Genomic DNA, 180,930 nt, shown 5'->3' on the forward strand with positions numbered 1-180,930 from the left:
TTTCGTTTTTATATAATCGCTAGATAAAGCATTGGCAATAATTTGAGCTTTTTTCTGGTCTGCGCAAGAAATTGTTAAGTAAGATAAACGCTCTAAAGCAACTTCTTCTGCGTGGCAAGGACCTGCAATAACGCCAATATTTTCAAAAGGAATGTTATAATTATCATGAAAATGCTCTCCAACCAATAAACCAGTTTCTGGTATAATTCCTTTTACTGCCGAGACTACAATTTTATCAGTAATATCTGCATTTAGTTTTTTTAATTCAGAATGAATAAATGCCGAAGGAATTACAAAAATTAAAACATCTGCATAGTTAGCAATTTCATTAATATCATTGCTAAGTTTTAGTTGTTCTAAATGAAACTCGACAGAACTTAAATAATTCGGGTTATGTTGTTCTCTAAGAATATGTTCTTTGGTATAAACACTGCGCATGTACCAACCAACTTCTTCTAAGTTTTCACAAAGCATTTTTACGATAGCGGTTGCCCAACTTCCTGATCCAAAAACAGCATATTTTAATGGTTGACTCATAATTTCGTTTAAATTCTAGGTCAAAAATACGTAAAATTAAAGACTTCAATTCATATTGAAAATCAATCACTTTTAATTTTTGGCACGCCTTTTGAAAATCAATTTATATCAATCCTTAAAACGACACATTATGAAGACGATAAAATTACTTTCAGGCTTTGCTTTAATAGCATTATTATTTACATCGTGTTATACAGAAGTTATCGTAGATGATTATGCTTATGATAATTATCAAGAACCAATAACGGTTAATCAATTACTAAACTCTTACGAGTTGTGGTACGTAGACATTAACGAAACTATTGGTTATGGCGAAACACCTTTTTTACAAATGGCATTTACAGTGTCTTTTAGAAACGGAAGCTTGTTTGCCAATAATAATTTAGTTGGTATTGGTAGTCAAGGTAACGGTTATGGTATACAAATAGGATACTATAATGCTTACGATATGATTTTGGATATAGATCATGATATTGATGGCTATGATAGTTTTGATGTATACCAAATAGATCATAATACTATTGAATTGTATAATCCATTTAATGATACGTCATATTTTTTACATGGTTATCAACGTTCAAATTTTGATTACGATTATGTGTTTTATGATAACATACAATACTTTTTACAAGAATATGAAGCTTGGGAAAAAACATACACAAGTAACTTTGGTGCTTTAAACGAATTTGATAACGAAAACTTCCTTCAGTTTTTATCTGGCGGAAATGATAACAACTTTAGAAGCTCTCAAGATCCTGAAGGAACAAATCCAAACAATATATATTGGGATTATTCTGGATTGTATGGTGTTAATAATGTTAACGGAAATATGTACCTAAAAACACTAACCTTAGATTATGATTATTTTGATAATGAGTTTTTTGAGTTAAGTATTGTAAACGATCAAAGAGTAGAATTATATCACCCAAATTCTGGTACGGTTTATGAGTTTACAGGAAGAGGTTATATACAATATTTAAAAGTTGGACAAACAACAGACAGAAGTAAAACATCTGGAGAGAAAAAACGTAAACAACACACCAGAAAAGAAGATAACCCTAGAGAGAATACTAGAGAAAAATAAACACTTGTTAGTGAGTGATTTTTGAGAATTAGTTTAGTTAGTTTAAAACCGCTTAGAGTAAAATTTAAGCGGTTTTTTTAATTTTTTTGTAGCTAATTTCCTCATAATCATAAAATTAAACGCTTTTAGTCGAATAAATTATGTTTTTTGTCGAATTAAAAATACATTCGTCAATCAATAACCTACTTAATTTATTTTTTATGAAAAAAATTCCCCTAATCACCTTAGCTTTAATAGCTGTGTTATTTACAACAAGTTGTGAAAATGAAGAGACTTTTGTGGATAACAACACTGTAACAAATGTAGACCCAAATTTTAGAGTAACAACAGCAAATGGAAACACAGCTAACCAACGTATGTCTTATGATGAACCATGTATGACAACTAATCTAATAGCTGGTCAAAATCATATTGCAGGAACTGTTTCTGTAGATTTTGATGGTGTAGATTTAATTATCACTTATACTACAAATGCAGATTGGTCAATTCAAGCTACGCATTTAAGTATTGGTAATTGTGCAGATCAAACAATACCAACAACAGGATCTGGAAATCCAAAAATTGGTCATTTTGAGCATTCTACAAATCATAACCCAGATGTAGATGTAGTAACGTACTACATAGATTCAGCTGCGTTAACTGAAAATTATTGTTTTGCAGCACATGCAGAAGTTAATGGGCCAACAGGCGGAGAAACTGCTTGGGCAGAAGGTACAGACTTTGACGGTAATAATTGGGCAATGTATGTTGAAGCATTATTGTCAGACTGTAATGTAGATAATCCTGAAACAGAAAGATAATTGTATATTTTAAATACTAAAAAAGCCAACCCTAAAAAGGTTGACTTTTTTTATGTGATAACATTTAATTTTAACTTTCAAAAGTGATGTTTAGGCTAATATCTACACTGCTTAAAGCTTTACTTACTGGGCAACCTTTTTTAGCGCCTTCCGCAAGTTCTTTAAATTTAGCTTCGTCCATTCCATCTACTTTACCTGTTAGGTCCAATTGTATATGTGTAAAGGCAAAACCGCCATCTTGTTGTTCTACAGTAATAGTAGCATCTACATCTAATTTGTTAGATTCAAAACCTGCTTCTTGTATAGCAAAACTAAGCGCCATAGCAAAACAACCAGCATGTCCTGCTGCAATTAGCTCTTCTGGGTTTGTACCAGCTTTACCGTCTTCGTTTTCAAAACGTGCTTTAAAGTTATAAGGTGTATTGTCTAAAACACCACTTGGACCATTTAAAAATCCTTTACCGTCTTTACCTGTACCTTGCCAAATGGCTGTTGCTTTTCTCTTCATAAAATAATTTAATTTTTGGTTTACTTTAAAATTAAAGCTTTTACTAAAGAAATAGGGTTAAGGAAATTGTAAATGTTTTGGGAGGACTTTTTTAATATTCGTGTATAAGTGTTAGCTGCAGTTATACATTATTGATTAATAGTTTTAGTTATAATTAAGTTTAATAATTTTTTCTCCAATTACTAATTCATTAATAATTTCATTTTTATCAAATGAAGGTCTAAATTGAGCGACAATTTTTCTTTTTTTATTAGCTTTTAATTTTTGTTGTAATTTGTTCGTTCTTGCGGTCAGTTTCATTGACATCACAACAAAATCAATTTTATGTAATTCTCCATTTTTATCACGTAGATAAATCTTATTAAAATCTATTTCTTGAGATTGGGAAGAATTATTTTTGAATTCAAAAACTATGGTAATAAACCTTCTACCTTTTTCAGCAACAATATTATTTGCATAATATCCATTTCCTCTATCAATTACTCTTTGTTTGTTTATTCCAAATATTCGAAATTCAAGACTTTCAGAATATTCATAGTATGTTTTTCTATCAATTTTTTGTGCTGTTGCATTAATTGAGAATAGTAATAAAATCAAAAGGAGCTTATTCATTTTTTTTAAATTTTAAAAATTTATTTTCAGAATGATGTTCTGCTATTATGGGCAAAGTAAAGATAAAGCGAGTTTTTAACTTGCGTTATCGATTGTTAAACGAAGTTAGCAGAAAAATTTAATAAAGCCAAGCGATGCTTCATTCTACTTATAAAAATTCATTTCACCTAAATAAGCCCAAACGTTTTCTGGTAGTAAAGGCTTAACGTTTTTGCCTTCTTTTATTGCTTTTCTAATCATAGTAGAAGATAGTTCTATAATTGGTGCGTCTACACGTGTTATTTTTGGGTGATTATTAAATTGTGTATCTACTTTACCTTCGCTAATACGTGGGTACACATAAATGGAGTGATACTCTAAAATGGTTTGATAATTTTTCCACTTATGGAAGCTTTTTAAATTATCCTCGCCCATAATTAAGGCAAATTCGTGTTTAGGATATTTTTCGGTTAAATGGACTAAGGTGTTAACGGTATAGTTAGGTTGCGGTAAGTTAAACTCGATATCACTTTCTTTTAATGTATCATAGTCTTTTGTGGCTAGATAGACCATTTCTAAGCGCTGGTAATTGTCTAAAAGTGTACTTTTCTTTTTAAATGGATTGTGTGGTGTTACTACAAACCAGATTTGGTCTAAATCGCTGTTTTCTACCAATTGGTTGGCTATAATTAAATGCCCAATGTGTATTGGGTTAAAGGATCCAAAGTATAAACCTATTTTCATAGTTTAGTTAAAAAAGAGACAATTTACTACGCTCAGTTTTATAAATTATTTTTATGATTTTACAAAAGTACCAACTAAATTTTCTGCTTCTGCTAATGCTTTATCTAAGTTGTCGTTTTCTATTATAATGTCAAAAAGTGGTGCTGTTGCAAGCTCTGCGCTGGCTTTAGCAATACGCATATTTATCTTGTCTTCGCTTTCTGTTTTACGTTTTTTAAGTCTTATTTTAAGCTCGTCTATACTTGGTGGTTTTACAAAAACAGCAAGTGTTTGTTCTGGGAATTTTCTTTTAATACGCAATCCGCCAGATACGTCTATATCAAAAATAACGTTTTTGCCTAATGCCCAAAGTCGCTCGACTTCACTTTTTAAAGTACCATAAAAATTATCGCGGTAAACTTCTTCCCATTCTAAAAAATCGTCGTCTTTTATATGTTGTTTAAAGTCTTTTAAAGATAAAAAGTAGTAGTCTTTACCATGCTCTTCTGTACCACGTTTTTCTCTTGATGTAGCAGAAATTGAGAAGGCTAAATTTAAATTATCGTCTTTAAGTAAATGTCTTACAATGGTTGTTTTACCTGAGCCAGATGGTGCAGAAAAAACAATTAATTTACCTTGTTTTGTGTTGTCTTTGTCCAATAGATTATGCTTTTATTTTAAAGAACGTTAAGTAATTGTTCTTTAATTTTTTCAAGTTCGTCTTTCATTTGTACGACCAATTGTTGCATTGGTGCGTAGTTACTTTTAGAACCAATAGTGTTTATTTCTCTACCAATTTCTTGGCTTATAAATCCTAATTTTTTACCGTTGCTATCTGAGCTATTAATACTTTCTGTAAAGTAGTTTAAGTGATTGTTTAAGCGTACTTTTTCTTCAGTAATATCAAACTTTTCTATGTAGTAAACTAATTCTTGTTCAAAACGATTTTCGTCGTACTTTTCTTTAAGTTCTTCAACGCCTTTTTTTAATCGTTCTCTAACACCTTCAATACGTTCTGGATCTATAGCTATTACATGATCTAACAAGTCTGCAATATTTTTTATACGTGCATTAAAATCTGCTTCTAACACTTTTCCTTCGTCTAAACGGTGCTGGTTTAAAGCGTTAATTGCTTGGGTAATTTCGGTTTGTATTTGCGTCCATTCGTTTTCGTCAATTTCTTCTCTAACCGTATTTAAGGCATCAGGAAAACGAACCGCCATTTTTAGTAATTCGGTATCATCACCATCAACAACATCTTTTAATTGTTGCATGTATTGTTTAACAACTGGCGTGTTAATTTGCGTAGATGTATCGTCTGCAGTAGTTTCTACATAAATAGAAAAATCTACCTTACCACGCACTAATTGATTAGCAATTTGCTTTCTAATTTCAAGCTCTTTTTCTCTGTAAATAGAAGGCATGCGCGCATTCAAATCTAGGTTTTTGCTGTTAAGAGATTTTAGCTCGATTGTAATTTTTTTTGTTGGCAACTGTAGTACAGATTTACCGTAACCTGTCATTGAATATATCATAAACAAAATGAATTTATTAAGCGCAAAGGTAAGTAAAATGTTAACGCCTAAGAAATACAATTTTAACAGCTTATTTAGATTATTTATTATGCACGCACAGTAAATAATTGTAGTTTTGATGTTTTAAATTTTTAGAGATGTACAAAAAACAGTTTGAGATTAGGTGGAGTGATATTGATGCTAACAGACATTTAGCTAACTCTGCATATATAAATTTTATGAGTCATACACGTACAGCGTTTTTACATGAACACGGTTTTTCTTTATCAGAATTGGTAAAAGAAGGTCTTGGTCCAGTGGTTTTTCATGAGCATGTACATTATTTTAAAGAAACCTTTTTAGGTTATCCAGTAACAGTAACTCTTGAAGTTTCTGGTCTAAGCGAAGACGGAATGTTCTTTAAATTTGATCATAATTTTTACAATCATAAAGGTGAAAATCTTGCTTTTTGTGAAATTTTTGGAGCTTGGATAGACTTAAACTCTAGAAAATTAACTAATCTACCGGACGATTTATTAGAGTTAACAAAAAGTTTTCCTAAAACTGAAGATTTTAAAATCTTAACAAAAGAAGACACCAGAAAACATAACAGAACACCAAAAAACCTAAGCTTGTAGTTTAGGTTTTTTGGTAACTAAATACACACCTAAAAAGATTAAAGCAGATGCTAAAATCTTAACGACTGTAACAGCATCGCTACCCATAATAATTGCAAAAATACCAGCAATTAAAGGTTGCAAGTAAATAAATACGGTTACTGTAGATGCGCGCAAATGTCTTAGCGCTAAAGGATTTAATAGGTATGTTCCAAATGTAGCACCTACAACTACAAAAATTACCGAAAACCAAATGTAAGGTGTAAACGTAGAGGTATCTACCAAAGTTAAATCTGAATATCCAAACGGTAATACCATAAAAAAACCAAACAAAAACAACCATTTAATAAATGTAAACGGATGGTATTTTTCTGTTAAACGCTTTATTATTATAATATATATACTGTAAGATAACGCATTAATTAGCACCATAATATTTCCTAATAACACATTGTCTCCTGGATTTGGTGATTTACCATAAACTGTTAATATCGCAGCACCAGTAAATCCAAAAATAACACCTAAAACTTTAAGTTTTGTTATCTTTTCATTTAGGTAAAAAGAAGATAGTATTAATACGATAATAGGACTGGTAATCATTATTACCGATGCGTGTATGGGTGTTGTAAGTTCTAGCCCTTTAAAGAAAAATAGCATATTAACAACAACTCCAAATATGGATGCAAGAAAAAAAGTTTTAAAATCTTTAGGTTCTATTTTTTCTTTTGGAGCAAAAAGGCTGACAACCCAAAATAGAATAGCTGCTCCACCAACGCGTAATGCAATAAAACCAAACGGCTTTATGTAACCGTTAGCCATTACGTCTTTTGCAAAAGTAAAGGTTAATCCATACAATAATTGTACTATAAACGCAGCAATTAAAGCAAATATTCTTAGTTTATTCATTTAGTGCTTCTTTGGCTGCTTCTATAGTTTTTTTACTACTACCAACAAAAATTTTGTCGTTAATTACAATAACTGGTCGGCTTAAAAAAGTATAGTGTTCAAGTAAATAATGTTTAAAATCTTTTTCGGTTAGATTTTGGTCCTTTAAACCCATGTCTTTGTATAACTTAGCACGCTTACTAAACAAAGCTTCGTAACTTCCTGCTAATTTTGCTAACTCATCAACTTGTTTTGCTGTTAATGGTTCACTTTTTATTTCCTGAAATTTAAAGTCGTCACTTAAATTCAACTCGTTAATAATTCTTGTGCACGTGTTACAAGTTTTAAGGAAGTAAACGTTTTTCATGATGTTATATTTTTGGCAAATTTCGATTTTTTTTGCAAAAGTTTAATGCTTTTTCTGGCAAAAATTCTGCGAAAGCATAATACCCAACATTTTTTTTAAAAATTGAAGTGAAATTAGTTTTAAATAGCATAAATATTTAATTTTATTGAAAATTGAAATACTATGGATTTTGCATTTGATACCACTTTAAAAAGTCGAAAATTTTTAAAAGATTTACTTGAAAATTTAACTTTAGAACAACTTAATAAAGTTCCTGAAGGCTTTAATAATAATATTATTTGGAATGTAGCTCATACTATTGTAACCCAACAATTATTAGTCTATAATTTATCTGCAATACCTATGATTATAAGTGATGAGTTGGTTGAAATGTATCGAAAAGGAACAAAGGTAGAACGTGATGTAACCCAAGCAGAAGTAGATTTAATTAAAGGTTTATTGTTTAGTACTATTGAAAAAACAAAGGAAGATTATGAAAACAGAATTTTTCAAACCTATCATGAATATACAGTAACTACTAAAAGTACTTTAACGAATGTTGATGAGGCTATTGCATTTAACAATTTTCATGAAGGAATCCATTTAGGTTATGTTTTGGCTTTAAAACGCTGTATTTAAAATTTTAAATAAGAATTTGCTACCACGTATGGTATTGTAAACTCAACAGGCTCTTTACTTAGTGCGCCAAATTCAAAATTGTTGTAAAAGATAATAATGCCTTCTTCATTAAACCCGATAGTTTTAGGTAGCTTAAAATCTAAATTTTGAGATTGTAAACCGTTATGAACGGTCATTAACTCTTTATCATAATATTTTTTAACTAATGCTTTAAACCCATTTAAATCGTTAATTAAATCTTTGGTTTTTAATTCTTTTCCAGTTGCTGGATCAAAATTAAAAAACTTAAAAATCAAGTTGCTGTTAGCTTCTCCGGTTTGTACATTTCCATTCATGGCAATGCAGATAATAAATTCGTTTTGAAAAGAAATTTCTCCATCAATAAACGCTTCCCATTTAGGGAAGTCTCTAGCTATATCTTCATTAAACAGTGTTGTAAAGCCAATATAAGAGGCATTAAAAGCTGTAATGCTTTGGTCTATAGTTAATTTTTTTTCTTTAGCACTATCTACATTTAAAATATCACAAGCAAAATTATTAAGTGATGTATTTATGTTTTTAGCAACATTAGAGTTTCCTTTTGCTTTAGGCATAACAATGTCCACAAAAGTTTCTTTTTCTTTAGAAATATGAATTTCTGAAAACGATAATGTCTTTTCTTCTTCACAAGAAAAAAAGCCTATAAAACACAAAAAAAGTAGATAAAAAGTCCTGAAATTATTTATACTGTTAAACATAAACTAAAGCTAATAATGAAGTTTGAATACAACGAATTAAACGTTATTTTTGTTGCAATAATTACAAATTAAGTTGAAAAACATCTGCTTTGCATTCAAAAATAAGAATTATAAATTTTTAGATGATTATTTCAACTTTAAAAACTAAATAAACATGAAATTTAACACAAAAACGATACATGGTGGACAAAAACATGACCCAGCTTATGGTGCTGTAATGCCTCCAATTTATCAGACTTCAACATACGCACAATCTACACCTGGTGGACATAAAGGGTTTGAGTACTCAAGGACACATAACCCAACACGCCAAGCTTTAGAAAACGCTTTTGCTAGTATAGAGAATGGTGAGTACGGATTAGCTTTTGGATCTGGTCTTGCTGCTATTGACGCGGTAATGAAACTTTTAAAGCCAGGTGATGAGGTAATAAGTACAAACGATTTATACGGCGGAACGTATAGATTATTTACCAGTATATTTAAGAATTTTGGAATCAAATTCAACTTTATTGGTATGCAAAATGCAAGTAATATAGAGGATTATATTACAGAAAACACAAAAATTATTTGGGTAGAAACACCAACTAACCCAATGATGAATATTATTGATATTAAAGCAACTGCAGAGATTGCAAAAAAGCACAATGTACTTTTAGCAGTAGATAACACATTTGCTACACCTTATTTACAACAACCTTTAGATCTTGGAGCCGATTTAGTAATGCATTCTGCAACAAAATATATAGGTGGACATAGCGATTTAGTTATGGGAGCACTTATTGTAAAAGATAAAGAGTTAGCAGATAAATTATATTTTATACAAAATGCAAGTGGAGCCGTTTGTGGACCACAAGATTCCTTTTTAGCGCTTCGCGGAATTAAAACGTTACACGTAAGAATGCAACGTCACTGTGAAAACGGAAGAGCTGTTGCAGAATATTTAGCATCTCATCCAAAAATTGAAAAGGTATATTGGCCAGGTTTTGAAAGTCATCCAAACCATGAAATTGCAAAAGCGCAAATGAAAGATTTTGGAGGTATGATAAGTTTTGTTACTAAAGGAAACGACTACAATGAAGCTATTAAAATTGTTGAGAATCTTAAAGTATTTACGTTAGCAGAATCCTTAGGTGGTGTAGAATCTTTATGTGGTCATCCAGCAAGTATGACACATGCAAGTATACCAAAAGAAGAGCGCGAAAAAACAGGAGTAGTAGACTCTTTAATTAGGTTAAGTGTAGGTATTGAAGATGAAGAAGACTTAATAAACGATTTAAAACAAGCTATAGGATAAGAGTAATTATCGTTATAAAAAAAGCCAACTTAATTAGTTGGCTTTTTTTATGATATATTTTGTTTGTTTTTTAATCTAAATAGTAGATATAACCAAAGTTTAACCATACTAACCAATCGTTATACTTGTTAGAGTTTAGGTCGTGATTTAAACCATCAATCCAATCGTTAAAATAGTATTGACCACGAAGGTCTAACATTAAATCAGAAACCATAGTTAGTTTATACCTAACGCCAATACTAGAAACAACAGACCATGTGCTACCAGAAGAAGGGTCTATTGGTTTAGGGAAATCTGAATCTAAATTAGGGTTAGTAGCGTACCAAGGGGAATAAAAATTATTCATATTGGTTACACTTTGGTCCCCGTAATTTGTATATACTTTAGGGTTATAAGATACGTAATGAGCGCCAAGACTTACAAAAGGAGCAAACTTATATCCGAAAGCTTGAAAAGAACGAATACTTAAAGGAAAGTATTCTAATTGCATACCGATATCTAAGTTATTTGCCTCACCAGTATGAGCTCTAAGTTTTTGAGCTTCAACACTATTTCTGTAAGGTTGTACCCATTCACCTAAATGATTTAATTTAGTTTTATTCCAAGAAATTTCTGTTCTAAGTTTAAAGTGATCATTAAAAAAATTGTCTGTAGTGTAACAGTTACAATCTGCACGATAAGCAAAGTTTATGTAGTGTACTAATCCAATTCCAATACCAGAGTTGCCAGTGTTAGTTTCGGGATCTAAACGTTCTCCAAAATCAGATTTAAAGGCAACAGGACCAGTAATGACACCAATTTCGTGTGAGAAGCCTAACTGAGAAAATGCGGTAGTACTAGTTAAGATAACTAATAAAAACAGTGTTAATTGTTTATGGTTAAGCATAATAAGGCTTTTATTTTAGAGGCTAAATATCCAACAAATATATGAAATCACGATTAACATACAAATAATAAGGATAAAATGAACTAAATATAATTATTTCTTAAAATAAGAAACTTACTAAAACGTTTGCGAAATTTTAAAAATGTGACGTAAATACTTAAAGATAATGTATATTTGCAGTGCAATTTGGCACTTAAAATAAAAGAGTCATAATTTTATTGTAATAATGAAACAAAAAATAGAAGCATTTTTAGATCAAGTAAAAGCAAATAATGGTCATGAACCAGAATTTTTACAAGCTGTACACGAAGTTGCAGAGACTGTAATTCCGTTTATAGAAGACAACCCAAAGTATCAAGATAAGTTATTGTTAGAGCGTATGGTAGAGCCAGAGCGTACAATAATCTTTAGAGTTCCATGGGTTGATGATAAAGGACAGCCACAAGTTAATAGAGGTTACCGTGTAGAGTTTAACTCGGCAATAGGTCCTTACAAAGGTGGTTTGCGTTTTCATCCTTCTGTAAACTTAAGTATTTTAAAGTTTTTAGGGTTTGAACAAGTTTTTAAAAACTCTTTAACTACTTTACCAATGGGTGGAGGAAAAGGAGGAAGTGACTTTAACCCAAAAGGTAAAAGTGATAACGAAGTAATGCGTTTTTGTCAATCTTACATGTCTGAATTATACAGGCATATTGGGCCAAATACAGATGTTCCTGCAGGAGATATTGGTGTAGGAGCAAGAGAAATAGGTTACATGTTTGGTCAATATAAAAGATTAAAAAATGAATTTACAGGAGTATTAACTGGTAAAGGATTGTCATACGGAGGATCATTAATTAGACCAGAAGCAACAGGTTATGGTTGTGTGTATTTTGCAAAAAATATGTTAGCAACTAAAAACAATTCTTTTGAAGGTAAAACAGTTGTTATTTCTGGATCTGGTAACGTTGCTCAATATGCTTGCGAAAAAGCAACGCAATTAGGAGGTAAAGTAGTAACAATGTCTGATTCTTCTGGATATATCTATGATAAAGATGGTATAAATGAAGAAAAATTAGCATTTATTATGGAGCTTAAAAATGTTAAACGTGGACGTATCCACGAGTATACAGAAAAGTATCCATCTGCTACCTTCCATGAAGGAGAAAGACCATGGTCTGTAAACTGTGATGTGGCTATGCCATGTGCTACACAAAATGAGTTAAATAAAGAAGAAGCTGAAGCTTTAGTAAATAACAATGTAATAGCAGTTGCAGAAGGTGCAAATATGCCTACGACTCCAGAAGCTATAGAGGTATTACAAAAAGCGAAAGTATTATTCTCTCCTGGTAAAGCGTCTAACGCTGGTGGAGTAGCAACTTCAGGTTTAGAAATGAGTCAAAACTCTTTAAGATACAATTGGACTAGAGAAGAGGTAGATGCTAAATTAAACCAAATTATGGATGATATTCATGCATCTTGTGTAGAATATGGTAAAAATGATGATGGTACCGTAGACTACGTAAAAGGAGCAAATATTGCTGGATTTGTTAAGGTGGCAGACGCTATGTTAGCACAAGGTTTGGTATAAATTAAATATCACATAACTAAAAAATAAAAACCGCCTATAAGGCGGTTTTTTTATTTTAAGTCAGCTTTACCAAGGTAATTTATATTTCTTTCAACCAATTCTAAAATAACAATATCAGGGTTATTATTTTCAATATCTTTTTTATTGATTTTAAAGTTTCTTATGTATATAGCATCTTCAAAGGTTTCATTAAAAAAAGGTATTAGAGCATTAGAAAAAGAATCTCTATAAAGTATTAACTTATAATCTTTACTTTCATTTTTAAAATGAAGAAATTTCTGGTCATCTGATAAAACTTCTATTTTGGAAGGTGTCTTTTTTTCGAAATTTATAACTTCTGTTTTTTCTTTAATGTTTACCATTTGAGTATTGTCTCCTAAAACTTTGGAATTTGTAGAAACTTTATAATCCTTAAGTTCTAGTTTTTGAATGGATATATCTTTTTTGATATAATCTATAATGTGTTGATAAGCTATAAAAGCCCCTAAATCATTCCAATGAGAATCTGTTTTGTAATATAATTGGTTTTCTTTTTTTTCTTTTAGTAAAACAGAATGTAAATCTATTAAATGAGCTGTTGAGTTTTTTTCTAACTCTCTTTTTAAGTGACTATAAAGAGTTTCTTTTTTCTCTAATTGAAATGGTAAATACTCAGAATAAATACTATGTTTATTAGGCGGAAATATAACATAGAATTTTATGTTTTTTGCATTTAGATATTGATTGATTCTGTTTAAGTAACTAATAATTTCTTTTGTTTTATTGTCACCAGTCATCCCAAAAGAATTATAAAAAACATTATTATAATGATTGCCTAAAAAATACCAACCATCTTTGCCTGTTAAATTATAATTTGGTAAAGGTTCTTCTTTTAAAATAGTTTCTTTAAAATTGATGTATTGATTAACAGTTGTTTTTTTAAGACCAAAATTGCCTAAGTAATAACTTTTAAAACTTGAAAGACTTTGTATAGGTTTTTTTATATCAATTTTAGGAAATTCTTTAAATTTTAAATTTTCGTTATCACCAATTTTAGATTCCACTCCAAAAATTAAAACTAAATTAGGTACAATTAATAACAGTAAAAATACTGCTATAAAAAGTTTATTTTTTATGTTATAGATATTATTCATTTTAAAATCTAAAGTAGATAAATGGGTTGTAAGCTTCTGTAGCTATATAATAAAAACAGAGAGCAAATAAGAAGATTAACCCTGCATTATAGCATAAAACACTTAGATTGTAAATGCTGTTGTTATCTTTTAAATTATTAAAATATAATTTTACTTTTTGATAAACAGGTGTAGATAATATTATCCCTACTATTAATGCTGTAATCACTTCTTTGGTTAAGTAAAAGTTTAAAAAACCAGTATTTAAACGTGCTTTAAAATCAAATAAGGTATATGTGTAATTAATTGCTTGATTTAGATTTTCACTTCTAAAAATTACCCATCCAACAATAACTATAAGTAATGTGTAAAAATGAGCAATCCAAGTACTTTGTTTTTTTAAAAAAGATTCAAAACCAATTCTCTCAATAATTAAAAATAAACCATGAAACAATCCCCAAACTATAAATGTCCAATTGGCACCATGCCATAAGCCAGTTAAGAAAAAAACTATGATTAAATTTATATATGTTCTATGGTTTCCTTTTCTATTTCCGCCTAAAGAGATGTATAAATAATCTCTAAACCATTGTGATAAAGTTATGTGCCAACGTCGCCAAAATTCTTTTATAGATTTAGAGATGTATGGATAATTAAAATTTTCTGGAAAATTAAAGCCAAACATTTTACCTAAACCTATAGCCATGTCAGAATACCCTGAAAAATCAAAAAATATTTGTAAAGTATAAGCTACAATACCTATCCAAGCAATTAATGCAGAAGATTGATTTTGGGATAGACTAAATGCTGCGTCTGCAAAAAAAGCACAATTATTAGCAATTAGCATTTTTTTTGCTAAACCAATAATAAACCTTTCTACACCGGTAGCAAACTGTTTAGCGTTTGTTTTTCTTTCTCTTAATTGTTTTTGAACTTGAGAGTATCTTACAATTGGTCCTGCAATTAATTGAGGAAACAAAGTAACATACATCGTAAAGTCAATAAAGTTTTTATTGGCTTTTATATTACCTCTGTAAACATCTATAGTATAAGACATTGTTTGAAATGTGTAAAAACTGATTCCTATAGGTAAAACTACATTTGTAATTAAGTTATTATTAATATTAGAAATAATAAAGTTAGAGTATTTAAAGTAGATTAAAATGCTTAGATTAAATACTATAGATAATACTAAACCTATCTTTTTTTTCCCTGAATTAATGATTAATCCAGAACTATAATCAACTAATGAAGATAATAGTATCAAAATAACCATCTGTTTTTCTCCCCAAGTATAAAACCCTAAACTTAAAACCAAAAGAATGATGTTTTTCATTTTCTTTGGAGCTAAATAATATAGAGCTAAAGAAAAAGGAAGAAATAGAAATAAAAATATAGGGCTACTAAATAACACAAGACTAAAATTATTGAGGTCTAAAATACAATAAAATATAGTACTTTTGGGTTTTATTCTAGCAACCCAAACTTTGTTTTAATGCGGTACATTAAACCTCTGATATTTATTTTTTTATTTTTTTTTATAAAAATAAGTTACTGTCAAAACTTTGAAGATGCTTGGTCAGAACATTATTCTTATCTGGAAATTAAAGATGTATCACCAGGTTTAGATAAATTATATGTAGCTGCAGAAAACACTATTTTTACATATGATATTAATACCTATCAAATAGAAAAACTTTCTACTATTAATGGTTTGTCAGGAGAGACTATAAGTGCCATCTTATATATAGAAGACCAAGATTTGCTGTTATTAGGGTTTGAAAATGGCCTAATGCAAATTTATGATCAGGTAAATAGAACCTTTTTAACAGTAGTTGATATTTTAGATAAACCAACAATTCCGCCAAATAATAAAGGTATAAATCAATTTTTTAGAAATCAAGATTTGGTTTATATCTCAACAGATTATGGTATATCAGTATACGATATTAATGCTTTAGAGTTTGGAGATACATATTACATAGGTCCAAATGGTTCACAATTAAAAGTTAGACAGACAACAATGTTTAACAATTATATATATGCAGCAACAGAGCAAAGATTGTATAGAGCAAGTTTAGATAATCCTAATTTAATTGATTATCAAGAATGGGAAAGTTTAAATAACGGAAATTGGTTAGGTGTTCAAAATGTTGAAGATAGACTATATGTAGCTAATTCTAATAGAAGAGTTTATGAAGTTGTTAATGGTAACTTAATCCAAAAAGTTGCTTACCCACAAGATATAGTTGGTTTTAAAAGTAATGACAACCGTTTGTCAGTTACAATAACTAAGCAATCTTTTGTATATAGTAGTAATTTTGATCAGTTAGTCAATGCCGCAACAACATCAGATTTTAATCCAAATTTTAGTACAAGTATATCTGTATCAGAAGAATTGTTTGTTGGAACAAATAGAATTGAAAATACAGGACAACCAGCTTTTGGAATTTTAAAAACCAGTTTTTCTGATCCAGAAAATTTTGAAGAAATTCATCCAGAAAGTCCATTACGAAATAGATTTTTTAAATTAAAATATCAAGAAGGACAAATCTGGGGAATACATGGAGGTTATTCAATATCTTATAATTTTAATGGCGGAGTAAGAAGAGAAGGTATTAGCCATTTTATAAATGATGAATGGCGAAATATAACGTATGATTCTTTAGCTCAAAACGTAACAAATCCATGGTACTTGTCCTATCTTACAATAGACCCATTTAATAGTAGCAATGTGTATGTAAGTTCATACTATTCAGGGATTATAAATATACAAAATGAAGAAGTAGTTAATGTGTTTAACCAAAGTAATAGTAGTTTGGTGCCTTTATTTGGTTCGGTTTATTTGATTTTAAATTCAGCTTTTGATGATCAAGGTAATTTTTATGTTTATAATGGACGTGTTAACGAAACTCTTAATAAACTATCAGAAAATGGTCAATGGACTTCTTATAACTACCAAGCTCTAATAGATCCCGCAACAAGTAATTTAGGGTTTTCTTCAATGGTTTTTGATAATAACGGAACAATATTTTCTGGTAGTTCTCACTATGGAGTTATAGCATGTGTACCTAATAGCAGTAATAATCCAACAATAGTTAATATAAGTGAGGAAGAAGAAGGAATGCCTTCTCCAAACGTAAGAACTTTAGCAATAGATAGAAATGGTCAATTATGGATTGGTATGGATAAAGGGATAAGAGTTGTTTACAATACACAAAGCTTTTTAGAAAATCCAGAAGTAGATAATATAGTGGTATTAGATAATGGAGAAGCTAGTGAGCTGCTTTTTCAACAATTTGTAACAGATATTGAAGTAGATGGTTCTAACAATAAATGGATAGCAACATTAGACACAGGTTTGTATTATTTCTCATCAGATGGTCAACAAACCATATATCACTTTACAAAAGACAACTCACCACTACCAAGTAATGATGTTTTAGATGTAGCATTGGATGAAGAAAATGGTATTGTCTACATAGCTACAGAAAAAGGTCTGTTATCTTTTAAGTCAGAAGCGTCAACACCAAAAACTACTTTAGAGGATGCTTTTGTGTTTCCAAACCCAGTTAGACCTACATTTGATATGGTTTCAGAAAAAATTAAAATAAGAGACATTTCAGAAAACGTTAATATTAAGATTACAGATATTGAAGGTAATCTTGTAGCAGAAGCAGAGTCTAATACAAACGGCAGATTTAAAGGTTATAATCTTGAAATTGATGGCGGTACAGCATTATGGAATGGAAAAAATCTAGCTGGAGATGTCGTGGCTTCTGGCGTGTATCTAGTCATGTTAAACGATCTTGATACATTAGAAACCAAAGTGCTTAAATTAATGGTGGTTAGGTAATGCAAACCAAAACAAAAGCCATAGTTCTTTCAAAAATAAGATTTAAAGACAACGATTTAATAGTAAAATGCTATACCTATAATCATGGTATAGTCAGTTATATTTTAAAAGGTATTTTAAAGTCAAAAAAGAATAATAAGAAAACAGCCTATTTTCAACCATTATCTTTATTAGAATTAGAAACAGACCATAAAGATAATAGGTCTTTACAGTATATAAAAGATTTAAAAACAAGCTTTTTATATAGTAGTTTGCATACCAATATTGTTAAAAGTGCTATTGCAATGTTTTTAGCCGAAATCTTATCTCAAGCACTTAAAGAAGAAGAACAAAATATACCATTGTTTAATTATTTAGAGACCTCTTTTATGTGGTTAGATGAAAGTAGTCAAATATCTAACGCTCATTTACTATTTCTTTTAGAATTAACGAAGTATCTAGGTTTTTATCCTGATGATTCTGAAATTGATGCCGATTTTTTTAATCTTTTAGAAGGTCAATTTCAATATATAAACAATTCGAAATACTGTGTTTCCGGAGAAAATTTAACACTCTTAAAACAACTTCTAGGCACAGATTTTGATGCATTAAATCAAATAAAAATCAACTCAAAGCAAAGACAACAGTTTTTAAAAATGTTGTTGCAGTATTTTGATTTGCACTTAACCAATTTTAATCAACCTAAATCTTTACAAATCTTTAATGATGTATTTAATTAAAAAGATAACGTACATTTTCATATTCTGTTTTTTTGCAAATGCTTATGCTCAGTCAGTAAAAGTTGTAGATAAAACAACCAAAACACCAATACCAGGTGTTGCTGTTTTTAATAAAAATCAAACTACAACAGAAGTTACAGACGAAGATGGCTTAGTTAATCTAGATAAGTTTTTAGATACAGAATTGATCTTTTTTCAACATATTTCTTTCAATTTAAAATCTTTAAAAAAAGAAAAGGTTAATGCCAATTATATTTATCTAGAGAGTAATCAATTAGGCTTGGATGAGGTTATAATATCTGCATCAAATTTTAAGCAAAATAAACGAGAAATCCCTAAAAGTATAGCTATAGTAAACGCCGATCAAATAAAGTTTAATAATCCACAAACTAGTGCAGACTTATTAGAAAATACAGGTAAAGTTTATGTCCAGAAAAGTCAATTAGGTGGTGGTAGCCCAATGATACGTGGTTTTTCTACAAATAGATTATTAATTAGTATTGATGGTGTAAGGATGAACAACGCAATTTTTAGAGGTGGTAATCTTCAAAATGTAATATCTATAGATCCACTTTCCATAGAAAAAACTGAAGTTATTCTTGGTGCAGGTTCAACAATTTATGGTAGCGATGCTATTGGTGGCGTAATAAGTTTTTACACTAAAAGTCCTAAGCTCTCTTACACAGATAGTTTAATTGTAGATAGTAATGTAATGCTTAGATACGCTACAGCAAATCAAGAAAAAACTGCACATGTAGATGTAAATTTAGGTTTAAAAAAATGGGGATTCTTAACTAATGTTACATATACAGATTTTAACGATCTGCGTATGGGTAGTCATGGACCAGCAGAATATTTAAGACCCGAATACGTCGTGACAGAAAATAATCAAGATGTAATTATTGAAAACAATAATCCAAAAATTCAAAAATTTACTGGTTACAACCAAATCAATTTAATGCAAAAAGTAGCATACAAACCAAAAGATAACTTAGATTTTGACTTAGGACTATTTTACACGACAACTTCCGATTATCCAAGATATGACAGATTAATTAGATATAGAGGTGATAATTTGCGTTCAGCAGAATGGAATTATGGGCCACAACGTTGGTTTATGTCTAATTTAAAAGTAACAAAGACAAGTAGTAAGGCTACATTTTATGATAATATAAAAGCAACATTTGCATATCAAAATTTTGAAGAAAGTAGAATAGATAGAGATTTTGAAGATATAATTAGGAATATACATGAAGAGTCTGTTAATGCTTTGTCTTTTAACTTAGATTTAGAAAAAGATCTAAGCAAAAAATCTAGTCTTTTTTATGGTTTTGAGTATGTTTTCAATAAAGTCAAATCTATTGGATATACAGAGAATATTGAAGATAACACAACAGAAAATACTGTGTCAAGATATCCAGATGGAGCCACATGGAATAGTGCAGCTATATATGCTAATTTTAAATATAAGCCAAATGAAAAGTTTGTATTACAATCTGGTTTAAGATATAATAACGTCACACAAAGTGCAGATTTTACTGCTAATAATCAATACTTAAATTTACCATTTGATCAAGCTAATATAAATGCAGATGCTTTAACAGCATCAACAGGAATTACATGGCTACCCAATGATATTTTACAGTGGAAACTTAATCTATCTACAGCATTTAGAGCACCAAATATTGATGATGTTGGTAAGGTTTTTGACTCAGAACCAGGATCTGTAGTTGTACCAAATAATAATTTAAAACCAGAGTATGCATACAATGGAGAATTAGGTTTAAAACTTAATTTTAATAAAAAGGTAGTATTTGATTTAGCAACATACTATACCTATTTAGATAATGCTTTAGTTAGAAGAGACGGAGACCTTAATGGAGAAACTGAAATTATTTATAATAACGAATTAAGTAATGTGCAGTCTATACAAAATGCATCAAAATCTTGGATATATGGTTTTGAATTTGCTGCCTTATGGAATATTAGTGACCAACTTAAGTTAACATCTAGATATAATTTTATTGGTGGTACAGAAGAAACAGACGGTATAGAAGTACCAGTAAGACACGTAGCACCAAACTTTGGCGATACACATCTAATGTGGCAATCTGATAAGTTTAAATTAGATGCTTTTGTAAATTATAATAACAAATTATCTTTTACTCAATTGGCTCCTTCAGAAACAGAGAAAGATTATATCTATGCTTTAGATGAAAACGGTAACCCGTATTCTCCATCATGGTATACTTTAAATTTTAGGACTCAATATCAATTAGCAGAAGATACAATAGTTACAGCAACGTTAGAAAACATAACAGACCAACGTTATAAAACATACTCTTCTGGTATTGCTGCACCAGGAAGAAATTTAATTGTTTCATTAACATATAGTCTATGAAAAAACCAGCATTAACAAAATTAGTTAATACTGGTTTAGGGATTAGCATTTACACGTTGCTTTTATTTTTTCATAGCTTTTTTAGTAATGGTTTGTCCATTGTTTAATGTAACTTTAGCTATGTAAAGATTTTCATTTAGATTTTTTAAATTGTAAATTTCAGAGTAATTATCACCTTTAAAAGAGTAAATTACTTTTCCTAAAGTGTCAAATATTTCAATTGTTTTAATCTTAAGATTCTGACCGACTTTAAACATTACATTGTCATTTTCTAGCTCAATAATAGAAAGGTTATTTGAAGATATATCTTCATTATCAATACCTAAACTAGCGTTGTTGAAAACAATCTCAAAACGATTGTTAAACTCACCAACATTAGAAGTAAAGTTGTAATCACTTGCAGTTAAATCGTGAATTGTAGAGGTTAAATTGTCTTTAAGATAAATAGGGTTATTAGTTAAAAAATCACCTTCCAAATTGTCAATTGAAATAGTGTAAATTGTAGCTACATTTATAGAAGTTTTAAAAGCTATAGGTATAATCTCATCTTCATTTAAACCACTAATGTTTCTTGCTTGTATAGCAAATAGATTTGGATTGTTATCTATTATAGAACCAAATTTAACCGCAGTGTTAGAAGATAAATTTTTGGCAGCATCATAATATGAGCCATCAAAATTGTTTGTAGCTAAAGTATTGTAGGCAATTAAGATTTGGTTAAATACACCATTGTCTGATGTTAAGTTTAAACGAAGCTTTTCTACATGAAAGTTGTCACTTTCGTTATTAATGTTTGAAGTAGTTGTATTTGAATATCTAAAAAATTGATCGTTATTAGATTTAACACGCATACCATTATTAAATATTACTGTTCCAGGTGTTGTCGCATAATCATCATAGTTTACAAAAAAGCCTTGTCCAGAAGCAATATGTCTAGTAGGAGTAACACCATCTCCTCCTGCAGTTTCACCAACACCATTTATGATTGCGTAATCTGACCCAGAAAAATTTAGGATTTGATTACCATTGTTATTATCTGAAGGTGGTGTATTTTGTGACCATAAATAGATGCTACCATCTAATGTGCCTTCTGTATTAGATGTTGAGTATTTATTTGCAGCAAAAAATAAATCTACATCAATAGCAGAAGGATAAGGGTTACCAATAAAATTCCAATTATTATCTGGTATTGCACTAGTACTACTATCATCATTTCTAACTACAGCAACGTTTATTAATCCATTATTAAAAGGTCCCGAAAAGATATGCGCAAAGTTATTACCAGAGCCGCCACCAATACTAAAAGATGTAGGGGACAGTGTTGCAGCGTAGCCAACACCAGGTGTCATTATCCCAGAAGCATATTGCCAATCGTCACCATTGTCATCAATATCATCTAATGTATCTGAGGCTGTATAAGCTGTTAATGTATTGTTGTTGCCGACTTCATAGAACAAATCAGAAAAATTAGCTGCGTTAAAGTAAAAACGTCTATCTGGATTTGTTGTAAAAAATGTATTCTCTATTGTTTCACCAGTAACAGGACTACTCCAATAAGTATATTCATACCAATTATTGATTATTGCTGTTTCTTTAGTTACTGAAGACGAACCAGCTCCATTGTTGACAAAGTTTTGAGTATTGTCATTCTGTAAAAAACTTCCAGCTGTTTGTAGGTTAATAAATCCACTATTATCTACATCTCTTTGAACTTCAATAAAAGTGTTATCTGCTATAAATAAGGTGTTACCAGCAGATATTGTTAAACTACAAGCACTAAAACTACCTTGAGTTGAAGTGTCGTAGTAATCATTAATTACTACACTTTTAGTTAAATCTGGTAAAATACCACTTTGCCAAGCGCCACTTGCCCAGGTTGCTGTTATTGTTCCACATGGGTTTGCAACATCACACGTGTAGCCACAACCGCCTAAATCTGCAAATCGTGTTGATGATGTTAACCAATTAGAAGTTAAACCAGCATCTGCTAAAATATTAGCAGTTGTAGTAGTTGTTGTACAATTATATTTTGCGTTAGAAATATTTCCTCCTAAATCTATAGCAGATGTACCAAGAGTTAATGTTGTTGGTAAGTCTGAGGTTGTATTATTATTTCCAGCATTATAAGTCCAACCAGTACTATCAAAACTAATACCATACATAAAAACAGGTGTAGCAGTTGCTCCTCTAAATACTAAAATTTGTTCTCCTGAAGCGTTTAATGCAAAACCACCTGTAGGATTATTAGTAATTGTACCGATTGAAGGCACAAAAATATTTCCTACAGTTTCTGTAATTGTAATTTCAGTACCACAAGGTAAATTTTGATCAGATTCCCAAACAATTACACCTTCTGACCCAGAAAAAGTTGATGTTGTATTATTCCAAGCTTTATCTGTAAATTTTGCAATTGTACCTGTTGTGGTTTCAGTTAATAAAACAAAAGTAAACTGGTCTGTATTATCTGCGTTATAACCAGTTATAATGATCTCGCCTGGTTGTAAAAAGGTTTGACTAAATGATACAGAACTATATATAAAGAATATTAGTAAAAGCGTAATCTTTTTCATTTTGAGGGTTTTTAAATGAATTAATTAAGTATAAATATATTCTCTAAAATATTTTAAAACAAAAAGCTTCAACTTTATTAGTTGAAGCTTAAGTTTTTAGCGGTAAAAAACAATTATGTTTATTTTTTGATAAACTTTTTGACTATTTTTTGATTGTTAGAAAGTTTTATCTATGTCTGCTGGAGAACCACAACTTCCTCCTCCAACTCCAGTTAATTCAATATTATTTATTCTTAAGCCTCTTGTGCCTCCAGTTTTTGTCTATCTTATTTGCACAGTTGTACTTGTAATTGGACCAAAATTGAAATTATAATCAGTATAGGTATTAGGTATGCTTGTAAGTGTCGTGCTAGCAGCAGTCCAATTGGCTCCATTGTTATCAGAAATTTCAATAGTACATTCCGGAGGTGTTCCACTACCATAAGATCTTAAATTTGATGTTAGAGTTAAGGAGCTGTATGCACATAAGTCTATGATTTCTGTAATGACTTCATCTGAAGATGCGTCAAGTAACCAATATCCTGAATTTTGTGTAATACTATTAAAAGTCCAAGTGCTTTGGCTTAAAGAAGAGCAGTCATTTGATAATATTTGCCCAAACGAAAAATTAAGGCATAGCAATGCCATTAAAGAGAGGAGAAATTTATTCATGTTGTATTTTTTGACTATTAATTTGTCTGAAATATAGGAAAATTCTTAAGGGATTAATTTCTATTTCTATGAATTACAGTGATTTATATTTATATTTAATCATTACATAATATTGTGTGCTCTTTTTTTAATATTTATTTAATTTAGTGAACTATAAATGATAGATGAATAACTCTTACACATTAGAAGAAGCCATAAAAAAACTAGAGCATTATTGTGCGTATCAAGAACGTTGCCATAAAGAAGTGACTCAAAAATTGATACAAATGCAAATGATACCTGAGGTAAGAGACCATATTGTAGTACATTTATTAGAACATAATTTTTTAAATGAAGAACGCTATGCAAAAGCTTTTGTAAGTGGTAAATTCAATATAAAAAAGTGGGGAAAACAACGCTTAAAATTAGAGTTGAAACGAAAAGATATTTCTAGTTATAATATTAGTGCAGCTTTAAAAATAATTGATGAAGTTGATTACTATAGAACGTTTAATCAATTAGCAGAAAAGAAACTAGAATCTATTAAAGAACCTAATAAGTTTAAAAAGAAGAAAAAACTAATAGATTACCTGCTTTATCGTGGTTGGGAAACACATTTAGTATATGATAAAGTAAACGAGTTAATTCCATAAAAAAAGCCTTTCAACTTAAACAGAGAAAGGCTTTTCTTTTTATAATTTTATTGGTCTATAAATTAAATACAGCTCCAATATTAGCATTAAACTGATTGTTTATTTTTTCTGCAGGTGTTAAGGCATCCGAGTTATATTTGGCAAAAGTAGTACCAAATTCTGTAAATAATCCAAAACCGTCTGAGAAGAAATAACGCATACCAAGGTGTCCGCCAAAATTCTTTAAACTTAAGCTAATCCCAGGATAAACATCAAAGTTGTCACTAATGTTAATGACATTACCTAAGTTAGCGTTAAAGCGTGCTTTTAAGTCTATTCTATCTTCAAAATCTGCGTTTAAACCATTGTTTAAATTAAGGGCATAACCACCAACAACTCCAACCGAAATGTTTTCGCCTAAGCCATAATCGTATGTAATTACAATTCCGTTTACATTATCTTGAAAGTTTGCACCTATCTGTAATTTTTGGTCGCCTTTACCTTCAAAAGTTTGAGCAGTTACTAGACTTGTAATTAAACAAGCAAGTATTAATAATCCTTTTTTCATTTTTAAGATTTAGTTAAATATTTATTTGTGTTTGTAATGGCTTGTTGGTTTTTCCAATCTATCCATTTTTGACCTTTAATTCTGCGCATAACGTTATCTATGCTTCGCATAATAAATACGTTATATATGGCTTTTCCTAAGTTTTTTGGGTTTCGTGCTATAGCGCGTAAACTCATAGAAAAACCTGGTGTTAAATAGCGCATATAGTGCCAATAACCTTCTGGCATGTATAAAACTTCTCCATGATTTAAATTACAAACCCAACCTTTTGCATTTTTTAAGGCTGGCCATTTGTTAAAATCAGGATTAGCAAAATCTATATCTTCTCTTGTAATTAAAGAGTGTGGTATTTTGTATAAGTGTTTATTCTGTTTCTGGTCAAATAAAATACACTGTTTTTTTCCTTCAAAATGAAAGTGAAAAATGTTAGCTAAATCTATGTCATAGTGCATAAACGTATAGCTATCGCGACCACCAAAAAATAACATTGGTAAGCCTTTCATTAAACGTAATCCAAAATCAGGAAACTTAAAATCCTTTTGCAATTGCGGGACTTCTTTTAAAATATTCCACAGAAAAATACGGTATTTAGTAGGCTCACGTTTAAGCAAATCTACATATTCGCTCATTTTCATTTTTGCATGTGGCTCATTAAATCCGTCTTTATAATCTACTGGTCTATCATCATAAAGAGGTACAGTTTTATCTCCAGCAATCTCTTTAATGTAATCTAAACTCCATTTAGAATGAGCAGGCCAATCTGTAATAAACTCTTCTATAACCACTGGTTTTTGTGGTTTGAAGTAGTTTTTTATAAAGTCTTCTTTGGTTATCGTTTTAACCCTTGGTATGTCTTGAAGATTTAATTTCAAAAATTAAAAATTTAGAGAACAAAGTTAATAAAACGTTACCAAATAATAACTAGGCTATAGTTATAGCTTAGTTAAAATTATATCTAAGACCAAATAAAACGTTGCTTGGAGGCATTGGTACAAAGCCAGCTTCTATATAATCGGCATTAAAAATATTACTTGCAGTTGCGGTAAGCGTAAATTGTTTTAATCTAGCTTCTAAAGATGCGTCCCATACGTTATAGCTGTCTCCTGTAGTACGTTCTGCATGTTTGTAAACGATATTTTGAGTGATGTTTTTGAATAACTGTGTGCTTAAACGCGATGTAAAATGATGTTTTAAGGTGTTTAAAGAATAACGCGATAAATCTTTATTTTGATCTAAAATGTTATCTTCCATAAAGTTATAACCAACTGCAAAAGTTTGCTTGTAATTATTTAAGCTGAAATGATATTGCGCATCAACCTCAAATCCTTTTGTGTTTACTTCTGCAATATTTGTAGCCTCAAAAAATGAAATTGAAGTATTTGGTCTTATGTAATCAATTAAGTTTTTTGCATCTCTATTATACACTGCTGCAGATACTGAAAATTTAGACGACAAATATTTAAGTCCTATTTCTTGAGAAAAAGCTTCTTCTACTTCTAAATTTTCGTTACCAAGAGTACTTGGGTCACTATAATATAAGTCTGTATATGTTGGTATTCTGTAAGTATAACCAATGTTTCCATAGACTTTTAAGTTATTATTTAAACGGTAACCAAGATCTAAACCAGGAAACGCATAAAATTTAAAATCGGAAAAATACGTTACTGCAACACCAGGTGTAATATCTAGATTTTCATCTAATAATTTAAATCTATGTTCTAAAAATAAAGTAGACATAAAACGCTGTCTGTTGCCTAAATTATTACTTCTTAAATAGACCTTAGATAAATCTACACCAAAGCCAGTAACACCTAAACTAGACTTGTAAGACGCATTGACTTCAGTTCCTATTTTATCAGAAATATGAAGATTTCTGTAGACTGTTGGATTGTTACGTATGTAAATGTATTCATCTTGATTACGCTTCCAATATACACGTGGTTTTATGGTTAGATTTTCGGTTTTAAATTGTGTTGAAAAAGCTAATAAACTATTTTGTGTTTCTTCGTATTGATCAATAGCACTTTCGCGAGCGTAAAAACCGTTAGCACCAAATTTTCGCTCTTGAAACGTAGCAATCATTTCAATCGCTTTTTTCTTCTTATTAAAAACACTTTTTACAAAATAATTGCTGTTATCGTAATCTGTGTTATAACGGTAACCTTCAGAAGTCATTTTATCTATGTGTACAATGTGTGACGAGTTTTCTAAATCTGCACCAACTGTTACTCCTGCGTTTAATTGTCCAAAACTACCTGTTTCTAATTTTGCAGATACCGTATTTTTTAAACTGTTTTTTGTTACAATATTTATAGCACCAGTAAAAGCGTTTTGCCCAAAAACACGTGCTGCTGGACCTTTAATAATCTCTATGCGTTCTATAACTTCTAACGGTAAAGCGGCATTCATGGTGTGATGTCCTGTTTGCGCATCGTCCATTTTTATACCATCAATAAGTAGTAAAGTTTGGTCAAATCCGCCACCACGAATATGTAAATCTGCTTGGCTACCAGCAGTACCACGACGTCTAATATCTACGCCTGCAAATTGTTGTAATACATCGGCAACATTATTAGCTGCGCTATTTTTTATATCTGAAGAAGAAACTACAGTGATAGTTCTTGAATTTTCTTTAAACGGTAAATCTATTCTAGTAGAAGAGATAACAACCGAGTCTAATTGTTGTTCTTTTTGTAAATCTTGCGCTTGTAAACTTGTTGTTAAAACGCTTAGCCCGATAAAAAAACGAGTCAATTTCATAATAAATTTTTTATGTGATTTTTGAAGCTGCAAAATTCGTAACTTTCCGGATTAGTAAACTAGTCCAGTTTTAAAACAATGAATAGTCCGGTTGAAGACATATTATTAACATTACTAACTTTAGATAATACATCTGTTTCGCCCAAGTACATTCAGATTGCACAGCAAGTTATTAATGCCATACAACGTGGTTATTTAACCGAAGGAACGAAGTTACCAGGAACCAGAAAGTTTGGCGAATTACTTGGTGTAAATCGCAATACAGTAGTCGCAGTTTATGACGAATTAGCATCACAAGGTTGGGTAGATATAGTTGCAAATAAAGGTACTTTTATTTTAATGCCCGAAAAGAAAACAGCAGCAATTAAAGGTGCTGCGCAAGGATTAGAAAAATTAAAGACGTATCCAGAAACAGCAGGGTTTTCATTTCAATCTTCATTTAATTTAGCATCTACAGAAGAAAATTCTGATTGTGCATATGTGCTAAACGATGGACAACCGGATTTAAGATTGCATCCAACACATCAATTTTCGCGTTGGTATAGTGCATCTATGAAACGTCCAACTTTAGTGTCTAAATGGAATCAAACCCAAGATCAATTCTATTCTATATTTAATAAACAACTGTGTAATTATTTAAATGCAACACGCGGTTTTTACATAATGCCGCATAATATTTTAAGTACACGAAGTACAGAAATGAGTTTGTATATCGTATCGCAATTACTTATTAAAAAAAACGATGTGGTATTGGTTGCGCAATTAAGTCCTTATAAATCAAATATGATTTTTCAGCAAGCTGGTGCAAATTTAATTACCATACCTGTTGATCATAACGGAATAGAAGTAGATTTTATAGAACAGCATTTTACCAAAAACAGTATTAGATGTGTTTATGTTTGTGCGCATAGGCAATACCCAACAACAGTTACATTGTCTGCCGAAAGACGTGTTAAATTACTACAACTAGCTAAAGCTTATAATTTTGCTATAATTGAAGACGATTTTGATTACGATTTTCAATTTAATGGATCGGCAATGTTGCCTATGGCAAGTGCAGATAGTGAAGGCGTTGTGATCTATCTAGGACGTTTAGGACAATCTTTTTTTCCTAGTTTTCAAATAGGATTTTTAATCGCGCCGCAAAACGTAATTAAAGAAGCTAATAATTACCTTCAGCTATTAGACAAACAAGGCGATTTAATACAAAAACAAATGTTGTCTGAGCTTATTGCAGAAGGTGAAATTAACCGATTAATCAAGAAAAATATTACGGTTTACAAACAACGCAGAGATTATTTGTCCAAATGTTTAACTATCCATTTTAAAGATATAGCTACTTGGAAAATCCCTGATGGTGGATTAGCAATATGGTTAGAATTTAATACGAGTATATCTTTATTTCAATTAGCCGAAAAAGCAAAAACTAACAATTTATTTTTACCAAAAACCATATTGTATCAAAACAAATCACTTTGTGCTATACGATTAGGTTTTGGCCACTTAAATGAAGATGAAATTGAAACCGTAGTTAAAATTTTGAAACAGTCTTTTGATGCGGTTAGACTGTGATTACTGCTAGCTGTTTTTTAAGCTGTCCTTATCTATCCATTTAAAGTCGTTAGGTATTGTTGCGTCTAATAAATCAATATTTAATTTTTCTGAAAGAATATAAGCTAACTCTAAAGCAGATTCAAAATTATTCTTTTCATAAAGTGTAAAATGCTTATTCTTGTCATACCAGAGATTTACTTTAAAAGTAAAACTTCCATCGGTTAAAGGTTGTGTAAAAATTGAAATATATTCGTAATTATTAATAGTAACCCAATTACCTATTTTAATAGGTCCAACTTCGTTAGTGGATCTAAATCTAGATTTTTCTAAATCAATATAAATTCTCTTATGCACACTAAGAACAATACCAATTAAAATAAGATATAATCCTCTTGTAAACGTTTTACCACTATAGGCAGAGTTTTTATCATCCCATTTTAAATAAAAAATGCTATATAAAATAAAAGCTAAAGCAAGAGTAAAAGCTAATGCAGCGATTATTGTTTGCCAAAAGGGTTTAACTTTTTCATCTATAACAATGTGATCATTCATTTAATATCAAATTCAGTTTTACAATCATCACATTTATACTTATCCTTAGCATAAAAGGGAAGTGTGCCAAACAAAAAGCCAACCATAAAAGAAAAAAAAGATTTAAAATCTTTAATAGTAGAAAACATAGCTACTTTACTACTGTTACAATTAGGACAGTGTATAGCGTTACCATCATCATCTACCGAATATTTATTAATGGTTTCTAAAATATGTTGCGCTCTTAAAGCGTCTTTAGCTAATACTTTTAGTTTAACGCCACCAATAGCATTGCTTACCAAAGGATCTGTATCTATGGTCAAGTGGTCGCTTAAAAACACTTCAATACCTTCAGATTCTAAACGACCTTTTATAATCTGCGCTTCTGCAGAATACTGAAATTTTGCTATGGTTTTAAAGGTTGGTGACATGTTTTATTATCTATATTAATTAGTAGATAAAAGGATTAAAGTGTTACAAGTTACTATTATTCATTTAAATTTTAACATTCTTCAATATAAAAAACTCATTATAAATTCAAACATATTATGTAATTTTACACATATGTTTGCATTAGTAGATTGTAATAATTTTTATGCCTCTTGCGAGCGCGTATTTAACCCAAACCTTAACGGTAAACCAGTTGCTATACTTAGCAATAATGATGGTTGTGTGATTTCGCGTAGTGACGAGGCTAAAGCTTTAGGTTTACCTATGGGCGCGCCAATTTTTAAATGGGAAAACTTCTGTAAAACTAATAATATACACGTACTTTCATCAAATTATCCACTGTATGGCGATATGAGTAGTCGTGTTATGTCTATTTTAAAACAGTTTACACCAGATGTTGAGGTGTATAGTATAGACGAATCCTTTTTGCAATTTAAAGGATTTGAAAATTATAATTTAGACAATTATGGGCAGCAAATAAGACAGCGTATTTTAAAATGGACAGGCATACCAACCTGTGTAGGTATAGCAACTACAAAAGGGTTAAGTAAGGTAGCTAATAAGATTGCTAGAAAATATCCTAATCAAACAAAAGGCGTTTACGTAATAGATACCGAAGATAAGCGTATAAAAGCATTAAAATGGCTAAAAATTGAAGACGTTTGGGGCATAGGAAGACAATTATCAAAACGATTAAAAGCCAAAGGATGCAAAACAGCTTTAGACTTTGCTAATTTGCCAGAAGATTGGATAAAATCAAATTTTTCTGTAGTAGAAGCACGATTACATCGCGATTTAAATGGCATACCAACATTAACTTTAGAAGAATACGATCAAGCTAAAAAAGTAATAGCCACAACACGTAGTTTTGATTATACGTATTCTGATTTAAGTTATATAAAAGAGCGTGTAGCAACCTTTGCAGTAACTTGTGCAGAAAAGTTACGTAAACAACACTCTAGCTGTCATACCATAATTGTTTTTTTAAAAAGTAATAAGCATAAAAAAGAACAAGCACAACATTCAGAAAGCAGAGCAGTGCACTTGCCTTATGCAACCAATTCATCTTTAATAATTAGTAATACAGCAGTTAATGCAGTAACTAAAATTTTTAAAAAAGGGATAGAATATAAAAAAGCAGGCGTAATGATAACAGGTTTTGTACCCACAAACAATTATCAACTCAATATTTTCGAAAAAGAAAATCCAAAGCATTTACCACTAATGCAAACAATAGATCAAATAAATTTAAAATATCACACAAATAAAATTAAATTAGCAAGTCAAGACCTAGATCGTACTTGGAAGATGCGCCAAGAACGATTATCGCCTAGGTATACAACCAATATAAACGACATTATAAAAGTTAAATAACCATTATAATTAAAAAACATAACATATAATTTGGGCGTTACCCTATCGGGTCGGGCTTTTCGCAGTCGCGCTTTGCAAGGCGCTCCAACAATGCTGCAATCCCTAACGCAACTATTTGCTAACAAAAAGACTTAACTATGATCAAGCACAAATCAGGAAGTTTAACCTTTTACATACCAGATGCAACAGCACAATCCGGAGCTCATTTTTTTGATGCAGGTATTTCGGCAGGATTTCCATCGCCAGCAGAAGATTTTAAAGAAGAACGTCTATCATTAGACGAGACGTTAGTAAAAAACAAAGAAGCTACTTTTTATGCACGTGTAAGCGGTCAGTCTATGATAGGTGCCGGATTAGACGATAATGATTTGTTAGTTATAGACCGTAGTTTAGAGCCAGCAAACAATAAAATAGCAGTTTGTTTTTTAGATGGCGAGTTTACAGTAAAACGTCTACGGGTAGAAAAAGAAGAAGTTTGGTTACAACCAGAAAACCCAAATTATCCTATCATTAAGATCACAGAAGACAATAATTTTTTAATTTGGGGTATTGTTACCAACGTTATTAAAAAGGTATAAAACAAAAAACGCGAAGCATTTGCTTCGCGTTTTTTAATTGTAAAAGTAATGTTTTATTAATCTGCTAAAACAATTACTTTGTTATCTTTCATTTCGATTGTACCAGAACTTATTTTTAGTAAAGTAGTGTTTTTATCGCCTTTAGTAAAGCGATCTTCTACAGTTTCATCTAACTCTATATTACCAGTAATTTTAACAGTACCTTCTTTTAATATAGAGACAATAGGAGCGTGATTGTTTAACATCTCAAAGTCTCCGTTTAAACCAGGTACGGTAACACTAGTTACTTCTCCGCTAAATAAAGTAGCTTCTGGTGATACAATTTCTAAATACATATTTTTTTAGTTTGCAGTTTGCAGTCTGCAGTTTGCAGTCGCACTGAGGACTGAATACTGAATACTGCCAACTGATTTTACGCTTCAGCTAACATTTTTTCTCCAGCTTCTATAGCTTCTTCAATTGTTCCTTTAAGGTTAAACGCTGCTTCTGGTAAGTGGTCTAATTCACCATCCATAATCATGTTAAATCCTTTAATAGTATCTTTAATGTCTACTAATACTCCAGGAATACCAGTAAATTGCTCTGCTACGTGGAAAGGTTGAGATAAGAAACGTTGTACACGACGTGCTCTACCTACAGCCATTTTGTCTTCTTCAGATAATTCTTCCATACCAAGGATAGCAATAATGTCTTGTAATTCTTTATAACGTTGTAATAACTCTTTAACTCTTTGTGCACAAGCGTAGTGATCGTTTCCTAAGATATCTGCAGTTAAAATTCTTGAAGTAGAATCTAATGGATCTACCGCAGGATAAATACCTAACTCGGCAATTTTACGAGATAATACTGTAGTTGCATCTAAGTGAGCAAACGTAGTTGCTGGTGCTGGATCCGTTAAATCATCCGCAGGTACGTAAACCGCTTGTACAGATGTAATAGATCCTTTTTTAGTAGACGTAATACGCTCTTGCATTGCACCCATTTCTGTTGCTAATGTTGGTTGGTAACCTACCGCAGAAGGCATACGTCCTAAAAGTGCAGATACCTCAGATCCTGCTTGTGTAAAACGGAAGATGTTATCTACGAAGAAAAGTACGTCTTTTCCTTGTCCATCTCCAGCGCCATCACGGAAGTATTCTGCTATTGTTAAACCAGATAAGGCAACACGCGCACGTGCTCCTGGTGGTTCGTTCATTTGTCCAAAAACGAAAGTTGCTTTAGAGTCTTTCATAGCTGCTTTATCAACTTTTTGAAGATCCCATCCGCCTTCTTCCATAGAGTGCATAAAGTCGTCACCATACTTAATAATTCCCGACTCTAACATCTCTCTTAAAAGGTCATTTCCTTCACGAGTTCTTTCTCCAACTCCAGCAAATACTGAAAGTCCACCGTGACCCTTTGCAATGTTATTAATTAACTCCTGGATTAATACTGTTTTACCTACTCCGGCACCACCAAATAATCCAATCTTACCTCCTTTTGCGTAAGGCTCGATTAAGTCAATTACTTTAATACCTGTAAATAAAACTTCAGTAGAAGTAGATAAGTCTTCAAATTTTGGTGCTTGACGGTGAATTGGTAAACCAGCTTCTCCTGCTTTAGGTAAGTCTCCTAAACCATCAATAGCATCTCCAATCACGTTAAATAAACGTCCGTAAACATCACCACCAATTGGCATTTGGATAGGAGCGCCAGTTGCAACAACTTCTGTTCCTCTACTTAAACCATCTGATGAGTCCATAGCGATAGTACGTACAGTATCTTCACCAATGTGAGATTGTACTTCTAGTACTAACTTAGAGCCGTCAGCCTTATTAATTTCTAATGAATCGTAAATTTTTGGTAGTTCAGTACCGGCTCCGAATTCTACATCGATAACTGGACCAACTATTTGTGCAACTTTACCTGTAACTTTTGACATTACTTATCTGTTTAATATTATGGTATTTAATTGAATGAAAACTATTTCTGTTTTCGCGTGCAAAGATAGGTGTTTTTATTTAAAATAAAAGGTCTTTTTTCTTATTTTGAATATAAAAAAACACCTTCTGTATGAAGGTGTTTTATAAATTTAAATTTTGCTGTTAATTTAGTTTAATCCAGCAGAATATGTTGTATTGTAGTTACCTATATTTACTAGGTTTCCTGAAGCTTCAAAGTTAGAGCCATATGTAGCATCTATAGCTTTTAAGAATTCGTTTGCAATTAAAGCGTAACCTCTAGAGTTTGGATGAACACCATCTAAAGAAAATGCTCCACCAGTAACTAAACTTGCTGTTAATAAATAATCTCCAGAAGAAATACCACCATTGGCTAATTGATTTAATAACGTATTTGCGTCAACAAATGCTAAACCTGCGTTATTAGCTGCACTTTCTATTATAGAATTAAATGCAGCAGTAGCAGATGCTATTTCTGATTGTTCTGATGGAATTAAAACCCATTTGTCATCTAAAGGTTTAGTTATTCCTTCTGCAGAGAACTGTCCAGCTAGTGCTGGCGGTAATCCTTGAGCCACTAAACCTGCAGCATAATCAGAATTTACAGTACCAATTACTCTACTACTTGGTAAAACAAATAAATCTGCAGCTGTTGCTTGTCTTGTTTGACCATAAGTATTTCCTAAAAGGTTTGCTACTAAAGGAGCTGCTTGAGCAGGAAGCCCAAATTGTGCGATAAAAGCAGGAAATGTTGGACTAGCCATAAGCGCTCCAGTTATTTGAGCAGAAATATCTGTTAAGCTTTCGTCTTTAATAACTACAGGGCTATTCTCTGATTGAGAAAAAACTATAGCTCTTTCTGGTTGTCCTAAAGCATCATATATTTGATTGATTGCTCCAAAAATCGTGTTTAAAGTTGGTATTTGTGGACCAAAATCAGGATTATCAGGACTTAAAGGGTTGTAAGGTACAGTTGTAAAATGGGGTATTGATGTAACATCTGGGATGTTTGCAATTACTCCTTGAGAGCCTCCAGAAGTAAGCGTTGTTACTAAAGTATTATATGCAAAATCAAATGTTGCTTGATCAGTAATAGGATCATAATTTTCTGCCATAGTATCACTTTCTCCTCCAGACAATGCATAACCTAAAACATCATTGTTTCCTATCCATAAAGAAAAGAACGTTGGTGTTTGTGCCATAGCATCTGCTATAACAGATGTTGTTGGTGAACTAGCCATTCTTACAAAATAAGGATTTGCAGTCGCAGGCGTTGCAAATAAACCGTTTAAATCACCATAACCTGGAGCTAATAAATGAAAACTTTTAGCTCCTGGAACACCCATATTGTTAAATGGTCCAGTTGGATTATTCAAAACAATATCTGTTGTAGTTTGAGCCATAGGGTTTAAGTTTGTAATAGAAGTTGGACCACTACCATCAAAAACCAATCTTGGACCAAAACCAGGAAGTTGACTACCGTTAATTAATAACCCACCAGTATTATCATTTGTTAGTGGTTGGTTAAAGTTACCGCCACCAACTAAAGAAAATTGACCTGATAGTATATTAGGCATGGAGTTTTCTTGAGATATTCTGTATAAAGCTCCATCTGCAAAACCAGCAGTAAGTGAGTTACCTAAAGAAACGTATGTTGAAAAATTTGCATCTCCAGCTGTTAATTCTGGAAGCGGTCCAGATATATCATCTGAGCTACTATCGTCATCACTACAAGCTGTAAAGCCTAAAGCTGCAGCAAGTATCCATATATATTTTAATTTGTTCATTTTCATAAATTTTATAGGTTATTAATAGTCCAAGATACGTAGTATTGAGATCCAATAAATCCAGTACCAAATGCTGTAAAGTACTCATCACCTAACAGGTTTGTTGCTCCAGCCTTAAATGTAGATTTTAAACTTGGAACTCTGTAGTTGATTTGTGCATCAATTGTGTGGTATGCAGGTACTTCTCCATCACCAAAAGACGCTTCCCAGAAGTAAGCATCACTCCATCTCCAAGCAACGTTAAATCCAAAGTTTTTAAATAACTCTGTATTACCAAATGTTGCTTTTACTTTATGTTCTGGAGTATTGAAGTTTGTTCTAAAATCTGGATTATTTTCTTGATCAAAATCTAATTTTGCGTATGTATAGTTAAATCCTAAGTCAAAATCATTTAAGACTTTAGTTGTTACACCTAATGCAGTTCCGTAAGAATTTACGTTAGCATCAGAGTTAGTGTATGTTTGATAAGCTTGGTAATCTCCATTTTGAATAGCTAATAAAGATAAAGAGTTATCTCCAACTGTTCCGTAGAAAGGAGCGATTACAGTTTCATTAGCTAAGAAATCTTTGTAAGAGTTATAGTATGCACTAACGTCTACTATAAACTTATCTAATTTACCTCTGTATCCAACTTCAAAAGAAGTTACTTGTTCTGGTTGAGCAAAGTTAGAATTTGCTACTCTTAAATCTGCAGGATTTGTTGATTCTGCAAAATCTTGTACAGAGTTAGCTAAGTATGAGTTTGTATAAGCACTTTGTCCAGAGAAGTCTATAGTTGCAGAGTTTGTAAAGGCTTGACCTGCAGGACTTACATTGTAAGTGTCTACATATCTTTCTGGGTTATCTAAAGCACCACCAACTAATACAGCTCTTCCTACATCTAAACCAATGTATAAGTCTTGAGTAGTAGGGTTTCTAAATCCTGTTTGAACTGAAGCACGGAAGTTATGATCTTTATTAACTGTAAATCCTAAAGATAATCTAGGAGAAAAGAAACCGTCAAATAATTCTGATTTATCATAACGAACAGAACCTGTTGCTTTTAATTCTACATTTTCGCTTAAGTCAAAGTTTTTTTGGATTTGAGTATAAAAACCAACTTCAGAATAATCAATAGGACCATCATTATCTGTATAAATAGTTCCAAAAGAGTTTAAATTATACTTTCTATAAGATCCACCTATTTGAATTTCAGCAAAATCAATCATGTCACTAAAGTTATAATTAGCATCTGCATGATAGATTTTTGAATTATCTTGAAATTTAGATCCAGTACTTAAATCAGGATCTTTTATAACTTTGTTAAATGCGTTTTGAAATTCTGGTGTTCCTGGTAAATATCTTCCTGTATCTGCAGCAGCTCTTGCAGCGTCATGCTTTTGTTGTTCTGATAGGCCTAAAGGATTACCACTTAACTCTATACCTGCAAAGGTTGCAATGTAATCTCCAAACCAATCTTGGTCACTCTTCCATGATCTATTAATGTTGATTCCTGTAAAAACCATATCGTAAGAATCTCCAGCTTTATCTTCTGTTACATAACCTCTTACAAAGAAGTTTTTATCTCTAATTTCTAATTTATGTTGTTGTAAAAAGAAATTATTGATATTGTATCTATTTGCACCTTGATAAATAGTGTTACCAGAACCAACTTTTCCTACATAAGCAATTTCAAAATCACTATCAGTAAATGGTCTAAAATATAATCCCCAATCTGCTTTTATACTTTCAGCATTATAGTTAGTTAGATCTCTTTCGTTATAACCAGTTCTACTTACTGTTACATCGGGAATAATACCTAAACCTGAAGCAGATCTAATGTTTGTAGATACCTCGTCTCCATAAACGTTAATACCATCATAGTCATAGTCTGATCTTGTTAAGCCTCTATTTAATTTATCTTTTTCGTTAGTTGCAGCCCAATCAGTTCCTTTTAAGTAACCAAAGTTAACTTTTACAGCAAATTTATCTGAGAATTTATGAGCCATTCTAATACCTAAATCTGTTAAAGGATTGTCTCCAGCAGCTTCTTGAGATGTTATACCTCTTTTAATATAACCACTAATTCCTTCATGGTCAAAAGGGTTTTTACTTCTCATGAATAAGATTCCGTTAAAGGCATTTGCACCGTAAAGAGCAGAAGATGCACCAGGTAAAAGCTCTACACTTAGTACATCAGTTTCTGTCATACCTAATAAATTACCTAACGGGAAGTTTAACGCAGGAGCTGAGTTATCCATACCATCTACTAACTGCATAAATCTAGTGTTAGCAAATGTTGCAAAACCACGTGTGTTAATAGATTTGAATGTTAAACTATTTGTATTAATGTCTACACCCTTAAGGTTTTCTAATCCATCATAAAAATCTACAGAAGCAGTGTTTTTAATTTCTTTTAAACCGAATCTCTCTACCGTTACAGGAGATTCAAAAATACGTTCTGGTGTACGAGACGCAGAAATAACAACTTCATCTAAAGATGTTCCTTCTGTTAACACGATGTCTACTTTTTGATTGTTTGAGGTAATTTCGGTTGTTTGACTTGTAAAACCAACACTACTTACTTGTATACTAAAAGGAGGTGTTTGGTTTGTGTTTAAAGTAAAATTTCCGTCAAAGTCTGTTACTGTTCCTTCTGAAGTTCCGAGGATAATAACATTAGCACTAGGTATAGGTTGTTTACTTACATCATCTACAACTGTACCTGTTATTGTTGTTTGCGCAAAAGTAATGGCGCAAAAGAACAACATTGCAATTTTAAGGGTTGTCTTCATTTTTTAGATTTAGTTTAATTATTGTAGCAATATACGTTTTTTAACTAAATCTTAAAAAAAAGTGAAAGAAAATTATGCGTGCATAATAAGTTTTTGTGAAAAAAAATAGCTTCAAAATCTATTATTCGTAAAAATCACTAGGGATTATTGAATATTTTAAGATTTTGAAGCTAGTGTTAACAATTCAGTTTTTATTCTACAGTAACTGATTTTGCTAAGTTTCTTGGTTGATCAACATTTTTACCTAACATCACAGCAATATGATATGATAAAAGTTGTAATGGTATTGTTGTTAATAAAGGAGTTAAAGATTCGATAGTTTCTGGAACTTCAATAACGTGATCTGCTAATTGCTTAACATCTTCGTCTCCTTTAGTTACAATTCCTATTATTTTACCTGACCTTGATTTTATTTCTTGGATATTGCTTACTACTTTTTCGTAATGCCCTTTTTTTGTTGCAATTACAAATACTGGCATTTGATCATCAATCAATGCAATTGGTCCGTGTTTCATTTCTGCAGCAGGATAACCTTCTGCATGGATATAAGAAATTTCTTTTAGTTTTAAAGCGCCTTCTAAAGCTACTGGAAAATTAAATCCTCTACCTAAGTATAAACAGTTTTTTGCGTCTTTATAGGTTTCTGCTACCATTTTTATATGGTCGTCAGATTTTAAAGCTTCAGCTACTTTATTAGGTATTAATTCTAATTCTACTAAATGTTTTTGAAATTCAGAATTAGATAAATTTCCATTAGATTTAGCTAATTTTAAAGCTATAAGCGTTAGTACTGTAATTTGAGTTGTAAATGCTTTTGTTGAAGCAACACCAATTTCTGGTCCTGCATGAGTATAAGCACCTGCGTGTGTTTCTCTAGCTATAGAAGAGCCAACAACATTACAGACACCAAACACAAAAGCTCCTTTTTGTTTAGCTAATTTAATAGCAGCAAGTGTATCTGCAGTTTCACCAGATTGAGAAATTGCTATTACAACATCTTTTTCTGAAATTACTGGATTACGGTATCTAAATTCAGAAGCATATTCTACTTCAACAGGTATTCTTGCTAGGTCTTCAAATATATATTCTGCAACTAAACCAGCGTGCCAAGACGTACCACATGCGACGATAATAATTCTATTAGCGTTTAAGAATTTTTCTAGATTATCATCAATACCAGCCATTTTTATAATGCTATCATTGACTCTTAATCTTCCTCTGTAGGTGTCTTTTATAGCGTTTGGTTGTTCATGAATTTCTTTAAGCATGAAATGTTCATAACCACCTTTTTCTATTTGTTCTAAATTTATTTTTAATTCTTGAATGTAAGGATCTACTAAAGAATCGTTTTTGATTTTTCTTATTTTAACTCCTTTTTTAAGTCTTACAATAGCCATTTCTTCATCTTCTAAATAAATAGCTTTTTTAGTATATTCTAAAAAAGGTGATGCGTCACTTGCTATAAAAAACTCTTCTTCTCCAACACCTATAGCTAATGGGCTTCCTAATTTAGCTACGACTATTTCGTCTGGTTTATTTTTGTCAAAAACAGCAATAGCGTAAGCTCCTACAACTTGGTTTAGAGCAATTTGTACTGCTTTTCCTAATTTAACTTTTTCGTTTTTCTTAACGTCTTCAATTAGGTTTATTAAAACTTCGGTATCTGTATCTGATTTGAAAGTGTAGCCACGTTTGATTAACTCTTTTTTTATAGACTCATAGTTTTCAATAATTCCATTATGGATTATTACTAAATCACCAGAGTTAGAATAATGTGGATGAGAATTTACATCGTTTGGTACACCATGAGTAGCCCAACGTGTATGACCTATTCCTACAGAACCATCTTTTGAGATTTCTGTTTTTACTTTTTCTTCTAAATCAGCAACTTTACCTTTTGTTTTTGATAACTTTAGTTCTGATCCATCGTAAAGAGCTATACCGGCACTATCGTAACCTCTATATTCTAGTCTTTTTAAGCCTTCCATTACTATAGGATAAGCTTCTTTTTTTCCTATGTAGCCTACAATTCCACACATAATTTTTAGTTTTCGGTTTCTGTGTAATAAATTTCAAAAGTTGCTCTGTTTTCTTCAGGAACAGATTCTTTGCTACCATAAAGTACAGTGCCTTTAGGAGAAATAGTTGAACTTGAAGGAACAAAATTTATCATATCTTCTTCAGTTGTGTTTATTATTCTTGAAGTGGATATGTTGTTTACGTTAGTTGAAACAAATATTCCTAAATCTAAATTTGTCGAGTCGCTTATAAGAATATTTTTAACATGCTCTGTTAATCTAAACTTGTATCTAATACCGTTTTCATCTTCGTCTCTTTCTAAACGTGGCGCATAAATAATTTTTGAGTTTATTGGGTTTAAAAAGTTGCTTGAAGCATCAAAATAATAGTCTACAATAGGGACATTATTTTTTAAATCATAAAGCATTATTCTTTCAGACTCAACATCATTAGAGCTGCTTTGGTTATTAACAAGATCTTGATTTACGTAAAAAATTAAGTCTGCCTCATTAATTAGCCATTTTTCATTTTTTTCTTTAAAATATTCTAAAGCAGGAACATCACTTCCAGATTCATCTTGAACTGTGCCTTCAAATAATTTAATGACAGAAAAGTTTCCGTTCATTCCTTTTAAATATAAATTGTCATCACCTAAAGTAGCGTCACCATCTGTAGGCGTAGTGTATAAATTATTAAAGTTGTTAGCTTTAATTCCTGTAAAGTCTAAAGTGTATTGTCCTGTTAATAATTCTTCTTGGTCAACATCATCTTCATCGTAATAGGTATATTCTAAAGTTATATTAGCATTGGCATCATTTAAATTAAGCATAGCCATACTACCGTCTCCAGTATTGTCTTCTACTTTAAAAATTAGTCCTCTAAAGTAGTTGTAAAAACTACTGTTGTTTGAAAGTTCTTCGCTGTCTTGATAAGGAAAAAATAAATTTTCCCAATCACTTAGATTAATGATGTTTGCGTTGCTATCATTAAAAAGATCTACATAAATTCCAGGAGCTAAAACTTCTGTTTCATCATCTTCATTAGTAACACTGTGAGTAGAATTACTAATTGAAAAATCGTTGTTTTCGTAAAGTAACTCTAGTGTTTGAGAGTTTACATCTATAGTTTCAAATATGTTTGAGTAATAAAGCTGTTGGTCTTCAAAATCTGAAGTAGGATCTAAGTCTCTTAACAGGTAATTGCTTCTGTAAATAGAAAGTTTAAATGTTGCGGATTGATTACCAAAAACAGAATCTAGTGTGTATGTAGAAACTCCATCATCATCTGTGCTTTCTATTTCTGAATAATATGGTATGTAAAGTTTTACAGATTGAAGTGTTGGATTTACACCAAAATCTGGAGATAAGTTTGTTGGTAATACTTGAGTTATAATACTTGCTTCTGTAGCTCCGTAAGGTTGCATATCGTCATGATATACACCTAAAAGATTGTTTGGTAATCCATTTGTTTGAATTGGATTACTTTTTTTAGTATAAGAAACAAAAGGGAAAACTTTGCGATTGGTTTCAAAGTTTTGTACGCCTCTTACATCGCTATCTACATTTAAGTAATCTCTGTCGCAACCTACAGTGACTAAAGCGATTAAACCTAAAATAGCTAATGGTTGAAAGGCTTTACTTATATACTTTTTCATTAATTTTTATGCTTTTATTAGCTTAAAACGTCATTATTGTAAAAATTAGTGTAAGCTTCACTAAATTCATCTTTCGGTTGGTAATCTAAGACAGGTTTTTTAGAATCTTTTAAATGTTTTGTTAAATCTTCAGGAATATCTTCAGAACCAACTATTAAAGCGTCAGATTGGTCTATTGCAACCTTCATTAGGCTTGAGTATGTAGGATTTTCTAAAACCTTAATCTGGTCTTCTTCTATACCATCAAATTTTATTTTATTAATTAGATCTTTATTTAACGTCTCGTCAAAGCTTTGGCTGTAAACAGATGTTACAATTTTACTTTGATTAAACAAAGGTTCATCTTTATAAAACTGTTTTAAGTATAATGGTAATAAAGATGCTAGCCAACCATGTACATGAATGATATCTGGTGACCAATTTAATTTTTTTACAGTTTCAATTACTCCTTTTGCAAAGAAAATAGCGCGTTCGTCATTATCTTCAAAAAGGTTACCGTTTTCATCTGTAAATGTTGCTTTTCTTTTAAAGTATTCGTCATTATCGATAAAATATACCTGAATTCTTTCTTTAGGTATAGATGCAACTTTAATAATTAAAGGCATATCTAAATCGTTAATAACTAGGTTTATTCCAGATAAGCGTATTACTTCATGTAATTGGTGTCTTCTTTCATTTATATTGCCATATCTAGGCATAAAAATTCTTATTTGCCCTCCTTGTTGATTCACCATTCTAGGTGTTTCAAACGACATTGACGAAATTTCAGTTTCTGGTAAATAAGGCACCACTTCAGATGATACATATAATATCCTCTTATCTTTCATAAATTACTAGCTTTTTAGAATTAAAATTAAAAAACACGCAAAAGTACAAAATTTTATGCAGATTGCCACTAAAAGATTAAGTTTGCATGCGTTAATTAAATAATAAACAATGATTGTTTTTAGAAAAAAAGACGAACTTAATGCTAAGATTTCTTCTTTAAAGGAAGAAAATACGACCGTTGGATTTGTACCAACTATGGGTGCATTACATCAAGGTCATTTAAGTTTAGTTGAAGAGGCTTTAGCTAATAATAATCTGGTTATAGTTAGTGTTTTTGTAAATCCAACACAGTTTGATAACTCTGAAGATTTAAAAAAATATCCACGAAATTTACAACAAGACGTTGACTTGTTAAATACTTTATCTGATAAAATTATTGTTTATGCACCAACGGTAGAGGATATTTATGAAGGTGAAACTAAATCTCAAAAATTTAATTTTGATGGATTAGAACATCAAATGGAAGGTAAATTTAGAGACGGTCATTTTGATGGCGTAGGAACAATTGTAAAACTTTTGTTTGATATAGTAAAGCCTAATAATGCTTATTTTGGAGAAAAAGACTTTCAGCAATTAGCAATTATAAAAAAGCTAGTTTCAAAATATAATATACCTGTTAATATTGTAGGTTGTAAAATTAAACGAGACGCTAATGGTTTAGCGTTAAGTTCTCGTAACACAAGATTAAAACCAGAGCATAAGGTAGTAGCGCCTTTTATTTATAAGACATTAAAAGCTGCCAAAGAAAAGTTTGGCACAAAAAGTGCTAATAAAGTTATAGAATGGGTTGAAAATCAGTTTGCTAATCACGAATTGTTAGAGTTGGAATATTTTACCATAGCAGACGAAGCAACCCTAAAAACAGCAAAACGTAAATCTAAAAACAAGCAATACAGAGCTTTTATTGCAGTATATGCAGGAAAAATTCGGCTAATTGACAATATAGCTTTAAATTAATTATCTTTGTCCCATGCAAATTCAAGTAGTAAAATCAAAAATTCATCGTGTAAAAGTAACAGGTGCAGACCTAAATTATATTGGAAGTATAACCATTGATGAAGATTTAATGGATGCAGCCAATATTATTCAAGGCGAAAAAGTGCAGATTGTAAATAATAATAATGGCGCACGATTAGAGACCTATGCAATACCAGGTCCACGTAATTCTGGTGAAATAACCTTAAACGGAGCAGCAGCAAGATTAGTATCTCCAGGAGATGTGTTAATTTTAATCACTTATGCTTTTATGGATATAGAAGAAGCTAAGGTGTTTAAACCATCATTAGTATTTCCTGATGAAGCAACAAATCTTCTAAAATAGATGTCTAAAAGACCGATAATACAAGTTTTAAAAATAGTGCTCCCAATTTTATTGGGAGTTTTTTTAATCTGGTATTCTTTATCTAAAATATCAATCTCTGGCTTATTAGAATATTTTAAAAATGCCAATTATCTTTATATCTTTTTAGGTGTTATTTTTGGTTTATTAAGTCATTTATCAAGAGCTTACCGTTGGTTGTTTATGTTAGAGCCAATGGGTTATAAAGTAAAAATGGGTAATAGTATAATGGCAGTTTTTGCTGCTTATTTAATAAATTACACTATACCACGAGCAGGCGAAGTGGCAAGAGCAACCGTCTTAACAAATTACGAAGGTGTGCCTTTTCAAAAAGGTTTTGGGACTATTGTTGCAGAGCGTGTTGCAGACTTTATAGTCATGCTATTAATAATAGGATTTACGCTAATACTTCAATTTGAATTCATCTTTAATTTTTTTGCAGAAAAATTCAATCCAATCAAGCTTATAATTGCCTTTTCAATTTTATTGATTTTAGGATTTCTTTCAATAATTTATATCAAAAAGAGTAGTTCAAAAATAGCTATCAAAATTAAAAATTTTGCCAATGGTTTAATAGAAGGTGCATTAAGTGTCTTTAAAATGAAAAAAAAGTGGGCATTTATCTTCCATACATTTTTTATCTGGGCAATGTATATTTCAATGTTTTATATAACAACATTTGCTATAAAGGATTTAGGGAGTGTTTCTATTGGAGCTGTTTTAATAGGGTTTATTTTAGCTACTTTTAGTATAGCAGCAACAAACGGTGGTATTGGATCATACCCAGAAGCAATTGTAATAGCTTTTACATTATTTGGTTTACCTGAAGATCCAAGTCGTGCGTTTGGATGGATTATGTGGACATCCCAAACCCTATTAATATTTGTTTTAGGAGGACTATCTTTATTGTATCTTCCTTTTTTTAACCGAAACAAATAATTTGTACATTGCACTAAACTTAATCTATTAACCTTATGAAACGTTTTTTATTACTCCTAATAACGTTAGTTTTAAGCAATACGCTAACATCCCAAACCATTTATAAAGAAATAAACTCTGAAAAGTTAGGCGAATCTCGTCAACTAAAAATTCAAGTACCACGTAACTACGATACTTCAGATAAAAAATATCCTGTAGTTGTTGTTTTTGACGGCGATTATTTATTTGAAATCGTAGCAGGAAATGTAGATTATGCAGCCTATTGGGAAGATATGCCAGAAGCAATCGTAGTAGGAATAAATCAATATCAAAAACGTGAAGCAGATTGTTATTATAGCGAGCAAAACTCGTTACCAATAGAGACTGGAGCAGCTTTTTTTGAGTTTGTAAGTATGGAGCTTATCCCATTTATAGATAAAAATTTCCGTACAGAAAATTTTAAAGTTGCGGTTGGACATGGGCAAACAGCAAACTTTATTAATTACTATTTATTAAAAGGTGTTCCTTTATTTCAAGCGTATATTAGTTTAAGTCCAAGTTTGGCACCAGATATGAAAACATATCTAACAGAGAAAATGCCAAAATTAGAACAAAAAATATTCTATTATTTAGCAGCAGCAAACAATGATAAAGGTGATATTAAAGAAGAAACCGAAGCTTTAGCAAAAAGTATTTCTTCTGTAGAAAATGATAATCTTTTAGATCATTCTGAAGTTTTTACAGACGCGACACATTATTCTTTACCAGCGCAGGCTATCCCAAAAGCTTTACAAAAAATATTCTTAGTATTTCAACCAATAAGTTTAAAAGAATACAAAGAAACTGTTCTTAATCTTGAAGGAAATCCGGTAGATTATTTAAAAGAAAAGTATGAAACTATAGAAACGCTTTTCGGTATAAAAAAACCAATTTTAATTAACGATTTTAAAGCAATCGAAGCTGCAATTAAGAAAAAAGAAAAGTACAATTACTTTGAAGATTTAGGTAATTTAGCTCGTAAAGAATACCCAGACACCTTACTTGGACATTATTATTTAGGACGTTTTTACGAAGAAACAGGTAAGTCTAAAAAAGCAATGAAAACATATCAGTCAGCTTACGTATTACAAGAAATTGGAGGTATTACAAAAGATTTAGTTTTAGAGTTAGCAGAACAAATTAAAGCAGACTTTGGGTATTAATGGCTAAAGTAAAAACAACGTTTTTTTGTCAAAATTGTGGCACGCAATTTTCTAAGTGGCAAGGTCAATGTACATCTTGTAAAGAGTGGAATACCATTGTAGAAGAAGTGGTGCAAAAGCCTGAAAAAAATGATTGGAAAACATCAACTTCCAACACTTCAAAAAGAGTTTCAAAGCCTTTAAAACTAAAAGAAATTGATTCGTCTCAAGATGTAAGATTAGATACTAATGATGCCGAATTTAACCGTGTTTTAGGAGGCGGAATTGTACCAGGATCTTTAACACTTTTAGGAGGCGAACCTGGTATTGGTAAGAGTACATTGCTGCTTCAAGTGTCCTTAAAATTACCTTACAAAACGTTGTATATTTCAGGTGAAGAAAGCCAGAAACAAATAAAAATGAGAGCAGAACGTATTAATCCAAAAAACGAAACCTGCTACATTTTAACCGAAACCAAAACTCAAAATATCTTTAAGCAAATTGAAGCAATTGAGCCTGACATTGTCATTGTAGATTCCATTCAAACACTGCATAGTGATTATATTGAAAGTTCAAGCGGAAGCATTTCACAAATTAAAGAATGTACTACAGAGCTAATCAGGTTTGCTAAAGAGACTAATACACCGGTAATTCTTATCGGGCATATTACAAAAGATGGTCACATTGCAGGACCAAAAATATTAGAACATATGGTAGATACTGTACTTCAGTTTGAAGGCGATCGTAACCATGTATTCAGGATTTTAAGAGCAAACAAAAACCGTTTTGGATCAACAAACGAGCTTGGTATTTATGAGATGCAAGGATCTGGTTTAAGAGAAGTCTCTAACCCAAGCGAAATTTTAATTTCTCAAAAAGACGAAGCTTTATCAGGTAATGCAGTTGCTGCAACTTTAGAAGGTATGCGTCCTTTAATGATAGAAGTACAAGCGCTAGTTAGTACAGCTGTGTATGGTACGCCACAACGAAGTGCTACAGGTTTTAATGCCAAACGTTTAAATATGTTATTGGCAGTTTTAGAAAAGCGTGCAGGATTTAGATTAGGCGCTAAAGATGTTTTTTTAAATATAACTGGAGGCATTAATGTTGATGATCCAGCAATAGATTTAGCAGTAGTAGCTGCCATTTTATCTTCTAATGAAGACGAGCCACTTCAAACCGATTTTTGTTTTGCTGCAGAAGTTGGCCTGTCTGGAGAAATTAGACCAGTACAACGCGTAGAGCAACGTATTCTCGAAGCTGAAAAGCTAGGTTTTTCAACCATTTTTGTGTCTAAATACAATAAGATTACTATTAAACCTAAAGGAATAAAAATTCAATTGGTTTCAAAAATTGAAGATATTGTAGATTTTTTAAGTTAGAATTAATTCAGTCCAAAACTCACTATAAAAATTCTTTGATTTCATTAGCTTTTCGTGATTCCCAAAGTCAGTTATAATTCCATTTTCTAAAACATAAATACGGTTAGCAATTTTAGGCAAGGAATGAAGTCTATGAGAAATAAAAATAATGGTTAATTCAGATTTTAGTTTGTTTAATAACTCCAAAACAAACTGTTCTGTTTTTCTGTCCATCGCAGAAGTGAATTCGTCCAATAATAAAATTTTTGGTTTTTTATATAAAGCTCTCATAAGAGCAATCACTTGTTTTTGTCCGCCTGATAGGTTAATACCTTCTTCGCCAAGTATTGTGGCATAGCTTTGTGGTAGGGTATTGATGAAATCTTCAAAGCCATAATCTTGACAAAACTTGACTATATTTTCGGGTGTGTCTTTTTGACCTAAAAGAATGTTTGTAATGACATTACCGCCAAATACTGTTACATCTTGTGGCACAACGCCTAAAATAGTTCGCCAGTTTTCTGTATTTAATTCTGTTAGATTATGTTGGTTATTAAGTGTAATTGTTCCATTTTCAAAAGGGTAGAATTTTTGAAGAATTTGCCCTAATGTACTTTTGCCGCTTCCGCTTTCGCCAACTAAGGCAATACACTCATTTTTATTAATGTCGATATTTATGTCTTTTAATAATTGACTTCTACCTGCAAAGCGAAAAGAAAGATTTTTAACTTCAAGAGAATTGAAGTCTAGAATTTCTGTATTCCCTTTTTGCTCTTTATCCATTGATGCAAATTCATACATACGGTTAAAAGCTACTTTGGCTTCGTTAATAGGAATGGTTATTAACGCTAAACTTGCAACAGATGGTAATAAACTACCTGCTACACCTAGAATTGCCATCAGTTCTCCCAATTGCATAGTTTCATCATAGACTTGAATAGAGGTATAAACCAAAATTCCCATTAAAAATAACACACTAAACACACCTGAAAAAACCGATAAGCGTACATTTATTTTACCAAGATTAAAGGCTTTTTCTTGAAAATTACCATAAATAAGTTGGTTAATTTTTTGAAAAATAATTTGCCTGTTATTATTTTTTATGGTAGCTATACCTTGCATTGAAGTAATATAATTGCTCTCACTAAAAGCATAGCTTTGCATTACTTCTTTTTGTGCATTGATAATACGTTTGTTAAAACTGTAAATAAGAACGAAATAAAAGGGTAAACTAATAGAAGCTATTAACCCTGTTTGCCAAGAATAGTAAAACAAAAAGCCTAAAGACACTATGGTTACTAAAGCGTTGATAACCACATTACCGAAGATTTGACTAATAACGCGTTGTACACGTTGTGTATCGTTTAATCTTGCAACTAATTCTCCAATTTTACGAGTATCAAAAAAGGGTTTTGGTAAATTGAGTAATGAAGAATAAAAACTATCTACAATACGATTGTTAAAATCTTTGGTTTGACGTATTAAGAAATAATCGCGTAATGCTGTAAATAATACCCTAACCAACAATAAAAAGGCTACTAATGCAATGCCCGTAATAAGTTTTGTGAAGTCTTTAGACGGTAAAATATCATCAATTAGTTTTTGAGAAAAGATTGCCATTGCCATACCAAGAATGGCAATACCTAAACCTAACAACACACTAAAAGAAATTAAACGATAATCTTCTTTAAGTAATTTTAAAAACCATTGCTTTTTGTTTTTGTTTTTAGTTTCGGTTTTTACAAAATTAGCATTTGGCGTAAGGGTTAAGCAGGTTTTGGATTTCCAAATGGTTTCTAGTTCTTCTTTGGTATAGGTTATGATGCCTTTTGCTGGGTCGCCAATGATAAATTTGTCATCTTTATAGCTATAACAAACCACATAATGTTGTAAACGTTCCTCAATAACAACGTGAAGTATTAACGGTTCTTTGTGGTCAATTATGGCTTGTATATCTGCTTCGTTGCCTTGTGCTGTAAAACCTAACTTGTTGGCAGCTTGATATAAACCTAAAAGGGTAGTGCCTTGTTTGGTTGTACCGCTTAACTCTCGTAACTTTTCTAAATGGTTTGAGCCACCGTAAAATTGAATTAGAGATAATAAACAGGCAACACCACAATCACTTTGGTCGTGTTGTTGTGTAAAGGTTTGTTGTAACTGTTTTTGCGAAAGGTTGATTGTTTTAGTCATTTTGTTGTAATGCTCTTAAAATACCTTTGGCATTAAGTTGCCCTTTGTGTTTTTTGATTAATTTTTGGTTTTGGTCGTAGATTAAGAGGTAAGGAATGCTGTTAGCATCAAATCGACTAGAAAAAGTATTAAGATTATCATTTAAAAAGGTAATATTTTGCTGATTGTTTAGGTTATACTGTTCTGAAAACTTTTTAATTGTATCAATAGACTCTGTAGATATAAAAATGATTTGCACATTTTTAAAGCTGTCTAAATTATTGCTAATGCTTTGAGCTTCGTGTTGGCAAAAATCGCACTCGCTATTAAAGTATATAAAAATGGTGTTTAGGTTTGTTTTTAGATTAGCTTTTGTAAATGGTTTTTGGTCTAAAGTTAAAAACTCAAATTCTGGGATTATTTCTAATTGCTTGGCAATTTGGTTTTTTTCTTTGGTTTTAGAAATAACATTGTAGCCTAAAAAAGATAGTAAACCTAAAACAGTAACTGCAACTATAATTAAAATTGTTTTTTTACGCATCACTAACTCATATTTAAAGTAAAAAACATAACACCAACAATCCAAATTAAAAGACTAACACCATAACTGCTGGCTACAATAGACATGCCTTTATCGGTGTTTTCGTTCAACTCTTTACCAATTAAATAAGCTAATATTAACCAATAGGCAAGTTCAAATAAATTAAGTACTTGAAACGGGTAGATAAACCAAGGTTGTAAGCCCTCATAACCTATAATATTTATGGCTGATAATGGGTAGAAATATTGTAAATCTTCTAAAGTGTAGTTTGTTTGAAAAAAGTAAAACCAAGTTGTTTTAAAAATTATGACTAATAAAAAAATAAATTCTGCTTTTACAACAATGTTAAAGAGTTTTTTGTACTTGATTTCTTTACCAAAAAAGAAACAACCTATATCTAATATGGCTGCAATGATTGTGATTTTAATTACTAAAACTAATGGCAAAAGGACATAACCTATCCATTGCCATTTTTTTTTGAGATTCAAAATATTTTGTATTTGATCTCGTGATAATTGATCGGTTAATGAATTAATAGTAACTTCATTTGTATTCAATAGTTTTGACCCCAAATAAGATAATATAAATGAAAATAAAAGCAGAAAAATCAAATAATATTTCTTGTTCAATTTATTTTTCTTTAATTTTTAAATAATTATTTCTACCAAAAGTGATTTTATAAACAGGAATAGCTATTATAACTAATGGTAAATACACGAAAATCATTCTGTTAAAAATAAAATAAAACAATACAGAAAAGGTAATACCACTAACAATGAAATGCCATAATAAATTAGAAATAGAGCTACTTACAGAGATTTTTTTTACTTTACTGTCATTAAACGAAATAGTCATTTTATTCGAGTAACACCAATCTATTTTAAATTTAATTTCAATAAGTTTTGTATCAAAAAAAAGTGTTTTTTCATTTTCATCAGAGCCTATATCTTCATAATACTCTCCATTGATGTATATCGCGAAAGCTCTATTTCTATTATTTAATTCATTTTTACGCTCAATAATTAATTTATAAGACATAATAATAATTTTTGAAGTATGAGAATTAAATTAAATTAATTCCCATACTTGGCTATTTTAAGAGGCACAAGGATCATCTCCGTATTCATAAAGAGCTGCACCAAAAGCAAATATCGAAAGACCTAATGCCGCTACACCCCAACCAATAGGACCAGTAAAAGCTAAAACTTCTGCAGCTCCTATAACGATAGCTGCACCACTTGCCCCGAAAGTAGCACAAGTAAGAGCTCCTCCACCTTCGATTTGCTCCATTTGATTTAATTCTAATGTTTTCATAAAATTAATAAATTAAGTTAAATAAAAACCGAAGTTGTGTAACTTTGGTTATCAAAATCATTTTGACACCATAAAACTACAAGAGTATTCATTCAATTCTTATTCAAATTTTGCATAAAGCTACCCTATTTTTAGATAGTCTAGTTTTTTAATTATCTTTGTTTACTACAATGTTTTAATCATGAATATAGAAGTAGCCCATAAAATAAAGACTTTGCGTACCAGCAAAGGTTTAAGCCAAGAACAAGTAGCAGATTATTTGCATGTTGCCCAAAGCACGTATGCACGTATGGAAAATGGTGAGACTAATAGTTGGGTAAACTACATACAACCCATTTGTGAGTTGTTTGAGATACAACCAGAAGAGTTATTAAAACAAGATACTATCATTGTAAATCAAAATCAACAAGGTGGTAATGGTGCTTTTATAATCAATCAACTTTCAGAAAAATTAATAGAGCAATACGAGTTACGCTTACAAGAAAAAGACCAATATATTAAGCGGTTAGAAAGTTTATTAGATAAAAAACAACTTTAAACTATTTCTTTTTTTATGCTCAAAAATCAGACTTTTAAACAGAATTCATTAATTTCGCGACTCTTATAAGAAAAACGAAAAAATGAATACTGGATTTCCTGAATATAAAGGACTTAACTTACCAAAAGTAGCAGAAGAAATTCTTAACTATTGGGAAGACAATAATATCTTCGAAAAAAGTGTAACTTCTCGCGAAAACGCAGAACCTTTTGTGTTTTTTGAAGGTCCGCCATCTGCAAACGGTTTACCTGGTGTACACCACGTATTAGCACGTGCAATAAAAGATATTTTTCCAAGGTATAAAACCATGAAAGGTTACCAAGTAAAGCGTAAAGCTGGTTGGGATACACATGGTTTACCAGTAGAATTAGGTGTAGAAAAAGAGTTAGGAATTACCAAAGAAGATATTGGTAAAAAAATTACTGTAGAAGAGTATAACGCTGCATGTCGTAAAGCTGTAATGCGTTACACAGATATCTGGAATAACCTAACCCAACAAATGGGATATTGGGTAGATATGGACGATCCATACATTACCTATAAACCAAAATATATGGAAAGTGTTTGGTGGTTATTAAAGCAAATCTACAATAAAGAATTGCTGTATAAAGGCTATACCATTCAGCCATATTCTCCAAAAGCAGGAACAGGATTAAGTTCTCACGAGCTTAATCAACCAGGAACATACCAAGATGTAACCGATACAACTGTAGTAGCGCAGTTTAAAGCTGTAGCAGATACGTTACCAGACTTTTTGCAAAACGAAGGCGATATTCATTTTATAGCTTGGACTACAACACCTTGGACATTACCAAGTAATACTGCGTTAACCGTTGGACCAAAAATAGATTACGTTTTAGTCGAAACGTATAACCAATATACCTTCAAACCTATTAATGTGATATTGGCTAAAAATCTTGTTGGTAAACAATTTGACGGTAAGTATAAGCAAGTCGAAACAAAGCCAGAATTAATTGAATATAAAGAAGGTGACAAGAAAATTCCTTTTTACATCGTAAAAGAATTTAAAGGAAAAGACCTAGTTGGTATCAAGTATGAACAATTGTTAGATTACGTGTTACCAAATGATAATCCTGAAAATGCATTTAGAGTAATATCTGGAGATTTCGTAACGACCGAAGATGGTACAGGTATCGTACATACAGCGCCAACCTTTGGAGCAGATGATGCTTTAGTGGCAAAACAAGCTACACCAGAAATACCACCAATGTTGGTAAAAGACGAGAATGATAACTTGGTACCATTAGTAGATTTACAAGGTAAATTTAGACCAGAAGTTACCGAGTTTGCTGGTAAATACGTGAAGAATGAATATTACGCAGAAGGCGAAGCACCAGAAAAGTCAGTTGATGTAGAAATTGCCATCAAACTTAAAATAGAAAACAAAGCCTTTAAGGTAGAAAAATACAAGCACAGTTATCCAAACTGTTGGCGTACAGATAAACCAATTTTATACTATCCGTTAGATTCATGGTTTATCAAAGTAACCGACGTAAAAGATAGAATGCATGAGTTAAATACAACCATTAATTGGAAACCAAAATCTACTGGAGAAGGACGTTTTGGTAACTGGTTAGCCAACGCAAACGATTGGAATTTATCGCGATCACGTTATTGGGGAATTCCGTTACCAATCTGGCGTACAGAAGATGGTAAAGAAGAAATCTGTATCGGTTCTGTAGAAGAATTAAAAGCCGAAATGGCTAAAGCGGTAAACGCTGGCGTACTTCAAAAAGATATTTTTGAAGACTTTGAAGTTGGTAACATGTCTGAAGACAACTACGATAAAATAGATTTACACAAAAACATTGTAGACCAAATTACGTTAGTATCGCCTTCAGGTCAACCTATGAAGCGCGAAAGCGACTTGATAGACGTTTGGTTTGATTCTGGATCAATGCCTTACGCACAGTGGCATTACCCATTTGAAAACAAAAACTTAATTGATAATAACGAAGCCTATCCTGCCGATTTTATTGCCGAAGGTGTAGACCAAACACGAGGTTGGTTTTACACATTGCACGCAATTGGTACTATGGTTTTCGATTCTGTGGCGTATAAAAATGTAGTGTCAAACGGATTAGTTTTAGATAAAAACGGACAAAAAATGTCTAAGCGTTTAGGTAACGCGGTAGATCCTTTTGAAACCTTAGATAATTATGGTGCAGATGCCACACGTTGGTACATGATTGGTAATGCTAATCCTTGGGACAACTTAAAATTTGATATTGAAGGTGTAGAAGAAGTAAAACGTAAGTTTTTCGGTACGTTGTACAATACGTATTCGTTCTTTAGTTTATACACCAATTTAGATAAATTTAGTTATGCTGAAGCAGAAATTCCTTTAGCAGAACGACCAGAATTAGACCGTTGGATTCTTTCGGAATTACACACTTTAATTCAAAAAGTAGACGAATATTATGCTGAATATGAGCCTACAAAAGCAGCACGTGCTATTTCAGATTTTACACAAGATTACTTAAGTAACTGGTACGTGCGTTTAAGTAGAAGACGTTTCTGGAAAGGCGATTACCAAACCGATAAAATTTCGGCTTACCAAACGCTGTATACGTGTATGGTAACCATTGCAAAGTTAGGCGCGCCAATTGCACCATTCTTTATGGATAAGCTGTATTTAGACTTAAATAGCGTGACTAAAAAAGAAACGTTTGAAAGTGTTCACCTTTCAGACTTCCCTAAATACGATGCAAGCTTTGTAGATAAATCTTTAGAGCGAAAAATGGAGAACGCGCAAACAATTTCTTCATTAGTATTATCGTTAAGAGCTAAAGAGAAAATTAAAGTACGTCAGCCACTACAGAAAATTATGATTCCTGTAGATTCTGCACAGCAAAGAGAAGAAATAAAAGCGGTAGAAAACTTAATAAAACACGAGGTTAATATTAAAGAAATCGAGCTTTTAGAAGACGCTTCAGATATCTTAGTTAAGCAAATAAAACCAAACTTTAAAGTACTTGGACCACGTTTTGGTAAAGATATGAAGTTGATTGCTAGTGAGATACAAAAACTTGGCGCAGACGATATTAAAAATATTGAACAAAATAACACTTTAGACATCGATTGTAATGGAAAAATTATTACATTACAACGTGAAGATGTTGAAATAACATCGCAAGATATTGAAGGTTGGTTAGTTGCTAATGAAGGTAAAATAACAGTAGCTTTAGATGTAACTATTACAGAGCCATTACGTGAAGAAGGTATTGCAAGAGAATTAGTAAACCGAATTCAAAACCTACGTAAAGACTCTGGATTTGAAGTCACAGATAGAATTACTGTACAAATCCAAAACGATCAAAATATCGAGCAGGCTATTAACAACAATCTAGATTATATTAAGACCGAAACCTTAACTGATAATCTTGAAATTATTAACCAAATAGATAATGGTATAGAAATTGCTTTTGATGACGTAAATACCAAATTGTCTATTCAAAAAAATTAAAAATTATGGCAACAGATACAAACGTAAGATACTCTGATAAAGACTTGGCAGAATTCAAAGCTTTAATTCAAGAAAAAATTGAAAAAGCACAGCACGATTTAGAGTTAATAAAAAGTGCTTATATGAACGATCATAATAATGGTACAGACGATACGTCGCCTACCTTTAAAGCATTTGACGAAGGAAGTGAAGTAATGAGTAAAGAATCTAACTCGCAATTAGCTATTAGACAAGAGAAATTTATTCGTGATTTAAAAAATGCGCTAATTCGTATAGAGAATAAAACCTATGGTATTTGTCGTGTAACAGGTAAGTTAATAAACAAAAAACGTTTAGAGCTTGTGCCACACGCAACCTTAAGTATTGAAGCAAAAAACATGCAAAAATAAGCTGTTGCTTAATATATAATTTAAAAAATTAACGCTTCAATTAGTTGAATTGAAGCGTTTTTTATTTCCACAAATTTTGAAATTCAAACTCGTCTTATTTTTTCTTTTAATTGTCCATTGTTCTATTGCACAGAAGCAAACCGAAAAACAATGGAATGCACAGCAAATCAAAAAAGTAGATATTGATGGAGAAGGAATTTTTAAAATAAACATTAAGAATAGTGAATCTAATACTATTGATTTGTTGGTTAAATTTGAAGGCGAGCATTCAGAAAATTTAGTGATAATCGATAGTATTAATCAAGGTGTTTTAAGACTATCTACAGATTTTCAACCTTTATTTAAAGCGGATAATGATAAGTTAAGTGCGCATAAAGTATTGTCTGTAGAGTTGCAATTAAGTATTCCAAAACATATTGATTTAAATATTAAAAGTGATATTGCGCAAACTAAAATAGAAGGTCAATTTCCAAATGTGTTTATAGAATTAAAAACTGGTAATTGTACGTTAGATCCGTTTTTTGGTAATGCAACAATAAATACTATAAACGGAACTATTAATATTAAAACAAATAACGCAAAAACCATTGCAAAAAGTAAAACAGGAATAGTTGATGTTAAGCAATTTAAACTAGCATTATATCAATTAAATTTGCAAACTGTTAACGGTAATATAAACGTCTCTAAAATTTAAAAAATAAGTCTATTTTTGTTTAAAACTAATCCTTGTCAACTAAGCATAGTTGACAAGTCTATACTTTATGAGCCTAAAAAAAGCTACAATCTTTATCGTCTTAATTTTACTTATTGATCAAGTAAGTAAAATATATGTAAAAACACATTTTGTATTAGGAGAAGATGTTGCTGTTTTTGATTGGTTTAAAATCTATTTTATAGAAAATAGTGGTATGGCTTGGGGAACCAAATTAAGCGATTTGTTTCCTTTTATTAGTGATCGTACTGCAAAAGTAAGTCTTACTGTCTTCAGGATTTTTGCAATTATTGGTATTGGATATTGGTTATATAATAGTATTAAAAAGCAGCAATCTAAAATGCTTAATGTTGCACTTATCTTTGTGTTTGCTGGTGCTTTGGGTAATATATTAGATTCTGTGTTTTACGGTGTTTTATTTGACGATAGTATTGGTCAAGTAGCTACATTTATGCCAGAACAAGGTTACGATAGTATGTTGCACGGTAAGGTAGTAGATATGTTATACTTCCCGATTTGGCAAGGATATTTGCCAGAATGGGTACCAAGTGTTGGCGGTAAATACTTTACGTTTTTTGAGCCTGTTTTTAACATTGCAGACGTAGCTATTAGTATTGGTTTTGGAATATTAATTTTCTTTAATAAAAAAGCGTTTCCAAAAACAGAAGATGCTTAGAATTTGTAAACCCTTTTAGGCGTGACACAATAATCTAATGCAATATCACCTTCATAAGCATCTTTGATTTCAGCTTCAGCTTCAAAAAAAGATAAACCTATTTTTACAGTATTTGGCTTACAATTGGATAAAAAGTTATCGTAAAATCCTTTGCCATAACCAACTCTATTTCCCTTTAAATCAAAAGCTAAAAGCGGTATAAATACAACATCTATATTATGATTTGGTATCTCAATACCACTAACAGGCTCTGGTATGTTATATTGATTAAGTTTTAAAGTGGTATTGTCCGATAACAGGTAATTGGTTAATGTGTTGCTTTCAAAATTGCTTTTAGAAATAGCTATGTCTTTATCTTTTCCGGATAGAATATTTAAAATAAATTCAGTTTGAATTTCTTTCTGTGATTCAATAGTTAAAAATAAGTGGTACACATTGTAATCCCAAATAGCTAGTTTTAATAATTGGTTAGCAATATCAATGCTAAATTGATCTATTTGTTCTTCTGTAAGTTGTTGTCTTAAAGCTTTATATTTTTGGCGTAATCGGGCTTTATTCATTTTTAATTATTTAACTATTCCTGTTGAAATATGAAATAAAGCATCACCTTGATAAACAATAGGAGATTCATTTATATTAAACACGTAACCATCATGTTTAGCTTTTACAAAATGATTAAATTTTCCGTAAGGATCTGTAATATTACCAATGGTGTCACCTTCTTTTATATATTGACCTAAATCTACATTAGCTTTAAACATACCAGAAAAGCTGGCGCGTTGCCATTTGCTATCTAATATTTTTATACATGCTTTTTTAGGCTCAGAAACATTATATTTTTTTCTTAGCATGCCAAAGTGATTTAGGATGCGTTTGGCGCCATTAACACCTGTGTTAGTGACTGTTTTATCTATATGAAACGATTTTCCGCCTTCAAAAAGAAGGATAGGTTTACCAAGCTCGTTACATGTTTTTCTAAATGATTTGTTTAGGTTTTTAGAGTATAAGATAAATGGTGCTCCAAATATTTCTGCCATAACATCATCATCTTCATTACCAGGAGCAATACGTATTTGAGGTGCATTAAACCTAAAAGCGCCACCGGTATGAAAATCGACAATAAAGTCTACTTCAGGTATAATTTCGGTTACTAAAGTATGCGCAACACGACTGGCCAAAGAGCCATTTTTTATTCCAGGAAAAACACGATTTAAGTCTCTACCATCAGGAAATTCGCGTTCCATATTAATAAATCCAAAGATGTTTAAAACAGGAATACAAATTGTGGTACCAACTTTAGGTTTATTTATTCCTTTTGAAATTAATTGACGTACAATTTCAATACCATTTACTTCGTCGCCATGTATGCCAGCAGTAAACAAAATTGTAGGTCCAGGTTTTTTAGAGCGTTCTATAATAACAGGAACATCTACTGGAGTACGTGTGTGTAAATGTGCAACATTAAAGCTTAGTTCTGCACTTTTACCTGGTTTAATAATTTCATCTAAAATATGTAAGTCCTTTTGTTGATAAATCATTAAGCGTTACTGTTTCGTTCTAAATAAGTGATAATGCTTTTAGCAATATTTTTTCCTGTAGCTTTTTCTATGCCTTCTAATCCTGGTGTAGAGTTTACTTCTAGCAGTAAAGGTCCTCTTTCAGATTGTAGCATGTCTACGCCGCAAACGGGAAGTTTTAATGCTCTAGAAGCATTCATGGCAAGACGAAGCTCTGCTTCAGAAAGTTTTATGATTTTTGCGCTACCACCTCGATGTAAATTAGATCTAAATTCGCCTTCTTTACCTTGACGTTTCATTGCGCCGACAACTTGACCATCTACTACTAAAGCTCTAAGATCTGCACCTTTAGCTTCTTTAATAAATTCTTGTACTATAACTCTAGCTTGTAACCCATTAAAAGCTTCTAGAACAGATTCGGCAGCATTTTTAGTTTCGGCTAAGACAACACCAAGACCTTGTGTACCTTCTAAAAGCTTAATGATTACAGGCGCGCCGCCAACATGGTCTATAACTTCTTCTACATCTCTAGAATAGTTGGTAAATACTGTTTTAGGCATACCAATTCCTCTTTTACTAAGACGTTGTAAACTTTTTAACTTGTCTCTTGATCGTAGGATAGAATCTGAAGTTACTGTAGTAAATACACCCATCATTTCAAATTGTCTTACTACTGCGCAACCATAAAATGTAACCGAAGCGCCAATACGTGGTATAACTGCATCTACGTAATCTAAATAGCGATCTTTATAGTAAATTGTTGGTTTTTCTTTTTCAATAATAATATCGCATTTTAAAGGATCTATAACTTCTACTTTATGACCTCTATTTTCGGCTTCTTCAACTAATCTATCTGTTGAGTATAAACCTGCGTTGCGCGATAGAATAACTATATTCATTCTACTTTTTTATTAAATGATTGGTTTTGTAAATCGACATCAACTAAAAATTTTCGTTTTAAAAATTGCCTGCCTATTAAAACAGGAAACCTCATGTCGCTTCTTGTGCTTAAAGTTAAGTTAATCTTGTAGGTTTTACCAAAAAAAACAACATCAGTTTTTATTTTGTATCGGTTTTCTACAAAGCCATTACTGCTTTTTACATCGGTTAAACTGTACTCTTTAAATAAAACAGGCTCTGATTTTTCGGTTTTATTATCATCAAAAAAGCAAAGTAAACCTTGGTCAGTAAGTGTAATGTTAGAACAATGTATGCTTGATGTGTAAGCGCCAGTATCTATCTTACAATTAATGTTTAATAAATTTAATTTAGGGAAGTCTATACAATCTGTTCTTCCTATAATTTTCTTTGTCATTTTTTTTATTTAAAAGTCGCGCAATGTAGTAAATATAACATTGCTTAAAATTTAATTTTGGTTAAAGTTTTTAATTAAAAACTATTAAATAATTACCTTTGAGTACCACTAGACTTTACACCTATTTACTATTAATTTATGAGTAAAACCAACTTAGATATTCAATTAAAAACCATTCCAGAATCTGCTGGTGTTTATCAGTATTACGACAAAGAAGGTAATATAATTTACGTTGGTAAAGCAAAAAATCTTAAAAAACGTGTAAGTTCTTATTTTACAAAAACACATGATAGTGGTAAAACTAGAGTTTTAGTAAAACGTATTGCAGACATCAAATTTATTGTTGTTGAAACCGAAACAGATGCTTTACTATTAGAAAATAATCTAATTAAAAAGCATAAACCGCGTTATAATGTGTTGTTAAAGGATGATAAGTCTTATCCTTGGATTTGTATTAAAAAAGAACGTTTTCCGCGTGTATTTCCAACACGTCGTTTAATCAAAGATGGAAGCGAATATTTTGGACCTTACACAAGTATGAAAACCGTACATACCTTATTAGATTTAATAAAAGGATTGTATCAATTACGTACGTGTAATTATGATTTAGCTGAAGAAAAAATTGAAAATGGTAAATATAAAGTATGTCTAGAATATCATTTAGGAAATTGTCAAGGTCCTTGTGAAGGCTACCAAACCGAAGAAGATTATCAAGAAAATATAAAGGCAATTCGCGAAATAATTAAAGGAAACTTTAAAGACTCTTTAGGACAATTTAAACAGCAAATGAAGGATTATGCCGAAAAAATGCAGTTTGAAGATGCACAACGTATCAAAGAAAAAATTGAAGTTTTAGAAAATTATCAGGCAAAATCAACAATTATAAACCCAAGGATTAGTAACGTAGATGTGTTTTCTATTGTTAGTGACGAGAGTTTTGGGTATATCAATTTTCTTCAGATATCTTATGGATCCATCATCCGGTCTCACACTTTAGAAATAAAGAAAAAGTTAGACGAAACCGATAAAGAGTTATTAGAATTAGCAATTGTTGAAATAAGAGAACGTTTCAACTCTAAATCAAAAGAAATTTACGTACCTTTTAAGGTAAATATAGGTGAAGAAATTAAAGTAACAGTACCACAACTAGGAGATAAAAAACACATTTTAGATCTGTCTTTAAGAAACGCAAAGTATTATAGGATGGAGCGTTTTAAACAAATAAAGATCACAGATCCAGATCGTCATGCCAATAGGATAATGGCACAAATGAAAGCCGATTTAAGATTATCTGAAGAACCAAGACATATCGAGTGTTTTGATAACTCTAACATACAAGGAACAAACCCAGTTGCTGCATGTGTTGTCTTTAAAAATGGCAAACCAAGCAAAAAAGATTACCGTCACTTTAATATAAAAACGGTAGAAGGTCCAGACGATTTTGCTTCTATGGAAGAAGTCGTTTACCGTCGTTACAAAAGATTATTGGAAGAAGAGCAACCGTTGCCACAACTAATTATAATAGATGGTGGTAAAGGGCAATTATCTTCGGCATTAAAAAGCTTAGATGTTTTAGGGTTAAGAGGAAAAATTGCCATTATAGGAATTGCAAAACGTTTGGAAGAATTATTTTATCCAAACGATCCAATTCCCTTATATTTAGATAAAAAAAGCGAAACGCTTAAAATAATACAACAATTACGTAACGAAGCTCATAGATTTGGTATAGAGCATCACCGTAATAGACGAAGCAAAAATGCGTTAAATAGTGCTTTAGATACGATACCAGGTATTGGCGAAAAAACTATTGTAGAGTTACTTAAAAAATTTAAATCAACCAAAAGAATAGCTAATGCAAAACTAGATGAGTTAGAAGAAGTAGTAGGCGTATCTAGAGCATCAAAAATTTACAACCATTACCATAAAGAATGAAACCATTTATCATCGCTATTTTGTTATTATTAACTGTAAATACAGTTGTTAATGCCCAAGAAAAAAATATAAAAGAACCAAAAGTAGGTCTAGTTTTAAGCGGTGGAGGCGCTAAAGGACTTGCACATATTGGTGTCTTAAAAGTTATTGATAGTCTAGGAATAAGGGTAGATTATGTTGCAGGAACAAGTATGGGAGCAATTGTTGGTTCTCTATACGCATCAGGTTATTCTGGTAAACAGTTAGACTCTATTTTTAAAGGCGTAAATTTTGATAATATTATTACAGACAAACTGCCAAGAGAAGCAAAGTCTAATTATGAAAGAGAAATTTCAGAAAAATATGCAGTAACCTTACCATTTGATAATTTTAAGATGAAATTGCCTTCTGCACTCTCAAAAGGACAAAACACTTTTAATTTATTAAGTAAGCTTTTAATTAATGTTTGTAATAAAAAAGATTTTAGTGAGCTTCCTATACCTTTTTTCTGTATTGCAACAGATGTAGAAACTGGTAAACAAGTTGTGCTAGATAAAGGTAATTTGGCACAAGCAGTTAAAGCAAGCGGCGCTTTTCCTTCATTATTTGAACCGGTTTTAATTAAAGATCAATTATTAATAGATGGTGGAGTAGTCAATAACTATCCTATAGAAGAGTTAAGAGCTAAAGGAATAGATATAATTATTGGCGTAGATGTACAAGATGGTTTAGCAAATCGTACAGATTTATCTTCTGCACCAGCAATATTATTTCAAATAAATAATTTTAGAACCATAAATGATATGGTTAAAAAGTCTGAAGAAACAGACATATACATTAAACCAGATATATCTAAATTTACAGTTGTCTCTTTTGATGATGGAAGAGAGATTATTGATAATGGAGAAAAAGCTGCTTTGCAAAATTTAGAACAACTAAATCAATTAAAAGGCAAACAGATTAAACCAAGAATAAAAACACAAGTACAAAAATCTCCGGATAGTATAAGGCTTAATTATATAGAAACTCACGGTTTAGAAAAATACACCAGGTCTTATGTGTTAGGTAAACTCCAGTTAAGACCATATTCTAAAATAGCTTATAAAGATCTTACTTTGGGAGCAAATAATTTAGTGGCTACTAATAACTTTGATAATTTCTTTTATGAGCTTAAACCAGAAGAAAATGATGGTTATAAGTTAATAACTAAAGTAAGAGAGTCTAAAAAAACTACTTTCTTAAAGTTTGCTTTACATTACGACGATTTATATAAAAGTGCCATTTTAGCTAATATTACTAAAAAGCAGTTTTTGTTAAAAAATGATGTGGTTTCTTTAGATTTTATAGTAGGTGATCATGTAAGATATAATTTTGATTATTTTATTGATAAAGGAATTTATTGGAGTATAGGAGTTAACTCTAGATTTAGCGAGTTTGATAACGGAGTTGTGTCTTCTGCTTTTCTGTCTGAATTAGAAATATCAAGTGCAGGAGTAAATAAAATTAATGCAAAATTATCAGATTTTACTAATCAATTCTTTTTTCAAACGTTGTTTAGAAATGATTTAGTGTTTACTATCGGTGCAGAACATAAAAAACTAAAAGTAAAAACAGAAACAATAATTACTGAAGAAGATGAAGAAGAAACTGTTTTTGAAAATAGTAATTATTTAAGTGTTTTTGGTAGTCTTAAGTTTGATTCTTATGATAGCAAATACTTTCCTACAAGAGGAATGTACTTTAACGCACAAGGTAATTACTACTTATATTCATCAGATTTTGGAGGAGATTTTTCCCCTTTTTCAATCCTAAAAGCAGAAGTAGGTTATGCTTTTAGAGCAACAGATAAATTATCTTTTAATATTACATCAGACGGAGGTTTTAAGATCAACCCTAAAGCAAATAGATTTTTAGACTTTGTATTAGGTGGTTATGGTAATGACTTTATAAATAATTTTAAACCCTTTTATGGTTATGATTTTTTAAGTATTGCTGCAGACTCTTATATCAAAGGATCTGTTAGTTTAGATTATAATTTTGTACCAAAAAATCATTTAATATTGGCAGCAAATTACGCCAATGTTGAAGACAGATTATTTGATGATGGAGAGTGGTTATCTTGGCCTCAATATTCTGGTTATGCTCTTGGATATTCTTTAGAAACTTTTTTAGGTCCTGTAGAAGTTAAATACACATATTCTCCTGATACAAAAGAAGGATTTTGGTTTTTTAATTTAGGATATTGGTTTTAGGTTAAGTTTTTGAAAATCAGTTTGTTTAAACTTAACAAAAAAGACTTTCAAAACTCTAAAAAAAATACGATATTTGAAGTATATGAATACTATTTGGATGCATTTATTATCTCACTTAAAATTTCTTATTAAAAGAAATCCAGAATAGTATTCAATTATCTTAGCTATCAAACAATTAGACGTAGTTCTAATATTTCATTAATAAAAAATATTAAAAATGCCATTTTATCATAAATTAGGCAAGATGCCGCCTAAACGCCATACACAGTTTAGAAAACCTGATGGGTCTCTATATTCAGAGCAACTATTTGGTACTATTGGCTTTGATGGTATGTCTACAAATTCATATCACGAGCATGCGCCTACAAAAGTAAAAGCAATTAAAAAGCAATACAGTGTAGCACCTAAAATAGCCAAATCAAATAATATACAATCTTATAGGTTTAGAGGTTTTCAAGTAAAACCAGAAAATGATTATTTAGAAAGCAGAAAAACAGTATTAACTAATAGTGATTGTAGTATTATACTGTCTGCGCCAAAACAATCTACTAAAGATTATTTTTATAAAAATACTGATGCAGACGAGCTTATTTTTATCCATAAAGGAACAGGTAAGTTACGTACTATGCTAGGTAATTTAGATTTTAAATACGGAGATTATCTATTAGTACCAAGAGGTATAATTTACAAACTAGATTTTGATACAGAAGATAATAGGTTATTTATTGTAGAGTCAAGAAGACCAATTTACACTCCAAAACGTTACCGTAACTGGTTTGGTCAATTATTAGAGCATTCTCCATTTTGCGAGCGCGATTTGCGTCAGCCACAAGAGTTAGAAACTTATAATGAAGAAGGAGAGTTTTTAATCAAAGTAAAAAAACAAGATGATATTTTTGATATGGTTTATGCAACACATCCTTTTGATGTTGTAGGTTACGATGGTTACAACTATCCATATGCATTTTCTATACATGATTTCGAGCCAATAACAGGACGTATACATCAACCGCCACCAGTACATCAGACTTTTGAAACAGACGCATTTGTAGTTTGTAGTTTTGTGCCAAGATTATACGATTATCATCCAGACTCAATTCCTGCACCATATAATCATAGTAATATAGATAGTGATGAGGTATTGTATTACGTAGACGGAGATTTTATGAGTCGTAATGATATTGACGCAGGTCACATTAGTTTGCATCCAGCAGGTATACCACATGGACCACATCCTGGTGCTGTAGAACGAAGCATAGGAAAAGTTAAAACAGACGAATTAGCAGTAATGGTTGACACATTTAAACCGTTACAAGTAACAGAAGAAGCATTAAAAATAGCAGACGAAGATTATTTTAAATCTTGGTTATAAATAAAGACAAACAATGAGTAAAGAAATAAAATCAGTAGATTACGGTTTAGAAAAAATATTTGATGGCGCGCAAGATTTTCTTCCGCTTTTAGGTACAGATTACGTAGAGTTTTACGTAGGTAACGCAAAACAAGCAGCACATTTTTATAAAACAGCATTTGGATTTCAATCTTATGCTTATAAAGGATTAGAAACAGGATCTAAAGAGTCTGTAAGTTATGTTTTAAAACAAGACAAAATAAGACTTGTTTTAACAACACCTTTAAACAGCAAATCACCAATTAATGACCATATTGTTAAACACGGTGATGGTGTAAAGGTTGTAGCGCTTTGGGTTGAAGATGCAAGAAAATCTTATGAAGAAACTACAAAACGAGGTGCAAAATCTTTTATGGAACCGACGGTTGAAAAAGACGAATTTGGTGAAGTAGTTAGAGCAGGTATTTATACCTACGGAGAAACCGTACATATGTTTGTAGAACGTAAAAACTACAACGGACAATTTTTACCTGGTTTCGAAAAATGGGAAAGCGATTACAATCCAGAACCAGTAGGCCTAAAATACATAGACCATATGGTAGGAAATGTAGGTTGGGGAGAAATGAATACTTGGGTAAAATGGTACGAAGATGTAATGGGATTTGTTAATTTCTTATCCTTTGATGACAAGCAAATTCATACCGAATATTCAGCTTTAATGAGTAAAGTAATGAGTAATGGTAACGGTCGTATAAAATTTCCAATTAACGAACCAGCCGAAGGTATAAAACGTTCTCAAATTGAAGAATATTTAGACTTTTACGAAGGACCAGGTGTGCAACATATAGCTGTTGCAACAGACGATATTATTACAACAGTATCACAATTAAAAGCAAGAGGTGTAGAGTTTTTATCAACGCCACCAGAAGAATATTATAAAGCTGTACCAGGAAGATTAGAAGAATTTAGTCACGAGCTAAGAGAAGATATCGAAACACTTAGAGGTTTAGGTATTATGATAGATGCCGATGATGAAGGATATCTACTTCAAATTTTCACAAAACCAGTAGAAGACAGACCAACATTATTCTTTGAAATCATACAGCGTATGGGCGCACGTGGTTTTGGAGCAGGTAACTTTAAAGCTTTGTTTGAGTCTATAGAAAGAGAGCAAGCAAAAAGAGGTACACTTTAATTTATGTTTACTTTTTAATAATAAAAAAATGCCATCAAATGTATAGATGGCATTTTTTTGTTTTATATTTTTGGAATAGTAATTGTAATACTACATTTAAATAAAGATGTTTAAGCTAATTAAGTGTTACAAATACAATATGTTATGAAAAGAATTTTACCAATTATAATATGTCTCTTAGCATTGCAATTAACTAATGCACAAGAGTCATCTTTTAAAACAGGCGAATGGTTTAAATTTAAAATGAGTTATAGCGGTTTTTTAAAAGCAGGTAATGCTACACTACAAGTAAATGAAACCGTTTTAGACGGAAAACAAGTATATCATGTTGTTGGTAAAGGTTGGACAACAGGAGCAATAAAATGGTTTTTTAAAGTACAAGATCGTTATGAAAGTTATTTTGATAAAAAAGCTATAATTCCGTATAAATTTATCAGAAAAATTGATGAAGGAGGACATAAAAAAGATATTGAAATCACTTTTGATCAAGACAAAAAAGAAGCGCTAGTACATAATAAAAAACATAATACTAAAAAGTCTTTTACAACAAAACCAAACATCCAAGATATGGTGTCAACTTTTTATTATTTAAGAAATAATATAGACACCAAAAATTTAAAAGTAGGCGATGAGGTTAAGTTAGATATGTTTTTTGACGAAGAAAATTATGGTTTTAAGCTGAAGTATTTAGGTAGAGAAAATTTAGACACAAAATTTGGAGAAGTAGATGCTTTAATATTCAGACCCTATGTAATGGCTGGTCGTGTATTTAAAGAAGAAGAAAGTTTAACACTTTGGGTATCTAATGATAAAAATAAAATACCTTTGCGCATCAAAGCAGACCTTGCTGTAGGATCATTAAGAGCAGATTTAGAGGCTTTTAAAGGACTAAAGCATCAATTTAAAATATTAGTAGAAGATTAATCGATGAGTGCTGACCAAAAAATTATAGATCAATTAGATAAAAAATATTCAGATTTAGATCAAAATCTAAATACACATTTAGAAGGCTTGCTACACAGTAAGCCAATAGATTATTGGGACTATATCCAAACAGATGCCCTATTAAATTTACAAATAAAACGAACAACATTACCAGATGAAATGGTTTTCATCCTTTATCATCAAGTTAATGAATTGTTGTTTAAAATGATACTTTGGGAAATAGACCAAGTTGCAAATAAAAAAGACATAACAGCAGCATTTTTTGAAACTAAAATAATGCGAATAAGTCGTTATTTTGATGTCTTAACTTCATCCTTTACCGTAATGAAAGACGGTATGGATATAGAACAATACAATAAGTTTAGAAATACACTTACGCCAGCTAGCGGATTTCAATCTGCACAGTATAGGAAAATAGAATTTGCTTCTACCGAGCTAATAAACTTAATAGATAATCGTTTTAGAGAAACTATTGACAGAAATACCTCTTTTGAACACGCTTTTGAACATTTGTATTGGCAAGCAGCAGGAAAAGACTACAAAACAGGTAAAAAAAGTTATACATTAACAGTTTTCGAGCAGAAATACAAAGACGAATTTATTAGATTTGCAGAATTCTATAACACACACAACCTGTGGACCATTTTTAAAAGTTTACCACAAGATGTTAAAGAAGACAAAGATTTAATAAAAGCCATGCGCCATTACGATTATACCGTAAACATCACTTGGGTTATGGCACATTACAATACCGCAAAACACTATTTAAACATAGGCGGAAAAACAGCAGAAGCAACAGGAGGAAGCGAATGGGTAAAGTACATGCATCCAAAATATCAAAGAAGAATATTTTTTCCAGACTTATGGAGCAAGCAAGAGTTAGAAGATTGGGGCAAAAATGTTTAGTAATACTAGCTTTAGCATTACTAAGTATAGCCTGCAAAAACGAAGTAAAAGAACCTATACAAACCGTTGAGGTTATAGAGCCAGAAGAAGTGTATGAGTTTGGTTTTAACCTTAAAGATTATTTTGTAAAAAGAGATACTATTAGAAAAGGAGATAGCTTTGGAGAAATACTTCAACGTAATCAAATAGACTATTCAAAAATATTTCAAATAGCACAGCTAACAAAAGATAGTTTTGATATTACCAAGCTACAAATAGGCAAGCCTTATACTTTATTGTGTTCTAACGATTCTTTACAAGAACCAAAATGTTTTATTTATCAACCTACAAAAACAGATTATGTGGTTGTTAATTTTCAAGACTCAATTCACGCATATTCTTCAACAAAACCTATAAAATATGTCGAAAAAGAAGTTTCAGGAATTATAGAATCTAACATTTCAGAAGCATTAGATAAACAAGGGAAAAGTGTCATTTTAGCTTATAAAATGAGCGATGTTTATGCTTGGACAATAGACTTTTTTAGACTTCAGAAGAACGATAAATTCAAAGTAATTTATACCGAAAAATATATAGACGACAGTATTTATGCAGGAATAGATCAAATTAAAGCCGCTTATTTTGAACATAAAGGCGAGCCATTTTATGCATTTCAATTTGAAACAGATACAGTAAAAGGATTAAAAGACTATTTTTCTGAAGACGCTAAAAACCTTCGTCGTGCTTTCTTAAAAGCACCAGTAGAATACAAACGTATTTCATCTAGATATAATTTAAATCGAAGAATAGCACTTTACGGTAACCGTGTAAGACCGCACAAAGGAACCGATTTTGCTGCAGATATTGGTACGCCAATTCGTTCTACTGCAAACGGAACTGTAATAGAATCTGCAAGAAGAGGCGGTAACGGTAATTATGTAAAAGTTAAACACAACTCAACCTATACAACACAATATTTACACATGCGTAATCGTGCGGTAAAAGTTGGTGATTTTGTAAAACAAGGAGACATTATTGGGTATGTTGGGATGACGGGTAATACATCTGGACCACATGTTTGTTATCGTTTCTGGAAAAACGGAAAGCAAGTTGATCCTTTCAAACAAAAACTGCCAGAAGCAGAGCCTATATCAGACAGTCTAAAAGCAGAATATTTAAAGTTTATAAAACCTATAAAAATTCAATTAGATAATATAGAATACAATTATCCTATAGAAACTGAAGAGCAGGTTTTAGAGATACAAACCAATCAAGATAACGCAATTACATATACCAAATAATGGCATTACCTACAGTTAATCCAACAACTACAAAAGCTTGGAAAAATTTACAGCAGCATTTTGATCAAGTAAAAGATTTAAAAATGAAAAATTTGTTTGCAGAAGATGCAAACAGAGCAAATAATCTAACTGTAAAATGGGAAGATTTTTACGTAGATTTTTCTAAAAATAGAATTACTGAAGAAACCCTAAAACACCTTTTACAACTTGCAGAAGATTGTAAGTTAAAAGAAGCAATTAACGCTCAGTTTAACGGTGAAACTATAAATAAAACCGAAGGAAGAGCTGTTTTACATACTGCATTAAGAGCAGATAAAGACGCTGTTTTTAAGGTAAATGGTATTAATGTGATGCCAGAAGTTTTTGAGGTAAAATCAAAAATTGAAAAATTCACCAAACAAGTCACTTCGGGCGAATTAAAGGGATATACTGGTAAAGCGTTTACAGATGTTGTAAATATAGGTATTGGTGGAAGCGATTTAGGTCCAGCAATGGTTGTGGATTCATTACAATATTATAAAAACCATTTAACAACACACTTTGTAAGTAACGTAGATGGAGATCACGTTAATGAAGTTATTAAAAAACTAAATCCAGAAACTACTTTATTTGTAATTGTTTCTAAGACCTTTACAACCCAAGAAACACTATCAAACGCAACTACTATAAAAAATTGGTTTTTACAGCATGGTAAAGAAGAGGATGTAGCAAAACATTTTGTAGCTGTATCAACAAATATCCAAAAAGTAAAAGATTTTGGTATAGACAGTAATAATATTTTCCCAATGTGGGAATGGGTTGGCGGTCGTTTTTCTCTTTGGAGTGCAGTAGGTTTATCAATTAGTTTAGCAGTTGGATTTGACAATTTTAATAGTCTTTTAAAAGGGGCAAATAAAATGGATAACCATTTTAAAAGTGAATCTTTTGAAAGTAACATACCTGTAATTTTAGCCTTACTAAGTATTTGGTATAACAACTTCTTTAATGCAGAAAGTGAAGCTATTATTCCATATTCTCAATACTTAAACCAATTTGCAACATACCTTCAGCAAGGCATCATGGAAAGCAACGGAAAAAGTATTGATAGAAACGGAAATAGAGTAGATTACCAAACAGGTACTATTATTTGGGGAGAACCAGGTACAAATTCGCAACATGCCTTTTTTCAATTAATACATCAAGGTACAAAGTTAATTCCAGCAGATTTTATTGGATTTGCACAATCACTTCATGGTAATCAAGACCATCAAGATAAATTAATGTCTAATTACTTCGCACAAACAGAAGCATTATTAAACGGAAAAACTAAAGAAGAAGTTATTACTGAGTTTAAAGAAAAAAATGCATCGGAAGAAGAAATTTCAACTTTAACACCTTTCAAAGTTTTTGAAGGAAACAAACCAACTAACTCCATTTTCATTAATAAATTAACACCTGAAAGTTTAGGTAAGTTAATAGCTATGTATGAACATAAAATATTTGTACAAGGTATTATTTGGAATATTTATAGCTACGATCAATTTGGTGTTGAGTTAGGAAAACAATTAGCAAACAAAATCTTAAGTGAGTTTGGTGCAGAAAATAATGCTGTACATGATAGCTCTACAACTAACCTTATTAACCATTTTGAGGCTCTTAAATAATTGTTAAAAAAATGTGTATATCTATGTTTATCAAATTGTTGGGTGACTTAAAAGTTGTTTAGTTTTGTAAAATGCAAATATTGTTAACATTAAGTTAATGTTACATCTATAATTAGTAGTAATTTTGCATCAAATTTTGAAAACAAACAATTTTTAATTCAACATGATGAAAAACAAAATTCAATTTATGTTTTTGGCAGTAGCATTTATGTTTACTGCATTTACAATGGCTCAAAGTACAGTAACGGGTACTGTTCTTGACTCAGAAATCAATAGCCCTTTGCCAAGTGCAAGTGTTATGGAAAAAGGTACTTCTAATGGTACTACAACTGATTTTGACGGTAACTTTACTTTAAAAACTCAATCAGAGTCAGGAGAAATCGTAATCTCTTACGTAGGTTATGAATCAATAACTTTAACTTTTAACGGAAGTAAAAACTTAGGTCAAGTTTCTTTAGCTCCAGATAATTCTTTAGAAGAAGTTGTTATCATCGGAACTGGAGTTATTGATTTAGCAGCAGGAAGAGAAACTCCTGTAGCAGTTTCTACAATTAGAGGTAAAGACATCTAATTAAAAGCAGCTGGTAACGTAGAGTTTGGTGAAGCTATGAAAAACACACCATCTGTTTACGTTTCTAACCAAGCAGGAGGATTTGGAGATAGTCAGATTTTCTTAAGAGGTTTTGATCAAACTAACACAGCTTACTTATTAAACGGACAACCAATTAATGGTATGGAAGACGGTAGAATGTATTGGTCAAACTGGTCAGGTATGAGTGATGTTGCAAACGCGGTGCAAGTACAACGTGGTTTAGGAGCATCAAAATTAGCTATATCTTCAGTAGGAGGTACAGTTAATATCGTATCTAAAACTACAGATAACAAAGAAGGTGGTTTTGTAAGATTATTAGGAGGTAACGATAGTTACGGAAAAATTACAGCAACTTACAGTTCTGGTTTAAAAGAAAGCGGATGGGCTTATACAGTATTAGTAGACCACTGGCAAGCACACAGAAAATACTCTGAAGGAACAGCAGGTCAAGGTCAAAATTATTTATTTTCTGTTGGTTATAAGCCAAACGAAGTACACTCGTTCAACTTCTTGTTAACAGGAGCACCACAATGGCACGATCAAAATTTCTCAGACGATTTAGAAAACTATGAAAGATATGGTGATAAATATAACGGTAACTCAGGGTTTTTAGGCGGAGAACGTTATACAGAAAGAAGAAACTATTACCACAAACCAGTAGCAAACTTAAACTGGGATTTTAATATTAATGAAAAACTAGACTTATCTACTGTGTTATATGCATCATGGGGACGTGGTGGAGGAACCGGAGGTCTTGGTAGAGGAAGAGTAAGAAATGATGCAAACGGACTTATTGATTTTGATCAAATAGTTGAAAATAACATTGATTCTGCAACTGATGGTGTTGGTAACTTTGGAGATTCTTATTTAAGAAGATCTTCTGTAAACAACCACAACTGGTACGGTTTATTATCTAACTTAAACGTAGAATTAAATGAAAATTGGTCATTTAATGTTGGTGCTGATGGAAGAACTTATAGAGGTGATCACTTTAGACAAATTAATGATTTCTTAGGTTTATCAGGTTATAATGATAACTTCTTAACAAATAGACCATCAGATTACGTTTTAACTGAAAGTTTTGAAGCTAACCCATGGTCTGCTTTATTTGACTTTGCAGATGAAGATCAAAGATACGACCGTGATTACTCAGAGACTATTAATTACTTAGGAGGTTTTGGTCAAGTTGAATTTACTCAAGGTGGTTTTTCAGCATTCTTCCAAGGAGCATTATCTACTCAATCTTACCAAAGAGAAGGTCGTTTAGTTGGTGTAGGTGACGGTTTAGGTAAATCTGAAAAAATAACTAAAACTGGTTATAATTTAAAAGGTGGTTTAGGATATAAAATTAATGATAAGCATGCATTCTTTGCTAACGCAGGTTTTTACTCTCGTCAACCATTCTTAGATAATATCTTTGCTAACATTAGATATTCAAATGCTTTAGTAGAGCCAGAAATTGATAATGAAGAAATTTCAAGTATCGAAGGTGGTTATAGATTTAAAGGTAAAGAATGGAGAGTAAATGTAGACGTTTATTCAACAAGATGGAGTAACAGATTCTTAGGATTTGGTACTGATTTAGCTGGTCCTGACGGAACTTTAGGTAATGCTGATGACGAGTTTGGTAACTACAGAATTACAGATGTAACTCAGGTGCACAACGGTGTAGAATTTGATTTTGAATACAGACCTATGGCTTCTTTCTTAAGCTTTAGAGGATATGGTTCTATCGGAAACTGGAAATATGATGGAGAAACTCCTTATACTTTACAAAACGATGATACAGGTGAATTCTTAATTACAGATGGTAAAGTTGATTTAACAGACGTAAAAGTTGGTAACGCTCCTCAAACTTCATTTGGTGCTGGTATTAGAGCTAAATTACTAAAAGGACTTTCTGTAGATTTAGATTACAACATCTACACAGATTTATATGAGTTTGTTGACGTAGAAGAAGTTGCAACTGCTGCTTTAGCAGGTAACCAATACTCTTCTGTAAGACTACCTGCTTATACTCTTGCAGATGCAGGTTTAACTTATAACTTTGATTTAGGGTCTAATAAAATGACTTTTAGAGCTAATGTTTACAACCTTTTCAATGCAGACTATATTAACCAAAGAGATGCTTTTGGTTACTACTTAGGTATTGGAAGAACGTTTAACGCTAGCTTAAGATATAACTTCTAATTCTATTAAAAAGAATTAAATTTAAAACCGCTTCTTTACAGAAGCGGTTTTTTTATGCAATATAATTACTACCTTTATAGCCTAATTAATTTAAAAAAAAAATATATGTATTCAACAGTAAAAATGTTACACTCTTATTGGGCATACTTAGTGTTTTTTATGCTAGTTATAGCAACCATAAACGCACTATATAAAACCTTTACAAATAAAGAATATGAAGCAAGAGATTTTAGAATTTCTTTGTTTACCTTAATTGTTTCTCATATTCAATTCTTAATAGGAATTATTTTATGGTTTGTTGCTGATTACTTTGGAGAAATGAGCATGGGAGAAATCATGAAAAATAGCGCCATACGTAATGTAGCTGTAGAACATCCTGTAGCAATGTTATTAGCTATAGCATTTATTACTATAGGATACTCAAAACATAAGAAAAAACTAACTTCAGCAAAAAAACTAAAAACTATTGCTATATTTTACTCTATCGCATTAATATTAGTATTGGCTAAAATACCTTGGTCTACTTGGTTTTAATATAAAAAAAGCGAGCTATATAGCTCGCTTTTTTGTTTAATATTATTATCGATATTTATTTATCGTTGTTCTTTTTGTCTTCAAGTTCTTTAATTAGATAGACATAAACAGGAAAGTGATCACTAAAACCATTGGTAAATCCACCATCTGCAAAACTTCTTAACGGGTAACCTTCCCAACGTCCTTTTTTATTTACTAAGTAGTTTTCATTAAAAATACCAGCTCTATAGTAAGTCCAATTTGTATAATCTTTCTTTAAGAAAGGCTCTGTTAACATAATTTGATCAAATAAACTCCAAGCATCTCTATAAGCAGTAGTACCTAATCCTTCTTTTTTAAACATGTCTATGTAAGGGTTGTAAATACCTTTAAAGTCTACCTTCTTTTTATTTCTTTCTGCTTTTAAAACATCCTTAACACTTGCGTTGGTAGGATCATCGTTTAAATCTCCCATTGTTATTATTTTAGCATATGGATCAATAGATTGTAAGCTATCAATAATACGCTTGTTTAACTTAGCAGCAGCAACTCTTTTAGGTCTACTTCTAGCTTCTCCGCCACGTCTAGAAGGCCAATGGTTAACGATAAAATGCATTTTCTCGCCTTCAAGCTCACCAGATACTAATAATTGGTCTCTTGTGTTTATACGCTTTCTTGTTTCATCATCATAAATCTTTAAAGTATGTGTGCTTCTTGATGTTACTTGAAATAATTTTTTTTGATAAAGTAAAGCAACGTCAATACCTCTGTTGTCAGGAGAGTTAAAGTGAACAATACCATAATCTTTACCCAGAAGTAATGGGTCGTTTACTACATCTTCAAGGACGTTAACGTTTTCTATCTCGCAAACGCCAATAATTGCAGGAGAGTTTCTAGTAAAGTCAGATCCAATTTCTGAAATTACTCTAGCCATATTATGTACTTTCTTCTTGTATATGTCTTGACGGTTTGCTTTAATTTCCATCATTGGACTTGCCTCATCATTTTTTGTAGGATCATTGATGGTGTCAAATAAATTTTCAAGATTATAAAAAGCAACAGTGTGGATTTTAAACTTTTTCTTTTCTTGTGCATTTACATTTATAATACTTATAAATAGTAGTGCAAATAGTAGGTAATTAAAATGTTTCATTAAAAAGTGTTTGTTACGTTTTTGTTATGTTATTTACAAAACTCCTGCCAAAAGTAGATATTTATTATAAATAATGTAAATTTGTACGCCTTAAATAATAATTATTTAATGGTAAAACAAAGTTTTAACAACAAATTCACTTATGAAAAAAAGTTTTTTATTTTTCTTATTTGGAGTTTTTTCAACGTTTACAGTGCTTGCGCAGCAAACTATTGTAAAAGGTAGTGTAAAAGATGCCGTAACCGATGAACCAATTCCGGATGTAACAGTAACAATTGAAGAGTCTAACTTAACAACTAAAACAGATGCTTTTGGTCAATTTGCTTTTAAGCAAAACCTACCTTTAGGAGAACAGATTCTTAAAATTGAAAAAGTAGATTATACCACAAAAAGATATCCTATTGTGGTTAATGAAGGTAAAACATTAGATATACAAGATATGACTTTATCTTATAATGCTAGTGATAAAAAAGACCTTTATATCATTTCTATTTCTGATGATCAGTTAAATAGTGAAGATGATGGATTAACAAGTAATGTGTCCGGACTATTACAATCATCTAGAGATGTATTTTTAAATGCTGCTGCATTTGATTTTAGTGCAACTTTTTTTAGACCAAGAGGATTAGATAACGCTAATGGAAAAGTGTTGATCAATGGTTTAGAAATGAACAAACAAGCAACCGGAAGACCACAATGGGGAAATTGGGGAGGAATTAATGATTTACAACGTAATCAAGAATTCTCAATGGGTAGTACGCCTAACGATTTTAACTTTGGTGATTTAGCAGGTACAAACAATATTGTTATGCGTGCTTCTAAATATCGTGAAGGTGGTCGTTTATCTTTTGCTTCTGCAAATAGAAGTTACGAAGGACGTATAATGGCAAGTTATAACTCTGGACTAATGGAAGACGGATGGGCATATAGCCTTTTAGCTTCAAGAAGATTTGGTGATGGAGGTTATATTGACGGAACACTTTATGATGCAAACTCTTTTGTTGCTGTAGTCGAAAAGAAAATTAACGATAAACACAGCTTAAACTTCACATCTATCTACGCACAAAACAGAAGAGGTAGATCAACAGCTATTACAGAAGAAGTTTTTAGATTAAAAGGAAGACAATACAACCCATTTTGGGGAGATTTAAATGGAGATATAAGAAACTCTAGAATTAGAAGAATTGAAGAACCAATCCTAATGTTAAATCATTATTGGGATATTTCTGAAAAAACATCTATAAACACAAACATAGGTTACCAATTTGGACAAATAGGTAATACAAGAATAGATAACGGAGGAACAAGGTTAGTTAGATTTAATGGTCAAGATAGTTATATTGGAGGAGCTAGAAATACAGACCCAACTTACTACCAAAACTTACCAAGCTATTATTTAAATGTTGATGGTGGTCCAACAGCTTACGATTACGAACAAGCATACATCGCGCAACAAAACTTTGTAAACGATGGTCAATTTGATTGGAATGCATTATACACAGCAAATTCAACTTTTGAAAACTCTGTATATGCAGTACAAGAAGACAGAATAGACGATAAGCAGTTAATGGCTAATATTATTTTAGCTTCAGAATTATCAGACAATATTAGATTAAATGCATCTGTTAACTACAGAAACCTTAAAAGTGAAAACTTTGCAGAAGTTTCAGACTTATTAGGTGGATCAGGATATTTAGATGTAGACTTTTTCTCTGATGAGCCAGCACAAAATACAGACGGAACTTTAACAACAGCTCAATCTGATGTTAGAAACCCAAACAGAATTGCTAGAGAAGGAGATAGATATAAGTATAACTATGAAATTGATGCTAACGTATTAAGCGGTTTTGCACAAGCAGTATTTAAGTACAGTAAAGTAGATTTTTATTTAGGAGGAAGCATTTCTAAAACAGATTACCAAAGAACAGGTTTATTTGAAAACGGATATTTTGTAGGTAACTCTTTTGGTAAAGGTCCAAAAGTAGAATTTGAAAACTTTGGCGCTAAAGCAGGTTTAACATATAAAATTTCTGGACGTCACTTATTAGATTTTAACGGTGTATACATGACTAAAGCACCAAGTATTAGAAACACGTTTGCAAACGTAAGACAATCTAATATGTTGTTACAAGATGTAGATAGCGAAAAAATAACAAGTGTAGATGCAAGTTATATTTTCCGTTCTCCAATAGTTAAAGCTAGACTTACAGGTTTTTACTCGACAACAGAAGACGGAACAGATACAGGTTTCTTCTTTAGTGAAGGTGCAGGAAACAACTTAGTGCAAGAAGCAATTACAAATATCGAAACGCAACGTATAGGAGGAGAATTAGGTATAGAAGCACAAGTAACACCAACAATTAAAGTAAAAGGTGCTGCATCTTTTGGTCAGTACATTTATAACAACAATCCAAACTTAACTTATTATAGTCAAGAGTTTGGAACAGGTACAGCTCAATTTGGTGACGGTACAACAAACTTAAAAGACTTACACGTTGCTGGTGGACCAGAAAGAGCCTTCCAAATAGGTTTTGAATATAGAGATCCAGACTATTGGAATATAGGTGTAACAGCAAACCATTTCTCTAACGCTTATGTAGATCCAAGTGCATTAAAAAGAAGTGCTGCTTTTGTAACAGACCCAGAATTATATTCAGAAACTCAATTTCAAGATAATACCCAAGGAGGTCAAAATTACGTAGTTACTGGAGGAGAAATAAATGATGTAGATCCTACAGTTGCAAAGCAATTATTACAACAAGAACAATTTGACGATTACATGTTAGTAAACATTATAGGAGGTAAATCTTGGAAAGTAAATGACTACTTTATCGGATTTTTTGCTACAATAAATAACGTATTTAATCAAGAGTATCGTACAGGTGGTTTTGAGCAATCAAGACGTGTAGATTACAGAAGTCAATTGCAAGAACAAACAAATCCAAACGGACCTGTTTTTGGTAATCGTTATTTTTATGGTAACGGAACTACTTATTATTTAAATGTTTACGTAAGATTTTAATATATTTATAGAAAAAAATAATTTAAGAAAAGATGAAAAAAATAAATTTAAACAAAATAGCAGTACTTTTAGTAAGCTTAGTTGTACTAACAGGCTGTGTTGAAGACGATAACTTTGATGTACCTTCAACAATCGAAGGAATTTCAGAATACCCAAATACAGATGCAGAATTTAATACTTTAAGTGGTGTTTTAGGCGCATTTGGTAGTAACGGTGACGAGCCATACACTTACGAAGCAGCTAGCGAAACAGTATCAGAAAAATATACAATAGGTTACGTTGTATCTAGTGACGAAGGTGGTAACTTTTATAAGCAATTAGTAATACAAGACGCACCAGAAAATCCAACAGCTGCAATTGTAGTGCAAGTAGATAAAAATCCATTATTTACTCAATACGAATTTGGTAGAAAAGTATATGTTAAGCTTAACGGATTAACTGTAGGCGAAAGTAATGGAGTATTACAACTTGGTCGTCTTAATGGAGATGAAATAGATGAAATAGCTAGTACATTAGTGCCAAATCATATTATCAGAACTAGTGAAGTTGCTACAATAGTACCTAAAGAAGTAACAATATCTCAGTTTAGTGATGAGCTTGAAAGTCAGTATATCAGATTAAATAATATGCAATTTGAAAGAGATATTGTTATGGGAGATAATCCATTAACATTTGCATCCGAGACTACAGATAGTTTTGATGGAGAACGTTTATTAGAAAGCTGTGCAACAGGTGGATCAGTAATTTTAAGTACAAGTACTTTCTCAGATTTTAAAGGTTTACCATTACCTGCAACTTCTGGTTCTATTGATTGTATTTTGACTAGAGATTATTTTGATGATTTTTATACAGTTTACGTTAATACTCCAGAAGCAATAAACTTTGATAGTACAGAAAGATGTGATCCTTTTGATATAAATGATTTTAATATTATTTATCAAGAAGATTTTACTGATGGTTTTGTAGGTTGGGAAGTTACTAACACAGTTGGAACTAAACAATGGTCAGCAAACGATTTTGGAGGAGAGTTTTATGCACGTGGTTCAGCTTTTTCAGGTGGTTCAATTGTACAAATGGTTAGCTGGTTAATTTCTCCAACAATCGATTTTGATGCACAAGAAGATGAACAACTGGTATTAGAAATTGCTGATGCTTATTTTAATGGAGAGGCTTTAAAAGCTTACTACTCTAATGATTATGTAATTGGAAGCGATCCTTCTACTGCTACATGGATAGAAATAGGTACACAGGAGATTGAAGCTCTTCCAGATAATACAGGGTTTTTTGATAATGAATATGATCAAACTGACTTAATTGATCTTTCAGGAGTTTCAGGTAATGCAGTTCTTGCTTTTGTTTACGATAGTAATAATGCTACTGTTTCATCTACAGTGGACTTAAGCGATGTAAAGATTTTAACACCACAATAAATTAAAATATTTATTTATTCTGTAACCACTTCTTAGCCGAAGTGGTTTTTTTATTTCAACATATGACAACATTTGATCAATTTTTCTTTGCTATATTTTCTGCATTTAAACTTAAGTTTAAACAAAAAGCTAACAGTATTGCCTTATTTTATATTTCAATACTTCAAATCGCTTTATTATTTGTTATAGGTGCTTTTCTTGTAACGTTTCTTAGTAAGATGCATGTTAAAACAATGTCTACATCTAGTATTTGGACGTTATTCATCATATTTTCAATAATCATTCATCTTAAAAATTGGATGAAGTATAATGGTAAAAGCCGAAAGGTTTTAAACGCAAAATTCAATAAAAGTAAAAACAACTATAATACAAGTATACTTTTATTATTACCTATAGGTTGTATTATTTTAGGATTAATTCTTTTAAAAAGTATTTGATCTTAAAAGAAGATATCTTGAGCTAATCTATAAGTGTTAGCATGTGCGCCAACAATTACTTTAATATCAGGACTATAACCGCCACCCATACTACACATTACCGGTATGTTTTGAGACTTACAAATATCTAAAACAAATTGGTCGCGCTGTTTACAGCCTTCTATAGTTAAGCTAAGTTTACCTAATTTATCGGTAGCAATTACATCTACACCACATAAATAATAAATAAAATCGGGTTGTTGACTTTTAATTAATAGTGGAAGTGTTTCTTGCAATATTGATAAATACTCAGCATCACCAATATTGTTTTCTAATTCAATATCTAAATCGCTTTGTTCTTTTTTAAAAGGATAGTTGTTTTTTCCGTGCATAGAAAAGGTGAAAACAGCTGAGTCATTATTAAAAATTTCTGCAGTTCCATTACCTTGGTGTACATCTAAATCTACAATTAAAATTTTTTTAGCTAAACCATTATTTAAAAGAAATCTGGCGCCTATTGCTTGATCATTAAGCATGCAAGATGCTTCGCCACGGTTAGTATATGCATGATGTGTGCCTCCAGCAATATTCATAGCAATACCATATTTTAAGGCGTACTCACTAGCCTTTATAGTGCCATCTGCAATAATAATTTCACGTTCAATTAATAATTCACTTAATGGAAACCCAATTTTTCTTGCAGCACGTTGGTCTAGTGTAATATTTAATAAATCGTAAAAATAGTTAGCATCATGGACTGCTAAAATAGGATTTTCATTTAGCATTTTTACAGGCTCAAAAAAATTATCCTCTATACAAGTCCCTTCATGTATTAATTGCTCAGGAAGCAACTCGTACTTCAACATAGGAAACCGATGTCCTTCTGGTAAAGGATGACAATAGATAGGATGATAAGCAATTTTCAACATCTATTTATGCAGTTTTAGTTGAATACGCTTTCGCGGAAGATCAACACTTAACACCTTAACAATAATCTGTTGATGTAAATGCACGTGCTCATTCACATCTTTTACAAAACTGTCTGATAAGTTAGAGACGTGTATTAAACCGCTTTCTTTAATACCAACATCTACAAAGCAACCAAACGCAGTAATATTATTTACAATACCAGGTAATAATTGTCCTTCGCGTAAATCTTCAATCGTTTTAATGTTTTGATTAAAAGTGAAAACTTTTGCCTGCTCACGTATATCTAAACCTGGTTTTTCAAGTTCTTTAACAATGTCTTCTAAAGTTAAAAGACCAACTTCTTCTGTAATATATTTTTTTAAATTAATCTTTTTTAAAGTAGAGGTATTACCTATCAATTCTTTTACCGAAACACCTTCGTCTTTAGCCATTTTAGTAACAATAGCATAGCTTTCTGGATGTACTGCAGAATCGTCTAACGGATTATCTCCATCTTTTATTCTTAAAAAACCAGCGCCTTGTTCAAATGCTTTATCGCCTAATCTTGGTACATTTTTAATGTCTTTTCTACTAGAAAAGGCACCTTTTTCGCTTCTATAGTTTACTATGTTTTCTGCTAATTTTGGACCAATTCCAGACACGTAACTTAATAAACTTTTACTTGCAGTATTTATATTTACACCAACTGCATTTACACAATTTTCTACTACAACATCTAATTGCTTTTGCAATTTATTTTGGTCTACATCGTGTTGGTATTGTCCAACACCAATAGATTTGGCATCAATCTTAACTAGCTCGGCTAAAGGATCTTGAAGACGTCGACCAATTGAAACTGAACCACGAACGGTTACATCGTAATTAGGGAATTCTTCTCGCGCAATTTTTGATGCTGAATAGATACTAGCTCCAGCTTCGCTAACCACAAAAACTTGTACATCGGTTTTAAATCTAATTTTTCTTACTAAAGCTTCGGTTTCTCTAGATGCTGTTCCGTTACCAATTGCTATAGCTTCTATTTGATACGCTTCAGTTAACGTGCTTAGCTTTTTTAAGGCACCAATTTGGTCGTTTTTTGGCGCATGCGGATAAATAGTTTCGTTATGTTTTAAATCACCTTTTTCGTCTAAACAAACTACTTTACATCCAGTTCTAAAACCAGGATCTATAGCCAAAACACGTTTTTCGCCTAAAGGCGATCCTAACAGTAATTGTTTTAAGTTTTTGGCAAAGATGTTTATCGCTTCATCATCTGCTTTTTCTTTGGCATTTTGTAATGCTTCGTTACTTAACGATGGAAATAATAATCGTTTGTAAGCATCGGTTATTGCTATTTCTATTTGATCGGCGCAAGCGTTGTCCGACTTTATAATTTTTCGGTCTATACGTTCTAAAGCGCGATCATTATCAACTTCAATTTTTACTCGAATAAAGCCTTCTTTTTCGGCTCTAAGAATAGCTAATAATCTGTGCGATGGTATGCGATTTAGACTTTCTTCCCAATCAAAATAATCTTTAAATTTTTGAGCTTCTTCATCATCTTTTTTTGTTTTTGCCACTTTCGTGGAAATCATAGCATAACGCTCTAATTGTTGTCTTAAACTAGTCCTAATATCGGCACGTTCGTTAATCCATTCGGCAATAATATGTCTTGCGCCTTCTAAAGCGTCTTCGGTAGATGTTAATTCACCTTTTATATACTTAACCGCGATGTTTTCTATATCATTAGCATTTTGACTCATTATGATTTTTGCTAATGGTTCTAATCCGTTTTTTCTTGCAGTTTCGGCTTTAGTTTTTCGGCTTTTCTTGTAGGGTAAATATAAATCTTCAAGTGTTGTACTGTCTTGGCAAGCTTCAATTTTCGTTTTTAATTCGTCTGTTAAAACGTCTTGTTCTTCTAATGCTTTTAGTATGGTTGCTTTTCGTTTTTCAAGTGTTTCAAATTCTTCTTTATATTTAACAATTGCACCAATTTCAACTTCATCTAAATTACCAGTTGCTTCTTTACGGTATCTAGAAATAAAAGGAACTGTACAATCTTGATTTAAAAGAATAACAGTGTTTTTTATAGAGGTTTCTGATAGATTAGTTTTGGATTGAATGTAGTTTAATAGAAGCATAATTTCTTTAAAAAATGAAAGGCAAATATAAATGTTATGATTAGCAAAAATACGTCATATATCGTATAGTTTTGAGTCTTCTTTAAACCTAGTTTTGTTTTAAATCATAATTACATTTAAAATGAAACATTTACTATTAATCTTAACCTGCTTTATTTCTTTTCAAACAATTTCTCAAACCAAGCTATTAAAAGATGTGTCAAGTACTAAGCAAATGTCTGTAGAAGTTACGACACTTTTTAAGCAAAATAAAATAAATGAAGCTTTTCAAATCCTTACGCCATATTGGCCAATACCAGAAAACGAGATAGAAACTTTAAAAGAAAAAATTATTAAGTATACCAATATAATTAGTGATCGTTTTGGAGCGCCTTTTAATTATTTAAAAGTGAAAGATGAAACTATTAGTGATATAGCAAAACGCGAAACATATTTAATCCAATATGAAAATACAGCAGTACGTTTAATCTTTACCTATTACAAAAGTAAAAACGGTTGGATTGTAAATGCCTTTAAATGGGACGATAATTTTACTGAAGAATTTGTAACTACTAAATAATTTAAGATGAAACATATATTAGTAAGTTTAATTTTACTATTTGTAGTAAAAGCAAATTCACAAACCATAGATTGGCAAAATGCGCCACTTAATCCAGCTGCAGAATATTATACACTTAATCATTACAATTTAAATGGTGAAGTAAAAAAATCTTATTCTCTAGATTTTGTAGAGAGAACTCTAAATCTAGATTTTAATGAAGACGGTTTTTTAACTAAAAAGCTAACATCTGGACCAAGTAAATCTTTTAGAAGAAAATACGAATATTCTTATTCTAGTTCTGGGATAATAAAATCTTTAAAAGAAACAGCAATAAATAGTAAAGATGAAGTTACATATACTTCTATATTCGATTTTATTTACAATAAAGATGGTTTAATCTATAAAAAGATAAGCAAAGAAAACAATTACACAACTCAATTTAACTATGATAATTATAAACGATTAGTGTCCATTAAAACTATTAATCCAGACGGTAGCCAAAATGACTTGATAACATTTAAATACAATCAAAAAGGTCAATTAACTGAAGAAAGAAAAGAATCTAAATATGGTAAGTATTTAATAACATTAAGTTATGAAATTAATGGTGATAAATTAAAAATTAATGCTAGCTCTTATAAAGATGGAGAGCTAATTAAAAAAGGAATTTACTCTCCTGGTGTTTTAAATCGTTACAAATCTTTTTCTTTTTCTAACAATCCACAAGCATTTGAATTTACAAAAGACGGTCACGAAGCGTATAAAAAAAATGCTATAGATATGAGTTTTGACCAGTATGGTAATTTTAGAAGAAAATATTCTAAAATATTTGAAAAGGTTTTGGATGAGACAGAAATAACGTATTACAACGGTATAGAAAGTAAAATTCAAGAACATAAAAATAACTCTAATGTAGTTACAAATTGTATGTCTGGAGACTGTAATAATGGATACGGAGAATACAAATTTGATGATATGACTATTACAGGATATTTTGAAAATGGTCAAGCTAACGGTTATGCAAATCAAATTTTTAGTAATGGCGATAATTATATTGGCAATTTTAATGACGGAAAAAGAGAAGGCTATGGTGTTTATACTTGGAAAGCCTCCAATACTATTTATTACGGAGAATGGAAAAACGATAAAATAGCAGGTTACGGTTATCTAACTAAGGATAATATTACATCAGAAGCAGGTATCTATCAAGATGGGAAGTTAGTAACAAACTTAGGTCAAGATTATCTTAATAAAAAGGTGGGTAATTCATGTCAAGGTAACTGTGTAGACGGTTATGGGGCTATCATATACAATAACCAAGATTCTTATATAGGCTTTTTTAAAAATGGAAAACCATACAAAGTAGGAACAAGAAAATGGAAAGCAAATAATAGACTTTATGTGGGGCAATTTAATATAAATGGAGAGCCAACGGGAAATGGTCATGTATCAACCTTAGATTATATTTATTTTGGAAGTTTTATTAATGGCGAAGTTACAGGTAAAGCCATTAAAGTAAATAAAAAGACTAAAAAATTAGAAGTCATAAACATTAAAAAAACAACTCCTTCTTTAAATACAACAACTAATGTTAACACTAATAGTAATGTAGGTTGTGTATCTGGTAATTGTAATAACGGTTATGGAGAATATAAAGGTCAAACCTATACAATTAAAGGAGTTTTTAAAAACGGTAAAGCTAATGGTTATGGTCTGCAAACTTATGAAGGATCAGGGTTTTATGAAGGAAACTTTGTTAATGGATCAAGAGAAGGTTATGGACTATACAAATGGTACGAAACAGGAAGTACATACTTTGGTCAGTGGAAAAATGGTAAACAAAACGGTTACGGTTATTATTCAAAAAATGGAAAAATAACAGAAGTTGGTTTTTATCAAGAAGGAAAAAGAACAAGAAATTTATTATCACAGAACTATCTTGATAACAGAAAGATTAATAATTGTATAGGAAATTGCAAAGATGGTTTTGGGACCTATTTTTTTACTAACGGAGACACATATCGTGGATTTTTCTCTAACGGGAAAAAACATTATTTCGGAAGTTATTTCTGGAAAAATGGGACTTCTTATTTTGGAGAATATTATTACGATAAAGCAAATGGAATAGGTGATGAGTCATATAAGACATCAGGAACAAGGTACTTTGGTAGTTTTACTAATGGTCAAAGAGATGGTTTTGGTGTGTTTTTTAATAAATCAAGGACAGTAGATAGTTATGGTATTTGGTCTAATGGTACCTTAATAACAAGGTATTAATTGCTGAAAATAATTAATAATGAACAAAATAAATAAAATACTATTTACTACAGTTTTATTAGGTTTCCAATCTCTTAGCTTTGCTCAATCACTTCCTGATATAAGTAACATAGATTACGGTTTTACACAAAAGGTTGTAAAAGTAAAGGCTATTAGCTACAATCTAAATAAAGAGCCAATTAAAACAACTGTATATCAATTTAACAAAAATGGCTTTATAAAAGATTACCATATTGAAAATTTAAAAGACAATTCTTGGCAAAAAACAAAAAGCTATTACAAAAATGACAGACTTTATAAACGAGTTTTTAAGTACAGTAACACTAAGAAAAATAAAAAACATTCTTATACTTATAATACTAGCGGACAACTAATTAAAGAAACTATAACTCATAAAAATGGAGAAAGTAATAATATTGTTTACGATTATAAAAACAATAAGTTGCACCAAATTAAATCAGATATAAACAACTCTAAAACCACTTATTTTTATTCTATAAAAGGAAATCTTTACAAAGCCATTAAAACTCAAAAAGGTCAAAATGAAATAGAGCAAAATATCCATTATCTCTATCTTGAAGGAAAAGAAATTACATCATACGTATCGCTAAACTCAAATGTTTTAGTGACAACATATCAAAATGATTTTACATTGCAGTTTGACTTAAATGAAAATGAATTTGCTATCAATAAATTACAAAAAGGTATTAAGCGTTTTAACGAAGAAGCACCAAAGGATAACTTGCCTTTTAGCTTAAGAAGTTATTCTAACCAAACAGCACAATTTTACTCAAAAAACAAGGATAAATTAAAAGATTCTAAAATTGTCTATTTTGATTATGTAACAGATGACCAAAAGAATAAAATAACTTATGCTAAAGCAGATGTTGATGTAAAAACCAAAACCATCACTAATATTCAATTTTATAAAACAAGTTTACTTAACAGAACTGTTGTTGGCGAAACTAAATTTAATGATAAAGTGCTTGAAAAATTTAAGGATATTCACCAAAGTCTAAATCAATTATAATACATGACATCTCAAAACATATATGAAGTCAAACCACTATCACAACAAGATAGAAAAAAGCTTAAGCGCCAATATGTGTATGTTGTAACGTTTGGTGCTTTTGTAGGTGCAATTTTTTTCTTCATTTATAATTTTGTGTTGTCAACAGGTCAAATGGGAAACATACCTGTTTTAGTTTTTGCATCTTTCGCCCTTATTTTTACTCTATTTATCTCCTACTTTTTTTGGGGTATTTATCTAGATTTAAAAAAAGGAATAAAATATTGCTATACAGGTATTGTTACCGATAAGAGAATAGATAAACATACTACTTCTTCTGCCCAACACAATAGAGCAGCTGGATCGCATAGAAATGGTTCTTCACGTAAAAATACACAAACACATTATTACATTACAATAGAAGACAAACAACACAGTGTTAATTATAAACAGTTTTCTCAGGTTAAAATAAATGATAAAGTTTACCTAGAAGTTAGTCCCAAAAAAAAGGAAGTTTTAGCCTTTAATGTTTTAGAAAAAAATATTGAAACAACAGAGTCGTATAATTCAACAATAAGAAAGCAAAATTTTGATAATATAGAAAAATCTCTTCCTATGAGAGAAAATGATATTGAATTAGTCAAAAAAATATTTTTCAAAAAAACACGAAAAAACCTAATATATCTAATACCAATTACAGTCTTGCTTTTTGTACTATGGAAAGGTATTTTTATATTTCTAATACCATTGATTATAGCATTTGTTTACTACTCTTTTAAATTCTTTATTCAAATTAATCAATATGCAAAATTTAAACGAAATGGGTATTTAAAATCACTAAATAAGGTTAAGGTAATAGATAAGTTAAAGACAACTTCTAACACAAAATCTACAGCTTTTCAAATAAAAACTAGTAACGGTGTTATTAATGTGTCAGAACATATTTATAATAAAGTACAAGCACATCAAAATTTACTTTTACACAAAGCTACTTTTGTAAACATATTGTACGACGTTAGTATAGATGAATTAAACAGTTAAAAAATCTCTTATAATATTTCAATAAACCGGATAAATATAAAATCATATGAATAGCTTTTCTTCTATTTTAGAAAAACCATTAAAATATTATTCCCAATGGGATTTTTTAGTGTTTACATTACTTACAGCGCTATCCATTTGGAGCGGACAAACAACCGTATTTTATGTGATTTTATTTTTCTGGTGGAACGAGCTTATTAGAATAATTATAGATAGGATTTTTTTCAAAAGAAATAAAAATGCTGTGCTTGCCAGCAATAAAACAACATCCATATTTGGTTCTATTATACAAATGATAGGTTATTTTATTTTTATTGTTGTCTTTTTCGGGTTTATGGCAAATTGGAATAATGAAGTACTTATTTTTACTAACATGAAAGTACTATTCTTTAGAAACTGGTTTTTTAATATTAACCTATTATTTGTGACTATAGAACGTGTATTACTACACATAAAACAAACACCAGTTAAAGTTAGTTTTGGTGCTTTTACACCTAATATGTTAGTGCTTCATGTATCTATTATTTTAGGAGTTATTCTTATGCTTTTTATAGTACGTAACTTTCCAGAAACGTTTACACCAACAAATTTATTTGGATCTGTACTTATTATTTTCCCTTTTTTAATGATAAGAGCACTTGCTTTATACCTTAGAATACGATATAAATAAAAAAGAGGTGTAATTTAAAATTTACACCTCTTTTTCAATATTCAAATAATTATTAATTAGACTCGTTTTGAGCGTCTTGTATCATTTTTTCATTTGGTAAAATAGCAATATTTACACGTCTATTTTTAGCACGTCCTTCGGCAGTACTGTTATCATACATTGGTTGTGTTTCTCCAAACCAATTTGTTGTTAATCTCGTGCTGCTAATTCCATTGCTAGTTAAGTAATTAGTTACTGCATACGCACGGTTTTTAGAAAGTGTCATGTTATAATCGTCAGATCCAGAACTATCTGTATGACCTACGACTAATAAATTAGTATCTGGGTATTCTTTAAATACACCTATTAATTTGTTTAATGTAGCTTGTGAAGCAGCGTTTATGTTATACTTTTCAGTATCAAAATAGACACCACTATTTTCATCAAACGTAACAACAATACCATCGTCCACACGTTCTACTTCTGCGCCTGGTATTTCTTGCTCAATTTCTTGAGCTTGCTTATCCATTTTCTTTCCTATAAGTACTCCAGCAGTACCACCAACTACACCGCCAATTACGGCTCCTAATTCTCCGTTTCCGCCTTTTCCTACGTTATTACCAATAATAGCACCTAAAACAGCGCCACTTGTTGCACCAATAACAGCACCTTTTTGTTTATTATTAGCATTTTTTACTGCATTACAGTTGGTTAGTCCAATGCACATTAGTAGTGTTAGACTGAATATTGAAATCTTGTTAATTGTCTTTTTCATGGTTTTTTAGTTTTAAATTTTGGTAAAGTTCATTGTAATTACAAATGGTTGTCCGTCTAAACTAACGGTTTGTTTCCATTGCATGTTGGTGTCTGATAACTGAGATAGATTAACACGGTAACCTTGGTTAGTTTCAGATTTGTTTTTTTCGTTGGTTGGCTTTAATAAAAAGTCGTATAATCCCATTTCTGGACTTACTTCTTGTATGGTAAATACAAAGTTTCTTTCGCCAGGCATACATCCTGCCGAGTTAATTGTATAAATTCCTGTGTTGTTGTTAGGAATAAATTGCCAAGTACTACCTTCAAAACAAGATTTTGAAGCATCGTCAAAAAGTGTAACGTTAAAAGTACCTGTTTGGTTGTAGGTAATCGAGTTTAAAACCCAATCGCCTTTAATGACTTTTTTAGATTCTCTCACGGTTTTTGGAGTTCCGCAAGATATAATACTTAAAGTCACTAATAATAAAATTAGTCGTTTCATAGTAATGGTTTTTGGTTTGTAACTATTATAAGTTACGAAAATCATCACTTTTTAGACGACTAATTAAGACAAGTTTATCAGATCTTTCACTTTGCAGGTTTTATTGTAAACCGCAGTTTGTCAACACTTTAACTGTTATTTTAAAGTGTTTTGTTTTAACAATTTTTAACTTTAACAACTAAAAAAAATAAATTTTAAATCATTAATAAACTTCAATTTTTATTAGAACACTAATACGTGACTTTATTTAAATAAAAGTTATTATTAAAAACTAGAAAACTAATTATTTAAAACTTTAATAGGTGATAAGAACTTTCTTTTTGGTTAAAATAGCCAAAGAATAAGTCGTTTTTATGAAAAAAAACATCTTCACCACTAGAGTATTTTAATGTCGATTTATAGTCTTTTATTTTATTAAAAGGTGTTGATTCAAAACTACCTTTTACATGATTAAAATTAGAATCTAAAATTGAATTAAAATAAGTAGACTTTGTAGTTGTATAAGAATTAAATGAAAGATAAGTAGTGTTATAACCTGTAAAATTTCCATTTACAGTATTTACTGATCCCATATTTGGTTGGGTAATAACTTGAAAACCTCCTAAAGTTAGATAGTAATTACCATCATTTTTTGTAACATTGATTCCGATATTACCATTATTTATTTTTCTAAGATATTTTCGGGTTTCTTCTAACTCTCTAGTAGTAACAAATGGTAAAGCTGTTTGACCTTCTTGTATTATTGGAGAATTTTTAAAATGTATTTTTTTATCTTTAAAAATATTGAATTCTTTAATGACTTTTGAATCAAAATCTGAGATCACAAACTTTAAAGTTTCTTTAGATGAAGCTATTTGATAGATGTTATTCTCAAAAATAAAGGAGTTATAGTTTTTAAATTCGTGACTTTTAGATTTTGGATAAGGATAGATTTTGTAATCTAAATTTAGTTGCTCTAAATCTATTTTATATAAATGTGTTGCCAATTCGTTGACATCAAAAGTTAAGTATATGGATTTATCATTTTGATACATTTTGTTTTTGGCAGAAGTTTGTTCAATCGAGTTAAAAACTCTTTGTTCAATTTTGGTTATGTTTGTTTTTTCTTTACCAGAAAACATAAAAAGACCATACTGAAATTTTGTGCTAATTAAGTTAGTTTCGTCTTTAATTTCTTCTAATTCAAAAGATTTTACTAAATCAAATCCTTCATTATTATATACTCTAAGATTAAGTATAGAATCACTATTAGCAGATAAAATATATAATTTGTTTTTATAGTTGATAGCGTCTAAAAATAGGTCATTATCTAAATTAAGATCAACCTCGATAGATTCTCCTGAAAAATTATTAAAATCTAATTTTAAAATTGAGAATTTATTTCTAGAATCATTAGTGTAAAGTACGTGGTAGTTGTTTTGTTTGATACTAAAGCCTAAAACTTTGTTGTATTTAGATTTTATGTTTTTTGTTTTAATAAATTGTGTAGAATTAACTTTAAAGTTAGAATCACTTAAGTAAGCATAGATATCTTTGTTTTCAACTAAAATTATAGCTAAATCATTAGTTATAGAATTAGAAATAGTGTAAGAATTTTTTCTAACTCGTTTAGACATTTCAAGGTTTTTAAAAGTCAAAACTTCAGTTTGACTCCATAAAGAAAAGCTACAACAAAAAAGTAAAAAACAAAACATGTACCTCATAACCTAACTAATCTGCAACCCATTTTTGACCGTTGTATCAGGATTTACAAATACTAAATCACCTTCGGCATTTTCGGTCATTAAAATCATACCTTCACTTTCTACACCACGTAAAGCTCTTGGTGCTAGGTTAACTAAAACCGTTACTTGTTTACCAACAACTTCTTCTGCAGTAAAACTCTCGGCAATACCAGAAACAATAGTGCGTACATCTATGCCAGTATCTACTTTTAAAACTAGTAATTTTTTGGCTTTAGGCATTTTTTCGGCTTCTATTATAGTTCCGACACGTAAATCTAATTTTGTAAAATCATCAAAAGTAATGGTGTCTTTTGGTGGCTCTACTTTTTTGTTAGCAGCTTCGTTAGCTTTTTTACTAGCTTCTAATTTATCTAATTGAATTTGAATGTCTTTGTCTTCAATTTTATTAAAAAGTAATTCGCTTTGACCAATTTGGTGATTAGCTGGTAATAACACGTCTTTTGTTGAAATGTCACTCCAAGACATCTCGACTGCGCTCGATGTGACATTTAAAATTTGCTTTAATTTAGCTGAAGTAAAGGGTAAAAACGGTTCTGATAATGTAGCTAAAGCGCTAGCAATTTGTAAAGCGACATACATAATGGTTTGTGTGCGAGCTTCGTCTGTTTTTACTAATTTCCAAGGTTCTTCATCTGCAAGATATTTATTACCAAGTCGTGCTAAATTCATTAGTTCTTGACTTGCTTCTCTAAAACGATAACGTTCTAAAGAGCTTTCAATAACCGCAGGATAGGCTTTTACAGCAGCTAACGTCTCTTCATCTATAGCTGTAAATGTTGAAGGCGTTGGCACAATACCATTATAATATTTGTTAGTTAAAACGACAACACGATTAATAAAGTTACCAAAAATAGCAACAAGTTCGTTGTTGTTTCTAGCTTGAAAATCTTTCCATGTAAAATCGTTATCCTTGGTTTCTGGTGCGTTAGCGGTTAAAGTGTAACGCAAAACATCTTGTTTACCAGGAAAATCTTTTAGGTATTCTGGTAACCAAACAGCCCAATTTTTTGAGGTTGATAATTTATTGCCTTCTAAATTTAAAAATTCGTTAGCAGGTACATTATCCGGTAAAATGTAGCTACCTTCTGCTTTTAGCATAGACGGGAAAATAATACAGTGAAACACAATATTATCTTTACCAATAAAGTGAACTAATTTAGTGTCTTGGTCTTTCCAATATGGTTCCCAATCTTTTCCTTCGCGTTCTGCCCATTCTTTAGTAGAAGAGATGTAGCCAATTGGCGCATCAAACCAAACGTAAAGTACTTTTCCTTCGCCACCTTCAACAGGAACAGGAATTCCCCAATCTAAATCACGAGTAACTGCACGCGGACGTAATCCATCGTCTATCCAAGATTTTACTTGTCCGTACACGTTTGGTTTCCAGTCTTTTTTATGACCTTTTAAAATCCACTCGCGTAAAAAGTTTTCGTGTTTATTTAACGGTAAAAACCAGTGTTTAGTTTCTTTTAAAGTTGGTGTATTACCTGTTATTGCAGATTTAGGATTGATTAAATCTGTGGCGTTGTGCGATGTACCACACTTTTCGCATTGGTCACCATAACTTTCTTCATTACCACATTTTGGACAAGTTCCAATCACAAAACGATCGGCTAAAAATTGTTTAGCCTCTTCGTCGTATAATTGCTCTGTAACTTCTTCTACAAATTCGTTTTTATCGTATAAGGTTTTGAAAAATTCTGAAGCTGTATCATGATGAATTTTCGCCGATGTACGTGAGTAATTATCAAAGCTAATACCAAATTCTTCAAAAGAATCTTTAATAATTTTATGATATCTGTCTACAATTTCTTGTGGTGTAACACCTTCATTTTTTGCTTTTATAGTAATTGGTACACCATGCTCGTCACTTCCGCAGATAAAAGCAACATCGTTACCGGTTAGACGCTTATAACGTGCATAAATATCTGCTGGAACATAAACACCAGCTAAATGCCCAATATGAATAGGACCGTTAGTATAAGGTAAAGCAGCAGTAATTGTATATCTTTTTGACATCTTAAAATCTTTTTGAAGCCGTAAAAATACACATTTTAACAGCGATTTAGAAAAAAAATGTACATTTACAATATGTCAAAAAACAGATTTATAATTATTACTTTATTGGTGTTTCTTTTTACAGGAACTAACGCCATGATATCCCAAAATACAAACTTTAAAAAACTAACAGAAAATTTGATACAACCACCATATTTAAAAGCTGGTGATACCGTTGCAATTGTAGCGCCATCAGGAATTTTAAAACACAGAAATGAAGAAATTGAACGCGCAAAACGTTTATTAAAACAATGGAATCTTAATGTTGTTGTTGGTAAACATGTGTTTAATCAAGCCAATCATTTTGCAGGTACAGATCAAGAACGTTGTGAAGATTTTCAAAATGCTTTAGATAATCCAAATATTAAAGCTATTTGGTGCGCACGTGGCGGATACGGTACGGTTAGAATTTTGGATAAATTAGATTATACTAAATTTTTAGAACAGCCTAAATGGATTATTGGATATAGCGATATTACAGCACTACATAACCAAATACATAATTTAGGTGTACAAAGTCTACATGCGATGATGTGTGTAAGTTTACCTAAGGATGAAAGTGAAATAGAACAAACTATAGCGACATTTAAAAAAGCCATTTTTGGTGAAACTTTAAGTTATACTTTACAAGGTTCAAATTATAATCAAGTAGGTGAAGTTACAGCACCAATAGTTGGTGGTAACTTGACGATGCTTCATACTATGTTAGGTAGTAAAACTAGCGTTGATACTTCTGGAAAAATATTATTTATTGAAGAAATTGGCGAGTACAAATACCATATAGATCGTATGTTACAAAGTCTAAAACGTGCTGGTTATTTTGATTACTGTAAAGGTGTGATTGTTGGAGATATGAGTAAGCTAAGAAAAAATACGACCCTTTGGGGAACATCTATAGAACAACTAATTTTAGATGCACTTGCCGATTATGATTTCCCGATTGCATTTAATATGCCAGCAGGACACGAAGATGATAATAGAGCTTTAATTTTAGGTAGAAAAGCTACTTTAAAAGTTGAAAAAACAAAATCTACACTTGTATTTGAATAGTAATGGCTAATCACAACCAGCTTGGTAAAAAAGGAGAACAACTTGCAGTCGATTTTTTAATTGAAAATGGCTACGATATTGTTGAACGTAATTACCGTTTTAATAAAGCTGAAGTCGATATTATTGCTCAAAAAAAAGATGTTTTAGCCATCATTGAAGTTAAAACACGATCTACAACAGATTTTGGGAATCCGCAAGATTTTGTAAAACCAAAACAAATAAAAAACTTAGTTAAAGCAGTAGATGAGTATGTGACTGTAAATAACCTAGAAGTAGATGTGCGTTTTGATATTATAGCAATTGTAAAAGAAGAACAGCAATTTAATATTGAGCATTTAGAAGATGCTTTTTTCTTTTTTTAAGATCTTAAAATGCTTTCCATTTTTTTGCCTCTAGCAAGCTCGTCTATTAACTTGTCTAAATATCTAATTTTTTGCATTAAAGGATCTTCAATGTCTTCTACACGGTAACCACAAATTAGACCTTTAATTTTATCAACGTTAGGATTAAGTTTTGGTGCTTTTTCAAAAAAGGTCTCAAAGTCTATTTTAGTTTCTAAAATTGTGTCTATATCTGCATTAGTATAACCTGTAAGCCATATAATAATGGTATGAACATCTTCTTTTGTTTTTCCTTTTTTTTCGGCTTTTGTGATGTAATGTGGATATACACTTGCAAAAGACATAGCAAAGACTCGGTTTTTTTTCATAATTATTAGATAGTAGATTTTAAAGATAACTATTCTTCTAATGTTTTAGAAAAATAATCTTTAAAAGCTTCAAAATCATAAGGTTTTTTAATAATTACTTTGTCTTTGTCAAGTATAAAATAGCTTGGTGTAGCTTTAACATTATAGTTGTTACCTATTTGGTTATCCCATTTTCCTTCTCCAAAAACATGATAAAATTCTGGAAAATCGTAAGTCATGTCTTTCCAGCGGTAACGGTCTTCATCTAATGCAATAGCTATAACTTTTAATTGTTTTTGATCTATTGTTTTTACGTAGTTATGTAGTTGCGGAATTTCTTCTAAACAATGAGAACATGTTGTACTCCAGAATATAATTAGGTAGTTTTCAGCTTCGTCTAAATCATGCATTTTTTTTACCGTTGCTTTACCGTTTTCATCATAAATTACAATGTCAAAATTGTAACCTTTATGACCTATTGATGCATTTTTAAAATTAGTAAGATCTTTTATTAATTCTGTATCGTTATCTGCTTTTGCTATATCTAATAAGTATTTTGTTGCTATATGATTGGCTACTGTTTCTATATTCTCGTAAGCAAATTGAGAATATAATACTTCTAATATTATTTTTTTTACTTTAGGGTTATTACCAATAGCTTTTACAGCAGTATCAATATTTTTTATGTATGAAGCATTGGCTTGGTCTTGGTCTATAAAATTAAAAATATAGTTTAAAGTTGCTTCTATAAGAAAATTTGAGTTTTGTAAAATTGGATTGCTAAAGTTGATATGGTCAAAATATTCTGCTTTTGCTAGTTCTGAAAATGTTTGCGCATCTACATATTTATTAGGGATATATGGCTTACTTGCTGTAATAAAGTTTAGTGACATTTTTCCTTCTGCTGCTTTCTCAAATTCGGTTTGTGTGTTTTGTAAAATTTGTATGATTTTATTAAAATCTTCTTCGTTGTTATCGCCTTTTAGGTAAAAGTTGTTAAGACTATTTGCAACTAATTGAATGCTTTTATTGTAAGAGTTCCAAAGCTTATTTTCTTCAGATTTAATAAAAGTTAGACCATTGTCAAAGTCGTAAGTCAATTCTATATCTTCATTATTATATAAAAAGTCAAAATTATATCGATCTTGTGGTTGATTGTAGACGATGCGGTATGTACCTGCAGGTTGATTTTTATCTAAAGTAAAACTAAATGAACCGTCTTCTTTTATGTCGGCATTATTTACAAATTTGCTGGTTTGTGTTGTTACTTGATATAGAAAGGCAAATTTAAAATCGTCTGTATTTGGGAATTTTCCTTTTATGGTATGTTGTGCTAACGCAAAAAATGGAATTATAGCAAATACAAAAAATAACTTTTTATTCATAGGTTTTATTTTTTTATCAAGTTTCAAAAATTATTCCAAAATAGGTTTTAATACCTGAAGTGCTTTTTCTACTGTTTTTATATTGTCAAAAGTAAGTAATAAACGCAAACCATTACGTGTTTGTTTTTCTTTCATTTTACAAGTTTGTGGATGTGTTTGTACGTATTGTAACACTTTTGTAAAGTAATTACTTTGGTAAAATCCACTCTTTTGGTCGTTAATAAAGTAACCGATAAGTTTACCTTTTTTCATGATTACTTTTTCTACACCTATTTTTGTAGCTATCCATTTAATTCTAACACTATTAAGTAAGTCTACTACTTGAGTTGGTAACTCGCCAAAACGATCTATTAATTGATTTTCGAAAGTGGTTAACTCGTCTTCAGTTTTTAGGTTATTTAAAGTGGTATACAGATTTAACCTTTCGGTTATACTATTTACATAATCGTCTGGGAAAAGTAATTCAAAATCGGTATCGATTGTAATGTCTTTAACGTATTGCTTTTTCTCTTCAGGTTCGTCGTAAAGGTCTTTAAATTCGTTTTCTTTAAGCTCTTCTATAGCTTCATTTAAGATTTTTTGGTAGGTATCAAAACCAATTTCGTTTATAAAACCACTTTGTTCGCCACCAAGTAAATCTCCTGCACCACGAATTTCTAAATCTTTCATTGCAATATTAAATCCGCTACCAAGCTCAGAAAACTGTTCTAATGCTTGAATACGTTTTCTGGCATCTGTTGTCATAGCGTGATAATCTGGAGTAATAAAATAGCAAAATGCTTTTTTATTGCTTCGTCCAACACGACCGCGCATTTGGTGTAAATCACTTAACCCAAAATTATTAGCATTATTAATAAAAATAGTATTGGCGTTAGAGACGTCTAAACCACTTTCTATAATGGTTGTACTTACTAAAACATCAAAAGTACCATTCATAAAGTTTAGCATAAGTTCTTCTAGTTTTTTACCTTCTAATTGTCCGTGACCAACACCAATTTTTGCATCAGGCACTAAGCGTTGGATCATACCTGCAACTTCTTTGATGTTTTCAATACGATTATGAATAAAAAACACTTGTCCGCCACGTTCTATCTCGTAACTAACAGCGTCTCTAATAGTTTCTTCGCTAAAACGAATCACATGACTTTCTATTGGATAACGGTTTGGTGGCGGCGTTGTAATTACCGATAAATCTCTAGCAGCCATCAAACTAAACTGAAGTGTACGCGGTATTGGTGTTGCGGTTAGCGTAAGTACGTCTACGTTTTCTTTTATGCTTTTAAGTTTTTCTTTTACAGCAACACCAAATTTTTGTTCTTCATCAACAATTAAAAGTCCTAAATCTTTAAACTTAACGTTTTTGTTAACCAATTGATGTGTACCAATAATAATATCTACATGACCTTTTTCTAGTTTTTCTAGAGTGACGCGTTTTTCTTTTGCAGTTTTAAAACGGTTTACATAATCTACCGTTACCGGAAATTCTTTTAAACGCTCGCTAAAGGTTTTATGATGCTGAAAGGCTAGAATAGTAGTTGGTACTAAAACCGCAACTTGCTTACCATTATCTACAGCTTTAAAGGCAGCACGAATAGCGACTTCGGTTTTACCAAAACCAACATCGCCACAAACCAATCTGTCCATTGGTCTTTCGCTTTCCATATCTGCTTTAATATCTGCAGTAGCAGTAACTTGATCTGGCGTATCTTCATATAAAAATGAAGCTTCTAACTCATGCTGTAAATAACTATCAGGCTTATATTGAAATCCTTTTTTTAACTTACGTTTTGCATATAGTTTTATTAAGTTGAAAGCAACGTGCTTAACTCTAGATTTGGTTTTTTCTTTAAGGGTTTTCCAAGCTTTACTACCTAATTTGTAGATCTTTGGTGGCGCACCATCTTTACCATTAAATTTGGTTATTTTGTGTAAGGAATGTATACTTAGGTATAACACATCACGCTCGCCATAAACCAACTTTATAGCTTCTTGTTTTTTACCATCTACATCAATTTTTTGTAGTCCGCCAAACTTACCAATACCATGATCTATATGCGTAACATAATCGCCAATATCTAGATTTGTAAGTTCTTTTAAGGTAATGGCTTGTTTTTTTGCATAGCCATTTTTAAGATGAAATTTATGGTAGCGTTCAAAAATTTGGTGATCTGTATAAACCACCATTTTTAAGTCGTGATCTATAAAACCTTGATACAAAGGTTGTACAATGGTTTGATAATGAACATTGCCATCAACATCTTCAAAAATATCATGAAAACGCTTTGCTTGTTGCTCGCTTACACAAGTAATATAATTGGTGTAACCTTTATCGTGATTAGCATTTAAATTATCTATTAGTAAATTAAATTGTTTGTTAAATGCAGGTTGAGGTACTGTGTCAAACTTTACAAATTGCTCTGCTTTAAAAACAGATGTTGTCCCAAATTCTACTATGCTAAAATCTAATAATTCTTTTTTTAGGGTTTCAGAATTTGAAAAAAGCTCATTTGGTTTGGCGTGTTTAAGCTCGGTAGATAAGTTGTTAAATGCAGTTTGAGCTTTACTGAAAAAATCGTCTATTCTGTTAAAAGTTAAATCGAAATTTTTCCCAAAAACAACTGTTTTTTGAGCGATGTATTGTAAAAAGCTTTGCCTTTTTTCTTCAATTAGTTTATTAGCAACATTAGGAATAATGCTAATTTTTTTAATTTGCTCTGTAGATAATTGTGTTTCTACATCAAAGGTACGAATGCTATCTACTTCGTCACCAAAAAATTCTATACGATATGGTTGGTCATGACTAAAGGAAAACACATCTACAATACCGCCACGTACCGAAAATTCTCCAGGTTCGGTAACAAAATCTACACGTTTAAATTTGTATTCAAACAAGACTTCGTTTACAAAATCTATAGATAAGTTGTCGTTAACAGTAATCTTTAGTGTGTTACGTTCTAGCTCTTTTCTAGTTACAACTTTTTCAAAAAGCGCATCTGGATACGTAACAATTATAGCAGGTTTTTTACGTGAGTTTATACGGTTTAAAACTTCTGCTCGAAGTAAAACGTTGGCGTTATCTGTTTCTTCAATTTGGTAAGGTCTGCGATAGCTTCCTGGATAAAATAAAACATCGTTTTTATTTATTAAATGTTCTAAATCGTTTAAATAGAAAGCAGCTTCTTCTTTGTCTTGAAATATTAGTAAAAATGGTAATTCGGATTGTTTGAAAATTTGTGAAATTATAAACGAAACCGAAGAGCCTACTAATCCTTTAACATGTGTTTTACTTTTAGGTAGGGCAATAGCAGTTTGCAATTTTTGCGTTTGCAAAGATTGTAAATAGGCTTGCGAGATGTTAGATTTACTCACCTTAAATAGAATTTTTTGCAAATATAAGGCTTAGATTTTTTAAAAGCTTTCTGATTAATTAATTTAATCTGATATTAACAATACTAATGAAAATAAACTCTAAAAAATGATTTAAAACATTGATAATAAAACAATTATATTAGTTTTGATAATATCAAGTATACATGTTAAAAAAAGAAACTTTTTAATTTTAAAAGGAGCAAGGTTTAACTATATTTGCAATGAATTAAAATTAAAAAGTATGTCATTTTCAGATTTATTCGATAGTGGATTTAAAAAACGCAACGAGAGTCACTTTGCTGCAATTGTAAGAGTTGCAATGAGTGATGGAGTGATTAATGATGCTGAAAAAGCGTTTTTAGACAGATTAGCTCGTAATTTAGATATTAGTGAGCATGATTATGAAGTAATTTTAAAGAACTATAAAACACATCCTATAAATCCACCAACATCTTATGATATGCGTTTAGAGCGTTTATACGATTTAGCTAGAATGGTTTGGGCAGATCAAATTGAAGGAGAAAACCAAATGGCTATGTTAGAGCGTCTTTGTGTTGGTTTAGGTTTTAAGTCTAGTAATGCGAAGTATGTTGCAGATAAAGCTTTAGAGCTTGTTAAAAACGGAGTGGATTTAGAGGTTTTTATTGAAGAAATTAAAACTATGAATAGATAAAATAGTTTTTGAAATACATAAAAAAAGCAAGCATAACGCTTGCTTTTTTTTATTTTAGATGTTCTCTTATTTTGGTTAAAAGGGTATCTTCATCAAAAGGCTTTTTTACAACATCATTAATACCTGCTTTTTTATATTTTTTTAAATCATCCTTAAATACTCTAGCTGTTAAGGCAATAATTGGTGTTTTTTTATGCTCTCTTTCTGGTAATTTTCTTACCAGTTTTGCTACTTCATCACCATTTATATCTGGTAATTCATCTTTTAATAAGATGTCTTTTAATATTTGTAATTTATCATCTTGAGTCATTTATAGAGTCAATTTTATTGACTAATCTTCTCACCAAGCTTTGTGAAAAGTTCACCCAGAAGTTTAAGGTCTACTTTTTTCTCTTCTAAAGCGTCTGTTTTTTCTTCAAGAGAAGCTTCAAGCTCTGTAATACGTATGTTTACGTCTGTACTTAAATTATCAATATTTTGAAGTAGTTCTGTTTTAACTTCGTCTATTAATTGCTCTAATTCTTCTTTTTTGTTAAGTATATCTTTTTTTAGAGTTTCAAACTCACTATCGTAAGCTTGCATATTTCCTCAAAAATAAGCTCTTTTATAGCGTCAATTTTTGAGCTAGCATCTACAGCGTTTGGCACCATATTTTCTTGATTTTTATCTTGTTTTGCCATGTTGATAGTTTAGGAGATAAAAATAGCAAAAAAAATAGTTTTCTAGCTACCAGTTAAGTGTTTTGCATAAACTCTTCAGCTTTTAATACCATATTTTTACTTCCGCAGAAAAAAGGTACGCGTTGGTGTAGCTCTGTTGGTGTAATGTCAAGTATTCTAGTAAAACCATCACTAGCTTTACCATTAGCTTGTTCTGCTAAAAACGCCATAGGATTACATTCGTATAATAAACGTAGTTTTCCGTTAGAATTTTTTGAGCTTTTTGGATACATATAAATTCCGCCTTTAATCATATTTCTATGAAAATCTGAAACTAAAGATCCAATATATCTTGAGGTGTATGGTCTATCGCCTTCTTCCATTTGGCAATACTTAATGTAGTTTTTTACACCTTGTGGGAAGTGAATGTAATTACCTTCGTTTACAGAGTATATATTTCCATCTTCAGGAAATTGCATATCAGGATGCGATAAGTAAAACGTACCAATTGCTGGGTTTAACGTAAAGCCATTTACACCGTGACCAGTTGTATATACTAACATTGTTGATGTACCGTAAACCACGTATCCAGCAGCAACTTGTTTGTTGCCTTGCTGTAAAAAATCCTCTATAGTTACAGGTGTACCAACAGGTGTAACACGCCTAAATACCGAAAAAATAGTTCCTACAGATACATTGACATCTATATTTGAAGAGCCATCTAAAGGATCTATTAATACTACATATTTGTTTTGGTTGTTAGAATCTTGACTATTTATGCTAATAAAGTCGTCTTCCTCCTCACTAGCAATCCCGCAAACAATGTTTCGGTTAGTTAATGTTTGAATAAACTTATCATTGGCGTATACATCTAGTTTTTGTTGATCTTCTCCTTGTATATTTGTGTCGCCAGCAGCGCCAATAATATCTACTAGTCCAGCTTTATTTACTTCATGATTTACAACCTTTGCAGCAAGTCTAATAGAGTTTATTAGTCTAGATAACTCTCCAGAAGAATACTTAAAAGAGGATTGGTTTTCGATAATAAATTCACCTAAGGTTTGATTTTTTTTAGACATGAAGCTTATATTTGGTTGCAAATATCATAGAATTTTCAATAAACTACAACGTTTTCGTTTAAATTAATTTTATGGTCTATAATCTGTTTAGACTATATTTGAATAAAATTTTTTAAGATGAAATTTAATATTCGTTTTGCAACGCAATCTGACATGCCAAAAGTATTAGGGCTAATAAAAGAATTAGCTGTTTTTGAGAAAGAGCCAGATGCTGTAATTATAACAGAAAAAGATTTAATAGAACACGGTTTTGGTAAAAACCCTTTATTTACTTGTTTTGTAGCCGAGAGAGAACAAGAAATCGTAGCAATAGCCTTAATTTACTTTAGATTTTCTACATGGAAAGGAAAAACTGTTCATCTAGAAGATTTAATAGTAAAACAAGAGTTAAGGGGACAAGGGTTAGGTACATTACTGCTTGATGAGGTTATTAAATACGGTTACAGTCAAGGTGTACAACGTATATGTTGGGAAGTTTTAGATTGGAATACAAATGCTATTAATTTTTATGAAAAACAAGGTGCTAAAATATTAAAAGATTGGTATTTAGCACAATTAGAAGGAGACGCCATAAAAAACTATATAGAAAAATTATAAATGAGAGTATTTAAGTTTGGTGGAGCATCTGTTAAAGATGCTTTAGGTGTAGAAAATTTAGTGTCTGTATTAGAAGAGGTTGGACATGAAAACACACTGATTGTTATCTCTGCAATGGGCAAGACAACCAATGCAATGGAAGTTGTAATTGGCAATTATTTTAACAATCAAGCAGAACTACAATCTGCTTTACAAGACGTTATAAAATACCATAATCAAATTATCATTGATTTATTTGAAAACGAAAGACATGCTGTTTTCAATACTGTAAAAACACTTTTTGAAGAATTAAAAGCATTTTTAAAAACCAATAAATCTCCAGATTACAATTTTGTTTATGATCAAGTTATAGGGTATGGAGAGTTAGTGTCTACAACCATAATAAGCGCCTATTTAAATGAAGTTGGCTATAAAAATAATTGGATAGATGTAAGACAATTAATAAAAACAGACGATTATTATAGACGTGCAAATGTAAACTGGGATCAAACTCAGACTAATATTTTAACTCATATAAATACTAAGCAATTAAATATTACACAAGGGTTTTTAGGAAGCGACAAAAACAATTTTACGACTACTTTAGGTCGAGAAGGAAGTGATTATACTGCAGCAATTATAGCCTATTGTTTAAATGCAGAAAGTGTAACCATTTGGAAAGATGTACCAGGCGTATTAAACGCAGATCCAAGATATTTTGAAAACGCAAAATTATTAAATGTAATTTCTTATACAGAAGCAATAGAGTTAGCTTTCTATGGCGCATCAGTAATACATCCTAAAACATTACAACCACTACAACGTAAAGAAATACCGTTACATGTAAAGTCTTTTATACAACCACAAAATAATGGTACAGTAGTAAAAAAGTTTAAAGGTATTGATCCCGTAGTGCCATGTTTCATTTTAAAACAAAATCAAGTTTTAATATCATTATCTACCTTAGATTTTTCATACGTGGTAGAAGAAAATATCAGCGAAATTTTTAACTTGTTGTCCAAATACAAAATGAAAGTAGATGTTATTCAAAACTCAGCTATAAGTTTTTCGGTTTGTTTTGAAAACAATTATAATAACTTAGAGCCGTTATTACTTCATCTAAAAGCTAAATTTAAAGTAACTTGTCACGATAATGTATCACTATTTACAATTAGGCATTATAATGAGCAAGCAATACAGAAATTAGAGAAAGGAAAAACGATTTTATTAAAACAAATGTATCAAAATACGGTACAAATAGTAAGTAAATAAATGTTTGCTTACTTTTGTGGGCATTAACTTTAAAAAATAAATGGGATTAGTCACTGCTAAAGAAGTTTCGTCTGCTATAAAACTTGACAAATATGGGTTTTTAGGCACTTTTGTTGGATGGCTTTTAATGAAAGTTTTAAAAATTTCTACATTAAATAAAATTTATGATAGAAATAAGCACCTAAAAGATTTAAATTTTTTAGATAGTATTTTGGATGAATTTCAAATTAAATTTGAGATTCCTGAAGAAGATCTAAAACGTTTACCAAAAGATGGAGCTTACATTACTGTGTCTAACCATCCATTAGGAGGTATTGATGGTATTTTGTTGTTAAAATTGATGTTAGAACAACGCAAAGATTTTAAAATCATAGCCAATTTTTTACTGCATCGTATAGAGCCATTAAAACCTTACATCATGCCTGTTAATCCTTTTGAAGACAGGAAAGATGTAAAGTCAAGCATATCTGGTTTTAAGCATGCCATAATGCATTTAAAAGAAGGTCATCCTTTAGGGATTTTTCCAGCAGGAGAAGTATCAACCTATAAGGACGAAAAATTAATGGTTGATAAACCATGGGAAGATGCCGCAATGAAGTTGGTGCAAAAAGCTAATGTGCCAGTTGTTCCAATTTATTTTCACGCCAAAAACAGTAATCTTTTTTATAAGCTGTCTAAGATTAGTGACACGTTTAGAACTGCAAAATTACCTTCAGAATTATTGACACAGAAAAGACGTGTTATTAAAGTAAGAATAGGTAGACCAGTTTCTGTAGCAGATCAAAATGAACATGAAAGTCTAGCAGATTTTTCAGAATTTTTAAGACGAAAAACCTATATGCTTTCTAACTCTTTTGAACCTAAAGAGAAGATAATAGAGACTATTTCATCTACATTAAAATCGCCTAAAAGTATAAGACCGCCAAAAAAAATTGTAACTCCTGTAAGTCAAGAAACTATGATTGCAGAAGTTAATGCTTTGCGAGATGCCGATTTAAGATTGCTAACCAGTAAAAACTATGAGGTATTTTTAGCATCTGCAGATAAGATGCCCAACTTGTTACGTGAGATAGGTCGTTTGCGTGAAATAACTTTTAGAGAAGTAGGAGAAGGAACAAACGAAGCTATAGATTTAGATAGTTTTGATACTTATTATCACCATATGTTTTTATGGGATAATGAAGCTAATGTTATAGCAGGAGCTTATCGTATGGGATTAGGCTCTAAAATTTTTGCCACTTACGGTATAGATGGTTTTTACCTTCAGGATCTGTTTAGATTTGAGCCAGAGTTGTATAAAATGATGAGCCAATCTATAGAAATGGGTCGTGCATTTATCATAAAAGAATATCAACAAAAACCAATGCCTTTATTTTTACTTTGGAAAGGTATTGTGCACACAACATTACGCTATCCTGAACATAAATATTTAATTGGAGGCGTAAGTATTAGTAACCAATTTTCAAACTTCTCAAAATCTTTGATGATCGAGTTTATGAAATCGCATTACTATGATCCTTATATAGCGCAATATGTTAGACCTAAAAAAGAATTTAAGGTCAAACTAAAAGATGCAGATAAAGATTTTGTGTTTGATGCTACTGAAGCCGACTTAAATAAGTTTGATAAAATTATTGACGAGATTGAACCAGGCGCATTACGCTTACCAGTACTACTTAAAAAGTACATTAAACAAAATGCACGTTTAGTAGCATTTAATGTAGATCCTTTGTTTAATAACTCGGTAGACGGTTTAATGTATATAGAGATTGCCGACTTACCAGAAAGCACAGTTAGACCGGTAATGGAAGAGTTTCAAGAAGAACTTGAGCGTAAATTGTCAGAGCAAAGTGAAAGCGAAAAGTAGTTACTTAGAGCAATTGACCTGCGTTTTTACAAAAAAGTCATTAACAACACGTCTACACTCATTTAACTGATCTTTATTGATAGTGTAGTATAAGTTTTTACCTTTTACTTTTTGATTTAATAAACCTGTTTTGCGTATTTCTGCAAGATGTTGAGAGATTGTTGGTTGTGCTAAACCAATAGCTTTTACTAAATCGTTGCAATTACAGTCTTTATTTTCGCTAATGTGTTGTATGATAGCAACACGTGCAGGATGACCAATAACTTTTGTATAGTTAGCAATAGTGTTTATTTGATCTGTAAAAATATGTTTTTTTGTAAAACCCATAGTTCAATTATATAAACGTGATATTGCAATATTACAATTTTATTAAATAAAATAAAAGTCTAAACATTAGTCTAGACTTTATGATTTTTACTTTTTACCAAACAACCTCTGAAAGAAGCTTTTAGTTTTTTTAGTAGTTTCTTCAATAACTTCTTTAGCATCTTCTGCTAGCTCATCTAATTTTTCTTCTGCCTCATCTGCAAATTTAGAAACCTTTTCTTTAGTTTCATCTACAAACTCTTTTGCGTCTTCATTAATAAACTCGGTTGTTTTTGCTTTAGCTTTTTCGTAAACTGCTTTAGCATCTTCTTTAAGTTCGTCAAGTTTTTCTTCAGCTTCATCTGCTATTTTAGATGCTTTTTCTTTAGCCTCATCATAAAGTTCTTTAGCATCTTCTTCTACAAATTCTTTTGCTTTTGCTTTGGCTTTTTCAAAAGTATCTTTTGCGTCTGCTTTTATATCTTCAAACTTATTTTCGGCTTTTTCTGTAAACTGGTCTATTTTTTCTTTAGCTTGTTCTGTGTTTTTGGTAGTATTATTTAGCTCTTCAGTTTTGTCTTCTAGGTTTTTGTTGTCTTCGCTCATTGGTTTTGTATTTTAATTGGTTATTTTTCAAAAGCACTATCAATTGGTTCCCATAATTCTATTTTGTTGCCATCATTATCCATGATCCAACCAAATTTACCGTAACTATAAGTCTCCATTTCACCAACAATTGTTACACCTTCTTCTTTTAAAACTTTTAGAAGTTTTTCTAGATTTTCAACCCTATAATTAAACATAAAGTCTTTTTTTGAAGGTTCGTAATATTTGGTATCTTGATCAAAAGCACTCCATTGTGTAGAGCATTTATTACCTGCTTCATCTTTCCACCAAAAAGTACAACCGTAATCGTCGGTATTAAATCCTAAATGTTTTTGATACCAATCTTTTGTTGCTTTTGGGTCTTTGGTTTTAAAGAATAAACCTCCAATTCCTGTAACTCTTTTTTTCATTTTATTTCTTTTTTAAAACAGATTCGTAGATTGAAATCCATTCTTCAACTGTCATTTTTTGTACTAGTTCTGCAATTAAATCATAAGGAATTTCGTCTATTTTTTTAAACCTAACACAGCTTTTTCCCATATCTAGTTTACGTTTATTATGCTTTGGATATTCATTGACAAACCAGTCATGTAATTCTGGTTTTGCATAAATACCGCTATGGTAAAAATTAATTGAGTTTTTTTGAGAAGCAAAACTCATAAAAGGTAATGGTAATTTGGGATCGCAATGGTATCCATCTGGATAAATCTTGTGAGGTACAACATAACCAATCATGTTGTAGTTTATACACTCTTTAAACCCATTAGGTAAATTGTCGTTTATTGTTTTACGAAGTTTTTTTAAAGCGTCTTGTCTATCTTCAGGGACTTGTTTTATGTAATCCTCGGGTGTTTTTGCGTCGTATGTCATTTAGTATTTAATTGAAATACTAAGTTAGCAAAAATTTGCTTTGATTTTATTTACGATTGTTTGCGCAAGTTTTTCTTTACTTTCTAAAGTCCAACCTGCTACATGTGGTGAAAGAATTACATTTTGTGCTTCTATTAAATACTGAAAAGCTTCTGGTAAAGTTGAAGAAAATAAACTTTCAAAAGATGCTTTTTCATATTCTAAGACATCTAATCCAGCACCTAAAATTTTGCCAGCTTTTAAAGCACTTACTAAATCTGAAGTTATAACACTTTTACCTCTTGCGGTATTTATTAACCAAAAAGATTTTTTAAAATTATTAATAAAGTCTTGGTTGACCATACCAATAGTTAAAGGCGTTTCTGGTGTGTGAAGACTTAAAACATCTGCTTCTTCTTGAAGTTTTTGTAAAGACACTTGTGTAGCATTTTCATCCTCTACATTATCTTTTATATCATAACACAAAACGTTGACATCAAAACCACGAAGTTTTTTAGCAAATGCTTTACCCATATTACCGTAACCGATAAGTCCGACAGTTTTTCCATCAAGTTCGATACCTCTATTATCTTCGCGTAGCCATTTACCGTTACGTACTTCGTTATCTGCTTTATTTAATTTATTAAACAAAGATAAAAGCATAGCTAAACTGTGTTCTCCAACAGCATTACGGTTGCCTTCTGGAGCAGAAATTAGTGTAATACCTTTACTTTCGGCATAATCACAATCTATATTTTCTAAACCAGCACCAACGCGACCTATAAATTTTAGATTGGTTGCTGCGTCTAAAAATGTTTTGTCAATACTAAACCTACTTCTTATGATAAAGCCATCATAATCTTTAATTTTTAGCTTAATTTCTTCTTTTGATGAGGTGTAATCTTCATCATTAATAAAACCTAAATCATTAAGTTGATTAAGTAATAAAGGGTGATTGGTGTCTAAGTGTAAAATTTTCATTTTAGTTAAAATCCTAAAATTATTTTGGCGACTAAAAAGTATAAAAACACACCAAAAATATCATTGCTTGTTGTTATAAAAGGTCCTGTTGCTACTGCTGGATCTATTCCTTTTTTATCTAAAAAAATTGGGATAAATGTACCTATTAATGCTGCCATAATAATTACAGTGATTAAGGCAATACCAATGGTGAAAGATACATTATATGGCGCACCAAATATAAAATGAGTGATAATAAATGCTAATAAGCCGATTGCTATACCATTAACTAAACCTAAAAGTAATTCTTTTAAAAGTCTTTTAAATACATTGTTGCCAATGCTACCATTTGCAAGACCTTGTACAATAATTGCACTAGATTGTACGCCAACATTACCAGCAGTACCTTGAATTAATGGAACAAAACTAAGAAGGATAATATAAGGTCCTAAATTACCACTAAAACTATCAATAATACTTGCTGCACCAATACCACCGACAACACCAATTAGCAGCCAAGGTAAACGTGCACGTGTTAATTTAAATATACTATCATCTGCCTCTACATCTTGAGAGATACCTGCTGCCATTTGATAATCTTTATCGGCTTCTTCACGAATAACATCTACAATATCATCAATGGTAATACGACCTAATAAAGTACGTTCTTGATCTATAACTGGTATAGCTTCTAAGTCATATTTTTGCATTATTCTTGCCACTTCTTCTGCTTCTTCATCTACAAAAACATAGTCTACATTTGCGTTAGAAAGTTCTGCAATTTTTTGTTCGCTTTTAGCGGTAATTAAATCTTTTAAAGAAAGTCTACCTACTAGTTTTTCTTGTTTATCTACAACGTAAATTGAATGTACACGAGTAACATCTTTTGCTTGACCACGTATACGACGTAAACAACCGGCTACTGTCCAAGTTTCGTAAACCTTAACAAGCTCTTTTGCCATTAATCCACCAGCAGTATCTTCGTCATACTTTAAAAGTTCTTTAATTTCGGCTTTGTGCTCTAAATCTTCAATTTTAGAGATGACTTCGTGCTGTCTTTCTTCTGGTAATTCGGCAATAATATCTGCAGCGTCATCGGTATCTAGCTCTTCAATTTCTTCTGCAATTTCTTTTGCAGAAAGATTTCTTAAGACTTTCTCTCGATTGTCTTCATCAAGCTCCATTAAGATATCTGCAGTTGTTTCAGAATCTAAAAGCTTAATCACATACATTGCTTCTTCTAGATCGACTTCATCTAGTATTTCAGCAATATCAGCATAATGGTATTCGTCAAGTAGTTTTTTTAATTCTTTATCATTTTTTTGTTCGATAAGAATTTCTACTTGTTCTATAAGCTGATCTGTTAACTGAAATTGTATGTTTTCTTTTTCTTCCAAACGCAGATATTATTTGTCGTTTTCAATTAATTGGGTAAGCGTTATAAATTGATCAACGCTTAGTTGTTCTGGACGCTGGTCAAAGATACTATTTGCTTTTAAATTATCAGACAAATTGAAGGTTTTTAAACTGTTACGGATGGTTTTGCGTCTTTGCTGAAAGGCTTGTTTTACAACCTTGAAAAATAAAGCTTCATCACACGGTAAACTATAATTGTCTTTTCTTATTAAGCGCAACACACCAGAATCTACTTTTGGTGGCGGATTAAAAACGTTTGGTGGCACAGTAAATAAATACTCTGCATCATAAAATGCTTGGGTTAATACAGAAAGAATGCCGTATACTTTAGAGCCTTCTTTAGAGCATATACGCTTGGCAACTTCCTTTTGAAACATTCCAGAAAATTCTGGAATTTGGTCGCGCATTTCTAAAGTTTTAAACACAATTTGTGTTGATATGTTGTAAGGGAAATTACCTGATATTGCAAATGGTTGGTTCCCAAAAGTTTCTTTTAAATTGTATTTTAAAAAGTCTTTTTCTAAAATACGTGGTGCTAAATGCAAATAGTTATTTTTTAAATAATCTACACTTTCTGTATCTATTTCAATAACATAAGTTGTTATTGGTTTTTCTAGTAAATATTTGGTTAGTACGCCCATTCCTGGACCAATTTCTAATACTTGATCGTAACCGTTTAAGGTTAAGGCATCTGCTATTTTTTGAGCTATACTTTCGTCTTCCAAAAAATGTTGACCTAAAAACTTTTTGGCTTTGACTTCGGTTTTATTTCTATGGTTTTTAGACATAATTTTTTTGAAAGTTTTTAAAATTATAATGAAATTTAGATTATTTAAAATCTACAGAATACTCGTCTATAACTTCAAGTTCTGTCCTAAAGGCAAGCATTTTATCTGCAAACTTTTGTAATCCATCTTGTCTTAGTTGTTCTGCATGATTAGCATAATAATCTTGTAATGCTTCTTTGGAATGTGCACGATATTGAATAGAGTAGGTTTGTCCGCCCATTTCTTCTTCTACTAAAACTTTAGTTAGTTTTGCTTCTGTAAATTTTCCTGTGGCTAATACTTGCGGAATATGTTCTTTTATCCAAGTTAGCCACTCATTATGCACAGAGTCGTCTATGTTTACGGTTACGTTATATATAATCATTTTGTTTTTTTTAGTTAATATCATCACCACGAAGTTTTCTAAACTTTTTACGCGCCTCTACATAAAAAATACTATCTGGATGATCAAAAAGAATCGTTTCGTAATAGGGTTTTGCTTCTTCGGGTTGGTTATAAGTGTTGTTTAATAATTCGGCTAAATTATAAAGTGCATTGTCTAATAAAATGCTGTCTTTAAAGTCTTTAATTATACGTAGGTAATTAGCTTTGGCGCTGTCGTAATCGTGTTCTTTTTCAAATAATTCAGCTTGTTTTAATAAAGCTTGCGGAACAATAACCTCGGTTTTATGCGCTTTTAAAATATCGTTTAAAATAGCTATTGCTGGTTTATTTTTATTTTGAAAAGCTAACAAATCTGCCTTAGCGTATTTTTTTAATGCAGTTTGTGTACTGTCTTCAGCACGGTTATCACTAATTAACAATTTTAAATCCAACGCATCATTAGCGGTTAGTTGTGATGTAGATGCTTTTAAAATTTTAAGCTGAGATTCTGCCCATTTAAAATCGCCTTTATAATAGCTTGCTTTAGCAACTCTAAATCTTGCTTCTTGAGAAATTGGACTGTTTTTTAAGTTACGTTGAATTTGAGTGTAATAAATTAAAGCTTGATTAAACTTCTCTTGAAATACTAGAATATCACCAAGTTCAAGTTTGACTTCGGCTAAATAAATCTCAGGAATATTATATTTTAACGTGTTTTTTAATATTGAAATAGCTTCTTCAGGTTGTTCTAAATAAAAGGCTAAAAAATGTGCATAGGACTTTTGAACTTTTAAAGTTTGAGGTGTTTTACCGTATTGCTCAAAAAGCAACGTATATGATTTTTCAATGTCATTATAGTCTTTTGGTAAGGCTATTTCGGTTTTTAATTCTATAGTTTTTAGTTGTGCTTCTAATTGCGTTGAAATGTCTTGGGACGTTTCTACAACATATTCAAAAATAGAAATTGCCATGTCGTAATCCTTGTTATTTTGAGCGATAAATCCAAGTTCGATAACACGATCTAAACTTTCAAGTTGTCTTTTGTAAATGGCTTTTTCTTGTGCAAATGCTTTGTTGTAATCTTTTTGTTGGATAAATAACCAGCTCAGCATTTCATTCCACATTAAATCAGGATTCTGCTGAATTTTTTTAAGCAAGGTTTTTCTTAAGATTATATTACCTTCGTTGTTACTATCTTCTGTGATAAATTCGCTTATATATCGCTTTATTGTGTCTAGATACGTTGGGTTTGCAGAGATAAAATTTAAATAGCTATCAAACATTTTTTCTATGTTAGATTGCTCTCCATAGATACGTGCTAATTGCAAATTAAAGTTTAAGCTAGGTTGTAATTGCATAGCTTTTGTGTATGCTTGAATTGCTTCTTCTAACAAAGAATGATTTTGAAATACACGACCTATGCTGTAGGCATTTGTAGGTCTTTGCTCTAGTGTTGCTATTGCTTTTTGATAGTTTTTATTAGCGTTAATTGTATCTTTTTGTAATTGATAGTTGTAACCAAGTTCTACTAATAAATTTGGAGATTTACTTGTTTGTAAAGCTTTAATAAGTCTTTGCTCAGCGTCTTTATACAGCTCTAATTCTTGCTCAATTTCAACAATTTTAAGTAAGTAGTTAGTGTTGTTAGGCTTGTCTTTAAAAAGCCTTTTGTAGCTAGAAAGTGCTTTTTCAAATTCGCCGTTTTTAAAATATTCATTTGCAACAATTTCGTCTTGAGCGTAAGAACACAAGCAAAAAAAGAAGATTAATATTGTTAAAACGCGCTTTAAAAACATAGGGTAAATATAACAAATCCGATAGGGACATTATGTAAATATAATGCAAAAAAAATGCCTGAATTTAATCAGGCATTTGCCAATCTAATAAAAGTGCTATTAATCATATATTCACTATAAGATTCAATTACTAAGATTGGGGTATATCTATGTAATAATTTTATTAATTATTCTACTAAAACTATGCCATGTTTGTCCTTGCGGGATATACTAAAATCTGTGTTTAAAATTTTAGCCATTATTACGATTAGGAGAATACATAGAACAATTCTAGCTATAGTCTTCATAATAAAAGTAGGTTTTGATTAGGAAAACATTCAAATTAAAGGCTTTTTTACCTTTTGACAAAACGAATAGCTCAAAATTCGTTAAAAAACGTATGTTTTTAACACTTTAACGATATTTGAGTGTTGTTTTTAACAAAAACGAAATTTTCATCGGTGATTTTAGTCAATCCACTCAAATCCGGTATAAGGCACTAAAACGTCTGGTATTTTTATACCTTTTTCGGTTTGATAATTTTCTAAAATTCCTGCTAAAACACGAGGTAATGCTAAAGAACTACCATTTAAAGTATGGGCAAGTTCGTTTTTACCATCTTTATTTTTAAATCTAAGTTTTAAACGATTGGCTTGGAAGGTTTCAAAATTTGATACACTAGATATTTCTAACCAACGGTCTTGAGCAGTAGAAAATACTTCAAAATCATAAGTTAAAGCAGACGCAAAAGATACATCACCACCACAAAGACGTAAAATACGATAAGGTAATTTTAACTCTTTTAAAATCTCTTTTATATGATTAACCATGCTGTCTAAAGCATTATAAGAATTATCAGGATGTTCTACTCTAATAATCTCTACTTTATCAAATTGGTGTAAACGGTTTAACCCACGTACGTGTGCACCGTAGCTACCAGCTTCACGTCTAAAGCATGGTGTATAACCTGTTATACCGATAGGTAAGTCGCTTTCGTTTAATAATACATCTCTAAAGATGTTGGTTCCTGGTACTTCGGCAGTAGGGATTAGATATAAATTATCTTCAGTAACATGATACATTTGCCCTTCTTTATCAGGTAACTGTCCTGTGCCAAAACCAGAAGCTTCGTTTACTAAGTGAGGTAGTTGAAACTCGGTATAACCAGCTTCGGTATTTTTATCTAAAAAGTAAGCAATTAAAGCGCGTTGTAATCTTGCGCCTTTACCTTTATACACAGGAAAACCAGCGCCAGTAATTTTGTTACCAAGCTCAAAATCTATGATATCGTATTTTTTTGCTAATTCCCAATGCGGTAAAGCTTCACTGTGTAATTGTGGCACATCGCCTTCACGGTAAACCTCTTCGTTGTCTTCATCGGTATTTCCCGATGGGACACTATCGTGCGGTACGTTAGGGATTTGATAAAGTAGTTCATTTAAAGCATCTACTTTTTCGTTTAGCTGTTCTGATAAGGTTTTAGAACTTTCTTTTAAATCGCCAGTTTTAGCTTTAAGAGCGTTAGCTTCTTCAGTTTTACCAGACTTAAACAACATACCAATTTCTTTGGAGATACTGTTAGATTCTGCCAATACATTATCTAATTGAGCTTGTAATGTACGGCGTTCTTCATCTAAACTAATTACTTGGTCAACTAAAGGTTTAGCATCTATATTTCTTACTGCTAAACGATTTATAACCGCTTCTTTGTTCTCTCTAATAAAAGGTAGTTGTAACATTGTTTTTTTATTGTTTGGGCGTTACCTAAAGGTCAGGTTTTCCGTTGTATCTTTTTTTGCCATATATGGCAGCAAAAAAAGGATGCCACTTCAACCCTTAACGCAAAATAGTAACGCTAAAATTAAGTGGTAAAAGTAGTAAGATTTTAGGTTTATAAAAACAAATTATTTATCTAATTGAGAAGGTAATAACCAATCACTGTGTTTGTGCCAATACCAAGGGACAGCAGCTAAATCTACATTTTTGTCAATAAGACGTCTATAAGGTCTACCATTAACGCTAACTTTTGCATCTACAAAGACCATAACGTCTTTACCTTTTTTAGCATATTCTTTCTTTAAATGCTGTGCAAATTGCCATATCACATCTGGTTTACAGCTAGCAGATCTAATTTGCTTTTTGGTTAGATAGTTAGACATTATAATAAACTCTGACTTATTAGTTGCTTTATCTATAATTTTATAACTAGTTCTTCCAGATTTAGATCTTAACATCATTCGCCAAGATAATCTGTGACCTTCTTCTGTCCATAATACATTATCTGTAAAAACATGATGTCTTAACGGAAGTGCTATTTGAATGACAAAGTATATAACACCTATACTAATTAAAATAGGTTTGTAGTCTTTTACAATAATTTCAGCTTTTGTGTAAAGTGGTTTATTTTTTAAAAATAAGTTTTTGATTTTTTCAGGTTCAAAGAAGAAAAGCGAAAACGCTAAAGCTAAATAAGGAAATATACCTACTTGAAAAACAATAGAGTTAAATAAATGAAAGAAAATAGAGGCAACAAACATATATTTTCTTGTTGGTTTATAAAGTAGTAGTGGTATTACTAATCCATCATAGAGTATTCCTCCATAAGCAATTAATTGAGCTATAAATTTATATTGAAGTAAATCTCCAATTATCATATAATTAGCCTTACTAGCCATTAATTGTTTAGGTACTGATAGGTCTAGCCAATCAGGATATATTTTTGCAATAGAAGCATAAGTGTATAGTATAAATAATTGTATAACAAACCCCCATTTTACCCAACTAGGCATGCTAATTTGCTTAATACTTGGATTTATTTTTGCATCTAAAGAAGCATATCTATTTGCTGGTAAAAACACCATTATGGCGCTTAACAGCATTAATAAATAATAATGGTTGTTATAAGAGGATTTTTGCATTAAATAAGTACATGACCACATTAAAGTAAATGCTAACATGCTTAATCTATATTTGTAGCCAAGCATTATTAATAAGCCAAAAACACCCATTATAGTGTAATATACATACATCCAATTACCAGGTAAAGGTTGTAAAAATTCAAAACCAATAAAATTGAAAGTTAACTTAGGTTCTACTAAAGTACGTGTAACCCATCCCGTAAAAATAGCGCCAACAGATTCTAAAAAACAAAGAGCTCCAAAAATGATACGAAACACTATTAGAGAACTATTGTCAATTTGTTTAAATAAGAATTTGTCAAGCATGAGATTTTATAAATTCTAAAGCATTTTTTTTATCAATATGAAGCTGACTTTGTAATTCTTGAACAGAATTAAACTTTTGTTCATCACGAAGTCTTTGTAATAATTCTATTTTTAAATTTTGTCCGTAAAGGTCTTTATTAAAATCAAAAAAATGAGTTTCTATAGTTTGATGTTTGCCATTTACTGTTGGGTTGTGACCAATATTCATCATACCATAGACTGTATTATTATCTATTATGGACTTTACAATATAAACACCATGTTTTGGGATAAGTTTATAGGTTTCTTCTATGTGTAAATTAGCTGTTGGATAATTAATAGTTTGACCTAATTTTTTCCCATCAATTACTTTACCAGTTAGCATAAAGTTGTAGCCTAGATATGTATTAGCAATTTTTATATTGCCTTCTTGTAGAGCAGCTCTAATTTTTGTAGAGCTTACCGCAACATCGTTGATGTCTTGTTTAGAAATTTCTTCGACTTCAAAATTAAAATCCTTTCCAAATTGTTTTAAATCTTCAATGTTAGCATTTCTATTTCTACCAAAATGATGATCGTATCCAATAATGATGTGTTTTGCTTTAAGATGATCTACAAGAATGTTTTTTACAAAATCTTCGGCTGTTAATCTAGAAAATTCTTTTGTGAATTCTTTTATGACTAAGTTAGAAATACCGAATTGTTTAAGAATGTCTTTTTTCTCATCAATTGTATTGATAAGTTTAATATTGGCATCTTTTTGTAAAACCATCCTAGGATGTGGGAAGAAGGTTAATAGTGAAGGTGTAAGATTTTTGATTTCTGAAATTTCAACCAAACGTTTAATAATTTTCTGGTGTCCAATGTGTACACCATCAAAGGTGCCAATGGTTAAGACTGTATGGTTTGAGTTTTTGTTTTTCACTATTTAATTTCTAGATATACAAAAATAAAAAAGCCAATTGATTTTACTCAATTGGCTTTAGTTATTTATTTCCTAAACTATTTATTTTTTAATAAACGGTAAAGTTAAGTTTCTATTTGATTTAGAAATTTTTATAAAATACATTCCATCACTAAAAGGTGTTGTATCAATAGTTAAATCACTTGTATTATTAATTTTATTATCAATTAATAATTGACCTAACATATTGTAAACCTTATAAGAATCTGGCATGTCATTTTGGTTATCTACTTTAATGTTTAAAACAGAAACCGTTGGGTTTGGATAGATAGAGATGCTATTAGCTAATTCAAAATCGTTATTTGATAAAAATGCTAATTGACTACCAAAGTAATAAGTACCAGCAATACCCATACTAAGGTTTGCAGTAAGCTTATAATCTGATCCAAAAGTAGAGTTTGTTACAGCAACAACTTCTCCTGTAGTTTCATTTAATACAAATAAATCATTTATAGTATTACCAGTTGCAGTTTCCCATGCTGAAATTTCTGCTTGGGTAAAGTAGAAATTAATTGTAGCAGCATCTGAAGTACTAGCATTTGCTGTAGTAATGTCAAATGTTTTAGCAGTAACATAACCAGCAGGATCAGTACCACCATTATATGCTACAGCATCTGCTCCTGCAGTTGCTACGTCTCTTGATACAGCAACAGTAGTACATCCGTAATTAAATCCAGAAGTATTATCTATATCTGTCATAATATCTCCTGTTGTTACGTCTGTAGAGTATACTAATCCAGAAGTTAATAAGTTAAATTGATCTGGAGTAGATGTATTAACGTCTGTTTGAACACTAGTATCAAAAGTAGCGCTAACTCTTACGTCATCAAGCTCTATAGAGAATTGATCTGATACGTTGTGATGTCTAAATCCTACATAAATAGTTTGTCCTATAAAGCTAGATATATCTAATGTTCTTGTGGTTAACGTGTTTATTCCATCAAGAGTACTTTCGTTAAAGCTTGTTGGAGACGCTTGTAAAGCAGTTATAGTGTTAGAAGTTGCAACATAAACTGTATAATTTTCTACATCCCAGTCTGCATCAACAGCTGCAATTTTCCATTGTAATTGTAAAGATCCTGTAACAGAAGTTAAATCTATAGCTGGTGTAATTGCCCAGTTATCTGGTGTTAAAGCTCCAGTAGAACTTACCCAAGAAAAAGATCTTAAAACAGAAAAATCTCCCGCACCTAAACCAGAATCTGTTAAAGTAACAGGAATCCAATTGTTTGTATCTCCATCAGAGTCAATAAATGACCAATCAGAAACATCACCATCGTTAAAATCGTCAAAGAATACATCTGTAGTTGTAGTTGTTGTTACTGCTTCATCATCATTAATAATCATTGTTTCGTAAACATTTGAAGATGCAGTTACGTTCCCTGTAGTAGAAACATTTACAGATAAAGAAATTGTTTCATCAGCTTCTACAAAGTTATCATTAAAGATTCTTAGTGTAACTGAGTTGCTTGGAGTTGTTGAGCCAGAAGCAAAAGTTACAGAGTTGTTAATAAGTTCGAAGTCTTCATTTTCTGTAGCAGTTCCTGTGTTAACTAAACTAGCAGTTGCAGAAGCGTTACCTGCTATAGACATTGTTAAGTCAATTGTGATGTCTTGAAAGTTACAATCACTTCCTTCTGTAACATTTTCAGGTAAAGCTGTAGTTACATAAACTGTTGGTGATATAGAGCAAGCAGTTGAAGAGTTTAACTCGACACGTCTTGGTGCATTTGCCATAATGGCTTGTATACGGTCTTTTTGATCTTGAGTAAACGTATCCATACAAGCATCATTAGTATAGTCCATGTAGTTTTGTACTTGATCAAAATCAGGATTGTCCGTACAAGAGTTGTTAAAAAGATTACAAGTATAGTTTGGTGCTGCAGCATTTGGTGTGTCAGCACAAAAATCGTCTGCACTACAATCTCCATCTCCCCAAATATGACGTAAACCTAACCAGTGTCCTACTTCATGAGTCATTGTTCTTCCTAGGTTGTTAGTCCCATCTAGCATAAATGTACCATCGTCTTCAGCTATGGTTCCCATAACATAATATCCAGCTACAACACCATCAGTGCTAGCAGCTCCACCAGTAGCATTTAAACCTTGTAAATTAGGCGTGTTATCAGGGAATTGAGCATAACCTAATAATCCTCCTAATCCAGGATTAAAAAAGTCATTTAAAGGATTTCCTCCTGGATTTATTGTCCACATGTTTAAATATTTGGTAGGATCCCATTGTGTAACAGACTTCATAGATTCTACATTAGTCCTAGTTTCCCAATCAGTTGGGTCTGCTGGTGTTTGACTATTACTATAAGGTGTTATGTTATGTCTAACTACACCTGTAGTTGGTGCGCCATTAGGATCTACTTGAGCAATACAGAAGTTAATCTCAACATCTACAGCAAGACCTGTAGTGTTTGCGCCACCAGGTGTGCCAGCAAGACGTCTATAATCTTCATTTAAAACTTGAATTTGAGATAATGCTTGAGCATCAGTAATGTTTGGTCCTGTACCAACTGCTTCACCTGTATGTACAACATGTATTACAACAGGAATATTATAAATTACTTGTTGCGATTCAGATCTTTGACTTGCTCTGTTTGCTTTTATTTCAGCAATTTTAGGAGCTAACCAATTTTCAAAATCAGTTCTGTCAGCTCTGTTGCGATATTGTTGCTGTAAAGCCTTTTCGTTTTCGTCAGTCAAACATCTTGCAAATCCAGTTTGGTTTATAGATTCTTTAGTTTGATCTGTAAGTTGGAAGTTCTGACCGTTAGTTGCTTTTTTATTTTGATTATTTTGAGCTTTTAAGGAAAAGCTTACAAATAAAATAAATAATAAAGCACTTAGAGTAGAGTTTTTCATTTATAGAATTTTTAAAATTATAGCCCAAATTTACTTAAAAATTAATTATTAGCAAGTTAATTTAATGGGTTTGTTTTAAATATTAACTATTTTTATAAGCAATTGAAATTTTAAATTATGAAACAACAACTACTTTTAACTGTTTTCATTTTATCTTTTTTCTCTGGTTTAGCGCAAAATTCATGGAAAAAAATATCAAGTAATAGTATTGAAAATGTTAACTTAAAGAAGTTTGATTCTAATCATTCAGCTTTATTTAGTCTTGATATTGAAGCTTTTAAGGTAAAATTACAAAGCGCTCCATTAAGGTCAAGTTCCAACGGTCACTCAAATACAATTGTATCGATACCTGACGAAACTGGTAAAACACTTCAATTTAGAGTTGTGGAAGCTCCTGTTTTATCTAAAGAATTATCGGTACAATATCCTAATATAAAAACTTATTTAGGTTCTCTTGTAAACGATGTTACTACTAGAGTTAGGTTTAGCGTAACTCCTTTAGGTGTTAATGTTATGATTACACGAGCAAATCAAGAATTAACATTAATACAACCAGTGTCTAGATTTTCTAATGTAGAACATATAGCTTACAAAAGAAAATCTATAAATGAAGATGTTAAGAGGTTTGAATGTCTAACTGATGAAACTAAGATTAGAGATCAAAACATAGGTCAGTCTAGAATAATGGATGCAAATGACCAGTTATTAAGAGATTATAGAATTGCAGTTTCTACAAACGGAGAATATACCCAATTTTGGGATGATGGTAACGCAGCAAACGGAGATGCTCAACAAGATGCTTTAGCGCAAGTTGTATCTACATTAAACAGAGTAAATGAGGTTTATGAAGTGGATATGGCAATAACATTTACATTAGTTACAGGGACAGAAATTATTTTTCCTGATCCAGCAACAGATCCTTATACAGGTAGTTTTAATAGTCAATTACAAAACGAATTAACAAGTACCGTAGGAGAAGCAAATTATGATATTGGACATTTATTTGCTTATGGAGGTAATAATGGTAATGCAGGTTGCATTGGCTGTGTTTGTGAAGATAATCAAAAAGGAAGCGGGTTTTCTTCTCACTCTTTCTTAAATAATGATGGAGGAGCTTATATGTCAGACTTTTTTGATATTGATTATGTGCCTCATGAGATTGGTCATCAAATGGGAGCTAATCATACCTTTGCTTTTAATACAGAAGGAACTGGTGTAAATTCAGAACCTGGAAGCGGTACAACTATTATGGGCTATGCTGGTATTACTGGTGCAAATGATGTGCAAGACCATAGCGATGCTTATTTTCATTATCATAGCATTAATCAGATTTTAACAAATGTAGCATCAGCACCTAACAATTGTGCAACAACAACAGCAATTACAAATAATCCTCCAGTAGCTAATGCTGGTTTAGATTATACAATACCTAATGGTACTGCTTTTGTGCTAAAAGGAGCTGCTACTGATGCAGATTCTGGAGATGTACTAACTTATACTTGGGAACAAATAGATAGCGGATCTACAACTAGTACGTCTTTTGGACCAGCGCATACAGGTCCTGTATGGAGATCTAGACCACCAAGTACCAATCCAGATAGATATATGCCAATAATAGAAAGAGTTATTGCAGGTGAATTAACAGAAACTAACCCTGTAGAAACTTTTGATAATAGTTCTTGGGAAACCGTATCTACCATAGGTAGAACTTTAAATTTTGCTTTAACTGTAAGGGATAGATCAGATGCAGGAGGAGTTGGTCAAACACCTCAAAGTGATTTTGATACCATGACCGTAACAGTAGATGGTAGTTCTGGACCATTTGCTGTCACTTCTCAAACTTCTGCAGTTACTTGGGACGCTGGTTCTACAGAAACAATTACATGGGATGTAGCTGGAACAAATACTGGTGCAGTTAACACACCTACAGTTAATATAAAGCTGTCTACAGATGGTGGTTTTACTTACCCTTTTGTATTAGCTACTGATGTGCCAAATGATGGTTCGCCTGATATTACAGTCCCTGTAACAGGCGGAGATACTGCTACAGCAAGAGTAATGGTAGAAGGTAATAACAATATTTTTTATGCAATTAATTCTACTAATTTTAGCATACAAGAATCAGAGTTTGTTATAACAGCAAATAATACTCCTGTTGATGTTTGTAGTCCTAATGACGCTGTGTTTAATTTTACTTACAATACTTTTTTAGGTTTTTCAGGAACAACCACTTTCTCTACTTCTGGTTTGCCAGCTGGTACAACTGCAACTATAACTCCTACAACAGCTACAGCAGACGGAACAGCAGTAACAGTTACAGTAACAGGTATTGGAGGTTTGTCAATAGGTAACTATCCGTTTACACTAACAGGAACATCAGGTTCAATTACTAGTTCTGCAAATGTAGAATTCAATGTAAATGACACAAATTTTTCAACGATCAACACTTTAACACCTGCTTTGGGCGTGACAGATGTGGCGCCTTCTAATGCTGTATTTACATGGGATTCAGACCCAAATGCGACTTCTTATGAGTTAGATATTGCTACAGATTCTGGTTTTACTTCTATAATAGATAGCCAAACATTAACATCAAATAATTACACATCAACAAGCTTAGCAACTCAAACAATGTATTGGTGGAGAGTTAGAGCTGTAAACGATTGTGGTAATGGTGCTTATGCTACTTCAAATTTTGAAACAGCAAACATAGCGTGTAAATACATATATTTCTAATGATACACCAATTGCGATACCAGATAGTGATACAACAGGTATATCTTCTATAATTACAGTTACAGATGTTAGCTCTATAATAGATGTAAATGTTACAATTAATATTACTCACTCTTATGTTTCAGATTTAACCGTTTCATTAATTAGTCCTGCAGGTACAGAGATAGATTTAAGTTTTGAAAATGGTGGTTCGGGTATGAATTATACAGACACGGTATTTGATGATGATGCTGCTAACCCAATTGCAAGTGGTACAGCGCCATTTACTGGTGTTTATCAACCTACCGAAGCGCTTTCTATATTAAACTCTGAGTTTTCTTCTGGAGATTGGACATTAAAAGTTATAGATAGCTACGGTTTTGATACTGGAGATTTAGTAAATTGGTCAATCGAGATTTGTGGCTCTCCGCAGAATGATACAGATGGAGATGGTATACCAGATGGATCTGATAACTGTGTAAATACTCCAAATTTTGATCAAGCCGATGTAGACGGAGATGGAATAGGAGACGTGTGTGACGATGATATTGATAATGACGGTATTTTAAATACTTCAGATAATTGTATCTATACTTCAAACGCAGACCAAGCAGATGCAGATGGAGATGGTGTTGGAGATGTATGTGATGTAGAATGTACTGTTTATAGTGCAACAGATTTACCAATTACAATTGCTTCAACTGGAGCAGATGCTAATTATACTTCCGTAATTAATATTTTAGAAGATGCACCTATTGCAGATGTTAATGTTACGATAAGTATTAATCATACTTGGAATAGTGATTTAGATATTTCTTTGATAAGTCCTGCAGGAACAATTATAGAGTTATCTACAGGAAATGGAGGTAGTTCTGATAATTATACTAATACAGTTTTTGATCAAGATGCGAAAGCTTCTATTACAACAGGAAGTGCTCCTTTTACAGGAGTATTTATGCCAGAAGGTGATTTGTCCTTATTAAATGGAGAAATGTCTGCAGGAAATTGGACCTTATCTGTAGATGATACTTATGGTTCTGAAGATGGAGGAACAATTTTATCTTTTGATTTAGAGTTGTGCTTGTTTAGTGCTTTATCAATTGGAAATGATGTTTTAAATAACACTGAGTTTATTAGTGTTTATCCTAATCCTAATAATGGAGAATTTACCATTAAAATGAAAAATACAGTTTTTATAGAAGATGTAGAAATTTATGTTTATGATATAAGAGGCAGAAAAGTATTTTATCAAAGTTTTAAAAACTCAAATGATTTTATTCAACAAATTAGATTAAATGATGTTGAGTCAGGAATGTATATACTTAATGTAACAGATGGAGAAAATACTAAAACTAAAAAACTTATTATAGATTGATTTTTAGCATAGTAGTAAAAAAAAGGGAAGCTAATTTAGCTTCCTTTTTTTATTTACCGTTAAAGGTATTCATTGTGTTATTAACTCCAGCTGTACCAAAAGATTTAATTAGTTCTATACTTTTGTCTAAGCGTTCGGGTAGTTTTTGGTTTTCTTCTTCATCCCATTCTCCTAAAACGTAGTCTACTTGTCTGCCTTTACTAAACGCGTCGCTTATGCCAAATCTAAACCTATTGTATTTAGTTGTGTTTAATTTTTCTTGAATATCTTTTAAGCCATTATGTCCTCCGTCACTACCTTTAGTTTTTAAACGTAAAGTTCCAAATGGTAAGTTTAAGTCGTCAGTGATAACTAATAAGTTTTCTAAGGGTATTTTTTCTTTAGTCAGCCAATATTGTACAGCTTTTCCACTAAGATTCATATAGGTGCTAGGCTTTAAAAGTATAAATGATCTTCCTTTAAATTTATAAGTTGTAATATCTCCTAGTTTAACTGTTTCAAAAGTTAATTCTTCTTTAGACGCTAATTGGTCTAAAATTTTAAAACCGATATTGTGTCTTGTATTTGTGTACTTTTCGCCAATATTTCCTAAGCCAACAATTAAAAATTTTTTCATAGGGTTTTGTTCTTTAACTAATACAGTTGGATTTTTTTTAAATAATTTTTTGAAAAAATCACACATCTTATAAAGTTTTATTTTTTCAAAAATAAAAAAAGCATCCTGAATTAACAGAATGCTTTATTTATGAGTTTAAAAAGAGTTTATTCTTTTACAGCTGCAACATCGTCTGTTTCAGTTGCTGGTACATCTTCATCTTCATCCTCATCATCATCAGCAACAGCCATAGATGCTCTAGAACGTCTTACTTGACAAACTACAGTGTTGTCTGGATGCATAAATTTGAAGTCTTCACTATCTAAAGCAGTAATATAAAGTTTATTACCAATCTTTAAATCTGTAATATCTGCTTCGATGTAATCAGGTAAATTACCTGGTAACGCTTTTACACGTAAGCTACGTTTGTTTTTACGTAAAACACCACCGTTTCTTACACCTCTAGAGTTACCTGTGAATTGTACAGGAATTTCCATTGTTACTTCTTTGTTATCAAATAATTGGTAGAAGTCAATGTGTAAAATATTATCTGTTACTGGGTGAAACTGAATGTCTTGTAAAATAGCATTGTAAGTGTCACCATTTTCCAGCTCAATCACAACTGTATGCGCATTTGGCGTATATACTAGTTTTGAGAAGGCTAATTCTGGTGCAGAGAAATGCACTGGGTTGTCTCCTCCGTATAATACGCAAGGAACCTGACCAGCATTACGTAAGGCTTTTGTTGCTTTTTTGCCCACGCTTTCTCTTTGAGATCCGTTGATTGTAATTGATTTCATAATTGTTATTTATATTTATTTAATTATTTCTACATTATAAATTTTGAGCTTATTGATGCATTATGATGTACATTATGCATTACTTCTGCAAATAAATTTGCGCAGCTTAAAACTTTTACTTTTTTGCTTTCTTGCTTAAGAGGTATAGAATCTGTTACAATTAACTCTTCTAATCTAGAATTTTCTAATCTCTCATAAGCGGTGCCAGATAGTATTGGATGAGTACAAATCGCTCTTACGCTTTTTGCTCCTCTTTCCATCATTAAATCGGCAGCTTTGGTTAATGTTCCAGCAGTATCAACCATATCATCAACTAATACAACATTTTTACCAGTTACGTCACCAATAAGTTCCATATGAGAAATTACATTGGCTTTAGCACGTTGTTTATAGCATATAACTACGTCGCTTTGTAATGCTTTAGAGTATGCGTAGGCACGTTTTGATCCTCCCATATCTGGAGAAGCTATAGTTAAATTGTCTAAATTTAACTCCTTTAAATAAGGTAAAAATATAGTAGATGCAAATAAGTGATCTACTGGTTTTTCAAAGAACCCTTGTATTTGGTCTGCATGCAAATCCATTGTTATAATGCGAGTTGCTCCTGCAGTTTCCAACATTTTTGCAACTAATTTTGCTGCAATTGGTACTCTTGGTTTGTCTTTTCTGTCTTGTCTAGCCCAACCAAAATAAGGTAGTACTGCTGTTATGTGTCTTGCAGATGCACGTTTAGCGGCATCTATCATTAATAACATTTCCATTAAATTTTCAGAACTAGGATTTGTAGATCCAATTATGAAAATTCTTGTTCCTCTTATAGATTCTTCATAAGAAGGTTGGAACTCTCCATCGCTATACGTTGAGGTAATAATTTTACCTAGATTAGTACCGTAAGCAGCCGCAATTTTTTCTGCTAAAGCTTTACTTTGCGTTATAGAAAATATTTTAGCTTCTGTTGTTGTACTAGACATAGTAATGTGTTGTTAAGCAGCACTTAAGACTACAGATTTTTATTTGAGGTGCAAATTTAGTATAATTTTTCAGCTTTAAAAGACATTAGTAGCTATTTTTAGTATAAAAGATTAAAATTATATTTAATTTTGCACTTCCTAATTGCTCAAGTGGCGGAATTGGTAGACGCGCCGGATTCAAAATCCGGTTTCTTCGGAAGTGTGGGTTCGATTCCCACCTTGAGTACAAAGTCTTCTAAATGTGTTGTTTAGAAGACTTTTTTTATGAGGATTGTCTGTTTTGAATTTTTGAAGCGACTACTATATTTTCAAATGGTTTCTCAGGGAATTTTAATCGATCTATCAATAATTTTGTGGCTTTTCTTCCTATTTCTATACCATTTTGGCTTATAGTAGACAATTCTGGAGTTAGATGAGATGCTGTTCTTTCACTAGAATAGCCAATAATAGCAACGTCTTTAGGTATTTCTAATCCTTTTTCTTTAACAGATTTTAGACCAGATAATGATGATTGAATATCTAATGCTATTATAGCATCTGTTTGATTATTACTTAAAAATAAATCTGTTTCTTTTTTTATACCTTCTTCGGATGATGATACTACATAAGACTCTAAAAACTCTATTCCGTTTTCATTAAGCGCTTGTTTATAACCTGCTATTCTTGATTTACCAACTGTTAAGTTGCTAATAGTTGATACTAGTGCTATCTTTTTTCTTCCAGATTTTATTAAATGTGATGTAGCTTTGTAAACTGCTTCTTTATCATCTACCAAAACTTTATCACAATTAATATCTTTAACTACTCTGTCAAACATAACAATAGCTTTTTTGTTATCTAGAGCAGATGTAAAATGGGTATATTCTTTTTTAATTTGAGTTTCTTCAGAAGCGGTTACTATAAAACCGTCTACAATTCCGTTTGAGAAATGGTTTAAGTTATTAGATTCTTTTTCTAAAGATTCATTAGTAAGACTAACAACTAAGTTGTAGTCTGTTTTTGCAATTTCTTGTTCAATACCATATAAAACTTGTGCAAAAAAGAAGTTTTGTACACTTGGGATAACTACAGCTATGGTTTTGGTAGTTCCAGATTTTAAATTTCTAGCTAATACATTAGGTTGATATTTATGAAGTGCAGCAAGTTCTTTTACTTTAGTTTTGGTGTCATGACTAATTTCTGGGCTATCATTTAATGCTTTAGATATTGTTGATATTGAAACACCTAATATTTTTGATAACTCTTTTAATGTGATGCTTTTCTTCATTTTTTCTGAATTTCCCAAGTATTAAATTTACAAATTCCTACTATAATAGCAAGAATTAATATTGTTTTTTGTTTTATCTAATTGCTTCTTTAAAAAAGAAAGCTGGTCTGCCTTTAGCTTCTGGTTTATATTTAAAAATAGATCCTGCTAGAGGATATTTTTCTCTTTCTTCATTTGTCATATCGTTGGTAGACGTTGTGATATATAAAACATCCAAGTTTTTGCCTCCAAAAGCACAAGATGTTACATTATGTGCAGGTACTTCTATTTTTGAAATTAGCTGTCCTGTTTTTGGATTAAATTGCGCTACAGCATTACCATTCCATAAAGCAACCCATAACATGTCATTTTGATCAATAGTCATTCCGTCTGGATAGCCTAAAGATTCTGGGACATTAACTGCTACTTTTTCGTTAGAAATTGTACTGGTCTTTATGTCGTAATCATAACTTTTAATGGTTTTGGTTGGTGTGTCTATATAATACATGGTTTTTGCATCTTTAGACCAAACAATTCCGTTAGAAATTGTAACGCTATCAATCATTTTTGTTGTAGTTCCGTTAGGTGCTACTTTATATAAGCTTGCTTTAGGTGAAGATTCTTTTAAATGCATAGAACCAACCCAAAAATTTCCTTGTGGGTCACACTTTCCGTCATTAAAACGGTTCTCTGTCATCGAAGCTTCAATATCAGAAATTTGATTTAATTTTCCGTTGTCTAAATTTACCTGATATATACCATCTTCAAGAGCTATAACCGATTGCTGTTTTGTATAAGGGACAACGGTCCCTATTTTTGATGGTGTTTTAATTACTTTGTTGTTTTTTGTTTCAGGATTATAAATATTTAGTGTTTGTCCTTCAATATCTACCCAGTATAATTCTTCAGTTTTATAATTCCATATAGCGCCTTCACCTAATTTAGAACTAATTTTATATTCTAGGGTAGCAAGATTAGTAATTTTATTTTTTTCTACTGGTGTTTTATTTTCCTTACAACTAGTTAATGTTAATATTGAAAATTGAAGTGTAAGTACTATAAATTTAAAAATTGTTTTTACCATTAGTATTAGTTGCGAATTGAGTAATTTTTTTGACGAAGATACAACCAAAAATAAGTTTTAAGTTTTGACACAAGTAAATATTGAAATTACTTTTGCGTTTTTTTACTTTTTGTATATTTACCCAACCCTAAAAATAACACCTAATGTTTAATGACTTTTGGCAAACTGTACAATATGGAATGAATCATGTGCTAGATATTAACGCATATGACCATGTATTATTTTTAATCGTATTAGCTGTACCTTATTTATTTAGAGATTGGAAACGCGTTTTATTACTGGTTACCATGTTTACAGTAGGACATACTTTATCTTTAATTTTGTCTGTTTATGGTCATGTACGTGTACAAGCAAGTTTGATTGAGTTTTTAATACCAATTACCATTTTAATTATGGCAGTTTACAATGTGTTTACTGCTGGTAAGCAAAAAAATAGTCAGAAAATAGGTGTTCTATTTGTGTCGACATTGTTTTTTGGTTTAATACACGGTTTTGGTTTTGGAAGAGAGTTTAGAATGAACTTAGACTCTGGCGATAATAAATTTATAGCTTTATTAGAGTTTGCTTTAGGTATAGAAATAGCGCAAATAATAATAGTCTTTATTGTTCTATTTTTAGGATATATATTTCAAACAATATTTAGGTTTTCTAAAAGAGATTGGATGCTGGTAGTCTCTTCAATAGTAATAGGACTAGTAATTCCGATGTTAATAGATAATTGGATTTTATAGTAATTAATTATTAAAAAGAGCCAATTTTATCTAAAGTTTTCATAAAACTTATCCTTTTAAATTGTAATTAAAATACTAACCTTATATCTTCGTTATAGGTTTGGGTTAGGTTTTTTGTTTGTCTACCTAAACATCCGACAAAAACTAACTACATGTCCAAAAAAAAACAATTAAAATACGATAAGGCGTATTTGCGTATAGCTAAAGAATGGGGAAAATTATCTTATTGCAACCGTAAACAAGTTGGCGCAGTTATTGTAAAAGATAGAATGATAATCTCTGATGGTTATAACGGAACACCAACAGGCTTTGAAAATTTTTGCGAAGATGAAGAAGGTTACACAAAGTGGTATGTTTTACATGCCGAAGCTAACGCAATATTAAAAGTAGCCTCATCAACACAATCCTGTAAAGGAGCAACATTATATATAACACTATCACCGTGTAAAGAGTGTAGCAAGCTAATACACCAAGCAGGTATAATACGCGTAGTATATAATCAAGGATATAAAGATGATTCTGGTATAAAATTTTTAACCAAAGCAGGCATACAAGTAGAACATATAGAACAATTAGAAGAATAATGTCAAAATTTAAAGTTTACATACCATTTATAATAGGACTAGCGGTAGCAGCAGGCATATTTATTGGTGGTAATTTAGACTTTGGAGACACGTCAGATAAACTATTTACATCAAACAGTAAAAAAGACAAGTTAAATAGACTAATTGATTATATAGATTACGAATACGTAGAAGATGTCAATACAGATAGTATAGTAGACGTTACCGTAAACGGAATATTAGATAACTTAGATCCACATTCGGTTTATATTCCTAAAGAAAAAATGAAACGTTCTGCCGAAAACATGAAAGGAAATTTTGTGGGTATCGGTATTAATTTTTACACATTTAAAGACACAATAACAGTAATAAAAACTGTTGAAAACGGTCCAAGTGCTAAAGCAGGAATAAAAGGTGGCGACCGTATACTAGAAGCAAACGGAAAATCTCTTTTAGGCGAAACAAATGATAGTTTAGTAGAAACTTTACGAGGTAAGCGCTATTCTGAAGTCAAGTTAAAAGTCTATAGAAAAGGAGAGCCCAAACTTTTAACCTTTAACGTAACAAGAGATGTTGTGCCAATAAAAAGTGTAGATGCAGCATACATGTTAACCGAAGATTTAGGTTACATAAAAATTAATCGTTTTGCAGAAAGCACATACAAAGAATTTAAAAAAGCATTAAAACGTTTAAAAAAAGAAGGTGCAAATAGTCTAGTTTTAGACTTAAGAGAAAATCCTGGAGGATTTTTAGAAATAGCTGTGAATATTGTTGACGAATTTTTAGAGGATAATAAACTTATTGTTTATACAAAAAACAAAAAAGGAGATGTTGAAAAAAGTTATTCTACTTCAAAAGGCGAGTTTGAAAATGGAGAACTTTTTGTAATGATAGACGAAAATTCAGCATCAGCTTCAGAGATTATTGCAGGCGCTTTACAAGATAACGATAAAGGTACAATTGTAGGAAGACGCTCTTATGGAAAAGGTTTAGTACAACGCGAAATGCAATTAGGAGACGGTAGTGCAGTACGCTTAACAGTATCTAAATATTATACACCAACAGGACGATCTATACAAAGGTCTTACGCTAATGGTAATACAGATTACTACGATGATTATTCGTACAGAATGAAAAGTGGAGAACTGATTGACGAATCTAAAATTGAAGTAGCAGACTCTTTAAAATTTACAACACCAAAAGGAAAAGTAGTTTATGGTGGTGGCGGAATTATACCAGACGTTTTTGTGCCTTTAAACAGAAAAATGGAAAACGAAACACTTAGCTTTTTAGAAAGAAAAGGTTTTTTTAATAATTTCATTTTTGAAGAAATAGAAAAAGACCGCAATTATTACTCTTCTATATCAAGACAAGAATTTTTTGATAATTATATAGTAGAGGATAATATGATTAAAGACTTTGAAGAGTATTTGAAAATAAAAACAAGATCTAACATTGTTTTTGTAGCCTATAGAGAAGAAGTTAAGCATTACCTAAAAGCTACAATAGCAGAACAGCTATATGGTTTTGGTGCTTACCATAAAATACTTAACAAACATGATGATATGATTGATAAGGTAATCCAATTACATCAGAAAGTAGAAGAGTAATCTTTTCTTCTGTAAAACTAAAATCACCTACGCCTTATCATGCACTTTAGTGTGCTTGCCATTATTCCAAATTGTTAAAATATCTGTAGCAACATGCGCACCGCTACCAGATGCAATTGCAAATTGACTACGCCAACCAGCTAATGTACCTGCTACATATAGGTTTTTTTTAACTAAATGATCTTTGTTTTCTAACCAGATTCTATCTTTTTCAATAACAGCTCTAGGATGAGGTTTTATATAACTTTCAAGACCTTCAATGTCTAATAAATTAGTATATCCAACAGCAACTACTACACGTTTAGTGTCATAACTTTGTTTATTAGTGGTTACAGTAAAGCCAAAGCTAGTTTCTTCAATTTTTTTTACTTTTTCTTTTTCTATTTGCTCTACTTCTGGATATAAGTTAGCTAATTGCTCTTTTCCATCTTTAAGAATATCATCACCTAATGTGCCAGGTTGTAATCCCAATACGTTATTAAATAATGCTGTCTGTAAATGCGAAGCTTTTTGATGCATAATAATAGCAACATTTTTTCCTTCTGCAAAAGATTTTTTTAACCCAGAACCTAAAACCAATGCACAAGAAAGTCCAGCTGCGCCACCACCAATAATAATTGTATCTTTCATTTTAAAGTCCTTTACTTTTAGCTTCAATTTTTTTAGAAATACGTAAAATTTGAAGTAACATTATAGCGCACAAAGAGGCAACAATTGTAATTAGAGCAATTAAACTTTGTCCTTCTAGTAAAGCGTCAAGATTTAATTGTGTAGCGTTAAAAATAATTAATGCTACAGCTAATAATGTAAGAATATGTATAAAGATTTTCATTAGTTTAAAGATGTATAAATGCTTTGTAAAAGTTTATACAAAAATACAATATTTAAGCTAATAAGATTTTAATGTTATCGGTAAATAGTTTTACAGCAATAGCTAATAATACTACACCAAAAACTTTTCTAATAATTTGTATACCGTTTTGACCTATAAGTCGCTCTATACGTCTTGATGTTTTTAAAACAATGTATATAACTATAACATTTAAAACTACTGCTACAATTATGTTTTGGATACTATATTCTGCACGTAACGATAATAATGTTGTTAAACTTCCTGGTCCAGCAATAAGCGGAAACGCTAACGGAAAAACAGAAGCTGTCATTGGATTAGTTTCTTCATCTTTATAAAGGGTGATGCCTAAAATCATTTCTAAAGCAATAAAAAACAAAATAAATGCACCTGCAACAGCAAAAGAGTTAACATTAATACCAATTAGATTTAATATACTTTTACCTAAAAACAAAAATGCAATTAAAATAATACCAGCAATAATAGCTGCTTTTTCACTTTGAATATGACCAGCTTTTTTACGTAAATCTATAATAATAGGAATATTACCTACAATATCAATTACAGCAAAAAGGACCATAAATACGGTAAAGATTTCTTTAAAACTTAACGACATAGTATTAGGGTTTAAATTTGGCGCAAAATTAGTTTTAATTCGTTGAAATTCAAGCGAAATATTGATTTCTTTTTAAGGTCTTTTTTTTGAAACAAATAGCTCTATATTTGCAAAAAATATTAAATCAAAATGTTTCAGTTAGGAAAAACTATTGTTTCTGAAGATATTATTGAAAAGGACTTTGTGTGTAATCTATCGGCTTGTAAAGGTGCATGTTGTATAGATGGAGATGCTGGTGCACCGTTGTCTAAAGAAGAGGCAGATATTCTTGAAGAAATCTACCCGAAGGTTAAACCTTTTTTACGTAAAGAAGGTATAGAAGCTATAGAAGCACAAGGAACATCTACAACAAACGACTGGGACGAAATTGAAACGCCCTTAATTGACAATGCCGATTGTGCCTATGTTATTTTTGATGACAAAAAAACTGCGCTATGTGGTATTGAAGAGGCTTTTAATAAAGGCAAAATAGATTGGAAAAAACCAATATCTTGTCATTTATATCCAATACGTGTTAAAGATTATACAGAGTTTTCTGCTGTAAATTATGAACGATGGGATATTTGTGATGACGCTTGCTCACTAGGTAAAGAACTACAAGTGCCAATTTATAAGTTTGTAAAAGACGCTTTAATAAGAAAGTTTGGAGAAGATTGGTATAGCGAGCTAGAAAAAGTAGCTAATAAAATGAAGTAATTTGTTGTAAACACTATAAAACAAAAAAGAGTAGATTTATATCTACTCTTTTTTGTTTTCAAATTATAGTTTTATAATTTACATATCGTTAGCTTCTAGCGTTTCACTAGAGGCCATTAGTGCAAAAAACTTATCAATATTTGGTAATATTACAATGCGTGTTCTACGGTTTCTTGCGCGGTTTTCTTTACTGTCGTTATCTGTTAGTGGTTGGTAACTGCTTCTTCCTGCTGCAATTAATTGCTCTGGCGGTACACCATAGTCTTTTTGTAATGCTCTAACAACAGAAGTTGCACGTAGCACACTTAAGTCCCAATTATCTTGTATTTTGTCTGTATTAATAGTTCTTGAGTCTGTATGACCTTCAATCATAACATTTAAGCTTGGTTCTGACTTAATTACATCTGCTACTTTTTTTAATACTTTATTGGCTTTGTTATTAATTCTATAGCTAGCTGTATTAAATAGCATTTTATCTGAAATTGAAATCATTACTACAGTTTCGTCAATATTTATTGATATGTCATCGCTTTCATCAATTTCACTTTCATCAACAAATTTTTTAAGGTTTAAAGATAGAGCTAAGTTCATAGAATCTTCAAGAGTAGTAACATACTTCATCACTTCTGGGTCTACCTTACTTAAGGTTTTACGCATGCCAATTTTTGATTGTTCTGAAATAACAGCTTTGTTACCAACTGCATCAAATTTTGTTTTGTTTTCTTCTGTAAGCTCTCCAACTTCTTCGGTAAGGTTATTAATTTTAGAGTTGTAATTTTGAACCCTAGCTTCTATAATGGCAAACTTTTTTTCAAGTTCTTCTTTTTCTACTCTGGTTTTAGTTAATTCACTTTTAATTTCACCTTTTTCTTGTTCTAAGGCTAAATATTTCTTTTTTGAAACGCAAGCAGTTAAAAATATTGCGCTTAGTGCTACTAATGTTAGTTTTTTCATAAATAGTTTAAATTTTTGAGTTACTTTATTTACGCTCTCTAACACGGTATAGATGTTTAAATTTTGTTAAAGTCAAAATTTAAGCATTAAAAAAGCCTCAATATTTTGAGGCTTTTAAGTTGATATTAGAGTAATAGAATTATTTATTCTTCTTCTTTTTCTATAAGTTTTGCCGGTGGAATTTTACTATCAAAAGAAGTGTTGTACTCTTCTAATAAATTCATTGTAGCATTCAATAGATCTTTAGTTTCTAATAATAAACTAAAATACAAAGTTGTGTTTTTTGGTGAAGACTCTTCTGTGCGAGTACGTTCTACCTGAGCAGAGATTTTTTCTTTAACTAAAGCATATAATTCTGTCTTTTCATTTAAAATTTGACCAATTTGTTCGAAAGAACCAGAATCAAATGCATTTTTGGTATCGTTAAACAAAACTTCTAGCTTTTCATCTACTTGTTTTAATTCTTTTATTTGATTGAATTTGAGTTTTTTATGATTGTTGTGTATGTGTTTATGACTGGCTTTAGAAATATATTCTAAAGACTGAGTCATATCTTGTAGGTAACTTAAAACATGAATATAAAAGTTACTAGCTCCAACACTAGATTCGTCTAAGTTTTTGATAAAATAAAAGATGTTGTCTCTTAAATCATCTACTTCATCAGATAATTTTTTGACTTGCTTTTTATTTTTCTTAAGCATTGATAAATCTTGAGTAGCTAGACCATTTATAGCATTGGTGTAGATTCTATTACCACGTTTTACAACATTTGCAATATTTTTTGCACTTTCGTGAATAACACCTTGTATAGAGCTACTTTCAGCTTTTGTTAGACTATCTTCTGCTTTTGTTACTTTTAACTTTTTATTATGAGCCATAGAGCTTCTAATTAACAAAGCAAATGCTGCTAAAAGTAGAATAGGAAACATTACATTAACATTTAAGTTAAGTAAATAAGCTACCAACGCAGCCGCTAAAAAAGCACTAATAGCTGTGAAAAACCAACCACCAATTACGTTGATTACTCCAGCAACTCTATATACTGCACTTTCTGCGCCCCATGCACGATCTGCTAAAGACGTACCCATTGCTACCATAAATGTTACATAAGTTGTAGATAGAGGTAATTTATATGAAGTAGCTATAGATATTAATACTGCTGCTACCATCAAATTAACAGCTGCACGAACTAAATCAAATGCAGGTAATTCTACTTCTTTATTTTTAGGGATGTTTAGTTTTGGTGCTTCAAATTGCTTGTCTATTTTTTGTTGCCAAGATTCTGGTAAAATATAAGATGACATTTGAGACATTAACATTGCAGATCTTACAAAACTACGTGATAAAAAGTTAGGCTGAAAACGTTCTTTTGTATTGCTTTGACTAGATAAGTCTAATGATGTTTTTACAACATTTTTAGCTTTTGTAGAAAACCACAATGTTAATACCATTACCATACCTGCAGCTAATAATAACCAGTTATTTGTAGGAACCTTTTCTGCTAAAATTTCCATAGAAAAACTAGACGCAGCATCGCCAGAAGCCATCCAAGCATCATATGCATTGTAAGCCGCCATAGGAACACCAATAAAGTTAACCAAGTCATTACCAGCAAAAGCTAAAGCTAGAGCAAATGTACCTACAACTATAATAAGTTTATAAATGTTAGTTTTAAAAGCTGAAATAAGTACAAATGATAATATTGACCAAAATGTTAAACTAACAGCAACTATTGATAGTACTTGATTTTCTAAAAAGTCTTTCATAGTTGCGCCACCTAAAATATCAAAAGATTCTTTAGCGTAAGAAGTCCCTTTTAGTCCTTTCATGAAAATGAAGTAGGTAATCGCAGTTAATGCAATACCGCCAAACAATGCACCAACCCAGTTTGCTTTCTTTTCAAAATTGTAAGAAAGAAGTACTCTTGAAACCCATTGTACAAATGCGCCGACCGAAAAAGCTACTACCACCGATAGCAAAATACCAAATATGATTTGAGATGCTTTAGAAGTATTAATATACCTAATTACTTCACCAAAATCACCACTATTATGTCCTATCTTAATTAAAGCTACAGCAACTGCAGCTCCAAGTAATTCAAATACAATAGATACAGTTGTTGAGGTAGGCATACCAACAGAATTAAAAAAGTCTAGTAGCAAGATATCTGTAATCATAACTGCCATAAAGATGATCATAATCTCATCAAACATAAATTGACTTGGATTAAAAATACCTTTTCTGGCAACTTCCATCATTCCGCTAGAAAAAACAGCCCCAACAGCAACACCAAGACTGGCTACTATCATTATAGTTTTAAAAGAAATGGCTTTAGAACCTATAGCTGAATTTAGAAAGTTAACAGCGTCATTACTAACTCCAACGACAAGATCTGCAATAGCAAGAATTGCTAAAGCTATAATCATGTATAAATATATGTTTTCCATAGTTTGTTAAATAAGTGTGCAAATATCTTAAGTGACATTGAGTATTATGTTATCTCAATGTTATTTTTTTTTGTTAAAAATGAATATCAAAACCAAGCCTAAAGGTAATATTATCTTGCTTATTATCTAAGGTAGAATAACTAAAATCACTTTGTACTTTTAATTTATGACCAACAATAAATTTATTAACACCTAAGGTGTATTGATTTCTAGGGAGCTTTTCAGTCACAGCTTCATAATCTAAAGTTGTATATCTTCCAACAACTTCATAATTATTTTTAAATAAATAACCTGCTTGAAGGTTTAAAGCATGACCTGTAAGTACAATGTCTCCTGTTGGTGTTACTCCGTCTGTGTCAATTGCAATTGGTTTGTCTGCAGTTCTTTTTGCGTATTCGCCCATAAAGGAAAGTCCGTTGTATTTAAACATGGCATCTGCAAAAACAGTTGTAATATCTGTTTCATAAAGTGAGCCATCACTTTTAAACATATACGATCCTAAAACACTTCTATCTTTAACAGCGTCTTGATTTAAGTCATATGTAAAGCCAACCATTAATTTAGGTTTTTGTTCTCTTTTTAAATCAGATTGAAAATAATCTCCTTTAGACTTAAAGGTGCCGAAAGGTAAAAACTCAAGTCTTGCTGTATATTGTAAACCACCTTCGTTTCCTTCTGTAACATTACGACCTTCTCCTTGCGATAAAGCAAATTTTTCACGCATTAAAAAATTACCACCTAAATTAGTTTTATGACGTAATTGAATACCCATATCACGATCTATATTAAATCTACTATTTAATAAAGAACGATCTATAAGCTGTAGGTTTGCGGAAGATACTACACGCTCTACGTTACCTGGTAATTTTGTTTGTCCAGCCCAAAGTTCCCAGTTTTTAGCAAAATTCCACATAATTACCGCATCAAGAATGTACCTTGGAGTATTACGGTTAAATTGGTTAGCACCAGATATATCTCTGTTAGATAATCCTAACTCGATTTTGTATTTAAGTTTTGGGCTGTAAGCAAATCCATCAAATTTAAGTCTTGCTCTACGAACTATAAAGTTGTATTCTGTATTTTCGTATTTATCACCATTATAGTCCCAAGAAGAGTTATATCTAACCTGAAAACGAGGAGCAAATTTTATACTAAATGAGCTGTCTTTTGCAGTAAAATTAATTAACCCTTTACCAAAAGATGTATCACTAATTTCTTGTGCATTAGTATAAGAAAAAACACCTATAATTAATGCTAGGGTAAATTTTAGTTTCAAAATTATTAGTTTTTGTCGCTGCAAATAACCAACTCTAATGTTAACTAAATGTTTACAAATGATTAAGTTTTAAGAAAAAAGACTGCTTTGGCCAAAAGCAGTCTCATTAGAAATCATGATAATGTAGTCGACAAAAACTAATAGATTATATGAAATACTAATTGATTTGTCTTAAGACATTACAAATATCATCTTTAAAGGTAATGTTATTGTAACGTGTATATTAACTTATTATTAATTTGCTAGACGAATGCTAAGTGGTTATTTAACAGATCTTTATGTTTTTAGTGTTAAATTAATGTTACGTAAATGTCTCTAAATTGTAAAAAATAAACTATATTTGTTATATAATCATTAAGTAACAACCTTTAAAATATATACTATGAAAAATTTAATTTTGGCTTTTGCAGTGTTAATATCAGGATTTGTTTCAGCTCAAGAGGTGAATAAGCCAACCATAGAGAAAAAAGGAGATTTAATTCAAGCAACATATTATCACGATAACGGAACTGTAGCACAACAAGGATTCTTTAATAAGGATAATAAACTTGTAGGGACTTGGTTAAAATTTGATAATGAAGGTAATAAGTTAGCTGTTGGTAAATATGAGGCTGGTAAAAAAGTAGGTAAATGGCTGTTTTGGATTGAAGATACTTTACAAGAAGTAGACTATGATGACAATGTTATTGTTAATGTAACACAATGGGTTAGTAAAAAAGATATTGCAATTAGAGATTAATTATTACAAATACTTATTTATAAAAAAGGCTTTACATTTTTGTAAAGCCTTTTTTATTGAAAAAAATATTTTATTTAAAACTTATAAGAATACCCTAGAGATATTTCTGTACCAGGATCTCTTAACGAAAATGTTTGATTGTCTGTGTTAAAAGATTCGTAATCACTTTCTCTCTTATCACCAAGTAAATTTGTGATTTTTAAATCTATTGAAGATTTTTTACTTGCTCCAAACTCTTTATTTAATGTAAGGTTTAAACTATTAAAAGGTTGTGTATATACATCTGGTACTATACCGGTACCTACTACTTCTAAAGCTTTACCTTGTACGTTGTAAAATAAACCAGATCTTAAACCTATACTATCATTAGAGTAGTCAAAACCTATATTTAGTAAGAAAGGAGATTGACCTTGTAATTGACGTTTTCTGTCAATAGTCTGTCCATCTCTAGCTGCTAATTGGCGTCTGATAAATTCAGTTTCAGCCATTTCTAATTCAGATTCGATGATAGAAGCGTTAGCTTTAAACTTTAGGTTTTTTAATCCTTCAGAAATAAACCCTAAATTTTGTCTAAGTTCTAATTCTAAACCATAAACTTTAGCATTACCTAAGTTTGCAACTGTTAATTGATCTGGTGAAAATGGGAAAAAGACACTTTCTATAGGGTCTTTAAAGTCTTTGTAAAAACCACTTATCGCAATCATTTGTCCTTGTTCTCTAAACCACTCATATCTTACATCAAAATTACTTACATAAGATGGTTTAACAGCATCATAAAATTCGTTACCAAAACCATTACCAATAAAGGTTCTATTAGTAATTGGGTCAAAAATTTGAATATTAGAAGCTTCTTTAAATGATGGTCTTGCGGTTGTTCTAGAGTAGGATGCTCTTAAATTAGTATTATCTGTAAGTGCATAGATTAAGTTGGCAGAAGGAAATAAATCAAATTCATCTAAGATTTTTTCTCCATCAAAAATTTCATCACCAGCTTGATTTTGTCCTGTGTAAAATGTTTTATATAATTCTGTTCTTAATCCAACAATAGCTTTTAATTTTTGAAACACATTAAACTCATTAGAGGCGTATAAAGCTCCTATGTTTTGTTCTCCTTCATAAGAGTTAGCAGGTTGAAATGCTTGTCCAAAATTTAAGAATGTTCCAGATTGATTTGATGTTGTCCAAAGGTTTTCTTCAGCTAATAAATTGTCAGCATTACCATCTTCTACATTTAAAGTTGTAGAAGTAAATAAATATTGGTCAGTGCTAAAGTCTCTGTATTTAAAGCTGTATGCTCCACCAAATTTAAGTTTTGCGGCTTTATCAAATAACTTGTATTTGTTAACTAAGTCTATTTTTCCATTCCAAGCTTCTTCTTGTAAAGTTCTCCATATTCTAATAGGGAAACTTGAAGTACTTGGGCTTATAGAAAAATTACCATTTTGGTTTTGTTCTAATGGAGTAATTCTGTGGTCTTTATCTAATACTTTTGTAAAAGTTGGAGAAAACTTCCAGTTTAAATCTAAGTTATCTGTAAGCTTGTGATCACCATTTATTAGTACATTAGTAATTGATCTTTCTGTGTATAATAATGCGTCTTTTTGTATGTTTTCAAAACCTGCATCACCACCACCTTGAGCTAATTTTTGAAGGAAGAAACCTGCAGATGACTCTCCGTTTTGAATGTGTAAAACGTTTGCTTTAAACTTAGAGTTATCTGTTTTAAAAACAAGACCTGCTAGACCATTAAGAACAATAGAGTTGATACCTTCATCTCCGTTTGTTAATCTAGTAGCTAATAAATTGTTGTTGTTAGAATTGTTTTCGTCTTTGGTGTAGTTTCCATCAATTCTATCTCCGTAAAAGGTTGTATTGTTTTTATAAGATAATGAAGCAATGTAGCCTATTTTGTTTTTACCTAAATCATATTGATTTCCTGCAGTAAATCCAAAATCGAAATTCATGCCGCTTGTTTCATTTTTAGCAGCTAATTCGCTATCAAAACGTCTTGTTAATGTTGTTAGTACTGTACTATTGTTAAAAGTACCAGGAATAGGCTGATATCTATTTATTGGTAGATTTCTTTTTCCTGAGTCATATCCTAAGAAGTCGCTTTTACTTCCGTTATAAGTCAAATAATCATCATTAAAATGCATTGCTGAGTTATAACCAGCTCCAGCAGAAATTGAGTATTCTGCTTTAGAAGGAAAATCTTTTGTGATGATATCTACAACACCACCTGTAAAGTCTGCAGGGTATTCTGCAGCTGCAGATTTTACAACAATTACATTGTCAATAATGTTTGTTGGGAATATATCCATTTGTATGGTGTTTCTGTCTGGATCTAAACCAGGAATATCCACGCCATTTAATATTGATTTAGTGTAACGATCCCCTAAACCACGAACATAAACATATTTACCACCTTGTATGGAAACACCTGGTACACTTTTTACAGCAGATGCAGCATTACTAGCTCCTGTTTTTTTTATGGTTTGAGCAGATAACCCATCCATAAGCATCACAGATTTTTTTTGTAGGTTAAGAACAGCGTTTTCTGTGTTTCTTTTTGATGATGAAGTTAAAACGACTTCTTCTAAGCTATTAGCAGGTCCTATGCTAACATCAACTATTACTTCTTCATTTGCTTTTACTGTAACATCTGTAATTTCTTTTGTTTCATAACCAACAAAAGAATATTGAATAGTATATGTTCCTTCGGTTAATTCTAATACATATTTACCGTCAAAATCAGTTGTAGTCCCTTTGGTAGATCCTTTTACCACAACATTTGCATAAGGTAGAACATCATTAAATTCAGAATCCATAACGGTACCGCTTAAAATACCTGTTTGAGCAAAAGAAAAACCAGTAAATATTAAAAAAAATAAAGTGGTTAATTGTTTGAATTGTTTCATTTTAATGTTTAAATAAAAAACAAGTGCCCATACCTGTGGATATGAGCAATTGTTAATAGTTATAAGTGTTTTTTAGAATCCTAAGTTTCCAGCAGCATTAGCGTAAGTCCAACTTAACTCAGAAGTCGAAGCGCCAACAGTTTGAGAACCTTGGTTTACAGCAGTAGCTTCAGATCCAAAACCTATAACAGTTACGTTTTCAGCTTTGTTAACAAAAATATCTTCTACATTAGTTACAGCTGTTGGTAATACAATTTCCCAGTTAGAAAAAATTAATGTACCATTGTTATAGTTTGTTGCGTCTGCATCTGCATCTAATTCTACATCAGAATCATCTTTAAATCCGTAAGCGTATATATTGTTAACTGTACCTGTAGCTCCTTTTCTAAAGTCAGCATACTCACCATTGTTAGTGTTTAAGTTACCAATGATAGTGGCATTTTGTAATAAGAAAGAACCAGGTGCAGATCCTTCAGGTCCATCAATTTCAAATGCGTGATCAGAAACATCTCCTAACGCTACTACAGCATTGTCAATAGTACCAGAATAAGCTTGGTCAATATCTAAACCGTCATCTCCTTGTCCCCAAACTAATAAGTTTGTTGCATTAACAGTTCCTCCAAAAAATTCTATTCCGTCATCTACATTAGCAACAACTTCTATATTGTCTAATACAGTACCAGTACCAACACCTCCAAGAGTTAAACCGTTAATTTCATTTCCTTCACCAATTAAGGCTCCACCGTGACGTATAGAAACGTATTGCATAACACCAGAACTATCTTCTGCATCATTACCTCCGTATAATCCAAAAGTATCATCAGCAGGAATACCTTCAATTTGTAATTCTTCAACGTCACCAGAAAAAGAACATGGTGCATTACCTAATAATAAAACTCCTCCCCAAAGACCTCTGTCGTTTATAGATAAATTTGTACCAGCAGTTTGACCTGGTTGAATATTATCTGAAGTAGATGTAAAAATAATTGGTTCTGAAGGCGTACCTACAGCATTTATCATTCCTCCTCTAGCAACGATTAAAGCAGAAGCTAAAGATCCTGTTCCTGGAGACCCTTTTATTATTGTACCTTCTTGAATTGTTAAAGTAACACCAGCATCTACTACCACTTTTTGGTTTAATCTGTAAATGTTATCTTTTGTCCAAGTCTCGTCTTGTGTGATTAGACCTGTTTTGTTAATTACAACATCTTGTGGATCAGTAGTTGATCCTCCACTATTTCCGTTGCCAACTTCGATAATTATTGGAGTGTCATCATCCTGGATACAAGAGGTAAGACCCATAGATAATGATAAAATTGATAAGAATAATAATTTTTTCATGATATTGATTTTATGTGTTTTTTTTAGTTTTAAATATTCACCGCAAAGAAACTATCAAACTGTAAAGTCTAAGTTAACTAGGTATTAATAGTTAGTCACTAAAAAGTTAGCTTAACGTTATGAGATATATTGTTTATTTATTGCTAGAAAACGTTTAGTTAACATTAAAAAGGAAAACATTTTACATGCCAATTACTTATATTGCAGCTCTAAAACTTATAAAATGAATTGGGAACAATTACTATCCTTAAAGCGATTTGGTGATACTAATAAACGACTAAGAAAAGAACAAGATGAAACTCGCTTAGGTTTTGAAGTGGATTATGATAGGGTTATATTTTCTTCAGAATTTAGAAGCCTACAAGATAAAACTCAAGTTATCCCATTGTCTCAGACAGATTTTGTACACACACGTTTAACACATAGTTTAGAAGTAAGTGTTGTAGGACGCTCTTTAGGTAGAAAGGTTGGTCAAAAGATTTTAGAAAAACATCCACATTTACAAACCACTTTAGGTTACCAAGCAAATGATTTTGGAGCAATTGTAGCTGCTGCTGCTTTGGCTCATGATATAGGAAATCCTCCATTTGGGCATAGCGGAGAAAAAGCTATAGGAGAGTTTTTTATAAATGGTGAAGGAAAAAAATATCAATCAAAACTATCTGATAAAGAATACCAAGATTTATGTGATTTTGAAGGTAATGCTAACGGTTTTAAAATCGCAACACAAAGTAGGTCTGGCAGAGAAGGAGGATTAAGACTTAGTTATGCTACATTAGGTGCTTTTACAAAATACCCTAAAGAATCATTACCCAAAAAACCAACTAATCAGATATCAGATAAAAAGTATGGTTTTTTTCAAAGTGAAAAAGAAGCGTTTGTTGATGTAGCTGAAGAATTAGGTTTAATAAAAAAATCTGACGACCATTTAAGATACAATAGACATCCCTTAGCATTTTTGGTAGAAGCAGCAGATGATATTTGTTATACAATCATAGATTTTGAAGATGGTATAAATCTAGGTTTAATCGAAGAAGAGTTTGCTTTAGAGTATTTAATTAATCTAGTTAGAGACTCTATAAACACTAACAAGTATGCTTTGTTAACTAATACCCAAGATAGGGTAAGTTACTTAAGAGCCTTAGCTATTAATAGTCTTATAAACGAAGCTGTGCAAATATTTATGACTAATGAAGAAGATATTTTAAAAGGAGATTTCAATATCAGCTTATTAGATAAAAGTAAATATGAAGCTCAAATAAATGACATTATAAAACTGAGTGTTGAGAAAATTTATCAATCAAAAGAAGTGTTAGAAAAAGAAATAGCAGGCTATCAAATAATAAATACGCTTCTAACAACTTACACTAAATCTATTCAGAATAATTTTGAAGAAGGACCAACATCTAATTATGATAAATTAATTTTAAAGAGTTTGCCAGAAACACTTAGTAAAGAAGGAAGTATATATCAAAGACTTTTAAATATTTGTCATTATGTAGCTTCATTATCTGATAGTCAAGCCATTCTACAATATAAAAAGATAAAAGGATTTACATTATAGAATATTTTATATTATTTTAGCAAAAAGATTAATTATTTATTATTATGAAAAAGAAATTACTAATAATTTTATTATTAGCCTTAGGGATATTTGCATTATATCAAAATTCCTCTGAAGATAATTCTGCTTTAAAACAAAACAATCAAGTTAGAAGTATCCATTCAGAAAACTTAGAAAAAAACCCATTTAAAAATACTTTAAAGCTTAGTAAGTCAGAGAGAAAGTCTCAAGGTTTAACACCAAATAAATTCTACGAGCAAGAATGGGAACTTACCATGAATCCTCTATTAGGATGACCAACACCAGAAAAATTACAACCATTAAGAGATAGCATAAATGCAGCTAGACTAAACACATTAGCAGTAGGAAGAGTACCAGGTGATGCTATGAATAATGGATGGTTAGAAAGAGGACCAAACAATGTAGGAGGAAGAACAAGAGCTATAATGTTTGATCCAAACGACGCATCAAATGAAACTGTTTTTGCTGGCGGAGTTAGTGGCGGTTTATGGAGAAACACAAACATATCAAATCCAGAATCATCATGGCAAAGAGTTAATGTGCCAGAAAACTTAGCTGTATCTTGTATTACGTACGATCCAAACAATAGTAATGTCTTTTACTTAGGAACAGGAGAATCTTATGTAGGAGGAGATGTTAACGGAAGTGGTGTTTGGAAATCTGACGATGCAGGAGCAACATGGACAAATGTTTTTGGAGGTATTACAGGTGATACATCATTTCAATCTGCATCTAATATTTCTGTTAATTCACCTTCAGATGTAGCAGGAGACTATTTGTCATACCCAACAACTGCTTTTGGACCAGAAATTACATCTGTAATATCGGCAAACATAGTTTTAGTAGATGATGGAACAGGATTACCAACAGAAGGATGTAGCGCATTAGTTAATGGTGCTCAAATATCGGGCAATATAGCTTTAATAAGAAGAGGTAACTGTAACTTTACTCAAAAAGTAAAAAATGCTCAAAATGCAGGAGCAGTAGGAGTTATTATGATGAATAATGTAGTAGGTCAACCTATCCCTATGGGAGGAGATGATAATACAATTACAATACCATCAGTAATGATTTCTAAAGCAGATGGAGATATACTAGAAGCTTCAATTCTTGCAGGTAGTACAATGACAGGTTCTTTAAATCCTGTGTCTAGTTCGTTTACAGGAAATTTAGTTCCAGGTATTCAACACATTAATGATATTAAAGTAAGAGATAATAATGGTGTTTCTGAAGTTTATGTAGCTGCAGGTGACGGTTTTTATGGATCTGCTAATGCTACTACTTATCTTGGTGGTCCAGAATTTGGACTATATAAATCAACAGATAACGGAAACTCATGGTCACTAGTTTCTTTACAATCACTTGCAGGAGGCGTTCAGTATTGTCCAAATGATATAGAAATTGGAGCTGATAATAAAATTTGGGTTTCTACAATTGATAGTTATGTGTTTGGTGAAGGAGGCGGAACAATCTTATCATCTACAGACGGAAACTCTTTTAGTGTAGAAGAAGTCGTAGCAGATGCAGATAGAACTCAAATAGCAGTATCTTCATCAGACCCTAATAAAATTTATGTCCTAGCAGAAGGAACAACTGCTCCTGTTATAATGATTAAAACAGAAGATGGTTTCTCTTCAACTACTAATATGACTTTACCAAATGATGCAGATACTGGTATATCAGCAAATGACTTTACTAGAGGTCAAGCCTTTTACGACTTACTTTTAGAAGTAGATCCAGCAAATGACGATATAGTTTATGCAGGAGGTATAGATTTGTTTAAGTCGTTTAATAGTGGTACTTCTTGGTCTCAATTATCTCATTGGTATGGTGGTTTTGGCTATCAAGAAGTTCATGCAGATCAACATGCCTTAGTTTTTGGAAACAATAGTTCCAGTGTCATGTTAGTAGGAAATGATGGTGGAATTTACTATTCATCAAATGCTGGTGTAGTCTTAAGTCCAAGAGATAAGGATTTTAATACAAGTCAATTTTACACTGTTGGTGTGGCTCCAACAACAGCTTTTAACGGAGATTATTTTGCAGGAGGTTTACAAGATAATGGTACGCAATTGTTTCAAAATGCAAATTCAAATGGAGCGGATAGCTCTGTTGAAGCATATGGAGGTGATGGTGCTTACACATTTTTTGATCAAGGAGACGATAAGTATTTTATAAGAAATTACGTGTACAACTCAGGTATTAATTTATTTAATTTAGAAACTAATACTAACGTAACAATTAATAATGAAAATGCTTCTAACGGAGCTTTTATTAACCCACAAGCATTAGACTCTAATCTGGATATTTTATATTCAAATTATTCTAACAACCTTAGTACTGTAATAAGAAGATACTCAGGCATAAAATCTAGCTCAACTTTAACATCTTCAGATTTAACAAATTCTGAATTTGATAGTACACCAACTGCTTTAACAGTTTCTCCTTTTACAACAACATCTTCAACCTTATTTGTAGGAACAGTTTTAGGAGATATTTTTAAAGTAGAAAATGCAGATGGTAGTAGTCCTACTTGGACAGAATTAGAACTTAATAATTTTATAGTAGGAAGTGTGTCTGACATAGAGTTAGGTAACAATGAAGATGAAATTTTTGTTACCATTCATAACTACGGAGTAGAAAATATCTGGTATACAAATGACGGAGGAGCTAACTGGCAGACTAAAGAAGGTAATCTTCCAGATTTACCAGTAAAGTCAATATTAAGAAATCCTTTAAATAATGAAGAAGTAATTATAGGTACAGAGTTAGGTGTTTGGTATACAACCAACTTTTCTGATGCTAATCCAACTTGGAATCCTGCATTTAACGGAATGTCAAATGTTAAAGTTTTAGATTTAGATTTAAGAGACGATAATATGGTTTTTGCAGCTACTTATGGTAGAGGTATATTTTCAGGACAGTTCTCTTTTGATCCAAATGGAGATGATGACAATGATGGAGTTGTTAATGGTGTAGATAACTGCCCAAGTGTTGCAAACGCAGATCAATCTGATGTTGATAACAACGGAATTGGAGATGTTTGTCAAGATACAGATCAAGACGGAATATTAGATATAAATGATAATTGTCCAACAATAGCTAATCCAGACCAATTAGATAGTAATAATGATGGAGTAGGAGATGTTTGTCAGGATTCAGATGGAGATGGTGTCGTAGATTCTATAGATAATTGTGTTGATACACCTAATCCAAATCAAGAAGACGTTAACAATAACGGGATAGGAGATATTTGTGATACTAGTTATGCAGCTCAAGATAACATTTCAATAGAAGTAGTTTCAGAAACATGCGAAGGACAAGATAACGGTAAGATAAATATTAATGTAAATGAAACATATGTAACTTATACGGTTACCGTTAATGGTCCAGGAACAAATATTTCAGAACAGTTAACAACAAACAACTTAACTATAGAAAACTTATCTGTAGGAGGACCATATACTGTATGTGTGTCTGTAAACGAATATGACCATGTTCAATGTTCAGAAGTAAGTGTTGAAGCTTCAGAAACAATAGAACTAGAGCTTATAGAACAAAATAATGGAGAAGATATTGAGGTTAACATGTACAGAGGTACAGCGCCTTACACAGTGACTTTAAATGGTGAAGTTATTTTAATAACTAGTCAAGACAATATAATATTAGAAAATTTAAAGTCTGGATTGTTAGAAATTAAGACAGCTCAAGCTTGCGAAGGTACTTTTACTAAACAGATTAACATTATAGAATTTAAGGCTACACCAAACCCAGTGGTAGATAATTTAAAAGTTATACTGCCAAATGGTCTAGATGTAAACGCTCTTCCTGTAAATGTTTATGATATAAATGGAAGATTAGTTTATAGTAACTCTTTTGATGTTGCGAATAATAAAGAAATTTATATTCCTTTCCAATCACTAAGAAGCGGAGTTTATTTTGTAAATATTCAGTCAGAAAAAGCACCAAAAACTATAAAAATCATAAAAAAATAATAAGATGAAAAAGAAATTATATAACATAATAACTGTATTATTTTTTAGTGTTGTAATTACCTCTTGTGGAGGAAGTGATGGAGATGGTGGTGATGGAGGAGTAGCTCCTACTCCAGATACACCAAATACAGCTCCAAGTGCAGTTAGTCAATTAATCTACCCAACATCAGATTTATTATGTATAGATAGTACTGTTAATTTTGAATGGGCAGCAGCTACAGATCCTGATGGAGATACAGTAAGTTACGAATTGAGAGTAGCGTTAGATAATAATATGACTAATTTAGTTGAACAAGTTACATCTACAACAACTACAAGAACATTAACTTTACAGCCTGGTACAGCTTATTACTGGACAGTAACAGCAAAAGATGCAGAAGATTCAGCTAGTCCATCTCAGGTTTTTGCATTTTATACAGAAGGAGAAGGTGTTTCTAACTATGCACCATTCTTAGCAGATTTAGTAAGTCCTAATGAAGAAGATGCAGTTGTGTCTGGAACAACTTCTTTAAATTGGTCTGGAGCAGATGTAGATATAAACGATACATTAACTTATGATGTATATTTTGGTACATCTAACCCTCCAACAACAGCAGTTAGCACAGACTTAACAGTAGAAAACTTTGATGTAAGTACAGATCCAGGAACAACATATTACTGGCAAATAGATACTAAAGACAATTCTGGCACCAAAACGATAGGTGTTGTTTGGACATTTACAACAAATTAATTGTCTCTTAACTAAAAAAAAAAGCAGACTAACTAGTCTGCTTTTTTTATGCTTTCAAATAAAATTTTTAAACTTTCTGAATCAATTTCGTTGATTTTTTGTAGTTCTTTTGTAGTGCCATGTTCTATAAATTTATCTTTAATTCCTTTTGTAATAAAGTTGTTTTTATAGTTGTGCTTTGCAGCAAACTCTAAAATAGCACTGCCAAATCCACCAGAAACTGTTCCGTCTTCAACAGTGATAATTGTGTCGTATTTTTTTAAAATTGAATGAAGTAAAGCTGCATCCAATGGTTTTACGAAGCGCATGTCGTAATGAGAAAAAGTTTCAGGGTTTTCAATACTGTTAAGTGCTTCAGTAACATTTTTTGAAATCGTTCCAATAGATAACACAGCAGCTTCTTTACCTTCTTTTAATTGCTCGCCTTTACCAATTTCAATTTTAGAAAATGGTTGTTTCCAATCTATTGTAATTCCTCTACCTCTTGGATATCTTATCGCAATTGGATGATTTAGTCCTAATTGAGCAGTGTAAAGCATATTCCGTAATTCAACCTCATTTCTTGGTGCAAAAATGATCAAGTTTGGGATACAACGTAAATAGGCCAAATCAAAAACACCATGATGCGTCGCGCCATCTTGTCCCACTAATCCTGCACGATCCAAACAAAAAATAACAGGTAAGTTTTGTGTAGCAACATCATGTATAACTTGATCATATGCACGTTGCATAAATGTAGAATAAATATTACAAAACGGAATTAATCCTTGTGTAGCCATTCCTGCAGCCAAAGTAACTGCATGCTGCTCGGCAATACCAACATCAAAAGCACGGTCAGGAAACGCTTCCATCATATATTTTAAAGAGCTTCCGGTTGGCATAGCTGGTGTCATACCAACAATTTTTTGGTTTGTTTTAGCTAATTCGACTATAGTATGTCCAAAAACATCTTGGTATTTTGGTGGTTGAGGTTTAGTTTCGGTTTTTGTGATAAGCTCACCGGATTTTGCATCAAATTGTCCTGGAGCATGGTATTTTACTTGGTCAGCTTCGGCTTGTTTAAGACCTTTTCCTTTGGTGGTAATCACGTGAAGAAACTTTGGTCCTTTAACAGATTTTAATCGCTCAAGTTCATTAATTAAAGTTGGTAAATCATGACCGTCAATTGGTCCTGAATAGTCAAAATTTAAAGCTTCAAAAATATTATCTTGTTTTTGAGTGCCTTTTTTAACGTTGGTTAAATACTGTTTTAAAGCGCCAACACTTGGGTCAATTCCAATAGCATTATCGTTTAAAATGACTAGTAAATTAGCGTTGCTTACGCCAGCATGATTTAAACCTTCAAACGCCATACCACTAGCTATAGATGCATCTCCGATTACAGCAATATGTTGTGTGTTTAAATCGCCTTTTATTCTTGAGGCTATCGCCATACCTAATGCTGCCGAAATGGATGTTGAAGAATGTCCAACACCAAACGCATCATAATCACTTTCTTTACGCTTAGGAAAGCCGGAAATACCATTTAATTGCCTGTTAGTTTCAAAAATATCACGTCTTCCGGTTAAAATTTTATGTCCGTAAGCTTGATGACCAACATCCCAAATTAATTGGTCTGTTGGTGTGTTAAATACATAATGTAACGCAATAGTAAGCTCTATTACGCCTAAGCTAGCACCAAGATGACCTTCTTTTGTTGCAACAATATTTATAATAAATTCACGCAATTCTTTAGTTAAAAGCATTAACTGTTCTTGATTTAAGGTTTTTAAATCGTTTGGCGAATTTATATGTTGAAGTATTTTGCCCATTATACTACAAATGTAGTATCTTAAATTGTATTTTTACGCTTATGATACAACCTTTTGATGATACTTATTTTATGAAAAAAGCCTTGCAAGAAGCGCAAGAGGCTTTTGATAAAGATGAAATTCCTGTTGGAGCAGTGATTGTAATTAAAGATCGAATTATCGCTAGAGCACATAATCTTACCGAGCGTTTAAATGATGTAACTGCGCATGCCGAAATGCAAGCCATTACTGCTGCTGCTAATTTTTTAGGCGGAAAATATTTAAAAGATTGTACGTTGTATGTCACTTTAGAGCCTTGCCAAATGTGTGCTGGCGCATTGTATTGGAGTCAGATTAGTAGAATTGTTTATGCAGCTAGAGATGAACAACGCGGTTGTATTAATTTAAATACCAAATTGCATCCTAAAACTAAAATTGAAGGTGGAATTTTAGCTGAAGAAGCTTCTGCTTTAATGAAACGGTTTTTTGTAGAAAAACGAAATCTTAACTAATGGTCTTTATGTTGGCTAGAATGTGCGTTAGCGATAGTAGTGACATCCTTTTTGTTTATTGAAAACAAAAAGATATAACGGATAGCGCGACCCGATAGGGTAACGCCCAAATTATAATTTACGTGTATCACCTTCTTTGTCTCGCATCTCTTGGAGTTTTTCTTTGGTAAGCATGTAATCTTCGACTTTTTTGTTTTTCCAATGGTGATAGGAAAACAACGGAATAACCACAAAAAATAAGCCTAAAACGCCAAAGCCAATTAACTTTTGGTTGTCTACATTGTCTAATGCATAACCGCAAATTATTGATGCTAAACTGGCTATAAATGCTAATAAAATTAAGTATTTCATTAAGGTGATTTTAAGATTTTGTAAAGTTAATTAATTGGCGTCGATATGCTGTTAATAATTTAGATTTTGAGACAAAACCAATGTATTTATGGTCTTTAACGACAGGTAAATTCCACGCATTAGAGTTTTGAAATTTAGTCATTACATCTTTCATAGAATCGTTTTTATAATCAATAATATCTGGCGCGTTGTGCATTAAATCTTCTACAAAAGTGGTGTCGTATAGGGTTTGGTTAAACATGATTTCTCTAACATCATCCAATAAAATTATTCCGACCAAAGTCTTATCTTTTTTTATGACAGGAAATAAATTTCGGGTTGATTTTGCAACGCCTTTATGAAGCATTTCGCCTAAAGTCATTTTAGGATTTAGTGCTATAAAATTAGTTTCTATTACGCTATCCAAAGTCATTAAAGTTAATACGCTTTGGTCTTTATCGTGTGTTAGAAGTTCGCCTTTTAAAGCAAGTTCTCGAGTATAAATGGTGTAATCAAATGCATTTTTTTTGATTATAAACGACATAGATACAGCAATCATTAAAGGAATAAATAATTCGTAACCGCCAGTAATTTCGGCAATTAAGAAAATGGCAGTTAAAGGCGCATGTAATACACCAGCAATTAGTCCTGCCATACCAATTAAGGTAAAGTTGGTTTCTGACACGTAAAATCCTAAACCAAGGTTATTAATGACTTTAGCAACCACATTACCTAAAGCGCTTCCCATGACCATAGTTGGAATAAAAATTCCTCCTGCTCCGCCAGCAGCAAAAGTTGTGGTCATCGCAATAGCTTTAAAAATTGTAATACCAAAAAGTAAGGCAATTACTACCCAAATATTATCTTTAAAAGCATCAAAAGGTGTTGTGCCAAGCGCACTTAAATGATCGCCAGCAAGTAGGCTGTTTATAAATCCAAAACCTTCACCATAAAGTGGCGGAATTAAAAATAACATACCACCAATAGCCAATCCACCAACTATTAATTTTAAGAGTTTGGTTTTAAAACGCTCAAAAAATTGAAGAATAAAAAAGTACATTTTAGTGAAATAAATAGATGCAAATCCAGTACCTATACCTAAAACCACATAAAATAAAGTATCTTTTATTTGAAACTTGTCCGAAAAATTAAAGTTGAACAGTAAATCGTCTCCTAAAAAGAAGTAAGACGTTAATACGGAAGAAACCGAAGCAATTAATAAAGGTAATAAAGAAGCAAAAGTTAAATCTAAACTAAACACTTCTACCGCAAAAATAATAGCCGCAATTGGTGATTTAAATATTGAAGAAATTGCTCCTGCAGCAGCACAACCAATTAATAACGTTCTTGTTTGTTGATTAATATGAAACAGTCGTCCTAAATTAGAACTTATTGCAGATCCAGAAGCTATTGCTGGTCCAAGTAGTCCAACAGATCCACCAAAACCAACCGTTAATGGTGCAGTTATTAATGGAATATAAATTTTAGACCGATCTATTAATCCACTTCTTTTTGATAGTTTAAATAGAATTGAAGGAATAGCATGTTCTATATTTTTCTTTGAAATGTATTTGACAAACAGATACACTAAAAACAATCCTATAACAGGTAAAATAAAGTAAACTTGGTTTTTAGAAAAGACAGCTAAATTATCTAAAGCACCTTCTATAGTAAAGGTGATGTTTCTTAACGTTACTGCAGCAAGACCTGCTAATAATCCAACTAAACCACTTAAAATATAAGTAAAAGTTTTTTCGGAGATGTGCTTTAATCTCCATATAAAAAAACGTTTTAAAAGCGATTGTTTAGGCATACTTAAAGTTAATCAAAAAATCCTGCAAAAAGCAGGATTTTTTTGTGTTATGAATTAAGTTTTAAGCTTAAGTTAAGCTCATCTAATTGTTCATCATCAATTGGTGCAGGTGCATCTATCATTACATCTCTACCAGCATTGTTTTTAGGGAACGCAATAAAATCTCTAATAGTTTCTTGTCCGCCTAAAATTGCCACTAATCTATCTAATCCAAATGCTAGTCCGCCATGTGGTGGCGCACCATATTCAAAAGCATCCATTAAGAATCCAAATTGAGCTTTAGCTTCTTCTTCGCTAAAACCTAAATGTTTAAGCATAATGGCTTGTGTTTCTTTATCGTGAATTCTAATTGATCCACCACCAATTTCGTTTCCGTTTAATACTAAGTCGTAAGCATTAGCTTTAACGTCTCCTGGTTTAGTATCTAATAATTCTATTTGACCAGGTTTTGGAGAGGTAAATGGATGGTGCATTGCGTGATAATGACCAGTTTCTTCATCAAGTTCTAATAATGGGAAATCGATTACCCAAAGTGGAGCAAATTCGTTTGGTTTACGTAAACCTAAACGTTCTGCCATTTCCATACGTAAAGCACTAAGTTGTGCGCGTACTTTGTTGGTGTCTCCTGAAAGTATACAAATTAAATCGCCAGCTTTAGCGCCAGTTTTTTCTGCCCATTTAGCAAGATCCTCTTGATCGTAAAATTTATCTACCGAAGATTTATAAGTACCGTCTTCGTTACAACGTACGTAAACCATACCCAACGCACCAATTTGCGGACGCTTAACCCAATCTATAAGCTTGTCTATTTCTTTACGTGTGTAAGCGTTTGCTCCTGGTACTGCAATACCAACAACTAATTCGGCATTATTAAATACGCCAAAATCTTTGTGTTGTGCAACTTCGTTAAGTTCTCCAAACTGCATACCAAATCTAATGTCTGGTTTGTCGTTTCCGTAAAGGCGCATAGCATCGTCATATAGCATACGTGGGAATTTTTCAACTTCAACACCATTTACTTCTTTTAATAAATGACGTGTTAAATTTTCAAAAACATTTAAAATATCTTCTTGCTCTACAAACGCCATTTCGCAGTCTATTTGCGTAAATTCTGGTTGTCTATCGGCACGTAAATCTTCGTCTCTAAAACATTTTACAATCTGAAAATATTTATCCATGCCACCAACCATAAGCAATTGCTTAAAGGTTTGTGGTGATTGTGGAAGCGCGTAAAACTGACCTTCGTTCATTCTACTTGGTACCACAAAATCTCGTGCGCCTTCTGGTGTAGATTTGATTAAATAAGGTGTTTCTACTTCTATAAATCCTTGATTTGATAAAAAGTTTCTAACCTCTTGAGTCACTTTTGCTCTAAAGATTAAGTTGTTTTTTACGGGATTACGTCTAATATCGATGTAACGATATTTCATACGTAATTCTTCACCACCATCAGTTTCATCCTCTATAGTAAAAGGTGGTAACTTAGATTCGTTAAGAATGGTTAATTCTTTTACTAAAACTTCGATATCACCTGTTGGTATATTTTTGTTTTTAGACTCACGTTCGATTACGGTTCCTTTAACTTGAATCACAAACTCACGACCTAATTTTTGTGCTTGTTCCATTATGGGTTTAGGCGTACGTTCTTCATCAAAAATAAGTTGGGTAATCCCGTAACGATCACGTAAATCTACCCAAATCATAAAACCTTTGTCTCTAGATTTTTGTACCCATCCAGAAAGGGTAACGTCTGTATTTATATGTGATGCTCTTAACTCACCACAGCTATGACTTCTGTACATAATGTTTGTTTAGTAAGTGCAAATTTAAGCAATAAAAAAACCGAAGCAAGAGCTTCGGCTTATTTTATTTAGTTAACTACTTCTTCTGGAAGTTGTTGTTCTTCTTTATTAGAAAATTTTCTTCTAATCCACATTTTAAGTTTTATACTTAAAAAGAATAAAATTGGTACAACTATTAGGGTTAAAAACGTGGCTACAATTAATCCGTAAATAACGGTCCATGCTAGTGGTCCCCAAAATACTACGTTATCTCCTCCCATATAAATGTTAGGATTAAAGTCTGCAAACAGTGTAAAGAAATTAATGTTTAATCCAATGGCTAATGGTACTAAACCAAATATAGTTGTGATTGCAGTTAATAGTACTGGACGTAAACGTGCTTTACCTGCTTTTACAATACTTTCGTATAAATCTTCTTCTTCAAGGTAATCGTCATCTTCAAGATTAAGATTTACCTTTTTTCGGTCAATTAACAGTTGTGCGTAATCTAAGAGTACAACACCATTGTTAACCACAACTCCTGCTAGTGATATAATACCAACCATAGTCATAATAATTACAAAGGCGCTTCCTGTTATAACAATTCCTCCAAATACACCTATTAAACTTAAGAAGATCGCTAACATGATAATTGTTGGCTTTGAAATAGAGTTAAACTGGAATATTAATATGAAGAAAATTAAACCTAAACCTGTAAAGAATGCACCCATTAAAAAGGCCATTTGTTTGTTTTGCTCTTCAATTTGACCAGTATAATCTACTTTAATATTATCAGGCAAACCTTCGTAAGCCTGCATTTCATTTTGAATTTGGGTTACCACAGCTCCTGCATCAGTAAATCCTGGTGCTAATGCTGAATAAACTGTTACCACACGCTTGGTGTCTTTGTGTTTAATAGCACTAAAACCTGAAGTGTTTTCGGCATGAGCAATGGCAGAAACAGGTATCTCTTTAATTTGCCCACTTGCCATATCTCTAAATGTGATTTTTTGATTGAAAAGTGCACTTTTATTGTAGCGGTTATCTTCATTAAATCTCACATAAATATCATAATCGTCACCACCTTCTTTGTAGATGCCAGCTTTAGACCCAAAAATAGAATTACGTAATTGCTGCCCAACTTGTGATGCAGATACACCTAATTCACCTGCTTTTTCTCTGTCAACAATAACACGCATTACAGGTTTGTCTTTGTTAACATCAATTTTAAGCTCATCAATACCAGCTACGTTTTTACTGTTGATAAACTCACGCATTTGCTCAGCAGCATTGATAAGTTCGTTATAGTCTTCACCTTCTAATTCGATATTAATTGGTGCTCCTCCAGTAGGTTCATCAACATTTTTTTCTACAGAAATTAATACTCCTGGGAATATACCAACTAAAGCTTTTTGAACTTTTTGACGCAGTAACTCACTGTCTTCACCTTCACGATATTTAAACTCACGCATTGATGCGGTAATTTTTGCTTTATGAGGCATTTCGGCAGCTGAACCACCATCGGTTTGTGGGTTTCCTGCACCTTCACCAACTTGCGATACAGCACTTTCAACCATAAAGTTGTAATCGCCATTTTTATATTGGTCGTCATCTAAAACATCGTAAACAATCTTTTCAATTTCTTTGGTTATAGCATTGGTTTTTTCAATAGCTGTACCTTCAGGATATTCAATGTAAACAATGATTTGATTCGGGATATTATCTGGGAAAAACTCTACTTTGGTACGTTGGGTAGCTAATGAAGCTCCAAAAGCTATAAAAGCAATAATAAGCAGTAAAAATGTTCCGACAGCTAAACCGTAAGGACGCCAACCTTTTAAGGCTTTACGCAATTGTCTTTCATACCAGTTTTCTAGTTTTACTAATGTTTTGGTTTGGAAATTATTTGCCCATTTACGTAAAAACAATCGATACACCCAAAGCATAACAGCTGTAAATATCATTAAGGTTCCTAAAGCTCTGTATTCTCCACCAACAATAAATATAATAAGACCTATAACAGCCATTATAATTGTTGTTCTTATGATTTTGTGAAGTGGCATGTCTTTGTCTTCGGTATTCATAAATTGAGATACTAAAACAGAGTTAAAGAAAATAGCCACGAATAATGATGACCCTAATACTATAGATAGTGTTTGAGGTAAAATCATCATAAATTCTCCCATAATTCCAGGCCATAACCCTAATGGAATAAAGGCAGCCACAGTAGTTGCTGTTGAAATGATAATAGGAAAGGCAATTTCACCAATACCTTTTTTAGCAGCTTCAATTCGGCTCATGCCTTCTTCGTCCATTAAACGATAGACGTTTTCAACAACCACAATACCATTGTCTACCAACATACCAAGTCCCATAATTAGCCCAAATAATACCATGGTGTTTAGGGTAATACCAAACATACTAAGTATCATGAGTGACATAAACATAGACATTGGTATTGCAAACCCAACAAATATGGCGTTTTTGAATCCTAAGAAGAACATTAAAACTGTTACTACCAGAATAACTCCAAAAATGATATTGTTTACCAAATCATCAACTTGACCAATAGTAACTGAGGATTGGTCGTTAGTAATGGTAATGTCTAAATCTTGAGGGAAAACATTTTCTTTAGATTCTTTAACTATAGTATGAATTTGCTCTGCAGCATCCACCATATTTTTACCAGCACGTTTTTTAACGTCTAACATCACTACTGGATGACCAAACTCTCTTGCAAAGGTTGTTTTGTCTTCTTCTTTAAAAGAAATTTCTGCAATATCTTTTAGGTAAATAGCATTTCCGTTTTCAGATTTTACAACAAAGTTTTTTAATTGTGCAGGATCTTCTATTTCACCTAAAACTCTAATCGTACGACGTTGTCCACTCGCTTTGATGTTACCAGCAGACATAGTTACGTTTCCACCATTTATGGCATTAATGATATCGCTAAAAGTTACTTTAGCTGCGGTCATTTTATAAATATCTACTGCAACTTCAACTTCTTTTTCTTGAGCACCACGAATAGCAACTTCTTTAATTTCTAGTAAGTCTTCAATTTCATCTTGAAGGTATTCACCATATTCTTTAAGTTTTTCTACAGGATAATCACCAGAAATGTTAATGTTTAGAATTGGCATTTCTTCTGAAAGGCTTAACTCAAACACATCAGGTTCTACTTTTGCACCATTAAATGTTGGCCAATCCTCGCCAGCAGTTTCAGATTCTATTTCGTCTTTTACCTTCTGTTTGGCTTGTTCAACGGTTAAGTTTTCGTCAAACTCAACAATTACCATAGAGTAATCTTCGGCTGAGGTAGAGGTTATTTCTACTACATTACTAACGGTTTTTAGCTGGTCTTCTAGTGGGTCTGTTACTAGTTTTTCAATGTCCTCAGCTGTGTTGCCTGGAAAAACAGTGCTTACGTATATTTTGGTTTCGTTTACTTCTGGGTAGTTTTCTCGTGGCATATCAAAAAATGCCGAAACACCTAGATAAAAGAATACCAATATAAGGACATACATTGTCGTTTTATTGTTGATTGCCCACGATGATAGTGCAAACTCTTTGTCTACTTTTTTATTTTTTTTCTTTTTAGTCATTGGTTGATTTTTTAGTATTTAATGACTTTAACTGTTTGTCCGTCTTTTACGCTACGAGCACCTTCTTTAATAATTTCGGTACCGTTTTTAATGCCTTCAAGCACTTCTATAACATCACCTTGTGTTTTACCAGTTTTGATAATTACTTTTTTAGCAACACCTTCTTCTTTGTCATTTTTATCTTCAACAACATATATGTATTGCTCGCCTTCAGCATTTTCAGAAATAACACTTTGAGGAATTAAAATAGCATTCTCGTTAGTGTAATCGTTGATTTTTAATTTCGCTGTTAAGTTTGGTTTAATAGTATTGTCTCCTTTAGGTAATCCAATTTCAACTTTAAATGTTCTGTTAGCAGCATTGATAAAATCTCCTGCTTGACGAACATTACTTTCAACAGTTTTACCAAGTACAGGAAACTCAACATCTACATGTTTACCTACAGTAACGTCTTTAATGTAACGTTCAGGAACCTCAGTTTCTATATACATATTACTTAGATTAACAATGCGCATAAGCGGTGTTTGTCCTGCAGCAACAACGCTTCCTTGTTCTGTAATTACATCATCTATAGTTCCTGAAAAAGGAGCTTTTACACTAGTTTTTGAGACTTGTTGTTGTAGTTGATTAACAGCTTCTTGTTGCGCTTCGTAATTTGATTTTGATTGTAAGTATTGTATCTCGCTACCAATGTTTTGATCCCAAAGACGTTTTTGACGCTCAAAAGTTGTACGCGCCAAATCTGCTTGAATTTTTAATTGTGCTAATTGTTGGCTTAATCCGCCATCATCAATTTTTGCTAATAATTGTCCTTTGCTTACTTTTTGTCCTTCTTTAACGTATACATTTGTTAGTATGCCATTAAATTCTGGTGTAATAACTAATAGGTTTTTTGTGGTTACGTTACCTTGAATTTCTAATTGGTGATTAAAAACTTCAGTTTTGGCTGTAATTGTAGTAATTAATGGTACTTTTTTTACAGTGTCTATTTTTGCAATAGCTTCATCTAACTGTTTGATTTTTGCATGTATTTCTTCTTGATTTTCTACAAGCTCTGCGCGTTTAGCTCTAATGGTTTCTAGATTATTAGTTTCTAAAACACTTTCTACGGTGTTCTTTTTTTGATTGCCGCCACAAGCTACTAATAGTAGTGATGTTAGGATTATTAATTGTATATGTTTCATTGTTTTAAGAGTTTAGTATTTGGTTGTTGTGTTGGTTAATGTTTCTAATTCTGCTTTGGTGTTAATTACGTCTAACATAGCTTGTAAAAATTCTTGTTGTGCTGTGTAAAGTTGTGTTTGTGCTTGTCTTAGTTCAAAACTAGAGCCAACACCTTCAAAAAATTTAGTTTGATTTTTATTTTCGATGCGCTCGGCAAGATTAAGATTTTGCTTTTTATTTTCGTACTCTTCTGTTGCAAGAATAAAATCGCTTTTAGCAGCTTCAATTTGTAATTTTAATTGTTGCTCGGTTTCATCTAGATTTATTTGAGCTTTTTCTAAGTTAATTTGTGCACGTTGTGTTGCTGCACTACGCATACCAGAACTAAAAATTGGGATGTTTAATGAAGCGCCAAATGTAGCTGTGCCAATCCATTTTTGCTGATCTGATAAGAATTTAAACTCGTTATTATTCCCAATATATGCACCGCTTAAAAAGGCACTTAAAGTTGGTAGTGCTTTACTTTTTTCAAGTTTTAACAGTAATTCTTTAGAGGTTTTATCGTTGGCAGCTATCTTATAATCAATTGTGTTTTTTACATCTGCATCTTCTATACCGTCTTGAAGTATGTTTTTTACAGTTAAACTTTCTAAGTCGTCGGTTAAAATTATTGGAGCATTATAGTCTAGACCTATAGTTATACTTAACATTTGATAGGCTAGATTTTTTAATCTTTTAGTATTGTTTAAGTTACTTTGCACACTAGATAATGTGATTTGTAATTGTTCTACACTTTCTTCTTCTTCTAATCCGTTTTCGTAGATTTTAGTGGTTTCATCTAAGTTTTTCTGAAGAATTTTAATGTTATTCTCTAAAATTGAAACACTCTCTTCTGCCATTAATACGTTTCCGTAGGCATTAATTACTGCTTTTCTAACTTCTAAATCTGTTTTTTCTTTAGAGTTTTTAGAAATTTCTAAATAGACTTTTGCAGATTGTAATCCAACTAAATAAGAACCATCAAATAGTAACTGACTTAATGTAGCCGAAGCGTTAACAGAGTTTTTTGCTCCAAAATCTGGGATACCATCTTGGTTAAAATCTACAGATTCAAACTGTTGTTTGATAAGGTTTTGGTAGTCAACAGCAGCGTTAATTTGTGGTAATCCTGTTGCGGTAGTTTCCCATTTTTGTTTTTTTGCTGCTTCGATATCTAAAGTAGCATTTTTAGCTTGCCTGTTATTTTCTAAAGCAAAATCTATAGCTTCTTGTAAGCTAAAGCTTTGCGGCGTTTCTTGGGCAAATCCCAAATAAGAAACGGTAACTATTAGTAATTTGATTAATGATTTCATTTAGATTTTTTTGGTTTTTTATGATTGATTGTTTTCTATAAGACCTTTTAAAATGTCCAGGCCTTTTGGTGTGCAAATTCCTCTAATGTGATACTCTAAACAATTATCCATTAGCATATTCATTGAAAAATTTTGTAACGGAAATATGTCTCTATCTTTTAAACACATCATACTATTAAAGTATAATCTAGAGATAAACTCGATGTTAATATTATCTCTATATAAACCTAATTGTACGCCGCGATTTAAGTTGTTTACAACACAATCTTCCATAACGCAAGATTGTTTTGCTTTTAAAGATTCGAAGATTTTAGGATAATACTTTTGAAGTTGATGTTGAGGTGAAGATTTTTCGTCTTTCAAATGTTCCATTATAAAACGCTTGATTTCATAAATCTCTTCGATAGGATTTTTCTCTAAAGCGCAAATACAATTTATACCTTCAGAAATTATATGAAACATATGTAAAGTTGTAGCTTCTACCAGCTTTGTTTTATTTTCAAGGTGTTGATAAATGGTTTTTTTGGATATTCCTAAAGCATTGGCTATATCATCCATTGTAACACTTTTAAACCCATAGTTTAAAAATAAATCTGCTGATTTGTCTAAAATATTCTCTCTCATAATTTGAGCAAATGTACGTTAGGAAACTTTAAAAACAAAAAAAGTTTCCGAAGTTTTAATGATTTTTTAACATGCGATTATTTTAGTTTAATATGTGTAATTGCTTTATTTTTGCAGGATGCAAAATATCTCTAATTATCAAAAAGCTTTTATGGCGTATTTACAGCAATACGCAAAGCCAAAACAGCCAGAAAACTTATATAATCCTATAAATTATATCTTAGAATTAGGCGGAAAAAGATTAAGACCAGTACTAACTTTAATGACTGCCGAAATTTTTGATGCTAACCATAAAGATGCTTTTGATGCAGCATTAAGTGTAGAGATTTTTCATAATTTTTCATTAGTGCATGATGATATTATGGATGATGCACCATTACGTCGCGGACAACAAACTGTACATGAAAAATGGGATATTAATACAGGTATTTTATCAGGAGATGCAATGCTAATTATGGCTTATCAATTATTTGAGAATTACGAGCCTAAAACGTTTCAAGCATTAGCCAAATTATTTAGTAAAACAGCTTTAGAGGTTTGTGAAGGACAACAATACGACGTAGATTTTGAAACAAGAGATGATGTTACTATCTTGGAATACTTAAAAATGATTGAGTATAAAACAGCTGTGCTAGTTGGCGCAGCTATGAAGATGGGAGCTATTGTTGCAAAAACGTCTGAAGAAAATAAAGAAAGCATCTATCAATTTGGAAGATTGTTAGGTATAGCTTTTCAGCTTCAAGATGATTATTTAGATGCATTTGGCGATCCAAAAACGTTTGGAAAGCAAATAGGAGGAGATATTATTGAGAATAAAAAAACATATCTGTATTTAAAAGCATTAGAATATTTGGATGCAGATAAAAAAAGACAATTAGAGCAATTATATTCGGTTCAATTAGAAGATAACAAAGATAAAATAGAAACTGTAAAACAGTTTTTTGTAGAAAGTGGATCTGCAAAAGCAACTCAAAATGCTATAGAAGAATATACAAATAAAGCGTTTAAGGTTTTAGATGACTTAACTATCTCTGAAGAAAAAAAGCAGTTATTAAAAGATTTTGGAATGGGATTAATGACAAGAAAAGTCTAATGAAATTACCAGCAACATTTGAAAGCTTAATTGAAGACGCCACAAAATTAAATTTGTATAAAAAATTAGTCTTGCAACTAAACAAAGATTTTTTATACGCTAATATAGATTTAGATTTTGATGAAGATATCTTACCCACTAGTTTGAAGTTATTGTTGCAAGACACGATATATAGATTAATACAAGAAAAATTTACAGAATATCTTAATTTGCTATATATAATTGATGTGCCAGAACATCAAATTAAAGCTTTAGATGGTAACGATGCTTTACAGTTAAGTGAAAACGTTTCATTTTTAATCCTAAAAAGAGAATGGCAAAAAGTATGGTTTAGACACCAATATTCTTAATTTAAGATAGTTTTGTCTTAATTAGTTTTTATATCTTTGTAATAAATTATTAATAAATGTTTTCAAAAGCTTGCGAATACGGAATTAGAGCCTCAATTTTTATTGCTAAAAACTCTTATGAAGGGCAACGTGTAAGTCCTAAGGAGATTTCTGAAGAAATTAATTCTCCTCAAGCATTTACTGCAAAAATACTTCAAGCTTTAGTTAGAAACCATATTATAAAATCTGTAAGAGGCGCACATGGTGGTTTTGAAATTGATAAAGATGAAATACCATTAATTAAATTATCTCAAATTGTTAAAGCTATCGATGGAGATGCTGTCTACAGTGGATGTGGCTTAGGTTTAAGTGCCTGCGACGAAAATCATCCTTGTCCTGTGCACGATAAATTTAAAGATATTAGAAATGGTTTGAAACAGATGTTAGAAACTACTAATTTAGAAGAATTAGCTATGGATATTAAGTTAGGTTCTTCGTTTTTAAAAACTTAAAATTACAATATAAAAAAGGATCGATTTCAACTTACAATTATTAGATTGAAATCGAGTTTCAATAAAAAAAATTTAAATATAAATAAGACAAATTTATCCGAAATAAATAATAAATCATGGAAGTATTACAAAAAAACATCGAAAAAGAAATAGGACAGTACGTTGCAGACGATTTTAGAACTGCAGCTATTTTTTCTAAATACAAAATAGATTTTTGTTGCAATGGTAATAGAACAGTTGCCGAAGCTTGCAAGAAAAAAGGTATTGATGAAGCTGCAATTATAGCAGAACTTAATAACGTTTTAAATGCCAAAACAGGCGAAAGTATAGACTATAACTCTTGGCCATTAGACTTGTTGGCAGAATATATAGAGAAAAAACACCACAGATATGTAGAAGAAAAAATACCTGTGTTACTTCAGTTTTTAAACAAATTATGTCGTGTGCATGGCGAACGTCATCCAGAATTATTTAAAATAAACGAGTTGTTTACAGCATCTGCAGGCGAGTTAGCCTCACACATGAAGAAGGAAGAACTAATCCTTTTCCCTTTTGTAAAGAGAATGGTTAATGCTAAATTAAAAAATGAAGCAATCCAATCACCACAATTTGGCACTGTAGAAAACCCAATTGCTATGATGAAGGAAGAACACGATAATGAAGGACAACGTTTTAGAGACATTGCAGAATTAACGGACAATTACAATCCGCCAGCTGATGCTTGCAACACGTATAAAGTTACCTTTGCTATGTTAGAGGAATTTGAAAAAGACTTGCATTTACATATTCATTTAGAAAATAACATTCTGTTTCCTAAAGCTATAGCGTTAGAAACACAATTTGATTGATAGCGATCCCTTATCTACTTTTTTTAACCTATAGTAAAATCCTGAAATGTTTTCCTCAGACATTTCGGGATTTTTATCTTATTTCATTACTTTTCTAACCCAACTAATTGATACATGCCAAAAAAATTAGTCATAGTCTGTTTAATTAATTTCTTTATTGCTGCAGTAATGGGATTGACTTTGCGTTTTTCTTTTATAGACTCTATTGATATTAATTATCGGTTTTTAACGCATGCGCACTCGCACGTAGCCATGTTAGGTTGGGTATATTTAATGTTATATGTACTTTTTGTACATTATTTTGTTCCAGAAAAACTTAAGGTCTTCAATCGGTTGTTTTGGCTAACAGAAGTTGCTGTAATTGGCATGATGCTTACTTTTCCGTTTCAAGGATATGCTGCTATTTCTATTACGTTTTCAACCTTACACATTTTTTGTAGTTACTACTTTGTGTATCTAATTTGGAAACACTGCAAAACCTCATCAAACGTAAGTCAAAAGTTGTTAAAAACAGCATTGTTATTTATGGTTGTTTCTACCTTTGGTGTTTGGTGTTTAGGTCCAGCAGTAGCAACACTTGGTCAGTCGTCTGCGTTTTATCAAATAGCAATACAATTCTTCTTACATTATCAGTTTAATGGATGGTTTTTAATAGCAGTTTTAGTGGTCTTTTTTCATCTTTTACAGGTTGAAAATTCTAAAATATTTAAACAGTTTTTCTGGTTATTAATTGCATCAACTTTATTAACCTTTGCATTGCCAACTCAATGGTTTGCACCTCATGATAGTTTATTGTGGATTAATGGTTTTGGTGTTGTTATCCAAATTTTAGCGCTGTATAAATGTTTTCAACTTATAAAACCGAAAATAAATACGCTGACAAATCAGAAAAACAAGCTAATATTTTATATGTATTGTTTTGCGCTGATTTGTTTTGTTTTAAAAGTAGTTTTTCAGTCACTTTCTATTTTACCTGAGTTTTCTCAAGTAGTTTATGAGCATCGTAATTTTGTTATTGGTTTTATCCATTTGTTAATGCTTGGTGTTATTAGTGGATTTTTATTTGCTTTTATCTTGAAAACTGATTTGGTTACGGTTTCAAAATCACTAACTTTTGGTGTTTATAGTTTTGTGTTAGGCTTTGTATTAACCGAATTATTACTGCTCATTCAAGGCATCAAGTACTATTTTAAAAGCGGAATCCTAACAGAATATTACCTGCTATTATTTTTATTTAGCATTTTATTGCCTTTAGGCATTAGTTTTATTTTATTAAATATTATTAAATCCAAAAAGTATGCAACATCAGCCACAAAAAAGACATAAAGCCTTGCAACCCTTAAGCAGAGAACATCATTTTGGCTTGTTATTGTGTTATAAAATTAAAATGGGTTTTCGATATCAGATAGCGACAAAACGTATTAAGACGTATGCTGACTGGTTTTACAAAACCCATTTAATTCCGCATTTTGAAATGGAAGAAAATCACATTTTTCCCATTTTAGGCAATGATCACGAATTGGTAAAACGTGCTTTGACAGAACACAAAAATTTAATACACTTGTTTGAAGAGAGTAATGATGAGACTATAACGTTGCAGCATATTAAAGACCAATTAGAACAGCATATAAGATTTGAAGAACGTGTGTTGTTTCCTGAAATACAAAAGATAGCTACGGAAGCAGAATTAATTGATATTGAAAAAATTCATCAACCAGAAGTTTTTGAAGATAATACTGATGATGAATTTTGGACAAAATAGGTACAAAGATTATGTCGTCTTTTGATTATCAAATTAAAGGTTTTATCCTGTTTTCAAAACTTTGGGATTTTACTTCCGATGATTATCAGAATTAGTTTTTATAAGCCTTTAATGGTTTCTTGTCATTTCGACAAAACGAGTGACGAGAAATCTCTTTATTATAAGATTCCTCTTCGTGCCTCATTCTTAATGACAGAAATACTTTTAAAAAAAGACCTCACAGATTTTAAAACCTGTGAGGTCTAATAGGTTTATGATTTATATATTTTTTAGTTCACACATTTAACCATGTTTATATCATTTTCAAGGAAATACATAAGATAAATTCACATAAAAATTGCGTCCTTGTCTTGGTATATTATTCCAGTCTGCATAGGTAGAATAATTGGCGTCTAAAATATTTTCGATACCATATTTTAGAATTGTTTTTCCGTTTTTACCATAAAATGCATGACCTAAATTAAGGTTTAAGATAGCATATGAAGCGGTTTCATTTTCGCCATATAAACTACTAAAATTACTTTGATTGCCATTACCTTCTAGCTGTAAAGCTGCATTAAAATTTGATGTATTGTAATTAAACTCAGCAAAATAAGAGAACGGTTTTATAAGTGGTAAATTTTTGTTATTGCTTCCTTTACCATAGTTATAACCAATAGTTCCGTTTACTGATAATCGCTCAGAAATTTTATAGCTACTGTTTAAATAGATATCAAAAATAGAAGCATGGTTTAAAGCATTATAAACGCGTACTCCATTAGCACCAATAGTCATAGAACTTACGTTTGGCGCTAAATCTCCGATTATATAATCCATAATATAAAAGTAAGATGATTGTAAGCCAATTTCAAAATCATTGAATTTTTGGTTGAAACTAAAGTTGGCTTCTAGCGCTTTTTCATCTTTTAAATTTGGATTGCCTATGTAGTCATAATTATCAAAACTATTAAATATAAAAAAACCATAACCTTCACTTACCGATGGTGCACGTTCGCCATAACCTAAACCAAAAGAAAGCTTATAATTGTTCTTATTATACTTGTAAGCAGACGCAACACTTAATAGCGTTCTGTCTTTGGTGTCTTCTACATTATCATGAAAAATACCTAAACTTTCTACGCCTTCTTCTTTGGCTATCCTGTTGTTGTGTAAACCAAAGCGCACAGAAGATTCTAGGCTAGAATTATCGTTTAAATAATATGCGTCTTTGGCAAAAATACCTGTGTAACGTGTTCTAATATCTGGCCAAGTGTACATAAACATATCTGGTTCATTTGGGTTGTTAGAAAACATGGTCATTTCAGCTAAAGATTTATTATAAAACCCATTTAAGTTAAGAGATACATGGTGTTTGTCTTTAATAACATCTGCTTTGCTGTAAAATCCATAGGTATCACTCCATCCAGGCATATCCATTCTTATAGGAACAATTGGTCGCTTGGTGTCGTCCATTATATGAGTAATAGTGTTAAAATACAATTTGGTTTCTAATGTTTTTAAGGCTTTGTTTTCTGGTGTGTAATGATGGGTTAATGAGCTAATTAAAGCTTCTGCCAAAGATACATCCATTGGTAAAGCAGGATAGCCAACATCTGTGGCTTTGTCGTAAATAATATTGGCGTCTAGGCTTTGGGTTTCAGAGAATTTATAACCTGTTTGTAACGATAGATTATATTTTTCGAACTGAGAATATAATACTTCTTTATTGTTACCAGCATCATAATTATCAGATGTTCTAAAAATCCCATCTGCACTTATAAAAAACTTGTTGCCTGCATATTCCAGATCTAATCCTGTAGCTTTGTAATTTCCGTTAGTTTCGTAACCTAAATCGATACTTGATTTTAGACCAGAACCATTAAATTTAGAAGTAGGTAATTGCAAATCGATGCCTCCACCAACACAATGTCCGTTTTCGGTACCTTCTTGACCAGAACCAATAGTTACTTTGTCAAGATTTGATACATCTACGTAGGATGTAATGGGATCCATTTTGTCAGTACAAGCACCAAAAATCTGCATGCCATCAATGGTTACTACCAAACGCTGGCTAACCATGTTGTTAACCGTTGGTTCCCAAGCATAATTACCTCGTTTTATCATCGTAACATTATTGGATTTTTCTAAGTAATCATCAATACTAGATAATGTTTTTTCTTGTCTGTGATTACTAAATTTACGTCGCGATACGATAAGGACTTCTTCTAATTTTGTCGTGTCTTTTTTGGCTTCTTCTTGCTGGTCTTGTGTAAAACCAGTTGCAGATACTAGAAGACATAAAAAGACTAATAGTTGCATTTTCATAGCAAAAAATTTTAGTGTTTAAATAAGTGTGAAATGCTGCCAATTTGAGAACAGCCGAAAAAACGGCTATTATTATTTTTTCTATAGCATTTCGACTGCGCTCAATATGGCATATAATAAAAATTAGAATTCTAGGTCTAAATATAAACTGCTAGATTCATTGTTTTCAGTAACATCTTCACCTTTTAAAACAGTTCCGGACGCGTCTAAAAGCTTCAGATTAAGCTTCCAATAGCCAGTCATTGTTAAGGATAAATTTCCGTAGTAAAAATGATCTGCACTGTTATACGTTAAATCTGTATTATTTGGTGAGCTATGATTACCCATTCCTGGCATACGCGGATCTAAAGCAATGGTGTAATCTTCCACAACTGGAAACGTCATCATATTTTCCATTTTAAAAAGACCTACTTTCATGTTGTTTATTGCTATACTTGGGGCTTTAGGCGCTATCAAAGCTACAATATATCTACTATCGTCGCTACCCATAAAACTTGCAGTATTCTGGTTTTCGTATTGCATAACGTTTATAGTTTCTGTTACAGAATAGTCCACATCGTTAATAGTATAATCTAAAGTTAAAGACCAACCAGAACCATCTTCAAAAGTCATCTGATAGATTATAAAACCTTGGTAAACCGTATCTTTTCCTATTGCTTTTGTGATTTCGGATTTAGGACATGAATGTTGCATCGTTGGCATTTGCATTACTGGCATCCAAGAGATTGTAGCATCTTCTACGTATGTATTTGTGTTATTGTCTTTAATTCTTAAGCTAATCATGTTGTAACCAGTTTCAAACATTCCTTTTTCGTTATAAAGTTCTATGGATTGGTCACCATTTTCTATGGTTTTAATAAGTTGTAAATTTTCAACTTCATTAATTAGCATTGTGTCGTCATTATCGTCTGTTGAACATGAAAAGAATAGCGTAAAACATACGATTGGTAATAAATATTTAAGTTTCATTATTATAGTGTTTGAGTTAATTTTTTGACATAATTATCTTGTTTTGAAACCATTTTGGCATCAAAAAAGAAAGAAATATGCTCTAAGAGCATCACGAAAAAATTAACACAAATTTGGTGGTGGTGTATCTATAGTATAAAAGCCAGTAGTTGGTGCTTTTATTTTATAATATAGATTACTGTGTAGTTGAGATATTTGAGAAAATTCCTCAACGTTTAGATGTCTAAAAGTATTAATAACAAAAAAGTCTAAGTGCGTTCTTTCATTGTCTGGCAATGGTGCATTTTGATTAGAATTGGTGTTATTTTCTGCCAGTTCTATTGTTAATTGACACTTACCGTTACATCCTTTTTGATTTTCTTTTTGGATACAAAGTGTTTTAGCTATAATCTCTTGGTTAATCACAAAATTGGTTACAATAACGACATTGTTAATGTTGTTCGCTAATAAAACGAATGTTAAAAACAAGGCAGTTAATTTATATGTAACCTTTAATATCATGTTGCTAAATTAGGACAAACTTGTCCTAAATAATATGATTTATGTCAGCTAATAATTAGTTTTTAAAATAGTTAAAATAGGTTGCTGTTAAGCGTTGCAAATGTCTTACTTTTTTGTCTATTTCTGAAGTGTTATCTAGTTCTTTTATCTCTGAAATTTCTTCTATAATAGGAACCAGTACTACATGAAGTTGGTCATGCGCTTCGCCAGTCATATCACAACTTTTAATGATATAACTGGTTTGCTTTGAAAGCGATTTGCCTAGTTTTTTAGCACTCTTAAAATCATTATGTTTTAAAATCGAATCAATGCGCTGCATTCCAATATGCGTTTCTTTATTAGCAACCCATTTCTGGCTGTTATTAAGTGTCAAACCTTCTAATTGTATAGAAGAAGTTGTCTGAGGATTAGACTGGTCGTTTTTGCAACCAAAAACGAAAGCTAAAATAAGTAATGCTATGGCAAATTTAATTTTCATAATGGTGTGGTTTTAATGTCGATTAGTAGCTTAAAAATCTTTTTTCTTAGACTTAAATATAATTCTTAAAACAGGTAACACAACCCAAACGGTAAGCATTACAAATGAAATAATCAATCCAAAACTAGTCCCAAAAAATTGTTTGAACACTGCTCCTGTATAGCCTAATAAAGCTGAAATATCTAGTTTTAATAGAATTAATGTTCTTGATAAATCTATAGGATTTAGCATCGTACCGATTAAAGATACTTTGTCTAAAGGATAATCTTCAAACATAATTAGTGTCATTAAAAACAGACCATCATAAATGACTGCCAGGAATAACCAAAGCAAAATTGCATATCCAAAACCTTTAATTTTATTCTCGTTAGATAAGGCAATATTAAAAGCTAAAGCAGTAAAAATTAGGGTTAAAAATGTACCTGTAATAAGTAGTAATGAAAAGTCCCAAATGGCACTACTTTCAAACAAACCATAAAACACAAAAGGCAATCCTAAGCCTAAAATTAAACTCATAGAAAGTGATAAGGCAACACCTAAATATTGGCCTAAAAAAATAGACGAACGCTTTAAGGGTTGTGCTAATAAAAGTTCTGTAAATTCTTTGGAATTGTAATAATACATAACGCCAAAAATAGTTCCTATTAAAGGTACTAAAACAATAATAACGTTCATTAGCGTTATGACTGCTTTTGATAGGTCGTTGTTTAAAAACAACAGGACAATACCAAGCAGTAAATAGAATGCAAAATAGACGTAACTCCAACGACTACGCATTAAATCGAAAAAACTATATTTTAATATTTTAAGCATGATTGTCTGTTAATATAGACGCAATCGCGTGTTCAAAATCAGGTTGATCGGTCTTGTTTTTTAATTTTTGAATAGTGCCTTTAAAATAGATTTTACCTTCGAGGATAAACACAATTTCATCCGAAATTTCTTCAACAAAACTCATAATATGAGAAGTGATTAAGATGGTTTTTCCTTTTTCTTTTTCTGCACTGATTAAATCTTTTAATCTAATAAGAGAAATTGGGTCTAAACCTGTAGTAGGTTCGTCCAAAATAATTAATGGACTATCAAACATAAAGGTTAAAACCAGGTTGACTTTTTGTTTGGTTCCACCAGAAAGATTGCCTAATTTTTTATCTAAAAAGGGTTCTAATTTGAAGAGTTCTATTAATCGTTGATCTTCATTGGTGGGTTTGCGCAAATCCTTAATCATCTTGATTAATTCTTTAACACGAAGATTACTTGGGAAATTGGCTATTTGCGGTAAATAATCAATTTTATGTCTGTAATCAGAATTCTTTTTAATGTTCTCATTTAAAACGGTAATGTTTCCCTTATCAGGAATTACCATGCCTAAAACCGATTTTATCAATGTTGTTTTACCAGACCCATTTGGTCCAAGAACTGCAAAAATACCGCCTTCAGTTATGGATAAATCAACACCGCTTAGCACTTGATTTTTACCAAATTTTTTATGTAGATTATCTATAGTTACCATGTTATTTTTTTCATTTGAGGGTTGTTGTCCATTAAATCATCTGGAGTAAATACGGGAGATACTTTTTCAGAAAAATCAATAATATCTATAAACATACTACGCAGTAAAATAATGGTTTCTGGTGTGCGATTTACAATGTAAGAGAATAGTTTTACTGGTCTGTAAGGCACATCTCCAATACCATCTTTGTTAAGATCGTAACCTGTGTAATTGCTCCAATAGTTTTTATCAAATTCGTTGTCATTAACCTTGCTATTATAGGCAATATCAAAAGAGTTATATAAAAAGTTATTTTGGGTAAATTTATTAGTGTAGCATGCTCCTTTTACTTTAATGGCCCAACCATTGTTAGAAAACGTGTTTTGCTTGTAATTAATACGATTAGAACCTTCAATATTAATCCCAATCGTGTTGTTTTCAAAGGTATTGCCTTCAATTTCTGCATCGTTTATTTCTTTTAACAGCAAACCATAAGAAGCCGTTCCCCAATTTTCCTTAAAAATATTGTTGTACATCTCTATGTGTTTAGAAAACATTACGGCAACGCCTGCACCATTATTTTCGAAAATATTGTCTTGATAAATATCGTCATTAGAAAACATAAAGTGAAGTCCATAACGCACATTTAATGCGCTTACATTGTTTTTTATGACACAATCATCAGAAAATTCTAAATAAATACCATCACGTACATGTTGTACAAAATTATGTTCTATTTTTACGTTATTGCTATACCAAAGTTGGATGCCGTTACCAGAATTATATTCTTCTACAGCATCACCAATAATTTTGTTATGAAACACTTTGCCGTCTCTGGATTTTTCGATGTAGATACCAAAAAAAAGTTTTTCTAGTACTAAATTCTGAATCAAAAAATTTTTACTGTTTTTAACGCGTATTGCAGCATAATCTTCAGTGTAACTAGTCCCAACGTTTATGATAAACAATCCATCAACAGTTACGTTGTCTGAGGTGATAGTAATGATTTCGCCTTTTAATTCGCCATCAATTACAGGATAGTTTTCACCTATAATAGTTAAAGGCTTATTGACGTTAACATCAAACTCTTTATAAGTACCAGATTTAACAACTATTGTATCAAAATCTTTTGCATGTGCAATTGCTTTTTTTAAAGTTGAAATGGGACAGGTCTTGCATACGGTTATATTTTGAGCAATACTTAGCTTTGTCATAAAAATGACAGACATAACAATGAAAAATGTTTTCATGATACTAGTCTTTAAATTTGGCTAGTAATTCTTCCCAGGTATATAAATCGCCACCTTTTTCAGCTTGAAATTCTTTAGCATCTGCTTCATTTTTAAAAGCAGATAGAAATGCGCCCATTGGACTTGGAATATTTTTACTGATTAAAAATGTAGCTTCGGTAGCGTCTATTAAAGCTTCTGGTTCTGTGTAGTTGTTTGATAGATAAAGTTCAATCTCAGATGTGTCAAAATCTTTTCTGAAATTAATCATACATTCTGTTGCATCAAACATGTAAACTTTTCCTTTTTTAGTAACAATCTCTGCAGCATGTACTTTATCTACAATAGTCATTTTACAAAAATGACAGCCATCGCTTCCGTAGTCTATTGGTTTTGGTGAAACATTACAGCTAAAAACTAATAGCAGTAATGAAATAAATATATAGTGTTTTAGTGTTTTCATTTTTAGTGTTTTTTTCCGATCTTAAATCCTTCCTAAAGGGAAGGGTTTATTTAAGAAGGGAGTTTTTTATGTCTTTTTTTACCTATAAAATAAGCAACAAATCCTGCAGCAATACCTAAACCTAAAAATAATGCTCCAAATTGAGGATACGAATGTGCTCTAAAATTTAAGATGTCTTTACTTCCAAAAAGTGGTGGCTGAAATCCCATTTGGGTCCCATCCGGATTGGTAAACTTCATGATGGCTTTTGGGTCTAAATTGTGACCATAATCGTGTTCCCAGAGGTAAAAGTCATACATTCCGGCAGCACTTAAAATAATCATTAATATAAACCAGCCTAAAAACCATTTGTAATTTCCTTTCCAAGCAATTAGCAATCCTAAAATTGTTGTTATAATAATACCAGCTGGAAAAATTTTAAACTCCGGAATTGCTTCTGGAATATATTGCATCCCAACATAATGATTCATTAAGTTTATGTTTTTAATATCATGCGGATTGGCATCTACAAAGTCATTAATATGTATATACATACCTAAAGGTGTAGGATATTGTGGTGCTTCCAGCGTAATTTTCCAAAGCGGAAATAAAAATAATCCTAATGGTAAAATAGCTGCCAAGAACATTATGAGGTTAGACTTTTTCATAATACAATAATTAACTTTTATATTTTTATTTGTTGTAGTGTATTTAATAGAAAGGCGAGAGCGAAAAACAACTCTCGCCTTAGTTAGAGAAATAAACACTAAAACAAAATCTCTCTAATTTTATAGATTTGTTATTCTATGTCTTCTCCCATTGACCATTTTAATGGTACATCAGAATTTTTAGGTGATACTCTTATATAACCTTGCATTTCTTGGTGTAGTGCAGAACAGAAATCTGTACAATAAAATGGCCATACACCAACTTTAGTAGGTTCCCAAACAGATGTTTTTGTTTGTCCAGGCATAACTAACAACTCAGATGTGTTTTGTCCTAGTACCGCAAATCCATGAGGTACATCAAAATCTTGCTCTAAATTAGTGACATGGAAAAATACTTTGTCACCTAATTTGATACCTTCAATATTATCTGGTGTAAAGTGACTTCTAATAGTAGTCATATAAATATGAACTTCATTACCTTTTCTTACCACTTTAGCATCTGAATCTGAAAAAGCAGCGTAAGGATGTTTATTTTCTTCTAAGTTGTAGATTTTTTGAGAACGTTCTTTTACTAAGTCTGCTTCCATTGCAGCAGCATAATGAGGCTCTCCGTGTGTAGGGAAATCTAACAATAGTTCCATTTTCTCTCCAGAAATATCGTACAATTGAGCCGAATGTTCCATTTCTGGACCAGTTGGTAAGTATCTGTCTTTTGTGATTTTATTCATCGCAAACATGTATTTACCTTGTGGTTTTCTTGAGTTTCCTCCAGGAATTGTTAAGTGACCAACTGAGTAATATGTAGGTTTTCTGTCAATGACTTCCCAAGTTCCTAATTTCCATTTTACAACTTCAGATGAAATAAAGAAAGTCGTATATGCATTTCCTTCACCATCAAACTCAGTATGTAATGGGCCAAGTCCAGGCTGTTCAACAGATCCTGCTAAAACATCTTCAAAATTTAAGATCGGAATTCCGTATGCTTCACCAGCAAACTTTTCACCTTCAATAGCTTTTAACATTTTAGAGAATGAATGCACTGTTAAGTTGGCAGATAGCTTACCATTACCAACAATATATTCTCCAGAAGGATCTACATCACAACCATGAGGAGATTTTGGTGTTGGTAAGAAATATACAGCTCCTGGTACTTCAATTGGATTAATCACACGTACTTCTTTTTTCATTGTAGAAGTTGCAGTGTGTGTATGCTCGTCATAGACATTGTGTGCATACTCTGCAGGCATCATTTTTCCGCCTCCGTTATTTACGTATTCTTCAATTTTTTTCCAGTTAATAGCTGCAATAAAATCTTTATCGTTTTGTGAAGCGTTAACCTCTAGTAGTGTATTTGCTTCTTCAGTATTATAAGTAGTGAAGAAAAACCAACCATGAGATTTTCCGCGTCCAGGATGTGATATGTCGTAGTTAAAACCAGGCATTAAAACTTGGAATTTGATATCCATATTACCTGTTTCTGGTGCTACGCTAATAAATGATAGTGCACCTTGAAAATTACCTTTATACTCTTTAATTGGCATATCACGTTGTGGTACAGGTACAGAAAAACGTGTTCCTGCTACTACATACTCTGTATTTTCTGTGACAAATGAAGAACTATGATTACCAGCACTATTTGGTACTTCAATAATTTCGGTAGTTTCAAAAGTTTTTAAGTCAATTTTTGCTATTCTTGGTGTGTTATTTTCATTTATAAAAATAAAACGACCATCAATTTCTCCATTGGTTTGAGAAATATCTGGATGGTGAGAATCTCCCCAAGGAATAAATCCATGAGAGGTATTTAGCATTGGTTTTGTTTCTTCAGAATATCCATAACCTGAAGTAGGAAACTGTGAAAACACAGGTATTTCTTTAAACATTCTACCAGATGGTAAGCCGTAAACGGTTAAATTTCCACTGTAACCACCAGAAATAAAGGCGTAATGCGAGTCGTGCTCACCAGGAGCTACATAGACTTTTTCGGCTATGTTACTTGATAAGGCTCCAGATTTTCCGCCAGACTTACCAGAGTTATTACAGCTTGTAAATGCGGCAAATACCGCTACAATTGCAAGTGTTGATTTTAATATTTTTTTCATTTTTGTTTATTTTTAAATAGTGTTTGTAGTTATTCTGAAGGTGGTAATAAAACTTTATCAATGACGTGGACTATGCCGTTACCAGCATTAATACTAGCTAGTATTTTAGCACCACCAATCATGGGTTCGTTATCAATTACTTCTACTTTTACATAGGCGTTGTTAGCTTGACCTAATTTTTTAAATTTCTTTAAAAAGTCTTTGGAGTAGTTTCCTGGAGTTACATGATACTTCAAGATATTAGCTAAAGCATCTTTGTTTTCAGGTTTTAATAAATTGTCTACTATTCCTTCTGGTAAAGCTTCAAAAGCTTCATTAGTAGGAGCAAAAACCATTAATGGTCCTGCGTTTACTAAAGCGTTTTCTAAAGACGCAGCTTGTACAGCTGCTACAATTGTTGTATGGTCTTTAGAGCCCATTGCAATACTTAAAACAGTTGAACTCTTATCATCCTCAATAAAGGCTTGTCCAGACTTTTTTGAAGGTTTTGAGGCTTCGTTAGTAACTTCTGTTGTGGTTGTTGAGTCTTTGTTTGCATCCTTACAAGAGTAGAATAAAACTGCAATTGTAAAGGTTAAAAACAAGATTTTAATTGGTTTTTTCATGGTTTGTTATTTTAAGGTTCTAAAATATTCTAATACAGCTCTGGCATCTTCTTCTGATAGTCCTTGATTTGCCATTGGTGCTCCATTAAATTCTATTAAAAGTTCTTTAGCTAATGGGTCTTCTTTAACCATAACTTCAGGATTCAAAATCATATTCATTACCCATTCTGGCGCACGACGATCTAAGATGCCAGCAGGAGCTGGACCAATAAATTTCTTGTCAGGTCTGTGGCAAGCAGTACACATTTTTTTAAATATCTCAGAGCCTTGTGTTGCCATTTTTTTATCTATTTCAGCACCTAAATCAATGTTTTTTATAGGTCCTACACCTTTGTTATCTAAAACTACTCTGTCAGAAGCTTTTACTTTTTTAGGTGTTTTTGTTGTTGTTTTTTCAGTTGTTGTTTTCTTTTTATAAGAAAATGTTTCTTTTTTCTTTTCTTCTTTTCCGCCACAGCTAATTAGTAGTGTTGCAAAAAAAATAATCATAAGTTTTAGTGTTGTTTTCATAATGTTTAGTTTAATGTGTGTACTTAATAAGATAACAAATCTTTGATAAAATTACAAATAGAAGCTAGTTCAAAACATGACAAAAATCATATTTAGGATAAATTTATCCTAATTAAATATATATTTTTTTTTTTTGCTAAAGAAAAAACCTCTTCATTTAAATACAAAGAGGTTAGATTATATGTCTAAAGATTTTTTTATTTTTTT

The 180,930-nt window shown here is 31.5% G+C and carries 161 protein-coding genes, 1 tRNA gene and 1 pseudogene (1 of these 163 cut by a window edge); 68 read left to right on the plus strand and 95 right to left on the minus strand.

The window, feature by feature from the left end:
* Window positions 1–537: the 5' portion of an NAD(P)H-dependent glycerol-3-phosphate dehydrogenase gene (locus tag WA340_RS06265; protein ID WP_106677130.1), read on the minus strand. It extends 465 nt beyond the left edge of the window; 537 of the gene's 1,002 nt are visible here — the first part of the coding sequence; it begins with the start codon at window positions 535–537; its stop codon lies off the left edge, out of view.
* A gap of 130 nt (window positions 538–667) precedes the next feature.
* On the opposite strand from WA340_RS06265, the gene WA340_RS06270 reads away from it, so the two are divergent.
* Window positions 668–1,621, plus strand: a complete 954-nt coding sequence (locus tag WA340_RS06270; protein WP_336127959.1) for a nicotinic acid mononucleotide adenyltransferase — start codon at window positions 668–670, stop codon at window positions 1,619–1,621.
* Between the two features lie 200 nt (window positions 1,622–1,821).
* Window positions 1,822–2,421 carry a hypothetical protein gene (locus tag WA340_RS06275; protein WP_106677134.1) on the plus strand — a complete coding sequence of 200 codons (600 nt, stop codon included), beginning with the start codon at window positions 1,822–1,824 and terminating at the stop codon, window positions 2,419–2,421.
* Between the two features lie 70 nt (window positions 2,422–2,491).
* Here WA340_RS06275 and WA340_RS06280 read toward each other — a convergent pair whose 3' ends face one another.
* The 5 genes from WA340_RS06280 to WA340_RS06300 all read right to left on the minus strand — a co-directional run bounded on the left by WA340_RS06280 (window position 2,492) and on the right by WA340_RS06300 (window position 5,778).
* Window positions 2,492–2,929: an OsmC family protein gene (locus WA340_RS06280; RefSeq protein WP_336127960.1), complete on the minus strand. Its 438-nt coding sequence runs from the start codon at window positions 2,927–2,929 to the stop codon at window positions 2,492–2,494.
* Between the two features lie 144 nt (window positions 2,930–3,073).
* Window positions 3,074–3,541: a hypothetical protein gene (locus WA340_RS06285; RefSeq protein WP_027879648.1), complete on the minus strand. Its 468-nt coding sequence runs from the start codon at window positions 3,539–3,541 to the stop codon at window positions 3,074–3,076.
* Between the two features lie 144 nt (window positions 3,542–3,685).
* Window positions 3,686–4,264 carry a nicotinate (nicotinamide) nucleotide adenylyltransferase gene (nadD, locus tag WA340_RS06290; RefSeq protein WP_336127961.1) on the minus strand — a complete coding sequence of 193 codons (579 nt, stop codon included), beginning with the start codon at window positions 4,262–4,264 and terminating at the stop codon, window positions 3,686–3,688.
* Window positions 4,265–4,315: 51 nt separating this feature from the next.
* The gene (gene gmk, locus WA340_RS06295) at window positions 4,316–4,903 is read right to left on the minus strand and encodes a guanylate kinase (protein ID WP_027879646.1); all 588 of its coding nucleotides are present in this window, start codon (window positions 4,901–4,903) and stop codon (window positions 4,316–4,318) included.
* Between the two features lie 17 nt (window positions 4,904–4,920).
* Window positions 4,921–5,778, minus strand: coding sequence for a YicC/YloC family endoribonuclease (locus WA340_RS06300; protein WP_336127964.1), 858 nt, complete (start codon window positions 5,776–5,778; stop codon window positions 4,921–4,923).
* 137 nt (window positions 5,779–5,915) lie between these two features.
* Between WA340_RS06300 and WA340_RS06305 the strand changes: the two genes are divergently transcribed.
* On the plus strand, window positions 5,916–6,395 hold the full coding sequence (locus WA340_RS06305) for an acyl-CoA thioesterase (RefSeq protein ID WP_223077916.1): 480 nt from the start codon (window positions 5,916–5,918) through the stop codon (window positions 6,393–6,395).
* Here WA340_RS06305 and WA340_RS06310 read toward each other — a convergent pair.
* Window positions 6,384–7,280, minus strand: a complete 897-nt coding sequence (locus WA340_RS06310) for a DMT family transporter (protein WP_027879643.1) — start codon at window positions 7,278–7,280, stop codon at window positions 6,384–6,386. The two genes, WA340_RS06305 and WA340_RS06310, sit on opposite strands and share 12 nt — an antisense overlap.
* Window positions 7,273–7,626, minus strand: coding sequence for an arsenate reductase family protein (locus WA340_RS06315; RefSeq protein WP_106677159.1), 354 nt, complete (start codon window positions 7,624–7,626; stop codon window positions 7,273–7,275). Before WA340_RS06315 ends, WA340_RS06310 begins: the two co-directional genes overlap by 8 nt.
* Before the next feature lie 162 nt (window positions 7,627–7,788).
* Here WA340_RS06315 and WA340_RS06320 point away from each other — a divergent pair, with 162 nt between their 5' ends.
* The gene (locus tag WA340_RS06320) at window positions 7,789–8,244 is read left to right on the plus strand and encodes a DinB family protein (RefSeq protein WP_027879641.1); all 456 of its coding nucleotides are present in this window, start codon (window positions 7,789–7,791) and stop codon (window positions 8,242–8,244) included.
* On the opposite strand, the gene WA340_RS06325 is transcribed toward WA340_RS06320, so the two are convergent.
* Window positions 8,241–8,981 carry a DUF3298 domain-containing protein gene (locus WA340_RS06325; protein ID WP_336127967.1) on the minus strand — a complete coding sequence of 247 codons (741 nt, stop codon included), beginning with the start codon at window positions 8,979–8,981 and terminating at the stop codon, window positions 8,241–8,243. The genes WA340_RS06320 and WA340_RS06325 overlap by 4 nt on opposite strands.
* A gap of 154 nt (window positions 8,982–9,135) precedes the next feature.
* Between WA340_RS06325 and WA340_RS06330 the strand changes: the two genes are divergently transcribed.
* Window positions 9,136–10,275 carry a cystathionine gamma-synthase gene (locus WA340_RS06330; RefSeq protein WP_223077921.1) on the plus strand — a complete coding sequence of 380 codons (1,140 nt, stop codon included), beginning with the start codon at window positions 9,136–9,138 and terminating at the stop codon, window positions 10,273–10,275.
* Between the two features lie 70 nt (window positions 10,276–10,345).
* Here WA340_RS06330 and WA340_RS06335 read toward each other — a convergent pair whose 3' ends face one another.
* Window positions 10,346–11,161, minus strand: a complete 816-nt coding sequence (locus tag WA340_RS06335; RefSeq protein WP_336127968.1) for a THC0290_0291 family protein — start codon at window positions 11,159–11,161, stop codon at window positions 10,346–10,348.
* Between the two features lie 226 nt (window positions 11,162–11,387).
* Between WA340_RS06335 and gdhA the strand changes: the two genes are divergently transcribed.
* Window positions 11,388–12,731, plus strand: a complete 1,344-nt coding sequence (gene gdhA / locus WA340_RS06340; protein ID WP_336127970.1) for an NADP-specific glutamate dehydrogenase — start codon at window positions 11,388–11,390, stop codon at window positions 12,729–12,731.
* 50 nt (window positions 12,732–12,781) lie between these two features.
* Here the strand turns inward: gdhA and WA340_RS06345 are convergent, their stop codons facing one another.
* The gene (locus tag WA340_RS06345) at window positions 12,782–13,864 is read right to left on the minus strand and encodes an alginate O-acetyltransferase AlgX-related protein (RefSeq protein WP_336127971.1); all 1,083 of its coding nucleotides are present in this window, start codon (window positions 13,862–13,864) and stop codon (window positions 12,782–12,784) included.
* A gap of 1 nt (window position 13,865) precedes the next feature.
* Window positions 13,866–15,179: an MBOAT family O-acyltransferase gene (locus WA340_RS06350; protein WP_336127972.1), complete on the minus strand. Its 1,314-nt coding sequence runs from the start codon at window positions 15,177–15,179 to the stop codon at window positions 13,866–13,868.
* A 159-nt stretch (window positions 15,180–15,338) separates the two neighbouring features.
* Here WA340_RS06350 and porZ point away from each other — a divergent pair, with 159 nt between their 5' ends.
* The 3 genes from porZ to WA340_RS06365 are packed head-to-tail and all read left to right on the plus strand — an operon-like array spanning window position 15,339 to window position 20,819.
* On the plus strand, window positions 15,339–17,699 hold the full coding sequence (gene porZ / locus WA340_RS06355; RefSeq protein ID WP_336127974.1) for a type IX secretion system anionic LPS delivery protein PorZ: 2,361 nt from the start codon (window positions 15,339–15,341) through the stop codon (window positions 17,697–17,699).
* Window positions 17,699–18,418: a DNA repair protein RecO gene (recO, locus tag WA340_RS06360; protein ID WP_336127976.1), complete on the plus strand. Its 720-nt coding sequence runs from the start codon at window positions 17,699–17,701 to the stop codon at window positions 18,416–18,418. Before porZ ends, recO begins: the two co-directional genes overlap by 1 nt.
* Complete coding sequence (locus tag WA340_RS06365; protein ID WP_336127978.1) at window positions 18,402–20,819, plus strand: TonB-dependent receptor; 2,418 nt, start codon at window positions 18,402–18,404, stop codon at window positions 20,817–20,819. The genes recO and WA340_RS06365 overlap by 17 nt, the downstream gene beginning before the upstream one ends.
* Window positions 20,820–20,881: 62 nt before the next feature.
* Here the strand turns inward: WA340_RS06365 and WA340_RS06370 are convergent, their stop codons facing one another.
* Window positions 20,882–23,389, minus strand: coding sequence for a hypothetical protein (locus tag WA340_RS06370; protein WP_336127980.1), 2,508 nt, complete (start codon window positions 23,387–23,389; stop codon window positions 20,882–20,884).
* A gap of 261 nt (window positions 23,390–23,650) precedes the next feature.
* Window positions 23,651–24,040, minus strand: a complete 390-nt coding sequence (locus WA340_RS06375) for a hypothetical protein (RefSeq protein ID WP_336127981.1) — start codon at window positions 24,038–24,040, stop codon at window positions 23,651–23,653.
* Between the two features lie 164 nt (window positions 24,041–24,204).
* On the opposite strand from WA340_RS06375, the gene WA340_RS06380 reads away from it, so the two are divergent.
* Complete coding sequence (locus WA340_RS06380) at window positions 24,205–24,672, plus strand: regulatory protein RecX (protein WP_336127982.1); 468 nt, start codon at window positions 24,205–24,207, stop codon at window positions 24,670–24,672.
* Window positions 24,673–24,727: 55 nt separating this feature from the next.
* Here WA340_RS06380 and WA340_RS06385 read toward each other — a convergent pair whose 3' ends face one another.
* The 3 genes from WA340_RS06385 to WA340_RS06395 form a co-directional block, all read right to left on the minus strand.
* Window positions 24,728–25,219: a DUF6646 family protein gene (locus tag WA340_RS06385; protein ID WP_336127983.1), complete on the minus strand. Its 492-nt coding sequence runs from the start codon at window positions 25,217–25,219 to the stop codon at window positions 24,728–24,730.
* A 2-nt stretch (window positions 25,220–25,221) separates the two neighbouring features.
* Window positions 25,222–26,091, minus strand: coding sequence for a cupin-like domain-containing protein (locus WA340_RS06390; protein WP_336127985.1), 870 nt, complete (start codon window positions 26,089–26,091; stop codon window positions 25,222–25,224).
* 67 nt (window positions 26,092–26,158) lie between these two features.
* Window positions 26,159–27,979, minus strand: a complete 1,821-nt coding sequence (locus WA340_RS06395; protein ID WP_336127986.1) for a TonB-dependent receptor plug domain-containing protein — start codon at window positions 27,977–27,979, stop codon at window positions 26,159–26,161.
* 78 nt (window positions 27,980–28,057) lie between these two features.
* Here WA340_RS06395 and WA340_RS06400 point away from each other — a divergent pair, with 78 nt between their 5' ends.
* Window positions 28,058–29,551, plus strand: a complete 1,494-nt coding sequence (locus WA340_RS06400) for an aminotransferase-like domain-containing protein (RefSeq protein WP_336127988.1) — start codon at window positions 28,058–28,060, stop codon at window positions 29,549–29,551.
* Between the two features lie 6 nt (window positions 29,552–29,557).
* On the opposite strand, the gene WA340_RS06405 is transcribed toward WA340_RS06400, so the two are convergent.
* On the minus strand, window positions 29,558–30,085 hold the full coding sequence (locus tag WA340_RS06405) for a hypothetical protein (RefSeq protein WP_336127989.1): 528 nt from the start codon (window positions 30,083–30,085) through the stop codon (window positions 29,558–29,560).
* Window positions 30,082–30,495, minus strand: a complete 414-nt coding sequence (locus WA340_RS06410) for a putative signal transducing protein (RefSeq protein WP_336127991.1) — start codon at window positions 30,493–30,495, stop codon at window positions 30,082–30,084. The genes WA340_RS06405 and WA340_RS06410 overlap by 4 nt, the downstream gene beginning before the upstream one ends.
* A gap of 133 nt (window positions 30,496–30,628) precedes the next feature.
* Between WA340_RS06410 and WA340_RS06415 the strand changes: the two genes are divergently transcribed.
* Window positions 30,629–31,888, plus strand: coding sequence for a Y-family DNA polymerase (locus WA340_RS06415; protein WP_336127992.1), 1,260 nt, complete (start codon window positions 30,629–30,631; stop codon window positions 31,886–31,888).
* A gap of 137 nt (window positions 31,889–32,025) precedes the next feature.
* The gene (locus tag WA340_RS06420; RefSeq protein ID WP_027879621.1) at window positions 32,026–32,466 is read left to right on the plus strand and encodes a LexA family protein; all 441 of its coding nucleotides are present in this window, start codon (window positions 32,026–32,028) and stop codon (window positions 32,464–32,466) included.
* A 56-nt stretch (window positions 32,467–32,522) separates the two neighbouring features.
* Here WA340_RS06420 and WA340_RS06425 read toward each other — a convergent pair whose 3' ends face one another.
* The 7 genes from WA340_RS06425 to WA340_RS06455 form a co-directional block, all read right to left on the minus strand.
* Window positions 32,523–32,801, minus strand: a complete 279-nt coding sequence (locus WA340_RS06425) for a F0F1 ATP synthase subunit epsilon (protein ID WP_336127993.1) — start codon at window positions 32,799–32,801, stop codon at window positions 32,523–32,525.
* 77 nt (window positions 32,802–32,878) lie between these two features.
* Entirely contained in the window at window positions 32,879–34,387 is a 1,509-nt protein-coding gene (atpD, locus tag WA340_RS06430; RefSeq protein ID WP_106677203.1) for a F0F1 ATP synthase subunit beta, read from the minus strand.
* Window positions 34,388–34,555: 168 nt separating this feature from the next.
* Window positions 34,556–36,193, minus strand: a complete 1,638-nt coding sequence (locus WA340_RS06435; protein WP_336127995.1) for an SGNH/GDSL hydrolase family protein — start codon at window positions 36,191–36,193, stop codon at window positions 34,556–34,558.
* 11 nt (window positions 36,194–36,204) lie between these two features.
* Complete coding sequence (locus WA340_RS06440) at window positions 36,205–38,967, minus strand: TonB-dependent receptor (protein WP_336127996.1); 2,763 nt, start codon at window positions 38,965–38,967, stop codon at window positions 36,205–36,207.
* A 191-nt stretch (window positions 38,968–39,158) separates the two neighbouring features.
* Entirely contained in the window at window positions 39,159–41,006 is a 1,848-nt protein-coding gene (gene glmS, locus WA340_RS06445; protein WP_336127997.1) for a glutamine--fructose-6-phosphate transaminase (isomerizing), read from the minus strand.
* Between the two features lie 5 nt (window positions 41,007–41,011).
* Window positions 41,012–42,640 carry a DUF4270 domain-containing protein gene (locus WA340_RS06450; RefSeq protein WP_336127998.1) on the minus strand — a complete coding sequence of 543 codons (1,629 nt, stop codon included), beginning with the start codon at window positions 42,638–42,640 and terminating at the stop codon, window positions 41,012–41,014.
* Window positions 42,641–42,657: 17 nt separating this feature from the next.
* Window positions 42,658–43,467, minus strand: coding sequence for a glycogen/starch synthase (locus WA340_RS06455; RefSeq protein WP_106677211.1), 810 nt, complete (start codon window positions 43,465–43,467; stop codon window positions 42,658–42,660).
* A 109-nt stretch (window positions 43,468–43,576) separates the two neighbouring features.
* On the opposite strand from WA340_RS06455, the gene panC reads away from it, so the two are divergent.
* Genes panC through radA form a run of 5 tightly spaced genes read left to right on the plus strand, consistent with a single transcriptional unit; the run spans window position 43,577 to window position 48,288 of the window.
* Window positions 43,577–44,425 (plus strand): pantoate--beta-alanine ligase, encoded by an 849-nt coding sequence (gene panC / locus WA340_RS06460; protein WP_027879613.1) that lies wholly within the window; start codon window positions 43,577–43,579, stop codon window positions 44,423–44,425.
* A 13-nt stretch (window positions 44,426–44,438) separates the two neighbouring features.
* Window positions 44,439–44,789: an aspartate 1-decarboxylase gene (gene panD, locus WA340_RS06465; RefSeq protein WP_027879612.1), complete on the plus strand. Its 351-nt coding sequence runs from the start codon at window positions 44,439–44,441 to the stop codon at window positions 44,787–44,789.
* Entirely contained in the window at window positions 44,790–45,746 is a 957-nt protein-coding gene (locus WA340_RS06470) for a lysylphosphatidylglycerol synthase transmembrane domain-containing protein (protein ID WP_336127999.1), read from the plus strand. It abuts the gene before it with no gap.
* 35 nt (window positions 45,747–45,781) lie between these two features.
* Complete coding sequence (locus tag WA340_RS06475; RefSeq protein WP_336128001.1) at window positions 45,782–46,927, plus strand: alpha/beta hydrolase; 1,146 nt, start codon at window positions 45,782–45,784, stop codon at window positions 46,925–46,927.
* Entirely contained in the window at window positions 46,927–48,288 is a 1,362-nt protein-coding gene (radA, locus tag WA340_RS06480) for a DNA repair protein RadA (protein ID WP_304140531.1), read from the plus strand. The genes WA340_RS06475 and radA overlap by 1 nt, the downstream gene beginning before the upstream one ends.
* Here radA and WA340_RS06485 read toward each other — a convergent pair.
* The 5 genes from WA340_RS06485 to WA340_RS06505 all read right to left on the minus strand — a co-directional run bounded on the left by WA340_RS06485 (window position 48,280) and on the right by WA340_RS06505 (window position 52,291).
* Complete coding sequence (locus WA340_RS06485; protein WP_336128004.1) at window positions 48,280–50,457, minus strand: peptidase domain-containing ABC transporter; 2,178 nt, start codon at window positions 50,455–50,457, stop codon at window positions 48,280–48,282. The two genes, radA and WA340_RS06485, sit on opposite strands and share 9 nt — an antisense overlap.
* A complete protein-coding gene (locus WA340_RS06490; protein ID WP_336128007.1) occupies window positions 50,450–50,977 on the minus strand; it encodes a peroxiredoxin family protein in 528 nt (175 codons plus the stop codon). Before WA340_RS06490 ends, WA340_RS06485 begins: the two co-directional genes overlap by 8 nt.
* A 2-nt stretch (window positions 50,978–50,979) precedes the next feature.
* A complete protein-coding gene (locus tag WA340_RS06495) occupies window positions 50,980–51,534 on the minus strand; it encodes a hypothetical protein (protein WP_336128009.1) in 555 nt (184 codons plus the stop codon).
* A gap of 73 nt (window positions 51,535–51,607) precedes the next feature.
* On the minus strand, window positions 51,608–52,015 hold the full coding sequence (locus WA340_RS06500; RefSeq protein ID WP_336128010.1) for a hypothetical protein: 408 nt from the start codon (window positions 52,013–52,015) through the stop codon (window positions 51,608–51,610).
* Window positions 52,016–52,072: 57 nt separating this feature from the next.
* Window positions 52,073–52,291 carry a hypothetical protein gene (locus WA340_RS06505; RefSeq protein ID WP_336128011.1) on the minus strand — a complete coding sequence of 73 codons (219 nt, stop codon included), beginning with the start codon at window positions 52,289–52,291 and terminating at the stop codon, window positions 52,073–52,075.
* A gap of 181 nt (window positions 52,292–52,472) precedes the next feature.
* On the opposite strand from WA340_RS06505, the gene WA340_RS06510 reads away from it, so the two are divergent.
* From WA340_RS06510 to WA340_RS06530, 5 genes are all read left to right on the plus strand, one after another.
* Window positions 52,473–52,829: a helix-turn-helix domain-containing protein gene (locus WA340_RS06510; RefSeq protein WP_336128012.1), complete on the plus strand. Its 357-nt coding sequence runs from the start codon at window positions 52,473–52,475 to the stop codon at window positions 52,827–52,829.
* Between the two features lie 82 nt (window positions 52,830–52,911).
* Complete coding sequence (ileS, locus tag WA340_RS06515) at window positions 52,912–56,316, plus strand: isoleucine--tRNA ligase (RefSeq protein ID WP_223077945.1); 3,405 nt, start codon at window positions 52,912–52,914, stop codon at window positions 56,314–56,316.
* A 5-nt stretch (window positions 56,317–56,321) separates the two neighbouring features.
* Window positions 56,322–56,705: a TraR/DksA family transcriptional regulator gene (locus WA340_RS06520; RefSeq protein WP_336067792.1), complete on the plus strand. Its 384-nt coding sequence runs from the start codon at window positions 56,322–56,324 to the stop codon at window positions 56,703–56,705.
* Between the two features lie 76 nt (window positions 56,706–56,781).
* Window positions 56,782–57,399, plus strand: coding sequence for a hypothetical protein (locus WA340_RS06525; protein WP_336128014.1), 618 nt, complete (start codon window positions 56,782–56,784; stop codon window positions 57,397–57,399).
* Between the two features lie 67 nt (window positions 57,400–57,466).
* Window positions 57,467–58,093: a lipoprotein signal peptidase gene (locus WA340_RS06530; RefSeq protein ID WP_336128015.1), complete on the plus strand. Its 627-nt coding sequence runs from the start codon at window positions 57,467–57,469 to the stop codon at window positions 58,091–58,093.
* Here WA340_RS06530 and WA340_RS06535 read toward each other — a convergent pair.
* Genes WA340_RS06535 through WA340_RS06550 form a run of 4 tightly spaced genes read right to left on the minus strand, consistent with a single transcriptional unit; the run spans window position 58,090 to window position 60,925 of the window.
* On the minus strand, window positions 58,090–58,653 hold the full coding sequence (locus tag WA340_RS06535; RefSeq protein WP_336128016.1) for a 5-formyltetrahydrofolate cyclo-ligase: 564 nt from the start codon (window positions 58,651–58,653) through the stop codon (window positions 58,090–58,092). The genes WA340_RS06530 and WA340_RS06535 overlap by 4 nt on opposite strands.
* 6 nt (window positions 58,654–58,659) lie before the next feature.
* Window positions 58,660–59,631 carry a succinylglutamate desuccinylase/aspartoacylase family protein gene (locus WA340_RS06540; RefSeq protein ID WP_106677230.1) on the minus strand — a complete coding sequence of 324 codons (972 nt, stop codon included), beginning with the start codon at window positions 59,629–59,631 and terminating at the stop codon, window positions 58,660–58,662.
* Entirely contained in the window at window positions 59,631–60,509 is an 879-nt protein-coding gene (rimK, locus tag WA340_RS06545; RefSeq protein WP_106677232.1) for a 30S ribosomal protein S6--L-glutamate ligase, read from the minus strand. Before rimK ends, WA340_RS06540 begins: the two co-directional genes overlap by 1 nt.
* Window positions 60,506–60,925, minus strand: coding sequence for an ATP-dependent zinc protease family protein (locus WA340_RS06550; RefSeq protein ID WP_027879601.1), 420 nt, complete (start codon window positions 60,923–60,925; stop codon window positions 60,506–60,508). The genes rimK and WA340_RS06550 overlap by 4 nt, the downstream gene beginning before the upstream one ends.
* Window positions 60,926–61,063: 138 nt before the next feature.
* On the opposite strand from WA340_RS06550, the gene uvrC reads away from it, so the two are divergent.
* The 12 genes and pseudogenes from uvrC to WA340_RS06610 all read left to right on the plus strand — a co-directional run bounded on the left by uvrC (window position 61,064) and on the right by WA340_RS06610 (window position 75,724).
* A complete protein-coding gene (gene uvrC / locus WA340_RS06555) occupies window positions 61,064–62,857 on the plus strand; it encodes an excinuclease ABC subunit UvrC (protein ID WP_336128019.1) in 1,794 nt (597 codons plus the stop codon).
* Window positions 62,854–65,088, plus strand: coding sequence for a patatin-like phospholipase family protein (locus WA340_RS06560; protein WP_336128020.1), 2,235 nt, complete (start codon window positions 62,854–62,856; stop codon window positions 65,086–65,088). Before uvrC ends, WA340_RS06560 begins: the two co-directional genes overlap by 4 nt.
* Window positions 65,089–65,305: 217 nt before the next feature.
* The gene (locus tag WA340_RS06565; protein ID WP_336128021.1) at window positions 65,306–66,460 is read left to right on the plus strand and encodes a homogentisate 1,2-dioxygenase; all 1,155 of its coding nucleotides are present in this window, start codon (window positions 65,306–65,308) and stop codon (window positions 66,458–66,460) included.
* Window positions 66,461–66,473: 13 nt separating this feature from the next.
* Window positions 66,474–67,634: a 4-hydroxyphenylpyruvate dioxygenase gene (gene hppD / locus WA340_RS06570; RefSeq protein WP_223077951.1), complete on the plus strand. Its 1,161-nt coding sequence runs from the start codon at window positions 66,474–66,476 to the stop codon at window positions 67,632–67,634.
* A gap of 144 nt (window positions 67,635–67,778) precedes the next feature.
* Window positions 67,779–68,558 (plus strand): DUF3108 domain-containing protein, encoded by a 780-nt coding sequence (locus tag WA340_RS06575; protein ID WP_336128023.1) that lies wholly within the window; start codon window positions 67,779–67,781, stop codon window positions 68,556–68,558.
* 3 nt (window positions 68,559–68,561) lie between these two features.
* Window positions 68,562–69,485 carry a tryptophan 2,3-dioxygenase family protein gene (locus tag WA340_RS06580; RefSeq protein WP_027879595.1) on the plus strand — a complete coding sequence of 308 codons (924 nt, stop codon included), beginning with the start codon at window positions 68,562–68,564 and terminating at the stop codon, window positions 69,483–69,485.
* Window positions 69,443–70,765: a M23 family metallopeptidase gene (locus WA340_RS06585; RefSeq protein ID WP_336128027.1), complete on the plus strand. Its 1,323-nt coding sequence runs from the start codon at window positions 69,443–69,445 to the stop codon at window positions 70,763–70,765. Before WA340_RS06580 ends, WA340_RS06585 begins: the two co-directional genes overlap by 43 nt.
* Window positions 70,765–72,408: a glucose-6-phosphate isomerase gene (pgi, locus tag WA340_RS06590; protein ID WP_336128028.1), complete on the plus strand. Its 1,644-nt coding sequence runs from the start codon at window positions 70,765–70,767 to the stop codon at window positions 72,406–72,408. Before WA340_RS06585 ends, pgi begins: the two co-directional genes overlap by 1 nt.
* A 163-nt stretch (window positions 72,409–72,571) precedes the next feature.
* Window positions 72,572–72,979: a carboxypeptidase-like regulatory domain-containing protein gene (locus tag WA340_RS06595; protein WP_336128030.1), complete on the plus strand. Its 408-nt coding sequence runs from the start codon at window positions 72,572–72,574 to the stop codon at window positions 72,977–72,979.
* Between the two features lie 15 nt (window positions 72,980–72,994).
* Window positions 72,995–73,249 (plus strand): annotated as a pseudogene (locus WA340_RS06600) (TonB-dependent receptor plug domain-containing protein); the annotation flags it as partial.
* A gap of 261 nt (window positions 73,250–73,510) precedes the next feature.
* Complete coding sequence (locus tag WA340_RS06605) at window positions 73,511–75,190, plus strand: TonB-dependent receptor domain-containing protein (protein ID WP_336128259.1); 1,680 nt, start codon at window positions 73,511–73,513, stop codon at window positions 75,188–75,190.
* 105 nt (window positions 75,191–75,295) lie between these two features.
* A complete protein-coding gene (locus tag WA340_RS06610; RefSeq protein ID WP_223077955.1) occupies window positions 75,296–75,724 on the plus strand; it encodes a hypothetical protein in 429 nt (142 codons plus the stop codon).
* A gap of 55 nt (window positions 75,725–75,779) precedes the next feature.
* On the opposite strand, the gene WA340_RS06615 is transcribed toward WA340_RS06610, so the two are convergent.
* The gene (locus WA340_RS06615) at window positions 75,780–76,856 is read right to left on the minus strand and encodes an endonuclease/exonuclease/phosphatase family protein (protein WP_223077956.1); all 1,077 of its coding nucleotides are present in this window, start codon (window positions 76,854–76,856) and stop codon (window positions 75,780–75,782) included.
* A 142-nt stretch (window positions 76,857–76,998) separates the two neighbouring features.
* On the opposite strand from WA340_RS06615, the gene WA340_RS06620 reads away from it, so the two are divergent.
* The 3 genes from WA340_RS06620 to WA340_RS06630 all read left to right on the plus strand — a co-directional run bounded on the left by WA340_RS06620 (window position 76,999) and on the right by WA340_RS06630 (window position 81,745).
* Window positions 76,999–79,878, plus strand: a complete 2,880-nt coding sequence (locus WA340_RS06620; RefSeq protein ID WP_336128033.1) for a carboxypeptidase regulatory-like domain-containing protein — start codon at window positions 76,999–77,001, stop codon at window positions 79,876–79,878.
* Window positions 79,879–79,910: 32 nt separating this feature from the next.
* Window positions 79,911–81,308, plus strand: coding sequence for a DUF5689 domain-containing protein (locus tag WA340_RS06625; protein WP_336128035.1), 1,398 nt, complete (start codon window positions 79,911–79,913; stop codon window positions 81,306–81,308).
* Between the two features lie 62 nt (window positions 81,309–81,370).
* On the plus strand, window positions 81,371–81,745 hold the full coding sequence (locus tag WA340_RS06630) for a hypothetical protein (RefSeq protein WP_336128036.1): 375 nt from the start codon (window positions 81,371–81,373) through the stop codon (window positions 81,743–81,745).
* Window positions 81,746–81,747: 2 nt separating this feature from the next.
* Here WA340_RS06630 and WA340_RS06635 read toward each other — a convergent pair whose 3' ends face one another.
* Together WA340_RS06635 and WA340_RS06640 are read right to left on the minus strand one after the other, a co-directional pair.
* Window positions 81,748–82,653 carry a histone deacetylase family protein gene (locus tag WA340_RS06635; RefSeq protein ID WP_336128037.1) on the minus strand — a complete coding sequence of 302 codons (906 nt, stop codon included), beginning with the start codon at window positions 82,651–82,653 and terminating at the stop codon, window positions 81,748–81,750.
* A complete protein-coding gene (locus WA340_RS06640) occupies window positions 82,654–84,777 on the minus strand; it encodes a Tex family protein (RefSeq protein ID WP_336128039.1) in 2,124 nt (707 codons plus the stop codon). It abuts the gene before it with no gap.
* A gap of 121 nt (window positions 84,778–84,898) precedes the next feature.
* On the opposite strand from WA340_RS06640, the gene WA340_RS06645 reads away from it, so the two are divergent.
* Genes WA340_RS06645 through WA340_RS06665 form a run of 5 tightly spaced genes read left to right on the plus strand, consistent with a single transcriptional unit; the run spans window position 84,899 to window position 90,315 of the window.
* Complete coding sequence (locus tag WA340_RS06645; RefSeq protein ID WP_336128040.1) at window positions 84,899–85,336, plus strand: hypothetical protein; 438 nt, start codon at window positions 84,899–84,901, stop codon at window positions 85,334–85,336.
* 6 nt (window positions 85,337–85,342) lie between these two features.
* Entirely contained in the window at window positions 85,343–87,595 is a 2,253-nt protein-coding gene (locus WA340_RS06650; RefSeq protein WP_336128041.1) for a hypothetical protein, read from the plus strand.
* 19 nt (window positions 87,596–87,614) lie between these two features.
* Window positions 87,615–88,625 (plus strand): hypothetical protein, encoded by a 1,011-nt coding sequence (locus WA340_RS06655; RefSeq protein ID WP_336128043.1) that lies wholly within the window; start codon window positions 87,615–87,617, stop codon window positions 88,623–88,625.
* Window positions 88,626–88,628: 3 nt separating this feature from the next.
* On the plus strand, window positions 88,629–89,645 hold the full coding sequence (locus WA340_RS06660) for a hypothetical protein (RefSeq protein WP_336128044.1): 1,017 nt from the start codon (window positions 88,629–88,631) through the stop codon (window positions 89,643–89,645).
* A 46-nt stretch (window positions 89,646–89,691) separates the two neighbouring features.
* The gene (locus WA340_RS06665; RefSeq protein ID WP_336128046.1) at window positions 89,692–90,315 is read left to right on the plus strand and encodes a hypothetical protein; all 624 of its coding nucleotides are present in this window, start codon (window positions 89,692–89,694) and stop codon (window positions 90,313–90,315) included.
* Between the two features lie 52 nt (window positions 90,316–90,367).
* Here WA340_RS06665 and WA340_RS06670 read toward each other — a convergent pair whose 3' ends face one another.
* The 4 genes from WA340_RS06670 to metG all read right to left on the minus strand — a co-directional run bounded on the left by WA340_RS06670 (window position 90,368) and on the right by metG (window position 95,316).
* Window positions 90,368–91,069, minus strand: coding sequence for an OmpA family protein (locus WA340_RS06670; RefSeq protein WP_027879580.1), 702 nt, complete (start codon window positions 91,067–91,069; stop codon window positions 90,368–90,370).
* A gap of 12 nt (window positions 91,070–91,081) precedes the next feature.
* Complete coding sequence (locus WA340_RS06675; RefSeq protein ID WP_336128049.1) at window positions 91,082–91,552, minus strand: lipocalin; 471 nt, start codon at window positions 91,550–91,552, stop codon at window positions 91,082–91,084.
* A gap of 287 nt (window positions 91,553–91,839) precedes the next feature.
* Window positions 91,840–93,168: a hypothetical protein gene (locus tag WA340_RS06680; protein ID WP_336128051.1), complete on the minus strand. Its 1,329-nt coding sequence runs from the start codon at window positions 93,166–93,168 to the stop codon at window positions 91,840–91,842.
* 90 nt (window positions 93,169–93,258) lie between these two features.
* Window positions 93,259–95,316 (minus strand): methionine--tRNA ligase, encoded by a 2,058-nt coding sequence (gene metG, locus WA340_RS06685; RefSeq protein WP_336128053.1) that lies wholly within the window; start codon window positions 95,314–95,316, stop codon window positions 93,259–93,261.
* Between the two features lie 72 nt (window positions 95,317–95,388).
* On the opposite strand from metG, the gene WA340_RS06690 reads away from it, so the two are divergent.
* Together WA340_RS06690 and WA340_RS06695 are read left to right on the plus strand one after the other, a co-directional pair.
* Entirely contained in the window at window positions 95,389–96,405 is a 1,017-nt protein-coding gene (locus WA340_RS06690) for a S66 peptidase family protein (RefSeq protein WP_336128055.1), read from the plus strand.
* Between the two features lie 2 nt (window positions 96,406–96,407).
* Window positions 96,408–96,767 (plus strand): YraN family protein, encoded by a 360-nt coding sequence (locus tag WA340_RS06695; RefSeq protein WP_336128057.1) that lies wholly within the window; start codon window positions 96,408–96,410, stop codon window positions 96,765–96,767.
* On the opposite strand, the gene WA340_RS06700 is transcribed toward WA340_RS06695, so the two are convergent.
* From WA340_RS06700 to mfd, 3 genes are read right to left on the minus strand one after another with little or no spacing between them, the layout of a single operon-like run.
* Window positions 96,764–97,114 carry a DUF2200 domain-containing protein gene (locus WA340_RS06700; protein WP_336128058.1) on the minus strand — a complete coding sequence of 117 codons (351 nt, stop codon included), beginning with the start codon at window positions 97,112–97,114 and terminating at the stop codon, window positions 96,764–96,766. The genes WA340_RS06695 and WA340_RS06700 overlap by 4 nt on opposite strands.
* Window positions 97,115–97,143: 29 nt before the next feature.
* Window positions 97,144–98,478, minus strand: coding sequence for a TlpA family protein disulfide reductase (locus WA340_RS06705; RefSeq protein WP_336128059.1), 1,335 nt, complete (start codon window positions 98,476–98,478; stop codon window positions 97,144–97,146).
* Between the two features lie 30 nt (window positions 98,479–98,508).
* On the minus strand, window positions 98,509–101,847 hold the full coding sequence (gene mfd, locus WA340_RS06710) for a transcription-repair coupling factor (RefSeq protein ID WP_336128060.1): 3,339 nt from the start codon (window positions 101,845–101,847) through the stop codon (window positions 98,509–98,511).
* Between the two features lie 241 nt (window positions 101,848–102,088).
* On the opposite strand from mfd, the gene WA340_RS06715 reads away from it, so the two are divergent.
* Window positions 102,089–102,520 (plus strand): tellurite resistance TerB family protein, encoded by a 432-nt coding sequence (locus tag WA340_RS06715; RefSeq protein WP_304140601.1) that lies wholly within the window; start codon window positions 102,089–102,091, stop codon window positions 102,518–102,520.
* Between the two features lie 49 nt (window positions 102,521–102,569).
* On the opposite strand, the gene WA340_RS06720 is transcribed toward WA340_RS06715, so the two are convergent.
* From WA340_RS06720 to fbp, 4 genes are read right to left on the minus strand one after another with little or no spacing between them, the layout of a single operon-like run.
* Window positions 102,570–102,830: a response regulator gene (locus tag WA340_RS06720; RefSeq protein WP_304140602.1), complete on the minus strand. Its 261-nt coding sequence runs from the start codon at window positions 102,828–102,830 to the stop codon at window positions 102,570–102,572.
* A 14-nt stretch (window positions 102,831–102,844) separates the two neighbouring features.
* Window positions 102,845–103,102, minus strand: a complete 258-nt coding sequence (locus WA340_RS06725) for a fructose 1,6-bisphosphatase (protein ID WP_336128064.1) — start codon at window positions 103,100–103,102, stop codon at window positions 102,845–102,847.
* Complete coding sequence (locus tag WA340_RS06730; protein WP_336128065.1) at window positions 103,069–103,200, minus strand: hypothetical protein; 132 nt, start codon at window positions 103,198–103,200, stop codon at window positions 103,069–103,071. Before WA340_RS06730 ends, WA340_RS06725 begins: the two co-directional genes overlap by 34 nt.
* Before the next feature lie 53 nt (window positions 103,201–103,253).
* Window positions 103,254–104,258, minus strand: a complete 1,005-nt coding sequence (fbp, locus tag WA340_RS06735) for a class 1 fructose-bisphosphatase (protein WP_304140604.1) — start codon at window positions 104,256–104,258, stop codon at window positions 103,254–103,256.
* A 117-nt stretch (window positions 104,259–104,375) separates the two neighbouring features.
* On the opposite strand from fbp, the gene WA340_RS06740 reads away from it, so the two are divergent.
* From WA340_RS06740 to WA340_RS06750, 3 genes are read left to right on the plus strand one after another with little or no spacing between them, the layout of a single operon-like run.
* Window positions 104,376–104,855: a GNAT family N-acetyltransferase gene (locus WA340_RS06740; RefSeq protein ID WP_336128068.1), complete on the plus strand. Its 480-nt coding sequence runs from the start codon at window positions 104,376–104,378 to the stop codon at window positions 104,853–104,855.
* A complete protein-coding gene (locus tag WA340_RS06745) occupies window positions 104,856–106,106 on the plus strand; it encodes an aspartate kinase (RefSeq protein WP_336128070.1) in 1,251 nt (416 codons plus the stop codon).
* A gap of 40 nt (window positions 106,107–106,146) precedes the next feature.
* On the plus strand, window positions 106,147–107,973 hold the full coding sequence (locus WA340_RS06750) for a lysophospholipid acyltransferase family protein (protein ID WP_336128072.1): 1,827 nt from the start codon (window positions 106,147–106,149) through the stop codon (window positions 107,971–107,973).
* Here WA340_RS06750 and WA340_RS06755 read toward each other — a convergent pair whose 3' ends face one another.
* From WA340_RS06755 to WA340_RS06815, 13 genes are all read right to left on the minus strand, one after another.
* Window positions 107,974–108,300 (minus strand): ArsR/SmtB family transcription factor, encoded by a 327-nt coding sequence (locus WA340_RS06755; RefSeq protein WP_336128073.1) that lies wholly within the window; start codon window positions 108,298–108,300, stop codon window positions 107,974–107,976.
* A gap of 87 nt (window positions 108,301–108,387) precedes the next feature.
* The gene (locus tag WA340_RS06760; protein ID WP_336128074.1) at window positions 108,388–108,885 is read right to left on the minus strand and encodes a hypothetical protein; all 498 of its coding nucleotides are present in this window, start codon (window positions 108,883–108,885) and stop codon (window positions 108,388–108,390) included.
* Between the two features lie 20 nt (window positions 108,886–108,905).
* Window positions 108,906–109,295: a VOC family protein gene (locus WA340_RS06765; RefSeq protein ID WP_336128076.1), complete on the minus strand. Its 390-nt coding sequence runs from the start codon at window positions 109,293–109,295 to the stop codon at window positions 108,906–108,908.
* A 1-nt stretch (window position 109,296) separates the two neighbouring features.
* Window positions 109,297–109,755 carry a DUF1801 domain-containing protein gene (locus tag WA340_RS06770; protein ID WP_336128078.1) on the minus strand — a complete coding sequence of 153 codons (459 nt, stop codon included), beginning with the start codon at window positions 109,753–109,755 and terminating at the stop codon, window positions 109,297–109,299.
* A gap of 24 nt (window positions 109,756–109,779) precedes the next feature.
* Entirely contained in the window at window positions 109,780–110,715 is a 936-nt protein-coding gene (locus WA340_RS06775; protein ID WP_336128080.1) for a 2-hydroxyacid dehydrogenase, read from the minus strand.
* 5 nt (window positions 110,716–110,720) lie between these two features.
* On the minus strand, window positions 110,721–112,091 hold the full coding sequence (mgtE, locus tag WA340_RS06780) for a magnesium transporter (protein WP_304140625.1): 1,371 nt from the start codon (window positions 112,089–112,091) through the stop codon (window positions 110,721–110,723).
* A gap of 9 nt (window positions 112,092–112,100) precedes the next feature.
* Window positions 112,101–112,898, minus strand: coding sequence for a 16S rRNA (adenine(1518)-N(6)/adenine(1519)-N(6))-dimethyltransferase RsmA (rsmA, locus tag WA340_RS06785; protein ID WP_336128082.1), 798 nt, complete (start codon window positions 112,896–112,898; stop codon window positions 112,101–112,103).
* A gap of 40 nt (window positions 112,899–112,938) precedes the next feature.
* The gene (locus tag WA340_RS06790; protein ID WP_106677507.1) at window positions 112,939–113,262 is read right to left on the minus strand and encodes a DUF4286 family protein; all 324 of its coding nucleotides are present in this window, start codon (window positions 113,260–113,262) and stop codon (window positions 112,939–112,941) included.
* Between the two features lie 10 nt (window positions 113,263–113,272).
* Complete coding sequence (locus tag WA340_RS06795) at window positions 113,273–115,057, minus strand: tetratricopeptide repeat protein (protein ID WP_336128085.1); 1,785 nt, start codon at window positions 115,055–115,057, stop codon at window positions 113,273–113,275.
* 446 nt (window positions 115,058–115,503) lie between these two features.
* Window positions 115,504–116,775 carry a serine--tRNA ligase gene (gene serS / locus WA340_RS06800; RefSeq protein ID WP_336128086.1) on the minus strand — a complete coding sequence of 424 codons (1,272 nt, stop codon included), beginning with the start codon at window positions 116,773–116,775 and terminating at the stop codon, window positions 115,504–115,506.
* 165 nt (window positions 116,776–116,940) lie between these two features.
* Window positions 116,941–118,260 carry an HTTM domain-containing protein gene (locus WA340_RS06805; protein ID WP_336128087.1) on the minus strand — a complete coding sequence of 440 codons (1,320 nt, stop codon included), beginning with the start codon at window positions 118,258–118,260 and terminating at the stop codon, window positions 116,941–116,943.
* Window positions 118,253–119,164: a bifunctional riboflavin kinase/FAD synthetase gene (locus tag WA340_RS06810; protein WP_336128089.1), complete on the minus strand. Its 912-nt coding sequence runs from the start codon at window positions 119,162–119,164 to the stop codon at window positions 118,253–118,255. The genes WA340_RS06805 and WA340_RS06810 overlap by 8 nt, the downstream gene beginning before the upstream one ends.
* An 81-nt stretch (window positions 119,165–119,245) precedes the next feature.
* Entirely contained in the window at window positions 119,246–122,074 is a 2,829-nt protein-coding gene (locus WA340_RS06815) for a M43 family zinc metalloprotease (RefSeq protein ID WP_336128090.1), read from the minus strand.
* A 117-nt stretch (window positions 122,075–122,191) separates the two neighbouring features.
* Here WA340_RS06815 and WA340_RS06820 point away from each other — a divergent pair, with 117 nt between their 5' ends.
* Together WA340_RS06820 and WA340_RS06825 are read left to right on the plus strand one after the other, a co-directional pair.
* A complete protein-coding gene (locus tag WA340_RS06820) occupies window positions 122,192–124,810 on the plus strand; it encodes a reprolysin-like metallopeptidase (protein ID WP_336128091.1) in 2,619 nt (872 codons plus the stop codon).
* A gap of 79 nt (window positions 124,811–124,889) precedes the next feature.
* Window positions 124,890–126,164, plus strand: a complete 1,275-nt coding sequence (locus WA340_RS06825; protein WP_336128260.1) for a proprotein convertase P-domain-containing protein — start codon at window positions 124,890–124,892, stop codon at window positions 126,162–126,164.
* Window positions 126,165–126,213: 49 nt separating this feature from the next.
* On the opposite strand, the gene pth is transcribed toward WA340_RS06825, so the two are convergent.
* The 3 genes from pth to WA340_RS06840 form a co-directional block, all read right to left on the minus strand.
* Complete coding sequence (gene pth, locus WA340_RS06830; protein ID WP_304140661.1) at window positions 126,214–126,846, minus strand: aminoacyl-tRNA hydrolase; 633 nt, start codon at window positions 126,844–126,846, stop codon at window positions 126,214–126,216.
* A gap of 80 nt (window positions 126,847–126,926) precedes the next feature.
* A complete protein-coding gene (locus WA340_RS06835) occupies window positions 126,927–127,559 on the minus strand; it encodes a 50S ribosomal protein L25/general stress protein Ctc (RefSeq protein WP_106677311.1) in 633 nt (210 codons plus the stop codon).
* A 29-nt stretch (window positions 127,560–127,588) separates the two neighbouring features.
* Window positions 127,589–128,530 carry a ribose-phosphate pyrophosphokinase gene (locus WA340_RS06840; protein WP_027879550.1) on the minus strand — a complete coding sequence of 314 codons (942 nt, stop codon included), beginning with the start codon at window positions 128,528–128,530 and terminating at the stop codon, window positions 127,589–127,591.
* A gap of 144 nt (window positions 128,531–128,674) precedes the next feature.
* On the opposite strand from WA340_RS06840, the gene WA340_RS06845 reads away from it, so the two are divergent.
* Window positions 128,675–128,756, plus strand: a tRNA-Leu gene (locus WA340_RS06845).
* A gap of 36 nt (window positions 128,757–128,792) precedes the next feature.
* Here WA340_RS06845 and WA340_RS06850 read toward each other — a convergent pair.
* Together WA340_RS06850 and WA340_RS06855 are read right to left on the minus strand one after the other, a co-directional pair.
* Entirely contained in the window at window positions 128,793–129,797 is a 1,005-nt protein-coding gene (locus tag WA340_RS06850) for a LacI family DNA-binding transcriptional regulator (protein ID WP_106677313.1), read from the minus strand.
* Between the two features lie 73 nt (window positions 129,798–129,870).
* Window positions 129,871–130,860: an SMP-30/gluconolactonase/LRE family protein gene (locus WA340_RS06855; protein WP_336128096.1), complete on the minus strand. Its 990-nt coding sequence runs from the start codon at window positions 130,858–130,860 to the stop codon at window positions 129,871–129,873.
* A gap of 143 nt (window positions 130,861–131,003) precedes the next feature.
* On the opposite strand from WA340_RS06855, the gene WA340_RS06860 reads away from it, so the two are divergent.
* From WA340_RS06860 to WA340_RS06870, 3 genes are all read left to right on the plus strand, one after another.
* Window positions 131,004–131,591 (plus strand): HupE/UreJ family protein, encoded by a 588-nt coding sequence (locus WA340_RS06860; RefSeq protein WP_336128098.1) that lies wholly within the window; start codon window positions 131,004–131,006, stop codon window positions 131,589–131,591.
* Between the two features lie 152 nt (window positions 131,592–131,743).
* On the plus strand, window positions 131,744–132,175 hold the full coding sequence (locus WA340_RS06865; protein ID WP_336128099.1) for a deoxycytidylate deaminase: 432 nt from the start codon (window positions 131,744–131,746) through the stop codon (window positions 132,173–132,175).
* On the plus strand, window positions 132,175–133,764 hold the full coding sequence (locus tag WA340_RS06870; RefSeq protein ID WP_336128100.1) for a S41 family peptidase: 1,590 nt from the start codon (window positions 132,175–132,177) through the stop codon (window positions 133,762–133,764). The genes WA340_RS06865 and WA340_RS06870 overlap by 1 nt, the downstream gene beginning before the upstream one ends.
* Before the next feature lie 27 nt (window positions 133,765–133,791).
* On the opposite strand, the gene WA340_RS06875 is transcribed toward WA340_RS06870, so the two are convergent.
* From WA340_RS06875 to WA340_RS06885, 3 genes are read right to left on the minus strand one after another with little or no spacing between them, the layout of a single operon-like run.
* Window positions 133,792–134,394, minus strand: a complete 603-nt coding sequence (locus WA340_RS06875; protein WP_304142522.1) for an FAD-dependent oxidoreductase — start codon at window positions 134,392–134,394, stop codon at window positions 133,792–133,794.
* Between the two features lies 1 nt (window position 134,395).
* Window positions 134,396–134,596: a hypothetical protein gene (locus WA340_RS06880; RefSeq protein WP_304142519.1), complete on the minus strand. Its 201-nt coding sequence runs from the start codon at window positions 134,594–134,596 to the stop codon at window positions 134,396–134,398.
* A 52-nt stretch (window positions 134,597–134,648) separates the two neighbouring features.
* Window positions 134,649–135,230: a MarC family protein gene (locus WA340_RS06885; RefSeq protein WP_027879542.1), complete on the minus strand. Its 582-nt coding sequence runs from the start codon at window positions 135,228–135,230 to the stop codon at window positions 134,649–134,651.
* Between the two features lie 129 nt (window positions 135,231–135,359).
* Between WA340_RS06885 and WA340_RS06890 the strand changes: the two genes are divergently transcribed.
* A complete protein-coding gene (locus WA340_RS06890) occupies window positions 135,360–135,926 on the plus strand; it encodes a DUF3109 family protein (protein WP_027879541.1) in 567 nt (188 codons plus the stop codon).
* A gap of 78 nt (window positions 135,927–136,004) precedes the next feature.
* Here WA340_RS06890 and WA340_RS06895 read toward each other — a convergent pair whose 3' ends face one another.
* From WA340_RS06895 to WA340_RS06905, 3 genes are all read right to left on the minus strand, one after another.
* The gene (locus WA340_RS06895; protein ID WP_106677509.1) at window positions 136,005–136,880 is read right to left on the minus strand and encodes an OmpA family protein; all 876 of its coding nucleotides are present in this window, start codon (window positions 136,878–136,880) and stop codon (window positions 136,005–136,007) included.
* A 143-nt stretch (window positions 136,881–137,023) separates the two neighbouring features.
* Window positions 137,024–139,327, minus strand: coding sequence for an inorganic phosphate transporter (locus WA340_RS06900; protein WP_336128103.1), 2,304 nt, complete (start codon window positions 139,325–139,327; stop codon window positions 137,024–137,026).
* A gap of 73 nt (window positions 139,328–139,400) precedes the next feature.
* Complete coding sequence (locus WA340_RS06905) at window positions 139,401–140,603, minus strand: porin (RefSeq protein WP_336128105.1); 1,203 nt, start codon at window positions 140,601–140,603, stop codon at window positions 139,401–139,403.
* Window positions 140,604–140,985: 382 nt separating this feature from the next.
* Here WA340_RS06905 and WA340_RS06910 point away from each other — a divergent pair, with 382 nt between their 5' ends.
* Window positions 140,986–141,342 (plus strand): toxin-antitoxin system YwqK family antitoxin, encoded by a 357-nt coding sequence (locus WA340_RS06910; RefSeq protein ID WP_304142508.1) that lies wholly within the window; start codon window positions 140,986–140,988, stop codon window positions 141,340–141,342.
* Window positions 141,343–141,416: 74 nt separating this feature from the next.
* Here WA340_RS06910 and WA340_RS06915 read toward each other — a convergent pair whose 3' ends face one another.
* Together WA340_RS06915 and WA340_RS06920 are read right to left on the minus strand one after the other, a co-directional pair.
* Entirely contained in the window at window positions 141,417–144,260 is a 2,844-nt protein-coding gene (locus WA340_RS06915; RefSeq protein WP_304142505.1) for a TonB-dependent receptor, read from the minus strand.
* 72 nt (window positions 144,261–144,332) lie between these two features.
* On the minus strand, window positions 144,333–145,601 hold the full coding sequence (locus WA340_RS06920; RefSeq protein ID WP_304142503.1) for a hypothetical protein: 1,269 nt from the start codon (window positions 145,599–145,601) through the stop codon (window positions 144,333–144,335).
* Between the two features lie 223 nt (window positions 145,602–145,824).
* Between WA340_RS06920 and WA340_RS06925 the strand changes: the two genes are divergently transcribed.
* From WA340_RS06925 to WA340_RS06940, 4 genes are all read left to right on the plus strand, one after another.
* Window positions 145,825–147,165: a deoxyguanosinetriphosphate triphosphohydrolase gene (locus WA340_RS06925; RefSeq protein ID WP_304142500.1), complete on the plus strand. Its 1,341-nt coding sequence runs from the start codon at window positions 145,825–145,827 to the stop codon at window positions 147,163–147,165.
* Between the two features lie 44 nt (window positions 147,166–147,209).
* Entirely contained in the window at window positions 147,210–147,461 is a 252-nt protein-coding gene (locus tag WA340_RS06930) for a hypothetical protein (RefSeq protein WP_304142497.1), read from the plus strand.
* Window positions 147,462–147,551: 90 nt separating this feature from the next.
* Entirely contained in the window at window positions 147,552–151,181 is a 3,630-nt protein-coding gene (locus tag WA340_RS06935; protein WP_304142494.1) for a thrombospondin type 3 repeat-containing protein, read from the plus strand.
* Between the two features lie 4 nt (window positions 151,182–151,185).
* A complete protein-coding gene (locus WA340_RS06940) occupies window positions 151,186–151,911 on the plus strand; it encodes a fibronectin type III domain-containing protein (protein WP_304142491.1) in 726 nt (241 codons plus the stop codon).
* Between the two features lie 32 nt (window positions 151,912–151,943).
* On the opposite strand, the gene WA340_RS06945 is transcribed toward WA340_RS06940, so the two are convergent.
* Entirely contained in the window at window positions 151,944–153,722 is a 1,779-nt protein-coding gene (locus WA340_RS06945; protein WP_336128110.1) for a 1-deoxy-D-xylulose-5-phosphate synthase, read from the minus strand.
* Window positions 153,723–153,763: 41 nt separating this feature from the next.
* Between WA340_RS06945 and WA340_RS06950 the strand changes: the two genes are divergently transcribed.
* On the plus strand, window positions 153,764–154,213 hold the full coding sequence (locus WA340_RS06950; protein WP_304142487.1) for a nucleoside deaminase: 450 nt from the start codon (window positions 153,764–153,766) through the stop codon (window positions 154,211–154,213).
* 111 nt (window positions 154,214–154,324) lie between these two features.
* On the opposite strand, the gene WA340_RS06955 is transcribed toward WA340_RS06950, so the two are convergent.
* From WA340_RS06955 to WA340_RS06985, 7 genes are all read right to left on the minus strand, one after another.
* Entirely contained in the window at window positions 154,325–154,564 is a 240-nt protein-coding gene (locus WA340_RS06955; protein WP_336128111.1) for a hypothetical protein, read from the minus strand.
* 10 nt (window positions 154,565–154,574) lie between these two features.
* Window positions 154,575–156,356, minus strand: a complete 1,782-nt coding sequence (locus WA340_RS06960; protein ID WP_336128113.1) for a chloride channel protein — start codon at window positions 156,354–156,356, stop codon at window positions 154,575–154,577.
* Between the two features lie 47 nt (window positions 156,357–156,403).
* Complete coding sequence (gene aspS, locus WA340_RS06965) at window positions 156,404–158,158, minus strand: aspartate--tRNA ligase (RefSeq protein ID WP_336128114.1); 1,755 nt, start codon at window positions 158,156–158,158, stop codon at window positions 156,404–156,406.
* Window positions 158,159–158,226: 68 nt separating this feature from the next.
* Window positions 158,227–161,739: an efflux RND transporter permease subunit gene (locus WA340_RS06970; protein ID WP_336128115.1), complete on the minus strand. Its 3,513-nt coding sequence runs from the start codon at window positions 161,737–161,739 to the stop codon at window positions 158,227–158,229.
* Window positions 161,740–161,750: 11 nt separating this feature from the next.
* Window positions 161,751–162,923: an efflux RND transporter periplasmic adaptor subunit gene (locus WA340_RS06975; protein ID WP_336128116.1), complete on the minus strand. Its 1,173-nt coding sequence runs from the start codon at window positions 162,921–162,923 to the stop codon at window positions 161,751–161,753.
* A 12-nt stretch (window positions 162,924–162,935) separates the two neighbouring features.
* Window positions 162,936–164,255 carry a TolC family protein gene (locus tag WA340_RS06980; protein ID WP_336128117.1) on the minus strand — a complete coding sequence of 440 codons (1,320 nt, stop codon included), beginning with the start codon at window positions 164,253–164,255 and terminating at the stop codon, window positions 162,936–162,938.
* 18 nt (window positions 164,256–164,273) lie between these two features.
* On the minus strand, window positions 164,274–164,879 hold the full coding sequence (locus tag WA340_RS06985) for a TetR/AcrR family transcriptional regulator (protein ID WP_336128119.1): 606 nt from the start codon (window positions 164,877–164,879) through the stop codon (window positions 164,274–164,276).
* A 118-nt stretch (window positions 164,880–164,997) separates the two neighbouring features.
* Here WA340_RS06985 and WA340_RS06990 point away from each other — a divergent pair, with 118 nt between their 5' ends.
* The 6 genes from WA340_RS06990 (at window position 164,998) to WA340_RS07015 (ending at window position 169,423) form a co-directional block, all read left to right on the plus strand.
* Window positions 164,998–165,972, plus strand: coding sequence for a polyprenyl synthetase family protein (locus WA340_RS06990; protein ID WP_336128120.1), 975 nt, complete (start codon window positions 164,998–165,000; stop codon window positions 165,970–165,972).
* Window positions 165,972–166,322: a hypothetical protein gene (locus WA340_RS06995; RefSeq protein WP_336128121.1), complete on the plus strand. Its 351-nt coding sequence runs from the start codon at window positions 165,972–165,974 to the stop codon at window positions 166,320–166,322. The genes WA340_RS06990 and WA340_RS06995 overlap by 1 nt, the downstream gene beginning before the upstream one ends.
* A 56-nt stretch (window positions 166,323–166,378) precedes the next feature.
* Window positions 166,379–166,813, plus strand: coding sequence for an RrF2 family transcriptional regulator (locus WA340_RS07000; protein WP_027879522.1), 435 nt, complete (start codon window positions 166,379–166,381; stop codon window positions 166,811–166,813).
* A gap of 116 nt (window positions 166,814–166,929) precedes the next feature.
* A complete protein-coding gene (ric, locus tag WA340_RS07005; protein ID WP_027879521.1) occupies window positions 166,930–167,661 on the plus strand; it encodes an iron-sulfur cluster repair di-iron protein in 732 nt (243 codons plus the stop codon).
* Between the two features lie 114 nt (window positions 167,662–167,775).
* The gene (locus WA340_RS07010) at window positions 167,776–168,987 is read left to right on the plus strand and encodes a hypothetical protein (protein ID WP_223078010.1); all 1,212 of its coding nucleotides are present in this window, start codon (window positions 167,776–167,778) and stop codon (window positions 168,985–168,987) included.
* Window positions 168,959–169,423, plus strand: coding sequence for a hemerythrin domain-containing protein (locus WA340_RS07015; protein ID WP_027879519.1), 465 nt, complete (start codon window positions 168,959–168,961; stop codon window positions 169,421–169,423). The genes WA340_RS07010 and WA340_RS07015 overlap by 29 nt, the downstream gene beginning before the upstream one ends.
* Before the next feature lie 303 nt (window positions 169,424–169,726).
* On the opposite strand, the gene WA340_RS07020 is transcribed toward WA340_RS07015, so the two are convergent.
* The 12 genes from WA340_RS07020 to WA340_RS07075 form a co-directional block, all read right to left on the minus strand.
* Window positions 169,727–171,727, minus strand: a complete 2,001-nt coding sequence (locus WA340_RS07020) for a TonB-dependent receptor (protein ID WP_336128122.1) — start codon at window positions 171,725–171,727, stop codon at window positions 169,727–169,729.
* Window positions 171,728–171,850: 123 nt separating this feature from the next.
* A complete protein-coding gene (locus WA340_RS07025) occupies window positions 171,851–172,696 on the minus strand; it encodes a hypothetical protein (protein WP_027879517.1) in 846 nt (281 codons plus the stop codon).
* A 102-nt stretch (window positions 172,697–172,798) separates the two neighbouring features.
* The gene (locus WA340_RS07030) at window positions 172,799–173,164 is read right to left on the minus strand and encodes a hypothetical protein (protein ID WP_336128124.1); all 366 of its coding nucleotides are present in this window, start codon (window positions 173,162–173,164) and stop codon (window positions 172,799–172,801) included.
* A gap of 88 nt (window positions 173,165–173,252) precedes the next feature.
* Window positions 173,253–173,675 (minus strand): hypothetical protein, encoded by a 423-nt coding sequence (locus WA340_RS07035; RefSeq protein WP_336128125.1) that lies wholly within the window; start codon window positions 173,673–173,675, stop codon window positions 173,253–173,255.
* A gap of 30 nt (window positions 173,676–173,705) precedes the next feature.
* Window positions 173,706–174,488: an ABC transporter permease gene (locus WA340_RS07040; protein WP_336068096.1), complete on the minus strand. Its 783-nt coding sequence runs from the start codon at window positions 174,486–174,488 to the stop codon at window positions 173,706–173,708.
* Window positions 174,481–175,188 carry an ABC transporter ATP-binding protein gene (locus tag WA340_RS07045; RefSeq protein WP_336128127.1) on the minus strand — a complete coding sequence of 236 codons (708 nt, stop codon included), beginning with the start codon at window positions 175,186–175,188 and terminating at the stop codon, window positions 174,481–174,483. The genes WA340_RS07040 and WA340_RS07045 overlap by 8 nt, the downstream gene beginning before the upstream one ends.
* Entirely contained in the window at window positions 175,182–176,417 is a 1,236-nt protein-coding gene (locus tag WA340_RS07050; protein ID WP_027879512.1) for a nitrous oxide reductase family maturation protein NosD, read from the minus strand. The genes WA340_RS07045 and WA340_RS07050 overlap by 7 nt, the downstream gene beginning before the upstream one ends.
* Before the next feature lie 4 nt (window positions 176,418–176,421).
* Complete coding sequence (locus tag WA340_RS07055) at window positions 176,422–176,859, minus strand: nitrous oxide reductase accessory protein NosL (RefSeq protein WP_027879511.1); 438 nt, start codon at window positions 176,857–176,859, stop codon at window positions 176,422–176,424.
* Window positions 176,860–176,909: 50 nt separating this feature from the next.
* Window positions 176,910–177,506, minus strand: coding sequence for a hypothetical protein (locus WA340_RS07060; RefSeq protein ID WP_027879510.1), 597 nt, complete (start codon window positions 177,504–177,506; stop codon window positions 176,910–176,912).
* Window positions 177,507–177,637: 131 nt separating this feature from the next.
* Window positions 177,638–179,608 (minus strand): Sec-dependent nitrous-oxide reductase, encoded by a 1,971-nt coding sequence (nosZ, locus tag WA340_RS07065; RefSeq protein ID WP_336128131.1) that lies wholly within the window; start codon window positions 179,606–179,608, stop codon window positions 177,638–177,640.
* A gap of 29 nt (window positions 179,609–179,637) precedes the next feature.
* Window positions 179,638–180,213 (minus strand): fasciclin domain-containing protein, encoded by a 576-nt coding sequence (locus WA340_RS07070; protein WP_336128133.1) that lies wholly within the window; start codon window positions 180,211–180,213, stop codon window positions 179,638–179,640.
* 6 nt (window positions 180,214–180,219) lie between these two features.
* Window positions 180,220–180,723, minus strand: coding sequence for a c-type cytochrome (locus WA340_RS07075; RefSeq protein ID WP_336128135.1), 504 nt, complete (start codon window positions 180,721–180,723; stop codon window positions 180,220–180,222).
* Window positions 180,724–180,930 lie beyond the last annotated feature (207 nt).

It is taken from the genome of Mesoflavibacter sp. CH_XMU1422-2 (genome assembly GCF_037029245.1).
GTDB lineage: Bacteria > Bacteroidota > Bacteroidia > Flavobacteriales > Flavobacteriaceae > Mesoflavibacter > Mesoflavibacter zeaxanthinifaciens.

Bases quoted from the DNA above. Each gene is read 5' to 3' on its own strand.
- WA340_RS06985 (WP_336128119.1), bottom strand. From the start codon at position 164,879: ATGAGAGAGAATATTTTAGACAAATCAGCAGATTTATTTTTAAACTAT.
- WA340_RS06365 (WP_336127978.1), top strand. From the start codon at position 18,402: ATGATGTATTTAATTAAAAAGATAACGTACATTTTCATATTCTGTTTT.
- WA340_RS06960 (WP_336128113.1), bottom strand. From the start codon at position 156,356: ATGCCTAAACAATCGCTTTTAAAACGTTTTTTTATATGGAGATTAAAG.
- WA340_RS06940 (WP_304142491.1), top strand. From the start codon at position 151,186: ATGAAAAAGAAATTATATAACATAATAACTGTATTATTTTTTAGTGTT.
- aspS (WP_336128114.1), bottom strand. From the start codon at position 158,158: ATGTACAGAAGTCATAGCTGTGGTGAGTTAAGAGCATCACATATAAAT.
- WA340_RS06790 (WP_106677507.1), bottom strand. From the start codon at position 113,262: ATGATTATATATAACGTAACCGTAAACATAGACGACTCTGTGCATAAT.
- WA340_RS06850 (WP_106677313.1), bottom strand. From the start codon at position 129,797: ATGAAGAAAAGCATCACATTAAAAGAGTTATCAAAAATATTAGGTGTT.
- WA340_RS06650 (WP_336128041.1), top strand. From the start codon at position 85,343: ATGAAACATATATTAGTAAGTTTAATTTTACTATTTGTAGTAAAAGCA.
- WA340_RS06350 (WP_336127972.1), bottom strand. From the start codon at position 15,179: ATGAAAAACATCATTCTTTTGGTTTTAAGTTTAGGGTTTTATACTTGG.
- WA340_RS06405 (WP_336127989.1), bottom strand. From the start codon at position 30,085: ATGAATGATCACATTGTTATAGATGAAAAAGTTAAACCCTTTTGGCAA.
- WA340_RS06700 (WP_336128058.1), bottom strand. From the start codon at position 97,114: ATGAAAAAAAACCGAGTCTTTGCTATGTCTTTTGCAAGTGTATATCCA.
- WA340_RS06450 (WP_336127998.1), bottom strand. From the start codon at position 42,640: ATGAAAAAGTATATAAGTAAAGCCTTTCAACCATTAGCTATTTTAGGT.
- WA340_RS06915 (WP_304142505.1), bottom strand. From the start codon at position 144,260: ATGAAACAATTCAAACAATTAACCACTTTATTTTTTTTAATATTTACT.
- WA340_RS06925 (WP_304142500.1), top strand. From the start codon at position 145,825: ATGAATTGGGAACAATTACTATCCTTAAAGCGATTTGGTGATACTAAT.
- WA340_RS06485 (WP_336128004.1), bottom strand. From the start codon at position 50,457: ATGACTAAAACAATCAACCTTTCGCAAAAACAGTTACAACAAACCTTT.
- WA340_RS06910 (WP_304142508.1), top strand. From the start codon at position 140,986: ATGAAAAATTTAATTTTGGCTTTTGCAGTGTTAATATCAGGATTTGTT.
- WA340_RS06860 (WP_336128098.1), top strand. From the start codon at position 131,004: ATGTTTAATGACTTTTGGCAAACTGTACAATATGGAATGAATCATGTG.
- WA340_RS07060 (WP_027879510.1), bottom strand. From the start codon at position 177,506: ATGAAAAAGTCTAACCTCATAATGTTCTTGGCAGCTATTTTACCATTA.
- WA340_RS06410 (WP_336127991.1), bottom strand. From the start codon at position 30,495: ATGTCACCAACCTTTAAAACCATAGCAAAATTTCAGTATTCTGCAGAA.
- WA340_RS06500 (WP_336128010.1), bottom strand. From the start codon at position 52,015: ATGTCTTATAAATTAATTATTGAGCGTAAAAATGAATTAAATAATAGA.
- WA340_RS06285 (WP_027879648.1), bottom strand. From the start codon at position 3,541: ATGAATAAGCTCCTTTTGATTTTATTACTATTCTCAATTAATGCAACA.
- WA340_RS06705 (WP_336128059.1), bottom strand. From the start codon at position 98,478: ATGAATAAAAAGTTATTTTTTGTATTTGCTATAATTCCATTTTTTGCG.
- WA340_RS06760 (WP_336128074.1), bottom strand. From the start codon at position 108,885: ATGAGCGAAGACAACAAAAACCTAGAAGACAAAACTGAAGAGCTAAAT.
- WA340_RS06470 (WP_336127999.1), top strand. From the start codon at position 44,790: ATGTCTAAAAGACCGATAATACAAGTTTTAAAAATAGTGCTCCCAATT.
- WA340_RS06615 (WP_223077956.1), bottom strand. From the start codon at position 76,856: ATGAAACATTTTAATTACCTACTATTTGCACTACTATTTATAAGTATT.
- WA340_RS06300 (WP_336127964.1), bottom strand. From the start codon at position 5,778: ATGATATATTCAATGACAGGTTACGGTAAATCTGTACTACAGTTGCCA.
- WA340_RS06415 (WP_336127992.1), top strand. From the start codon at position 30,629: ATGTTTGCATTAGTAGATTGTAATAATTTTTATGCCTCTTGCGAGCGC.
- WA340_RS06815 (WP_336128090.1), bottom strand. From the start codon at position 122,074: ATGAAAAACTCTACTCTAAGTGCTTTATTATTTATTTTATTTGTAAGC.
- WA340_RS06935 (WP_304142494.1), top strand. From the start codon at position 147,552: ATGAATAATGGATGGTTAGAAAGAGGACCAAACAATGTAGGAGGAAGA.
- WA340_RS06310 (WP_027879643.1), bottom strand. From the start codon at position 7,280: ATGAATAAACTAAGAATATTTGCTTTAATTGCTGCGTTTATAGTACAA.
- WA340_RS06920 (WP_304142503.1), bottom strand. From the start codon at position 145,601: ATGAAAAAATTATTATTCTTATCAATTTTATCATTATCTATGGGTCTT.
- WA340_RS06655 (WP_336128043.1), top strand. From the start codon at position 87,615: ATGAACAAAATAAATAAAATACTATTTACTACAGTTTTATTAGGTTTC.
- WA340_RS06625 (WP_336128035.1), top strand. From the start codon at position 79,911: ATGAAAAAAATAAATTTAAACAAAATAGCAGTACTTTTAGTAAGCTTA.
- pth (WP_304140661.1), bottom strand. From the start codon at position 126,846: ATGTGTGATTTTTTCAAAAAATTATTTAAAAAAAATCCAACTGTATTA.
- gdhA (WP_336127970.1), top strand. From the start codon at position 11,388: ATGAAACAAAAAATAGAAGCATTTTTAGATCAAGTAAAAGCAAATAAT.
- porZ (WP_336127974.1), top strand. From the start codon at position 15,339: ATGCGGTACATTAAACCTCTGATATTTATTTTTTTATTTTTTTTTATA.
- WA340_RS06680 (WP_336128051.1), bottom strand. From the start codon at position 93,168: ATGTCTAAACGAGTTAGAAAAAATTCTTACACTATTTCTAATTCTATA.
- WA340_RS06510 (WP_336128012.1), top strand. From the start codon at position 52,473: ATGAATATAGAAGTAGCCCATAAAATAAAGACTTTGCGTACCAGCAAA.
- WA340_RS07000 (WP_027879522.1), top strand. From the start codon at position 166,379: ATGTTTTCAAAAGCTTGCGAATACGGAATTAGAGCCTCAATTTTTATT.
- serS (WP_336128086.1), bottom strand. From the start codon at position 116,775: ATGTTACAACTACCTTTTATTAGAGAGAACAAAGAAGCGGTTATAAAT.
- WA340_RS06305 (WP_223077916.1), top strand. From the start codon at position 5,916: ATGTACAAAAAACAGTTTGAGATTAGGTGGAGTGATATTGATGCTAAC.
- WA340_RS06535 (WP_336128016.1), bottom strand. From the start codon at position 58,653: ATGAATAAAGCCCGATTACGCCAAAAATATAAAGCTTTAAGACAACAA.
- WA340_RS06675 (WP_336128049.1), bottom strand. From the start codon at position 91,552: ATGAAACGACTAATTTTATTATTAGTGACTTTAAGTATTATATCTTGC.
- WA340_RS06855 (WP_336128096.1), bottom strand. From the start codon at position 130,860: ATGGTAAAAACAATTTTTAAATTTATAGTACTTACACTTCAATTTTCA.
- WA340_RS06730 (WP_336128065.1), bottom strand. From the start codon at position 103,200: ATGGCAAAACAAGATAAAAATCAAGAAAATATGGTGCCAAACGCTGTA.
- panC (WP_027879613.1), top strand. From the start codon at position 43,577: ATGATTGTTTTTAGAAAAAAAGACGAACTTAATGCTAAGATTTCTTCT.
- WA340_RS06455 (WP_106677211.1), bottom strand. From the start codon at position 43,467: ATGAAAGATAAGAGGATATTATATGTATCATCTGAAGTGGTGCCTTAT.
- uvrC (WP_336128019.1), top strand. From the start codon at position 61,064: ATGAGTAAAACCAACTTAGATATTCAATTAAAAACCATTCCAGAATCT.
- WA340_RS06380 (WP_336127982.1), top strand. From the start codon at position 24,205: ATGAATAACTCTTACACATTAGAAGAAGCCATAAAAAAACTAGAGCAT.
- WA340_RS06520 (WP_336067792.1), top strand. From the start codon at position 56,322: ATGGCAACAGATACAAACGTAAGATACTCTGATAAAGACTTGGCAGAA.
- WA340_RS06325 (WP_336127967.1), bottom strand. From the start codon at position 8,981: ATGTTTAACAGTATAAATAATTTCAGGACTTTTTATCTACTTTTTTTG.
- WA340_RS06995 (WP_336128121.1), top strand. From the start codon at position 165,972: ATGAAATTACCAGCAACATTTGAAAGCTTAATTGAAGACGCCACAAAA.
- WA340_RS06530 (WP_336128015.1), top strand. From the start codon at position 57,467: ATGAGCCTAAAAAAAGCTACAATCTTTATCGTCTTAATTTTACTTATT.
- ileS (WP_223077945.1), top strand. From the start codon at position 52,912: ATGAATACTGGATTTCCTGAATATAAAGGACTTAACTTACCAAAAGTA.
- WA340_RS06835 (WP_106677311.1), bottom strand. From the start codon at position 127,559: ATGAAATCAATTACAATCAACGGATCTCAAAGAGAAAGCGTGGGCAAA.
- WA340_RS06565 (WP_336128021.1), top strand. From the start codon at position 65,306: ATGCCATTTTATCATAAATTAGGCAAGATGCCGCCTAAACGCCATACA.
- WA340_RS07010 (WP_223078010.1), top strand. From the start codon at position 167,776: ATGCCAAAAAAATTAGTCATAGTCTGTTTAATTAATTTCTTTATTGCT.
- WA340_RS06630 (WP_336128036.1), top strand. From the start codon at position 81,371: ATGACAACATTTGATCAATTTTTCTTTGCTATATTTTCTGCATTTAAA.
- WA340_RS06975 (WP_336128116.1), bottom strand. From the start codon at position 162,923: ATGAAACATATACAATTAATAATCCTAACATCACTACTATTAGTAGCT.
- WA340_RS06420 (WP_027879621.1), top strand. From the start codon at position 32,026: ATGATCAAGCACAAATCAGGAAGTTTAACCTTTTACATACCAGATGCA.
- WA340_RS06970 (WP_336128115.1), bottom strand. From the start codon at position 161,739: ATGACTAAAAAGAAAAAAAATAAAAAAGTAGACAAAGAGTTTGCACTA.
- WA340_RS06580 (WP_027879595.1), top strand. From the start codon at position 68,562: ATGAGTGCTGACCAAAAAATTATAGATCAATTAGATAAAAAATATTCA.
- WA340_RS06400 (WP_336127988.1), top strand. From the start codon at position 28,058: ATGAATAGTCCGGTTGAAGACATATTATTAACATTACTAACTTTAGAT.
- WA340_RS06370 (WP_336127980.1), bottom strand. From the start codon at position 23,389: ATGAAAAAGATTACGCTTTTACTAATATTCTTTATATATAGTTCTGTA.
- WA340_RS06505 (WP_336128011.1), bottom strand. From the start codon at position 52,291: ATGAAAACATTAGAATTAAATCAAATGGAGCAAATCGAAGGTGGAGGA.
- glmS (WP_336127997.1), bottom strand. From the start codon at position 41,006: ATGTGTGGAATTGTAGGCTACATAGGAAAAAAAGAAGCTTATCCTATA.
- WA340_RS07050 (WP_027879512.1), bottom strand. From the start codon at position 176,417: ATGAAAACATTTTTCATTGTTATGTCTGTCATTTTTATGACAAAGCTA.
- WA340_RS06330 (WP_223077921.1), top strand. From the start codon at position 9,136: ATGAAATTTAACACAAAAACGATACATGGTGGACAAAAACATGACCCA.
- WA340_RS07035 (WP_336128125.1), bottom strand. From the start codon at position 173,675: ATGAAAATTAAATTTGCCATAGCATTACTTATTTTAGCTTTCGTTTTT.
- WA340_RS06440 (WP_336127996.1), bottom strand. From the start codon at position 38,967: ATGAAGACAACCCTTAAAATTGCAATGTTGTTCTTTTGCGCCATTACT.
- WA340_RS06900 (WP_336128103.1), bottom strand. From the start codon at position 139,327: ATGGAAAACATATATTTATACATGATTATAGCTTTAGCAATTCTTGCT.
- panD (WP_027879612.1), top strand. From the start codon at position 44,439: ATGCAAATTCAAGTAGTAAAATCAAAAATTCATCGTGTAAAAGTAACA.
- WA340_RS06890 (WP_027879541.1), top strand. From the start codon at position 135,360: ATGTTTCAGTTAGGAAAAACTATTGTTTCTGAAGATATTATTGAAAAG.
- WA340_RS07075 (WP_336128135.1), bottom strand. From the start codon at position 180,723: ATGAAAACAACACTAAAACTTATGATTATTTTTTTTGCAACACTACTA.
- WA340_RS06560 (WP_336128020.1), top strand. From the start codon at position 62,854: ATGAAACCATTTATCATCGCTATTTTGTTATTATTAACTGTAAATACA.
- metG (WP_336128053.1), bottom strand. From the start codon at position 95,316: ATGTCAAAAAGATATACAATTACTGCTGCTTTACCTTATACTAACGGT.
- WA340_RS06945 (WP_336128110.1), bottom strand. From the start codon at position 153,722: ATGGGCAAAATACTTCAACATATAAATTCGCCAAACGATTTAAAAACC.
- WA340_RS06575 (WP_336128023.1), top strand. From the start codon at position 67,779: ATGAAAAGAATTTTACCAATTATAATATGTCTCTTAGCATTGCAATTA.
- WA340_RS06875 (WP_304142522.1), bottom strand. From the start codon at position 134,394: ATGAAAGATACAATTATTATTGGTGGTGGCGCAGCTGGACTTTCTTGT.
- radA (WP_304140531.1), top strand. From the start codon at position 46,927: ATGGCTAAAGTAAAAACAACGTTTTTTTGTCAAAATTGTGGCACGCAA.
- WA340_RS07040 (WP_336068096.1), bottom strand. From the start codon at position 174,488: ATGCTTAAAATATTAAAATATAGTTTTTTCGATTTAATGCGTAGTCGT.
- nadD (WP_336127961.1), bottom strand. From the start codon at position 4,264: ATGAAAATAGGTTTATACTTTGGATCCTTTAACCCAATACACATTGGG.
- WA340_RS06770 (WP_336128078.1), bottom strand. From the start codon at position 109,755: ATGACATACGACGCAAAAACACCCGAGGATTACATAAAACAAGTCCCT.
- WA340_RS06885 (WP_027879542.1), bottom strand. From the start codon at position 135,230: ATGTCGTTAAGTTTTAAAGAAATCTTTACCGTATTTATGGTCCTTTTT.
- WA340_RS06775 (WP_336128080.1), bottom strand. From the start codon at position 110,715: ATGAAAATTTTACACTTAGACACCAATCACCCTTTATTACTTAATCAA.
- WA340_RS07070 (WP_336128133.1), bottom strand. From the start codon at position 180,213: ATGAAAAAACCAATTAAAATCTTGTTTTTAACCTTTACAATTGCAGTT.
- WA340_RS06870 (WP_336128100.1), top strand. From the start codon at position 132,175: ATGTCAAAATTTAAAGTTTACATACCATTTATAATAGGACTAGCGGTA.
- WA340_RS06335 (WP_336127968.1), bottom strand. From the start codon at position 11,161: ATGCTTAACCATAAACAATTAACACTGTTTTTATTAGTTATCTTAACT.
- WA340_RS07015 (WP_027879519.1), top strand. From the start codon at position 168,959: ATGCAACATCAGCCACAAAAAAGACATAAAGCCTTGCAACCCTTAAGC.
- rimK (WP_106677232.1), bottom strand. From the start codon at position 60,509: ATGAATATAGTTATTCTATCGCGCAACGCAGGTTTATACTCAACAGAT.
- WA340_RS06895 (WP_106677509.1), bottom strand. From the start codon at position 136,880: ATGAAAAAACTAACATTAGTAGCACTAAGCGCAATATTTTTAACTGCT.
- WA340_RS06610 (WP_223077955.1), top strand. From the start codon at position 75,296: ATGTATTCAACAGTAAAAATGTTACACTCTTATTGGGCATACTTAGTG.
- WA340_RS06820 (WP_336128091.1), top strand. From the start codon at position 122,192: ATGAAACAACAACTACTTTTAACTGTTTTCATTTTATCTTTTTTCTCT.
- WA340_RS06635 (WP_336128037.1), bottom strand. From the start codon at position 82,653: ATGTTGAAAATTGCTTATCATCCTATCTATTGTCATCCTTTACCAGAA.
- fbp (WP_304140604.1), bottom strand. From the start codon at position 104,258: ATGTCTAAAAAAAATCAAACCTTAGGTGAATTTATTATCGAAAACCAA.
- WA340_RS06375 (WP_336127981.1), bottom strand. From the start codon at position 24,040: ATGAATAAATTTCTCCTCTCTTTAATGGCATTGCTATGCCTTAATTTT.
- WA340_RS06665 (WP_336128046.1), top strand. From the start codon at position 89,692: ATGAATAGCTTTTCTTCTATTTTAGAAAAACCATTAAAATATTATTCC.
- WA340_RS06880 (WP_304142519.1), bottom strand. From the start codon at position 134,596: ATGAAAATCTTTATACATATTCTTACATTATTAGCTGTAGCATTAATT.
- WA340_RS06955 (WP_336128111.1), bottom strand. From the start codon at position 154,564: ATGAAATACTTAATTTTATTAGCATTTATAGCCAGTTTAGCATCAATA.
- WA340_RS06395 (WP_336127986.1), bottom strand. From the start codon at position 27,979: ATGAAATTGACTCGTTTTTTTATCGGGCTAAGCGTTTTAACAACAAGT.
- WA340_RS06645 (WP_336128040.1), top strand. From the start codon at position 84,899: ATGAAACATTTACTATTAATCTTAACCTGCTTTATTTCTTTTCAAACA.
- WA340_RS06620 (WP_336128033.1), top strand. From the start codon at position 76,999: ATGAAAAAAAGTTTTTTATTTTTCTTATTTGGAGTTTTTTCAACGTTT.
- WA340_RS06725 (WP_336128064.1), bottom strand. From the start codon at position 103,102: ATGCAAGCTTACGATAGTGAGTTTGAAACTCTAAAAAAAGATATACTT.
- WA340_RS06270 (WP_336127959.1), top strand. From the start codon at position 668: ATGAAGACGATAAAATTACTTTCAGGCTTTGCTTTAATAGCATTATTA.
- WA340_RS06550 (WP_027879601.1), bottom strand. From the start codon at position 60,925: ATGACAAAGAAAATTATAGGAAGAACAGATTGTATAGACTTCCCTAAA.
- WA340_RS06690 (WP_336128055.1), top strand. From the start codon at position 95,389: ATGTCAAAAAACAGATTTATAATTATTACTTTATTGGTGTTTCTTTTT.
- WA340_RS06540 (WP_106677230.1), bottom strand. From the start codon at position 59,631: ATGATTTATCAACAAAAGGACTTACATATTTTAGATGAAATTATTAAA.
- WA340_RS06695 (WP_336128057.1), top strand. From the start codon at position 96,408: ATGGCTAATCACAACCAGCTTGGTAAAAAAGGAGAACAACTTGCAGTC.
- WA340_RS06930 (WP_304142497.1), top strand. From the start codon at position 147,210: ATGAAAAAGAAATTACTAATAATTTTATTATTAGCCTTAGGGATATTT.
- WA340_RS06765 (WP_336128076.1), bottom strand. From the start codon at position 109,295: ATGAAAAAAAGAGTTACAGGAATTGGAGGTTTATTCTTTAAAACCAAA.
- WA340_RS07055 (WP_027879511.1), bottom strand. From the start codon at position 176,859: ATGAAAACACTAAAACACTATATATTTATTTCATTACTGCTATTAGTT.
- WA340_RS07020 (WP_336128122.1), bottom strand. From the start codon at position 171,727: ATGAAAATGCAACTATTAGTCTTTTTATGTCTTCTAGTATCTGCAACT.
- hppD (WP_223077951.1), top strand. From the start codon at position 66,474: ATGAGTAAAGAAATAAAATCAGTAGATTACGGTTTAGAAAAAATATTT.
- WA340_RS06320 (WP_027879641.1), top strand. From the start codon at position 7,789: ATGGATTTTGCATTTGATACCACTTTAAAAAGTCGAAAATTTTTAAAA.
- WA340_RS06280 (WP_336127960.1), bottom strand. From the start codon at position 2,929: ATGAAGAGAAAAGCAACAGCCATTTGGCAAGGTACAGGTAAAGACGGT.
- WA340_RS06805 (WP_336128087.1), bottom strand. From the start codon at position 118,260: ATGCTTGACAAATTCTTATTTAAACAAATTGACAATAGTTCTCTAATA.
- WA340_RS06745 (WP_336128070.1), top strand. From the start codon at position 104,856: ATGAGAGTATTTAAGTTTGGTGGAGCATCTGTTAAAGATGCTTTAGGT.
- ric (WP_027879521.1), top strand. From the start codon at position 166,930: ATGGAAGTATTACAAAAAAACATCGAAAAAGAAATAGGACAGTACGTT.
- atpD (WP_106677203.1), bottom strand. From the start codon at position 34,387: ATGTCAAAAGTTACAGGTAAAGTTGCACAAATAGTTGGTCCAGTTATC.
- WA340_RS06490 (WP_336128007.1), bottom strand. From the start codon at position 50,977: ATGCGTAAAAAAACAATTTTAATTATAGTTGCAGTTACTGTTTTAGGT.
- WA340_RS06585 (WP_336128027.1), top strand. From the start codon at position 69,443: ATGGAGCAAGCAAGAGTTAGAAGATTGGGGCAAAAATGTTTAGTAATA.
- WA340_RS06475 (WP_336128001.1), top strand. From the start codon at position 45,782: ATGAAACGTTTTTTATTACTCCTAATAACGTTAGTTTTAAGCAATACG.
- WA340_RS06720 (WP_304140602.1), bottom strand. From the start codon at position 102,830: ATGACTCAAGATGATAAATTACAAATATTAAAAGACATCTTATTAAAA.
- WA340_RS06640 (WP_336128039.1), bottom strand. From the start codon at position 84,777: ATGCTTCTATTAAACTACATTCAATCCAAAACTAATCTATCAGAAACC.
- WA340_RS06750 (WP_336128072.1), top strand. From the start codon at position 106,147: ATGGGATTAGTCACTGCTAAAGAAGTTTCGTCTGCTATAAAACTTGAC.
- nosZ (WP_336128131.1), bottom strand. From the start codon at position 179,608: ATGAAAAAAATATTAAAATCAACACTTGCAATTGTAGCGGTATTTGCC.
- WA340_RS06865 (WP_336128099.1), top strand. From the start codon at position 131,744: ATGTCCAAAAAAAAACAATTAAAATACGATAAGGCGTATTTGCGTATA.
- WA340_RS06740 (WP_336128068.1), top strand. From the start codon at position 104,376: ATGAAATTTAATATTCGTTTTGCAACGCAATCTGACATGCCAAAAGTA.
- WA340_RS06315 (WP_106677159.1), bottom strand. From the start codon at position 7,626: ATGAAAAACGTTTACTTCCTTAAAACTTGTAACACGTGCACAAGAATT.
- WA340_RS07045 (WP_336128127.1), bottom strand. From the start codon at position 175,188: ATGGTAACTATAGATAATCTACATAAAAAATTTGGTAAAAATCAAGTG.
- WA340_RS06385 (WP_336127983.1), bottom strand. From the start codon at position 25,219: ATGAAAAAAGGATTATTAATACTTGCTTGTTTAATTACAAGTCTAGTA.
- WA340_RS06275 (WP_106677134.1), top strand. From the start codon at position 1,822: ATGAAAAAAATTCCCCTAATCACCTTAGCTTTAATAGCTGTGTTATTT.
- WA340_RS06595 (WP_336128030.1), top strand. From the start codon at position 72,572: ATGATGAAAAACAAAATTCAATTTATGTTTTTGGCAGTAGCATTTATG.
- WA340_RS07025 (WP_027879517.1), bottom strand. From the start codon at position 172,696: ATGAAACTTAAATATTTATTACCAATCGTATGTTTTACGCTATTCTTT.
- WA340_RS06435 (WP_336127995.1), bottom strand. From the start codon at position 36,193: ATGAACAAATTAAAATATATATGGATACTTGCTGCAGCTTTAGGCTTT.
- WA340_RS06950 (WP_304142487.1), top strand. From the start codon at position 153,764: ATGATACAACCTTTTGATGATACTTATTTTATGAAAAAAGCCTTGCAA.
- WA340_RS06660 (WP_336128044.1), top strand. From the start codon at position 88,629: ATGACATCTCAAAACATATATGAAGTCAAACCACTATCACAACAAGAT.
- recO (WP_336127976.1), top strand. From the start codon at position 17,699: ATGCAAACCAAAACAAAAGCCATAGTTCTTTCAAAAATAAGATTTAAA.
- WA340_RS06795 (WP_336128085.1), bottom strand. From the start codon at position 115,057: ATGTTTTTAAAGCGCGTTTTAACAATATTAATCTTCTTTTTTTGCTTG.
- rsmA (WP_336128082.1), bottom strand. From the start codon at position 112,898: ATGTCTAAAAACCATAGAAATAAAACCGAAGTCAAAGCCAAAAAGTTT.
- WA340_RS06670 (WP_027879580.1), bottom strand. From the start codon at position 91,069: ATGAAAAAGACAATTAACAAGATTTCAATATTCAGTCTAACACTACTA.
- WA340_RS06980 (WP_336128117.1), bottom strand. From the start codon at position 164,255: ATGAAATCATTAATCAAATTACTAATAGTTACCGTTTCTTATTTGGGA.
- WA340_RS06990 (WP_336128120.1), top strand. From the start codon at position 164,998: ATGCAAAATATCTCTAATTATCAAAAAGCTTTTATGGCGTATTTACAG.
- WA340_RS06425 (WP_336127993.1), bottom strand. From the start codon at position 32,801: ATGTATTTAGAAATTGTATCACCAGAAGCTACTTTATTTAGCGGAGAA.
- WA340_RS06345 (WP_336127971.1), bottom strand. From the start codon at position 13,864: ATGAATAATATCTATAACATAAAAAATAAACTTTTTATAGCAGTATTT.
- WA340_RS06840 (WP_027879550.1), bottom strand. From the start codon at position 128,530: ATGTCTAGTACAACAACAGAAGCTAAAATATTTTCTATAACGCAAAGT.
- WA340_RS06715 (WP_304140601.1), top strand. From the start codon at position 102,089: ATGTCATTTTCAGATTTATTCGATAGTGGATTTAAAAAACGCAACGAG.
- pgi (WP_336128028.1), top strand. From the start codon at position 70,765: ATGGCATTACCTACAGTTAATCCAACAACTACAAAAGCTTGGAAAAAT.
- WA340_RS06755 (WP_336128073.1), bottom strand. From the start codon at position 108,300: ATGGGTTTTACAAAAAAACATATTTTTACAGATCAAATAAACACTATT.